199 protein-coding genes, 14 tRNA genes, 3 rRNA genes, 1 other RNA gene and 6 pseudogenes (2 of these 223 cut by a window edge) are annotated in these 230,686 nt (G+C 37.8%); 151 read left to right on the plus strand and 72 right to left on the minus strand.

From position 1 onward, the window contains the following. Positions 1-573, plus strand: partial view of a bifunctional tetrahydrofolate synthase/dihydrofolate synthase gene (gene folC, locus CQZ96_RS17015; protein ID WP_105714429.1) — the end only. The gene continues 717 nt to the left of window position 1, outside the view; the window shows 573 of its 1,290 coding nt (coding positions 718-1,290); its start codon lies off the left edge, out of view; the stop codon is at positions 571-573. Then, positions 564-1,574: an SPOR domain-containing protein gene (locus tag CQZ96_RS17020; protein ID WP_105714428.1), complete on the plus strand. Its 1,011-nt coding sequence runs from the start codon at positions 564-566 to the stop codon at positions 1,572-1,574. The genes folC and CQZ96_RS17020 overlap by 10 nt, the downstream gene beginning before the upstream one ends. A gap of 10 nt (positions 1,575-1,584) precedes the next feature. Here the strand turns inward: CQZ96_RS17020 and CQZ96_RS17025 are convergent, their stop codons facing one another. Together CQZ96_RS17025 and CQZ96_RS17030 are read right to left on the minus strand one after the other, a co-directional pair. Beyond that, complete coding sequence (locus tag CQZ96_RS17025; protein WP_105714427.1) at positions 1,585-2,190, minus strand: dual specificity protein phosphatase family protein; 606 nt, start codon at positions 2,188-2,190, stop codon at positions 1,585-1,587. Continuing rightward, positions 2,183-3,001: an MBL fold metallo-hydrolase gene (locus CQZ96_RS17030; protein WP_105714426.1), complete on the minus strand. Its 819-nt coding sequence runs from the start codon at positions 2,999-3,001 to the stop codon at positions 2,183-2,185. The genes CQZ96_RS17025 and CQZ96_RS17030 overlap by 8 nt, the downstream gene beginning before the upstream one ends. A gap of 329 nt (positions 3,002-3,330) precedes the next feature. Here CQZ96_RS17030 and CQZ96_RS17035 point away from each other — a divergent pair, with 329 nt between their 5' ends. Next, a complete protein-coding gene (locus CQZ96_RS17035; protein WP_056514021.1) occupies positions 3,331-3,828 on the plus strand; it encodes a hypothetical protein in 498 nt (165 codons plus the stop codon). 58 nt (positions 3,829-3,886) lie between these two features. Here CQZ96_RS17035 and CQZ96_RS17040 read toward each other — a convergent pair whose 3' ends face one another. Next, positions 3,887-4,504, minus strand: a complete 618-nt coding sequence (locus tag CQZ96_RS17040; protein WP_004817743.1) for an L-threonylcarbamoyladenylate synthase — start codon at positions 4,502-4,504, stop codon at positions 3,887-3,889. 84 nt (positions 4,505-4,588) lie between these two features. Further along, positions 4,589-5,251: an elongation factor P hydroxylase gene (locus tag CQZ96_RS17045; RefSeq protein WP_105714425.1), complete on the minus strand. Its 663-nt coding sequence runs from the start codon at positions 5,249-5,251 to the stop codon at positions 4,589-4,591. Between the two features lie 97 nt (positions 5,252-5,348). Here CQZ96_RS17045 and CQZ96_RS17050 point away from each other — a divergent pair, with 97 nt between their 5' ends. From CQZ96_RS17050 to lysM, 6 genes are all read left to right on the plus strand, one after another. Beyond that, positions 5,349-5,912 carry a YceD family protein gene (locus CQZ96_RS17050; protein ID WP_004723966.1) on the plus strand — a complete coding sequence of 188 codons (564 nt, stop codon included), beginning with the start codon at positions 5,349-5,351 and terminating at the stop codon, positions 5,910-5,912. A 74-nt stretch (positions 5,913-5,986) separates the two neighbouring features. Beyond that, the gene (gene rpmF / locus CQZ96_RS17055; RefSeq protein ID WP_004723964.1) at positions 5,987-6,172 is read left to right on the plus strand and encodes a 50S ribosomal protein L32; all 186 of its coding nucleotides are present in this window, start codon (positions 5,987-5,989) and stop codon (positions 6,170-6,172) included. Between the two features lie 166 nt (positions 6,173-6,338). Further along, on the plus strand, positions 6,339-7,325 hold the full coding sequence (gene fabD, locus CQZ96_RS17060) for an ACP S-malonyltransferase (RefSeq protein ID WP_004723962.1): 987 nt from the start codon (positions 6,339-6,341) through the stop codon (positions 7,323-7,325). After that, positions 7,322-8,056 (plus strand): 3-oxoacyl-ACP reductase FabG, encoded by a 735-nt coding sequence (gene fabG / locus CQZ96_RS17065; protein ID WP_004723960.1) that lies wholly within the window; start codon positions 7,322-7,324, stop codon positions 8,054-8,056. Before fabD ends, fabG begins: the two co-directional genes overlap by 4 nt. Before the next feature lie 86 nt (positions 8,057-8,142). Continuing rightward, positions 8,143-8,379 (plus strand): acyl carrier protein, encoded by a 237-nt coding sequence (acpP, locus tag CQZ96_RS17070; protein WP_004723957.1) that lies wholly within the window; start codon positions 8,143-8,145, stop codon positions 8,377-8,379. A gap of 300 nt (positions 8,380-8,679) precedes the next feature. Then, positions 8,680-9,153 (plus strand): peptidoglycan-binding protein LysM, encoded by a 474-nt coding sequence (gene lysM, locus CQZ96_RS17075; protein WP_004723955.1) that lies wholly within the window; start codon positions 8,680-8,682, stop codon positions 9,151-9,153. A gap of 203 nt (positions 9,154-9,356) precedes the next feature. Here lysM and CQZ96_RS17080 read toward each other — a convergent pair whose 3' ends face one another. Continuing rightward, the gene (locus CQZ96_RS17080; protein ID WP_004723953.1) at positions 9,357-9,995 is read right to left on the minus strand and encodes a peroxiredoxin; all 639 of its coding nucleotides are present in this window, start codon (positions 9,993-9,995) and stop codon (positions 9,357-9,359) included. Between the two features lie 336 nt (positions 9,996-10,331). On the opposite strand from CQZ96_RS17080, the gene secA reads away from it, so the two are divergent. The 8 genes from secA (at position 10,332) to CQZ96_RS17120 (ending at position 16,736) form a co-directional block, all read left to right on the plus strand. After that, positions 10,332-13,049, plus strand: coding sequence for a preprotein translocase subunit SecA (gene secA, locus CQZ96_RS17085; RefSeq protein ID WP_105714424.1), 2,718 nt, complete (start codon positions 10,332-10,334; stop codon positions 13,047-13,049). A 149-nt stretch (positions 13,050-13,198) separates the two neighbouring features. Continuing rightward, complete coding sequence (locus CQZ96_RS17090) at positions 13,199-13,561, plus strand: hypothetical protein (protein ID WP_004817737.1); 363 nt, start codon at positions 13,199-13,201, stop codon at positions 13,559-13,561. A gap of 169 nt (positions 13,562-13,730) precedes the next feature. Further along, on the plus strand, positions 13,731-14,951 hold the full coding sequence (argJ, locus tag CQZ96_RS17095) for a bifunctional glutamate N-acetyltransferase/amino-acid acetyltransferase ArgJ (RefSeq protein ID WP_105714423.1): 1,221 nt from the start codon (positions 13,731-13,733) through the stop codon (positions 14,949-14,951). Between the two features lie 149 nt (positions 14,952-15,100). Beyond that, positions 15,101-16,168, plus strand: a complete 1,068-nt coding sequence (nadA, locus tag CQZ96_RS17100) for a quinolinate synthase NadA (protein WP_105714422.1) — start codon at positions 15,101-15,103, stop codon at positions 16,166-16,168. A gap of 152 nt (positions 16,169-16,320) precedes the next feature. Beyond that, a tRNA-Pro gene (locus CQZ96_RS17105) sits at positions 16,321-16,397 on the plus strand. Positions 16,398-16,442: 45 nt separating this feature from the next. Then, positions 16,443-16,519, plus strand: a tRNA-Arg gene (locus CQZ96_RS17110). Between the two features lie 41 nt (positions 16,520-16,560). Beyond that, positions 16,561-16,636, plus strand: a tRNA-His gene (locus CQZ96_RS17115). 23 nt (positions 16,637-16,659) lie between these two features. Continuing rightward, positions 16,660-16,736 (plus strand) — tRNA-Pro (locus tag CQZ96_RS17120). Between the two features lie 143 nt (positions 16,737-16,879). Here CQZ96_RS17120 and CQZ96_RS17125 read toward each other — a convergent pair. Genes CQZ96_RS17125 through CQZ96_RS17135 form a run of 3 tightly spaced genes read right to left on the minus strand, consistent with a single transcriptional unit; the run spans position 16,880 to position 19,005 of the window. Beyond that, the gene (locus CQZ96_RS17125; RefSeq protein WP_105714421.1) at positions 16,880-17,359 is read right to left on the minus strand and encodes an OmpA family protein; all 480 of its coding nucleotides are present in this window, start codon (positions 17,357-17,359) and stop codon (positions 16,880-16,882) included. 16 nt (positions 17,360-17,375) lie between these two features. After that, entirely contained in the window at positions 17,376-18,593 is a 1,218-nt protein-coding gene (locus CQZ96_RS17130) for a sensor domain-containing diguanylate cyclase (RefSeq protein WP_105714420.1), read from the minus strand. Positions 18,594-18,597: 4 nt separating this feature from the next. After that, positions 18,598-19,005 (minus strand): YfiR family protein, encoded by a 408-nt coding sequence (locus tag CQZ96_RS17135; RefSeq protein ID WP_227504303.1) that lies wholly within the window; start codon positions 19,003-19,005, stop codon positions 18,598-18,600. A gap of 691 nt (positions 19,006-19,696) precedes the next feature. Between CQZ96_RS17135 and CQZ96_RS17140 the strand changes: the two genes are divergently transcribed. The 5 genes from CQZ96_RS17140 (at position 19,697) to rrf (ending at position 25,001) form a co-directional block, all read left to right on the plus strand. Next, positions 19,697-21,235: ribosomal RNA gene (locus tag CQZ96_RS17140) — 16S ribosomal RNA — on the plus strand. Between the two features lie 59 nt (positions 21,236-21,294). Beyond that, positions 21,295-21,371 (plus strand) — tRNA-Ile (locus CQZ96_RS17145). 44 nt (positions 21,372-21,415) lie between these two features. Continuing rightward, positions 21,416-21,491 (plus strand) — tRNA-Ala (locus CQZ96_RS17150). 337 nt (positions 21,492-21,828) lie between these two features. After that, positions 21,829-24,719 (plus strand): 23S ribosomal RNA (locus tag CQZ96_RS17155). Between the two features lie 167 nt (positions 24,720-24,886). Then, a 5S ribosomal RNA gene (gene rrf / locus CQZ96_RS17160) occupies positions 24,887-25,001 on the plus strand. Together the 16S, 23S and 5S rRNA genes with 2 tRNA genes alongside form the textbook arrangement of a ribosomal RNA operon. Before the next feature lie 156 nt (positions 25,002-25,157). Here the strand turns inward: rrf and CQZ96_RS17165 are convergent. From CQZ96_RS17165 to metG, 3 genes are all read right to left on the minus strand, one after another. After that, on the minus strand, positions 25,158-26,135 hold the full coding sequence (locus CQZ96_RS17165) for an MBL fold metallo-hydrolase (protein ID WP_105714370.1): 978 nt from the start codon (positions 26,133-26,135) through the stop codon (positions 25,158-25,160). A gap of 142 nt (positions 26,136-26,277) precedes the next feature. Beyond that, positions 26,278-26,751, minus strand: a complete 474-nt coding sequence (locus CQZ96_RS17170; protein WP_105714369.1) for a hypothetical protein — start codon at positions 26,749-26,751, stop codon at positions 26,278-26,280. Positions 26,752-26,873: 122 nt separating this feature from the next. Next, complete coding sequence (metG, locus tag CQZ96_RS17175; RefSeq protein WP_105714368.1) at positions 26,874-28,928, minus strand: methionine--tRNA ligase; 2,055 nt, start codon at positions 28,926-28,928, stop codon at positions 26,874-26,876. A gap of 180 nt (positions 28,929-29,108) precedes the next feature. On the opposite strand from metG, the gene CQZ96_RS17180 reads away from it, so the two are divergent. The 3 genes from CQZ96_RS17180 to CQZ96_RS17190 all read left to right on the plus strand — a co-directional run bounded on the left by CQZ96_RS17180 (position 29,109) and on the right by CQZ96_RS17190 (position 30,859). Beyond that, positions 29,109-29,909: a hypothetical protein gene (locus CQZ96_RS17180; RefSeq protein WP_105714367.1), complete on the plus strand. Its 801-nt coding sequence runs from the start codon at positions 29,109-29,111 to the stop codon at positions 29,907-29,909. Positions 29,910-30,011: 102 nt separating this feature from the next. Beyond that, the gene (locus tag CQZ96_RS17185) at positions 30,012-30,506 is read left to right on the plus strand and encodes a hypothetical protein (protein WP_105714366.1); all 495 of its coding nucleotides are present in this window, start codon (positions 30,012-30,014) and stop codon (positions 30,504-30,506) included. 50 nt (positions 30,507-30,556) lie between these two features. After that, the gene (locus CQZ96_RS17190; protein ID WP_105714365.1) at positions 30,557-30,859 is read left to right on the plus strand and encodes a putative quinol monooxygenase; all 303 of its coding nucleotides are present in this window, start codon (positions 30,557-30,559) and stop codon (positions 30,857-30,859) included. A gap of 4 nt (positions 30,860-30,863) precedes the next feature. Here the strand turns inward: CQZ96_RS17190 and CQZ96_RS17195 are convergent, their stop codons facing one another. Continuing rightward, positions 30,864-31,082, minus strand: a complete 219-nt coding sequence (locus tag CQZ96_RS17195) for a DUF6500 family protein (protein ID WP_056515251.1) — start codon at positions 31,080-31,082, stop codon at positions 30,864-30,866. Positions 31,083-31,274: 192 nt separating this feature from the next. Between CQZ96_RS17195 and CQZ96_RS17200 the strand changes: the two genes are divergently transcribed. After that, a complete protein-coding gene (locus tag CQZ96_RS17200; protein ID WP_004723829.1) occupies positions 31,275-31,463 on the plus strand; it encodes a hypothetical protein in 189 nt (62 codons plus the stop codon). Positions 31,464-31,511: 48 nt separating this feature from the next. Here CQZ96_RS17200 and CQZ96_RS17205 read toward each other — a convergent pair whose 3' ends face one another. Next, positions 31,512-31,811: a hypothetical protein gene (locus tag CQZ96_RS17205; protein WP_056515248.1), complete on the minus strand. Its 300-nt coding sequence runs from the start codon at positions 31,809-31,811 to the stop codon at positions 31,512-31,514. A gap of 321 nt (positions 31,812-32,132) precedes the next feature. Here CQZ96_RS17205 and apbC point away from each other — a divergent pair, with 321 nt between their 5' ends. Continuing rightward, on the plus strand, positions 32,133-33,383 hold the full coding sequence (apbC, locus tag CQZ96_RS17210) for an iron-sulfur cluster carrier protein ApbC (protein ID WP_105714364.1): 1,251 nt from the start codon (positions 32,133-32,135) through the stop codon (positions 33,381-33,383). Between the two features lie 345 nt (positions 33,384-33,728). Then, entirely contained in the window at positions 33,729-34,607 is an 879-nt protein-coding gene (locus CQZ96_RS17215; RefSeq protein ID WP_105714363.1) for a 5'-methylthioadenosine/S-adenosylhomocysteine nucleosidase, read from the plus strand. Positions 34,608-34,636: 29 nt separating this feature from the next. Here CQZ96_RS17215 and CQZ96_RS17220 read toward each other — a convergent pair whose 3' ends face one another. Further along, the gene (locus CQZ96_RS17220; protein WP_105714362.1) at positions 34,637-35,188 is read right to left on the minus strand and encodes a DUF2062 domain-containing protein; all 552 of its coding nucleotides are present in this window, start codon (positions 35,186-35,188) and stop codon (positions 34,637-34,639) included. A 456-nt stretch (positions 35,189-35,644) separates the two neighbouring features. Here CQZ96_RS17220 and CQZ96_RS17225 point away from each other — a divergent pair, with 456 nt between their 5' ends. The 3 genes from CQZ96_RS17225 to CQZ96_RS17235 all read left to right on the plus strand — a co-directional run bounded on the left by CQZ96_RS17225 (position 35,645) and on the right by CQZ96_RS17235 (position 38,626). Continuing rightward, positions 35,645-36,238: a LysE family translocator gene (locus CQZ96_RS17225; protein WP_004723817.1), complete on the plus strand. Its 594-nt coding sequence runs from the start codon at positions 35,645-35,647 to the stop codon at positions 36,236-36,238. A 139-nt stretch (positions 36,239-36,377) separates the two neighbouring features. Beyond that, the gene (dcd, locus tag CQZ96_RS17230) at positions 36,378-36,947 is read left to right on the plus strand and encodes a dCTP deaminase (protein ID WP_056515236.1); all 570 of its coding nucleotides are present in this window, start codon (positions 36,378-36,380) and stop codon (positions 36,945-36,947) included. A 332-nt stretch (positions 36,948-37,279) separates the two neighbouring features. Next, positions 37,280-38,626 carry a hypothetical protein gene (locus CQZ96_RS17235; protein ID WP_105714361.1) on the plus strand — a complete coding sequence of 449 codons (1,347 nt, stop codon included), beginning with the start codon at positions 37,280-37,282 and terminating at the stop codon, positions 38,624-38,626. A 109-nt stretch (positions 38,627-38,735) separates the two neighbouring features. On the opposite strand, the gene CQZ96_RS17240 is transcribed toward CQZ96_RS17235, so the two are convergent. Then, positions 38,736-39,545 (minus strand): DUF4882 family protein, encoded by an 810-nt coding sequence (locus CQZ96_RS17240; RefSeq protein ID WP_105714360.1) that lies wholly within the window; start codon positions 39,543-39,545, stop codon positions 38,736-38,738. Positions 39,546-40,015: 470 nt separating this feature from the next. On the opposite strand from CQZ96_RS17240, the gene CQZ96_RS17245 reads away from it, so the two are divergent. From CQZ96_RS17245 to CQZ96_RS17265, 5 genes are all read left to right on the plus strand, one after another. Beyond that, complete coding sequence (locus CQZ96_RS17245; RefSeq protein ID WP_105714359.1) at positions 40,016-41,395, plus strand: hypothetical protein; 1,380 nt, start codon at positions 40,016-40,018, stop codon at positions 41,393-41,395. Positions 41,396-41,656: 261 nt separating this feature from the next. After that, positions 41,657-43,213 (plus strand): hypothetical protein, encoded by a 1,557-nt coding sequence (locus CQZ96_RS17250; RefSeq protein ID WP_004723809.1) that lies wholly within the window; start codon positions 41,657-41,659, stop codon positions 43,211-43,213. 16 nt (positions 43,214-43,229) lie between these two features. Next, positions 43,230-43,982, plus strand: coding sequence for a DUF6160 family protein (locus CQZ96_RS17255; RefSeq protein ID WP_004723808.1), 753 nt, complete (start codon positions 43,230-43,232; stop codon positions 43,980-43,982). A gap of 21 nt (positions 43,983-44,003) precedes the next feature. After that, complete coding sequence (locus tag CQZ96_RS17260) at positions 44,004-46,493, plus strand: DUF6160 family protein (RefSeq protein WP_105714358.1); 2,490 nt, start codon at positions 44,004-44,006, stop codon at positions 46,491-46,493. Positions 46,494-46,588: 95 nt separating this feature from the next. Continuing rightward, entirely contained in the window at positions 46,589-47,548 is a 960-nt protein-coding gene (locus CQZ96_RS17265; RefSeq protein ID WP_105714357.1) for a DUF6160 family protein, read from the plus strand. A gap of 96 nt (positions 47,549-47,644) precedes the next feature. Here CQZ96_RS17265 and CQZ96_RS17270 read toward each other — a convergent pair whose 3' ends face one another. Both CQZ96_RS17270 and CQZ96_RS17275 read right to left on the minus strand, forming a co-directional pair. Further along, positions 47,645-49,360: a proline--tRNA ligase gene (locus CQZ96_RS17270; RefSeq protein WP_105714356.1), complete on the minus strand. Its 1,716-nt coding sequence runs from the start codon at positions 49,358-49,360 to the stop codon at positions 47,645-47,647. Between the two features lie 249 nt (positions 49,361-49,609). Beyond that, entirely contained in the window at positions 49,610-50,251 is a 642-nt protein-coding gene (locus CQZ96_RS17275) for a hypothetical protein (protein ID WP_105714355.1), read from the minus strand. A gap of 284 nt (positions 50,252-50,535) precedes the next feature. On the opposite strand from CQZ96_RS17275, the gene pilG reads away from it, so the two are divergent. The 6 genes from pilG (at position 50,536) to CQZ96_RS17305 (ending at position 59,110) form a co-directional block, all read left to right on the plus strand. Then, positions 50,536-50,919, plus strand: coding sequence for a twitching motility response regulator PilG (pilG, locus tag CQZ96_RS17280; RefSeq protein ID WP_004723803.1), 384 nt, complete (start codon positions 50,536-50,538; stop codon positions 50,917-50,919). 25 nt (positions 50,920-50,944) lie between these two features. Continuing rightward, positions 50,945-51,313: a response regulator gene (locus CQZ96_RS17285; protein WP_004723801.1), complete on the plus strand. Its 369-nt coding sequence runs from the start codon at positions 50,945-50,947 to the stop codon at positions 51,311-51,313. Positions 51,314-51,316: 3 nt separating this feature from the next. Next, positions 51,317-51,853, plus strand: coding sequence for a chemotaxis protein CheW (locus CQZ96_RS17290; protein WP_004723799.1), 537 nt, complete (start codon positions 51,317-51,319; stop codon positions 51,851-51,853). Positions 51,854-51,895: 42 nt separating this feature from the next. Then, a complete protein-coding gene (locus CQZ96_RS17295) occupies positions 51,896-53,965 on the plus strand; it encodes a methyl-accepting chemotaxis protein (RefSeq protein WP_105714354.1) in 2,070 nt (689 codons plus the stop codon). A 145-nt stretch (positions 53,966-54,110) separates the two neighbouring features. After that, on the plus strand, positions 54,111-58,637 hold the full coding sequence (locus CQZ96_RS17300; RefSeq protein ID WP_105714353.1) for an Hpt domain-containing protein: 4,527 nt from the start codon (positions 54,111-54,113) through the stop codon (positions 58,635-58,637). A gap of 8 nt (positions 58,638-58,645) precedes the next feature. Next, positions 58,646-59,110 carry a hypothetical protein gene (locus CQZ96_RS17305; protein WP_105714352.1) on the plus strand — a complete coding sequence of 155 codons (465 nt, stop codon included), beginning with the start codon at positions 58,646-58,648 and terminating at the stop codon, positions 59,108-59,110. Positions 59,111-59,186: 76 nt separating this feature from the next. On the opposite strand, the gene dapE is transcribed toward CQZ96_RS17305, so the two are convergent. From dapE to CQZ96_RS17320, 3 genes are all read right to left on the minus strand, one after another. Next, positions 59,187-60,320 (minus strand): succinyl-diaminopimelate desuccinylase, encoded by a 1,134-nt coding sequence (dapE, locus tag CQZ96_RS17310; RefSeq protein WP_004723792.1) that lies wholly within the window; start codon positions 60,318-60,320, stop codon positions 59,187-59,189. Positions 60,321-60,476: 156 nt separating this feature from the next. Further along, positions 60,477-60,617, minus strand: coding sequence for an entericidin A/B family lipoprotein (locus tag CQZ96_RS17315; protein WP_004723791.1), 141 nt, complete (start codon positions 60,615-60,617; stop codon positions 60,477-60,479). Between the two features lie 115 nt (positions 60,618-60,732). After that, positions 60,733-61,578 carry a DUF1853 family protein gene (locus CQZ96_RS17320; RefSeq protein ID WP_105714351.1) on the minus strand — a complete coding sequence of 282 codons (846 nt, stop codon included), beginning with the start codon at positions 61,576-61,578 and terminating at the stop codon, positions 60,733-60,735. 226 nt (positions 61,579-61,804) lie between these two features. Between CQZ96_RS17320 and CQZ96_RS17325 the strand changes: the two genes are divergently transcribed. The 10 genes from CQZ96_RS17325 to CQZ96_RS17370 all read left to right on the plus strand — a co-directional run bounded on the left by CQZ96_RS17325 (position 61,805) and on the right by CQZ96_RS17370 (position 64,087). Further along, positions 61,805-62,203: a YbaN family protein gene (locus tag CQZ96_RS17325; RefSeq protein ID WP_004723787.1), complete on the plus strand. Its 399-nt coding sequence runs from the start codon at positions 61,805-61,807 to the stop codon at positions 62,201-62,203. Between the two features lie 282 nt (positions 62,204-62,485). Continuing rightward, positions 62,486-62,561: transfer RNA gene (locus CQZ96_RS17330), tRNA-Val, on the plus strand. A 23-nt stretch (positions 62,562-62,584) separates the two neighbouring features. Further along, positions 62,585-62,661 (plus strand) — tRNA-Asp (locus CQZ96_RS17335). Positions 62,662-62,705: 44 nt separating this feature from the next. Continuing rightward, positions 62,706-62,782: transfer RNA gene (locus CQZ96_RS17340), tRNA-Asp, on the plus strand. 72 nt (positions 62,783-62,854) lie between these two features. After that, positions 62,855-62,930: transfer RNA gene (locus CQZ96_RS17345), tRNA-Val, on the plus strand. A gap of 8 nt (positions 62,931-62,938) precedes the next feature. Next, positions 62,939-63,015 (plus strand) — tRNA-Asp (locus tag CQZ96_RS17350). 107 nt (positions 63,016-63,122) lie between these two features. Next, positions 63,123-63,198, plus strand: a tRNA-Val gene (locus tag CQZ96_RS17355). A gap of 8 nt (positions 63,199-63,206) precedes the next feature. After that, positions 63,207-63,283: transfer RNA gene (locus CQZ96_RS17360), tRNA-Asp, on the plus strand. A 185-nt stretch (positions 63,284-63,468) separates the two neighbouring features. After that, positions 63,469-63,544, plus strand: a tRNA-Val gene (locus CQZ96_RS17365). A gap of 75 nt (positions 63,545-63,619) precedes the next feature. Continuing rightward, positions 63,620-64,087: a DUF2750 domain-containing protein gene (locus CQZ96_RS17370; RefSeq protein ID WP_034613763.1), complete on the plus strand. Its 468-nt coding sequence runs from the start codon at positions 63,620-63,622 to the stop codon at positions 64,085-64,087. A gap of 33 nt (positions 64,088-64,120) precedes the next feature. On the opposite strand, the gene CQZ96_RS17375 is transcribed toward CQZ96_RS17370, so the two are convergent. The 4 genes from CQZ96_RS17375 to yccS form a co-directional block, all read right to left on the minus strand. Next, on the minus strand, positions 64,121-64,906 hold the full coding sequence (locus tag CQZ96_RS17375) for a YdcF family protein (protein WP_105714350.1): 786 nt from the start codon (positions 64,904-64,906) through the stop codon (positions 64,121-64,123). Between the two features lie 124 nt (positions 64,907-65,030). Next, on the minus strand, positions 65,031-67,679 hold the full coding sequence (locus tag CQZ96_RS17380) for a PepSY domain-containing protein (RefSeq protein WP_105714349.1): 2,649 nt from the start codon (positions 67,677-67,679) through the stop codon (positions 65,031-65,033). A gap of 159 nt (positions 67,680-67,838) precedes the next feature. Further along, complete coding sequence (locus tag CQZ96_RS17385) at positions 67,839-68,399, minus strand: YcxB family protein (protein WP_004723779.1); 561 nt, start codon at positions 68,397-68,399, stop codon at positions 67,839-67,841. A 99-nt stretch (positions 68,400-68,498) separates the two neighbouring features. Further along, positions 68,499-70,673 carry a YccS family putative transporter gene (gene yccS, locus CQZ96_RS17390; RefSeq protein ID WP_081401077.1) on the minus strand — a complete coding sequence of 725 codons (2,175 nt, stop codon included), beginning with the start codon at positions 70,671-70,673 and terminating at the stop codon, positions 68,499-68,501. A 146-nt stretch (positions 70,674-70,819) separates the two neighbouring features. Here yccS and CQZ96_RS17395 point away from each other — a divergent pair, with 146 nt between their 5' ends. Next, positions 70,820-72,031: a multidrug effflux MFS transporter gene (locus CQZ96_RS17395; protein ID WP_105714348.1), complete on the plus strand. Its 1,212-nt coding sequence runs from the start codon at positions 70,820-70,822 to the stop codon at positions 72,029-72,031. A gap of 478 nt (positions 72,032-72,509) precedes the next feature. Beyond that, positions 72,510-72,959: an ABZJ_00895 family protein gene (locus CQZ96_RS17400; RefSeq protein ID WP_105714347.1), complete on the plus strand. Its 450-nt coding sequence runs from the start codon at positions 72,510-72,512 to the stop codon at positions 72,957-72,959. Between the two features lie 108 nt (positions 72,960-73,067). Here the strand turns inward: CQZ96_RS17400 and CQZ96_RS17405 are convergent, their stop codons facing one another. After that, the gene (locus CQZ96_RS17405; RefSeq protein WP_105714346.1) at positions 73,068-73,490 is read right to left on the minus strand and encodes a hypothetical protein; all 423 of its coding nucleotides are present in this window, start codon (positions 73,488-73,490) and stop codon (positions 73,068-73,070) included. 534 nt (positions 73,491-74,024) lie between these two features. On the opposite strand from CQZ96_RS17405, the gene CQZ96_RS17410 reads away from it, so the two are divergent. The 3 genes from CQZ96_RS17410 to CQZ96_RS17420 all read left to right on the plus strand — a co-directional run bounded on the left by CQZ96_RS17410 (position 74,025) and on the right by CQZ96_RS17420 (position 76,192). Then, a complete protein-coding gene (locus tag CQZ96_RS17410; protein WP_004723768.1) occupies positions 74,025-75,647 on the plus strand; it encodes a mechanosensitive ion channel in 1,623 nt (540 codons plus the stop codon). A gap of 83 nt (positions 75,648-75,730) precedes the next feature. Beyond that, on the plus strand, positions 75,731-75,895 hold the full coding sequence (locus CQZ96_RS17415; RefSeq protein ID WP_171287947.1) for a hypothetical protein: 165 nt from the start codon (positions 75,731-75,733) through the stop codon (positions 75,893-75,895). A 144-nt stretch (positions 75,896-76,039) separates the two neighbouring features. Beyond that, positions 76,040-76,192, plus strand: a complete 153-nt coding sequence (locus tag CQZ96_RS17420; RefSeq protein ID WP_004723764.1) for a hypothetical protein — start codon at positions 76,040-76,042, stop codon at positions 76,190-76,192. 170 nt (positions 76,193-76,362) lie between these two features. On the opposite strand, the gene CQZ96_RS17425 is transcribed toward CQZ96_RS17420, so the two are convergent. The 5 genes from CQZ96_RS17425 to CQZ96_RS17445 all read right to left on the minus strand — a co-directional run bounded on the left by CQZ96_RS17425 (position 76,363) and on the right by CQZ96_RS17445 (position 82,083). Then, positions 76,363-77,562 carry an NAD(P)/FAD-dependent oxidoreductase gene (locus CQZ96_RS17425; protein WP_004817673.1) on the minus strand — a complete coding sequence of 400 codons (1,200 nt, stop codon included), beginning with the start codon at positions 77,560-77,562 and terminating at the stop codon, positions 76,363-76,365. Between the two features lie 80 nt (positions 77,563-77,642). Beyond that, positions 77,643-78,506: a 1-aminocyclopropane-1-carboxylate deaminase/D-cysteine desulfhydrase gene (locus CQZ96_RS17430; RefSeq protein ID WP_105714345.1), complete on the minus strand. Its 864-nt coding sequence runs from the start codon at positions 78,504-78,506 to the stop codon at positions 77,643-77,645. Between the two features lie 161 nt (positions 78,507-78,667). Next, the gene (locus CQZ96_RS17435; RefSeq protein ID WP_034613784.1) at positions 78,668-79,795 is read right to left on the minus strand and encodes an HlyD family secretion protein; all 1,128 of its coding nucleotides are present in this window, start codon (positions 79,793-79,795) and stop codon (positions 78,668-78,670) included. A gap of 75 nt (positions 79,796-79,870) precedes the next feature. Continuing rightward, positions 79,871-81,523: an MFS transporter gene (locus tag CQZ96_RS17440; protein ID WP_105714344.1), complete on the minus strand. Its 1,653-nt coding sequence runs from the start codon at positions 81,521-81,523 to the stop codon at positions 79,871-79,873. An 11-nt stretch (positions 81,524-81,534) separates the two neighbouring features. After that, positions 81,535-82,083, minus strand: a complete 549-nt coding sequence (locus CQZ96_RS17445; protein ID WP_056515165.1) for a TetR/AcrR family transcriptional regulator — start codon at positions 82,081-82,083, stop codon at positions 81,535-81,537. 209 nt (positions 82,084-82,292) lie between these two features. On the opposite strand from CQZ96_RS17445, the gene CQZ96_RS17450 reads away from it, so the two are divergent. The 5 genes from CQZ96_RS17450 to CQZ96_RS17470 all read left to right on the plus strand — a co-directional run bounded on the left by CQZ96_RS17450 (position 82,293) and on the right by CQZ96_RS17470 (position 85,431). After that, entirely contained in the window at positions 82,293-82,964 is a 672-nt protein-coding gene (locus tag CQZ96_RS17450) for a D-Ala-D-Ala carboxypeptidase family metallohydrolase (protein WP_004723753.1), read from the plus strand. A gap of 71 nt (positions 82,965-83,035) precedes the next feature. Then, positions 83,036-83,671, plus strand: coding sequence for a hypothetical protein (locus CQZ96_RS17455; RefSeq protein WP_105714343.1), 636 nt, complete (start codon positions 83,036-83,038; stop codon positions 83,669-83,671). 98 nt (positions 83,672-83,769) lie between these two features. Further along, positions 83,770-84,531, plus strand: coding sequence for a class I SAM-dependent methyltransferase (locus CQZ96_RS17460; protein WP_105714342.1), 762 nt, complete (start codon positions 83,770-83,772; stop codon positions 84,529-84,531). Positions 84,532-84,587: 56 nt separating this feature from the next. Beyond that, the gene (locus CQZ96_RS17465) at positions 84,588-85,151 is read left to right on the plus strand and encodes a hypothetical protein (protein ID WP_171287950.1); all 564 of its coding nucleotides are present in this window, start codon (positions 84,588-84,590) and stop codon (positions 85,149-85,151) included. Between the two features lie 106 nt (positions 85,152-85,257). Next, complete coding sequence (locus CQZ96_RS17470; protein ID WP_171252542.1) at positions 85,258-85,431, plus strand: NF038215 family lipoprotein; 174 nt, start codon at positions 85,258-85,260, stop codon at positions 85,429-85,431. 89 nt (positions 85,432-85,520) lie between these two features. On the opposite strand, the gene CQZ96_RS17475 is transcribed toward CQZ96_RS17470, so the two are convergent. Then, complete coding sequence (locus tag CQZ96_RS17475) at positions 85,521-87,140, minus strand: oleate hydratase (protein ID WP_105714341.1); 1,620 nt, start codon at positions 87,138-87,140, stop codon at positions 85,521-85,523. A gap of 399 nt (positions 87,141-87,539) precedes the next feature. Here CQZ96_RS17475 and CQZ96_RS17480 point away from each other — a divergent pair, with 399 nt between their 5' ends. From CQZ96_RS17480 to CQZ96_RS17495, 4 genes are all read left to right on the plus strand, one after another. Then, positions 87,540-88,163 (plus strand): LysE family translocator, encoded by a 624-nt coding sequence (locus CQZ96_RS17480; RefSeq protein ID WP_016539406.1) that lies wholly within the window; start codon positions 87,540-87,542, stop codon positions 88,161-88,163. A gap of 132 nt (positions 88,164-88,295) precedes the next feature. Beyond that, a complete protein-coding gene (locus tag CQZ96_RS17485; RefSeq protein ID WP_105714340.1) occupies positions 88,296-88,967 on the plus strand; it encodes a CsgG/HfaB family protein in 672 nt (223 codons plus the stop codon). A gap of 10 nt (positions 88,968-88,977) precedes the next feature. Beyond that, complete coding sequence (locus CQZ96_RS17490; RefSeq protein ID WP_105714339.1) at positions 88,978-89,355, plus strand: DUF4810 domain-containing protein; 378 nt, start codon at positions 88,978-88,980, stop codon at positions 89,353-89,355. Next, positions 89,352-90,026 carry a DUF799 domain-containing protein gene (locus tag CQZ96_RS17495; protein ID WP_105714338.1) on the plus strand — a complete coding sequence of 225 codons (675 nt, stop codon included), beginning with the start codon at positions 89,352-89,354 and terminating at the stop codon, positions 90,024-90,026. The genes CQZ96_RS17490 and CQZ96_RS17495 overlap by 4 nt, the downstream gene beginning before the upstream one ends. 79 nt (positions 90,027-90,105) lie before the next feature. Here CQZ96_RS17495 and CQZ96_RS17500 read toward each other — a convergent pair whose 3' ends face one another. The 4 genes from CQZ96_RS17500 to CQZ96_RS17515 all read right to left on the minus strand — a co-directional run bounded on the left by CQZ96_RS17500 (position 90,106) and on the right by CQZ96_RS17515 (position 93,388). Next, the gene (locus tag CQZ96_RS17500) at positions 90,106-90,849 is read right to left on the minus strand and encodes an amino acid ABC transporter ATP-binding protein (protein ID WP_004723740.1); all 744 of its coding nucleotides are present in this window, start codon (positions 90,847-90,849) and stop codon (positions 90,106-90,108) included. Positions 90,850-90,862: 13 nt separating this feature from the next. After that, a complete protein-coding gene (locus CQZ96_RS17505; protein ID WP_004723739.1) occupies positions 90,863-91,540 on the minus strand; it encodes an amino acid ABC transporter permease in 678 nt (225 codons plus the stop codon). 2 nt (positions 91,541-91,542) lie between these two features. Beyond that, complete coding sequence (locus CQZ96_RS17510) at positions 91,543-92,385, minus strand: amino acid ABC transporter permease (RefSeq protein WP_004723738.1); 843 nt, start codon at positions 92,383-92,385, stop codon at positions 91,543-91,545. A gap of 91 nt (positions 92,386-92,476) precedes the next feature. Then, complete coding sequence (locus CQZ96_RS17515) at positions 92,477-93,388, minus strand: amino acid ABC transporter substrate-binding protein (protein WP_105714337.1); 912 nt, start codon at positions 93,386-93,388, stop codon at positions 92,477-92,479. Positions 93,389-93,910: 522 nt separating this feature from the next. Between CQZ96_RS17515 and CQZ96_RS17520 the strand changes: the two genes are divergently transcribed. The 8 genes from CQZ96_RS17520 to hisC all read left to right on the plus strand — a co-directional run bounded on the left by CQZ96_RS17520 (position 93,911) and on the right by hisC (position 101,701). Further along, the gene (locus CQZ96_RS17520) at positions 93,911-95,359 is read left to right on the plus strand and encodes an RNA polymerase factor sigma-54 (protein WP_105714373.1); all 1,449 of its coding nucleotides are present in this window, start codon (positions 93,911-93,913) and stop codon (positions 95,357-95,359) included. A 179-nt stretch (positions 95,360-95,538) separates the two neighbouring features. Next, positions 95,539-95,880, plus strand: a complete 342-nt coding sequence (hpf, locus tag CQZ96_RS17525; RefSeq protein WP_004723731.1) for a ribosome hibernation-promoting factor, HPF/YfiA family — start codon at positions 95,539-95,541, stop codon at positions 95,878-95,880. A 135-nt stretch (positions 95,881-96,015) separates the two neighbouring features. Then, on the plus strand, positions 96,016-96,267 hold the full coding sequence (gene ibaG / locus CQZ96_RS17530; RefSeq protein ID WP_004723729.1) for a BolA family iron metabolism protein IbaG: 252 nt from the start codon (positions 96,016-96,018) through the stop codon (positions 96,265-96,267). A 6-nt stretch (positions 96,268-96,273) separates the two neighbouring features. Further along, positions 96,274-97,533: a UDP-N-acetylglucosamine 1-carboxyvinyltransferase gene (murA, locus tag CQZ96_RS17535; RefSeq protein WP_004817645.1), complete on the plus strand. Its 1,260-nt coding sequence runs from the start codon at positions 96,274-96,276 to the stop codon at positions 97,531-97,533. A gap of 4 nt (positions 97,534-97,537) precedes the next feature. Then, positions 97,538-98,233, plus strand: a complete 696-nt coding sequence (hisG, locus tag CQZ96_RS17540) for an ATP phosphoribosyltransferase (protein ID WP_056515646.1) — start codon at positions 97,538-97,540, stop codon at positions 98,231-98,233. 102 nt (positions 98,234-98,335) lie between these two features. Beyond that, complete coding sequence (locus tag CQZ96_RS17545) at positions 98,336-98,998, plus strand: DUF4272 domain-containing protein (protein ID WP_105714336.1); 663 nt, start codon at positions 98,336-98,338, stop codon at positions 98,996-98,998. A 128-nt stretch (positions 98,999-99,126) separates the two neighbouring features. Then, positions 99,127-100,428 carry a histidinol dehydrogenase gene (hisD, locus tag CQZ96_RS17550; RefSeq protein ID WP_081401076.1) on the plus strand — a complete coding sequence of 434 codons (1,302 nt, stop codon included), beginning with the start codon at positions 99,127-99,129 and terminating at the stop codon, positions 100,426-100,428. 175 nt (positions 100,429-100,603) lie between these two features. Beyond that, positions 100,604-101,701 carry a histidinol-phosphate transaminase gene (hisC, locus tag CQZ96_RS17555; protein WP_105714335.1) on the plus strand — a complete coding sequence of 366 codons (1,098 nt, stop codon included), beginning with the start codon at positions 100,604-100,606 and terminating at the stop codon, positions 101,699-101,701. On the opposite strand, the gene CQZ96_RS17560 is transcribed toward hisC, so the two are convergent. After that, complete coding sequence (locus CQZ96_RS17560; RefSeq protein WP_105714334.1) at positions 101,698-103,041, minus strand: anthranilate synthase component I family protein; 1,344 nt, start codon at positions 103,039-103,041, stop codon at positions 101,698-101,700. The two genes, hisC and CQZ96_RS17560, sit on opposite strands and share 4 nt — an antisense overlap. Before the next feature lie 264 nt (positions 103,042-103,305). On the opposite strand from CQZ96_RS17560, the gene CQZ96_RS17565 reads away from it, so the two are divergent. The 6 genes from CQZ96_RS17565 (at position 103,306) to CQZ96_RS17590 (ending at position 111,472) form a co-directional block, all read left to right on the plus strand. Beyond that, positions 103,306-104,214 (plus strand): DUF6160 family protein, encoded by a 909-nt coding sequence (locus tag CQZ96_RS17565; protein WP_105714372.1) that lies wholly within the window; start codon positions 103,306-103,308, stop codon positions 104,212-104,214. Positions 104,215-104,421: 207 nt separating this feature from the next. Continuing rightward, entirely contained in the window at positions 104,422-105,255 is an 834-nt protein-coding gene (locus CQZ96_RS17570; RefSeq protein WP_056515639.1) for a C39 family peptidase, read from the plus strand. Positions 105,256-105,309: 54 nt separating this feature from the next. Beyond that, a complete protein-coding gene (locus CQZ96_RS17575) occupies positions 105,310-106,548 on the plus strand; it encodes a hypothetical protein (protein ID WP_105714333.1) in 1,239 nt (412 codons plus the stop codon). A 13-nt stretch (positions 106,549-106,561) separates the two neighbouring features. After that, positions 106,562-108,226 carry an OmpP1/FadL family transporter gene (locus CQZ96_RS17580; RefSeq protein WP_105714332.1) on the plus strand — a complete coding sequence of 555 codons (1,665 nt, stop codon included), beginning with the start codon at positions 106,562-106,564 and terminating at the stop codon, positions 108,224-108,226. Next, the gene (filE, locus tag CQZ96_RS17585) at positions 108,226-109,515 is read left to right on the plus strand and encodes a putative pilus assembly protein FilE (RefSeq protein WP_105714331.1); all 1,290 of its coding nucleotides are present in this window, start codon (positions 108,226-108,228) and stop codon (positions 109,513-109,515) included. The genes CQZ96_RS17580 and filE overlap by 1 nt, the downstream gene beginning before the upstream one ends. Before the next feature lie 10 nt (positions 109,516-109,525). Next, the gene (locus tag CQZ96_RS17590; protein WP_105714330.1) at positions 109,526-111,472 is read left to right on the plus strand and encodes a hypothetical protein; all 1,947 of its coding nucleotides are present in this window, start codon (positions 109,526-109,528) and stop codon (positions 111,470-111,472) included. Positions 111,473-111,576: 104 nt separating this feature from the next. On the opposite strand, the gene CQZ96_RS17595 is transcribed toward CQZ96_RS17590, so the two are convergent. Beyond that, positions 111,577-112,125, minus strand: coding sequence for an NUDIX hydrolase (locus tag CQZ96_RS17595; protein ID WP_034613876.1), 549 nt, complete (start codon positions 112,123-112,125; stop codon positions 111,577-111,579). A gap of 125 nt (positions 112,126-112,250) precedes the next feature. Here CQZ96_RS17595 and CQZ96_RS17600 point away from each other — a divergent pair, with 125 nt between their 5' ends. The 13 genes from CQZ96_RS17600 to CQZ96_RS17660 all read left to right on the plus strand — a co-directional run bounded on the left by CQZ96_RS17600 (position 112,251) and on the right by CQZ96_RS17660 (position 125,682). Next, positions 112,251-112,865 (plus strand): CoA pyrophosphatase, encoded by a 615-nt coding sequence (locus tag CQZ96_RS17600; RefSeq protein ID WP_105714329.1) that lies wholly within the window; start codon positions 112,251-112,253, stop codon positions 112,863-112,865. Positions 112,866-112,924: 59 nt separating this feature from the next. After that, the gene (locus CQZ96_RS17605) at positions 112,925-113,458 is read left to right on the plus strand and encodes a gamma carbonic anhydrase family protein (RefSeq protein ID WP_105714328.1); all 534 of its coding nucleotides are present in this window, start codon (positions 112,925-112,927) and stop codon (positions 113,456-113,458) included. 169 nt (positions 113,459-113,627) lie between these two features. Further along, positions 113,628-114,293 carry a tRNA (adenosine(37)-N6)-threonylcarbamoyltransferase complex dimerization subunit type 1 TsaB gene (gene tsaB / locus CQZ96_RS17610; protein WP_105714327.1) on the plus strand — a complete coding sequence of 222 codons (666 nt, stop codon included), beginning with the start codon at positions 113,628-113,630 and terminating at the stop codon, positions 114,291-114,293. 32 nt (positions 114,294-114,325) lie between these two features. After that, a complete protein-coding gene (locus tag CQZ96_RS17615; RefSeq protein WP_105714326.1) occupies positions 114,326-115,150 on the plus strand; it encodes an undecaprenyl-diphosphate phosphatase in 825 nt (274 codons plus the stop codon). Beyond that, positions 115,144-115,962: a class I SAM-dependent methyltransferase gene (locus CQZ96_RS17620; protein ID WP_105714325.1), complete on the plus strand. Its 819-nt coding sequence runs from the start codon at positions 115,144-115,146 to the stop codon at positions 115,960-115,962. The genes CQZ96_RS17615 and CQZ96_RS17620 overlap by 7 nt, the downstream gene beginning before the upstream one ends. A 121-nt stretch (positions 115,963-116,083) precedes the next feature. Beyond that, positions 116,084-117,502, plus strand: coding sequence for a C13 family peptidase (locus CQZ96_RS17625; protein WP_056515613.1), 1,419 nt, complete (start codon positions 116,084-116,086; stop codon positions 117,500-117,502). Between the two features lie 122 nt (positions 117,503-117,624). Then, complete coding sequence (fghA, locus tag CQZ96_RS17630) at positions 117,625-118,461, plus strand: S-formylglutathione hydrolase (RefSeq protein ID WP_105714324.1); 837 nt, start codon at positions 117,625-117,627, stop codon at positions 118,459-118,461. A gap of 159 nt (positions 118,462-118,620) precedes the next feature. Next, positions 118,621-119,727 (plus strand): YjgN family protein, encoded by a 1,107-nt coding sequence (locus CQZ96_RS17635; RefSeq protein ID WP_105714323.1) that lies wholly within the window; start codon positions 118,621-118,623, stop codon positions 119,725-119,727. 20 nt (positions 119,728-119,747) lie between these two features. Next, positions 119,748-120,872, plus strand: a complete 1,125-nt coding sequence (locus CQZ96_RS17640) for a M48 family metallopeptidase (RefSeq protein WP_105714322.1) — start codon at positions 119,748-119,750, stop codon at positions 120,870-120,872. A gap of 278 nt (positions 120,873-121,150) precedes the next feature. Next, positions 121,151-121,837 carry a ribulose-phosphate 3-epimerase gene (gene rpe / locus CQZ96_RS17645; RefSeq protein WP_105714321.1) on the plus strand — a complete coding sequence of 229 codons (687 nt, stop codon included), beginning with the start codon at positions 121,151-121,153 and terminating at the stop codon, positions 121,835-121,837. A 408-nt stretch (positions 121,838-122,245) separates the two neighbouring features. Beyond that, positions 122,246-122,656, plus strand: coding sequence for a hypothetical protein (locus tag CQZ96_RS17650; protein WP_228722730.1), 411 nt, complete (start codon positions 122,246-122,248; stop codon positions 122,654-122,656). Positions 122,657-122,711: 55 nt separating this feature from the next. Further along, a complete protein-coding gene (locus tag CQZ96_RS17655; RefSeq protein ID WP_105714319.1) occupies positions 122,712-124,769 on the plus strand; it encodes a multicopper oxidase domain-containing protein in 2,058 nt (685 codons plus the stop codon). Then, complete coding sequence (locus tag CQZ96_RS17660; RefSeq protein ID WP_105714318.1) at positions 124,756-125,682, plus strand: copper resistance protein B; 927 nt, start codon at positions 124,756-124,758, stop codon at positions 125,680-125,682. Before CQZ96_RS17655 ends, CQZ96_RS17660 begins: the two co-directional genes overlap by 14 nt. Before the next feature lie 50 nt (positions 125,683-125,732). Here the strand turns inward: CQZ96_RS17660 and CQZ96_RS17665 are convergent, their stop codons facing one another. Next, positions 125,733-126,152, minus strand: coding sequence for a DUF6985 domain-containing protein (locus CQZ96_RS17665; protein WP_228722731.1), 420 nt, complete (start codon positions 126,150-126,152; stop codon positions 125,733-125,735). 289 nt (positions 126,153-126,441) lie between these two features. Here CQZ96_RS17665 and CQZ96_RS17670 point away from each other — a divergent pair, with 289 nt between their 5' ends. The 4 genes from CQZ96_RS17670 (at position 126,442) to CQZ96_RS17685 (ending at position 128,397) form a co-directional block, all read left to right on the plus strand. Then, positions 126,442-126,759: a DMT family transporter gene (locus CQZ96_RS17670; RefSeq protein ID WP_004723678.1), complete on the plus strand. Its 318-nt coding sequence runs from the start codon at positions 126,442-126,444 to the stop codon at positions 126,757-126,759. A 109-nt stretch (positions 126,760-126,868) separates the two neighbouring features. Beyond that, on the plus strand, positions 126,869-127,186 hold the full coding sequence (locus tag CQZ96_RS17675; RefSeq protein ID WP_105714317.1) for a DMT family transporter: 318 nt from the start codon (positions 126,869-126,871) through the stop codon (positions 127,184-127,186). Between the two features lie 36 nt (positions 127,187-127,222). Further along, complete coding sequence (locus tag CQZ96_RS17680) at positions 127,223-127,705, plus strand: methylated-DNA--[protein]-cysteine S-methyltransferase (RefSeq protein ID WP_105714316.1); 483 nt, start codon at positions 127,223-127,225, stop codon at positions 127,703-127,705. 35 nt (positions 127,706-127,740) lie between these two features. After that, positions 127,741-128,397, plus strand: a complete 657-nt coding sequence (locus CQZ96_RS17685; RefSeq protein WP_105714315.1) for a nuclease-related domain-containing protein — start codon at positions 127,741-127,743, stop codon at positions 128,395-128,397. 107 nt (positions 128,398-128,504) lie between these two features. On the opposite strand, the gene CQZ96_RS17690 is transcribed toward CQZ96_RS17685, so the two are convergent. After that, positions 128,505-129,050, minus strand: coding sequence for an XAC2610-related protein (locus CQZ96_RS17690; protein ID WP_105714314.1), 546 nt, complete (start codon positions 129,048-129,050; stop codon positions 128,505-128,507). A gap of 105 nt (positions 129,051-129,155) precedes the next feature. Further along, on the minus strand, positions 129,156-129,923 hold the full coding sequence (locus CQZ96_RS17695) for a hydroxymethylpyrimidine/phosphomethylpyrimidine kinase (RefSeq protein WP_004723672.1): 768 nt from the start codon (positions 129,921-129,923) through the stop codon (positions 129,156-129,158). Positions 129,924-130,025: 102 nt separating this feature from the next. On the opposite strand from CQZ96_RS17695, the gene CQZ96_RS17700 reads away from it, so the two are divergent. Continuing rightward, positions 130,026-130,673 (plus strand): HAD-IA family hydrolase, encoded by a 648-nt coding sequence (locus tag CQZ96_RS17700; RefSeq protein WP_410549094.1) that lies wholly within the window; start codon positions 130,026-130,028, stop codon positions 130,671-130,673. Between the two features lie 333 nt (positions 130,674-131,006). On the opposite strand, the gene CQZ96_RS17705 is transcribed toward CQZ96_RS17700, so the two are convergent. Next, complete coding sequence (locus CQZ96_RS17705; protein WP_004723670.1) at positions 131,007-131,471, minus strand: Lrp/AsnC ligand binding domain-containing protein; 465 nt, start codon at positions 131,469-131,471, stop codon at positions 131,007-131,009. 139 nt (positions 131,472-131,610) lie between these two features. Between CQZ96_RS17705 and CQZ96_RS17710 the strand changes: the two genes are divergently transcribed. The 6 genes from CQZ96_RS17710 (at position 131,611) to CQZ96_RS17735 (ending at position 137,966) form a co-directional block, all read left to right on the plus strand. Beyond that, complete coding sequence (locus CQZ96_RS17710) at positions 131,611-132,870, plus strand: D-amino acid dehydrogenase (RefSeq protein ID WP_004723669.1); 1,260 nt, start codon at positions 131,611-131,613, stop codon at positions 132,868-132,870. Between the two features lie 84 nt (positions 132,871-132,954). After that, positions 132,955-134,079, plus strand: coding sequence for an alanine racemase (gene alr / locus CQZ96_RS17715; protein WP_105714313.1), 1,125 nt, complete (start codon positions 132,955-132,957; stop codon positions 134,077-134,079). A 10-nt stretch (positions 134,080-134,089) separates the two neighbouring features. Then, positions 134,090-134,461, plus strand: coding sequence for a RidA family protein (locus CQZ96_RS17720; protein ID WP_004723667.1), 372 nt, complete (start codon positions 134,090-134,092; stop codon positions 134,459-134,461). Positions 134,462-134,646: 185 nt separating this feature from the next. Then, complete coding sequence (locus CQZ96_RS17725; protein WP_004723666.1) at positions 134,647-136,077, plus strand: amino acid permease; 1,431 nt, start codon at positions 134,647-134,649, stop codon at positions 136,075-136,077. A gap of 252 nt (positions 136,078-136,329) precedes the next feature. Next, entirely contained in the window at positions 136,330-137,439 is a 1,110-nt protein-coding gene (locus tag CQZ96_RS17730) for an acyltransferase family protein (protein ID WP_105714312.1), read from the plus strand. A 5-nt stretch (positions 137,440-137,444) separates the two neighbouring features. Further along, entirely contained in the window at positions 137,445-137,966 is a 522-nt protein-coding gene (locus tag CQZ96_RS17735; protein WP_056515566.1) for an SMI1/KNR4 family protein, read from the plus strand. Between the two features lie 33 nt (positions 137,967-137,999). Here the strand turns inward: CQZ96_RS17735 and hemJ are convergent, their stop codons facing one another. The 7 genes from hemJ to CQZ96_RS17770 form a co-directional block, all read right to left on the minus strand. Continuing rightward, positions 138,000-138,452 (minus strand): protoporphyrinogen oxidase HemJ, encoded by a 453-nt coding sequence (gene hemJ / locus CQZ96_RS17740; RefSeq protein WP_004723664.1) that lies wholly within the window; start codon positions 138,450-138,452, stop codon positions 138,000-138,002. An 80-nt stretch (positions 138,453-138,532) separates the two neighbouring features. Next, entirely contained in the window at positions 138,533-139,765 is a 1,233-nt protein-coding gene (locus CQZ96_RS17745) for a beta-ketoacyl synthase N-terminal-like domain-containing protein (protein WP_004723663.1), read from the minus strand. A 448-nt stretch (positions 139,766-140,213) separates the two neighbouring features. Then, a complete protein-coding gene (locus CQZ96_RS17750) occupies positions 140,214-144,056 on the minus strand; it encodes a DUF4132 domain-containing protein (RefSeq protein ID WP_105714311.1) in 3,843 nt (1,280 codons plus the stop codon). A gap of 129 nt (positions 144,057-144,185) precedes the next feature. Next, complete coding sequence (locus CQZ96_RS17755) at positions 144,186-146,339, minus strand: hypothetical protein (protein WP_105714310.1); 2,154 nt, start codon at positions 146,337-146,339, stop codon at positions 144,186-144,188. Then, positions 146,336-147,520, minus strand: a complete 1,185-nt coding sequence (locus tag CQZ96_RS17760) for a VWA domain-containing protein (protein ID WP_105714309.1) — start codon at positions 147,518-147,520, stop codon at positions 146,336-146,338. Before CQZ96_RS17760 ends, CQZ96_RS17755 begins: the two co-directional genes overlap by 4 nt. After that, positions 147,517-150,144, minus strand: a complete 2,628-nt coding sequence (locus CQZ96_RS17765) for a DUF5682 family protein (protein ID WP_171287946.1) — start codon at positions 150,142-150,144, stop codon at positions 147,517-147,519. Before CQZ96_RS17765 ends, CQZ96_RS17760 begins: the two co-directional genes overlap by 4 nt. Positions 150,145-150,146: 2 nt before the next feature. After that, positions 150,147-151,238, minus strand: coding sequence for an ATP-binding protein (locus tag CQZ96_RS17770; protein WP_004817563.1), 1,092 nt, complete (start codon positions 151,236-151,238; stop codon positions 150,147-150,149). Positions 151,239-151,551: 313 nt separating this feature from the next. Between CQZ96_RS17770 and CQZ96_RS17775 the strand changes: the two genes are divergently transcribed. From CQZ96_RS17775 to rimI, 8 genes are all read left to right on the plus strand, one after another. Next, on the plus strand, positions 151,552-153,033 hold the full coding sequence (locus CQZ96_RS17775) for an EcsC family protein (protein WP_105714307.1): 1,482 nt from the start codon (positions 151,552-151,554) through the stop codon (positions 153,031-153,033). A 147-nt stretch (positions 153,034-153,180) separates the two neighbouring features. After that, positions 153,181-153,555, plus strand: a complete 375-nt coding sequence (gene rpsL, locus CQZ96_RS17780; RefSeq protein WP_004648013.1) for a 30S ribosomal protein S12 — start codon at positions 153,181-153,183, stop codon at positions 153,553-153,555. Positions 153,556-153,734: 179 nt separating this feature from the next. Beyond that, positions 153,735-154,205, plus strand: a complete 471-nt coding sequence (rpsG, locus tag CQZ96_RS17785) for a 30S ribosomal protein S7 (RefSeq protein WP_004655203.1) — start codon at positions 153,735-153,737, stop codon at positions 154,203-154,205. A 187-nt stretch (positions 154,206-154,392) separates the two neighbouring features. Continuing rightward, on the plus strand, positions 154,393-156,531 hold the full coding sequence (fusA, locus tag CQZ96_RS17790; RefSeq protein ID WP_004723654.1) for an elongation factor G: 2,139 nt from the start codon (positions 154,393-154,395) through the stop codon (positions 156,529-156,531). A 93-nt stretch (positions 156,532-156,624) separates the two neighbouring features. Beyond that, positions 156,625-157,815 carry an elongation factor Tu gene (gene tuf / locus CQZ96_RS17795; RefSeq protein ID WP_004723653.1) on the plus strand — a complete coding sequence of 397 codons (1,191 nt, stop codon included), beginning with the start codon at positions 156,625-156,627 and terminating at the stop codon, positions 157,813-157,815. A gap of 58 nt (positions 157,816-157,873) precedes the next feature. Next, positions 157,874-158,599 (plus strand): hypothetical protein, encoded by a 726-nt coding sequence (locus tag CQZ96_RS17800; protein WP_105714694.1) that lies wholly within the window; start codon positions 157,874-157,876, stop codon positions 158,597-158,599. A 152-nt stretch (positions 158,600-158,751) separates the two neighbouring features. Then, positions 158,752-159,633 (plus strand): metal-dependent hydrolase, encoded by an 882-nt coding sequence (locus tag CQZ96_RS17805; protein ID WP_004723652.1) that lies wholly within the window; start codon positions 158,752-158,754, stop codon positions 159,631-159,633. A 110-nt stretch (positions 159,634-159,743) separates the two neighbouring features. Next, a complete protein-coding gene (gene rimI / locus CQZ96_RS17810) occupies positions 159,744-160,202 on the plus strand; it encodes a ribosomal protein S18-alanine N-acetyltransferase (RefSeq protein WP_105714693.1) in 459 nt (152 codons plus the stop codon). Positions 160,203-160,240: 38 nt separating this feature from the next. On the opposite strand, the gene CQZ96_RS17815 is transcribed toward rimI, so the two are convergent. The 4 genes from CQZ96_RS17815 to trxB form a co-directional block, all read right to left on the minus strand. Further along, positions 160,241-161,056 carry an arginyltransferase gene (locus CQZ96_RS17815; RefSeq protein ID WP_004723650.1) on the minus strand — a complete coding sequence of 272 codons (816 nt, stop codon included), beginning with the start codon at positions 161,054-161,056 and terminating at the stop codon, positions 160,241-160,243. 23 nt (positions 161,057-161,079) lie between these two features. Continuing rightward, positions 161,080-161,811 carry a leucyl/phenylalanyl-tRNA--protein transferase gene (aat, locus tag CQZ96_RS17820; protein ID WP_105714692.1) on the minus strand — a complete coding sequence of 244 codons (732 nt, stop codon included), beginning with the start codon at positions 161,809-161,811 and terminating at the stop codon, positions 161,080-161,082. Positions 161,812-161,879: 68 nt separating this feature from the next. After that, on the minus strand, positions 161,880-163,430 hold the full coding sequence (locus tag CQZ96_RS17825; protein WP_105714691.1) for a class I SAM-dependent methyltransferase: 1,551 nt from the start codon (positions 163,428-163,430) through the stop codon (positions 161,880-161,882). Positions 163,431-163,540: 110 nt separating this feature from the next. Further along, a complete protein-coding gene (gene trxB, locus CQZ96_RS17830) occupies positions 163,541-164,494 on the minus strand; it encodes a thioredoxin-disulfide reductase (protein WP_004723647.1) in 954 nt (317 codons plus the stop codon). A 312-nt stretch (positions 164,495-164,806) separates the two neighbouring features. On the opposite strand from trxB, the gene CQZ96_RS17835 reads away from it, so the two are divergent. Continuing rightward, complete coding sequence (locus CQZ96_RS17835; protein ID WP_105714690.1) at positions 164,807-167,929, plus strand: DNA translocase FtsK; 3,123 nt, start codon at positions 164,807-164,809, stop codon at positions 167,927-167,929. Between the two features lie 46 nt (positions 167,930-167,975). On the opposite strand, the gene CQZ96_RS17840 is transcribed toward CQZ96_RS17835, so the two are convergent. Further along, positions 167,976-168,509: a hypothetical protein gene (locus CQZ96_RS17840; protein ID WP_105714689.1), complete on the minus strand. Its 534-nt coding sequence runs from the start codon at positions 168,507-168,509 to the stop codon at positions 167,976-167,978. A gap of 220 nt (positions 168,510-168,729) precedes the next feature. Here CQZ96_RS17840 and rhtC point away from each other — a divergent pair, with 220 nt between their 5' ends. Continuing rightward, positions 168,730-169,350, plus strand: coding sequence for a threonine export protein RhtC (gene rhtC, locus CQZ96_RS17845; RefSeq protein ID WP_004723644.1), 621 nt, complete (start codon positions 168,730-168,732; stop codon positions 169,348-169,350). Between the two features lie 77 nt (positions 169,351-169,427). Here the strand turns inward: rhtC and CQZ96_RS17850 are convergent, their stop codons facing one another. Continuing rightward, entirely contained in the window at positions 169,428-169,919 is a 492-nt protein-coding gene (locus tag CQZ96_RS17850) for a copper resistance protein NlpE (RefSeq protein ID WP_105714688.1), read from the minus strand. 175 nt (positions 169,920-170,094) lie between these two features. Between CQZ96_RS17850 and CQZ96_RS17855 the strand changes: the two genes are divergently transcribed. From CQZ96_RS17855 to CQZ96_RS17875, 5 genes are all read left to right on the plus strand, one after another. Beyond that, a complete protein-coding gene (locus tag CQZ96_RS17855; RefSeq protein WP_105714687.1) occupies positions 170,095-170,448 on the plus strand; it encodes a hypothetical protein in 354 nt (117 codons plus the stop codon). Between the two features lie 176 nt (positions 170,449-170,624). Then, positions 170,625-171,206 carry a 1-acyl-sn-glycerol-3-phosphate acyltransferase gene (locus CQZ96_RS17860; RefSeq protein ID WP_004723641.1) on the plus strand — a complete coding sequence of 194 codons (582 nt, stop codon included), beginning with the start codon at positions 170,625-170,627 and terminating at the stop codon, positions 171,204-171,206. A 366-nt stretch (positions 171,207-171,572) separates the two neighbouring features. Then, positions 171,573-173,147, plus strand: a complete 1,575-nt coding sequence (locus tag CQZ96_RS17865; RefSeq protein ID WP_105714686.1) for an amidohydrolase — start codon at positions 171,573-171,575, stop codon at positions 173,145-173,147. Between the two features lie 45 nt (positions 173,148-173,192). After that, positions 173,193-174,200: a CobW family GTP-binding protein gene (locus CQZ96_RS17870; RefSeq protein WP_105714685.1), complete on the plus strand. Its 1,008-nt coding sequence runs from the start codon at positions 173,193-173,195 to the stop codon at positions 174,198-174,200. Between the two features lie 128 nt (positions 174,201-174,328). Further along, a complete protein-coding gene (locus CQZ96_RS17875) occupies positions 174,329-175,780 on the plus strand; it encodes a purine-cytosine permease family protein (protein WP_105714684.1) in 1,452 nt (483 codons plus the stop codon). A gap of 302 nt (positions 175,781-176,082) precedes the next feature. Here CQZ96_RS17875 and CQZ96_RS17880 read toward each other — a convergent pair whose 3' ends face one another. From CQZ96_RS17880 to CQZ96_RS17895, 4 genes are all read right to left on the minus strand, one after another. Continuing rightward, positions 176,083-176,427 (minus strand): hypothetical protein, encoded by a 345-nt coding sequence (locus CQZ96_RS17880; protein WP_056513475.1) that lies wholly within the window; start codon positions 176,425-176,427, stop codon positions 176,083-176,085. A 144-nt stretch (positions 176,428-176,571) separates the two neighbouring features. Then, the gene (locus CQZ96_RS17885) at positions 176,572-177,303 is read right to left on the minus strand and encodes a sulfite exporter TauE/SafE family protein (RefSeq protein WP_105714683.1); all 732 of its coding nucleotides are present in this window, start codon (positions 177,301-177,303) and stop codon (positions 176,572-176,574) included. A gap of 246 nt (positions 177,304-177,549) precedes the next feature. Next, positions 177,550-179,256 carry a flotillin family protein gene (locus tag CQZ96_RS17890; protein ID WP_105714682.1) on the minus strand — a complete coding sequence of 569 codons (1,707 nt, stop codon included), beginning with the start codon at positions 179,254-179,256 and terminating at the stop codon, positions 177,550-177,552. Positions 179,257-179,286: 30 nt separating this feature from the next. Further along, positions 179,287-179,931, minus strand: coding sequence for a YqiJ family protein (locus tag CQZ96_RS17895; RefSeq protein ID WP_105714681.1), 645 nt, complete (start codon positions 179,929-179,931; stop codon positions 179,287-179,289). A 966-nt stretch (positions 179,932-180,897) separates the two neighbouring features. On the opposite strand from CQZ96_RS17895, the gene pnuC reads away from it, so the two are divergent. From pnuC to CQZ96_RS17910, 3 genes are all read left to right on the plus strand, one after another. Next, positions 180,898-181,482: a nicotinamide riboside transporter PnuC gene (gene pnuC / locus CQZ96_RS17900; protein WP_004723632.1), complete on the plus strand. Its 585-nt coding sequence runs from the start codon at positions 180,898-180,900 to the stop codon at positions 181,480-181,482. Between the two features lie 19 nt (positions 181,483-181,501). Next, the gene (locus CQZ96_RS17905; RefSeq protein WP_105714680.1) at positions 181,502-181,798 is read left to right on the plus strand and encodes a hypothetical protein; all 297 of its coding nucleotides are present in this window, start codon (positions 181,502-181,504) and stop codon (positions 181,796-181,798) included. 761 nt (positions 181,799-182,559) lie between these two features. Next, positions 182,560-183,702, plus strand: coding sequence for a GGDEF domain-containing protein (locus CQZ96_RS17910; RefSeq protein ID WP_105714699.1), 1,143 nt, complete (start codon positions 182,560-182,562; stop codon positions 183,700-183,702). Here the strand turns inward: CQZ96_RS17910 and CQZ96_RS17915 are convergent. Together CQZ96_RS17915 and CQZ96_RS21715 are read right to left on the minus strand one after the other, a co-directional pair. Next, the gene (locus CQZ96_RS17915; RefSeq protein ID WP_105714679.1) at positions 183,699-184,973 is read right to left on the minus strand and encodes an MFS transporter; all 1,275 of its coding nucleotides are present in this window, start codon (positions 184,971-184,973) and stop codon (positions 183,699-183,701) included. The two genes, CQZ96_RS17910 and CQZ96_RS17915, sit on opposite strands and share 4 nt — an antisense overlap. A gap of 194 nt (positions 184,974-185,167) precedes the next feature. After that, positions 185,168-185,371 (minus strand): amino acid transport protein, encoded by a 204-nt coding sequence (locus CQZ96_RS21715; RefSeq protein ID WP_105714678.1) that lies wholly within the window; start codon positions 185,369-185,371, stop codon positions 185,168-185,170. A 204-nt stretch (positions 185,372-185,575) separates the two neighbouring features. On the opposite strand from CQZ96_RS21715, the gene def reads away from it, so the two are divergent. After that, on the plus strand, positions 185,576-186,055 hold the full coding sequence (def, locus tag CQZ96_RS17920; protein WP_105714677.1) for a peptide deformylase: 480 nt from the start codon (positions 185,576-185,578) through the stop codon (positions 186,053-186,055). Between the two features lie 76 nt (positions 186,056-186,131). Here the strand turns inward: def and glpK are convergent, their stop codons facing one another. Then, positions 186,132-187,613, minus strand: coding sequence for a glycerol kinase GlpK (gene glpK / locus CQZ96_RS17925; RefSeq protein ID WP_105714676.1), 1,482 nt, complete (start codon positions 187,611-187,613; stop codon positions 186,132-186,134). Between the two features lie 130 nt (positions 187,614-187,743). Here glpK and ssrA point away from each other — a divergent pair. Then, positions 187,744-188,102, plus strand: a transfer-messenger RNA (tmRNA) gene (ssrA, locus tag CQZ96_RS17930). A 183-nt stretch (positions 188,103-188,285) separates the two neighbouring features. Further along, complete coding sequence (locus tag CQZ96_RS17935) at positions 188,286-189,428, plus strand: tyrosine-type recombinase/integrase (RefSeq protein WP_105714675.1); 1,143 nt, start codon at positions 188,286-188,288, stop codon at positions 189,426-189,428. A 170-nt stretch (positions 189,429-189,598) separates the two neighbouring features. Here the strand turns inward: CQZ96_RS17935 and CQZ96_RS17940 are convergent, their stop codons facing one another. Further along, positions 189,599-190,546: a hypothetical protein gene (locus tag CQZ96_RS17940; protein ID WP_105714674.1), complete on the minus strand. Its 948-nt coding sequence runs from the start codon at positions 190,544-190,546 to the stop codon at positions 189,599-189,601. A 796-nt stretch (positions 190,547-191,342) separates the two neighbouring features. On the opposite strand from CQZ96_RS17940, the gene CQZ96_RS17945 reads away from it, so the two are divergent. The 6 genes from CQZ96_RS17945 (at position 191,343) to CQZ96_RS17970 (ending at position 199,887) form a co-directional block, all read left to right on the plus strand. Then, positions 191,343-192,218 (plus strand): YagK/YfjJ domain-containing protein, encoded by an 876-nt coding sequence (locus CQZ96_RS17945; RefSeq protein WP_105714673.1) that lies wholly within the window; start codon positions 191,343-191,345, stop codon positions 192,216-192,218. Between the two features lie 102 nt (positions 192,219-192,320). Next, entirely contained in the window at positions 192,321-192,617 is a 297-nt protein-coding gene (locus tag CQZ96_RS17950; protein WP_146113228.1) for a hypothetical protein, read from the plus strand. Between the two features lie 289 nt (positions 192,618-192,906). Beyond that, complete coding sequence (locus tag CQZ96_RS17955) at positions 192,907-194,172, plus strand: hypothetical protein (RefSeq protein WP_228722732.1); 1,266 nt, start codon at positions 192,907-192,909, stop codon at positions 194,170-194,172. A gap of 63 nt (positions 194,173-194,235) precedes the next feature. Continuing rightward, complete coding sequence (locus CQZ96_RS17960) at positions 194,236-196,977, plus strand: type VI secretion system Vgr family protein (RefSeq protein ID WP_105714671.1); 2,742 nt, start codon at positions 194,236-194,238, stop codon at positions 196,975-196,977. Then, positions 196,970-197,986, plus strand: a complete 1,017-nt coding sequence (locus CQZ96_RS17965; RefSeq protein ID WP_105714670.1) for a T6SS immunity protein Tli4 family protein — start codon at positions 196,970-196,972, stop codon at positions 197,984-197,986. The genes CQZ96_RS17960 and CQZ96_RS17965 overlap by 8 nt, the downstream gene beginning before the upstream one ends. 11 nt (positions 197,987-197,997) lie before the next feature. Beyond that, on the plus strand, positions 197,998-199,887 hold the full coding sequence (locus CQZ96_RS17970; protein WP_105714669.1) for an esterase/lipase family protein: 1,890 nt from the start codon (positions 197,998-198,000) through the stop codon (positions 199,885-199,887). Between the two features lie 553 nt (positions 199,888-200,440). Here the strand turns inward: CQZ96_RS17970 and CQZ96_RS17975 are convergent. The 5 genes from CQZ96_RS17975 to CQZ96_RS17990 all read right to left on the minus strand — a co-directional run bounded on the left by CQZ96_RS17975 (position 200,441) and on the right by CQZ96_RS17990 (position 202,399). Next, positions 200,441-201,028, minus strand: coding sequence for a hypothetical protein (locus CQZ96_RS17975; protein ID WP_105714668.1), 588 nt, complete (start codon positions 201,026-201,028; stop codon positions 200,441-200,443). Positions 201,029-201,308: 280 nt separating this feature from the next. Further along, entirely contained in the window at positions 201,309-201,755 is a 447-nt protein-coding gene (locus CQZ96_RS17980; RefSeq protein ID WP_146113227.1) for a hypothetical protein, read from the minus strand. Positions 201,756-201,788: 33 nt separating this feature from the next. Further along, positions 201,789-202,013, minus strand: a complete 225-nt coding sequence (locus CQZ96_RS17985; protein WP_100885856.1) for a hypothetical protein — start codon at positions 202,011-202,013, stop codon at positions 201,789-201,791. Then, positions 202,010-202,141 (minus strand): hypothetical protein, encoded by a 132-nt coding sequence (locus CQZ96_RS21825; RefSeq protein WP_257790575.1) that lies wholly within the window; start codon positions 202,139-202,141, stop codon positions 202,010-202,012. The genes CQZ96_RS17985 and CQZ96_RS21825 overlap by 4 nt, the downstream gene beginning before the upstream one ends. Before the next feature lie 3 nt (positions 202,142-202,144). Beyond that, positions 202,145-202,399: a hypothetical protein gene (locus CQZ96_RS17990; protein WP_105714666.1), complete on the minus strand. Its 255-nt coding sequence runs from the start codon at positions 202,397-202,399 to the stop codon at positions 202,145-202,147. An 881-nt stretch (positions 202,400-203,280) separates the two neighbouring features. On the opposite strand from CQZ96_RS17990, the gene CQZ96_RS17995 reads away from it, so the two are divergent. The 12 genes and pseudogenes from CQZ96_RS17995 (at position 203,281) to CQZ96_RS18045 (ending at position 216,298) form a co-directional block, all read left to right on the plus strand. After that, positions 203,281-203,841, plus strand: a complete 561-nt coding sequence (locus CQZ96_RS17995) for an Ltp family lipoprotein (RefSeq protein WP_105714665.1) — start codon at positions 203,281-203,283, stop codon at positions 203,839-203,841. A gap of 344 nt (positions 203,842-204,185) precedes the next feature. Further along, complete coding sequence (locus tag CQZ96_RS18000; RefSeq protein ID WP_105714664.1) at positions 204,186-205,217, plus strand: DUF932 domain-containing protein; 1,032 nt, start codon at positions 204,186-204,188, stop codon at positions 205,215-205,217. 181 nt (positions 205,218-205,398) lie between these two features. Beyond that, positions 205,399-206,460 carry a YqaJ viral recombinase family protein gene (locus CQZ96_RS18005; protein WP_228722733.1) on the plus strand — a complete coding sequence of 354 codons (1,062 nt, stop codon included), beginning with the start codon at positions 205,399-205,401 and terminating at the stop codon, positions 206,458-206,460. 110 nt (positions 206,461-206,570) lie between these two features. Beyond that, positions 206,571-207,506, plus strand: a complete 936-nt coding sequence (locus CQZ96_RS18010; RefSeq protein ID WP_105714696.1) for a hydrolase or metal-binding protein — start codon at positions 206,571-206,573, stop codon at positions 207,504-207,506. Between the two features lie 81 nt (positions 207,507-207,587). Next, the gene (locus CQZ96_RS18015; protein WP_105714663.1) at positions 207,588-207,815 is read left to right on the plus strand and encodes a helix-turn-helix transcriptional regulator; all 228 of its coding nucleotides are present in this window, start codon (positions 207,588-207,590) and stop codon (positions 207,813-207,815) included. A 342-nt stretch (positions 207,816-208,157) separates the two neighbouring features. Next, positions 208,158-208,399, plus strand: a pseudogene (locus CQZ96_RS18020) (transposase); the annotation flags it as partial. 111 nt (positions 208,400-208,510) lie between these two features. After that, the gene (locus CQZ96_RS18025; RefSeq protein ID WP_146113226.1) at positions 208,511-209,344 is read left to right on the plus strand and encodes a PolC-type DNA polymerase III; all 834 of its coding nucleotides are present in this window, start codon (positions 208,511-208,513) and stop codon (positions 209,342-209,344) included. Between the two features lie 19 nt (positions 209,345-209,363). Next, complete coding sequence (locus tag CQZ96_RS18030; protein WP_218619750.1) at positions 209,364-212,210, plus strand: UvrD-helicase domain-containing protein; 2,847 nt, start codon at positions 209,364-209,366, stop codon at positions 212,208-212,210. A 206-nt stretch (positions 212,211-212,416) separates the two neighbouring features. Then, a complete protein-coding gene (locus CQZ96_RS18035; RefSeq protein WP_105714660.1) occupies positions 212,417-213,772 on the plus strand; it encodes a DUF4062 domain-containing protein in 1,356 nt (451 codons plus the stop codon). A 236-nt stretch (positions 213,773-214,008) separates the two neighbouring features. Continuing rightward, entirely contained in the window at positions 214,009-214,875 is an 867-nt protein-coding gene (locus tag CQZ96_RS18040; RefSeq protein WP_105714659.1) for a trypsin-like serine peptidase, read from the plus strand. Between the two features lie 70 nt (positions 214,876-214,945). Continuing rightward, positions 214,946-215,056 (plus strand): annotated as a pseudogene (locus CQZ96_RS21720) (IS5/IS1182 family transposase); the annotation flags it as partial. A 78-nt stretch (positions 215,057-215,134) separates the two neighbouring features. Beyond that, positions 215,135-216,298: an HNH endonuclease gene (locus tag CQZ96_RS18045; RefSeq protein WP_105714658.1), complete on the plus strand. Its 1,164-nt coding sequence runs from the start codon at positions 215,135-215,137 to the stop codon at positions 216,296-216,298. Between the two features lie 67 nt (positions 216,299-216,365). Here CQZ96_RS18045 and CQZ96_RS18050 read toward each other — a convergent pair whose 3' ends face one another. Then, on the minus strand, positions 216,366-217,052 hold the full coding sequence (locus CQZ96_RS18050; RefSeq protein WP_105714657.1) for a GIN domain-containing protein: 687 nt from the start codon (positions 217,050-217,052) through the stop codon (positions 216,366-216,368). Between the two features lie 392 nt (positions 217,053-217,444). Between CQZ96_RS18050 and CQZ96_RS18055 the strand changes: the two are divergent. The 5 genes and pseudogenes from CQZ96_RS18055 to CQZ96_RS18075 all read left to right on the plus strand — a co-directional run. Continuing rightward, a pseudogene (locus CQZ96_RS18055) lies at positions 217,445-218,456 on the plus strand (IS3 family transposase); the annotation flags it as partial. A 111-nt stretch (positions 218,457-218,567) separates the two neighbouring features. Continuing rightward, positions 218,568-220,352 carry a hypothetical protein gene (locus CQZ96_RS18060; RefSeq protein ID WP_105714656.1) on the plus strand — a complete coding sequence of 595 codons (1,785 nt, stop codon included), beginning with the start codon at positions 218,568-218,570 and terminating at the stop codon, positions 220,350-220,352. A 207-nt stretch (positions 220,353-220,559) separates the two neighbouring features. Further along, positions 220,560-222,725 carry a hypothetical protein gene (locus CQZ96_RS18065; RefSeq protein ID WP_105714655.1) on the plus strand — a complete coding sequence of 722 codons (2,166 nt, stop codon included), beginning with the start codon at positions 220,560-220,562 and terminating at the stop codon, positions 222,723-222,725. After that, positions 222,700-224,580: a dynamin family protein gene (locus CQZ96_RS18070; protein ID WP_105714654.1), complete on the plus strand. Its 1,881-nt coding sequence runs from the start codon at positions 222,700-222,702 to the stop codon at positions 224,578-224,580. The genes CQZ96_RS18065 and CQZ96_RS18070 overlap by 26 nt, the downstream gene beginning before the upstream one ends. Then, positions 224,580-225,242, plus strand: a complete 663-nt coding sequence (locus CQZ96_RS18075) for a hypothetical protein (RefSeq protein WP_105714653.1) — start codon at positions 224,580-224,582, stop codon at positions 225,240-225,242. The genes CQZ96_RS18070 and CQZ96_RS18075 overlap by 1 nt, the downstream gene beginning before the upstream one ends. A gap of 297 nt (positions 225,243-225,539) precedes the next feature. Here CQZ96_RS18075 and CQZ96_RS21925 read toward each other — a convergent pair. Beyond that, a pseudogene (locus CQZ96_RS21925) lies at positions 225,540-225,626 on the minus strand (Fic family protein); the annotation flags it as partial. A gap of 68 nt (positions 225,627-225,694) precedes the next feature. Further along, positions 225,695-226,009: pseudogene (locus CQZ96_RS18080) on the minus strand (Fic family protein); the annotation flags it as partial. Between the two features lie 349 nt (positions 226,010-226,358). On the opposite strand from CQZ96_RS18080, the pseudogene CQZ96_RS21885 reads away from it, so the two are divergent. After that, positions 226,359-226,588 (plus strand): annotated as a pseudogene (locus CQZ96_RS21885) (hypothetical protein); the annotation flags it as partial. Between the two features lie 115 nt (positions 226,589-226,703). Here CQZ96_RS21885 and CQZ96_RS18085 read toward each other — a convergent pair. Then, the gene (locus CQZ96_RS18085) at positions 226,704-227,702 is read right to left on the minus strand and encodes an NADP-dependent oxidoreductase (protein WP_105714652.1); all 999 of its coding nucleotides are present in this window, start codon (positions 227,700-227,702) and stop codon (positions 226,704-226,706) included. A gap of 55 nt (positions 227,703-227,757) precedes the next feature. Then, positions 227,758-228,561: an oxidoreductase gene (locus CQZ96_RS18090; protein ID WP_105714651.1), complete on the minus strand. Its 804-nt coding sequence runs from the start codon at positions 228,559-228,561 to the stop codon at positions 227,758-227,760. Between the two features lie 235 nt (positions 228,562-228,796). Between CQZ96_RS18090 and CQZ96_RS18095 the strand changes: the two genes are divergently transcribed. Together CQZ96_RS18095 and CQZ96_RS18100 are read left to right on the plus strand one after the other, a co-directional pair. Next, positions 228,797-229,810 carry an alpha/beta fold hydrolase gene (locus CQZ96_RS18095; RefSeq protein WP_105714650.1) on the plus strand — a complete coding sequence of 338 codons (1,014 nt, stop codon included), beginning with the start codon at positions 228,797-228,799 and terminating at the stop codon, positions 229,808-229,810. A 37-nt stretch (positions 229,811-229,847) separates the two neighbouring features. Continuing rightward, a protein-coding gene (locus CQZ96_RS18100) for an alpha/beta fold hydrolase (RefSeq protein ID WP_105714649.1) crosses the window boundary here: on the plus strand, positions 229,848-230,686 show its 5' portion. The gene runs 25 nt beyond the window's last position; only the first 839 of its 864 coding nucleotides appear in the window; the start codon lies at positions 229,848-229,850; its stop codon lies off the right edge, out of view.

A 230,686-nucleotide genomic window follows, 5' to 3' on the forward strand; every position in this document is an offset into this window, starting at 1 on the left:
TCTTGGAATTTTGCAAGCTCAGGAACGACTTTAAAACTTCCTTTAGGACACTTGGCACTGGAAAATATTTCTACGGCTGTCGCTGCAATTTTGGTGAGCGGTTTAACGGTTTCACAACAGGCAATTTCGCAAGGTATTCAGAACGCACAATTGTCAGGGCGCTTTGAAATTAGAAAAATACACGATAAAACAGTAATTTTTGATGCGGGACACAATCCGCATGGTGTAGAATTTTTGTTAAAGCAATTGCGAAAATTCCTAGAATACAATAAACAGTACACAGAAGTTGTCTCTGTTTTTTCAATGTTGTCCGACAAAGATGTAGATTCTGTGGTCAAGTTGTTGAAAAATACTGTATTAAAGTGGAAAATTGCACCGTTAACTGTGCCTCGTGCGGCATCATTGGAACAATTACAAACTGCTTTACAGCATGAGACAGTTGAACAGTTTGATTGTGTACAAGCAGCATTTCAATCAGCGCTTGCAGAAACCAATAATAATCAGCTGATTTTGGTGTGTGGTTCATTCCATACCTTAGAAGCGGTCTGGGAGTATTTAGACGAATGTCAATGAATAACAAACAACGCTGGATGGGTGGTGTTGTTTTATTAAGTGGTGGTGTTCTATTGGCGGCATTGCTTCTAAAAGGTAAAGAAGAAATCCACCAAAGCCAAGTAGAGACACAGCCGACAAGCCAAGCTCAGCAAAATAAAGCGACACCTGCTGGTGAGCCTGTGCAATTGCAGCCGTTGACTGTCGATGTTGCGACTGAAAAACGTCTGTTAGAAGAGCAGAAGCGTGCCCGTGAAAAAGCGGTTGCTGAACAAGAAGCAAAAGCAGCAGATTTTTTACGTATGCAACAACAGGCAGAAGCAGATGCTGCACGTAAAGCGGCTGAAGAGTATGCTGCTGCAAATGCAAGACGTGGTGCAGCTGCTGCCGCGGCACAGGAAGGGGCTGATATTCCTCCTGAGCTGGTACAGGATGAAAAAGCCAAAGCACAACAGAAAGCAGCAGAGCAGAAAAAACTTGAACAGCAAAATGCTCAATTAAAACAAAAAGCCGATGCTGAGAAAAAGTTAGCTGAGCAGAAGCGTCAAGCTACCGCAGAAGCAGATAAAAAGGCCGCTGAAGAAAAGAAACGTAAATTAGAAGAACAACAAAAAGCAGATGAAAAACGTAAGCTAGATGCTGAAAAGAAAGCCGCTGCTGAGAAAAAGCAAGCGGAAGACAAGAAAGCAGAAGCGGATAAAAAACACAAAGCACAAGAAGAAGCAAAGAAAAAAGCGGAAGCTGAAAAAGCACGTGATTTGCTTGAAAATGGTGATAAGCAATGGATGGTACAAGTTGCGCTTGCCGCTAATGAAGCCAATGCAGATGCTGTCGCTGCTAAATTACGTGCCAAAGGGTATAAAGTGACCAAGAGTCCAACCTCAAAAGGTATTCGTATTATGGTTGGACCATCGAAAGATCGAGAGACTGCGGATTCAGCACGTAAGAAGATCAATTCTGATGCGAGTCTAGGCATGAAGTCGGCTTGGGTAATCGAGTGGGTACCTCTAGACCGACGTTAAACGCTATGAGTTAGGTATTTTTGGTTGAAGATGGATTCGCGAGTTGCTCACGGATCCATTTTATATTTTCAGGGGTAAAAAGTTTTTCAATATTGCCCCAGATTGGATGAAAGCCATAACCGCCATGCTTCATTTCATTTAAAGCATCATTCACAGACCAGTTCTCAAAAATAATTCGGTACATTGCAACACTTGCCCCAGTACGATCAGAACCGTGATAGCAATGGATTAAAACTTTCTGGTTGTTATCTTTCGCAACTTGAATCGTTTTCATGACATTGAGTAGATCATGACGATCAATTGCCCAAGTATTGATTGGGATATGAACCAATTGAAAGTTTTGCTTTGAAAGTACTGTTTTATCTTTATTGCGACTTCTTAAATTAATCACGACATCAATTTGATTGGTTTTTAACTCAGGAATAAGTTCAGCACTGGGTTGTTCACTACGAAAAACGGTGTCACTGATCCGATAAAAATTATACTGTGGAGCAACGATGCTTCCCCATTGTTTTGGGCGCTCATGATCTGGAAGTGCAGCAGTTGTCATACATGCTGAAAGCTGTACGCTGAGTGCGAAAATAGTGGTATAACGTAATAATTGAGATTTAAGCATGTTTTAAATATCGGTCTAGTTCAACAGGATCGTGGGCACAGATAATTTCAATTTTTGCTTCATTCTGTGCAAGCTGTTGCAGTTGTGATAATGTTTTTAAGCGCAATGTATTATCTTCCGCTAGGAGATATTCAATTTTGTCGAGCGCGCGTAATTTATTCTTGGGGTTGAGTTCTAGATGATTAAAATAAGCATCTCCACAGAACAATAACCATCTATCTTGTTGTTTGATCGCTATACCGCAATGTCCTACAGTATGACCGACTAAAGGAATCAATAAAATTTCATCATTGAAAATATTAAAACCTTGAACTTTTTGGAAGTTAAACCATGCTTCGCCTTTTTTAGGTTCAAGAAAATTCCAGTAACGATGATTTTTAAATTGTTGTTGTCGATAACGCAATTTATTCATGACTGAAAGTTTTTGTGCTGCATTAAACTCACTAGATAAGATGTGAACCGTGGCATTGGGAAAGTCTGAAATACCACCTGCATGATCTAAGTCTAAATGACTGACCAAAATATGTTGAACATCGGATGGTTTAAAACCCAATTGTTGAATTTGAGAAATGGCTGTGAGATTGAAATCAGCTTGTATACCACTGATTTTAGTAAAAGCTTTACCTAATCGGGTTTGCGGATGTAAGTAGTCTTGCATCCCAAAACCAGTATCGACCAATACAAGGCCTTTGTCTGTTTCAATCAATAGGCAATGACACACCATTTTGCCATACAAACCTTTTTGTCCGTATAGTGGTGCGCATATCGGACACATGGTTCCACAATGTAAATGATGTACTTTATAAATCATAATTAAGCATTTGTTTTTAGGATTGTGCTTTGTTTATAAACTGAATTGAGAAAAATACCAATCTAAAAATGATAGAGTTATGGTAATTCAATTATTCATGTTGAAATTAGGGGGAGCAGTTAAAGTTTCAAAATTGGATATTTAGAAACTTTAAATTTATCATTTTTAACATCAAAGCGTTAAGTTTAGTAATCGTTAAAATATGATATTTCAATCTTTAAGTATTTGTTTATTATTTATAAAATTTAAAAAATGTATTGAATTTGTAGTGTAAAAATATATTATTTCTTTAGCTTTAATCATAAAAATACGAGTAACGTGAGAAAGAAATGAATATAAAATTTGTATCAGTTGGAATATTAATTATCGCGGGTTTGTTTTTTGGTAATGAATATTATTGGAAAAAGCAGTTTGAACAACGTGCTAGAGAAGACTATCAGTCGTTTGTATCTATAACGAAAATTAATGACACCATTGAGCGAGTAGGCTTGCCAATTAAACTTGATGCACTTAATCATTATCCACATATTTTAGTTTACACCAACATCACTCAAGCTTTACCTCGTTCTGTGACCCAAGAGCGCTTACGTACAGAATTTAAGAAAATCAGTCATGGTTTATCTTGTGGTTATTTTGAATATATACATCAAAAAGAAGCTGAGGATAAGTATAAGGATATTACTCAAGGCATTGTTACTGTAGTAGAAAAAGATCAGGTGGCTATAACGACTATTTATAAAAATTATTTAGGCGAAGTCTTGTATGAAAACAAACAAGTACTTGCCCAATGTCCAGAATTTATCACGCTAAAACAAAGTATTGATTAAGTCGGTGTAATTTGAGCTGATACTTTTGGATCTAATCTAAGGAAAAGAGGATAAGCGCTTATTCAAAAGCGCTTACATCACCTACACCACGACGAATAATTTCAGGGTTCGCTCCTGATAAATCAACGATACTGGTGGTGGTTAAGGTACCTAAACCACTGTCAATAAACACATCAATACGTTTTTCCAATAATTGTTCAATATCGTAGGGATCATCCATTGGTGCATCTTGACCAGGTAAAATCAAAGTACTGGTCAGTAAGGGTTCTCCCAACTCTTTTAATAGCATCTGACAGACGGGATTACTTGGAACACGTAAGCCGATGGTTTTTTTCTTGGGATGCATCAAGCGTCGCGGAACTTCACTGGTTGCGGGTAAAATATATGTGGTTACGGCTGGGGTATTGGCTTTAAGTAGACGATACATTGCATTGTCTACTTTGGCATAGGTTGCAATATCAGATAAATCTGCACAGATAATCGCGTATTGATGCTTTGCCCCTAGACCGCGGATCTGAGCAATACGCTCCATTGCACTTTTATTTCCAATCTGACAGCCGATTGCATAAGCCGCATCAGTTGGGTAAACCACAACATCACCTGCTCGAATTCTTTCAACTGCTTGGCTGATTAAACGTGGTTGAGGATTGTCAGGATGTACTCTTAAATGCAGCATATTTATTCTCCTGATTTATTGTTAATTCAATTATTACTTGGGAAAGTAAATCGTTGCAATCAATGTTTTAAAAAAATTACGGGTTTAATCAAGATCGTTACGATTAAATTCAGTGCTTTGTAATGTTTTGCCACCTCGAGTACATAGACAAATACACTGAATGAAGTGCTTTGCATCGCGTGGAAGTTTGGTTTTACCCGAAAAAAAATCCTGAACTTGTGCATAAACATTGTCTTTAAATGTCGAGCCGTCACCACCTTCACCAGTCAGATTATCCAGCGAAACTCGAAATTTTCGTCCAAATGCTTTGGAAAATAACCATTCAATGGCTTGAGGCTTGATTTCAACCTGCTCAAATAAGGCTTGTTGTTCAGCTGTACGACCATCGGGTGCATACCAATAACCGAGATCAGGCAATAAACGGCGCTGTTCTCCGGCAATGCTCCAATGACTAATTTCGTGCAGAGCGCTGTTGAAAAAACCATGCGCAAACTGAATACGGGCAGGGCTGTGTTCGCTAGCAGGGAAATACTCTGGTTCAAAATCACCACGAACAAGCGTCACATTTAAGTGGGAAAACCAGTGATTAAAGTGTAAGATAAGCCAATCAACGTGTTGCACTTCTGTTTGTAAGTTAGCCCATGATAAGCGTTGCACATCGGTGGCTTGCAATGTGTTTTCAGAAGTTAAATGCGTATTGAATTGTAATGAAGTAGTGACTTCAGGTTGCGGCTGCAACTGATGCATGGCTTGTATTACTCAAGAGATCTGTCTAAATAAGTACAAAATTGTATCTTAATCTTTGACAGAGTACCTATGAATTTGTAGAATTGCCGCCTTAATTATGTCAGCAAATACCTTTCCGGCACAGATAGAGCCGTTTAAATGGGCTGAACAAGGCTTTACATGGTCAGGTACCCTGCCATTGTCTCGCTTTGTTCGTATTTCCCGTGAAGCTGTTGGATCAATTGATGATCAATTGATCAATATAGACTGTAAGCTATCAATGGATGCGTATCATCGTATTGTTTGGCTAGATGGTCATGTAGATACTAAAGTTCCAATGGAATGTCAGCGTTGTCTGGATTCTGTTGAAATTACGTTAGTTTCTGACTTCCATTTGGCTTTAATAGATGATGAGTCACTGATAGAGCGCTTGGATGAGGATGCTGATTTCATCGTACTAGGTGAAAGTGAAGCAACAATTAAAGGGGATTATCTAACCAATACTCCTTCGACTGTTGATTTACTTGCACTTTTAGAAGATGAATTGTTATTGTTGATGCCTCTGTCTCCTAAGCATGACGCTTGTGAACATAAGCATCAACCAGCCGTTCAGGACACTGTTGAAGAAAAACGGGATAATCCGTTTGAAGTTTTGGCAGGTTTGAAGGGTAAACTTAACTAAATTTTGTGTTATACTGTTAAGTTAAGACAACCGAATTTGTTCTGATCCATTTTTTCGATTTGTAAGGAGCCATCATGGCCGTTCAGCAAAACCGTAAAAGTCGCTCTCGCCGTGACATGCGCCGTTCACATGACGCTTTAACCGAGAATGCATTAACTGTAGACCAAACTACTGGTGAAACTCACCGTCGTCACCACGTGACTAAAGATGGTTTCTACCGTGGTCGTCAATTATTCGCTAAAGCAGCTGATGCTGAATAATTGGTGAACTATTAAGCGCAAGCTTAGTAAAAAAATGGGAGCGAAAGCTCCCTTTTTTTGTTTTCAATGACTGGGTTTTTTGTTGTATTTCGCAATTAAATAAATTTTTTTTTAATGTAAAATTGCGCCATCGGAAACGATCAAGATTAAATAAGGGACTTTTTATATGTCTGCCAAACGACTCGAACAAGCAGCTCAAGCAACAAAAACTGCATTTTTGTTTCCAGGTCAAGGTTCACAAAAAGTGGGTATGCTTGCTGAACTTGCAGAACAGTTTAGTGGTGTACAAGAAACCTTTACTGAAGCATCAGATGCCATCGGTTTTGATTTATGGCACATTGCACAAAGCGGTGAAGGTTTAGATCAAACTGAAAATACTCAACCTGTTTTATTGACAGCAAGTATTGCTTTATGGCGTGTATGGTTAGATCTTGGTGGTGTTGTACCAAAATACCTCGCAGGTCATTCCTTAGGCGAATACAGTGCTTTAGTTGCTGCAGAGTCGATGACTTTGGCAGATGCAGTCAAGTTGGTAAATTTACGCGGTAAATTAATGCAAAGTGCTGTGCCTCAGGGGCAAGGCGCGATGGCGGCTATTCTCGGTCTAGATGACGCGAAAGTACTTGAACTGTGCGAGCAAGCCAATGTGCAAGGCCGTGGTTCTGTTGAAGCTGCAAACTATAATGCACAAGGCCAAGTTGTTATCGCAGGAGACAAAACTCTAGTCGAAGCTGTCATGACTGTTGCCAAAGAAAACGGCGGTAAAGCAATTGCATTACCTGTATCTGTACCATCACATTGTTCTCTAATGAAACCTGCTGCCGAACAGTTTGCAGAAGCTTTGGAACAAACTGCCATTGAGCTACCAAGTATTCCTGTAATACAAAATGTCAATGCTGGAATCGCGACAGATACAAGCCAATTACGCTTAGCATTAACGGCGCAACTGTATCAGTCAGTACAGTGGACTAAAACCATGCAATTCATTCAAGACCAAGGTATTCAGTATGTTGCTGAATGTGGTCCAGGTAATGTATTGGCGAATTTAGCAAAACGTTTACCAAATATCGAAAAAGCATTTCCACTCGATACACAAAGTCGTATGGAAGATGCACTGAATGCTATCTTAGTGGCTGAAGGGAAAATTGCATGACACAAGAACGCAAAGTCGCATTAGTGACAGGCGCGAGCCGAGGGATTGGTGCTGCCATCGCTCAGCAATTGATTCAAGACGGTTATTTTGTTGTAGGTACGGCAACATCAGCAGCGGGCGCAGAAAAACTTTCAACAGTTTTTGCTGAAAACGGTGCTGGTGCATTACTTGATGTACGTGATGGTGCTGCAATTGATGCATTGGTATCTGACATTGAACAAAAATATGGTTCAGTGATGATACTTGTGAACAATGCAGGGATTACCAAAGACAATTTATTGTTACGTATGTCTGAAGATGATTGGGACGATATTCTGAATATTCATCTTAAAGCTGTATTCCGCTTATCTAAACGTGTATTGAAAGGTATGACCAAAGCTCGCTTTGGACGCATTATCAATATCAGTTCTGTTGTTGCGCATTTTGCTAACCCAGGACAAGCCAACTATTCCGCTGCAAAAGCAGGGATTGAGGCTTTCAGTCGCAGTCTTGCAAAAGAAATGGGAAGCCGTCAGATTACAGTTAACTGTATTGCACCTGGTTTTATAGCAACAGAAATGACTGAGCAGTTAAGTGAAGATATTCGCAAAAAAATGAGTGATCAAGTTGCGTTAAACCGATTTGGTCAACCAGAAGATATTGCAAATGCAGTAAGTTTTTTGGCTTCTGACAAAGCCAGTTACATTACAGGCACAGTATTACACGTAAATGGTGGTTTATACATGGCGTAATGCGATGTATAAACTTTGAAAAAAGTAAATATTCAATTAAACTATCAGGCAATTAAAAGCCGCCACAAGCAATGAGGAGAATTCCTGTGAGCGATATCGAACAACGCATTAAACAAGCTGTTGCAGAACAATTAGGTATCAAAGCTGAAGAAATCAAAAACGAAGCATCTTTCATGGATGATTTGGGTGCTGATTCTCTAGACCTAGTAGAACTTGTTATGTCTTTCGAAAATGACTTCGACATCACTATTCCAGATGAAGATTCTAACGAAATCACAACTGTTCAATCAGCTATCGACTATGTAACTAAAAAACTTGGTTAATGTGTTGATTGTATAGCACGTTGTTGTTATACGTAAAAAGACCACCTTTAGGTGGTTTTTTTATGCCTGAATTTAGCTGTATTGAGTGAATGCTTGCTTGGCGATCCTTAAGCTAAAAAAGCAATTAAATAAGTTTAAAATCAAAAGCATTGGTTACATACCGTTACCTTTTTATCACCAATGACAACGCACACCCTGACACTTTTTCGCTATAAAAATAGAGTTCTTAAATTTGTATAACAGTTCACAGTAATACATTCACAGTAAAACAATTTTCAATAATGATATGGAGTACGACATATGGGTCTTTTTGATTTTATTAAAGGAATTGGCAAGAAAAATACTGCACCAGCTGAGCCACAAGCGGCACCAGCAACGCCAGCAGAACCGTCTGCACAAGAAATTGCCAATAAGTTGTTGGGGCACATTAAAGCGTTAGGCTTGCCAGTAACAGGGCTTTCGGTAAGTTATAATGGTACTTCTGATTTGGCCACGATTCACGGTCAGGTACAAACTCAGGCAGATAAAGAGAAAATCATTCTTGCTGTGGGGAATATTGACCATGTGGCGCAAGTTGATGATCAAATGACAGTTGCAACACCTGAGCCTGAAAGTAAGTTCTATACGGTTAAATCAGGCGATAATTTGTCTAAAATTTCAAAAGAATTTTATGGTGATGCCAACCAATATAATAAAATTTTTGAAGCGAACCGCCCATTGTTAAAAAATGCGGATGATATTTTCCCAGGACAAGTTTTACGTATTCCTGCATAACATTTGTTCGCTGATCTTTGATCATAAAAGGCACTTCGGTGCCTTTTTTTTAAATGATTTTGCTTTTATTTTAGTATTTGGTGTGTTTTGCAGAGGGAAAAGAGTTTCGTTGCAATCAGTAGATATTAAAAAAAGACCACATCAAGTTTGGATGTGATCTTTTGAAGTTAGTTAGCTCTAATCTAAAAAATCAATATTGCATATTATTTATTGGGTTGTGGGGTAAGACGAAGATAAGGCTTAACCGCCGTATAACCTTTTGGGAAGCGTTCTTTAAGCTCCGCTTCATCTTTGATCGACGGGACGATGACAACATCTTCACCATCTTGCCAGTTTGCAGGTGTGGCAACTTTATAATTGTCAGTCAGTTGTAATGAATCAATCACACGTAGAATTTCTTTAAAATTACGTCCAGTTGATGCAGGGTAAGTAATGATTAAGCGAACTTTCTTATTGGGATCAATAATAATTAAAGAACGTACGGTGAGCGTTTCACTGGCATTTGGATGAATGAAATCATACAGCGTTGACACCTTACGATCTTTGTCTGCAATGATTGGGAAGTTTACAGTAGTATTTTGCGTTTCATTGATGTCGTTGATCCAACCTTTATGTGATTCAACATCATCGACTGAAAGGGCAATGGCTTTTACCCCACGCTGTTCAAACTCATCTTTTAGTTTTGCGGTATAGCCCAGCTCAGTGGTACATACTGGCGTATAATCAGCAGGGTGTGAGAATAAAACACCCCAACTGTCGCCCAAGTAATCATAAAACTTAATTGGACCTTCACTAGATTCCTGAGTGAAATCTGGTGCAATGTCACCTAATCGTAAAGTCATTTTGAAACCTCAATATTTAAAAATGTTGTTTGTTATTTGGCTCGTCCAAACTACTATTACCCAGTTTTTTTATAATTAAAAATAGTGTTTTTGTATTTCTTTATGAAGAAAATAGATATTAATAAAAGAAGCATATGAAAAAAAACATATAATTGATCTCTACCTCACTGCAAATATCGGTTAAATTTGCTACATTAATGCGCCTTAGCTGATACGTGCTAGAACTAATCGTCAGATTTTTTTGATTGGATTTGTGCAAAACCCTTGTACTTCAAATTTCTACCACCATAATATCGTCTGAGAAAAATTTATTTCACAAAGATTTAGAGAGTTTATATGTTGGCAAGTCTGATCGGAGGAATCTTCGGTACTAAAAACGAGCGCGAACTAAAACGTATGCGTAAAATTGTCGATAAGATCAATGCGCTCGAGCCGACGACATCTGCACTCAGCGATGCAGACTTATCTGCAAAAACTGAAGAATTCAAACAAAGATATAAGAAAGGTGAAAGCCTAGATAAATTAATGCCAGAAGCGTTTGCGGTGTGTCGTGAAGCAGCAAAACGTGTCATGGGTATGCGTCATTATGATGTGCAGCTCATTGGTGGTATTACTTTGCATGAAGGAAAAATTGCAGAAATGCGTACAGGTGAAGGTAAAACCCTGATGGGTACTTTGGCTGTATATTTAAATGCAATTAGTGAGCAAGGTGTTCATGTCATCACGGTCAACGATTACTTGGCACAACGTGATGCTGAATTAAACCGTCCGCTTTATGAGTTCTTGGGCTTAAGCGTTGGTGTAATCTATTCGATGCAATCACCAATAGAGAAAGCTGAGGCATATCGTTCAGATATTACTTACGGTACCAATAATGAATTTGGTTTCGATTATCTGCGCGATAACATGGTTTTCTCTATGGCAGAGAAAAAGCAACGTGGTTTGATTTATGCGATTATCGATGAGGTCGATTCGATCTTGATCGATGAAGCACGTACACCGTTGATCATTTCTGGTCAAAGTGATGACTCATCACAGCTTTATGTTGCAATCAATAGTATTCCACCAAAGTTGCATGCTCAAAAAGAAGAAAAAGTCGCAGATGGCGGTCATTTCTGGATTGATGAAAAGCAACGTCAAGTTGAAATGACTGAAGTCGGTTATGAAACTGTTGAAGATGAATTGATTAAAATGGGTTTATTGGCTGAAGGCGAAAGCTTATATTCACCATCAAATCTAAACCTCGTTCATCACGTGTCTGCTGCAATTCGTGCACATTTCCTGTATCAACGTAATGTTCACTACATTGTACATGATGGTGAAGTAATCATTGTCGATGAGAATACTGGTCGTACTATGCCAGGTCGTCGTTGGTCTGAAGGTTTGCACCAAGCTGTTGAAGCCAAAGAAGCACTCGAAGTTCAACCTGAAAACCAAACTTTAGCAACAACCACATTCCAGAACTATTTCCGTTTATACAAAAAGCTTTCAGGTATGACAGGTACTGCTGATACTGAAGCTGCGGAAATGAAAGAAATTTATGGTTTGGATGTTGTGCTTATTCCAACCCATCGTCCGATGATTCGTAATGACCAAAACGATTTAATTTATTTAAACCGTAATGGTAAATACAACGCAATTATTGAAGAAATTCAGAAAATTCATAAAGCAGGTGTTGCGCCTATCTTGATTGGTACTGCAACCATTGAGGCTTCAGAAATTTTATCTGATAAGTTACGAGATGCGGGAATTACCCATGAAGTCTTGAACGCTAAACAACATGAGCGTGAAGCAGACATTATTGCCCAAGCGGGTTCACCGCGTGCAGTGACCATTGCAACCAATATGGCAGGTCGTGGTACCGATATTTTGCTTGGTGGTAACTGGAAAGCAAAACTTGCCAAAATTGAAAACCATACTGCGGAAGATGAAGCTCGTCTTAAAGCAGAATGGGAACAAAACAATGAAATGGTGTTGAGTTCAGGTGGTTTACACATCATCGGTTCTGAACGTCATGAATCACGTCGTATTGATAACCAGTTGCGTGGTCGTTCTGGTCGTCAAGGTGACCCAGGTGTTTCACGTTTCTTCTTGTCATTAGAAGATGATTTGATGCGTATCTTCGCAGGTGATCGTGTTGTTGCAATGATGCGTGCGATGGGACTACAAGAGAATGAAGCCATTGAACATAAAATGGTGTCGCGTTCTATTGAAAATGCACAGCGTAAAGTTGAAGCACGTAACTTCGATATTCGTAAAAACTTATTGAAATACGATGATGTAAATAACGAACAACGTAAAATTATTTACTCTCAACGTGATGAAATTTTAGAAGAAAGCTCACTTCAAGATTATATTGAAGAAATGCATCGTGAAGTCGTAAAAGGCTTAATCGAAACCTATATTCCACCTGAATCAATTCATGATCAATGGGATATTCAAGGGCTTGAAAATGCATTGAATGAAGACTTAGGCATTAATCTTCCTGTAAATCAATGGTTGGAAGAAGATCGTCGTCTAGATGAAGAAGCCTTGGTTGAACGTATTTCTGATGAGATCGTTACACGTTACCGTAATCGTCGTGAACAGATGGGTGATGATACTGCTGCGACACTTGAACGTCACTTCATGCTGGGTTCTTTAGACCGTCATTGGAAAGACCATTTGGCTGCGATGGATTATTTGCGTCAAGGGATTCACTTACGTGGTTATGCACAAAAGAACCCTGAACAAGAATATAAGAAGGAAGCCTTCAATTTATTCGTCAATATGTTGGGTGTGATTAAGTCAGACGTGGTTACTGATATTTCTCGTGTGCATATCCCAACACCTGAAGAGCTTGCTGAAATGGAAGCTCAACAACAGGCTCAAGCTGAATCTATGCGTCTTAACTTCGCACATGATGAAGTGGATGGCTTAAGCGGTACGGTAAGTAACGAAATTGTTGATGCACAATTCACTCATAGTGATGAGGTTGTAGCTCCAGAAAGCCGTAATGCACCTTGTCCTTGTGGTTCAGGTTTGAAATACAAACAATGTCACGGCAAAATCTAATTGAGTGAATAGACCCTGAAAGTGTTACAAAAAAGCAGAACAATTGTTCTGCTTTTTTTACAAGTTATTACCATGCGTTAATTTTTATTGCAGGAAATGTGATTAAGTGGTATTAAGTTGCTCAATTGGAAAAGATCTTTGGGAAGATAATGAAAAAATTATTAAAACCTTTATTTGTTGCAACTTTAGCAGTTCCAGCATTGGCATTTGCAGATACGGCACCACAAACGACGACAGTGGAAAAAGTACAAGCTGCTACAGGCGCAGTGACAGCCCAAGCAGAAGTAAAAAATGAAACCACGACTGTAATCAGTCCACGTACTGGTATTCGTTATACTTTAGGGAATACAGGCGGACGCCCAATTATTTTAAAAACTGCGGCGATTGCAGCAGTAACACCTGCTACGGTTAATCGCGTTGTTGCTTCAAATCCAGCGTTGTCAGTATCTAGTCAAGAAAAAGTAAAGCAAGCATTATTGGCTGCGGATACCACGACTGCTGTTCAACAGTAAGGTATTGATGATGTGATGAAAGCCAGTATATTTACTGGCTTTTTTATTTTATATTCAAATGAATAAGCTTTTCTTATAGTAAAAATAAATAAGCATTTTAATAAGCTCGATTTTTATAGAGAATTCTAATAAGCTGTGTTTTCATTCTAATTCATATGGACATTTGAAAATGGCTGTTGGTGACGTGTCTATGCCGCATATGCATGTGGTACAAGGTGTAAAAATTGGCTCTGCTGAGGCGTATGTCCGTTATCCAAATCGACGAGATTTAGTTATTTTTGAATTTGCACAAGGTACCAATGTTGCGGGGGTATTTACCCAAAATGCATTTTGTGCAGCGCCCGTTCATGTGTCCAAAGCACATTTAGCACAAGCCAATCCACGCTATTTGGTCATCAATACCGGGAATGCCAATGCGGGTACAGGCAAATTGGGCATGCAAAATGCACAATTGACCTGTTTAAAGCTTGCTGAGTTAGCGCAGGTAGAAGAATTTGAGGTATTGCCATTCTCTACAGGGGTCATTGGCGAACAGCTACCGATTGAGCGTTTAACGCAAGGTTTACAGCCTGCACTAAATGGTTTGAATGACGCTTCATGGTCGGACGCTGCGACTGGGATCATGACCACAGATACCACACCAAAAGGTGCCTCAGAACAGTTCGAGCTTGATGGTATAACGTATACAATGACTGGGATTTCTAAAGGTGCAGGCATGATTCGCCCAAATATGGCGACCATGCTGAGTTTTGTTGCAACCGATGCGCCAATTGCACGAAATCTTGTGCAAAAAATGTTAAAAATTAGCGCAGACCAATCATTTAACCGAATTACTGTGGATGGTGATACTTCTACCAATGATTCATGCATCTTTGCTGCAACAGGCATGGCTGGTGGTGTAGAAATTAGCAGTGAAGATGATGCACGCTATACGGTGGTCTTGGATGTTTTATCGCGTGTGATGAAGCGTTTGGCACAACTGATTATTCGTGATGGAGAAGGGGCAACCAAATTCATTACTATCATGGTTGACGGTGGAAACAACACACAAGAATGTTGTGATATTGCTTATAGCATTGCCCATTCACCATTGGTCAAAACGGCAATTTTTGCGTCTGATCCAAACTGGGGGCGTATCCTTGCTGCGATTGGTTATGCTGGCGTGAAAGATTTGGATGTTGAAAAAATTCAAGTCTGGTTAGACGACGTGCAAATTTGTAAAGATGGTGGTGCTGCTGAAGACTATACCGAAGAAGCTGGTGCGCGTGTAATGTCACAGACAGAAATGACCATTCATGTAAACCTTGGTCGAGGGCAGGCCAAAGATACGGTCTATACTTGTGACCTATCATATGATTATGTGAAAATTAATGCGGACTATCGTTCTTAATTGCTGATTTTTTAAGGAGCCTCATTCGTGAGGCTTTTTTATAACAAAACATTTTTCGTGGTGAATTTATGTGCGCTAAACCGTACAATCAATTCACAAGTGTATAAACGCTAGCATGATGCCAGCGACAAGGAAAGAGAAGACCTCTTATGAATGATGCGAATAATTTAATTGCCAACGAAGCAAAATCGGTTGTGCAAGCGCATTTAGATCGTTTAGGTGAACCTAAGGACAATAGTCTGAGTCCAGCGGTAAAACAGCAGAAGTTTGCGCAAATTAAAGCTGAGTTGCAAAAAAACAATGCTGTTTTGGTGGCACATTATTATTGTGATCCAGATGTACAAGAACTTGCGGAAGCGACAGGTGGTTGTGTTTCTGATTCTTTGGAAATGGCACGTTTTGGACGTGATCATGAGGCATCTACTCTGGTGGTCGCTGGGGTTAAATTTATGGGAGAAACCTCAAAAATTCTTTCTCCTGAAAAAACAGTACTTATGCCAACTTTGGAAGCAACCTGTTCGCTTGATCTCGGTTGTCCTGTAGATGAATTTACCGCATTTTGTGATGCGCATCCTGAGCATACTGTTGTGGTCTATGCCAATACTTCAGCAGCAGTTAAAGCACGTGCAGATTGGGTGGTGACTTCAAGTTGTGCTGTAGAGATCATTGAACACTTAGACAGTTTGGGCGAGAAAATTATTTGGGCACCAGATCAACATTTAGGCCGTTATATTCAAAAGAAAACCGGTGCTGATATGTTGCTTTGGGATGGTGCTTGTATCGTGCATGAAGAGTTTCGTGCCCGTGGTATTGAAAAGATGAAAGCGCTGTATCCGAATGCAGCTGTATTGGTACATCCTGAGTCACCAGAATCCGTGATTGATATTGCGGATGCGGTGGGAAGCACCTCACAACTGATCAAAGCAGCTCAAACATTGCCACAAGACACTCTAATTGTGGCTACAGACCGTGGTATTTTCTATAAAATGCAACAAGCTGTACCGCATAAGACCTTGATTGAAGCACCTACAGCAGGTGAGGGTGCAACGTGTCGTTCTTGTGCGCATTGCCCGTGGATGGCAATGAATGAATTAGATGGTATTTTGTCAGTTTTGCAAAAGGCCGATCAAGAAATATTCGTAGATGCTGCTTTGGCTGAACGTGCTAAATTACCTTTAGATCGTATGTTGAACTTTAGTGCTCAATTAAAACGATAGAAATTGTATAAAAAACATCTGAAATGTTTGATTAATATACATTTGACGTGTTTTTTTAACTTTTTTTCAAGATAGGTGTTGACGTCTTGTGGCGTCACGCCTAGAATGCACACCGTACCGCACGATGTGCGATACATAAAAGCTGAGATGAACGGAGCATAGCACAGCCTGGTAGTGCACCTGGTTTGGGACCAGGGGGTCGTAGGTTCGAATCCTACTGCTCCGACCAATTCTTCAAGGCAAGTTAATCTGTGATATTAGTATCATTGGTCATGCGCCTGTAGCTCAGTTGGATAGAGCATCCGCCTTCTAAGCGGATGGTCACAGGTTCGAATCCTGTCAGGCGCACCATATGTTGCTTGATACTATAGATCCTAAAACTTAATGTGACGGTGGATGTAGCTCAGTTGGTAGAGCCCCGGATTGTGATTCCGGTTGTCGTGGGTTCGAGCCCCATCATTCACCCCAATTCCTTAAGTTTGTTGTAAATTCGGAGCATAGCACAGCCTGGTAGTGCACCTGGTTTGGGACCAGGGGGTCGTAGGTTCGAATCCTACTGCTCCGACCATTTAAGCATCAGCTTAAATATAAATTATCCGCTTAAAGGCGGTTTTTTTATGCCCGAAATTTGTGCTTGTCAACGAAGCGTCAAATTCTATAGACCTAAAAAAAGATCTCTGTAGAGATCTTTTTTTAATAAAGAGAAGATTATCAAGGAATAATAATCACCGCAACACGACGGTTTTCAGCTTTATTCTCTTCTGAATCATTTGATTTAAGTGGCTGGTCAGCCCCTTTTCCTATCACTTGGATATTTTGTGGATTAAATTTTTGCCCAATGAATATATTTGAAACATTTTGAGCGCGTTCTTTGGATAATTTTAAATTGTATTCAGGATTTCCGATATTATCGGTATGACCTACAATTTTAAGCTTATCGAGATGATATTTATTTAATTGCGTGGCTAAACGAACCAATTCAGTTTGGCGCTCGGTATTAATATTCGATTCATTAAAACCAAACAATAAACGTTCTGGTAGACCTAGACTCCAGCCTTCATCCGTTAATACAAAACCTTCTTTCTTAAGTACACGAGCTTGTTTATAGCTCAACCCACCTAGATTCATACAACCTGTAAGTGCTAGGCAGAGTATTGCAAGAATAGAAAGTTGTACGTTTTTTAAAGTCATAAAAACCCCCCTAATATTATGAATGGTAAATAAACCAATGATGCTGTAAAGATTTTGCTTTGTACATGGCTTGATCTGCTTGAGAAATTAAGTCTTCTGGGCTTGAGGCCTGGCTAGAGATAGCAATACCGATACTAAAGCTAAAAGAAATCGATTGTCCTTTATAGATTAAAGGATCGTCACAACATTTAATCAGATTTTCCGCAATAGAGATGAGGTGTTCAATTTTAGAAATGGAACGTAAAATAATTGCAAACTCATCCCCTGCAAGACGCGCGACAAAATCATCTTGGCGAATATGGCGTCTTAATCGAGAAGCCATTTCTTTTAAAACTTCATCACCGACCAAATGTCCATATTGATCATTAATAGCTTTAAAATTATTATTATCAATAAATAATAAAGCTAAATTCTCACGTTGATTGGTGTCTTCATATAGATTACATAACACTTGATAAAAATAATTACGATTAGGTAATTCGGTTAAATGATCATGTTGAACTTGATAAGAGAGTTCACTATTCTCATTTTGAAGATGGGTATGCCAAGATTGAATTTCATCTAAGAGTTGGTTGAACACACTGTTTAAGTCTTGAAATTCTTTTACATCACTTTTTGGAAACCTTAAGTTATACGCCTTTTGATTTCTTAAGAGTTGTGCAATTTGTATAATCGGTAAAAAAGAACCCATAATATGGCGATAGGTTAAGTTTACTGACCACCATACAGCAAAAACCATAAAGAGCATGCCAAATGCTAAGCCGGTAAAAATTTTAAAAATAAACATTAAAATTTCATTGGAACTTCCATACAGCACAACTTGACCGACCAGCTTTCCTTGATGTTGGACGTTTAACTTGATGGCATCTTTTAAAAAGATATGATCAAAAAAGTTTTGAATATAAGAATAGTGTTCAACATTTTTTAAACTTTCTGCAACTTTATGGCCTTGATTGTCATAAACTTCAATCAGACGTACTGAATGTTGGAAGGTATATTCATTGATAATTTGTGAAATCGCGATTCTATCAGAGAACACCAGCGCAGGTTGAACACGTTCAGACACGGTTCGACTGATTAATAATAGGTTTTGTTTCGCATAAGATTCAACGGTAAATACTGAAATCGTGACAAAAGTAGATGTACTAATAAATAAAGTGATTGCAAAGGTCGTAAATTGAGATTTACGAAACAATGTTTGTAGAGAACTCGATTTAAAAAATTTATTCATCATTATTTTAATCCGAATTCTTTGCCAGCAATAAAACACGTGGGTCAACATGTATTTTAGACTGAGCTAAACTATCTAGATTCACTTTAAAAATAGTATTTCCTGTTTTGTTGGTGGATAAGCAAAAAACGCTGCCAATTTCACATTCAGAATTACTTGAGCTAAACGATAAAATAGATGAATTTAATGATTTCCCAATAAGGGCCTGTTCGGTTTGTGCTGAAGTATTGGAAAAAAATACCGCATCACAATGACGATTTTTCAGATCAGCCGAATGTATCGCACTTATATTAAAAGGAGACTTATTTGATTTGATATAAGCAGAAAATTGGTTTGCATAGGATGCATTATCAACGACGCATAATTCTGGATTCGGAGTGTTCCATTTTGCATAACTTAGTATAGATAATGTCATCATGAAAATATTATGTGACGAATTGGCTGAGGAATAGTTGCAGCAAAAGAGCAAAATTCCTAAACAGAAGCTTCTTCTATTTATAAAACGGGCCATATTCGACTTAATTTATTAAATGATAAAATTATTTCAAATAGTTTAAAGAAAAAAAACAAATATAAATAGCTTAAAATTTAAATAAAAACATGAGTTGCTTTATTAGTATGAGAAAAAATGGTGCAAAAAATAGCTAAAAATGGACTTTTTTTGCTATTTTGGTCGAAAAAATGTCCAGTTGATAAAAAAAGTTTAAAAAAAGGGGTTGTGTTGGGTAAGGAATGCTGTAGAATGCACATCCATCGGCGGTGATGTTAAATAAAACTTCTGATAAATCAGGCACTTGATTAAGTTGTTAAGATTTCGAATTGAGATTTTAAGATGAGATTAGAGTTGGGTTTGTTAGAAAAAATAATTAACATTATTGATTGACTTTTTAGAGATAGAGAGTAGTATAGCCGACCTAGCTTGATGCTGACGAAGCATTGAGAAGATCATTAAGAGAATATGAAGAACAACTTGTGTGGATTTTTACTGATTGATTGATCGAAATATTATCATTGATTGATTGGTTTAAATTACTCGAAGTTTATTTGAGAGAATTTGTCAGTACATTGATGAGCCAGAATTGTGACCTTAAGTCACTAATGATTTTTAACTGAAGAGTTTGATCATGGCTCAGATTGAACGCTGGCGGCAGGCTTAACACATGCAAGTCGAGCGGGGGAGATTGCTTCGGTAATTGACCTAGCGGCGGACGGGTGAGTAATACTTAGGAATCTGCCTATTAATGGGGGACAACATCTCGAAAGGGATGCTAATACCGCATACGCCCTACGGGGGAAAGCAGGGGATCACTTGTGACCTTGCGTTAATAGATGAGCCTAAGTCGGATTAGCTAGTTGGTGGGGTAAAGGCCTACCAAGGCGACGATCTGTAGCGGGTCTGAGAGGATGATCCGCCACACTGGGACTGAGACACGGCCCAGACTCCTACGGGAGGCAGCAGTGGGGAATATTGGACAATGGGGGGAACCCTGATCCAGCCATGCCGCGTGTGTGAAGAAGGCCTTATGGTTGTAAAGCACTTTAAGCGAGGAGGAGGCTCTCTTGGTTAATACCCAAGATGAGTGGACGTTACTCGCAGAATAAGCACCGGCTAACTCTGTGCCAGCAGCCGCGGTAATACAGAGGGTGCGAGCGTTAATCGGATTTACTGGGCGTAAAGCGTGCGTAGGCGGCTTTTTAAGTCGGATGTGAAATCCCCGAGCTTAACTTGGGAATTGCATTCGATACTGGGAAGCTAGAGTATGGGAGAGGATGGTAGAATTCCAGGTGTAGCGGTGAAATGCGTAGAGATCTGGAGGAATACCGATGGCGAAGGCAGCCATCTGGCCTAATACTGACGCTGAGGTACGAAAGCATGGGGAGCAAACAGGATTAGATACCCTGGTAGTCCATGCCGTAAACGATGTCTACTAGCCGTTGGGGCCTTTGAGGCTTTAGTGGCGCAGCTAACGCGATAAGTAGACCGCCTGGGGAGTACGGTCGCAAGACTAAAACTCAAATGAATTGACGGGGGCCCGCACAAGCGGTGGAGCATGTGGTTTAATTCGATGCAACGCGAAGAACCTTACCTGGTCTTGACATAGTAAGAACTTTCCAGAGATGGATTGGTGCCTTCGGGAACTTACATACAGGTGCTGCATGGCTGTCGTCAGCTCGTGTCGTGAGATGTTGGGTTAAGTCCCGCAACGAGCGCAACCCTTTTCCTTATTTGCCAGCACTTCGGGTGGGAACTTTAAGGATACTGCCAGTGACAAACTGGAGGAAGGCGGGGACGACGTCAAGTCATCATGGCCCTTACGACCAGGGCTACACACGTGCTACAATGGTCGGTACAAAGGGTTGCTACCTAGCGATAGGATGCTAATCTCAAAAAGCCGATCGTAGTCCGGATTGGAGTCTGCAACTCGACTCCATGAAGTCGGAATCGCTAGTAATCGCGGATCAGAATGCCGCGGTGAATACGTTCCCGGGCCTTGTACACACCGCCCGTCACACCATGGGAGTTTGTTGCACCAGAAGTAGGTAGTCTAACCGTAAGGAGGACGCTTACCACGGTGTGGCCGATGACTGGGGTGAAGTCGTAACAAGGTAGCCGTAGGGGAACCTGCGGCTGGATCACCTCCTTAACGAAAGATTGACGATTGGTAAGAATCCACAACAAGTTGTTCTTCATTGATGTATCTGAGGGTCTGTAGCTCAGTTGGTTAGAGCACACGCTTGATAAGCGTGGGGTCACAAGTTCAAGTCTTGTCAGACCCACCAAGTCTACTGAACACAGAAGAGCAGATATATTAAGATCTTAAGCTGGGGACTTAGCTTAGTTGGTAGAGCGCCTGCTTTGCACGCAGGAGGTCAACGGTTCGACTCCGTTAGTCTCCACCACTAATTAAAGACTAAGTGATTACAGAACTTAGTAAGCTGATAGCTTATTAAGTTCTGTGATTTATCACAGTTAACTACTCGCTGACGAGGCGGTAGTGAATCATTAACAGAATATATTTGAGTTGAAATAATTGTTTAAACTCGTTTTAGTTGATGTTAGCAAGCAATTGTTAATGTTGAGTGAAATGAGCACTAGCGATAAAACTGAATCAAGCGTTTTGGTATATGAATTAAATTGAAGCTGTATAGTGATTAAATTCACAGGCAACAAATAGAAGTGATTAAGTTCACATTGTTGATCCTCCTTGTAGGGATTAACGACTGTTTGGGGTTGTATAGTCAAGTAATTAAGTGCATGTGGTGGATGCCTTGGCAGTCAGAGGCGATGAAAGACGTAATAGCCTGCGATAAGCTTCGGGGAGGCGGCAAATATCCTGTGATCCGGAGATTTCTGAATGGGGAAACCCACTTACCATAAGGTAGGTATCGCATGATGAATACATAGTCATGCGAGGCGAACGAGGGGAAGTGAAACATCTCAGTACCCTTAGGAAAAGAAATCAATTGAGATTCCCTCAGTAGCGGCGAGCGAACGGGGATCAGCCCATTAAGTTATATGTGTTTTAGCGGAAAGCTCTGGGAAGTGCTACCGTAGAGGGTGATAGTCCCGTACACGAAAGGGCACATATAATGATGACGAGTAGGGCGAGGCACGTGAAACCTTGTCTGAATATGGGGGGACCATCCTCCAAGGCTAAATACTCCTGACTGACCGATAGTGAACCAGTACCGTGAGGGAAAGGCGAAAAGAACCCCTGTGAGGGGAGTGAAATAGATCCTGAAACCGCATGCATACAAGCAGTGGGAGCCGACTTGTTCGGTGACTGCGTACCTTTTGTATAATGGGTCAGCGACTTATATTCAGTAGCAAGGTTAACCGCATAGGGGAGCCGTAGAGAAATCGAGTCTTAATAGGGCGTTTAGTTGCTGGGTATAGACCCGAAACCGGGTGATCTATCCATGAGCAGGTTGAAGGTTGGGTAACACTAACTGGAGGACCGAACCCACTGTCGTTGAAAAGCCAGGGGATGACTTGTGGATAGGGGTGAAAGGCTAATCAAACTCGGTGATAGCTGGTTCTCCCCGAAAGCTATTTAGGTAGCGCCTCGGACGAATACCATAGGGGGTAGAGCACTGTTTCGGCTAGGGGGTCATCCCGACTTACCAAACCGATGCAAACTCCGAATACCTATGAGTACTATCCGGGAGACAGACTGCGGGTGCTAACGTCCGTAGTCAAGAGGAAAACAATCCAGACCGCCAGCTAAGGCCCCCAAATTATAGTTAAGTGGGAAACGATGTGGGAAGGCATAGACAGCTAGGAGGTTGGCTTAGAAGCAGCCACCCTTTAAAGAAAGCGTAATAGCTCACTAGTCGAGTCGGCCTGCGCGGAAGATGTAACGGGGCTAAAACTATATGCCGAAGCTGCGGATGTATACTATGTATACGTGGTAGGGGAGCGTTCTGTAAGCCGATGAAGGTGTATTGAGAAGTATGCTGGAGGTATCAGAAGTGCGAATGCTGACGTGAGTAACGACAAAACGGGTGAAAAACCCGTTCGCTGAAAGACCAAGGGTTCCAGTCCAACGTTAATCGGGGCTGGGTGAGTCGACCCCTAAGGCGAGGCCGAGAGGCGTAGTCGATGGGAAATTGGTTAATATTCCAATACTTCTGTGTAATGCGATGAGAGGACGGAGAAAGTTAAGTCAGCCTGGCGTTGGTTGTCCAGGTGAAAGGCAGTAGGCATGCATCTTAGGCAAATCCGGGGTGCTCTATGCTGAGAGCTGATAGCAAGCTAGTTTACTAGCGAAGTGGCTGATACTATGCTTCCAGGAAAAGTCTCTAAGCTTCAGTTACACAGGAATCGTACCCTAAACCGACACAGGTGGTCAGGTCGAGTAGACCAAAGCGCTTGAGAGAACTCTGCTGAAGGAACTAGGCAAAATGGTACCGTAACTTCGGGAGAAGGTACGCTGCTGACGGTGATAGGACTTGCTCCTTGAGCTATTGGCAGCCACAGAAACCAGGCCCCTGCAACTGTTTATTAAAAACATAGCACTCTGCAAACACGAAAGTGGACGTATAGGGTGTGATGCCTGCCCGGTGCTGGAAGGTTAATTGATGGGGTTAGCGTAAGCGAAGCTCTTGATCGAAGCCCCAGTAAACGGCGGCCGTAACTATAACGGTCCTAAGGTAGCGAAATTCCTTGTCGGGTAAGTTCCGACCTGCACGAATGGCATAATGATGGGGGCGCTGTCTCCAGCAGAGGCTCAGTGAAATCGAAATCGCCGTGAAGATGCGGTGTACCCGCGGCTAGACGGAAAGACCCCGTGAACCTTTACTGCAGCTTGACATTGAACTTTGATCTTACTTGTGTAGGATAGGTGGGAGGCTTTGAAGTAGTGACGCCAGTTGCTATGGAGCCATCCTTGAAATACCACCCTGGTAATATTGAGGTTCTAACTCTGTCCCGTTATCCGGGACGAGGACCATGTCTGGTGGGTAGTTTGACTGGGGCGGTCTCCTCCTAAAGAGTAACGGAGGAGTACGAAGGTGCGCTCAGCGTGGTCGGAAATCACGCGTAGAGTATAAAGGCAAAAGCGCGCTTAACTGCGAGACCCACAAGTCGAGCAGGTACGAAAGTAGGTCTTAGTGATCCGGTGGTTCTGTATGGAAGGGCCATCGCTCAACGGATAAAAGGTACTCTGGGGATAACAGGCTGATACCGCCCAAGAGTTCATATCGACGGCGGTGTTTGGCACCTCGATGTCGGCTCATCTCATCCTGGGGCTGAAGCAGGTCCCAAGGGTATGGCTGTTCGCCATTTAAAGAGGTACGCGAGCTGGGTTTAGAACGTCGTGAGACAGTTCGGTCCCTATCTACCGTGGGCGTTGGAAATTTGAGAGGATCTGCTCCTAGTACGAGAGGACCAGAGTGGACGAACCTCTGGTGTACCGGTTGTGACGCCAGTCGCATCGCCGGGTAGCTATGTTCGGAAGGGATAACCGCTGAAAGCATCTAAGCGGGAAGCCTACCTCAAGATAAGATTTCCCTAGGACTTTATGTCCTCTAAAGAGCCGTTGAAGACTACGACGTTGATAGGTTGGATGTGGAAGTGCGGTGACGCATGAAGCTGACCAATACTAATTGCTCGTGAGGCTTGACTATACAACACCCAAGCAGTTGTATATGAAGCATCATTTGATTCATAAAAGATCAAACATACTTGATTTAGTTGAAAAGCTAGTTACAATACCCAACTCAAATGTTCTGTTAAACTCATTTGGTACGAAGTAAGGCATTTAAATAAGACCCGAACAAGTCCATAACAGTTTGCTGGCGACAATAGCAAGAGTGAACCACCTGATCCCTTCCCGAACTCAGAAGTGAAACCTCTTAGCGCTGATGGTAGTGTGGGGTTACCCATGTGAGAGTAAGTCATCGCCAGCTTTTAAATCTAAAACACCCCGGTCTCTAGAGAGCGGGGTGTTTTTTTATGCCCATATGAAAGAAAAAGATAAGAAATTAAGAAGCAAAATAAAAGCTCTAGCCTTAGCAGGAGCTTTTAAAGATCATTAAAAAGATTCTACTCAAACAATAAAATCATTAATCTTTAAAATGAACAGGAATCCATTGATAGCTCTTCTCATCTGCTGAGTAAATATGTCCAATGCCCGGGAAAGGCAAATGGGGTGCTGCGATGGTTTGTCCACGTTTTGCATAATCAGCAAACTGCTTTAATCGGGTTTGAACAGCTGTTTTCGGGTCAATATCATATTCTATTGCTGTTTCAGGTTTATCGAATTGTACTGTATGAGAGTGGACAATATCCCCAATAAAAACAATATCTTCACCCGTTGTTTTTAGTTTGTAACTAAAATGTCCCGGGGTATGACCTGCTGTGTTGATCACTTCAAATCCATTGATGTTGTCACCCAGTTTAAATGTTTTAAACTGCTTTTTAGCTTGATAGGGTGCAAGGGCGGCTTTGATCTTTTCTACAGTTGCTAAGTAATTGGCACGTTTATCTTGTGCTATTTTTTCAGCCTGTTTCGGATTCAACCAATAATTTTCTTCATCTTCAGAGACATAGATGGTGGCATTTGGGTAGTTTGCTATGCCATTTTTACTGACACCACAAGAATGATCAGGATGTAAATGTGTCAGTAAAATCGTATTGATTTGTTCAGGTTGATGACCTGAAGCTTTGAGATTTTTTAATACAGAGCCTAGATGCGCACCGAAACAATCTGCAGTACCACTATCCACCAAAACCAGTGATTTACCTGTGTTAACTAAAAATGCATTCACCGATGTTTGTACACCTTTGGCTTGATCTGCATGATATTTCTTTAAAATTTCTTGAACCTTATCCTGTGAAATATCTTTAAATAGTGTGGGAGACATAAAGTTGGTGCCATCTAGCAAGGCGGTAATTTGTGTATTGCCCAGCTGATGTTGGTAAAATCCTGCTACTTGTGCTTGTTGTTCAATGATCGGTAATATTTTAGTGACTTCTGCTTGTGATGTAAGAGGGAATAAGCCGAATAAAAGTACTGATAATGATAGGGCGGTTTTTTTCATTGGATTTGATCAAAATTAATTTAACGAATTATTTTTTAACATGGATTGGTTCAGCACTGCGCTTTTTATATATGAAAAAAAATCTACTTTTGTAAGCGAATTTTTTATTAATATACACAATGATCGAATCAGCTATGTGAGGTCATTCATTTATATCCTGACGATTTTTGGCTCTTTTCCATTCAATAAAAGTACAAATCAGCGTTGTTGGTAGTATAAGGACAAACTGGAGGTAAAGAAAAGTGAATAAAGGGGACGGCGTGACTATAGCAATGATAAGAATAAAAGGGGTTAGCATAAAGCTTAAAAGACACCCATAGATAAAACTATAACGCCAAGAGGCTAACGCTAATTTACTTGCAAAAAAGTGTTTAAATAAGAGATTGGTAATGATGGCTGGAATGCACCCTAGGAGATAACCAAATGGAGTAATCAAGATGAATGCAGCGATCATTGGAAATATAATAGATGGTGTAATGAGTCCTTTTAAAAACCGCATTGGATTATAAAAAATAATTTCGCTGTGAAATGTGATTGCGATAATAAATGTACCGATGAATGGACCACAGAGGATAAATGCAGATATTTTTCTTTTGTTATTTTTTGACATATCCATATTGAGGCGAGCCCCTTTTTTTCATTTTTATAATGATAGTGTAGTAAAACATTAGCATAAAAAAAGACTTCCGAAGAAGCCTTTTAGTGATTTATGATCGTCTAGGATGAGACAATCAATACTTAAGAAACTTTATCACCTGGTTTCGCACCAGATTCAGGTGAAATCACCCAAACGCCATCACCATTTCCAGCAGCAAGCACCATACCATTTGAAATACCAAAACGCATTTTACGCGGCGCAAGGTTTGCAATCATAACCACCAATTTGCCAGTTAAGTCTTCAGGTTTGTAGAACTCACGGATCCCACTGAATACATTACGTGGTTCAGCTTCACCGACATTTAGAGTCAATTGAAGCAGCTTATCAGAACCTTCTACTGTTGCTGCTTCTAAGACTTCAGCAACACGCAAGTCGACTTTGATAAAGTCATCAATCGTAATGATTTCTGCTTCACCCACTTTGGCTTCAGGCTTTTTCTCTTTGGCTTTTTCAGTTTTCTTTTCTGCTTTCGCTGGTGTTGCAGCAGCTAAAGATTCTTTTGATGCATCAACCATTGCAGCAACTGCTTTTGGATCAACACGTTGCATCAATGGTTGGAATTGAGCAATTTCATGCGCAACTAAAACCGTTTTTCCTGAAGTAAAATCAAAACTTTCAAGTTTTAAGAAGTCTTGAACTTGTGTTGCCAAAGTTGGAAGTACTGGTGCCAAGTAAACAGCCAATTGGCGGAATAGATTGATCCCAACAGAACAGACATCATGAACTTGTTGTTCCTGGCCTTCTTGTTTTGCCAAAGCCCATGGTTTTTTCTCATCAATATACTGATTTGCACGATCAGCAAGTGCCATGATTTCACGTATAGCGGTTGAAAACTCACGCGCTTCATAAGATTGAGCAATCGAATCACCCGCATCAATGAAACTTTGAACCAGTTCAGGTTCAGCACATGTTGTAGACAAGCTATTATTAAAATTGCTGTTAATGAATTTTGCACAACGACTGGCAATATTCACAACTTTTCCTACTAAATCTGAATTTACTTTTTGTACAAAGTCATCAAGATTCAAATCAGAATCTTCAACTTTATCAGAGAGTTTAGAAGCAAAGTAATAACGTAAATATTCAGGATTTAAGTGCTGTAAATAGGTTTCAGCTTTAATAAATGTGCCACGCGATTTTGACATTTTTTGACCATTTACAGTCAAGAAACCATTTACGAATAGACCTGTAGGGGTGCGGTAATTTGCACCTTCTAACATCGCAGGCCAGAACAACGCATGGAAATATACAATGTCTTTACCAATGAAGTGATAGACCTCATTTTTAGAATCTTTTTTCCAGTAGTCGTCAAAGCTTAATTCTGGGCGTTTCGTTTTGATGTAATTTTCAAAACTTGACATATAACCAATCGGGGCATCAACCCAAACATAGAAATATTTATTTGGTGCATCTGGAATTTCAAAGCCGAAATAAGGTGCATCACGAGAGATATCCCAATCGTTTAGACCATTTTCAAACCATTCATCTAACTTATTGGCGATCGAAACAGGTAAACGACCTTCGTCACGCGTCCATTTTTGCAAGTATTCGGCAAAATTTGGGAGTTTAAAGAAATAATGATCTGATGATTTTTCAACAGGTGTCGCACCACTTAATGTTGAGCGTGGATTCAATAGCTCTGTTGCATTATAGGTCGTACCACATACTTCGCATGAGTCGCCATACTGATCTTCCGCTTTACATTTTGGACAAGTCCCTTTAATGAAACGGTCTGACAAGAACATGCTTTTTTCAGGATCAAACAACTGTGTAACAGGACGAATCGCAATATTGCCTGCCTCACGGTTTTTAATATAGATTTCCTCAGAACGGGCTTTATTTTCATCGCTATTGGTTGAATCATAGTGATCAAAATGTACGCCAAAACCATCAAAATCACGGATATGCTCTTTTTGCACATTGGCAATTTGTGCTTCTGGACTAATCCCATTTGCTTCTGCACGGAGCATGATTGCTGTACCGTGTGCATCATCCGCGCAGACATAAGTCACTTCATGACCCATTGCACGCATGGCACGAACCCAGATATCTGCTTGGATGTAGCCGAGTAGGTGACCCATATGAATAGGACCATTTGCGTATGGAAGGGCGTTAGTGACTAAAATATTTCGCACGGATATAACTCTCTTTCTCAAAGTTAATGCAAGGGCATTGATTTTAGCGTAATTGCTATGAAGATGCACAACAGAATAGGTGAATTCTTTTCAAATGTAGATTTTTATGCATATTCTTATATCTGCCAATTCATTATTATAGAATGGTGTATTCGTGTATTTCCCAAGAGCAATAAATCTATGATTGATGATGAATATTTTGATGATGACCAGCCTGTAACCCGTATTCCACAAAATCAAAATAGTAAAAATCTGATTGAAAAAAATATTCTGAAACAAGCTGAACGCTATTTTGCAGATATTTCTGAAGATGAACATCAGTATCTTATTGAAACACTCAATGGGTTTGCTCAAGAAGAGCCTTATTTTGAAGTTTTAGCCAATCAATTGGATCAGCCTGTGGGGGCTAAAATTGCCAATGACGCTCTCAATCTATTGCATTTTTGGCAATTGATACATGAAGCTGAGGATATTGCTCAGTTTAATCTTTTAGATGTGATCAACAGTGAGTTTTTTCAGTCCGAGATGTTTAAAGCTTTTGATCAATTAGCGCTGGGTGAGCAGAAGTCACAATACCAAGCTGTGTTAGAACAAAGCTTTAAACTCTATCAATTAGGGTTGTATGCGGGATGTATTCCATTGCTTTATGCCCAATTAGAAGGTTTGTTAACAGCTGTTTTAGTTCAAAATGGTTATTTAAAACAACAGGACACCAAGTTTATTGATGTCTATAAAATCGTTCCTGGGTTAAAAGGTCATGAGATTAAAAGTTTGTGGCATAAAGCTAAAATTGCCAATGAATTGAATCATTATTTTTTAGAGTTGGCTGCTTATAAGATGGATAGTAGTTCAACGGTGAGTATGACACGGCATAATATTCTACATGGTACGGATTTGAATCATTTTAATCAGGGTCGCAGTTTCGTATTGTTTATTTGGCTATTTGCGGCAGTCAGTTTTATGGGAAATGTCCGATCATAAAGTCCGAATCGTGATGATTCTTCACCTAAACTTCACATCCTAATCAAACACGCTACATTTTAATTTTAGAAACTAACACCAAGATCGAAGCAGGAGAAAATCATGCGGTCTTGGTATGTATTTGTTGCGTCAGCATTTGCAAGTTTGGCGGCTGTTCTCAGTTTAGTTGTGCCATTTTGTCTTTTTCTATATTTTTATCAGGGCGATTTATTTATTTCAGCTTCTGAACGAACTTCAAGCCGAGGCATGGAAGTCGTATTGTATTTAACTCCATTTTTTCTGCTGGTCGGGTTTTTTAGTTACGCAGTTATTTTTAAAGTATTTAAAGCACCTCAAAAAATCATCGAAACAACACAGATTATAAAATCTATAACTTTGATCTTTATCATGATGCTATGTTTTTTATTCTTAGTTTTATGTTTAGATGGTGCTCTATCTAGTTTTATCGAGGCATTGAGTTATTTACTCTTCGTTTATTTACTGTTATTGCTCCCGTTTTGTATCGGTCTAATTCTCGGAAATGCAATTTATTTCATTTTATACAGAAAATTTAATGCGCAGAATATGTTTAGAAAACAAGTACATCATTGGGTTTAAATTTGCGTTTCATGTTATGTTCGAACTTCGATATCAATAAGAAATTACCTATGCTTAAACTGATTGCCGAAGACTTTATCCAAGTGGATAAAATTGATTTAGTTTTACCTTTATATCAACAATTAGTTGAGGAAACTAAACGAGAAGCGGGCTGTATTGCCTATGATTTATATCATGATTTACGCAATACAGGGCATTTTGTATTTATTGAGGAATGGATTGATCGAGCTGCTTTAGATGCCCATGTTCAATCCGCCCATTTTCAGGATTTAGTCCCGCAAATTGATCAACATAGAAGACAAGACGGAATTTTTACCCATATGCAGCATTATGATGAATTGTTTAAAAAATGAATATTTAGCATTCATCTTCAATCATTTTCTTAATCTTGATTGCCTTTTCAAAATGATCAAGCTGATGGGTTTTAATCCACCATTCTGCCACTTGCATTAAGGTTTCTGGATCGTCATTTTTATTGGCAAAGAATGCATAAAAAGATAAACCAACATCATCTCCCTTTTTGGCAATTTTATCATTACAGACTCGGATAATTTTTTCTTTCATTAACTGTTGCATTAAATAGACTCGGTATTTGTTTTGATTCAATGATTTTCAATCAATCAGAATAGGCTATTTTATTCATTTTGAAACAAAAAAACACATCGCTACAAACTGTGTATGAATTGTTAAAGAAATGCATCTTTTTACATTTTATGGAGTTTCAGTTGTTATAACTAGGGTGAGACTTAATTGAATAGGAAGAAAATCATGACAAATTTAGACGATTTAAAAAACAAAGCTTCTGAAGTAATTGATGATGTGAAGTTAAAAGCCAAAGAAGCAAAATTAGGTGCTGAAAAGGTTGCAGATGACCTCAAACATAAAGCAAAAGAAACACTGCTTAAAGGTGAGCAAGCTGTAAATGATTTGAAGCACAAAAAAGATGATGAAAAGTAATTTGAACAATCACTGAACAGCGCCACGCTGTTCAGTGATACTTTTTAATTAAGGTTCTTTACGAATCCACTCAATTTCACGAATCTGATTATTCACCACCGTAAAAGTATAAGTTACATTCTCAATCTCATAGATATAGTTGGATACGGTAACCGTCGTTTTACCTTCTTTACGTTCATAAGTGTTCATTGAAATTGGAGATTGGCCAATACGTGTCGACATTTCCGTCAAACTATCACCTACAGAAACCAATTGCCCTGAAGATGTACGCACCGCAGTTGTAGAGGTTCCAGCAACAGCTGAACTCGAAATGATTACAGAAAAAACTAAAAATAATAGAGACTTCATAGACCTACCTTATTATTGTCAAAAACCACACAAAGTTGTTATTTACCCAACGTGACTATAGCTATTTTTTATCCAGTATTTGTATGGGAATTATTAAGAAGGTGTTTGTCATAGAAATTTAAATCGCAAAAACAAAAAGTTCATTCTGAACAATGAGATAAAATGATTGAATAGATTATTTGGGATGCTAAACCAACTAAATCAGTAGGATTAATAACAACATTCAAAAAGCTGAATAGAAGTTTGCTTAACCTCAGGTCAATTTACAGTTAAACTATCTGTTCTCAGTATTTATTGTATTTGCAAATTTGGAGCAAATCTATGTCGTGGCTTTCTTCGCTTAAATCAGTTTTTTCTCCTGCGCAGGAGGTGAAAGAGGAAGAAGTCCAATCTGTTTTGCAAAACTATATTTTGCCAAATTCAAATGTCTTAAAAGATCGTATTACTCAAGTGAATGTTGTAGGCCGAGTATTACAACTGACAATTAATACTTATCCTGAAGAGGCAGATCATTTACAAAAAATTCATGATGATCTCGCAGATGCATTGGAGAAGTGTGGTATTCAAGAGTTGAATTTGCATGTGATCCAACAAAAAATTCAACATGATTCGAGTTGTGGCAGTGACCAACATGGAAAAGCAGGGCATAGTTGCGCTTCAAAGCCCAAAGAGCAACATCCTAATCTTCCTCCAGTTGTCGATGCTTCTGCTAAAATGGCAAATACACAAGAAGATCCTAATAATCCACCGATTCAAAAAGCAGCACCACAACAACGAGATATTCCGAAACACCCTCGAATTGAAAATGTGATCCTCATATCATCGGGTAAAGGTGGTGTGGGTAAATCAACCACCACAGTAAATATCGCATTGGCTTTGCACAAACTAGGCTTAAAAGTCGGGGTTTTGGATGCTGATATCTATGGTCCAAGTATTCCAACAATGCTGGGGAATGCAGGGCAAACACCTAAAATAGAAGGTGAAAATTTTGTACCATTAGAAGCTTATGGTATGGCGGTACTTTCGATCGGTCATTTGATTGGAAAAGAAAATACACCAGTTGCTTGGCGTGGTGCAAAAGCCACAGGTGCATTGATGCAACTGTTTAATCAAGCGTTATGGCCTGATTTAGATGTTCTAGTTATCGATATGCCACCTGGTACAGGTGATATTCAATTAACCCTTGCCCAGCGTATTCCTGTAACTGGCGCTGTGATTGTGACGACACCACAGAATGTAGCCTTGATGGATGCGGTTAAAGGGATCGAACTGTTTAATAAAGTGCATATTCCAGTTATGGGTGTTGTGGAAAATATGTCGACACATATCTGTTCAAACTGTGGTCATGAAGAACAAATTTTTGGTACTGGTGGCGGAGATAAATTGTCTGAGCAATATAATATTCCGTTGCTGGGTCGATTACCTTTAAATGTTCAAATTCGTGAAAATGCTGATGCTGGTAAACCTTCTGTGATTGCAGGAGATGTTGCTGCAGAAAACTATATGGCTATTGCTGAAAAAATTGCACAAGCTTTACCTAAAGCCGAAAAAGATCCGCATAGAATTTTCTAAGAATTGACCTCTTAAGCGTCCTCTCTTTATCTTAACAATCGAATTAAAGAGAGGATACTTGAGAATGAATCAATGAAATATTTAAACTTACTCGATAATAAGATTTTATAAGCATTACCCATTTTTAGTATCCCAAAGAAATTAAAATAATTTCTGATAAATATGAAGGGTATGGTACAAATAGGGTTGATCAACAGACTATACTAAGTTAATTAAAGTTATTCCCAACTCAAAATAAAATTTAAATCGCCTTCTCTTAACTATCTGTATAAAAATATAGAAAATTGATCAACTGGTATATTCATTGCTTAGGTATAATTTCTTATTTAAACCATTGAGTAGACCATGCTATTAAAAAAAATCTTATGTGCTTTGGGAATCTGTAGTTCGATGTTCTTGGCTGCATGTAACGATAGTGATTCAGATAAAACCAATTCTAATTCAACGGCACAGAAATCATTGCAACCCATCATCATTCAAGGTGCTTTACCTGTAGAGTCTGAGCAAATGGCCTCAAAACTAAGCAATTCTACAGTCGAAACGTTCGGTGGTTGGAAGTTTTGGAAAGGCACCTACCAAGGTTATCCGGTGATTATCTCTAAAACAAGAATGGGAATGAGCAACTCTGCTGCCGCAACAGCAATTGCGATTGAACGTTATAAACCCATTGCGATTATTAACCAAGGAACATCAGGTGGACATGATCCAGATCTTAATGTCTATGATATTGTTTTAGGTCGTTACACCACCAATATTGGTGCATTTAGAACACCTAAAAAAGCGGTTGGAGAGGGTTCGAATTCTCTTGAATGGACAGAAGCTTTTGATGTGCTGCCTACGGATGAGTCTGATCCTGAACCGATTGCGATTCGTAAATTTGAAGCAGATAAAGATCTGTTATTGGCGGCGCAGCGTGCAAAAACCAATTATAGCAAGGGCCGTGTGGTTGAAGGTACTATTGGTTCAGCAGATGTTTGGAACAATGAATTGGATCGAATTGCTTTTTTCCATAAAAACTATGGCACTTCTGTAGAGGAAATGGAGGCTGCATCTGTGGCACAAATTGCCAGCCAATATAAAGTACCATTCCTTGGTGTTCGTATTTTATCGAACAATATTACCAATGGCGGTGCATATGACCCAGGCACTGGAGAAGCATGCCAGCATTATGTTTTAGATGTAGTTGTTGAATATATGAAAGCTAAACAAGCCGCTTTGAAGTAAATTTTTTATCAGAATAAGTTGGAGCTTGTTTAAAGAATGTTTGGCTGTTTTTTACGGTTATTCCATTTTTTAATCACGCTCCAACGCCAGTAAATACGTGTCACAATAAAGAGTAGCGATGCAAATACAAATGCTTCAATAAACAAACCAGTTGCAAGAATTTTGGCTAGACTAAAATCAATATGCCCATGGCCAAAGTTTTTGATCCAATGAATGATTTGATGGAAAACACCGAGTAACATTTCCTTATTGATCATATGCACATGATAAATTTTGGAACCAATCCAAAAGGCAAAAATCAAAATTGGCACAATGGTTAAGGGATTCATGATCCAAGCTAAAATTAAACCAATCGGTAAGTTTGCCTCAAAGAATAAAACTGAAAAAATAATTAATAAGGTGTGGAATGGGATAGGCAAGATGCCCCAAAAGGTACCAATAAACATTGCTTTAGAAATCGATTTTCGATTGACATACCAAAGCTGAGGACTTAAGGCTTTATCGCCAAAAATCTTCATGAATTTCAAATTGTTGACTCGCTCTGGACTAGGGAGCCAAGACTGAAAAAAATGCTTTGCCATAAAAGTAGAAAATGCAAGAAAGGTAACTATTGTGCATCAATGTAGATAAAAACGACAACCTTTCTGACAAAAAACCTAATGAGTAAGAGAAAAATATGGATAAAGAATAGTCAATAAAACTGAAAATTTACTTAAAAAGCCCTTGATTTGTGTCTAAGACTGCCTGTAATTGAACTACTTGTTATTTTAAGGCTAATCAGTGTTCTATTTGGGAATAAACTTACTGATTTAAAAGGTATTATTATTGATTTAAAAGTTTGATTTTGGACATAAAAACAGCATTTCTTTGATCAGTGACTTTGCGGTTTTTATCTGACTTTATGTTTTCAAGATATTGAAAATAATATATATTTTCATTTATAGGACTGTTCTTCAATAAGTTCTCTTACAATTATTTTTTTGCCAATTCAATTTAAAAGATTTAATCTGCGATCAATCCATTGATGAGGTCATTTAATGATTTCATGGTTTTTTATTGGCTTGGTGGTGACGATTCTTTTAACACCAGGACCAACCAATACGCTTTTAGCATCTTCTGGGATTCAAGTTGGAATTCGAAAATCTCTTGCATTAATTCCAGCGGAAGCGCTTGGCTATCTTATCTCCATTACCATTTGGGGATTAATTATTGGATCTGTGTCTAAACAGTTTCCAAGTGTACCGGTTATTCTCAAATTATTTAGTGCAGGTTATATTTTATTCCTGGCTTTGAAATTATGGCGTACAGCAAATCGAGATGAAAACTTTAATCATGCGACAATTCGGGCGCGTGAGTTATTTTTTGCAACCCTTTTAAACCCGAAAGCACTTCTTTTCGCTTCTGCAATTTTCCCAACACATGTATGGCAAAATGCGTCTGCTTATACTTCACATATGTTGGTGTTTTTATTATTAATCGTACCCATTGCATTTTTTTGGACATTTATTGGTTCTGTGATTTGCAGTAATAAAGTGACGTGGCTCAATCAGCGCAATATGCAAAGAACTGCGTCTTTAGTTTTAGTGAGTTTTACTGTACCACTGAGCTATTCAGCACTTTTAAGCCTTTAACAATCGATTATAGTTGAACTTAAGTTTGTACGTTTACTTACAGACTTGGGTTGCTCTATTTCGTCATAAACATTCCTTTCAAAAGCAATTTCAGTTAAAGTACAGCGCAGTAAATAGCACAGTTTTGGGATAGAGATAAATGGCAATTAAGTCTGATCGTTGGATTCGTGAAATGAGCGAAAAGCACGGTATGATTGAACCGTATGCAGAAAACCAAGTGCGTTATGATGAACAAGGTGAAAAGCTGATTTCTTATGGCGTATCTAGCTATGGTTATGACGTACGTTGTGCACGTGAGTTTAAAGTCTTTACCAATGTTCACTCTGCTATTGTAGACCCTAAAAATTTCGATGAGCGTAGTTTTATCGACATTGAATCTGATGTCTGTATCATCCCTCCAAATTCATTTGCATTAGCACGTACTGTTGAATATTTCCGTATTCCACGAAATGTTTTGACGATTTGCCTAGGTAAATCGACTTATGCGCGTTGCGGTATCATTGTAAATGTAACGCCACTTGAACCTGAGTGGGAAGGTCACGTGACATTAGAGTTTTCAAATACGACGAATTTACCTGCGCGTATTTATGCTGGTGAAGGCGTTGCTCAAATGCTGTTTTTTGAATCTGATGAAGTTTGTGAAACGTCTTATAAAGATCGTGGTGGTAAATACCAAGGTCAGGTTGGGGTAACCTTACCTAAAGCTTAAATTAAAAATGAGTTTGGAAAAAAGCAAGTGTAAATCACTTGCTTTTTTTATGTATATATCAATATGATAAATATGTTTAATGCATTATTTTTCAATAAAAATTTTTAAATAAAATCATAATTAAACAGAACAAAATAAGATTTAAATGTATTTGAAATTATTGTTTTTTATCGGAAAGTATAAAAAATTTATCGGAATAAATTTTAATCTATGGTATAAAAATATGCTAAATATAAATGTGATTTATATCATTTTATTTGTTCAAGATTCGAATGGTAATTTAGTGTTGGTATAAAAATAAGGTCAAGCTTTGCTCAGGATGGAAGCGTACGATGTTCGAAAGAAAATATCTAAATGTTGTATTACTAATATTGAGTGTTTTAGCGATGAGTATGACTCATGCTGCGACTTTACAAGCCTTGACTGACGAACAATTGTCAGAAACCACTGGTCAAGCACTGATGAGTTTGAGTTATATTGCACCAACAGATATTGCGAATTTAGAGGCTCGCCGTACAGGTGGAGATAGTAGTGTTGGGTTTTATAAATTAGGCTTAGAAGCGAATGTTGAATTAAATGCAAATATCAAAAAACTTCAGTTAGGTTGTGGTGGTATCAATGGAAGTGGCGGTTGTGATTTAGATTTAGATAGCGTTTCTTTTGGCTGTATTACAGGCGCAGCAGGTTATTGTATTACCTCTGCAACAACAAACCCGAATCAACCTAGTGGTCTTGATAGTAATAACGCCATCAGTAATCAAAAGAATATGAAGGATTTTGTCTTAACAAATCCTTATTTCCAATTTGCAATTAAAAATCCTAATAGTGCTTCTACTCGGGAAGTGGTGGGTATACGCATAGGAGCTGAAAAAGCAGAAGGTCCATTATCTATTGGTAATTTAAATAGTTTTAGTGGTTATTTTACAGGAAAGGCAAATTTAACCATGTTAGGTGAAACAAATGTTTCTCCTGTAACTTCAACAACCTGGAATTCAAAAGCAATATCAACGCCTAGTGCTTTTCTGGGGTTAGATGATGCTACAATTTTAGATGTACTCCTTGCTTCAGTAAAATATAGTGAAATTACTGCAAATTATTCAACTGTAAGTAGAAATGGTTTAGCTGTTTCTGTCGTTGGTAACCGTGTTAGTCAAGCAAAAATAATAGGTTTAGATTTGAGTTCGGTTGTAGATGATATTATAAATGGTACTGCAACTACTTCAGCACTGGAGTTAAATACCAGTAACTCTTGTGTGCGGATTTTGGGTGCTTGCACAGGATCTTTTGGGGCAAATGTTGGTAATCTTTTACTACCAAGATTAAGAGGTGGTATTTCTGATTATATTAAACAACAATTAGCAACAGGGCTTGGTACTTCTGTTTCGGGATTGAGTACCTATCAAATGCCTTATAATTTAAGTAACGTGCATCAAATAGATGTGAATTCAAATACTTTTGGTATTGCTCTATCTGCACAAAATTTACAATATCCTGACTATGCAGCAGCAGTGAGTAAAGGTTGGAGTATGTATCTTCAAGATGCTTTTACGCTTAATATTTCAGATAAAGTAAGTAATCTTGTGAGTAATATTGCTTCAAGTTCAAATGCGAAAGATGGAAATATTACTTTATTAGAACAGCCTTATCGTAATTGTTATGGTTCATTAAAATTCTGTTAATTTTTGGCTTCTAGAGGCTTAAAAATAAAGAAATTTAGCACTCATGATGAATCAGCTTTCTATATCAAACGTTTTAAAACCCACTTCATTCCAGTGGGTTTTTTATAGTTTAAATTGTATTCTCGCAGATGTCTTTCGTGTTGGAAGAATAGTTTAAAGTCATTTGGCTACGCTCAAAGATAAGCGTTTCTCTTGGTTGATAAGTGCCTATTAGCGATGTTGGATAACCACCTACAAGACCAAACATTTGGAAGCTGATTTGAGTGGCTGAGTCTGATAAGGGGGTATTGTTAATATAGCCTTTATCTATACCATTTAAATTTATTCCAATTTGTTTTGAATCCTGATCTAAATAAAGGCCGATTTTATAATTATTTGCAGAGCTATAAGCTATATCAAATTCTTTTTCATAATTAATGCCTGCACCCAAATCAGAAAAACTAACATAGACTTTTTTTGTTTTCGTATCATCTGAATTTGTAAGCCATACGAAGCCTCCATACTTCAGGTTTCCATTTTTGATACCATAAAAATTATATCCTAATGTATATACACCACTCTGATTTCCAGAATGAGATCCTATAGGGATATCTGCAAAGTTATCAATTTTTAGTTCTACTGCGTACATTCCTGTACTCGATAGATTCTTATCGCCTAGAATTGTGTTGTTTGTTCCATTTATATAGTTTTTATAAGATTGCGCAAATGAAGAAGTACTTGCATGATATTGATATGACGAATTCTCGAGTAGAAAACTAGCAGTTGCTCCATTTAAATATGGAAATTTTTTTGCAAGGGGAATCGGGTTCCCAATCATTTGTTGGATTTCAGTGTTTGTTGCATCAAAATTATAACTACATGCAGCCCAACTACTTATACATATTGAATTTATCATTAAGCCGAATATCATTCTTTTCATGGTGTATCCCTTTTTATTTTGAGATTTTACTATAAAGTTAAAATGAAATAGATGTGAAAATATCCGATAAAAAGGTCTAAAAAATTTAAATATTAAATACTTGCTTTAAGTAGATTAATTTTAATTAAAATGTTTGAACTATTTTTTATATCGATCATTAATTTTTTATTTATATTTGAATTTAAATCGTTTTTTATCATTGATAATTTCTATGGAATATTTTTCATGTTTTGTGATGGTGCTGGATGTCTTAATTTTTAACAAAAATTACAGTCGTTCTATCGGAAATTTAACCTGTATTTGAAAACATTATGATAGATTAATCACATTATATTTCTCTATTGAAAACTAAAATATATTTAATAGCAATAAAAGCCTAAATTTTATGAAGTTTATCTAAGATTAGGCTTGGTTATTGGAACAATAGAGTTTCACAATTTTGAACATAATCTAAGGATAAGGAGATGTTCATGCTTAAAATAAAGCTGTTGTGTGTAACACTTTTTTCATTCAGTGTCTTTGCAATAACTACTGTATATGCACAACCTACAACCTTAAAAAGTATGTCTGATGAGCAACTGTCTGAAACTACAGGTCAGGCGCTGATGAGTTTATCGTATATTGCACCTACGGATGCAACAAACCTTGAAGCCAAACGCTCAGGGGGGGATAAAAATATTGGATTTTATAAATTAGGATTGGAGGCAGCATTAGAGCTTAATGTAAATATTAAGAAACTGCAGTTAGGTTGTGGTGGTGTAAATGGTGCAGGGAACTGCGACATTGATATTGATAATTTGGGATTAAGTGGACTAGGAAACTCTGCAACATCAAATACAGATAGTGCTTCTGATCGAGCTGCCCGTGTAGGATCAAGTGCCGTTTTAACCAACCCGTTTATTCAATTTGCAATTAAAAACCCTGAAAGTGCTTCTACTCGACAAGTCGTGGGGCTAAATTTAAGTTCAGAAAAAGCTACAGGTCTTATGACATTTGGTCTTGAGAATGCAGTTGATGCATCTAATAATGGTATACCGAATGGTATAAATAGCCTGAGTGGTTATATGTTGATCGCACAGCAAACAGGTAAAGCGACAATAAATCCAATAACAATTACACAGAATGGTGCAAATAATGCTACTGGTGTCGTTCTTGCAGGTAAAGCCTGTAGTACGGGATTGTTTGGTGGCTGTGGTATTATACGGACAACATATACAACCACGAGTTATGATATAACTCTGACACCCACGTCACAAGCAACTCTTACTTTACCGCAGCAACCAATAGAAGGTAAACGTATGAATTCCGCACTTTTGACTGCATCGACAACTGTAAATAATATTCAGCTTTCCGGTCAATTGGCTGCTGATACTACACTTTTAGGCATTAAGATTTCAGGAAATACAAGTGGAGTCTTAAATAATCTTAAGGTTAATGCAACGATTGATGAAAGTTTAGGATTGTTCCATAAAGCCACATTAAATGGCACTCCTGTTTTGTTGTCCACACAATTTCAAGACATAAAGTGGCCAGGAGCGCAATCTGTAGCTCAAAAAGGTTGGTGGTTAGAGATTTCAAATCCGATTGATATTGGTGACATTACACCAAATAAAAATATTGATATTGCTATGCCAACTATTAAAGAAGCACTGGGTGAGGTAAACAACTTTTTAGCAGATAATTGGGTGTATTGTGGTTCGTTAGCTTTAAGTTGTCTTACTGGTAATATTCCATTGGGAACAGCAAATTTGCCTAATAATGCAAGTCCTGTAGATATGGCAATGAAGAATTTATCATTAAAAAATCAAAATTTCACTCCAAACTGCTATGGCTCATTAAAATTTTGTTAATCAAATGTTTATTATGCTTTAACAGTAATTATGCCAAACCTTATGACTGGTTTATTGTTTAAAAAGATTCATTTGTCGGAAATGATAGATTTTAACCAAAAAAACTTTGTCATAATTAAAAAAATTACATAGTATGAAGTGTGATAGACATAACAAAACTGTATAAACAAGGATATGTATTTTTGTGCAGTTTGAAGTCGGGAATTTAAGAAATAAAATAAAATATGGTGCGGAGCATCGTATAACACAGGAAGGTCGTGGATGACTACACTCAATTATACGGTAAAATTTCATAAAACCGTTTTGGTGAGTTTGATTGGTTTATGCTTAAGCCAATCTTGCTTCGCACTTGAAGAAATGTCTGATGAAAAGTTAAGTGATACCACAGGCGAAGGTATTGCTTTATTGCCTAGAGACACTTATATGGTTTTTCAGGGCGCTGGAGTTAACCAAACTCAAGATACTGTGCTTACAAATCGTAGTTTAGACACAGGCTATATCTATTATGTTCCTGTGGGACCTTTGTCATCAATCGTTCAAGATACCAATAAAGATGGTGTTGTGAATGCCAGTGATCATTCAGTCGGGAAAGCTGATTTATATCTATATGGTTTAGCGTTGTCTAAAAATGCCAGCAATAATGCCAACCTTAGATTGGATGCGGGATCAACCAATGGCGTAGCGAATGCTGCGATTAAAAGCTGGGGAACTGCAACCAACCCTTGGATATTCAATGTAAAAACAGACCTCAATGTACCTGACTTTGGTGCAGGTGCGGGTTCTGTAACGTATTTAAATTTTGAAGCGCCGTTATATGAAAATTTATATTCATTTGCTGCTGATAAGAAAACAGTGACGACCAGTGCTTTTGTCAATGATGTTGGTGGGGAAGATGCATATAACCTTAAACTTGCATTTTGGGCAGATGGTTTTGTACGCGATCAAAGTAAGGCTGACAAAGATCCAAATCAATTTAATCTAGGCGAGGGGTTTAGTACCACTGCGACGGGGCGAGCAAACCGTATTCGCTTACAAGGTATCTTTAACGGTTTTGGATTAAATGGCAGTAAAATTCAATTATTCCAAACGCTCGGTGGTGCTACAAATACGGGTGGTATGAGTGCTTTTTATAACAATACTTTAGGTTTGGCTGGTGTTATACGATTAAATAGTGGTGATGGTTCAAAATTATTGGGAACATCTACAGCAAACTCATGGACTGCTCCAGCGAATTTGATGAGCCATGTTTTTAGGATTAGCACTCAAGAATGTGGGGTTGGTAACTTAAATGGTTGTACCACACCTTCAGCGCAAGACATCTTGTCGACTCCAGCTATTAATGGCGGAACAGCACCGACTTTTTCAGATAAAGAAGGTATTTATATTTATAATTTGAATACCAATTTGGTGCTTGGTTCATTATATCAGCCTTTGATTCTCGGATCTGATGGCACAAACTTTAGTATAGAACTGGCTAGAATCCCAAATAAAGAATCAATTTATAAGAAGATCTATACGGATTATACAGGGGCGGATACTTCATATACTGGGTCTACTTGTAATGTTTATAACTGTGGCACAAGTTCAATAGCGGGTTATCAAGGCAGTTCGGCAACACACAGTAGTATTAGTATAGGGACTGTTTATAGTATGGATGCAGGGAAGACTTTACTTGCAGATAAATCAGCAGGGGCTGTAGGGGTTTCATTTAATCAATTAAACAATGCCACCAGTTCAAATGCACAGAATAACTTAGGATCTGCCTTGATTGATGGAATGCTGATTCAGCATATGAAAATAACCACCAAAGGCCTATAGGATAGGAAGAAATATAATGAAAAAAATAGTACTTCTTATTTTAACCAGTTTGGTGAGTTCTCATTTGGCAGCGATGGAGGCTTTAACTGATTCAGACATGCAGCAAGTTGAAGGACAAGCAGGTGCCGATTTATCTTTAAAATTGGTATTGAACCAAATTAATGCAAGTGATTCATATTACACCACAAATAATGCCTATAAGTTTGATAATGGTACTGGCGGTATTTGTGAGAAATTACAATTTTGTCATTTGGCATTGTCTGTCAATAATCGCTATGTTGATGCAAATGGTTTAGCCAGTAGTACTGAAGGGAATAAACTTTGGGTGGTCTTTAAAGGTGTACAAGGGACGATTAATATCCAGAAATTGGGTTTGGACGGTGTTGATTTGGTCTATAAAAATACCACTGCTATGCAGATGATCAAACCCGCAATTCAGTTATCTTTTGATGCGAATCAACCGATTCAAATTCGTAATTTTGGCTTCAACTCTCTTTCTATCGAAAAAGATGATTTCACCAGTAAAACTAATCCAGATGGAACAGTTACGGAAAACTCATCGGGTGCAACGGAAGGCCAGTATGGTTATTTAAAAGCCAATAAATATGTAGCAAAACCTCAAACAACGGGCGCTAATGGCTCTACCGCAAACAATTATGATGTCGGTCGAGAAACGGGCTTTATGGGGGTACAAATGAACGGTAATCTTGTGCTGCAGGGCAAGCTGATGATGTTTAGTTGTGATTCTACAATGAATAAGCGTTGCTAAAATAAATCTGAGGGTTTAGGGATGAACATTAAAAAACAACAATATGGAAAAAGATTTATTTTAAATACATTGGCTTTGAGTTTGTTGGCTATACATGCACCTGTTTATGCATTACAAGCTTTAGATGATAGCGATTTAAGAAACGTAAATGGTCAGGATGGCGTACATATAGAGGCTAGCTTAAAAGAAGCCAATATTAAAACATTGTACTGGACAGATCAGGCAGGTCGCGCAGAAGCAGATGCAACCAGTCAAGCGCTCGTTGCAACAGCAGATACGGTTAAAATACAACAGAGCAATACTTCTACAGATCCATTAAAAGCAGATATCAAGCTTAATATGGGCACTGTTGCGGGCAAAACTGGAGTGAATTTAGATTTATCACTCTCTCCTATGCTGATGACCGTCGATTCATTTCGTGTTTGTGATAGTGATCCAAGTGGGGCGCGTTGTAGTGCAAAATTGGGTAATTTAGCGGTACAGACGGCTTCAAATACCAGTATTGGATTAAAAACAAGCAATGGTCTTTTAAGTAAAACAGATCAAGTTGAGTTAACTTTAGGGCTTCAAAATGCCAACATCTATTTAGGCCAAAGCAGTGCCACAAATCAATTAAATCAACTGATTTTAAAGAATTTTAACTTTAACTTTAAAGGAAAAGGTTTTGCGTTTATCGATGCAGCTGAAGGCTTTAAATTACAAATGAATTCTGGAACTAATATCGCGGGTGCAAATCAGGCACCAGATACGAACTATGGTTATGTAGATTTAACCCGTGTGGTTGATCCCGCTTCATTAAAGGCGGGTTTTATAAACACAGGCAGTTATGGAAATGGGACTTCCACAACCAATGCGGGTTTAAATCTTGAAATTATGGTGAATAATAAAGGGATCAATCCTACATCGCTTTATGATGTCGATAGCTATAATACGCCAACAGGTGCTAAAGGGCTGATTCGCGTGGGTGCCAGTGGGCGTATGGTGAATGGTTCATTGCAATTTCGTGGTGTACAGAATGCCAGTAGTTTAATTGGTTCTGCTGTTAATTCGAGTGGTGCAGACACTGGAAAAGATATTGTTGGTGGTTCTGGTATCGCATTTCGTATGAAGACGGATTTCACCAAAGAAGGTGACACCATGCTTGCTGGTGGTGGCGATGCAACCACTTTGGAAATTGGTGGTGCTGGATTAAATAGTTACGGTTTTGAGTTTGGTAATTTAACCGGTTTACAAAAGGGAACGCGTGCTTCTTTTGACACAGGGAATGTTTTTTTAAACCTTACCGACTCTAAGCAAGTTACGATACCTGTAAACACAACCTTCCAAAATTCAAGTTTTGGTAATGGCCAAGCTTTAACCAATTTAAGTGATTATAAACAAGATATTTATACGACCCTATCAGCTGGTAATCGTCCTTATGCTGTGGTCGCTTCAATTCGTGGTGGGGAATTCCAAGCCATCTCTAGACGAGGGAGATTTACCACTGCCGCTGGTGTTGCTGCTGGTAATTTATTTACAGAGAGTGGTTTAAATAATCAGTGGGGACTGGCTTTACCCTTTTATAACTTAAATGCCAATTTAGCGATGTATGGCACAACCGTTGATGCTGATAAAGCCTATTATTATTCAGCAGATGGTGCGAAAAGCAGTGTCTCAAATACAGCCGGTATGCAAACCTCTAGACTCGGTTTTTCTTTAGGTTTAAGTACAGAGGGTGTGGATAAAAATGGTACAACTAAGCTTGGCAATAAAACAACCTCGATTCTGGTGATTGATGGTGGTCAGGTGAAAAATGATGCAGGTATTCCAATTGCGGGTACCTCTAAAGACTATTATTTAGGTTTAAGAAACATCGATATGTTGCTGAAAGGTAATGGCAGTATTGGAGTTGAAAACGGAAGTTTAAATTTAAGTTTAAAAAATATGTTGGTGGTGATGGCAGCTGAAGTTGCGGCAGGTTATTTACCTGGAACAACTTATGCATCATGTGCAGGTGGTATTGCGACAGCAAGTGTCGCTTGTGGCAACAAGGGAGCATCTGATTCCAATAATTTCGCCAAAAGTGATGATGTCTTGTTTGGTCTAAAACTTCGCTTTGGTGGTGATATGGATTTGTCACTTATTCCAAATAGTGAAATTAAAGCAGATGGCACAGGCAATCGTTTAACTGTGGTCGGTGATTTAAAATTAGCAGCTACAAATAACACCATCCAGATTAGTGATCCTGTCAATGGTTCTATACTCGGTTTAGATAACTTGACGGGTGATATTCGCTTTAACAATGCTATTGTGCTCAGTAAAAACTCAACGAGTGGGACTGGTCAGGTTGGATTTAATGCAAGTTTACAATTTAATCCAACACAGTCAGTCGGCGGTGTATTTAGAGCGAGAGATTTAAATTTCTATCCTCCATCTATAAATGGTGCTTTAGTATCAGGTGCGCGCTTAGGTGAAATTGCGTTAACAGGAGGCCGGTTGACCAGTGAATTCAACATTGTTCCACGGAATTAATTCGTTATTGGTCGGCTTGTGCTTTTATCGTACAGAATTTCTGATTAGACTGTGATGTGGTAGGCAGTATATAAATTTTCCTAAGGATTAGGATAATGAAAAAAAATAGAAACCTAGGATGTATATCATTATTGATACTGAGTCCAATTGCGCTGGCAATGGAACCTATGGATGATCAAAGTCTTTCCCAAACAACGGGGCAAGATGGGATAAATGTTGGTATAAATCTGAGTAAAGTTCAACTCAATCAAATTTCAATTATTGATCGTGACGGATTAGGCTCAACTGTGAATGATGCAAATAAAGCATCGCTGGTTCTTGCGGGTAAAAGTGCTGGTACGGTTGCTGACCAAAGTGTTGATATTACTTTTCTAGGCGCTTCAAACACCCCAACCATGAATATAGTCATGGATACCGATGGGGGTGCTACAGGTGGAGCAAGTGGTAAACCTTTTGCCAATATTGGAATGAGCTTCGGAAGCAATATTACGGGGATTAAAGTTTCACCATTTGCGCTTTACTTGGCTGGAGCGAGTTCATCTTCAGGGCCTGCTGGATATCAATCTATTTTTACAGGGACCAGTGAAAAATCCGATGTCATTAAATTTTTAAAACTGAGTGATGGTTTTGATATCAACTTTGCTGCATCCAAACCAACCATTAATTTACAGTTTGGCAATGCGCCTCAAGGGCGTATGATTGCCTTTGGTGGTGCAATTCAATCGATTTGTGGTACAGGATCAGGCTGTGCTATTGCACTTTTATCGGATGATAGTGATATTGGTGCAAATTTTAACTTCCAATTAACTGGAACAGATAAGGTCAATGGTTTTTCATTAAACGGTTTCTATGCTGGCGTTGAACCAACAGGTTTTGTCTTTGGTAATACAGGTGAATCGAGTAAGTTTGATCTGGGTATCAATCAGATGATTATGGGAACGAGTGGGGCAAGTGCGACAGGGACTTTTAATGGTCTGCAAAATGGCTCGATGGGGAACTTTGGGGCAATCGGAACATCAGTTACAGATTTAAAAGTAAAAATTAATGGTCTGTAATGATGGTCTATAAAATACCAAAGCATAAAAAACCCTATAAGTTGTGTGCTTATAGGGTTTAGTTTATTTCAGAGCTTTTTTAATGCGGTTGAAAAATTACTTCACCAATTTAGCCATTAAATCATCTTTGCTTAAATTTACAGATTCGGCATCTCTACGACCTTTATATTCAAAAGTACCTGCATCTAAGCCTTTTTCACCAATGACAATACGGTGAGGAATACCTGTTAGTTCCAAGTCAGAGAACTTAACACCAGGACGCTCATTACGATCATCCAGTAATACATCATAGCCTGCAGCTTGTAATTCAGTATAAAGCGCTTCAGCTGCTTCAAGCGTACGTGGAGATTTTTGCGCATTCATTGGCACAATTGCAACTTCGAAAGGGGCAATTGCAGATGGCCAAATAATACCTTTCTCATCAAAGTTTTGTTCGATCGCGGAAGCAACTACACGGGTTACACCAATTCCATAACAGCCCATTGTCACTACCAATGGTTTGCCATCATCACCCAAAACTTTACAACCGAGTGCTTCTGAGTATTTGGTGCCCAATTGGAAAATATGACCAACTTCAATACCACGTTTAATTAAAATCGTGCCTTGACCATCTGGAGATGGGTCACCTTCAACCACATTACGTAAGTCAAAAACTTCTGTAAATGTTGCATCACGGTCCCAGTTGATACCAGTGGCATGTTTATCGACCTCATTGGCACCCGCAACAAAATCTGAAAGCACAGAGGCTGCACGGTCAATAATCACAGTTAAGCCTTTCTCAACCAGTCCTTGTGGTCCGCAGAATCCCGCAGTTAAACCAAGAGCATTCAGTTGAGTATCTGTTGCAAATGTTAAAGGTGCTGCAATCAGTGGATGCTTTTCAGCTTTAATTTCATTGAGCTCATGGTCGCCACGTAGGAATAACGCGATTACAGGAACATGACCCTTTTCATCAGCAATACCTTGTACAAGTAAGGCTTTTACGGATTGCGCTGGATCTGTATTTAAAAATGTAGAAACATCAGCAATGGTTTTTTGATTTGGTGTCTCTACAATTTTTAGATCTTGGCTAGGTGCTGCGCGTTCACCAGTCAATACTGCTTCAGCCATTTCAACATTGGCAGCATAGTCAGATTGTGTTGAGAAAGCGATATCGTCTTCACCACTTGATGCAAGTACGTGAAACTCATGTGAACCTGAACCACCAATCGATCCTGTATCTGCTTGAACAGGGCGGAAATTTAAACCTAAGCGGGTGAAAATTCGGCAATACGTGTCGTACATAACATCATAAGTTTCTTGTAATGACGCTTGATCGACATGAAAAGAATAAGCATCTTTCATAATAAATTCACGCGAACGCATCACACCGAAACGTGGACGAATTTCATCACGGAACTTAGTTTGAATTTGATAGAAATTCATTGGAAGTTGTTTATAACTTTTTAATTCATTGCGAGCCAAATCCGTAATGACTTCTTCATGTGTCGGACCAAGAACAAAGTCATTGCTATGGCGGTCTTTAAAACGCAACAGTTCTGGGCCGTATTGTACATAACGACCAGATTCTTCCCATAGTGAAGCCGGTTGCGTCACGGGCATTAATGTTTCCAAAGAACCTGCACGATTCATTTCCTCACGAACAATCGCTTCAACTTTATTGAGCACACGTACACCCATCGGCAACCAAGTGTATAAACCTGAAGCCAATTTACGGATCATCCCAGCACGTAACATGAGCTGATGTGAAATGACTTCAGCATCGTTTGGGGTTTCTCTTAACGTTGCAAATAAAAAGCGACTCGCGCGCATGGAAACTGTCCTAAAATTTTTAGATTTAAAGGAATGATTATACGATAAAAAAATACGATAAAAAAATAAGCTGAACATTTTTAATGATTGTTTAAATTGAAAACTTTCTATTCTTATATTGGCGATGCGATCAGAGCTCGGTTTTAACTTGAAATTATCCGATATCGTGATAGGTTGTTCAAATCATTTATATTGTTTTGTTAAGTTTTTATCAACAATAGGGTCAAGAAGTTTCGAATTAAAAAGTGATTATTCAAGTTTTTTAAGGCGATTAATAATATCATCATAGTAGGTTTGTGTCTTGCGGTAGTTGTCTTGTAGGCTTCCAATATAATTCTTTGTTTTATCTATGTTTTCAGAATTGTATTTAATCCGATCTTTGAGTGTAACAGGAACAGAGTTACCTTTGCGGTAGTATTCCATTTCTTGTCTTTTAAGTATAATACGATCACTTTGAAGCTGTTTAAGTGTTTGGTTTTGTAGTGTTATTTGTTGTTTTATATTGCTTAGAAGTTCATTTCTTTTGTTAACAGCGACAGATGAGTTGCCATAGGCACGCTTTAAGCGCGCATCTTGTTCTAATTTACGCACTTCAGATGCGCGTGACGTCGATTGCTGTAAATCTTTTTCGACATTATAAGCGTGATTTCGTTTGATCACTTGCATGTTGCGATCCAGCGCTTCATAACCATTTTTTATGTGTGCTGGTGTGACCGAGGTGCTGATATTGGCCACTCCATTTTTATCATAATATCGATACCATACCGCTTTAGCCTGAGGCGTATCGGCATAGACCGATAAAGTACAGATGAGTAAGCTGACTGAAAGGGCGGTATTGCATATTTTTTTTGTTTTTGACGCTATATTTTGGTAATAGATTATTCTATCCATTTAAAGTCTACCATCCCCAAAAAATCAATGTAAGTTATATGATTTTGAAACTATCTTTGGTCATTTTATGTGGTTACAAAATTTTAATAAACAATTAACTTCTAAAAAAAAGCAGAATATTTTTTTTTATGTGAGCTTTACTGTGTTTTACTGTTTGAAGTGAGATTTCCGACAAGAAATGTTCATTGATAAAGTGAGTTAATATATGTTAAAAAAACATGATTAATTGTAAAAATAAATCTGTACAGCACAATTCATTCCAAGCTTACGGAAAGGGGCATTAAATGGACGATAAATTTCAAAATCTAAAAGTCATGGTGATCGATGATTCTAAAACCATTCGTCGTACTGCTGAAACATTATTACAAAGAGAAGGTTGTGAAGTTGTCACTGCTGTAGACGGTTTTGAAGCCTTATCTAAAATTGCTGAAGCAAATCCAGATATTGTTTTTGTCGATATCATGATGCCTCGTCTAGATGGCTACCAAACCTGCGCTTTGATTAAAAACTCCCAAAATTATCAAAATATTCCAGTCATCATGTTATCTAGTAAAGATGGCTTATTTGATCAAGCAAAAGGTCGTGTTGTCGGTTCGGACGAATATTTAACAAAACCATTTAGTAAAGATGAACTATTAAATGCTATTCGCAATCATGTGACTGCTTAACTGAACGGTTAATTTGGGGGAAATAATGACAAAAATTTTAATAGTTGATGATTCACCAACAGAAATGTTTAGATTTAAAGAAATTCTAGCTAAGCATGGATTTGAAGTGATTGAAGCAACCAATGGTGCAGATGGTATTACACTCGCGCAAGCTGAATTGCCGGATCTTGTGTTAATGGATGTTGTTATGCCTGGTGTAAATGGTTTCCAAGCGACTCGTCAGATCGCACGTGGTGCAGCGACCAAGCATATTCCAATTGTGATTGTAAGTACTAAAGATCAAGAAACCGACCGCGTTTGGGGAAAACGTCAAGGGGCTTGTGACTACTTAACCAAACCGATTGATGAGAATCAGCTGATCAGTACGATTAAGCAACATCTACAAGCAGGATAATGTATGGCAGCAAATGGATTTATCGAATTACTTCGATTGTCTAAGCGAGGAAATAAAAATTACGCTGACAATGAAAATGAAGTAAACCGATGGTCAGGCATTGCATTTGAAATGATGGGGCAATATTTTGTTGCGCCTTTGGGTGAGGTTTCAGAAGTTATTTATCCGCCAAAATACACACCCGTTCCCAATGTTCAGGGATGGGTGAGAGGTTTAGCGAATATTCGCGGACGGTTATTGTCAGTTTCTGATTTGGCTTTTTATTTAACGGGGCAAAGAAGCCAATTTTTACCTACTCAAAAAGTCTTATGTATTAGTCATAATGACCACTATGTTGGTCTGATCGTAGATCAGGTTTTGGGGATTCAACATTTTAATAAAAAAGGTTTTTTTTCTAAAAACAATCAATTAGAAGAAAACCTTCAAACCTATTGTCAGGGATATTTTCAGCAGCATAATCAGGCTTGGAATATATTCTTGTTTAGTCGTTTGTTAAATGATCCTCAATACATGAATGCATCAGAAAAATTTATAAACTAGCTTTGACGCCTAATGAGAGTTAAGCGAATCGGGAGAAGCTGAATGGGCTTTAAACTAAAGAAGAAAAATACAGGGGATACTGCTCAAAAAAGTAGTTCAGGCGTATTAACCAAAACCAAATCAAAAATTGATGAATTTGCTAAGTTGTTTGGGGAAAGCGACAAATCAAAGCCATTTATTCAAATGGCAATTGCCAGCATCATCGTTGCGATTATTTTGCTTTTGGTTCTATTCTATACAGTTCCTCGAAATAACGACTTAACTCGTAGCTTGGGTGAATTAAAACTTTTATCACAGACCTTATCTCGTCAAGCAGCTGAAGCCACTGGATCAGGTTCGACAAAATCAATAGAGGCTTTAGTTGCATCACAAAAGAAATTTAAAGAAAACTTAGATGTTGTCAAAGATATTCATGCATCTTCAAAACAAGTGGAAGACGTTGAAAAAACATGGAAACAAGTTTCTGCTGATATCGACATGATTGCGACACATCAAAAGATCATTAACCAATTATATGATACCAATATCGCTGTTGCGGATGTGATCCCTGGCATGCAGGCTGAATATAATGCAATGGTTGACCAAATGGCACGTGACAATATGTCAAGTACTCAGGTTGTTATCGCAAAAAACCAAGTATTCCTTGCGGAACGTATTTTACGTTCTATTGGTTCAGTATTAAGTGGTTCAGAGAATACCCGTGTTTCAGCAGATGACTTTAATGCGGATACCGAAACATTTGGTACGTATTTAAATGCGCAACTCAATGGTAGTGCCGATTTAGGTGTAATACGTATTGATAAACCTGAACTACGTGAGTCTTTAGAAAGTATTAAAGCGGATTACAATGAAATTGTGCAATTGGCATCAACTTCTGTACTAAAGAACTCTGATCAGATTTTTAAAGTACGTCAGGCATCGTCAGACATCTTTGCGCAATCGGATAATTTATTAAAAGGTTTAGATCGACTTTCGGTAAATACTGGTGTGGGTACGATTTTACCTGCATTGATTTTACTCCTTGCACTTGGCGCATTCTTATTTGCTGTATTTAAACTACTCGGTTTACGTAGTGAGTCAGATAAAGTTCGTGTAACACGTTTACAAGATGAGTATGACCGTAACCAGAATGCGATTTTACGTTTACTTGATGAAATTGCCGATTTGGCAGATGGTGATTTAAGTTCGTATGCTACGGTATCGGAAGACTTTACTGGTGCAATTGCCGACTCGATTAACTTTGCGATTGACCAATTACGTGACCTGGTATCTCGAATTAATGACACTTCTCAAGAAGTTGCACAATATACGCAGAATACGCAACAGATTACTAACCAGTTGGCTGAAGCTTCTGAGCATCAGGCGCAAGAGATTGCAGGGGCATCAACAGCGATTAATGAAATTGCACAGTCGATTGACCACGTATCTGCAAATGCTGCTGAATCAGCAGAGGTAGCACAGCGTTCTGTACAAATTGCATCAAATGGTGCAGATGTGGTAAACCGTTCAATCGAGGGGATGGATACGATTCGTGAGCAGATTCAAGAAACTTCTAAGCGTATTAAACGTTTGGGTGAGTCTTCTCAAGAGATTGGTAACATCGTATCGCTGATTAATGATATTGCCGACCAAACCAACATCTTGGCATTAAACGCAGCAATTCAGGCATCTATGGCAGGTGAAGCGGGTCGTGGTTTCGCCGTGGTTGCGGACGAGGTACAGCGTCTTGCTGAACGTTCAGCATCTGCAACCAAGCAGATTGAAACACTGGTTAAAACCATTCAGACCGATACCAATGAAGCCGTAATTTCAATGGAACAAACCACCTCGGAAGTTGTGCGTGGTGCGAACCTTGCAAAAGATGCGGGTGTTGCCTTGGGTGAGATTCAAACAGTATCAAGTAACTTGGCTGGTTTGATTGAAAGTATTTCTGAGTCAGCGAAATTGCAGTCTGCTTCAGCAGGTCATATTGCAAATACGATGAATGTCGTACAAGAAATTACCTCACAAACCACTGGTGCAACATTTGATACAGCCCGTTCGGTTTCTGAATTGGCAAGTATGGCGGATTCATTACGTCAATCAGTTTCAGACTTTAAACTGCCTGACTAAAACGATTGATACTTTATATATGTGCAATATCGACTGTAACAAGTGGCTATTGCACAGAATGGAACGCCTTCTAAAGCCATTCAGCTTGACTGTATTTTGAAAGGTTTTAGTCCCAAAGACGGGAACTAACATAGAAGCCTGAGCTATGAAAGAAATATTAAAACATTTAGTGGAACAAGTTACTTTACCTGAAGATGCGTATCTTGGTCAGGATGAGGAAATTTTAGAAATTTTTGTAGAAGAACTTGAAGAAATTTTTGAACAGCTACAAACCTCTCTTGATCGATGGCAACTCGAAGAGTTTAAAGATACCGAATTGGTCAATATTCGCCGTTATTTTCATACGCTTAAGGGGTCTGGGCGTATGGTGGGGGCTAAACGTTCTGGTGAACTTGCTTGGACTGTTGAAGATACATTAAATCGTATTATTACGAAAAATCTGGAACTTACTTCCGAGATTCAACACTATGTAAGCGCAGTATTTAATATTTATAAATTCAAACTCTACTCAGAGTTTTTAAATCGAAAACCGCATCATTTAGATTTAGCACCTTTGGTGTATTTGGGGCAACAGCTACAACAGAAACAAAGCTTAGAACCTGCTTTAGATGAGTTATTGGCATTATCAAATACACTGGATAATGAAAATGTCATTACTGGTTTGGAGATTGGTGAAGATAATACAACAGCAGAAGTAACCTCAGTGACCACTCCGCATGTGGTTGATCTCGTTGCAGATGGCTCTACAGATACGACTGAAGAAGAAGTGGCAGTTGAATCGACTGTTGCAGATGATAGTTTAACCTCTGAAACCTTGGAAATCTTTGTTGAAGAGTCAGAGGAGCATCTGGCGGCAATTAAAGACTTTTTGCACTTAGAAGAACATACGCCTGATCAATATAATCGCTTGATTCGTGCCTTGCATACTTTGCGTGGCAGTTCTTCAATGGCGCATGTCAATGAGGTCTTTGAAGCAAGTGGTAAGGTCGAGCATTTATTTAAAGTATTGGTTCAAGAAGATACCGAGTCCTCAAAAAATGAAAATGCGCTACTGACTTACTATGCTGAATTTGTCAGTGATTATCTCTATGTTTTAAAGCTGAAAGGTAATCAAGCTGTTGAGCTACAAACCATTTATCAAAAATTTAATGATGCTTGGGAACGCTACGATTTCCAACATCAATATCAACATTCGCAAACGGGTTTAGTCACACAATTGGTTGATCTTGAGATCGATCTATTGCTTGATGCCGAGTTTGAGTTTGATAAGCGTGCCCAAGTTGAATATCCAGCATATTTCCAACAACTGGCTCAACAAGCGCAGATGTTGATAGATCATACCAATAATCGTGCTGCACAAGGCATTCATGATTTTAGTCTTGCTTTAAAAGATGGTTATGAACAAGTTATTCGCAAGCCTGATTTATTAAATACTGATTATGCTTTTGAAATGTTTTCTAAGGCCCATCAGGAATTTATTCATTTATTCGATACTTTGGCATCAGGACAAAGAGTCAGCCTAAATGAATCAACACAAGCGATTTTGGCTGAGTTACATGACTATTTACACCAAGAAATAGACACTGGTGTTGCTGGTCAAATTGTTGAAACAAGGATTGCGCTAGACACTGAACAGCAGCCAGGTACAGTCTCAATTGCAGCGAACCCTGTTGAATCAGTAGGGAACTATGTACTGACGCAAATTAATCTGGATAAACAGAATATTGAATCAGAACATAGTCAACGTGAATTTGATGCTGATGTCCTCGACATTTTTATTGAAGAGGCTGACGAGTTGTTGGTTGGGATGGACCATGACTTAAATACTTGGTCAATTCATCCTGATGACACAACAGCACTAAACAATTTGATGCGTTATTTGCATACCTTAAAAGGTGGTGCAAATATGGTGCAAGCGACCCATATTGGTTTGATTGCGCATGAGTTAGAAACCATTTATGAACGCGTGATTAAAGGTCAACTCAAAGCAGAACCACACATTATTCAAGCAATTCGTTTAATTCAAGATGATGTGGCAGATCGCATTCAATTGATTCGTGAAAAAACAATTGATTATCCTGCAACTCATATTCTCAATGTTTTACACAATATCGATCAGCAAGATCCGATTGAAACTGTTCAAGCGCCAACAGTGGTTGAACCACAATTTAGCCATGATTCAGCAGATTTACATGAAGTCGCATATGTTGAAGACGATATCGTTTTAGCGATTGATCAAACTCCAGAATTGCTTGAAACTGAACCCTCGGATCAAGATCAACAACCTGCAATTGATGCTACTCAATTGTTTATAGATGCAAATCAAGATGCAGGTTTAGATCCTGTTGAAGTTGTTGCCCGAGAAACCTTTATCGAAGAAGCAAGAGAGCTGATTGATGATGGTTTAAGCATTTTATCTCAATGGTTTGATCAGCGTAGCAACCGTAGCTTCCTACTCCAATTACAACGTATTGCACACAGCTTAAAAGGCGGTGCAAAAATGGTGAAATTGGAAGAAGTTGCTGATATTGCATATGAATTAGAAAATGCATTTGAGCAATTTGGTTTACATAATTTTAACTCGAATGTTTATGATGGTTTACTGGAAAAAACCTTTCATTGGCTAGATGCAGCAATCTTTAAACATCACTACGATAACTTTGAAGGCTTAAAGTCGAGTTTACATGGCATTGAATATGTTGATGTTTCTGCACAGCTTCCAGAAAAATTATCTCGAACAAATTTAATCTTTGAGCAATCGATCAGTGAGTTTGTTCAGGGGGATGGTACTGAGCCACCGTCAATGCTGGGTGAATGGGATCTTTCACAAAAAACTGAATCCAACAATGAGATGATTCGTATCTCTGCGGATTTGGTTGAAAAAATGATTGACCTTTCTGGTGAAAACGCGATCAACCGTTCACGTATTGAGATGGATTTGGGGCAGTTAGGGAATACCTTGACTGATATGGAGTTGGCTATTCAACGTTTGGCTGATCAGCTACGCCGTATGGAAGGTGAGTTAGAAAGCCAAATTATTGCAAAACATGGTGATTTAAGCGCTCGCTATGCAGATTTTGACCCTTTAGAAATGGACCAATATTCATCTCTAAACCAGTTATCAAAATCGTTGGCTGAATCTGCATCTGACTTGGTTGATTTTAAGACCACGTTGGCTGAAAAGATTCGTGATACTGAAGGTTTATTGCTTCAGCAATCTCGTATTCAAGCTGAAATTCAGGAAAGCTTGATGCGTACTCGTCTGGTACCATTCTCAAGATTGTTGCCTCGATTACAGCGTTTGGTTCGTCAGACCTCTTCAACCGTGAATAAACCCACTGAGCTTTTAGTCAATAATACTGAAGGGGAGTTGGATCGTAATATTCTGGAAAAATTAGTTTCACCGTTAGAGCATATGTTGCGTAATGCGATTGACCACGGGATTGAAGATGCGGAACAGCGTCAGAAGTCGGGCAAAGCGTTGACAGGTCGAATTGATTTGAATATTAGTCGTCAAGGTACAGATGTGCTTGTATCGTTTAAAGATGATGGTAAAGGAATTGATCCAAAAGTTATTCGTGATAAAGCAATCGAAAAAGGCTTAATCAAAACTGATCAGCAGTTAGAGCCTGAGGAAATCCTACAGTTTATTTTCCATCCAGGTTTTAGTACAGCACAGCAAGTGACACAAATCTCTGGTCGTGGTGTTGGCTTGGATGTTGTGCAAAGTGAAATTAAATCACTTGGTGGACAAGTGAGTGTCAGTTCTGAGTTGGGGCATGGTTCAACCTTTACGATTACCGTACCTACAACAGTTGCGGTCAGCGATGCCTTGATGGTGAAAGTCGGTGATCAGCAATTTGCAGTCCCATTATCGCAAATTGATCGTATTGTTCGAATTTCACCAGCCGCTTTGGAAGAATATTTTGAAACTCAAAATGACTATTTTGATATCGATTTCCAAAGCTATAAGCTACGTTATTTAGGTGAGTTTACCTCGAATCAAGTCACTCCACGGTTACATGGGCTTGCACATTCATTACCAGTGTTGTTGATCAAGGGAAGCTTGGGGCAATCCATTGCCATTCTGGTTGATCAGTTAATTGGTTCACGTTCACAAATTGTAGTTAAACCGATTGGTAAGCAGTTTGCTACCATCAATGCGATTGCGGGTGCAACCATTCTGGGTGATGGTCAGGTGTGTTTGATTTTGGATGGACAAAATATTGCACGACAAGTTCAAGCATCTACCCGAGGTGGCGCTGAACATCTTCAACATGATAAACAACGTCATCGTGATCAACGCCGTTTGATTATGATCGTGGATGATTCAGTTACCGTTCGTAAGGTCACTTCACGTTTGCTTGAACGCCAAGGTTTCGATGTGATTACTGCGAAAGATGGTGTGGATGCGATTGAGCAACTTGAAAATGTCAAACCAGACTTGATGTTGCTGGATATTGAAATGCCTCGAATGGATGGTTTTGAAGTCACCAACTTGGTTCGCCATCATGAAATTCACCGCGATTTGCCAATCATCATGATTACGTCACGAACAGGTGAAAAACATCGTGAACGGGCATTTAGCTTAGGTGTGACAAATTATATGGGTAAACCATTCCAAGAAGCTGATTTATTGGAAAATATTGAAGCTTTGTTGACGGTTAAATAGGAACGCTCATGACAAAGAATATCGAAAAGTCTGCAATTGATAAAATTAGCACACGGGAATTACAGCATTTAATTACGGTGTCTACTGGGTTTATTGATGCATATATTATTGATTGTTATGATAAAGCACCAATGTTATTACCCCAAAATGTGGTGCTTTCTGCTCAGAATAGTCCAACCTATGTCAATGTCGTGGAATGGCATGAAAAGAAGTTACCGACATTTAGTGTCAGTGATCCTAAAAAGACCCTGGGTGTCGCACTGATCATTGAAGGGGAAGATGCAGACGAGCGTTTTGCCTTGATGTGCAATGAAATGCCAAGCTCTATACGGCTACGGATTTCAGAAGTGGTCGACGCAGAGGATAGCATCAAAGATAAGACGATTTTACAATATGTGAAAATTGGCGATAAGACTTATCATGTGCCGGATTTGGATCAAATCCAGTTACAGATTGGGATAAAGAAGGCTTGATCTGCAATGCTTTCAAAGCTTATCTGTAAAAAAGGACGCATTTGCGTCCTTTTTTACTTAGTGAGAATCGCTCAGCTTAAGCGAGTAATTCGACTAAGATTTGTTCGTAGATTTCAGCCAAAGGCTCTAATTCAGCAATATTCACATGCTCATTAATTTGATGAATCGTTGCGTTTAAAACACCTAACTCAAGCACTTGAGCGCCTGTCGGTGCAATAAAACGACCATCAGAAGTCCCACCACTGGTTGAAAGTTCGGTCTCTGTCCCTGTCACATTTTTAATTGCAGTTCGTGCAGCATTGACCAATTCACCGACTGGGGTTAAGAAGGGCAAACCTGATAAGGTCCACTCAATATCATAATCAACATGATGGCGATCTAAAATCTCAAGAACACGTAATTTGAGTTGATCTGCAGTCACTTCAGTTGAGTAACGGAAGTTAAAGGTAACGGTCATCGTGCCAGGTACAACATTGGTTGCGCCTGTACCTGCTTGAATATTGGAAACTTGGAATGAAGTTGCGGGGAAGTATTCATTGCCATTGTCCCACACCGTATCACATAGTTCAGCTAAGGCTTTTGACGCGGTATGAATGGGGTTGATGGCTAAATGTGGGTAGGCAACATGGCCTTGTTTCCCTTTTACTGTTAACACTGCATTTAATGAACCACGACGGCCATTTTTTACGATATCGCCCAGCGTATCTGTACTTGAAGGCTCACCGACAAGGCACCATGTCATTTTTTCATTACGTGCTTCTAAGGTTTCGACAACTTTAACCGTACCATTGATCGAAGGGCCTTCTTCATCAGAGGTGATTAAAAAAGCAATAGAACCTTTATGGTTGGGATGATTCTTTACAAAACGTTCAGATGCAACCACCATTGCAGCCAATGCTGTTTTCATATCAGCACTGCCACGACCATAGAGTTTGCCATCACGAATTTCAGGTAGGAATGGATCAGACTCCCATGCATCTAGATGACCTGTAGGCACAACATCGGTATGACCTGCAAAACAGAAAACTGGAGATGCCGTTCCGCGTCTTGCCCAAAGATTATCAACATCTTCAAAACGCATATTTTCAATATTAAAGCCAATAGCAGACAGACGATCTGCCATGATAGTTTGGCAGGTATGGTCTATAGGTGTCACGGAAGGCTGACGAAGAAGTTGTAAACTCAGTTCTAAGGTATCCGAATGATTCATGGACATTGATCAAGTAAGTAAATTGAACAATATAATAGAGGAAGATAAAACCGAATGAAAACCTTAAAGCTTGAGAAAGGATAAAACTATTTAAATTGGCATTAAAAAAGCCTTATCTATTGAGATAAGGCTCATGTTGTAGAATGAAGTTGAGTCTTACAATTTATTTTCAACTTTTTCTGCAGAATTCGTAACAGCATCCCCCGCTTTAGATACATCCTTACCAACACCTTTAAATGTGTTGCAACCAGCTAAAACAAAAGCGAATAACATTGAAACTGCTAAAATTTTTTTCATTACTATCTCCGTGTTTCACGCGTTAATTAGAATTTTAGTATACGAGCATCGGGTCAATATATCGTTATGTTTTTATGAGTGGATTGGTTAAACCGTGTATAAGAAACGTGAATAATTAAGCATTTATGTCAAAGAAAAGCGCCAGAGGGGCTTGGCGGTACATATAAAATTGCAGGCTATGGGTATCATGATATAAACCATTACACCAAAATTGGGCAGCAGCTGAGCTTTGCTTTAGATCTGGACAAATCCATTCATGCCGTTGTAGACGGTAAAAATCTTGTGCAATGTGATGTCCCCATTGACCCAATCGACGTTGTGTATTAATCCATGAGGGGGGTGCAACACCGTCTTTATTGTGAGGCAGATAAAGCTGTCCTTTCATCACAGCCAGTTTCTTTTCAATTTTAAGATCTAAAGCCTGGGTAAATTGAAATTGTTTTTCTGAGAAATGATTTAGTTTTCGTAAAAGGGTGTCGCTACGATTTAGACCATACCAATGCTTTAAGTGTAAGTTTGATTCGCCTAAATAGTACTTTAAAGCAACTTCCCAATGCTCAATCTGTTTTGTGGCCTGATTACGAACAAGGAAATCAATTTCGCCTAATGTATTCTTTGCTTCAATGATTTGGATACTATGCTGAATCAGTTGATAGTGTTGATTGGCTTCATCTTGTAACCAGAACCAAAATAAATATTCAAAACGTAAACCTAAACGTGTGCTTTTAAGCTGTTGTACAAATTCAATGAGTGGGGTGGGGTCATGATCAAGTTGATCTAAGCGTGTTTGAAAATCTATATATTGTTGTTGCCAAAACGCCGTGTCGTGTACTTCAAAACGATTTTTAATTTCTAATTCATCAGGCAGATGCTGAATAATATTGGGACTGGCAATGCAAAAAGCCAATTGACGAACAATAGGGTGTTTGTACTTTAACCAAGGCTCAAAGAAGTCTGTCATTGTATGTTGTCCTAAGCTGAGGACTCACTCAGTTTATTTTTAAAGAAAAGGTTTTTAGTGTGTTGAGATTCAAGCAAATAAGTGAATCAACATGCAAGCTCAATTTGACTGTATTGGAAATGATGAACACCGTGATTTTAAAATACAATGATTTCAATTGATTTAAAATATACTGGCAAAATCATTTGGGCGGTATACTAGTCGAATGGGCAGATTGAGTTAATCTATGAAAGTTTTGTTTTGGCGAACATTGGTGATTGTTTTTATTGTACTCGGGTTTATTGGGGCAATATTACCGGGAATGCCAACGACAGTTTTCCTCATCTTGGCAGCTTGGGCGGCATCAAAAGGTTGGCCACAGGTTGATGCTTGGTTACTCAATCATCCAAAATATGGTGCAACGCTTCGTGCTTGGCGTGAAAATGGGACTGTGCCACGTAAAGCAAAGTGGATCGCCAGTATTATGATGTTGATCAGTGGAGTAATTATGTTATTCACCAATGCACCACTGGCTGTGAAAATTTTTACCGATGTGACCATGTTGATTGTGGCTATCTGGCTTTGGTTGCGCCCTGAACCAAAACCTATTGTAAAAAATCTGAATGAAATGGATAAATCCGAATAGCCTTTATTTGATATTCTTGATCATTCAGTACTGAATATTTTATTAAGTTTAGAGCAAATAGATAATAGGGTTAAAATATTGATTAAATGATCAACTCAATTTAATTAAAATACAGGTTTTAAAACCTTATAAATAGATAAATAATAAACAAAAAACACCAATTTAAACTAAAATGATCTATTTTTTAATCACTCAAACCTAAAATAGGTAAAACATCGAGAAAAGCGTTTGACACTCAGTAAAGATTCTCTATAATGCACCTCACAAACGATGAAGTCGTTAGGGCGCTTAGCTCAGTTGGTAGAGCGTCTGCCTTACAAGCAGAATGTCGGCGGTTCGATCCCGTCAGCGCCCACCAAGCTTTAACGTTGAATTTTTAGTGCAGCGGTAGTTCAGTTGGTTAGAATATCGGCCTGTCACGCCGAGGGTCGCGGGTTCGAGTCCCGTCCGCTGCGCCACTTAAATTCAATCATCGTATGTATAGCAATTCATTTGTTAAAGTGCAGCGGTAGTTCAGTTGGTTAGAATATCGGCCTGTCACGCCGAGGGTCGCGGGTTCGAGTCCCGTCCGCTGCGCCACTTTAGAATGATTTTGCAGTGACATGTAATACTGAATTAGAGTCTAAATAGTTTTTTATTTATTCTAGTTTAGGGCGCTTAGCTCAGTTGGTAGAGCGTCTGCCTTACAAGCAGAATGTCGGCGGTTCGATCCCGTCAGCGCCCACCATATACAATGCAGCGGTAGTTCAGTTGGTTAGAATATCGGCCTGTCACGCCGAGGGTCGCGGGTTCGAGTCCCGTCCGCTGCGCCATTTATCTTATTTCCTGAGATCAAGATATTTGGATGTATAAGAATTTGAAAGGAAATATAGTTTTTTTTTATGTTCTGATAAAGTAATATTGTGATGATCCTCACTCAGGGCGCTTAGCTCAGTTGGTAGAGCGTCTGCCTTACAAGCAGAATGTCGGCGGTTCGATCCCGTCAGCGCCCACCATATACAACGCAGCGGTAGTTCAGTTGGTTAGAATATCGGCCTGTCACGCCGAGGGTCGCGGGTTCGAGTCCCGTCCGCTGCGCCATTTATCTTTTTTCCTGAGATCAAGATATTTGGAATAGTAAGAATTTGAAGTTTTTGATTTTTAAAGATCAAACATTATAGACTTTATATCGCTTACTCCCCATCTTTAGGATAGAACTTAAGATTAAATCATCGATTTTTCTTATAGGTTCAAACAGAGTAAACAACTTTGTTTATCCACACTCAGGGCGCTTAGCTCAGTTGGTAGAGCGTCTGCCTTACAAGCAGAATGTCGGCGGTTCGATCCCGTCAGCGCCCACCAAATTTTCCAATCTAGTTATTTGTTTAGAACTTCTGTATAATATATAAGCATAAGTATTTTAAAAATAAATTTTCTATGAGAAATCCATATCAACGTAAAGCTGCGTCTTCAACTCAAAAAAACTCAGTTCAAACCCTAGACCAATACAAACATTTTGTCGAAATGATTGTTTCGCAAACTAAGGTTTTTGTTCTGTATGATGATGGCTGGGCTTTGTGCGCATCACCGACAGGGCAACAGTCTTTAGCTGTTTGGCAAAGTAAAAATTTGGCACAACTTCTGATTAAAGATAACTGGAGCCGTTACGCAGTTCAAGAAGTTGAACTCATTGTTTTTATTGAACAGATGATTCCTTTTATCAAACAAAATAATACCGCAATTTCTATAAATTTAACCCCTGAAGGGCGGAATATTTTAGTTTCGACAAATAAATTTTTACTCGATATCAAAAATTATTTATATCAGATGTATACGACTCAACCTGAGTTATTTCAAAACAATAAACGCTTACCGTTACCACGGAAAATTCGCTTACATCAGTAACGCTGTATAAACAATCATATGGCGTTCTACGTCTTAATATTCACCGAGCACCCAACCGCTGATATAGGCAAAATACTCTCTTAACCATGCGTTATAGCGTGTCGTGAGTGGAGTTTCAGCACCTACAGTAATGAAGTTATGATAGCCTTGCTTTCTGGCGATTGCTGCGGCACGTAAGGTGTGAAAATCACTGGTCACAATCGCAATTTTAGAGTCTAAAGTTAAACCATGCGCTTTTAAAATCGCTTGGCTATTTTTTAGATTTAAGTCAGTACTGGTACTTTTATTTTCTTGTAGGACTCTACTGGCTTGGATTTGCATATGCTCTTGTAAATATTGCGACATAATTTCCGCTTCAGGTTTTTCTTCACCAAAATCTAAACCACCACTGACAATGATCAAAGCTTGTGATTGTTGTTTTGCAATTTCACCGGCTTGATCTAAACGTTTTGCGAGGGTCGGTGAGGCTTTTCCTTGAGTAATGCCACTGCCTAAAACAATAATTGCTTGTAGATTGTTTTCTGCTGTATTTTGTTGGGATTTTAAGTGGATATAACCAAAGAAGCCGATTAAGCTGACTGACCAAAGTGTAAATAGAACCCATCCTAAGCGCCAGATTTTCTTTAACTTTAAGTGTTGTGCCAAATACTGCTGAATGTGTTGGCTCCATAGCGCTGTAGTGATAAAGACTAAGCCAATCAGCAAAGGGAGTATTGTTCCTAAGTGGATTTTTTTATATAAAATTAAAATAAATCCATCGAGGAATAAGACAAATCCCAGCAAAAAAAAGACAATGCGGAAGAGTTTATTGTTATACATGGGTGAAAACAAATCATTAAAAATTAGTCTAATTCTAAACGAAATCTGTGTATTTATTATATATGAATCAAAAAAAACCGAGCAATCGAGCTCGGTTTTGGCGGGTAAATTTATTCAATAGAGCCTAATAAACGTCACGACGATAACGACTATCTAAACGTAATTGTTCAACTGTGTCTTCTCCAAGGATATCAATTAAAGCAAGATCAACATCAGTTGCCATACCATTGATACTGCCACAGACATAGATCACCGCATCATTGGCCACCCATTTTTTCAGTTCTTCCGCTTGATCACGCAGTTTATGATGTACATAAATTTTTTCAGCTTGATCACGAGAGAAGGCTAAATCAATACGTTTTAGCATCGCTGTATTTTGCCAAGCTTGAATTGTATCTTTAAAGAAATAATCGTTTGCTTGTTGGCGTTCACCAAAAATCAACCAGTTTTCAGTATAGTCCATACGAACACGGGCATGAATCAAACTCATTAATCCCGCAATCCCGGTACCATTTCCGATACAGATAATCGGGCGGTTATCGGTAATTAAATGGAAAGATTCATTATTACGAATTCTTAACGCAATTTTATCACGCAATTGCACATGTTCTGTCAGCCAACCAGAACCGAGACCAAGCTCACCTTGAGGATTTTGTTGCTGACGAACCACCAAACGCAACACTTGCTGACTTGGAATACTGGCAATCGAATACTCACGAGTCGGTAGTGTAGGGAGTTGCTCAAGTAAATGTTCCATATTGGCAAAAGGTTCAACAGCAACAGTTAAATCGCGATTCCAAAGCGCTTCTTGAATACTTTGTTCGAGTGAATCCACTTTTGTTTCTGCATGAACTTGATATTTATCCAAGAACAATTGAATACGTTCTGGGCTATTTCCCGTTTGAATTTCAGCAATATCACCTGCTTGCCAAGCTGTATCATAACTGGCTTGTAATTCAAGATTAAATGCGGGTGCGCCTAAGCTGTTTGGATTGAGTAATTCTCGTTTTGTTAGACGCCATTGATCAAAAACTTTATCAATAGACATTGTTTGTAGATCGAGTTTTGTGGCTTTTGCTAAAGCATCATTCCAATGTTGGATATCTGCATTATTGCCATTGTTGACTTCAAGCGTAGCAAACAATTGTTGCGCACCAGAATGTTTTAACCATGCATCTATGCGATGCCCAAAGCTACAATAGGTCTCAGGATAGTCTTGTGAACCCAATGCTAGAACCGCATATTTTAAATGCGAAAGATCAAATGATGTAGCCATAAGCTTTTTCTCAAAGTGCGAGGCTAAGTCAGGTGCTTCACCTGTACCATAGGTACTTGCAATCAAGAGAATCTGTTTGGCTTGCTTGAGGTCATCTTCAGAGAGTTGTTGTACAGCTTTTACCGTTGTTGGCTGATGGGCTTCTTGTAGACTGGTTGAGGTGCGCCATGCCAATTGCTCAGACATTCCTGTTTGAGAGGCATAAGTAATTAACCAAGGTGTTGCATTTGGATCAATTTGAATTGCTGAACCCGCTTGTTTTGCAGCAAGCGTAAGTCGCTTTTGCTTACGACGTTTTAAATACAGCATCCATCCAGTAACAAAAAATAATGGCATTGCCAATGCCGCAAGCATTGCGATGAATTGAAAAACTGGGCCAAAGAAACTACCACGGTGTACAGGGAGCATACTTCCCATGATTTTTTCATTGAGTGGTTTGCTTTCGTATAAGTCTAATTTTTCAATTTGTGCAGTTTGATAGTTATAGGTTGCTTTATTTCGTGCACGCTCATGTTGTGGAATAGCATCAACAAAAGTGAGTTCAACTTTACCATCTGGCTTTTTAGGGATCGAAACAGTCAGTGTCGAATAGTCACGATTAATTTGAGCATTAAACCCATTCCATGTTTGAGTAAGTACATGTTGAATTTGTTCTGGTTTTAAACCTTCTTTATTCTCATGCTTATTTTCACGGTCTGGTTGTTGATGACCTGTCGTTTGATTTTGCTTTTCGCCACGTTGTTGTGGTTGTTGTTGAGGATTGCCAGAAGCCCCTTGACGTCCTTGACCTTCTCCACCGCGTGCCGCTTGCATTTCAGGCTGAGGTCGTTCAACCCCCATTACTTTAAACATACCATTACGCCACCAGTCATACGACCAATACAGCCCAGTACATGCTAAAAGTAAATAAAAGATCACCACCCATGTGCCGACTACAGCATGTAGATCCCAAAGAAAATTACGACCTTTGAGTTTAGGCTTAATGGCAAACCATTGTTTAAAAGAATGCTTTTTCGGCCAGCGTAAATAGAGGCCACTGAGTACAAAGAAAATTAACATCAAGGTACTGGCGCCAGTAATTTGTTTACCGACTTCACCGACAGTTAAGTTACGATGCAGTTGCTGTATAAATTGAAAAAAATCTTTGCCTTTCACTTCTGGAAGAACTTCGGCCGTGTAAGGGTTTACCATCATGGTATAACCTCTACGAGCGCCTTCTTTGACAATATTAATGTTTGAAGCTTCTTCAGCGGCTTTTGCGACAGTAATACTGTTGATCTTCATTTCAGGGTTTTGGGTTTGGAAATGTTGATAAATTTCAGCAGGCGTGAGTTTTGCCTGATTTTCAACTTTTACCGTGTAGCTGTCTGGGTTTAACCATCTTTGAATAGGTTGTTCATAAGAATAGATTGCACCAGTCACTCCCATAATTGAGAGAATTAAACCAGCTGTAATCCCTAGAAACCAGTGAATTTGAAAAAAAGTCTTTTTAAACATGGCAATGCAAAGGGCAGAATATTTTTGATAGCAAATTATAGCTGAATAAATCGGAGAGATAATGAATTTTGCAGATAATATTTATTCTCATTATCATTTTTATTAAAATAGCGAAGTACAAAAAAACCTCCAAAAATGGAGGCCTTTTAAAATTTTAAATTAAAGTGTCTTGGGTTCACCAACAACTTCTTTTAAATGTTTACGCAGTGTTTCAAAGGGGAAATTCTTGCTATCCATACGTTTAGGTAGAATATATGCGCCTTGTTGGCCTTTTACTTTAAAGTTTACCAGTAAGAATTCAGGGGTGTTGTACCATTCATAAATGTCTTTCCAAGCCACGGTTCCAACACCTTCTTGTACACCCATTTGTTGACGCATCACAATACCACTTGGCTGCACCCCTAATTTTACACCTTTGATTTCCTGAACTGGAAATTCATTCATCTTGCGTTTTACATACCATTCAAGACCGAACTTGCGAACCAAAAGATAGATGGCAACTGCAGCAAGAACCACCCAAAAAATAATGGTTGAATAGTTTTTAATTAAAGCGATGCCAAGTAATGAGAGTACCACTGCTACACCCATGATTGCCCAAGCTTTAATCCCAATTTTATTGGTACTACGCCAAATTGCAAGTTGAGCGCCGCGTTGTTCGGCTTCCGAAACTTCGTACGGAACAGGTTGTAAGGTATAAGCGTAAATATTCTTGGCAGTCATAGTGTCAGTAATGTATGTAAATCTAGTCAGAGTTTAGCACTAAATCTCAAGATTTAGTGCACCTATTGTACCAAATAACGATGCAATTTTGATGCAGATTTATAAAGAAGCCAATTCAGTAGATTGATCATCTCGTTCATGGCTTAAATTCTGTTTCAAGCTACTTAGTTGCTTTAAAATACTGAACATTAATGACAATTGTTGAAGAATAATGAGTGATTTAGAGTCTTCTGACTCGGATTGGCTTAAACGGGTACGAATGGCTTTCAACATATTGTGCGCGGTTAAATCAGGCATTTCATCCCGTAATAAAGCCCCAGAGATATCATCTAAAGCTTGATCCAATAAATTAAGCACCTGTTGGTCTTTCACTTGCTCACGATGTGCGCCGAGTGCTGCGATATAGCTAAGAAAGGTATGATTTAGACATAAGAACTCAAAAGCTAAGCTTTTTTGACTTGGGTCAAAATCTGGTTCAGTGGCAAGGGTTGAAATCAGTGAGGCAACATCTGCATCCCGATTATGTGCAGCACGGCGAACAATTCGATACTCTAAACTATTATTGCGTCCCTGATGATATTGAGCGACTACATTTGCCAAATAATTGCATTGAGCTTCCAGTGAGCGTTGAATGGTGCGGGGTAAACGACGGAACTTCCAGTCAGGGAAAATAAAGCTGACACCGAACCAGGCGAGGGCACAGCCAATCACTGTATCAATCATACGAGGTAGCGCTGCCTCATAGCCAAGCCCATCCAAGTTAAAATTGATCAGCGCCATGATGGTAATAAAGGCAGTGGCTTGGGCATATTGTTTACTGCGTAAATCAAAAAACAATACACCACTGAGTACGAGTAATAAGAGTTGTCCTTCAATAGAGGGCACAAAATACAAAATTGCATAGCCTAAAATAATGCCGCCTAATGTTCCAATAATCCGTAATCTTAAACGTCGTTTGGTCGCATTAAAGTTCGGTTGGCTGACAAACAGTGCGGTTAATAGAATCCAGTAACCATATTCAATATTGGTGAGTTGCACAAAAACATAGCCAATAAACAAAACAATCGAAACACGAATTGCATGTCTAAAAAGTACAGACTCGGGAGTTAAATTTTGTTTGATTCGAATGACAATATCATCCCAACCTTTGAGGTCATCATCTTTAAGTTGGTTTTCGAAATTTTTACTTTGATCGTATTTTATATGCCGTTCAGTTTCGAGATTTTGTAATTGGGCATCAATCGACTTTAAGTTTTGATAAAGTGCAAACAATGAGTTGATCCAAATTAAGTCATAATTTTCTTCTTTTTTGAGTTTATCCAGCGAGTATCTGAGGTTTTTAAAAGCATGCTCAAAACGGACATTATGCTGGTAGGTGGTGCGGTGTAAGATACTATCGCTTAGATCCTTACAGGCTTTGCCTTGCAGCGCTAAAATACGTTGAAAACGAAATAATACATCACTATGTTCAAACATTTTGGCCAGCTTTTGATAATCAATATGTGCTGAATCGGCCCGTTCATGAATATCTTGTGCAACAAAGTAATATTGTAAACTACGACGTGTATCACGTTGTCCTCGGTCACCCTTTAAACGCGTCAACAAGGCGGTACGCATATCATTAAAAATGCTGATGAGCTGCCCATTTTCCATAGACAAACTAATCATACTGTCTTGATAGCTGGTTGGTGTCATATCGACATCAAACAAATTGGATTTGGAAAATAGAAAATTACCTAATGATGAAAAACATTGAGACAGCTTGTCTTGAACTTGCCGTACTGGGAACAGTAAAAAACTGATGGTTGAAATAACCCCATACCAAATTGCACCAACCACCAATAGACTTGGCTGGATATACCATTGATCAAATAAATGCACCCCAAGCATGGAATACACAGAAACCACCAGACAGCCATAAGAAATGGTGGCATAGCGACGTCCCAAAGAACCCAATAAAATCCAACCGATACAAGAAACAATCAACCCTAAGGCAAACAGAATAGGGTAAGGAAAGAGCAGGCTCACTGAGGCAGCGGTGATAAAGAATCCGATATAGGTATAGATCAAATTCATGATACGTACAGAGAAGCGATCGTCTATATCACTGAGACCTGCTGCAACCACCCCTAAGGTGAGTGGAATGGTCATTAACTGCTGTCCCAACAGATAAGGTACAAATGCAGTCCCTGTAAAGGCAATGATCATTCTCAAGTTATACATGAAACTTGTGTTGTAGGTTGCTTTTCTGAGTTTTAACAGCCAAGTGTTCAAAGGAAATCCTTGTTAAATCAATAGGGTGTTATTTACTTGGGAAATGCGATTTGGCTTATATGACTTTTCACTTATCTTTGTGACAAATCATACAATGGACAGTGTAAACTTGTCTGCAACATTCCTTATCAAATTATAAACCATCTATGTCTGAAAAAAACGTTGGTCAGCAGTATTCAACGGGCTGGATTATGCTTTTGGCTTTATTTACTTCTTTGGGTCCATTATCCATTGATATGTATTTGCCGGCATTACCACAAATGGCGCAAGATTTTAATGTGACGACCCAGCAAGTCGCCAATACCTTGCCGGCGTATTTTTTTGGTCTTGCTGTTGGTCAATTGATTTATGGTCCAATCAGTGACCGTATTGGGCGTAAGAAACCGCTTTATTTTGGTATGACCTTGTTTGCTTTTGCCAGCTTGTTGTGTGTTTTAGCACCTGATCATTGGTCATTGATTGCCGCACGCGTTTTACAAGCCTTGGGGGGCTGTGTGGGTGTGGTGATGGCACGGGCTGCAATTCGAGACCGTTTAGATGTGCAAGGTTCAGCACAAGCTTTTTCCAGTATGATGATTGTGATGGGGATTGCCCCAATTCTTGCTCCAACCTTGGGTGCAGCCATTCTACAATTCTTTAGTTGGCAAGGTGTCTTTATTGCCTTGTTTGTGATTGGTCTGTTTTGCTTATTTTGTGTACATTTTTTATTTAAGGAAACACTCGCACCAGAACGTAGGCTGCGTCTCAACTTTAAACAAGTTTTTATTTTATATGCTGCTATTTTTAAAGATCGAAGCTTTCGCTTTCCGATGTTGGCAGGTTGCTTTACTGGTGCAGCACTATTTTGTTATATCAGTTCCGCGGCAGCAGTGTTGATGGATGGTTATCATTTAACTCAGCAACAGTTTGCTATTGCCTTTGGTTTTAATGCTTTTGGTATCATTTTACTGTCTTCTATCAATAAGCGTTTAGCCAACAAACTCTCGGTGATCCTGCGGTTAAAAATTGGTGGTTTGATTCAAGTCACAGGTGGGCTGATTATTGTCAGCGCAGGTTTCATGTCTGATGCACCATTGGCGATTGTCATGTTGGGCTTATTTTTCTCTGTTTCAGGGATTGGTTTTACTGGACCGAATGCGATGGCATTGGCGATGTCTGAACAAGGCTCAAGAGCAGGAACTGCAAGTGCAATTATGGGCAGTATGCAATTTGCGTGTGGTCTATTGGGGGGTGTGGTATTGAATTTTCTCATATGGAATCATTTATTAAATATGGGAATTTTGATGTTGGCTTTTACTGTGGCTGGATTTATGGCAATTTTAAAAGTGGCTCAACAGTTCAAGATGAAACAAATTTAAGCTTATATCGATACTGAACAAGAGATCGTCTTGTTTATTTACAAGACAAAAGTGAATTTTGTTTTATTGAATCAAAGACGATCTGTATTTTTTATTCAAGTATGAGGAAATTGACAGGTTCTAAGAGATTGTATTGTTAGAACAAGTACGCGATACACATACACGCGGTCAAAGCAGAAACGATAAAAACACAAACGCCAGAAAAACAAAAGCCGACGATTCGAGTGATGAGTAAATCGTCGGCCAAAATACTTCGTTATAAAGATTCAGGCTGCTAAGTTGAATCTTAAGAAGCATAAGTTTTTAGTTTCTCTGAGAGAAGGTCTCCAAATTTCTTTGCGGATGCCGTGCAATCAATTTGGTTGCTGCAGACCTTATACTTATATAACGACAACAGTTTCAAATTGGTTGACAAGAAAATGAAAAAAAGTTGAAAAAAAATTATAATATTGTTCTTTATGCAATCTAGGCTGTCGTCATGGTGTCTTTAAACAAATATTTTTTGTGGTTTTTGCTGCTTTGTTTAGTCTTGACCATGGTTGCAGGTGTATTGGCTGCATTATTGCCCAATGAAATTGCTGGCGTGTTAACCGCAATACCTTATCTGATCGCGATGATTATTGTGTTATATCGTTTTCTCAAACAACAACGCCGTGCGCCTACAGACCAAGAGCGTAAAAAACTGACCCTTGGTTATACTGCAATATTTTGGGGCTATAATTTACTTGGGGTATTTGCGGGTGTTTGGTTTTTTTCTCAAAATGATCCAGAAGTGTGGAAAACTTTTGTGATGTATCTGCAAAATACTCAATTTTTGCTCACTGCATTGATCATGTTGTTGATGTTGGCAATCCCTTTATATTTAATTACCTATTGGTTTTATGGAAAGCAAGCGCAGCGTATGGCAGCTAAAATGTTTGGTCAATGATCTGTTTAAATTGTTGACTTTACTTTGAGAAATCAAAGTCATTGATGAAATCTGTATCAATACAAATAATCAAAAAATAAATCTTATTTTTAAGCTATGGATATGCTGTTAGTGTACGAACATATCCATAAATTCGCGTAATTCTTGAATGGCAATTTCAATGTCTGTGGTTAACCATGTTGGTTCAAAGATCCCTGCATAATGTTCTAAACGATCTTGAGGAACAACAAGTCGTATCGGGCAGTCTTCTTCAAGTAAACGCCATGGTACGATTGGAACTTCATTATCCAGAAATGGTACGACATTGCGAATATCAATAATCATTGCATTGACACATTCTGGGAACGGCATGACCGACAATTCATCTGTACGGCGACGGAAATACTCTAAATCGCCCCATTTTAGAATATAACTTGGCTTGTTAAATTCAATAATTCCAATGAGATGATCATCTCTTGAAGTATGTGTGAAGCATTGATGCGTGACATCAGTGTCCAAGTCCAACTCGACACTTTGTCGTTGATAAGCCATATCTACAATAGCCAAAAAATGGGGTACATATTATAGCTCATTTATCTATCAAGAACTGCTCGAATTAAAATTTACTTTTGCTTAAAATATTTTTACACACAGATCACAAATAGCCTGTTAGTATAAAAATACATCAATTCGATGGAGGTGGACGTCATGAAACACGATTTCAATAAACCATCTTATGTAACAAGTACTGAAGATATAACGCATAAGAATCGCTTACCCATTTATATGCTTATTCTTGTGGGGTTATTTCTTGTTTCCTTGCTTGTTTACATGATCGCCGATTGGGTTTAATCCCATATATCATCTATAAAGATTATATTGATCAGACAAACTCTAGCTGCAAAGCTGGAGTTTTTCATTTTTGCATGCTTTTGTTGTATTTATGCAGTTAAATTTGCTCGTTATATAAGCAATAGATAAAGTAGAAGAGTAATTCATCAAGTATCCAATTCAAATAAAGAATGTTGCTTAAAGTCATTTGAGCACACTCAGATTGTTATAAATCTATAACTTGAGGAAATAAAAATGAATGAAATTTTACAAACAAGGGGGAGATTTGATGCCATGTATTATTGGGATCAATTCCACCCGATTCTCGCCGCTGTTGCCATCCTTATTGTGGGATGGATTATTGCACTGATTGTTGCAGCAGGAATTAAAAAAATCCTAGAAAAACTAGGTACAAATACAAAATTGTCTTCAGCAACAGGTCATCGTTCAAATATTGAAAGTATTCTTTCTCGAATTGTTTTTTGGGTGGTGATGGTGATCGCGGTGATTGGTGCATTAAATGTGCTGAATCTTACCAGCGTAAGCAGCCCATTTAGTTTGATGATTCAGCAATTCTTATTGTTTATTCCACAATTACTGGCTGCCGTGGCCATCGGGTTTATCGGCTGGATTGTGGCAAATCTGGTTAAAGTCGGCTTAAAAAAAGCCTTGGATCGGACTCAACTTGATGAAAAATTAAGTGCCGATGTTGGGGTCAGTCCGATCAGTCAGAATATCGCTGATATTGTGTACTGGCTAATTTTATTGCTGTTCCTACCAATTGTATTATCAATTTTAGGTTTGCAAGGCTTATTGCTTCCAGTGCAGAACATGCTGAATGAGGCAGTCTCTTATATACCAAATATTTTCATTGCGGGTGTCATCGTTTTTGTCGGTTATATCTTGGCAAAAATCCTGCGCGGGATTGTTGAGGGTTTAATCAACAGTCTAAATTTACAAACCCAAATAGAAAAAGTAGGGCTATTTAAAAACTCAAACCAAGGTTTAGCGAAGTTTTTAGGCTCTTTTGTTTTTGCCGTTGTCATGATTACTGCGTTAATTGTGGCTTTTGAAGCACTTGGTATACAGGCTATTTCACAACCAGCAACCGCAATGCTGGGTGAAATCATGTATGCAATTCCACATATTATTGCAGCCGGATTAATTTTAATTGTGGCCTATGTGGTGTCTCGTTTTGTGGGGCGTTTGGTTTCAGAAGTTGTAGCTGGAACAGGTGTTGATGAAATTCCTGCAAAATTAGATTTGCAACGCTTTTTAGGTGACACGAAAGTTTCTTGTATCATTGGTTATCTGATTGTTTTCTTTACCATGTTATTTGCTGTTTCCGAAGCGGCAAATCGACTGGGCTTTGAGCAAGTTAGTCATTTGATTTCAATGTTTATTTACTTTGGTGCCAACATTTTGTTAGGCGCAGTGATTTTGGTGATCGGTTTCTGGTTGGCCAATATCGTGGCGAATGTGGTACAGCGTGGTGAGTACAATAGCTCAAGATGGTTAGGCAACTTGGTTCGTGTTTTGATCATGGGGCTGGTGATTGCAATGGGTTTAAAAGCCATGGGAATTGCCGATTCGATCGTTAATCTTGCTTTTGGCTTAACCTTGGGTTCTGTGGCAGTTGCTTTTGCATTGGCCTTTGGTCTAGGTGGACGTCAACCTGCAGAACGCGTTTTAACGGATTTAATCGATAAAGCTAAGAAAGAGGCAAATCAACCGAATCCATTAAAGCAAGAAAATACTTATTCATCACAGCCAAGTGGTACAGACGCTACGCAAGTAACCGCGGATACCCCTGCGATTGAAAATGAGTACAAGTCACTTACTGATTCATTGAAACAGGACAAAGATGACCCGAATTAACATTTAAATTCTTTTAAAGATCGATCAGGATTGATGCTTGATCGATCTTTTTATTTTTAGGTCAAAAGTGAGAGGGAATAGAGATGTCTAAGAAAAAGCCAAATAATTTCATTGCACCCATTGTGATTGCAGGAATCACTGTAGGGTTTTTAGCAAGTGCTTATAAATTTGTGTTTGCAAAACCGAAAAAGCAATCATCCGAAATTGTTAAGCAACAACATGAATCTAAAAACAAATCTCAAGAGTGATTGTGTTTGCAAAGCATGAATTTTATCGGTTTTTTATAGAAAACAGATAGACATCAGATGATTTATTGTCTAGATTGAATGGGTGAATATGTAGGCAATATAAAACACACTCATCTGATAAATATCATTTTCAAAGGAATTGAAATGAAGATCATCTATTTTTTACACAAAATTCATCAGTCGTTATTTGCAAAAAACCATGATCTAAAGTCGATGGATTTGGCGATTCAACGTGTGACCCAGAAGCAGCAAATCCAGAACCAACTTATCTTATTTAAAACAGATTATCTGGAATAAGCTTTCTATTAGACTTCTTTCATACGTCCTTTTTAAAACCATAAATCAACATAAAAGCGCCCTCATCCTAGCCTTCTCCCAGCGAGAGAAGGCACTTTCATAATACCCATATGATTCACTCCACATGATCATTTTTTGATTTATGAAAGATCTTTATTGATCAGTTTAAATTAAACATATTCTGAAGCAGCATGTGCTGAAGCCCATGCCCACTGAAAATTAAACCCGCCTAAATGACCAGTTACATCTAAGATCTCACCTATAAAAAATAAACCTTTTTGTTTTTTACTTTCCATGGTTTTTGATGAAACTTCAGTGGTGTCGACACCGCCTAAAGTGACTTCTGCAGTCCGATAGCCTTCAGTACCAGAGGGTTTGACTTCAAATTGCTGTAATTTATTGGCAATCGTTTCAAGTTTTTCATCACTTAATTGCCCAATCGCCGTTTCAGCCCACTCGGACCAAATGAGATTTTGTAGTTCAATCACCACACTTTTCGGTAAAAGTTCAGTCAGTAAGGTTCTGATTAACACCTTAGGTTGGCTTTGCTTTTTGCGCTTTAAAAAATCAAACAGCTCAAGACTTGGTAAAAAGTTAATATGGAATGCTTGCCCTGCATTCCAATAATTTGAAAGTTGTAATGAGCTTGGACCACTTAAGCCACGATGTGTAAACAACAATGCTTCAGTAAATGCGATCAGCTCGTTAGATAGCGTTGCTTCAACCGCATTGCCGCTTAAACGAGTGGTAACTTCTTTAAATTGATCTGAAAAAGTGAAGGGAACTAAACCTGCGCGTGTAGGATAGATGTGGTGACCAAATTGTTTGGCAATCTCATAGCCGATGCCAGAGCCACCCAATGTTGGAATAGATAAGCCTCCTGATGCAACAACTACAGATTCAGCCTGAAAATAGCCTAAATTGGTGGCGACTTGAAAAGTCTGATCGTCAACCGTGTTAATCGCTTTGACTTCACAACTGGTTTTAATCTCAACATGATGTGTTTTTTCACATTCGTTGAGCAGCATGCTTAAGATTTCTTTTGCGCCATTTAAGGTAAACAGTTGTCCATGTTTGCGTTCTTCATAGTCAATGCCATATTCACAGACCATCCCAATAAAGTCCCAATTGGTATAACGCGTCAGGGCAGAGATGACAAAATGTGGGTTATGTGAAATAAAATTTTCAGGCTCAACATAAAGATTGGTGAAGTTACATTTACCACCACCTGACATGAGGATTTTTTTACCAATTTTATTGGCTTTCTCAACCACTAAGACTTTACGACCACGGGCAGCTGCTTTTGCCGCAAGCATTAAACCTGAAGCACCTGCGCCGAGGACAATCACATCATATTGGTTAGAAGACATATCACACTCATGGAAACTTTGAGCAGGGGATTATAGACAAATTTAAAGTAATTTTCAGGACAATTATAAATAGGTAGGGTTTAGCTACGTCCTTGCAAGCCACCACTATGCAGGATCAAGATTTTTGCATTTTCTTTAAAGTAACCTTTTGAAATTAAATCAAAAATCCCATAAAACATTTTCCCAGTATAAATCTGTTCAAGCGGAATGCGATATTGCTGCTCAAAGTTGTTTATAAAGCTAAGTAATTCAGCAGTGGTTTTGGCATAGCCTCCAAAACAATAATCATCCAGTATTTTCCAATTGCTTTTATGGGTGAGTTGACTGACATCTTGTTGTAAAAAATCACCTTTAAGTGCTGAAAATCCTAAAATTTCCTGCTGTGGTGAACTGGCGTTAATCAGCCCAGTGATTGTGCCACCTGTTCCTACCGCACAGCAAATCACATCATAATGATTTAAATCTTCTGTCGTTAAAATTTCCTGACAACCTTGTATAGCAAGCTCATTGGTTCCACCTTCAGGAATAATATAAGTGTTTGGATAATGTTGTGTTAATTCATCGATCCAGTCATGATTATTTTTTTGTCTATATTTTTCACGTGAAACAAAAACTAGCTGCATACCCAATTGTTGTGCTGTTGTCAGGGTTGGGTTGAGTGGTTTATGCGCTAACTCCTCGCCCCGAATGATCCCGATGCTTTTAAATCCAAATAACTGTGCTGCATAGGCTGTGGCAGCGATATGATTGGAATAAGCACCACCGAACGTCAGAATCTGTTTTAGGCCAAGCTGACGTGCTTCAATCAAATTATATTTGAGTTTAAAAAATTTATTGCCAGAAATTTGTGGATGGATTAGATCAAGCCGTTTAACTGTAAGTTGAACAGATCCAGCAAAATCTAAACTTTGGTAGGGAATAGTTTGGGCAATATGATCAAACATGCTGATTTTTTAACTGAATGGGTGTGTATGAGTAGCTTTGACTTAAGCCTGTTCAAGATATTCTAATCAAACCTGTAAAACAAGACAGGTTTGATTGAGTTTCATGTCTATTATTGGGGATAAATTTCTAGGTTTTAACTCAAGCTTTTCACTTAGGCGGATCATTGAGTGCTGGTATCGACGGAAGTCACTACAGACATCCCGGGTCGTAAAAATTCTAAACCTTTTTGATTGGGATCAATGGCGATCCGCACAGAAATACGCTGCACGACCTTGGTAAAATTACCTGTGGTGTTGTCAGGCTTAAGCACACTAAACTCAGCACCAGCAGCAGGTGAAATCTGTTCAATACGGCCAGTAAATTTTTGATGTTTCATGGCATCTACAGTAAATGTTGCTTTTTGCCCGATGTGCATATCGGCAATTTGTGTTTCTTTGAAATTGGCAATTACCCAAGTTTGTTGCGGAATCAGATACATTAACTGGGTTCCAGCTGCAACATATTGTCCCACACGCGGAGTGACTTCGCCCAACTGTCCATCCATCGGTGCTGCAATCACGCTGTAGTCTTTTGTCGTTACCGCTTGATCAAATTGTGCCTTGGCATTGGTGACTTGTGCTTTTAAGCCCGATTGAGCCACTTGAGCTGTTTTTAATGCTTCTTGAGCAACCAATACATTGGCTTCCGCTTGTTTGAGTAAGGCTAAATTATTTTTTACATCCGCAGCCGCTTTGTCTTGTTCTGTTTTAGAGGTTGCGCCAGTATTTCCCAATTGTTGATAACGATTGAGTTGTGCTGTTGAAAGTTCATAACTTGCTTTGGCTTGTTCAACTTTGGCTTGTGCAGCCACAATATCTGCTTTGCGTTGTTCAATCGCTTGGGTTTGATTGGCTAAAGTGGTATTGGCCTGATCAACACCCGCTTCAGCCTGAGTCACTTTCTGATCATAGGTTGTGGTATCAATATGCATTAACGGCTGACCCTTTTTGACATGGTCAAAATCAGTCACCAATACATCTTTGACATAACCATTGATTTGAGAAGATAAAACTGTGGTTCTGCCTTTGATATAACTATTGTCGGTGGATTCTATGCTGCTATCAAAAGGGCCAATTTTCCATGCGCGCATAATCACAGCAATCCCCACCAACAAGACCAAGAGCATCAACAGCAATGTTCTTTTTGCAGTTGGAATAAGCTTACTGGATGGTGGTGGCGCTGCTGCTGTTGCAGGTGCTTGTGGTGGTGTAACTGCTGCTTGCTCTGTTGGTTTTTGATCTTGCGACATAAGAATTCTCAAATATTTTTTAATACATAGCGTGACATCATGGATCATCTGATTTCGGAATAGCCTGAGATCTGTCTAACTGCTATTGAGGACCTGTTGCTGTTTTTTGAGTTGATAGCGTGTCCAAGCAATATTAAAACTACTCCAAATCAACAGTAAAATGGCGAAAATTCCATTTAATGCAATCACATCATTATAGGCACGCACTTGCGCTTCTCGTGTCACAATCTGGTTTAAATTGCGATAAGCTTGGTTCTGTTCGAGTGATGCATCTAAAGTATATTTATTGGCTGCTTGCTGATAGGCTGCAAGTCGTTGCACCACCAATGGATCAGTTGGTGACAAGTCACTGACAATTTCAGCCCGATAATTTTGGGTGCGTAATTGTTGATAGGTTGAAAAGAATGAATTTCCAATTAAACCACCAAAGCTTTGTGTTGCAGAGAACAACACCACAAAAGTGACCATGTGTGATGGACCTTTTTGTAAGGCATTAATAATCCCTGTCAGCAACAATGGTCCGATAAACATACCACTGGCAAAGCCAACGATAAATTGGCTGCGGTAAAAATTCACAGGTCGTACATCACTGGTGAGGTGATAGTCTAGAGCGCAGGCGATAAGAACCAAGACCACAGCACTGACCAAGTGCCATGAGATGCGCTCTCTTTTAAAGGTCATGGCGCTAAAAACAGTGCCGAGCACAATGCCAAGAAAAATCACGCTATACAAGGTAACGAACTGATCAGGTCCCATGCCCATGGTTTTTAAAAAGTTAACAGCTGCGTAACTTTGCTCAGACATGAGCAAGCGAATCGCCAACGCACCAAACACAAATTTAAGTGTGGTGGCTGAACCTAGCCAACGGGTAATGATAAGAGGATTGACACGGTAATGTTCATAAGTCAGTCCGATAATAATAAGACTGAATCCTGCAATTAAGGCATACCCTAACCATTTGACTTCAAACCACCAAAGGATTGGGCCTTGGGTCAGGACGATACATAGCAGGGCAAAACCAGGTGCGAGTAAGGCAAAAGTAAAGAAATCCTGTTTTTCAAAGACTTCGATTCTTAAGCTACGCGGCAGTTTTAAAGAAACCACCATAGCCAAACAACATATCGCTAAACCCAACTCAAAGGTATAGAGCACAATCCAGTCATTTACATCGACCAGAGAAGGGGAAATGATCCATGCCAGTGGGATACCCAATTGCTGAAAGCCCAGTGCGAGATAAATTCCTCGTCCAAAGTTTTCTCGTTTAAAGGCCTGCATGATGTAGTACATGCCTAAAGAACTCAGGGGAGCGGCAACCAAACCGCTGATCACACGGACAAACAATGCCATTTCAAAGGTGTGCACAAAGATATGCAGCACCAACACACAAATAAAAAGCACTAAACCAATTTCAGAAAAAAGCCGTAACCCATATTGTTGCCGAGCTTTAAACAGAATCATGTTGGAACTAATATTTGCCATCACATAAGCTGCGGGAATCCATGCAGCCTCTGAAGGCGTTAGCGAGTATTCACCCTGAATAAGTGGTAAATTTGCGGTAATAAAACCATTACTTAAACTGCCTGAGATTGCAACAAACAGGCCAATAAAAAAATAAATCAGCTTTTTATGTGTTGGATGTGCAATAGCCGCAGGTGAGCCTGGTAATGTTGGACGTTCTTCAGGTGTCCAATCTGGGGCAGGTTCAAGTAAACGTGGCGATTTATCCATAATTGCCTCAATTACGCCTTGATGCCATCAATCAGTAAGTCAACTGCACGAGTGGCCAGTTGAACCTGTTCTTCATCGGTTAGCCCTTGAAAGGAAGCTCTTAGAATACCGGTAATTAGCGCATAATCTTTTGGGGTGAGATCTGGTCGGCAAATATGATGGGTAATGGCTTGATCAATCAGCGGTTGAAGAATTGCGTCACGCCGTTGATAAATATCCACCATACTTGGGTCATTACGATCAATCACACGCCAATATTCCATCAATGCGGTGAGATAAGGCAGATTCTCGACATGATTACGAATTAACCGAATCAAACCGTCAGGATATTCTGAAAAGCTTTTTGCCCGTTCATCTAGACGAGTTAATGCTTGTTCCATCAAGGCGATGACTAACTCACGGCGATCTTGAAAATTACGATAAAAGGTTGCTCGTCCAACGCCAGCTTCATCAATCACGAGCTGTAATGGCGCACGAATCCCTTGTTTACGGAATATTTTCAGTGCAGCATTGAGCAAATCTTCGCGATTTTGTGCCGCTTGTTTTTGACGTATACGCATAGGGAAAATTGCATTAAATTTTATTCTGATATTTAACGGACATTTTTGTCCGTTGTAAATTGCTAACTCTGTGGATTTTTGTAAATAGCAGCTTTAAAGTGAATGAGATTGGTTAGAATGACTTAGGTCAATGATTAATAAATCGTATAAATAGGTTTAGATTTCTAAATATTTACCCTTTAAAATAAAACAATAAGTGTGCTGAAATTGTGAAAATTTTTAAAAATATTGTTATTTCGATCTGCTGCATCAGTGTATTGGTGTTAAATGCCTGTACGCCATCTGAGAAAAAAGCAGATCAGGCCGCATCTTCAAGAAAATCATCAGATCATCAGATTGAACAACAATTCAAGCTTTGGAAGGCGCAACAAGACCCCCAATTATTGGCAGATTATTATCAGTTTATGTCGCAGTATTTAAAACATCCGCCTAGTCTGATGGAGCTGACAACCAGCCGAAACTATATGCCAGAACAGTGTTACTCAAAACGTTTTGCCATTCCACCTAAAGCCTTTTGGAAAAATGTGGTGAGTAGTTTGCAATTGGTGGAAAAGTTAAATCGAAATGAATATTTTAAAACATATACGATTTCAGCAATCTATCGTGCCCCTGAATTAAATAAATGCATAGGTGGGGCGGAAAAAAGTAAGCATTTAAGTAATTATGCCGTTGATTTTCATGTGCTATCACCCAAAGAAACCATTAAAAAAGATCGCGAATTATTGCTTAAAAAAATGTGTCATTTTTGGCAAGTGGAAGGCAAAAGTTATAAAATGGGTTTAGGTGTTTATGGTAATAATCGCTATCATATTGATACCCAAGGATATCGTACTTGGGGTAAGGACTTTAAATCGAAAAGTTCGCCGTGTCTAAAAAGTTAAAATTGTATTTTTGAGCAAGAATTGAACTTGAATCTATATTAAAAAATGTTGAGAGATTGGGAACGTTATTTATGTTGAAAATAATAAAGGGTTGTTTATTTGCTCTGACTTTTTTCAGTAGTTATCCTGCTTTTGCACAAGCTGATGCTGCTGTCGAAGTTGACCCTGAATACGAAGTATTGGGGCGTGTAGGAAAACTGAAAATTCAAAAAGAGTCTTGCACTCAGCATGGTTCTAGTTGTGACTATGTACTCTATGATGCTAAAGGAAAGAAGCAGGTATTAATGGAAAAATGGAGTAAAACCGCAAATGTTTATCAATTTAATCCAAATTTAATGGGTTTTTTGTTGGGGCTAACAGGAAGTGAGTATAATCTCACTGTGATTAACGATAAAAATCAACAAAAAAATTATAGTAGTTTTCTTGCGATGAATGGGCAGCAAAGTTGTTTTGTAACTTTTGAATCGAATTTAAAAAATATGCCAAATTCATTGGTATTTTATAGTATTCCTGATTTTCGGGTACGTTTAGTGCTCAACAACAAAGTGCCACAGTTTAAAAAGCTGAACTATCCTGCAACGGCAAATTTTGAGGATAATGGTGATTTTTCATTTAACTATAATATCAAGATCGGAAACGAGATGGGGGTACAGGATGTTATCATTCAAAACCCTTGTCAGTCTGATTATCGGGTGATCATGAGTTAATATAAATAAAATAAAGTTATTAATTTTATTAAAATCCATCATTTTTATTTTTGAATTGAGTTGTCTATTGTCGTTTTATTCAACAAGAGGACACGACAATGACCACTCAACAGCAAGTTAATCAGGCACAATATCAAAATAAATCAGAAGCATACTTAAATAGCCAAGTACATGCACAAGGCATTGAGTTTGAAAAAATGCAAAATTTAATCCAACAGCATCAATTCAAACGAGTTTTGGATCTAGGCTGCGGTGGTGGGCATGTCACGTATCAGATTGCAGCATTCACTGAGCAAGTAATTGCCTATGATATTACGCCTGAAATGGTCAATCTTGTGACCATGCAATCTCAACAAAAGGGATTCGATCATGTCATAGGGCAGGTTGGTGCAGCAGAGCAATTGGATTTTCCTGTTGAGCATTTTGATTGTGTGATCAGTCGTTATTCTGCGCATCATTGGCAAAGTATCACTCAAGCAATTCATGAAATTTATCGTGTATTACGTGCTGATGGCAAAGTGATCCTGTTTGATATTATTGGCAACTCTAACCCTATTTTAGACACCTTTATTCAGACCATAGAAACCATTCGTGATCCAAGCCATGTTCGAAATTATAGTTTGGCGGAATGGGTACAAATCGTAGAACAAGCAGGCTTTAAGGTAGAAACCATTGAAAAGCAAAGTTTAAAGTTAAATTTTCAAAGTTGGGTGGAGCGTATGCAAACACCAGTAGAGGGCATCAATACCATTCGCTATTTGCAGTCCAAAGCCGCTGATCAAGTACAACAGTATTATCAGATTCAGCAAGATGGCACATTTACCAGTGAAGCTGTATATTTGGTATTGAGTAAAACTTGATTAGAAATCTGATGTCAAAAAAAATAATCAATACAATATTTCCGATATTATTTAGCATGATGGTCTATTCCAGCAGTAGTTATGCTGAGCAGATTCATCGAACAGTGGCCAAGATAGGGCAATTTTCAGTCATTCAGCAAACATGTGATGAAGATGCAAATTATCATTGTGATTTTGTACTCTATGAAGGCGATGACTATAGATTACCTTTGGTCATGGACTGGGAGCGTGGTTTAAATGTTGAAAACCAAACCGAGGATTTCTTGCATTTAAGCTATGGCTATACCTTTAATGTTCATCATAGTCTTTTCATCTCGAAGGCGGGGATCGTTCAGGCTTTAGACAACGTTGTTGCTGTGGATGAAAACACTGAGTGTATCGCCCGATTTGAATTAAAAAATGCGCCTACGATTATTTTCCAAAAAGTATTTACTGCAAAAGTTTTAAATAAAATTCAATTTCAACCAGAGCAATACTCTAAAATTGAGTCTGTAAGCGTAGATGCTTTTCAATATTTTAGTGACATGGAATTTGATGGAAATGGTGGCTTTCACTATCGTTACAAAAATAAAAATGGTGAAGATCAAACTGTTTTAATGATAGATCCTTGTGAGGTATAGCAACTTTCTATAGAGATAGACACCTTTTGAAATAAAAAATAGCTGTATTTTTAATCAGAACTGTTATGCTCGAACTATAAATAAAACAAAAAATGGAGGAGATGCCATGAAAAAGCTATCCATCAGTTTGAGTGTAATACTTGCAGTATTTTTGGTTGGGTGTGAAAAGAAACCACCTACACCAACAAAAACTGAAGTTCGTTCAATCCATATCGCAGGTATGCCTGTGTATGAAAAAGACTATCGTCTCAGTGCTCGTTCAGTGGATTCACAACCCTGATTTTTATTCAAAATATAAAAACGAGTGCATCAAAAAAGGATACACTCGTTTGGTTTTAATTCAATTTAACTCAGTTGATTTTAAATGAATTAATGAAAAACAGTTTCTAAAGCTTTTAGTCCGACTTTAGGATCAAGTAATCCATTATAGATCTCAGGAATTTCACGTTCTACGCCAAAGAACTCATAAATTGCAATCATGGCACCACGAACAGAATATTCAACAGTAAAAACCACATCATCTTCAATTTCAACAAATTGTCCCAAGAATGCGAAGTTTTTTGCGCCTTGTGGAATAACTTGTGGGCGATCACCAGGCTTACGGCAAGCAAATAAAGCCGATGCATAAGGCATCATTGCAGTTGTTACAATGGTATTTGCTACAACATGCTCAAGAATGTCATCAAAACCGAGTTGATGAATCAGTTCAGTGAGTATTTCATTGCCTGTTGCTTGTGACATCGGTTTTTTGATGTAGTCACCTGTTTGATCAATTTGGAAACCATAGCCCCAGAGAGTAAATGTGCCTTCAGGTAAATTTGCAAAATGAGGTTGAGCTGGCACCACAATCGATAAATGCCAACCAGATTCAAACCAAGTCATCAGTGCTCCAGTACCTGGCTGATTGCCTGTGTAATCAATGATACGATTTAACAGAACATCGTCTTTCATGGTGAGTGTAAAAGACTCCCATTTATGTTCATCAATGTTGCCGTAAAAGGTCATTGGTCGTCCAAAGTCAGGTGCTTTTTTCGCAAGGGTTTCCCATAATGTCCAACCATGATCAAGTCGATCACGAATAAGCGCTGGAACATCATCATTTCCTGCATAACGGGAATCTGCTGTAATTGAACCTAAAGTAAAAATGGCGAGATCATTCTCTTGAAGGTTGATTTGCTCAGTACCTTCAGGAAGGTTGACATACAAGCGTGTTGCACGACGTTCTTGGGTTGCTTCATCGGTTTGAAAGTCTGCATCAGTCACATAATTGCCAAAACGAACATCTACGCCTTGTTCAAGCAACCAACGTTGTAGTGGCAAAATCATGGAATCGTACTGGTTGTATTTGGTTCTTTTTACCCCAGCGAGGGTATGAATACGTGGTAACTCTTGGATAAAACGTAAGAAATAACGACGAAGTTCTGCTGCACTGTGCCATTTTTGGAAGGCAAATGTCGTACGCCACATACGCCAAAAGTTTGTTTCAAAGAAGGTCTCATCAAAAAATTCATCAATACGACGGCTGCCAATTTTTTCTTCTTTCGCTGCCAATAAGCGTAACATTTGCGCGCGATGGCGTGTATTTAAACCCAGTTTAGCGGCATCTGATATCACATGCTGCGCATTAATTAAACGGGCTTGTGCATGGGTTTTGACTTGCTCATTGAACTCACGACATTCTTCACGAACAGAAATTTCAGGATTTTCTAAGGATGGAATACTCGAAAATAAGTCCCAAAGACATAAATATGTTTCATCTGTTAGCATCCGCCCACCACGGGTAACCCATGCTTGTGCAGCATGTGGTGTATGGCCGCCATCCATTGAACCACCTGAGACATCTAACTCTTCGAGAATGTGAATATTTTTAGCTGGTACTTTGGCATCACGTATGGCAAATGCGGCAGCTGCCATTCCAGCAATTCCACCGCCAATGATCCACAAATGTGCTTGGCTTGCATCTAAACGGTTGGTTTTGTTGTTGTGCATTTTTTACCCCTAAGTATAAATATTGATTTTGGATAATTTAAAACCATAGTTTTATTATGGTTTTTTATAGCCTATAAATACATGAAAATGGAAGTTAATTTTTGTGATTAATGTGGTCTATTTTATGGGTTTTTAGGATATTTTATATACCTTGATGATTTTATTGATATAATTAAAACATTGAAAAATAAATTTTTTATTGAGTTTTTACTCTAAATATATTTGTTTACTCTGTTTGTGGTGATAATACACAAGTGTATTTAAATTTATGATTGAAATTTTGATGAATTTGTATTGAATAAAAGTGTAATCGCGAAATAATAAAGATTTTTATATCTTCAAAAATCGGTTGTAGCGTAAAATATCTATTCTTAAAAATAGTCTGGGTCGGGGTGTCTCTTGGAATCATTATTGATTTTAGGTTCAATTGCATTGGCATTAATGCTAGGCGCAATTAGCCCTGGTCCTACATTTGTTTATGTGGCTAAAAATTCAATTGCGATTTCTCGTAAACATGGTCTGTTTACCGCTTTAGGGACAGGCACGGGCGCAGCTTTATTTGGTTTTTTAGCTGTAATGGGATTACAAGCAATCTTATTGGCTGTACCTTCTGCATATTTAGCTTTAAAAATTTGTGGTGGTCTGTATTTACTTTGGCTGGCTTATAAAATTATTAAACATGCTAAAGATCCAATGGCACAGGCATCTGACTCATCCACGGTGATGAGTTATCAACAAGCGTTTCGTCTAGGTTTAATTACCCAGTTAAGTAATCCTAAAATTGCGATTATTTTAGCCAGTATTTTTACTGCGCTTTTACCCAAAGAAATTCCAACGTATTTTTATTTTGTTTTGCCTATCTTGTGCTTTTTTATCGATGCAGGCTGGTATTCACTGGTTGCAGTGGCGCTTTCAGCGGAGAAGCCGCGCCGTGTTTATTTGAAGTTTAAAAAAGTCTTCGATCGAGTCGCTGGCGGTGTAATGACACTACTTGGTTTAAAGCTAATTTTTGGTATGAAGTGATTGTTTTTACTACCAAAAATAGTCATGCATTTTATCAGCAGACCTTATTTGTTAAAAACTAATTAACAGTATGTTTAGTTTGTGTTATATATTTATTCATTATAATGGTTTAGACCTTAGAGAGATGTAATTTTGAAAAAAATATTATTGATTGCTGCCTTAAATGGCTTGGTACTTACAGCTTGTTCTACTACTGAAAGCTCTAAAACCATCCAAGCACCTCAAGTGGCTGCAGTGACTTCAGCGGTTAAATATTCAGGTGCGAAAACAGCAGTTTCGATTGGTAAGTTTGATAACCGCTCAAGTTATATGCGTGGAATCTTCTCTGATAATGTCGATCGTTTAGGTGGTCAAGCAAAAACGATTTTAGAAACACACTTGCAACAAACGGGTTATTTTTCAGTCTTAAATCGAGACAATTTATCTGAGCTGCAACAAGAGGCTGGTTTTGGTAAAGCATCTCAATCAATTAAGGGTGCACGTTATGTGCTCACTGGGGATGTATCTGAATTTGGCCGCAAAGAAGTGGGTGATCATCAATTGTTTGGGCTATTAGGGCGTGGTAAAACTCAAATTGCCTATGCAAAAGTCAATATTAATGTTGTCGATGTAAAAACAGCAGAAGTTGTCCATTCTGTGCAGGGTGCAGGTGAATACGCGCTCAGTGAACGCGAAATTTTAGGTTTTGGTTCTACAGCATCTTATGACTCAACCTTAAATGGTAAGGTTTTAGATCTGGCTGTACGCGAAGCAGTTAATCACCTTGTCACAGATATTCAAACAAACAAGTGGTCCGTACAATAGGTTTGAATAAATGAAACGGGTTTTATTATTCTTAAGTTTTTTTACAACGTTAACTTTGGTTGGGTGTGCATCTGGACCACAGTCTTTATATAGCTGGGGCGGATATCCACAGCAAACCTATTTAATGCTGGCGGTTCCAGAAAAAACTTCGCCTCAGCAACAAATTTTAGCGCTTGAAAAAGATGTTGAGAAAGCAAAAGCAAAAAATGCCGCAGTTCCGCCAGGTTTATATGCGCATTTGGGCTTGTTAAATCTTAATATTCAAAATGGCCCACGTGCAATTGAATATTTTGAGTTAGAGCGCCAAATTTATCCTGAGTCAACCGTATTGATGGATCGTTTATTGAAGAAGATGACCACTCAATCGACTGAGGTAAATCCCAAATGAAAAATATGAAACAATTATTTGTACTTGGTTTACTGATGATGCTTTTCACCGGTTGTGCGGTATCACCTAAACAGAATCGTGATTTAGCAGCATATCGTGAGCATATCCCTAAGTCGATTTTGGTACTTCCTCCAATCAATGAGTCTCCTGATACGCGTGCAACCTATGGATATTGGTCAACAGTAACATTGCCTGTGGCTGAGGCTGGTTATTATGTATTTCCAATTTCTGTTGTTGACACCATGTTTAAAGAGAATGGGGTGACCAATGGATTTGATGCTCAAGCAATTCCACCTCAAAAGTTAAAAGAGATTTTCGGAGCAGACGCCGCGTTATATATTAAAGTTAAAGAGTATGGTTCTAAATATCAGGTGATTCAATCTGTAGCTGCAGTTTCAGTAGAAGCCAAACTTGTAGATTTGCAAACTGGAACATTACTCTGGCAAGGTGAGCAGCGACTTCAGCAAGCCAATGATAATAGCAATGCAGGTTTGATTGGCGCGCTGGTCGGTGCTTTAGTTGATCAAATATCCAATCATTTGTCAGACAAAGCCTATACTTTATCCAGTACTGTAAGCTCGCAATTATATTCACCAAGTCTAAATCAGCAAAAAGGTCTGTTATATGGACCACGATCTCCAAACTTCACCCAAAATGCGGTGAAACCTTAAGCACTGGTACTGTTTGCGAGCATCAAATAAAAACCCCAATTTAAAAATTGGGGTTTTTATGTTTAAAGCATATTGCTGATTAGTGCACCATAGAAATCTTGTCTAAGAAGAATTTGGTTCTTTCATGACGCTCATCCGGCTTATTAAAGAAGTCATCTGTTGCACAGTCTTCTAAAATCTTGCCTTGATCCATGAAAATAACTCGACTTGAGACTTTACGAGCAAAGCCCATCTCATGAGTTACACACATCATGGTCATGCCTTCTTTTGCCAATTGACTCATGACTTCAAGCACTTCACCCACCATTTCAGGGTCTAATGCCGAAGTAGGTTCATCAAATAACATGCACACTGGATCCATACACAGACCACGGGCAATCGCAACACGCTGTTGCTGACCACCAGACAGTTGACCTGGGAACTTATTTTTGTGGGCTGCCAAACCAACGCGATCTAAATATTGCAACGCTTTTTTCTCAGCCTCTGCTTTAGAACGATTTAAAACCTTAAGTTGCCCAATGGTTAAATTATCCAAAACAGTCATATGTGGGAACAATTCAAAGTGTTGGAATACCATTCCCACACGAGAACGGAATTTTGCCAGATCAGTTTTTGAGTCTTTTAACGCTGTTCCATCAACAACAATATTGCCTTCTTGGAACGGTTCTAATGCATTTACAGTTTTAATCAGTGTAGATTTACCAGAACCTGAAGGTCCACACACCACCACAACTTCACCTTTTTCAATTGAAGTGGTGCAATCTGTAAGAACTTGAAAATCTCCATACCATTTTGAGATATGTTGTATTTCTATCATTGGCATATTGATTCTCCAATTATCGAATTATTGCTATTTTTTGATGTAAACGCTTCACAAGTCGTGAAAGCGCAAAGGAGATACAGAAGTAAACAACTGCTACAATCAGGTAGAAAGTTGCTTTGGTTTCAGCACCGTAGGTATTTGCTAAGGTATTGGCATTGCCCAAGAAGTCTGGCGCACTAATCACGTAAACTAATGATACATCTTGGAAAAGTACGATAGATTGAGTCAAAATGACAGGTAGCATGTTTCTAAAAGCTTGTGGCAACACCACATTGGACATGGTTTGTCCATAGGTGAAACCAAGTGCATAACCTGCATTGACCTGACCTTTAGAAACAGACTGAATCCCTGAACGGACAATTTCTGAAAAGAATGCTGCTTCAAAAATTGCAAAGGTCACCACACTTGAAAACAGCGGGCCATAATAGGTATCTGACTGAAACTCAAAAATCTTTGGCAATAAGAAATAGAAAATGAAGATGACTTGAATCAGTGGTACACCACGGAAGAAATCGACATAAACTTTAGCAAAATTACTGGCGACTTTATTGTTGGATAAACGCATCATGGCCAAAGGTGTGCCAATCAGAATCCCGCCAATAATCGATAAAATCGTCACCGTAACGGTAAATTTAAACCCTGCGATCAGCGTTTGAATAACATCTTGATTTTGTAAAATACTAAAATCCATGACTATTTACCCCCCGAGCCTAGACCAGGAACAGCCATACGTTTTTCAATCCAAGCCATGATCAATTTAATGGTATAGGTAATGACTAAGTAAACTGGTGTCGAAAGAATAAGAATAACAATATCTTGGGATGTTTCTTCACGCATGGTTTTGGTATAAGCAAAGAAGTTCAAAACACTCAGTGCATAAAGCACGGCAGAGTTTTTGAAAATATTCATTGCTTCAGAAGTGAGCGTTGGCCAAACAATACGATAAGCGACAGGGAGAATGACATAGCGATAACTTTGGCTTTGATTTAAACCAATTGCAAAAGCTGCATTTTTTTGTCCATTTGAAACCGTATTAATACCTGAACGTACTTGTTCAGCAATACGTGCTGCAGTATATAGACCGAGTGCGAACACCCCAACCACGGCGGGATTGTCATTGAGAATATTTTGCCACCATCCACCATGAACCATCTCACCACTACCAGTACTTAAGCTGAGTGGCAGTAATTGTGGGAATACAAATGCCCAGAAAAACAGTTGTACGATCAGGGGGATATTTCGGAAAAGTTCCACATAGCAAGTACCAATAAATGAAAGTGGTTTATTGGGTAATGTACGTAAAATCCCGATGAGAGATCCAAGAAGAAATGCAATGAAAAATGCAGCAATCGCGGTCCAGACCATAGTCCAAACACCTGAGCCTAGGAGTTGTAACCAGGTTGGTGCATCTGCAACAGGGGAATAACTTTCACCACCAATCGCTTTACAGACAGATTCAGCCCATGCAGCTTTATCAAGACTATATTCATTCGAGGGGAGACAATATGCTGTCCAGTTAAGTGAGCCTACGGACATGTGTGCTCCTTGTATTTTTAATTTTATAAAAATTTATAGACCAGACTTTAAATCGAATCTGATCTATAAACCGTTGTTTTAAACTACGTTATTAGTTAATACCAGCATCAGTAGGATTAGCTTTAAGCTTTAAATATGATGAGCTCATTGGCATATTTAAATTGACATTTTTAGGTGCGATTGGTGATTGGAACCATTTTTTATATAGCGCCGCCATTTGACCATTTTTCCACATTGTTGTTACTGTTTTATCTGCGATTGCTTTATATGCTGCATCGCCTTTCGGTAACATAATGCCATATGGTTCAGAAGAAAGTACTGGACCTACAATTTTAAAGTCTTTTGGATTTGAAGATTTTGCAATTAAACCTGCAAGAATATTGTCATCCATCACAAATGCTGCAGCACGACCAGAAGCGACCATGGCAAATGAGTCTGAGTGGTCTTTACCGTAGACGTTGTTTACGTTGACTTTTTCGCCTTTCTCACCCATTTTGATGTATTTGTCAGATGTAGTCCCTTGGGTGGTCACAACTGCTTTACCATTTAAATCTGCAATTGTTTTAATTGGTGCACTGGCTTTAACTGCCATGCGTACTTCTGTTGCATAATAGTTGGTTGAGAAGCTTACCTGTTGTTGGCGTTGAATAGAGTTTGTTGTCGTACCGCACTCCATATCGATATTGCCTGCCAACATTTCTGGAATACGCGTAGAAGAGGTAACTGCTTTATATTCAACTTTAAGATTTGGCATCTTGAGCGTTTTTTTCAGCTCATTGGCAAAGTTATTACAAATATCAACAGCGTATCCCATTGGTTTACCACCAATCACATAAGAAATCGGATCAGATGACTCACGGTAACCAATGATCACTTTCCCTGATTGTTTGATCTTTGCTAATGTATCTGCTGCTTGAACCTGTGAAAAAGCACCGCCAGCCATAAGTATACCAAGCGCTGTGGTTAAAACTTTTTTTGATAGTGTTTTTGTAGATAGTGTCATTTGAGTTCTCCATTACATGATTTTTTTGGCAGTTTAAGCCGCTCGTTTCTAAAATTAAGCAGTTATCGTGCCAAACCTTTTCCTTGAAACTACGATTCATCATATTTCTTTATATCATTATTTTTATACTCACTATTCCAATAAGTAAAGGATAAAAATAATAAATTTCACAAACTAGAAATGTGACTGGTCTCACAAAGTGGAACCTATTTTATTTAAATATTTTGAAATAAATAGCCCTAAAGCCATTTATTTTTGCTTATAGGTTTTAAATCTCTATTTATATAATTGATGACTATTTCAACAGATCTGGATCGAAGGTCTTTTTAAAGAATTGAATAAAAAAACGACATAATTAAAATTTATCTTTAATTGATAAATAACAAACATTTTTATGTAAGGTATTCATTTTTTTTACTGGTCCTAATCCCTTTCCTGTGATATAAAAATCAGTAGGCATGAATTTTGCATTGCTTATTCACATAAGATGAAATGAAATAATACAGTGTGGGAATTATGGGTATGAAGTTATCGGTTGGATTAAAAGTTGCAAATTCGTTGTCGCTTACGCCACAACTGCAACAAGCCATTCGATTACTGCAATTATCGAGTTTGGAGCTTGAGAAAGAAATTCAAATTCAACTTGATAGTAATCCTTTGCTTGAAAAAGTTGAAGAAGAGACACATGAAAGCCCTGAAAATGTAAAACAAGAACAACAAGAATATGAGCTTTCAGATTCTTTAAATGCCAACCACTTACCTGATGAACTGCCTGTAGATACAGATTGGGATGATGTCTATACCCATCAATCAACTGCAATGGAGCGCCCAGAATTTGAAGATCGTGAAGATAATCGTCATTCAGAAGCATCATTAAAAGAACATATGTTGGGGCAAGTCAATTTATTGCATTTTTCTCCAGTGGATAAATTGATTGCGTATTGCATTGTCGATGCTTTAGATGAAAAAGGATTTTTGGCTGCCGATATTGAAGAAATTGTTAGCTCAGTACAGCATCTACTACAACAAATGGATTATGACATTGAAGTTGAAGAGGATGAAGTTCTGGTTGTTTTAAAACATATTCAACGCTTAGAACCGATTGGTATTGGTGCTCGTAGTCTTGCAGAATGTCTTTTTGTGCAAATTGAGGCTTTAGCTACCACCACACTGTTTAGGAAAGAAGCGCTGATGTTGTTGAAACATTATGAGCTTTTGGTCAGTAATGACTTAAATAAACTGATTAAGCAAACGGGTTTAAATGCTGAGTTATTAAAGTCAGCAATTGATTTATTGAAAACCCTTAAACCTTATCCGGGTGCTGAATTTGAGCAAAAAGAATCAGATTATCAAATTCCAGATGTGGTGGTGTCCAAGAAAAATGACCATTGGTATGTTCAACTGAACCCAGATATTTTACCAAAACTTCGAATTAACTCATTTTATTCAGGCATGATTAAACGTGCTGATCAAAGTGATGATAATCAATATTTACGCAATCAAATGCTTGAAGCAAAAAACTTTATTAAAAGTGTCGATGAACGTCACAAAACTTTATTAAAAGTTGCAAGTTGCATTGTGCAACATCAACGTGAGTTTTTAGAAATCGGTGCTGAAGGAATGAAACCTTTGGTTTTGCGAGATGTTGCAGAAGAAGTGGAATTACATGAGTCAACAGTTTCCCGCGTCACCACCAATAAGTTTTTACTGACACCTCGTGGTCTATTTGAGCTGAAATATTTCTTTTCGAGTCACGTTGGAACCACTTCTGGAGGAGAAGCATCGTCGACGGCCATTCGAGCAAAAATCAAAAAGCTTGTTGCAGATGAAAACCCGCGTAAGCCGTTGTCAGACAATACAATTGCCAATTTATTAAAAGAAGAGGGGATTGATGTGGCACGACGGACAGTCGCAAAATATCGTGAATCGTTACATATTCCGTCTTCATCTGACCGAAAAGTGTTGATCTAAATTTTAAAGTGTGGCTATTCTAATTGTTCATTATGACGAAATAATGAATCGCTTTTTGTCTTTTGGAGTAACTTAAATGATTGCATGATATTGAGCACAGTTTCTTCCTTGGTGAATGCTGTCATGAGATCGTTTGGGTTATGACTTTCATATTCCTATATAAGGAGAGGGATAAAGCTATGCAAATTACAATCCGTGGACATCACTTAAGTATTACACCAGCAATAGAAGAAAATATTCGAGATCGATTTACCCAGATGACCAAGCATATTGATCAGGTCAATAGTATGCAGGTCAAGCTGAGTAAAGATCATCAATTGGATAAAAGATCAAAAAAAGGCAGTGCAAATCATATTGCTGAGGCAATTGTTCGTTTGCCGGGTATAGAGCTTTTCGCCCAAGCGAGCGCTGATGATATGTATAATGCGATTACAAAATTGACAGATAAATTAAAAAGGCAATTAGATAAGCATCGGAAAATGCAGTTGGATTATCAACCAATGGAAATTTTAGCGACATAAAATTGATATTTTAAAAGAGGTTGAAAAGACCTCTTTTTTTTATCTATATTTTTTGTACAAGTTAATGAATTATTTCGGTGAGTTATAGTAAAATATCCGGTTTTTACACTGTCAGTCCTATAAGAGGTCGATGCAATGAATAGTGAACAGCTCACTGAAATCTTAAAAGCAGCTTTTCCTGATGCTGAAGTTGCTGTCAGTGGACAAGCAGGTAAATTTGACCTCCGTATTGTCGACAATCAGTTTGAAGGGAAACGTCCTGTTCCTCGTCAACAAGCTGTTTACGCGCCACTTAATTCTTATATTGCCAGTGGTGAGGTACATGCGGTAACTATTCGTGCAATGACTAAAGAAGAATGGCGCAAAGCCAGTATGTTTGGAGCTTAAGCGTCAATGGATAAATTTGTCATTCAAGGTGGTGTAAAACTCGAAGGTGAAGTTCGTATTTCTGGTGCGAAAAATGCGGCTTTACCTTTATTGGCTGCAATGATTCTTGCAGATACACCGATTACATTAAAAAATGTTCCAGATCTAAAAGACGTTCGTACTTTAGTTAAGCTGATTGGTGGTTTAGGTATCACCATGAGTTATGAGGGCGAAACGGTTATCGCGGATACCTCTACACTGGATAATCAGTTTGCACCTTATGAACTGGTTAAAACCATGCGTGCATCTATTTTGGTGCTCGGGCCACTGTTGGCGCGCTATGGTAGTGCAAAAGTTTCACTTCCTGGTGGTTGTGCAATTGGTTCACGCCCTGTTGATCAGCATTTAAAAGCCTTAGAAGCTTTGGGTGCACAGATTGAGGTCGAAGCAGGTTATGTTCACGCCAAAGTGGATGGCCGTTTAAAAGGCGGTGAAGTCATCTTCGATATGGTGACTGTAGGTGGAACCGAAAATATTTTAACTGCTGCAGTATTGGCAGAGGGTGTTACAACAATTCGTAATGCTGCGCGCGAACCTGAAATTACAGACCTTGCACTAATGCTTATTAAAATGGGTGCAAAAATTGAAGGTTTAGACACAGATACCTTAGTGGTCACTGGTGTTGAAAGTCTCCATGGCTGTGAATATTCAGTGGTTGCTGACCGTATTGAAACCGGTTCATATTTGGCCGCGGCAGCAATTACGGGCGGTAAGGTAAAAACCACACATACTGACCCAAATCTTCTTGAATCTGTTTTAGATAAATTTGAAGAAATGGGTGCAGAAGTCACACGCGGTGAAGACTGGATCGAATTGGATATGCTGGGGAAACGTCCGAAGGCTGTCAGCTTCCGTACCTTGCCACATCCAGAATTCCCAACGGATATGCAAGCACAGATCATGGCGGTAAATGCCATTGGACGTGGTTTTGCAACAATTTCTGAAACGATTTTTGAAAATCGTTTTATGCATGTACCTGAGTTAGCTCGTATGGGCGCAAATATTCAGGTTGAAGGTAATGATGCTGTTGTGACAGGTGTGGAAAAATTATCTGCTGCACCTGTTATGGCAACTGACCTACGTGCTTCGTTTTCTTTAGTTTTGGCTGCTTTAGCTGCTGAAGGGGAAACCATCATCGATCGTATTTATCATATTGATCGTGGTTATGAAGATATCGAAGCAAAGTTACAAGGTCTAGGTGCCCAAATTAAGCGAGTGAGCGAGTAAGTTAATGAGCGATATGAGAAACGATGATCCTAACTTTGACGTAATGGGCAATTTTGATCATGGTTTAACTTTGGCATTGAGTAAAGGGCGTATTTTAAAAGAAACGTTGCCTTTACTTGAAACTGCTGGAATTAACTTATTGGAAGATCCTGATAAATCTCGTAAGTTAATTTTTCCAACCACACACAAATCCGTTCGTATTTTAATCTTGCGTGCTTCTGATGTGCCAACGTATGTTGAGAATGGCGCCGCGGATATTGGTGTAGCGGGTAAAGATGTGTTGATGGAACATGGCGCTCAAAATGTCTATGAACCATTAGATTTAAAGATTGCCAACTGTAAATTAATGACCGCTGGTAAAGTCGGTATGGTTCGTCCTAAAGGACGTTTAAAAATTGCCACCAAGTATGTAAATTTAACTCGCCAATATTATGCAAGCTTAGGTGAGCAAGTTGATGTGATTAAACTTTACGGCTCAATGGAATTAGCCCCATTGGTTGGTTTGGGTGATTATATTGTCGATGTGGTGGATACCGGAAATACTTTGCGTGCCAATGGTCTAGAGCCTTTGGAAGAAATCTGTAAAGTATCTTCGCGTTTAATTGTCAATAAAGCCAGCTTTAAGCGTAAGCAAACTTTATTAAATCCAATTCTTACTCAGCTTGAAAAAGCAGTAGAAGAACGTCAAAAGAACAATTAATTCATTTAGGTTTGATCGATAAAGATACCGTCTAATTTTAGGCGGTTTTTTTATGCAATTTATGTTAAAAAATAACCATCCATGATTTAAAAAAAAGAGTTTATGAAAACACCTGAACAGCGCAAAGAACAATCTATTTTAAAACTTAAAAAGTATTCAATTCCTTATATTGACTGGTTACCTGTGATCGAAGCTGCTGAAGACGTGCAAGCGCGCAGTGCAGAACAGATTGCAAAACGTGCGATTGCTTGTTTATGGGTGATTCAAGTCGCTTGTGATCTGAATAATGATCAATATGATGATGAAACACAGCTATTTGTATTTGATATTTTGAAGAAAATGCAGGTGCTAGATGCTTTAACCGAGAAAGAACAGGCAATTTTAAAGCGTGAGGCTTCAGCACAAGATATCATCAATATGGTGTGGAAATATGAAGCCTATTGGGTATTGTTATGGGCTTTGGGGATTGTGGATGAGCTGAGTTATCCAGCAGATATCGTTGATTGTGATTTTGCCATTCAGGCTGTATCGTCGTGCGATAGCTTTGCAGAATTTATGGCTAAAGTACAGTTGCGGGATAGCGAAGAAATTTTAGATCAGGCTGATTTAATTTATCGTTATGATTGGGCATGTGTAAATGCGCGTTTAAAGCAACATGATGCACCTGAAAATTTAAATTCATCTATTGTTGTGGAACGGCATGGTGCATTGAACTGGCTGATTCAGACAGATAGTGATTGGGATCACCCAGATGTGAGCACCTAAATAAAAGTTTGCTGTGTCAAAAGTGATTTGCAATCAAACTTTCCTATTAAAGTAAGTTGAAATGTTGCTGTGATGTTGCCCACAAGATACTCAAAACAAGGTAAACTAAATCTTTCCTAAACAACCTTGTGGGTAAATTGATGCGACGTTTATCGACTCAAGAGCAGAACTTTAAACAAGTCTTTGCTGACTTGTTAGCTTTTGAAACAGTGAGTGATCCTGAGCTTTTAAAAACAGTAGACCAAATTATTGCAGATGTACGCCAACATGGTGATGCACATGTACTTAAACTCACTCAACAGTTCGATCGACATCCAGCGCATCAATTTTCAGATTTAGAACTGACACAAGAACAACTTAAAGTTGCATTTGAGGGGTTAACCGTAGAAGTACGTGAAGCTTTGGAATTGGCGGCCAATCGTGTTCGCTCATTCCATCAGGCTCAAAAACAAGACGGTTGGTCTTATGTGGATGAATTAGGAAATACCCTGGGTCAAAAAGTCACCCCTTTAGACCGTGTTGGTATTTACGTTCCAGGTGGTTTAGCTTCTTATCCGTCCTCTGTGCTGATGAATGCTTTACCCGCGCATGTGGCTGGGGTAGCAGAAATTATTATGGTGGTACCTGCGCCAAATGGTGATTTAAATCCTTTGGTATTGGCAGCTGCTTATTTAGCAGGTGTAAGTCGTGTGTTTACGATTGGCGGTGCGCAAGCAGTTGCCGCACTGGCTTATGGAACAGAAACAATTCCAGCAGTGGATAAAATTACAGGACCAGGTAACCGTTTCGTTGCTGCGGCAAAACGGGCTGTTTTTGGTCAAGTCGGTATTGACATGATTGCAGGGCCTTCTGAAATTTTGGTTTATGCAGAAGGTCACAATGACCCGAAATGGTTGGCGATGGATGTTTTGTCACAAGCTGAACATGATACGGTGGCGCAAGCGATTTTTATTACGCCTGATGAACAGCTGTTAAATGATGTCGAGCAAGCCATTGAAGAACATTTGGCTGCACTACCCAAAGCTGAAATTGCACGAACTTCGATTGCAAATCGTGGTGCTTTGGTCTTGGTTAAAGATCGTCAAGAAGCCATTGATTTGATTAATCAAGTTGCGCCTGAGCATTTGGAATTGTGCTTAGATGACGCTGAGCAGATGTCAGAAAGTATTCGCCATGCAGGTGCAATCTTTATGGGGCGCTATACACCAGAAGCGATTGGTGATTATTGTGCGGGACCTAACCATGTCCTACCTACTTCTGGTACAGCACGCTTTTCATCACCTTTAGGTGTTTATGATTTTCAAAAACGTTCAAGTTTGATTATGTGTTCTGAGCAAGGGGTAAAATCGCTTGCCAAGGCCGCAGATATTCTTGCACAACAAGAAAATTTAGATGCGCATGCCCGATCAGCAAGATATCGTTATCAATAATTCACCAATGGCCCAGTATCCGTAAAAAATCCTTCTCCCTGAGGGAGAAGGTGAGGATGAGGGGATAAAAATTTAACTGACTTAGTTTGGGGATTCTATTGAAATACCCAAACCCTCTCCTAGCGTGAGAGCGCTTATATAAAGTAAGTCAAGTGAGAAAAAATACGAGATAAAAATGCCAAATATTAGCCCTGAGCAAATGCGTTTTTGGAGCCCTGAAGTACGTGAGTTAGAACCGTATGTCCCAGGTGAGCAGCCTAAAATCCAAAACTTATTAAAACTGAATACCAATGAAAACCCATATCCACCATCGCCAAAAGTGGTTGCAGCGGTTCAGTCTGTACTTATAGATTCAGCAGATGTATTGCGACTTTATCCAGATCCAGATGCATCGGCACTCAAACAAGCGATTGCGAAACAACAACATGTAGATGTCGCAAATGTTTTTGTTGGTAATGGGTCAGATGAAGTTTTAGCTCATATTTTTAAAGCATTTTTTGTTCAAGATAAGCCGATTCTATATCCGGATATTACCTATAGCTTTTATCCTGTTTATAGTCAGTTTTTTGGAATTTCAACCCAAACTAAAATATTGCCTTTAAATGATGATTTTGAAATTGATGTGGCTGATTATAAACAGCCGAATGGTGGGATTATCATTACCAACCCCAACGCACCAACCAGTATTGCATTGGGGCTGTCGGCAATTGAACAGGTCTTGCAAGCCAATCCTGATTCGGTGGTTGTGATTGATGAAGCATATGTGGATTTTGGTGCTGAGTCAGCTGTAAGTCTGGTTGAAAAATACGAAAACTTAGTGGTTTGCCAAACGACTTCAAAATCTCGTTCTTTGGCAGGTTTACGCGTTGGTTTTGCAATTGCACAGCCACATTTGATTGCAGCATTGGAAGCTGTTAAAAATAGTTTTAACTCCTATCCAATTGATCGTTTTGCAATAGCTGCAGCTGTCGCATCATTTGAAGATCAAGAATACTTTGTAGCACAATGTCAAAAAGTCATTGTGAGCCGTGACAAACTGGTGGCAGATTTAGCGGCGCTTGGGTTTAACGTATTACCATCTTCAGCCAACTTTATTTTTGCGTGTTTACCCTCAAAAGATGCTGGTGAACTGGCAAAAGCATTGCGTGAACGTGGCATTATTGTTCGATATTTTAATAAGCCACGGATTGATCAATTCTTACGTATCACTATTGGTACAGATGAACAAAACCAACGCCTTGTTGATACATTAAAGCATGAGATTTTAGTCTAGGATTCATGTTGAGGTTGATGCCATGTATTGAGTAAATCAAGCATGGCATCAACTTTATCAAAACATTCCTGATATTCTGCATCACAATCTGAAGCGATGGTGATTCCACCACCTGCCCATAATGACACTTCATCTTGATATTTTTGAATTGAACGAATCAAAATGTTCCAAGAACCGGTTCCATCAAAATTAAAATAGCCCAGTGATCCGCAATAAGCGCCTCTTGGTGCACTTTCGAGTTCTTCAATAATTTGCATCGCACGAATTTTGGGTGCACCAGTAATTGAACCGCCTGGCAATGCTGTAAATAAGACCTCAAATGGATTGACATCTGGTTTTAGGATGGCAGTCACCTCACTCACCATATGATGTACTTGGTTAAAAGATTCAATATTAAACAGTTTTGGGGTTTTTACTGAGCCAGTTTCAGCATAGATACTTAGATCATTGCGTAATAAGTCCACAATCATGACATTCTCTGCTTGATCTTTTTTAGATTGAATCAAAGCATTTTTTGATTGCGCATCTAAAGTTGGATCATCATAACGAGGCATTGTCCCTTTTATGGGTTTGGTGATAATTTTACGATCAGCTTCGAAATCAATAAATAACTCAGGTGAGCAACTCAGTAATTCAAAATCATTGATTTTTAAATAACCCGAATATGGGGCATCTGTGAGTTTCCAAAACTTTTCAGCGGTATCTAAAAGTGAACCGTGTGCCTTTGCAGTGAATTCCTGAGTTAAATTAATTTGATAGCAATCACCCGCTTTTATATATTCTTGGACTTGTGTAAATGCTTGATCATATTGTGGCTTTGTCCACGTCGCAGTACAGTTTGATACAAGTTTAAAGCTTTGATTTTGTGTGACTGGTCTGGTTAATAAATCTTGTATAAAGTTGAAAAACTCTTCTGCACAGGCTTCTAAACTATAAAAAAAGAATTGCTCATTTTCTCGTTTGATAAATGTTTTATAAACACCCATGTAAAAATTAGGCTGAGATTTGGTTTGAGCATCAACATATTGCTGACTGGCATAGTTATAGTCAATAAAACCCATATATCCACCCTGAAAACTATGCTGTTTCGTGGCTGATTGGGCTGTGAAGTTAAAGAAGTGATTTAAATGAAGATCGCTTTTATCTTTTTGATAATGGGTAAAATGATTTCTTGTATAACGATAAAGTTTTTGTTGGATTGAGATACAGTATTGTTCAGGTGAAAAAGCAATAATATCGTCACCCGCGTTTTTTAAATAGATACAACCGAATAATGAGTCAATACGGTGTAATAAATCTGTAGTGCTATTTGATGAAAAATCTAATAACTTCCGAAACATAGGGAGGATTAACTCAAGTGCGAAAAAGGTTTATAAAGCACTATTCTACCTGAAAATAGTACTTATAAAAGTGTTTACCGTTTATCGGTTTAATTGGGTTTTTGATAAACAGCAGTTGAACAAAAAGTAACATACCGTTAATTTAAAAGGGCAAAACGGACTACTCATGGATTGGTGTTCTAAGTTGTAAAACAACTAAAAACAACAGGGAACTATGGAGAGTGGTTAAAAATGAAAAAAAATGCTCTTGGGAGAGTACAGATTATGAAATTATTTACTAAACTTGCTTTAGTTTCTGCAGTGGCTATGAGTTCAAACGCAATGGCGATGCAAGCAATGGATGATGCAGCGCTAAGTGCAACAACTGGTCAGGATGGTATCAGTATTGGTATCGATGCATCTAAAGTTGAAATTGCAAAATTACATGTTTTTGATGGTGATGGTTTAGCAGTAAATCCAACGACTGGTGGTACAGGTAAAGCAGGTGCGATTACTTTAAATAATGTAGTTGTAACTAAAACAGGTACAGGTAACTTAGCAGACTTGGTTATTGATACTGACGGTGGTGCTACCGCTGGTGCTACTGGTACACCATTCTTAAACGTTGCAGCTGCAATTAGTGCATTGAAAATCGAATTAGGTAAAATTGAAGTAAACAATGTCACGGGTTCAGCAGGTGCATATAAACCTGATGCTGGATCAGCTGAGATTTTAAGTGGCTTGACTGTGAATGTAGGTGCGACTACTGCAAATATTCAATTGGGTAATACGCCTCAAGGTGCAATGATTAAATTGAATGGTTCGATGATTGGTGGTTTATCAATCAGTAACTTGGCCTTGAAAGATGCTTCTGCTGCGGGTGGTGGTTATATCGTATTGGGTGGTATTAAAGTGACTGACAGTGGTTCTGAAAATTTGGCTTTAGATGCTGATGTTGCTGTTACAACGAAAGGTTTGGCTGTAACTGCAATGAAAAGCACAACAGGTACAGATATTTACCTAACTAAAGTTGTATTGGGTGGTGGTACTGGCTTTGTTCCAGGTACGCCTGGAACTGCTGGTACTGGAACAGGTTCTGCTTCAATTGGTGATGTTGCGATTACAGGTATGAAATTCTATAACGGTGGTTCAGCAACGCCAAATGGTGTAAAACTGACGATTTCTGGTCATTAAGTCTAGAATTGAATTTCAGAAAAAACGCATGCAAAGCATGCGTTTTTTTTTACAAAAAACCGAGTAAAAAGCGACAAAAGTTGAAAAAAAGACTGTTTTTTTTTTCAAAAAACGTTATCTTCATAAACACAGGGACGTAGAGTGTTCACTCTAAAAATAAAATCAGCACTTTAGGCAAAATACTGCCGACACTTGATAGTTAAAATTATGATAGAAATTACTTTAGGTTCGGCATTAATGTATTATTTTGCCAACCACGCCTTAGATGTGAAGCCCAAGCCAAAGGATGCGATTTACTATACTGAGCTTGCGGATTCTAGAGAAAAATCATTCGGACGTAATCATCGTGAAATGGTGCATGTTAAACCAGCCTTGGAAAATCAATTCCGTGGCATTGTACGTCAAGGCTATGACTATAGCTGTGGTTCCGCTGCGTTAACAACACTGTTAAATGGCTATGTTGGGACAAATTTAACTGAACAGCAAACCATGGAAGGCTTATTACGATTTGGAGAATATAACCGCATTATTGAGCGACGAAGTTTTTCATTGCTGGATATGAAGCGTTTTGTTGCTGCAATTGGATATGAAAGTGGTGGCTATAGAGGCGAGTTCACAGATCTAATCAATCAAAATCAACCAGTGATTGTGCCAATTTCTTATGCAGGTTTTAAACATTTTGTTGTATTTAAAGCTTATAAAGATGGGCGTGTTTATGTGGCAGATCCAGCCTTGGGGAATATTAGTTTTGATCAAGAACGATTTAAGCAAATTTGGGAAAATAACACCTTATTTGTGATCAATGCACCAAAAGATCAACAACGTAACCTGTTGGCTCTACAAGATGCGGATATGCGTCATGTAGATGATGCGACAATCAACCGTTATGCCTTAGTTGAAGCGCAATATTCAACCGATTATACCAATAAATTAGCAGATAGGGGCTCAACAATGCGTAAGGTGATTGACCAAGATATCAAGTCTGCGACATACAATCAGCCAATTACATCTTATATGCGACTCTATTATAAACGTAAGTAGAAGATGGATTAAAAAATTACATAATTGAATTGGATTCTTGGGAATAGGAAGAATATGAATAATCAGTGGATGAAACCGACTTTACTTGCAGTGAGTATTCAGTTTGCGATTGGAAGTTTATATGCAGCTGAAACAGAGGCAAGTGCGGATGTAGTAGCAGATCAGGCTACGAGTACAGACAATGCCAGTTCTGCAAACATCAATCAAACAGCTCCAGTTGCAAATGTGGCGCAAGTTACAGAAGATGTAACAATTAATAAAGATGAAACAAAATCTTTAGCACCTAAACCAGGCACGCAAGCTGCAGAAGCATTACAGAAGAAAGAAGGCGATGCTTCTCAAGAGACCAACTTACAAGAAGTTTTTACATCCAATGAACGTCAATACTCTTTAATCAAAAAGGGTGAGTTCTCCACTTTTTATGATTTAGATTATTCCTACTATCGTGATTCGCAGTTAAATTTAGGAATTAATGAAGGCACAGCTTATCAACTCCGTGTTGATGAGGATGCCAGCCATACCATCAGTAATACTTTTACTGCACAGTACGGGATACGTGATAATTTAACCTTTACCGCATCTATTCCATTTATTGCCAAATCAGATAGCTTAAAAGATGCCACGGCTGCGGGCCTAGGGGATATTAACTTTGGTGCACGTTGGGAACCTTTCCCGCTGAAAGCAGGGCGTTTACCACTTATTTTATTTGGTAGCTTATCGACCAAGACAGGTGATAGTCCATATGAGATAAACCCAGAAAAAGACCTTTCAACAGGTAAAGGCTATTATTCTGTAGGTGTTGGCGCAAGTACCCGTAAATATATCGACCCTGTTGTACTGTTTGCATCGGTTTCTGCCAATTATGGATTCAAAGAAACAGGCTTGAATCAAGTCCGTGGTGGGGGTAATGCCAATGGTCAAGGTGGACAACAACTTGGTCAGCGAGTTTTAGAAGAATTCGATCCAGGTATGACCGGTGGTTTCTCTTTTGGTTTTGCTTATTCATTTAACTATGATGTTTCGATGACCATGTCATATCAACAATCATTCAATATGAATACTTCATTTACATATAAGCCATATCCTGGGGCAACGAATCAAAATCCAGAGAAATATAAAGCAGCTGATCAATCCAGCGGGATGTTTTCAATTGCTTTAGGGGTACGTGTCAATCCAGATACCATCGTCAATGGTACCTTGGGGATCGGCTTAACTGAAGACTCACCAGATATTTCACTCGGCTTATCTTTCCCATTGGATATTTTAGGCTTTGGTAAGAAGAAAGCGAACTAAGGAAGTGTAAAGTATGAAAAACATACGTTTGCGCCCATTAGTTACAGCGATTTTATTAACAGGGTGCTCAACTCAAGTATTTGCGGCGTTAGGACTCAACCTATCGGTAGATATACGTTCACTAACCATGGGGAATGCAGTGACTGCAGATCCGCCTGGGATTAGTGCGATTCATTTTAATCCAGCAGCATTAACTAAACTCAAAGGCTTACAAACTGACGTACAAGGGATTGTTGCAAACTTTGATATACAACGTGAGTTTTCTGCTCCACCTGGCTATAACGTATTTGGTTATTCTGATGATCCACTGATTTGTAATGATGCACCAGATAATCCTTCGGGTCTTTGTACAGATTATAAAGACTCAGTGCGTGGCGATGTAGAGTACGCAAGTTTATATGTACCTATTCTAAAAAAGATCGTGGATTTGGGACCTGGCTGGCCAGTTTTAGCGCCAACGGGGGGGATTTCCTATAATCCACCAGGCTCAAAATTGACCTATGCAACTGCAGTATATGCACCCATGGTGGCAGGTTTTGGCTCAGAAGATGGTAACCCTGGTAACTATATGGGACAACAAGTTGCCATTGAACGTATAACCTATTTGTCTCCATCTATTGCATACCAAGTCAATGATGAATTGTCCATTGGTGCTTCGATCGGGATGTCATACAACGCAATGGCATTAAAAACCGATCTAAGATTTCCAAATGAAATGATTGGTGTTCTACGATTAATCGATGAGTCGGTTTGTGGGCCTTTCCGAAATAACTCGAATGTGATTACGGATCTCATATTATTTGGTATTTGTAATGCAGATGAAGGCATGAATCCGTTTGGTCAATTTGGCAAAATGCAAGTTGGCCTTGAGCAGAGTTTAAGTCCAAGTTATAACTTAGGTTTAATGTGGGAACCTACGGAAAATTTCGGTTTTGGTATGGTGTATCAAAGCTCAGCTAAAATGCGTATGAAAGGTAAATATTTTATCGATAATGCCAATGCGCCGCGAGAGCTTATAAAAGGCTTGAACTCTTCAGCAACAGGACAAATTCTTGCGGCAATTTTAGATTTTCCAGGCTCTATCCCGCCAACTGAATCAGGTTTAATTTCAATGGATTTGGAATATCCCGCCCATTTCCAAACCGGTATAAAATATAAGGTTTTACCTGATTTACAGATAAACTTTGATGTGGGTTGGACCGACTTTAAAGCATGGGAAAAATTTCAGTTTGAGTTTGACCGACAAATTTCAGCATTAAGAATAGCCAAATTATTATCCAATCAAGTCACAAATACTTCATTGGCTTTACCGTTAGGCTTTCAATCACCGTGGAGCTGGGGAGTTGGTGTTGAGTATTCAGCAAACGATCGTTTAAAGCTTCGTGCAGGTTATGAGCCTCGTGCCAGTGCGATTCCAGATAATAAACGTAATACCATGGTGCCGATCAACAATGCACAATTATTTGGTTTAGGTTTAGGTTATCGTTTTGATGAAGATACTGATATTGATTTATCAATCGGTTTCTTGCGTAGCCGAGATAACATCCCTGCAAACACCAGTGATATGGCGAATAAAACAGGGGTAGATAACGTTCTATTAAACCCATATGCTGGTTTAAATGTAAAAACCAATACAAAAGTTACAATTCTAGGGCTTAACTACAGAACGAGATGGTAATGCTTTTGAACGTTGATAAAAAAACAGTCGTAACCTCTTTGTGGCTAGGATTAGCTTTTAGTCTAGCCACATCAATTTCTTATGCTGCCAATTTTTATACAATTATTGGCCCTGATGGACATCCAATGATTGTTCAGAAACCTGAAGCAGCTCCAAAAGTAGATGTAAAGCAAAAAAATAAACCAGTACAAGAAGTTAAGTCAATACAACAAACTCAACAAAGACAAGAGACTCAAGCCGCCAAGCCTAATGTACCAGTAATAGAAGCTCCAGCCATAGTTAAACAAAGTCAAAAAGAGAGTGTGCCTAAAAATACGCCATCAGCGGTTATTACTGCTCAGCCTGCGCGTCAATCTGCTTTAATGGAGCATAAAGCTAAAGCTCAAAGCCCTGTTCAGATACAAGATCAGCCTTTACCATTAGCGTCACAGATGATAGTACCTCAGCTTGTTGTGGAAAAACCTCCACAGCAGCTTGCGGATATTACTCAACAAACCAATAAGGTTGAGAAACTAGAGAAAATAACGCCAGCAGACCAGAATACAGTCAAGACCAATAAAGAAATTGTGCCGAAAAGTGCTCAAACGATAGAGGATCAGTATTTTACGGTTATTGATGGTGAAAAATATGTCAATAATGAGTATTTAGAAGATCGAGAATTCAATTTAGAAGGTAAAAAAAGATTTTATATGACACCAGAGATCGGCGCTGTGCATGGACGTTATGAAACCATTGAGCGGCAAAAAGGCTTAAGTGCGAGCCTTTTAAATAGTATTCGCGGAAATTCAGAATCGAAAGAAAAAAAGCCAGTTGTTTTATCTTCAACCTACTTTCGTTTACCTAAAGATGAAGTTGTTCATAATTTAGAACAAGCGTGCTTTTCTGGTAAAAAAATAATCAAAGCAAAAGATTTATCCATAAAAAATCAAGAAGTTGGTTTATGGCCAGTTGCTCCAATCAAAGAGACCTTTGCTTATGAAGTGGTGAAACTAGATTCTCAAGTGCAAAATATTTTATTAACATCGTATGCATCCTCTTCAAAGCTTCAAAGTTATTATTGGCCTTTAGTGGTATTTTTAGATGGACAAGGCTGTGTCCTCGAAGGTGTGAGCGGTTTTAAAAATGAAGAATCCCACGACAATAATTTACAATATGCGGCTATGGAAGGCGTTTTAAGAAAACCTGATCAGGCTGTATATCTATTTTTAACACCACTATCCTCAGCATTAGATGTTGAAAATAAACAATTAACAAATCATGGACAAATTAAGCTGAGTGTAATTCAGTAAGGATGAAGATATGAAAAAAAGATTATTCGCCCCTTTGGTTTTAACGAGTTTAGGCTTAGCGCTTGCAGGATGTGGTGGTGAAAGTGCGACAGTCAATGAAGACCCATATAAAGGTATTCCGACCTATTCAAATGGTTGTGATGCAGATTCCACAGAAAAATGTTTAGGTTTTTATGTTGACTATCCTGTAGATGGTTTAAATTTTGATTGTAGTACAGATACCAGAAATCATTATGTGACTAAACTAGAAGGTGGTTTAGCACTTGGTGGCTGTTTAATTGGTGATAAAGCAAAATTTTATATAAAAGGCTCTCAATCGGAAAGAAAAATTGTTTTAGGCGACGTTGACTTGGCAAAAATTCGTCCTTTGAAAATTCGAGGTCAACCTGCTGCAATCGGTTTGATTGATATTGCAAGTGCCATGACGGGTAAAGAACCAACCAGTATGACCATGAGTGATGATACATTCAAGGTGATGGTTGGGTTGGTTCGCGTTTTCCAAGCGATTGGGTTGGAGCAAGATGCTAATCAGGTTGGAGATATTCAACCGATTGAGTTAACAGATAATATTAAAAATAATTTAAAAACAGTCAATGCGGATATTGGGGTGGCTGATTTTATTAATGGCAGTTATGTTGAGAAATTAAAACCGTGGGTCAATATTGAAGCGGTCGATCAAGCTTCGGCAGTCGCGACGGCGCAACGCTTGGTTCAACAGTCGTTGGTTAATATTTATTCGACAAACTTCCTTATTTTCAGTGGTGCAAATGTTGATATTCAGGGCTTTACTGGTAAAAGTGAATTAAGTACCAAGAATGAATCTATTGCCAATATGTATTTAGTCACTGATCGTCAAGGTTATACCTCAGGCTATGCAATGCAATGGGTAGGTGTACCTCAAAAAGTAGAAGGCAGTACAATTGCTGACTCTCTGTTAAAGTTTTTATTGCTTAATCAGGTTGTTCCACAAAAACTCAATGTAAATGGTCAACAAGGTTGGATCAACCCATTAACCCGTAAAATTACCTCTCCGCTTGTATTTAAAAAAGATCAAAGCTCAATGGATAAACTTGAGATTTTTCAGGGTGCTTTGCTGAACAATACCAATGTTGCTGGTACTGAATATATGTATAAGCGAACAACAGGCGCAACAGCAGCACCGACAGATCCAACGGTATATGGGAAATGGCGTCAAACTTTAAATGGGGATCAGCTTTCTGGTGGAATTGATATCTATAAAACCAATCCCGCCAATTATTTAGATCGAAAAGTTTTTCTGACCAAAAATACAGTGAAAACTGGTGAAAAATATTACTTCCCACTTTATGCGAATATTACATTTACCTTTGACAACAAAGAAGTTAATCCAAATACGCAAACACTTGGTATTGTGATTGATGAAAATGGAGATATTCGTACCAATTTAGGTAAAAATAGTTCTTTAAGTTCAGATACATGTGCTGATGTAGATCCAAGCACTTATATTGACAAAGAAACGGGTGTACAACAATATCGTATTGGTACCACAGGTACAGCCTATATTAATGGCAATGTTGAAAAGTCAATTACACTCCGTATGATTTTAGCCAATCCTGTATTTAGTAATCTTGATGGTGCATTAGCCGGTTTAAATGAAACATTAATCATTACGCCAACCAGTGGTTCATCTAATGATGAATTAGCTAATGCTTCGGTTTCTTCTGGCGGTATACGTTTAAACCTTCAGAGATTAATCAATGAGCAAAATACCACCAGTGGTGTCAATATTACCAGTTGGGATGGGGATAAAACGATTACTGCAACATGGGTGAATTTACATGCAGTTTATCAGTCAATTTATAACAATATAGAGGCCAACAAGGATAAGATTACACCTGAACAGAAAGAGTTAGCGAAGCGTTTATCAGGGACTTTAACTGTAAGCTTACCGCAGTGTTATACCATTAAAACCAAGTAATTTATGTTAATTTAAAAAACCTCAATTCAAATCGCTTGAATTGAGGTTTTTTGTACTCATATTTTTAATGCTCAACCATTGCTCGAAGCAATATCTATTTGCGATTATCCTGTCTGATCTAATCGGGTACCCAATGTTTCAAGATGCATTGGAAATGTATTGGTTTTTCGGTCTTCAAAATAATGTCTTAACGTGCGTTCTACACTTGGAAAAGCTAAATCGTTCCAAGGAATCTCATGCTCTTCAAATAAACGACTTTCAATGGTTTCTTCACCTGCACCAAATACACCATCTTTTATTTGTGTTTTAAATAAAACATAAACTTGTCCAATACGTGGAATATTATACATGCAGTAAAGCTGTTCAATCTCAACCTCAGCTTCTGATTCTTCACGTGTTTCGCGTGCTGCACCTTGTTCCATGGTTTCAAAAAGTTCCATATAACCAGCAGGTAAGGTCCATAGTCCATAGCGTGGTTCTATTGCACGACGACAAAGTAAAACTTTATTTTCCCAGATCGCCAAAGCACCACAAATCACTTTAGGGTTAACATAATGAATGGTGCCGCAGTGTGTACAAACTTTACGGATTTTTTGATCACCTAAAGGAATTTTTTCTATGGTTGGATGACCACAAGCACTGCAAAAACTCATAAGCTTCATTAAAAATGTGAGATAACTCAGCATAACTGAAAAATTCTACTTTCGCATCATTTATAGCCTTATCGATAAAATTTCCTATATGATAGAACGAGAACAAAAAAGATAGAGTGAGATCAATGAAGGATGATGAGCTAACCCAAGTATTGCAAAATCGATTACGTTTTGGCAAAAGAACTTATGCCGCCAATGCCGCAGTGCTCATTGCAATTACTCAAGAAGCTGATCCTAAAATTTTACTGACCAGACGTTCTGCTTATTTATCAAATCATGCAGGAGAGGTTTCTTTTCCAGGTGGAAAGCGTGACCCAAATGATACCAGTAATATCGTTGTGGCTTTGCGAGAGGCATGGGAAGAAACCGCACTCAATCCCTTTGATGTCAAGCTGATTGGTGATTTACCCATGGAACGGGCGAAAAGTGGATTGACAGTAAAACCTGTAGTTGGATTAATTCCTCCAGATATTCAGTTGATTGCTCAGCCGAGTGAAATTGATCGTATATTTTATGCACCGATTAAAAAAATGATGGAATCACAGCCTATTCCTTATGAGGTGCGTTTGGCACATCAATCGGTATATTTTCCCAGCCTAAGAATTGAAAACGAAATCATTTGGGGGCTAACCGCCAGAATTCTGATTTCGTTATTTAAATATGGTTTGGATTATCAAAAAAACTGGCCGTTTTTATTGAACTCGCCATCTTTTAAATCACAGATATTCAATAAAAAATAATGCTGAAAAGCTATGATCAAAACCAATGCTCTTAAAATATCTCAAAGGAATGTAATACCATGATGTATAAATTTAAAGGTTTTGTGCCAAAAGCGTTGCATGCACCTTTTGATGGTTGGATTGCGGATAATGCGACGGTGATTGGTCAGGTCGAACTGGGGCAACAAGTTAGTGTCTGGTTTGGTGCAGTCATTCGTGCTGACAATGCCAAAATTCATATTGGGAATTTTAGTAATGTTCAAGAAAATGCCGTTTTACATACAGATACAGGGATTGAATTAACCGTTGGCGATTATGTAACCATTGGGCATCAAGCCATGTTACATGGTTGTACGATAGGCGATAACAGTCTAATTGGTATTAACGCCGTGATTTTAAATCATGCTGTGATTGGTAAAAATTGTATCATCGGTGCAAATAGTTTGATTCCAGAAGGTAAAGTTATTCCTGATAATTCCTTGGTGGTGGGTTCACCGGGTAAAGTCGTGCGAACTTTGGATGAGAATGCAGAGAATTTATTAAAAATTAGTGCTTTGCACTATGCGTCTCATTACAAGAATTTTATTGATTTAGAAGAATTTAAATTTGATTAAAGTCGTGGTTTTAAAATTATCACTTAAATGCCAAGAACAATGTCTTGGCATTTTTTGCAGATGATTTTGATCTAATGGATTTTATCTGACTGGCTTTAACTCTAAGCCCTCGCGCTATTGAAATGAGTGGAGTATCATAGGCAGCATTTTTAACACAGTAAGGTTGTGCATGAAATTGCTGGCATTGGAAACTGCCAATGAGCAGTGTTCCGTTTCGATTGTTGATGAAACTCAAACACTCTATTTTCAACTTGATACGCGAGCAAAAGCACAAACTCAAACCATTTTGCCGATGATTGAGCAAGGTTTTGAGCAAAATCAAATCTCCAGTAAAGACTTGACTGCAATTGCATTTAGCCGTGGGCCGGGTTCATTTAGTGGTGTACGTATCAATGCCGCAGTAACTCAAGCTTTAGCCTGGGCAAATGATATTCCTGTGATTCCAGTTTCAACCTTGCAAGCGTTGGCGCAAGCTGCTTATCAGCAAGCCCAATTGACTGAAGTCACCGCAGTTTTAGATGCACGTATGCAAGAAGTTTATATGGCAAGTTTTAAGCTTGACCAAAATAACATTATGCAACTTGTAGACGAAGAAAAATTATTAGACTATCAACACGCTGCAGAATATCAAAAATATACCTTGATCGGTTCAGGTTCAGCTTTGGTGAATGTAGAGGCAATTGCATTTCAACAGATTACTGCTTCCGCTAATGATATCGCCACAATTGCGCGTCAAAATGCACTGCAAAAGCAATGGTTGAGTGCAGAACAAGCTTTACCTGTGTATTTACGTGATAATGCATGGAAGAAAATTCCAGAACAAGGTAAACCATAATCGTTTTTCGCTTTAATTTTTAGGATTTCACAATGGATCTTTTACTGCTACTCAAAGCAGCCATTATGGGTATTGTTGAAGGTATTACCGAATTCTTACCTATCTCAAGTACAGGGCATTTAATTCTTGCATCTGAATTAATGAATTTCTGGACCAAAGAAAAAAGTGACTTATTTGTCGTTGCTATTCAAATGGGCGCAATCGCTGCGGTGATTTATGAGTATTGGGGCAAGCTTTGGGGTGCAGCAATTGGTTTGTTTTCAGGTGAACCGAAAGGGCGTCATCTTGGGATCAGTATTATTGCAGCTTCAATTCCAATTATGCTAGTTGGCTTAACTTTTGGTGATATCGTAAAAGAGCTGTTGTTTAATGATATTTCTGTGGCGATTGGTTTAATCGTCGGTGGTTTAATCATTTGGTGGGTTGAAAAAAATCCACCAAAAGTCAATGCGGTGGAAGTGGAAAATATCTCGATTAAAGAAGCGATTTATATTGGTTTAATTCAGGTATTGGCGCTTATTCCAGGGACTTCACGTTCAGGTGCTACCATTATTGGCGGCATGATGCTGGGCGTATCGCGTAAGGCTGCAACAGAATTTTCGTTCTTCCTCGGTATACCAGTCATTGTTGGTGCGGGCTTATTAGATCTTTTTAAAAATTATCATATTTATGAAACAACACAAGATTGGACCGTGTTTTTTGTAGGTCTTATCGTTTCTTTTGTTTCTGCTTTAATTTTGATCCGTATTTTGGTGGCTTATGTTTCTAAGCGTGATTTCATGGTCTTTGCTTGGTATCGTATTGCTTCAGGTTTGTTGATTTTATTGTTTGCATTAACAGGTTGGAAATTATGGTAAGCGAAATTCGCTTATTTACTGAGTCCACATTTTTTGAGAAAGCACAGTCCTACCAAACTGTGCTTTCTTTACGTGGTGTCGTGGTAAACATTGCAACAATTGAAAAACTCAATGCGCGGTTTTTAAGACTGAACCCTGAACTTGCCTTGTGTGTTGATGAACAAGGGTTAAGTCTGTGTGCCAATGGCATGAAAATGCAACCTGATTGGAAAGCGGAGATTCCACGTTTAAAACGTGCGAGTTTAAAATCTGAAATGATTGCACGGGCATGTAATATTTCAGAAAAACCAAACTTAATTGATGCAACTGCTGGTCTAGGACATGACACATTATTGATGGCACACTTAGGGGCGAAAGTAACGCTGATCGAACGTCATCCAATTTTATTTACCCTATTGGAAGATTCAAAAAAACAATTGGAAAATGATCCATTTTTAGCCAAAGTTGTTGAGCGTATTGATTTGGTTTTTTCTGATTCAGCTGAATATTTACAACAATTGATCATCACGCACCAAACTGTCGATGTTGTTTATTTAGATCCGATGTTTCCGCAACGGGATCAAAATCAGCAAGCCATTAAAAAACAGGCGCAAGTGAAAAAGCAAATGCAGCTATTACACATGCTTTTACCTGAAGATGGTGAAATGGATTTAGGCGATCATCTTTTAGTCTTAGCACGGCAAATTGCCAAGCGAGTTGTGGTAAAACGTCCTAGACTGGCTGTATTTTTAAATGATCAGGCAACCGATCATCAATGGCAAGGTGATGCTTGTCGTTTTGATGCCTATTTTAACAGCAATCTTATTGAGTAATTTGGTAACTGTTTCAATAATAGTCGAATTATTGATATATAGTTAAATCAAACATTGATAATTTTTTAGCCAAGCCTAAACTAGATAGGCTGATTGAAGCCACTGCCTTAACAGAATCTTTATGATAGATCTTAAACCCTCGATTAACTTTTGGCATGATTTGAAAAGTAACCAACGTGCAGGGATTTGGTTATTCTTAGGTTCGCGAAAGTCTTTACAAATTGTTCGTCCATCGATTCTTCAATTGATTTTTTGGGGGCTGTTGGGTGCAGGTGCCAATACACTATTTAGCTGGTTAGTTGCTGGTGATGGTGGTGTTTTTAATCGGCAAGGTCTTGTCAGCTACGCATTGTGGCCTTTTATTGCCTTAATTGTAGGGATTTTCCTATCACAACGAACCAATAATCCGCGTTTGATGTTGGTTCCAGCACTGTTATGGCTGGTGCTTGATACGCACATCATGTTGTTTCAATGCTTGCTGCAATATTTGGGCAATCAAGATCTACTACCTTATTTCACTTACGATGTAATCCCACTGCTATTTTTTGCTTTGTTTATTTGGCAAAGCCTTGCTGTGGTGTGGGTATTTTCAAGAGAATTAAAATGGCCATGGTGGGAACGTGCTTTGATCATGTTTGCTACTGTAGCCACTTTGTTCACTTGGCAGGTTTCGATTAAGGAACAGCCGATTTGGAAAGTAGAAGACGTTCCTCCAACGATCAGTGAAAATGCTTTTTATGCACAAAGCCATTTACTCAATAAGGCATTGGAACAGGTTCAGTTTGGTGAGTTTGCTCAAACGCATTGGTACTTTTTAGGTGTTGCTGGTGCAAGTTATCAAGACGTGTTCAAATTTGAAATAGATCGAATTAAAGAACAATTTGATACCCGCTTTGGAACCTTTGGACGCTCTGTTGAGTTGGTCAATAACCCACAAAGCATTAAAGACACTCCTATTGCGTCTAAAACCAGTATCGACCTTGCTTTACGCCGTATTGGCCAACAGATGAATCGCGAAAGTGATGTATTATTTCTTTATATGACTTCTCATGGCTTACCTAATCGTTTTGAACTAGAAAATGAACCGATTAATTTGGATGATGTCGATCCAAAATGGTTAAGAGAAACCCTCGATAAATCGGGTATTCGCTGGAAAGTGATTGTGATTTCAGCCTGTTATTCCGGTAGCTTTGTTTCAGCACTCCAATCACCAGATACTTTGATTATTACTGCTTCAGCAGCAGATCGTGCCTCATTTGGATGTTCAAATGAAGCCGATTATACTTATTTTGGTCGAGCTTTCTTTGATCAGGCAATGCGTGAGCAAGGTTCTCTCAAAGCCGCATTTAAAGAAGCGACTGAAACAGTTGCAAAATGGGAAAATGCACAAGGTTTTGATCCATCTGAGCCGCAATGGGTGATTGGGAAAAATATGGAAATGATGTTACCGCAGTTGGAACAACATTTATTTCCACAACAGGGTGTTATCACTTCTGCACAAACCCAAAATGTAAAATTGGATACGCAACAAAAGCCATGATAAATAACGACGCTTTAAATGCGAAAGCAAAAGCGCTTTAATTTATATTGAGTTGAATCTATTGATGCTATAAGACGGTAGCCCTAAACAATTTAAAGATCAAAATGTGGAGCGATGCGCTGATGGAACTTTTAAGTAAAAATATCTGTTTTGATGGTGAACAAAGAATTTACCAAACTCAGTCAAATTATTTAAAAGGGGCAACGAAGTTTGCGACATATCTTCCGCCTCAAGCATTAAAAGGGCAGAAATGTCCTGCATTATTCTATTTAGCAGGGCTGACCTGTACAGAAGAAACCTTTATCATAAAGGCGCATGCACAGCGCTTGGCATCTCAGCTTGGTTTAATCTTGATTACACCTGATACATCACCTCGTGGTGAACAGGTTGCACAAGGCGATTCATGGGATTTGGGGCAGGGTGCTGGATTCTATCTCAATGCAACTCAAGCACCTTGGGCTGAGCATTTTCAGATGGAAAGTTATATTGTAGATGAACTTTATCCATTGCTAATAAAAAGCTTAACGATTCAATCTGAAGCTGTGGGAATCTTTGGTCATAGTATGGGCGGGCATGGCGCGTTAACACTGGCTTGGAAATATCCAAATTATTTTAAATCAGTATCAGCATTTGCACCGATTTGTGCACCGACAGAATGCCCTTGGGGTGAAAAAGCCTTTTCACATTATTTAGGCGCTGATCAGTCTGAGTGGACAAAGCATGATGCGACCCAATTATTACTTTCTAAAGGTCAGTTATTTGACGAAGTGCTTATCGATCAAGGTATAAAAGATCAGTTTTATAGTCAATTGAACCCTGAGAAATACCAACAAGCCTGTCATAAAGTTGGGCAAAAACTCACATTAAGATTTCATGAAGGTTATGATCACGGTTATTATTTCATTCAAAGTTTTATTGATGACCATTTACAATTTCACGCTTTGCAACTACAAAAATAATTGAATCGTCTAACAAAAACTGAATTTTGAGTAAAAGTAAATCGTTGTTTGCTTTTACTCTATTTCTTTCAGCGCAGAAAAAATATAAACTGGTTTTTGAGGTTTTTTATTTCATATCATTTTAGATTGTCATCAAATAATTTGAATAAAGAGAAGAATATGCAAGAACAAATACCGCCTCCATTTCCGAGTCATTTGAATTTGGAAAAAGGCGCTACACCACCAGAAATACAGCAGCCCGTAGATCAGCAATCTCCTAGAATTCACCGTTTTAAATTTCACGGTGATGCGATGGAATATTTTGGTATATGGATTGTGAATATCTTATTGACCATCATTACTTTAAGTTTGTACGCGCCTTGGGCGAAAGTACGTCGTTTACGTTATTTTTATGGTAATACTGAATTCTTTAAAAGACGTTTTGACTTTACTGGTATCCCCACCAAAATTTTAGTTGGACGTTTGATTGCATTGGGTATTTATGCCGCCTTTTCAATCTCCTCGCAGTATTCCATGATTGCGACGGTGGTTGGTTTAGTGGTGCTGTATGCAGCAGTGCCATGGCTTATTCGGGCAACAATGCGCTTTACCGCAAGAAACAGTAAATTCGGCAACAGCCGGTTTTATTTTGCGGGAACCACAAAAGAATCCTATAAAGTCTTTTTTCTGAGTATTCTAATTTATATTTTTAGTTTAGGGATATTTGCTCCTGTTGCGATCTGGTTGTATAAAAAATACTACATCGATCATTTATATGCAGGGCAGTTGGATTTTAAATTGAATGCCGATTGGTCAGCCTATATGGCGGCAGTTTACATTCCAATTTTTATGTCTTTTGGAATTATGCTGGCATTTGGCATTATCTATTTCGGAATTATCGGCTTTATTGCAGGGTATACGCCAAACTTTTTTATCTTTGGTGTCTTTGCGATGTACGCTGTGGCAGGTTTGTTTATTTATCCATTAATCGCGGCACGTATTTTTATTACCACATGGAACAATACAACGGTTGGAAGCAGCCAATTTAAAACAGATTGTAATCAATGGCGTTATGCATGGATTGTGGCATCAAATTGGCTGGTTAAAATTCTAAGCATTGGTTTAATGTCTGCCTGGGCGGCAATTCGTATTCACAAATATCAAGTTGATTCGATGAGTTTAATTTTGCATGATGATCCAGATCAAATGATGAATCTTGCACAGCAAGAGCAAAGTGCTTTAGCTGAAGAAATTAGTGACATCTTCGACATTGATGTTTCTTTATAATGATATGAGTTGAATAATTTATGTCACGACCAATAGAAGTCATTTTCTATGATGGTGTGGTGTCTAAACCACACCATGCCCAACTTTCTGCTCAATCTGAGTTCGAAGTGCTGATTCAGTATGGTGACCGTTTAGAGCATCAACGCCGTTATGCATATCGCGATATGGAATTAATTGGCGCACTGGGGCAATTAAATCCTGCAATTGAACTTAAAGATGACGCACGGATTGAATTTCAGGGGGCTTTACCAGAATGGTTTAATTTTGGGACTAAAAATGTTCAGCATTCGATCTGGAAATTAGAACGTTCTCCAAGTTTAATTGTATTCAGTATCATCTTTGTGGTGGCTTTTGTTTTTGCTCTAGTAAAATGGGGTGTTCCGGCGGCATCACATTATGTTGCTTTTCAGTTGCCTGAAAATAGTTTGAATAAATTAGGCGATGAAGCGGAAAAATATGTGTTGAATAATTGGACTAACCCCAGTCATTTGGCACAAGGTCAAAAAGATCAAATTTCCAAGCAATATCTAAATACCATCGCTGAAGGAAAGCCAGCAAAATTGGTCTTTCGTGAAGGTGGGCGATTGGGTGCCAACGCAGTGGCTTTACCCAACAATACGATCATTGTTACCGATGAGCTGATTGAAATGGCGCATAGTGATCAAGAGATTTTAGGTGTATTGGCACATGAGCAAGGGCATTTGGTTGAACGGCATAGCTTACAGCAAGGCTTGACCAGTTTGGGGTTAAGTGTGTTGTATATTGCTATGACGGGAGACAGTTCAGACCTATTGACCTCGTTACCTGCTGCGATGATCGGTGCAAATTATTCACGAAAATTTGAAGCTGAGGCGGATATGTATGCGCTGAAATTGATGGATCGTAAAGGCATTGAAGTGTCTCATTTTGCTAACTTCTTACAACGCTTAGGTGATGAAACTGCGTTGGAAGAAAAACCAAAGCAAGCAGGCAAAACGGCTGAAGCTGATAAAAAAGCGGATCCAAATAAAAAACAACCTCAAAATGAATCTACTGAAAAAGAGAGCTCTTTAGAGATTTTTGATGCATTGTCTTCACATCCTGCAACTGAAGAACGCGTTAAAATGGTTCGTGATTTTGAGAAAAAACAACAGGCTAAACCTTAAACAATAAAGATAAGCGATGCTTATCTATAGATTATGCAAGGTGGCGGTGACTTGATCTAGGGCTTAATTAAGCCCTTTATTTTTTTGTATTTTTCTCAAAGACCAGAGCACTCGTTAAAACCCATATCATCAAGTAATAGGCAGTCGTTGATTAAACTAGGTTGATTGCTATGATCTGATAAATTAACCAAGATGAGTAAAACTGTTGCTTTTTAAAACAACCCAGTAGGGTAAGTTTGTTATAATAGGAAAAATTTTTATCTTTGCCAGGTTGTTTCATGTCCAAGCCATATCTGATTGCACCTTCAATTTTATCTGCTGATTTTGCCCGTCTGGGTGAAGATGTGGAACATGTATTGGCAGCTGGTGCAGATGTTGTCCACTTTGATGTCATGGATAACCACTATGTTCCAAACCTAACTTTTGGTGCGGGTATATGTAAGGCATTAAAGAAATATGGGATCAAAGCCCCAATTGATGTGCATCTTATGGTTTCCCCTGTTGATCGTATGATTGGTGATTTCTTAGAAGCAGGCGCAGATATTATTACTTTTCATCCTGAAGCAACGCATCATATCGACCGTTCATTACAATTGATTAAAGATGGTGGTGCTAAAGCAGGTTTAGTGTTTAATCCAGCAACACCTTTGCACTATCTCGACTATGTTTTAGATAAAGTGGATCAAGTGCTTTTGATGAGTGTAAACCCTGGCTTTGGCGGTCAAAAATTTATTCCTACCACTTTGGATAAATTACGTGAGGCACGTAAAATTATTGATGCTTCAGGTTGTGACATTCGTTTAGAAATTGATGGCGGTGTTGGGCCAGCAAATATCCGTGAAATTGCTGAAGCGGGAGCAGACATGTTTGTTGCTGGTTCGGCGATTTTTAGTAAACCTGATTATCAAGCTGTGATTAACGAAATGCGCGCTGAATTAGCAAAAGTTGGACAAGTTTCGGCTTAAACTTTTCCACAAATGTATTGTGTGAATTGTGGATAACTTTGATGATAACTATATGGATAACCATGTTGATAAGCATATGGATAAGCTGGGTATAGATTAATCAAAGGGTGATCAATCGTTTATCACACATGCAATTTTTGTTTAAAAAGAGCTCAAACGAGCTCTTTTTTAATAAGAATAGTCCGCTACTCATCAATTTAATTATTCATTTTTTATTCAAAGTGCAGTTGATGCAAAATTATTCAGTGATATTGGCAATCTTTCCGCGTGATATTTGCCAAACTCGTCATTATTGGCTATGCTTTAGCTTCATCTTAGATTAAAACATAGGTTTTAGTTTTGTTTAGACAACTGCACAAACGGCTTTGGTTTGTTTGTCTTATGGTTTTTGCCATAGGGTGGAGTAGTGTGTCTATTGCATCTGTAAATGTGATGCAACATGAGCAAATGATGAATTCATCGCTTTTAGATGAACATCAATCGATGATGAAAAACAGTGTTGTACAAGAAATGAAACAGCACTGTGCAGATATACAACAAAAACAAAATGATCAAAACTCGCATCTCAATCATGAGCAACAGGCGCAAAATCTAAAAGATTGCCATAATCAACAGGTTCAATCTCAAGATAGGCAACTGACTAAATGTCTAGATTGTGCTGCATTCTCATGCCAATCTTCAGTGGTTTGGTTCAATCCTGATATTCCAAAATTGATTGCACCTGATCACCTGCACAATACTCAAGCCTATCAAATCAATTACCAAGCTCAGCACCTCGCAGGGCATTGGCAAGAAATCCTACGCCCTCCAAAAGCTTAATCTGATTTTAGACACTTTTTTATTCAAAATTGCTTGTTAAAATTTAGGTTAAGTTATGTTTATTCAGTTATCTCAAAAGCGATTAGCTCAAAGCTTGATTGCGACATTGTGCTTGGTCTCCTCAACTTGGGGAATTGCCGCAATCAAAGAATATCAACTCAGCATTGATGAAGGAATCGTCAATGTAACAGGTAAACCGGTAAAACGAATTACTGTAAATGGCCAGTTTCCCGCACCACTTTTAGAATTTGAAGAAGGTGATGAAGCGGTGATTCGAGTTAAAAATAATTTAAAGAACCAAGATTCATCGATCCATTGGCATGGTCTCTTATTGCCAGGCATTATGGATGGTGTACCTGGCTTTAATGGATATAACGGGATCAAACCCAACGAAGAATTTGTCTATAAGTTCAAAGTTCGTCAGAGTGGAACCTATTGGTATCATGCCCATTCGAAAGGCCAAGAACAGGATGGCTTATATGGTTCTTTAGTGATTTATCCAAAGAATAAAAAACCGCTGGCAGTGCATGAACGCACAGATCGTGATTATGTGGTGATGTTGTCGGATTTTCATGAGCAAACCAGTGACCAGATCCAAAAAAACCTAAAAATTTCCGCAGAATATTATCAAAATCGACGTGAAACCTTAGGGGATGTTTGGAAACAGTTACAACGTGATGGTCTAAAAGCAACGTGGTCTGATCGCAAAATGTGGAATCAGATGCGTATGTTAAAAACGGATATGTCTGATGTGACGGGTTATACCTTTCTTGTAAACGGAAAAACCCCTGAACAAAATTGGACGGGTCTGTTTAAGCCAAATGAAAAAGTTCGACTACGCTTTGTGAATGCATCGGCAATGTCGTTTTTTGATGTACGTATTCCTCAGCTAAAAATGACAGTAGTCAGTGCAGACGGACAACCTGTAAAGCCAGTGGATGTGGATGAATTTCGTATAGGTACTGCTGAAACCTATGATGTGATTGTTGAACCTAAAACCAATCATTATCAGATTGAGGCAGAGTCTATTGACCGTTCAGGATTTGCGATTGGAACACTCCACAATGAATTAACAGCAAAAAGTGCTGCTATTCATATGCCTGCTGCTCGTCCACGTGCTGTGCTAACTATGGAAGATATGGGAGGTCATGGTGGCGGAGGAATGGATCACTCCAAGATGAGTATGGGTGATATGTCAGGCATGGATCATTCAAAAATGAATGTGAAAGATATGCAAGGCATGGACCATTCCAAAATGAATACGAATGATATGCAGGGTATGGACCATTCCAAAATGAATGCTGATGCTATGCAGGGCATGGACCATTCAAAAATGAATGCTGATGCTATGCAAGGTATGGACCATTCAAAAATGAATGTTGATGCTATGCAGGGTATGGACCATTCAAAAATGAATGCCAATGATATGCAAGCTATGGACCATTCAAAAATGAATGCCAATGATATGCAAGCTATGGACCATTCAAAAATGAATACGAATGATACCCAAGCTATGGATCATTCACAGCATAACAGCTCATCTGCAGTTCAAAAAAATGACCAAGCGGTTTATGGGTGGGCAAATGCTTCGACCCCGCAAGGAGATAAAGCACTGCAATACAGTGATTTAAAATCACTAACCCCACAACCTGATACTCGTGATGCTACCAGTGAACTCGTGATTCGCTTAGGCGGAACCATGGAACGTTATGTTTGGACGATTAATGGTAAAAAATTCAGTGATGCTGAACCACTCAAAGTGAAATACGGCGAACGTATTCGAATTAAATTTATCAATGACAGTATGATGGCGCATCCAATGCATTTACATGGCATGTTTATGCAACTGGAAAATGGTCAGCCTGCTGTGGATATGCCCAATAAACACACCATTGTTATACCACCTGCAAAAACAGTCACAGCATTATTAACCGCTGATGAATTGGGTGAATGGGCAATCCATTGTCATTTGCTCTACCACATGAGTGCAGGGATGATGAATAAATTGATTGTTGCCAATGTGAGTGATGGCAAAGTGTCCACCCAGCCAGTTCAAACAACAAATACCACTCAAAAGGCTGAAGTGAAAGGAGACCAACATGCAAATCATTAATCTTTTTTCTAAATCAGTTCTGGCAAGTTCATTACTTATGCTGAGTGGTTTGGCTTTGGCCCATGAAGGGCATCAGATGCAAAGTGATGCGAGTATTGCGACTGAATCAACTGTAGTGACTGATCATTCAAGCATGGATCATTCAAAAATGAATCAGTTGGATGAGCAAAGCAATCCTGTAGATCATACACATCATCAAGCGCCTACAACCACTACGGGTGAGGAAAGCATAGCTTCGCATGGTACCCATGATCATCGTAAAGAACATGGTGCGCAGGTTTATCAGCGAGTGACTATTGATAATGCTTGGATGCTGGATGAAGATGGAAAAGGTACTTTAGATTCATCTTTAGAGTTACGCATAGGTACTGATGAAAATAAGTTATTCATTAAAGGGGGCTCCAGTAAGGCTGAATCAGACAAAATAGAATATGATCTAAGTGCCCTCTATAGCCGTAACATTGCTGATTTTTGGGATGTACAGGCGGGTGTGCGTTACAGTGATAATCCTGAACGAAGCACTGATCAGGAACGTGTAGATGCGGCTTTGGGTTTACACGGCTTGGCGCAGTACTTTTTTGAAACAGATGCTTATCTGTATTTCGGACAGGACAGTCGGGTTGCATTTAGCCTAGAAACTGAACGTGATTTACTATTAACTCAAAAGCTGATTTTAAAGCCTTATTTAGATTTAAATGTGGTATTTAGCGATGATTCACGCTATGCCCAAAAAACAGGCCTAAACAGTATTAAAACAGGTTTAGAAACCCGTTATGAAATCACAAAAAAGGTGATGCCTTATGTGAGTGTGGCCTATGCATATTCTAAGGGTAATAAAGAGACAGCATGGCAAACTGCAACTAACTCCGAATCAGGTTGGTTATATGGTGCTGGTCTGCGTTTTAGATTCTAAGCTTTCATTTTTCGTATAAAGCAAAAGGTCACTTCTTTGGGAGTGACCTTTTACGTTTCTGCAATGCCAGCAACACGTTCAAGCTGGTTATTTACAAATTTAAATTCCATTCCATGCTCTGTGTCTAAATCATAGTGAATAGAGAGGGTTAAGGTATCTGGTGCACTCACACGCAAATTTAACATGGTCTGAATATAAGGATTGTGAGCTTCCACATCCTGAATATTCAATGCAGCCTCACCTGATTTTTCTGGATTTTCATAATAATGTGCATAAAGCTTTTGATAGCGTTCAAAAGCATGTTGCTGGATGGTCTGAACATGTTGTTCAATACTGTTGATAAATAATTGGTAGGTTTTTGCAAAAGCGTTGAGTTGATCAAGATTGGGCGCTTCTTCGATTTCATCGCCATCTTCATCAAACTCTTCCCCTAAGAAAATCTCCCGATCAGCATTTTGATTAAAAAACAATGTGAGAAAAATGTTTCTGAACTAAACCCAGCCCAGCTCGGGTGGATATCACCCCAATAATCATGTTTCATGGTTTTGATCCCTGATTTTTATATTTAGCATGCTTGATCATAAAGTAAGCCTCATGAAAAAAAATTATTCGAAATGTAAAAAAGGTCAAATTTTGTAAATTTTAATAAATTCCTCAACATGAGTTGATATAATTAGGCTTCTTCAGGAGGAACGACCTCCCTCAATTTGAGAAAAATCGTCAGGACGGCCTGATTCTAATTTAAATTTGGAGCTGGTCATGGCTTGGGTTTTTCTTATTTTCGCAGGTATCTTTGAAATCGTTTGGGCATATAGTATGAAATTGTCCGAAGGTTTTACAAAGCTTACACCAAGTATTGTCACCTTATTTTTCATGATTTTAAGCTTTGGTCTATTGGCATATGCGATGCGTACTTTGCCATTGGGAACTGCTTATACCATTTGGACTGGGATTGGAGCGATAGGCTCATTCTTGGTTGGTATTTTTATTTTGGGTGAACCTGCAACAGCAATGCGTATGTTCGCTGCTGTACTGATTGTTTCTGGCTTAGTTTTAATGAAACTTTCTTCGTCTTAATTTATTGAAATGTTTAAGTGCTATTTCTGTAGGAGATAGCACTTTTTTTATGTGTAGTTCATGGTGTAATCAATAGTGGAAACACCCAATAGAAAATGGTGAATGTGTAATGGCATGGGTTTTATTGGCAGTTGCGGGTGTGTTTGAGGTAGTTTGGGCATATTTTATGAAGGTGTCTGACGGGTTTACCAAGCTGACACCGAGTATCTTGACCATCATCTTTATGATTGCAAGTTTTGCATTACTTTCTTATGCAATGAAAACATTACCACTTGGTACCGCTTATACCGTGTGGACGGGGATTGGTGCGATTGGTTCTTTTGCCGTCGGAATTTTCTTTTTAGGTGAAGCAGCTTCAGCGATGCGGATGTTGGCTGCTGTATTGATTGTTTCAGGTCTTATTTTGATGAAATTATCTTCAAGCTAAGTTAAGCTGTTGGTGAGTTGGAAAGGGAATAAGGACATGCAACTTTCATTTATGGAAATGAGCTCCCCAGTCGGGATATTAAAATTAGTCGCCCATGATCATGCCTTGGTTGCCGTACTTTGGGAAAATGAAAATCCTAAACGGGTTCGTTTGGCTGAATTAATTAAAAATAATACACATCCTGTTTTGTTGGAGACGGCGAAACAATTGGATGAATATTTTCAAGGAAAAAGAACCCAGTTCGATTTACCGTTAGATTTTGCTGGGACTGAGTTTCAGCAGAAAGTTTGGCAAGCTTTATTGACGATTCCATTTGGTGAAACGCGTAGCTATAAAGAGATTGCAGAACAGATTGGAAATGTCAAAGCGGTTCGGGCAGTGGGCGCAGCGAATGGTAAAAATCCCATCTCTATTATTGCGCCATGTCATCGTGTGGTCGGGGCCGATGGTAAATTGGTTGGTTTTGCGGGTGGGTTGGATAATAAGGATATTCTTTTAAAAATTGAACAAGTGCCATAGACTCAACGCTATTCATTATTACATTACAATTTAAAATGATTGCTCAAATTTTTGCACCATTATTATCAAATTTAGGTTGGATCGTTTTACTTTTGGTTGCGATTACGCTGGTTAAATTCTTTAAGCCCTTTTTAAAAGGGAAAATAGGTGAATTTGCTGTCAGCACCCATGTAAAACTCTATTTAGACAAAGAAAATTATATTTTATTGAATGATTGTACGCTGCCTGATGAGCAAAATCAGACCACCCAAATAGATCATATTTTATTAAGCCCTTATGGTATTTTTGTCATTGAAACAAAGAATTATAAAGGTTGGATATTTGGTGGCGAGCGTCAAAAGATTTGGACACAAAAGATTTATAAAAAGAGCTATAAGTTCCAAAATCCATTACATCAAAATTATAAGCACCAAAAAGTTTTAGAAAGTGTGCTCACAGATATTGTTGATTCCACTCAGATCCATTCAATCGTGGTTTTTATGCCTGATTGCGAATTTAAAACCCAAATGCCAAACAATGTCTTTCGTGGTGCAGGTTGGACAGATTATGTCAAACAATTTAAGCAAATCAACATTTCTCCAATGAAATTAAAACGTATTCAGTATCGTCTAGAGAAAGAAATTTTAGAAAAGTCGTGGAAAACCAATCGCCAACATATACAAAGCCTTAAAGATAAATATACTGAGAAATGAACATATTACTCATAATCAACATCGTACTGATTAAATTATATTTTTTGTATGATTGGATCCGTATGCTGTAACTGTGGCATTAAGATCAGCAGAGGATGGGGGAAAAATCACTCATCTGCGGCTTTAGACTTTAACCATTTCCATTGCCCATTTTTAAATTGGTAAGTGTCGATCCACCATCTTGCACCACCTCGACATGAGCTAGTCATTTGTTTCTTCTGGGGAATCAGTTTGAGATCCATTAATCCAGAACATTGTGCATGGCTAAAATCAAATTTTTCTTGGTCCAACACTTGATAATCTTTACTTTTAGGTCGATAGAGAAAAATATCAAAAATAGAATAAACCCCCATTCCCATATCAGGTGTAGACACAGCAATATCGGTATATCCATCAAAATTATAGTCTTGAAAATGAATCTGTCGTTTTCGTTCAAATGGTAATTCTGCAAGATCAAATGCTTGCTGTTTAGCCAGTGTTTGAATGATGAGTTGACCTGATTCGTCATCGCCATCTTTAAAAATAAAATGGGTTTTTTGCCCATTCACTACATCGTTAATATTGCGATTTACAGTTTGTTGTTGAGGTTGGGCAAATGCGAATGGGGTTAAAAGTAAACTTGATAGCATTGTTGTCGTGAGTGTTTTGTACATTATTATTCTCATTGTCTTTTCCATTGTTTTAGGGGAATTTCCAAGTTTCAGTTGTTTAGTGAAACTTGGATGCTATTTTCAAAAGTGAAGAGCAATATTCAACATTTAAAAGCGCTTTGGAATTTTTTGGCCACCTTCAATCGGCGTTTCGGCATTTTTTAATACACCAAATAACCATGTTTCAGCATGTTGTACCGCAATTTTAAGCGGATCTCCTAGTGCTAAACGTCCTGCAATAAAGCTTGCCAATGAACAACCTGAACCATGGTATTCACCTTCTAAACGGGGACATTTAGATTCAGCGATCATTTCACCATTCACATACAAGGCGTTGCGAATATAGTCTGGGGTATCTTCATGCCCACCTTTTACCAGAACAGCTTGTGCGCCCATTTCAAACAGCTTGGCTGTGGCTTTTTCTATGTCTTGTTCTGCTGTTAAGGCACGTAATTCCACAGTATTTGGGGTAATGATTGTTGCCAGTGGAATTAGTTCGATAAAGGCTTTAACCAAGGTCTCTTGATTACCCAGTGAGCCACCACTATTTGCGACTAAAACAGGATCAAGTACATATAGATAATCTGGATGTTCACGTAAAAACTCAGCCAGCGCAGCAATATTATCTGTGGTCCCTAACATCCCCGATTTGATGGCTTTAATAGGTAAATCACCGACAACAGCATTGGCCTGAGCAAGCAGTAGTTCTTTGGAGCTGGCTTCAAAACCAAAAACTTGTTGAGAGTTTTGAATGGTTAATGCTGTACAAGCAATTGCCGCATGTGCGCCACTTTGACCAATCGCTTCAATATCAGCCTGTATACCAGCACCACCAGAAGGGTCTAGACCTGAAAAACAAAGTACAGTAGGGCGCACGATGATGTCCTTAATTCACAAATTTACGTTAGTATAGGCAAGTTTACGAGAACACTCGATAGTAATTTGATAATTGTTTCAAACACAGATTTAAAGGATTGGATGGTGATAAAGAATATTTTAATCGATCTCGACGGCACATTAACCGACCCAAAAGTAGGTATTACGACATCTGCACGTTATGGACTTGCAAAGGTTGGGCATCCGATTCCTGACAGTGAAAATATCGACTGGATTATTGGTCCACCGTTAAAGGCATCATTGGCAAAGCTACTCAATGTTGAAGCAAATGACCTCTTAGCTGAGCAAGCTTTATTGGGTTATCGTGAACGTTTTGCTGTAACAGGCTTATTTGAAAATCATGTTTTTGATGATGTAGCGCAAACTTTGGAAGCCTTAAAAAGTAAGGGCTATCGACTGTTTTTAGCCACCGCAAAACCTGAAGTTTATGCACGTCAAATCTTAGATCATTTTGATTTATTAAAATATTTTGATTATCCCTATGGCAGTGAGTTAAATGGCGAGCGCACCAATAAAGGTGAGTTAATCACTTATATCCTTGAAAAAGAAAAGTTAAATCCAGAAGAGTGTTTGATGGTGGGAGATCGGGAACATGATATTTTTGGTGCACGTAAAAATGCGATTGAAACCATTGCGGTAGAATATGGATATGGCTCAAAACAAGAATTGGACGAAGCAGCACCGAAAGCAAGAATTGCAAAGTTCTCTGAATTGTTAAACCTACTCTAAATCTGCTTTTAGTTCAGACTTTTGAGATAATTCCAATTCACCTTAATTATCCCCAACCGAGAATATTTTATCGATGTGTTGGGGATTTTACGCGTAATCACATAGTTAGTTAGTAGCAATCACATATTTCAACAGGGACTAAATCCCCAGTAGTCTTTTAATGTTATTCACCAAATTAGGTAGAGATATTGCATGATGTGGAAGCATTAAACGCTTAAACCCATCACCGCTCAATTTACGATTCACTTGAAGTAAAACTTGGCTTTAAGGTGGAGAGATATTCAAATCTGCAATGCATCCCAAGTCAGTCCGTCTAAAGGTAAAATGATGGAATTAACGCACATCCAAATACAATGACTCCTTAATTTCCTCCATCACAATATAGCTATGTGAAGAGGCTGAAGATGGAAGTTTTTTAAGTAAATCACCAAGTAAGCGTCGATAAGCGCTCATTTCTTTTAGTCGGGCTTTGACTAAATAATCAAAATCTCCCGAAATAAGATGGCACTCTTGTACTTCTGGTATTTCCATTAAGTCCTTAGCCACTTGTTCAAACACATCACCAGACTTTGCTGATAAGCTAATTTCTAGAAAAACCAATAAGTTGCGATCAAGATGTTTCGGGTTTAGACGAGCATGATAGCCCATAATGATACCATCTCGCTCCAAGCGTTTGACGCGTTCAGAACAAGGTGTGGTCGATAAACTGACCCGTGAAGCCAATTCGCTGATGGCAATTCGACCCTCATTTTGAAGAATATCTAAAATCATTCGATCTATACGGTCTAATTTACGCATCAATTATTCCCTTTTTTTTAATCATTTTTCACGACAATAAATTAAAACACCTAAATTTTAGCATTAAAAATAGTGAAATAAACTATTGAACCAAAAATATACTAGTGAAATAAACTAGTAAATGCATAAAGGATAAGAAATGCGTGTAATAGTATTAGGTAGTGGTGTGATTGGCGTAGCAAGTGCATATTACCTCGCGCAGCAAGGAGCACAAGTAACAGTTTTAGACCGTCAAGCAGGTCCAGCTGAAGAAACCAGCTTTGGTAATGCAGGTCAAATTTCTCCAGGATATTCGACACCGTGGGCTGCACCCGGTATTCCATTTAAAGCGGTTAAGTGGATGTTTCAACATCATGCACCACTCGCGATTAATATCGATGGCAGTATGTGGCAGTTGCAGTGGATGGCGCAAATGCTTAAAAACTGCAACTCAGAAAGTTATGCAATTAACAAAGAACGCATGACCCGTGTTGCAGAATATAGCCGTGACTGTTTAAGAGAACTGCGTAAAGATACTGGCATTGAATACGAAAACCGTTCAAAAGGCACGTTGCAAGTTTTCCGTAATGAAGCTCAATTAGAAATGGTTCAACGTGATATTGCTGTACTCAAAGAATGTGGTGTTCCACATGAGTTATTGCTTAAAGATGATCTTGCTAAAGTTGAACCAGCATTAGAACATGCCAAAGATAAATTGGTCGGTGGTTTACATCTTCCAAATGATGAAACAGGCGACTGCTATTTATTTACCAATGCTTTAGCCAATTTAGCCAAAGGTTTAGGTGTCGAGTTTAAATTCAACCAAAATGTTGAAAGATTGGTGGTTGAAGGTGATGAAATCAAAGGTGTAGTGGTCAATGGTGAAGTGTTAACTGCTGATCGCTATGTATTGGCTTTTGGTAGCTATTCACGTGATTTCTTAAAGCCGCTGGAATTGAATTTACCTGTTTACCCAGTGAAGGGTTATTCTTTAACTATTCCAATTGTTGATCCAACATTTGCACCACAATCTACAGTTTTGGATGAAACCTATAAAATCGCGATTACTCGTTTTGATCAACGTATTCGTGTTGGTGGAATGGCGGAATTAAGCGGTTTTAATCATGGTTTAAATGCGGATCGCCGTGGCACATTGGAAATGGTGACCCAAGATTTATTCCCAGGTGGTGATTTGGCACAAGCGTCATTTTGGACCGGTCTTCGCCCAATGACCCCAGACAGCACACCAATTATTGGCGCAACACGTTTTAAAAACTTATTCCTCAATACTGGACATGGCACTTTAGGCTGGACGATGGCATGTGGTTCAGGAAAATTGATCAGTGATCTGGTACTTAATCATCAAACCGATATCAGTACCGAAGGTTTATCTATTCAGCGTTATCCACACGCTGCTTAAGTGCCACTTTGTTAAAACAGTGATAAATAAATTGTTTAGCGATAAATAATTTACAACGCCAATCCATATTCAGGGATGAATAAAATGCCTAGACCAATTACTGCCGTCATTCATCAGGATGCTTTGTTGCATAACCTGAATGTCGCCCGTCAATTTATGCCACAAAGTAAAGTTTTTACCGTGGTCAAGGCCAATGCTTATGGACACGGTATTGAACGTGTCTATGATGCATTCAAATCCGCAGATGGTTTTGCTTTGTTGGATATCGATGAAGCAAAACGCCTAAGAACATCGGGATGGACAGGCCCAATTCTGCTTTTAGAAGGCATTTTTTCAGCAGATGATTTATTGGATTGTGAAAAGTATCAATTAAGTTTTAGCCTGCATAATGAAGATCAAGTGAATTGGCTAGAACAATTTAAAAGCCAATCTCTCAAAGACAATCCAGCACAGACGCAATTCGATGTATTTTTAAAAATGAATACAGGAATGAATCGCCTTGGTTTTAAACCTGATGCGTATCGGGCAATGTGGCAGAGATTAAAGCAATTCGATGTGGTGAAATCTATCACGCATATGATGCATTTTTCAGATGCTGATGGTGAGCGTTTGGGGCAATCTGGGATTGCATACCAGCAGGCTATTTTTGAACAAACCATTCAAGATTTAGACGGTCAGCGCTCAGTTTCAAATAGTGCGGCCATTCTCCGACATTCACAAGATTTACGTTCAGATTATATTCGTAGCGGGATTATGCTGTACGGCAGTTCTCCAGACTATCCAACACATTCAATTCAAGATTGGAATCTTAAACCAAGCATGAGTTTACGCAGTGAAATCATTGCAATTCAAGATTTACAGCCGAGTGAAACAGTGGGTTATGGATCTAAATTCACAGCAACCCAAGCCATGAAAATCGGTATTGTGGCATGTGGTTATGCAGATGGTTACCAACGTATTTCTATGGATGCACCAGTATTGGTTAATTCTGTACGAACCCAAACTATTGGTCGTGTCAGCATGGACATGTTAGCGGTTGATTTAACCCATATCCCAGATGCGCGAGTTGGAAGTGAAGTGGTACTTTGGGGACAGTCTTCAAATGGAACTGTACTGCCGATTGATGAAGTTGCAGCAAGTTCTGGAACCGTAGGTTATGAGCTCATGTGTGGTGTAACTGCACGGGTCAATTTTAAAATTTCAAAATAAGGACATCAACATGTCAAACAACGTTCAACACGCAGACATTCAAAAACTCAACAGCAATCAAGTGATGAGTGCAGTCACCATTTTCAATAAAGTGGTTTATTTGTCAGGCCAAGTTCCTAAAAACACCCAACAGGATATTATTGGTCAAACTCAAGAAATCTTGGCAACGATTGATCAGTTATTGCTTGAGGCAAATACTGATAAATCACGTTTATTGTCTGCTCATGTCTACATCAAAAATTTAGATGATTTTGCAACTTTTAACACCATTTGGATTGATTGGTTAGAAGGCTGTGTTGCACCATCTCGCGCAACAATTCAAGCGGATTTGGTTAATCCAGATTGGTTGATTGAGATCGCAGTTATTGCGGCGCAGGCATAAATTAATCTCTTGTCATAAAGTAGAATTGATTATTGTCAATAATTAAAGCAGTATTTGCCCCGAATTAAAGCTGGACACATGTAAACCATGTGGCCCAGTTCGCGTTAGGTAGAACAATAGAACGGGAATGTTCTTATGCCACAAGCGGGTTTTACCTCCAAAAAATTGTCAAAAAGGATATTTTTATGACAACTTCAAGCCATTCAGATGACGTACCATCGTCGCCAAATGAGCTACAACGGAAATTATCCAATCGTCACCTACAATTAATTGCGATTGGTGGTGCAATTGGTACAGGCTTATTTATGGGTTCTGGGAAAACCATTTCCCTTGCAGGCCCTTCAATTCTGATCATTTATATGATCATTGGTGCAATGTTCTTTTTCCTGATGCGCGCATTGGGTGAAATTTTACTTTCAAATTTGCACTACAAATCCTTTATTGATATGGCACATGACTTAATTGGTCCGGGTGCTGGCTATTATATTGGCTGGTCATACTGGCTCGGTTGGATCTTAGTGGGTATTGCGGATTTAGCTGCAATTATCAATTATCTCAATTTTTGGCTTCCAGACGGAACCGCTTTTACCCCCATGGGACAAGCCTTAATTAGTGCCGGATGCGTACTCTTGGTATTGGGGATTAATCTCCTCACGGTAAAGTTGTTTGGTGAAATTGAGTTTTGGTTTGCTTTGATTAAAATTTTAGCCATTGTCGGATTGATTCTTATTGGTGGCTATATGGTGTTGAGCCATTTCCAAGCACCAACAGGTTCAGTTGCAAGCTTTAGCAATGTCTGGTCGCATGGTGGCATGTTCCCGAAAGGCGCAAGTGGCTTTTTAGCAGGTTTCCAAATTGCCTTGTTTGCTTTTGTCGGTGTCGAGCTGATCGGTACTATGGCGGCAGAAACCAAAGATCCTGAAAAGAACTTACCTAAAGCGGTCAATGCGATTCCGACCCGTATTATTTTGTTTTATGTATTGGCACTCTTTATCGTGATGTCGGTAACCCCTTGGAATGAAATTCCTGCGGATCAAAGTCCATTTGTCACATTGTTTCTACATGCTGGTATTGGTGCAGCGGCTGTGATTATGAACTTGGTGGTTTTATCCTCGGTAATGTCATCGATGAACAGCGGTGTATTTTCAACCAGTCGTATGTTGTTTGGATTGGCTAAAGAAGGGCAAGCACCGACTAAGTTGGCTGAGCTGTCTAAACGCGCCGTTCCTGCAAAAGGTTTGTTGTTCTCTTGTGGCTTTATTATGGCAGGTGCAGCACTACAATATTTTGTTCCAAATACCGTTGAAGCATTTACCTTAGCCAGTTCCTTATGTGTGATCTTATTCATTAGTATCTGGAGTATTATTATGGTGTGTTATATACGCTACCGTAAATTACGCCCAGAATTGCATGAGAAATCAAACTTTAAAATGCCGGGTGGTGTATGGATGTCTTATCTTGTTTTGATCTTCCTAGCCTTTACTTTGGTGATTTTAAGCCTTGAGCCTGATACTTTAAAAGCTTTAATCATCAGCCCATTGTGGGTGATTATTTTAGCGGTGACCTATCAAATGATGTATAAACCGCGTATGAAAAAGCGTAATCAGCAGCTTTAATGTTGAATATTCAATTGATCAGGAGATGGTGTTAGATCATCTCCTGAATAACTATGATATGAAAGATTTTGATATAAATTAACTTTAAAAATTAAACACTTAGATTAAATGTAATATGCTCAACTTTTTGGTTTCCCCCGTGATTGATTGCATAGATTCAATGTGAAATTTAACAAATTATTCAAAATAAAATACTGAAATAAAAATAAAAAACACGTTTAATAGTATCATTTACGCTAAACAACAGCATATATGCGCAATAACAAGATCGATCTCTTACGTGGAATTTCAATTTTATTGGTACTTCTCCACCATTTTAATATTCCTTATAAACTGCATGACACATTTCTAGGTATACCAATCTTTGGCGAAAGCTTAAGTACCTTAATTGCCCGCAATGGTAATTATGGTGTGACCCTATTTTTTGTGATTTCAGGTTTTTTAATCACTCAACATACTTTACAAAGAAGTGGAACACTCGCGCAGATTAAACTCAAAGATTTCTATATCCGCCGTATTGCCCGAATTATGCCTTGTTTGGTGCTACTGGTGGCGCTGGTGACGGCACTGGGTGCAATGGGGCTAAAACCCTTTATCAATCAAGCGCCAAACGGTATTGAAGTCTCTTACGGCTTAACTGTATTTTCTGCTTTTACCTTTTGGATGAATATCCTGATCATTGAAAATGGCTGGGTGAATTATGCGCTAGGCGTGCTATGGTCTTTATCTGTTGAGGAAGCCTTTTATTTAGCATTTCCGATTTTGTGTATTGTATTAGGCCGTGGTAAAGGTTTTATTATATTTTTATTGGCAATCATCATTTATGCACCTTATTTCCGTTCATTACATTTTGCCGAGGAAAGCGGGGCTTATCTTTATCATTACTTCTCAAGTTTTGACGGAATTGCGATGGGTTGCTTAACTGCTTTAATGACTCAGCGGATGGGACAAAAAATACAGGTTTCAAAAATCGTGGTTCCAATCATTGTTTTGTTGATGGCCGCTGTTTATTTATATGCACCAATCAAAGAGGTTAGTACGTGGGGAATCAGCATTTTTGCCATATTGTCAGCAATGTTGATCTTCTGTTTTGCTCAGAACCCATATACTGAATCTCGCTCTATATTGTCAAAAGGTGTAGCGTGGATTGGACAACGTAGTTATGAAATGTACTTGTTTCATTTGATTATCTTGGGTTTATTTAAAGTTTTTTATTTTCCCAAAGAAACCTTAGCTGTTGAAAAATTAATGTTATTACCAATTTATTTTATTGCTGTTTTTGTATTGAGTTGGGCCATTGAAAAGTACTATTCAACACCGATGAACAGAAAAATACGCCAAGTTTTACTTAAAAATGGGTGATAAAAATGGAAATATTGCAGTTAATAGAAACCATAAAACAAGATCCAAGCTGTGAGGTGTATCCTGCACAGTTAGCACAAAATTTGCCACAAAATATTCCTGATGATGTGAAGATCTTTTATCGTGAAACCAATGGAATAAAATTTTTTCCACAAGAAGCTTATTCAATTGAAATCGTCGCGAGTCATCAATTTATACCGATTAATACTTATTTATTCTCAGACGAATCAATCGATTTGGAATTGGAAAATGATGATATCAGTCATGACTGGTTTTTAATCGCAAAGGTAGATGAAATGAGTCAATACATCAGTATTGATATGGCGCAAGCTAGACGAGGTCAATGTTATGATAGCTTTTTTGAAACCCATGCAACGATTGGTGATTCACCTATTATTGCCCAGAACTTTACTGCGCTTTTACATCAGTTATATTTGAATAAAGGGCAATACTGGTATTGGTTACAAGATGATTTTCAATATTTAGGTGATGCTTATGATCCGCCTTTACCCAATCGAGATGTATAAAAAACCTCCATTTAGGAGGTTTCTATCTACAATTTAAAATGTTGGTTTAACGACCACTAAAATCACCACTGCAAATAAAATCAGGGTTGGCATCTCATTGAAAAATCGCCAAAACTTATGCGATTTATAATGTGCATTGCCAATCAGTTTTTTACGGTAATAGCCACAAACAAAGTGGTAAATTACTAAAAGACCAACTAAACCGACTTTTAGATAAAACCATAAAGCTTCATGGTAATGACGTGTAGCATCACCCCAGTCTACGAGAAAATGTGCGGTGATCAATGTTGCGATCATCGAAGGCCACATAATGCCCCGATATAATTTACGCTCCATGATCTCGAAACGCTGATGACTTAGATTGTCATCGCTCATGGCATGGTAGACAAACAAACGCGGGAGATAAAACAGTGCTGCAAACCAACACACGACTGCAATGATATGTAAAGCTTTTACCCAAAGGAAAGCTTCTGAAGGAGCATCCATCAATTTACCCTTTTAAGGGCAGTGTGCGAGATGTCGATCATCCAAATTATTTTAAATTTGAATGATCAACAATTCTTTGTTTAGCCTTCCCATTTTTTAAAAATGAGACAAGCATTGACACCGCCAAAACCGAAACTGTTACTCATCACAGTATTCAATTTTGTATCGCGTTTTTCAAGTACGATGTCATAACCTTTTGTGCCTTCATCAAGCTCAGTGACATTGATGTTTGGCGCGATAAAGTCATTTTGCATCATCAATACAGAATAAATGGCTTCTTGAACACCAGCAGCACCCAGACTGTGACCTGTCATAGACTTGGTTGAGCTTAATGGTGGAACATTACCTTCACCAAATGCACGACCCATCGCAAGAAGTTCAGTCACATCACCAGCAGGTGTTGAAGTACCATGGGTATTGACATAGTCAACCTTATCTACGCCATGTTGTTTAGCTTCTTCTAAAGCCATTAAAATACAACGGGTAGCACCTTCACCTGATGGTGCAACCATATCCGCACCATCCGAATTTGCAGCATAAGCAACCACTTCTGCAAGAATATTTGCACCACGTGCTTGAGCATGTTCAAGTGATTCAAGTACAACAAAACCACCACCACCCGCGATCACAAAACCGTCACGGTCAGCTGAGTATGGGCGTGAAGCTGTTTCTGGAGCATCATTATATTTAGAACATAGTGCGCCCATCGCATCAAACAATAAGCTTTGTGACCAGTGATCTTCTTCACCGCCACCGGCCAACATTAAATCTTGTTTACCCAATTGAATTAGGTTGTAAGCATAGCCAATCGCATCAGCTGAAGTTGCACAAGCACTGGTGATTGAATGAGCAACACCTTGTAATTTAAATGCAACACCGACATTGGCAGTAATGGTGTTTGACATATTACGTGGTACGAAGAATGGGCCAATTTTACGCGCACCTTTTTCTTCTAAAAGTTTAACCATCTCTGTAACAGACGCCGTTGAGTTACCACCTGAACCCCCTGCAATACCGTAACGAGGATTACCGCCCAATTGCTCTGGTGTTAAGCCAGCATGTTCAACAGCTGCAAGCGCTGAATTGTAGGCATACATTGCACATACGCCCATGAAGCGCTTGAGTTTACGGTCAATACCATCAAAATCTTGTTCTGCTGCGGCACTGACATGACTTTTAAAATTAAGTTCTTCGTAAGTTGAATTATGACGTGTCCCTGAAATACCATTTTCCAAAGAGTGCTTAACAGCTTCCAATGTATTACCGATACATGAGTTAATGCCCATACCAGTGATGACAACACGACGGTTCATGCAAAGTCCTTTATTTTAGAATACAGAATGAATGTTTACATTTAAACGCGTTTACTTTTTTAGTTCAATGGCGAAAGATATTGATTCTTGTGCATCATTTAAAACAATATATTGTATGCTTAAAAGTTAATTAAATAGCTGAAAATAAATATATTTATTATTTTTATAATAATATGAATTCATGATGGATATTTACATCAATTAGGCAAAACCATCCATAAGCAGGGCTTAGCAGAGATGGTTTGAAGCACTAATTTTTGAAATAAATTTTAAATTGCTGGAATAAGCATGGTGTTTTATCCCTATTGTAGAACAAGGCTTCTCTTTACATGCTTAGTTGAATTACCCATATAACCGATATGATGACCATCAAGACCAATCATATCGGTTGAAATACAACTGTTATAGCCTATTGCAAGCCTAAACAAAATTTCTTTGTCTTTATGAATTACCAAGGCGTTTTCTTTTCCCATTCAGGATCAAAACCTGATGTCGATGCAGCAACTTTTAAATAATCTGCATAGCTCTCAGCCAATAAAATTGGTGGAATCTGTTTAAGTGGAAGTTCATTGTTGTTCCAAGAGCGGCTGGCTTTTTTACTAAAAGTCAGTTCATAAAGGACAGCAGGAATATTTTCTTCAGGTACATAACTTCCGCTAAATGTAATTTCTACATCAATACCCAACTGTTTATAGGGCTTAGTATAGCGGTCAAATGAACCACCATCTTCAATGCTGGCACGTTGATAGCCTAATTTGGTCACTACACCACGGAGGGTAAAGGTGTCTGTAAGCCAGCCATTATGATCCTTAATTTCAGTGACATTATCATCTTCAAGCTTTGGTAGGTGATGAGTCATCTGTTCAAATAAGAATTTCACTTTATAGTCTTTAAAGTGTGCAATCCAATCTTTTGCTTCCTTTTCACCGACCAAAACCGCATGAGAAATTTGAATTTTACTGTCTGTGCTCAGCTCGACTTCATCATCATCTAAATTCAGTAATGCACCATCATCACTTGGTCTAAAACTGATTTTTTCACCATTGGTTTTGATCTCAAGCCAAATCAGCTTTTGGATTAAGCGTCTCATAATCGGATGGGCAAAGATATACTCTTGCCACTCAGCAACATTCCACTGACGTTCGCTACACATCGCCTCATACAAACGACCTGTTTGCATATCAACGACTTGTTTAAACTCTTTTTTACTGGTACTAAACAGTGCTTTGGCTTCTTTGATCAGGCTTTCATCATCATTTTGGCGGGCCGCTGGTAGCGCTTTAACCTCTTTACCTTCTTCATTTTTAAGAATGAATTTGTCTTTATCATCAACAATGGCGCTAAAGTTACGTGAGCCATATTGTAGCTGTAACACAGCATTTTCATCTAAACCTGCTGTTGGAATGGTGCGGTCAGCCAGCTCATCACTTGTCCATTGATTACGTTCAGCAATCTCAGCAACCAATGTGTTTGCAAGTGTTTGTACCGAAGCAGTCCGGTAGCGACGTGAAAGTGAAAGCAACAGTTGGATGATTAATGGGTCATTACTGATCGATAATGCACTAATCATGGCTTCAATTTGTGAGCGACGAGGGTAGTGTTGCTTCATATAGTTCTGCAATTGTTTTACTGCAAAACTTCCTTGTGCATTGGCGGTCAGTGAAAGCATACCTTTACTTTTGATCGCGGAACCCAGATAAAGTCCTAAACGTTCGCGTTTAATCTCTTCAATCACTTCTTCTAAGGTGATGGTGCCATATTTGGCATAATATTCAGGGTATTTTTCACCATAACGTTTGTATGAATCCCGATAAGAACTCAGACGGCCAGGCGCTTCTGTGGTTGCATATTGCGTTGCTTCATCCAATGGTGTTTGTAAGGTATCTTGATGAATAAAACTGTGTAATAAATGATTGGCAAGTTGTACCTGATCTTTTTGATCGAGTAAGTCACTATAGCGTTGTAATAAGGCATTGGCTCTAGGCTCTTTCAGTTTTTCAGCCAATATCACCCACCATTTAATAATTCTAGGGTCAACCTCTTTACCATTCTGCCATTTTACTTTTGGTAATGTGTCAAAATCAAACCATGTAAAACTGCTTGAAAGTTTGCCTTTTAAACCGTCTTCTGCTTCTTTCAGCAGCACTTCTGGTTTGAGATAAGCACTAATATCCTGTCCAAGCTTTTCCAATGTCGTTAGAAGAGCAGCTCGAACGATTTCTTTCTTCTCTTTTTTAAGTAAAGCATTCAGCGGTTTTACTGCATCCTGATTTTGTAGACGTGCTAGCCATTCAATTGCAGTGATTCGAATGTCTTGTTTACCCGAATCTAGAGCTTCAATGGCACGTTGATGAATGTCTGGAAGGTGTTGTAAGGTTTCTTGCGCTTCATAACGCAAACGCTTATTTTCACCCAATGCAAATTCGAGTAAGCGCGGAATAAATTGTACTGGTAAGGATGGGAAACATTTAAGTACAAAGATGGCATCGGATGGGTTAAAGCTTTGATATTCATTTTTTTCTAAAGATGGAGAAAGCCCCAACGCTTCAGTTAAATATTCTTGATTTTCCGCAAAAAATGGCCAAATTTTATCTTTTTCATAAATATGATCTTGTAAACTTTGATAATAGGATGATCCCGCTAGAATCCCTTGAGCGACTCTACGTTTGGGATTGTTAAATTTAGCCGCATCTAGGGCCTGAACGATATGGCGAAGTTCATAATTGGCATATTCTTCAGGTTTAAGCATTTCAAATAAATTAGGCCAATAAATCCAATTCCGATTGCGTATCGCAATGATTCTCATGGCATGATTAATGGAAAACTCAGGATATTTTTTATATTTATTTTTATGGGTAATAATATTTTCAACTTGGTGTACATTTTTAAAAGATGCATCACCGTTCAGCTGGTCAACAATCGACGTTAAAGTTTGATGATTGATTTTTTTAAGCTGCTTTAAATGATCTTGAGCCCAAGTTCTTTTATAACTTGCTGTTTTATTCTCTTCAATTTCATCGGCAGCATTCTGTTCAGCTTTAGCCAAAATTTCTTGATAATTTTCTAAAATAACCTCGGTAAAACTTGCTGGAATTTTTTGTTCAACAAACGGTTGAAATGTTGGTGCTTCAAAATCTTGCTGTAATTGAGCAGTATCAACAGATCTTAAGCGCTGAATTGCCATTTGTAAGATTTGTTGTACAGATTTTTGTTTTTCTTGTGCAAAAGCTTGTTCTAGTACAGTTAGATTGTCAGCACCTAAACGTGCCAATAGATCTGCAGAAAAGCCACGTTCCTGACTTGAACCTTCCAATAGATTTTGATTTAAATATTTTTGGCTATCTTCTGGATTTAAATTCGTCAATAAACTGGTGGCTTTAGTACGAATGGTTTTAGATTTCCCTACAGAAAGTTTTACAATCAAGTCAGGGATTTGTTTGATCAATGTCGTTTGTTTGGCGATATAGTCTAAAAAGTTTTCTTGTCCAATGATGCTCAGTGTTGGAATAAGTTTTCTGAGTTGATCTAATCGGGCTGAAATGAAATCTTGGGTGTCCTTGAGTAATAATATTTTATCTAATTTACTAGAATGATAACTGTCGATATTTTGGCGTTCAAATAAATAAGGCAGTAGTTCATCGCCTAAACCCTGTTGATCACTTTCAAGCAAATCAAATAGTTTCTGTTGAGTCCAATTTTGCTTTAACAATTTATTCGGATCTGCTTCGCTAAAATGATGACTATCAAAAGCAGTAATAAATGTATCTACCGTGAGATAAATAAACCAAGCGGGCACTTTTTCATAAATATTGGTAAAATTTTTCTGTTGTGTTGCCGCTTCAAGCACTTTGGCAAAACGAATAATTTGTTCAAATTCTAATTCTTCAAAGATCTCACCATAATAACGACGGCGTAGTTTTAGTGCAGCTTCAGCAAGCTTATTTTCTTTTTTATCCAGTGATTGATTGTTTTGAGGCCAATACCAGCTATAGGTACCTGGCTTTTCCAGTAAAAGCAGTGCTTTTTCATTCGGGTATTGCTGTAATTTAAGTAATATTTCTGGATTTTCTCCATCCAAAATAAACAAAACCACATTTTGATCAAGTTGGTCTTCAATGACGGCCAAAGGCCGGAAAATATGGTAGAGCTTTTCAACTTTATTTTTTAGATCTTCATTATGTTTTTGAATGTGGTCATGATCAGCGGTTGAGTCTGCTTGTTGCGTTTTCACTGCCTTATCCTCAGGCTTTAAAAACATCGACTCAATTTTTGAAAAAAGTTTATTTAACATCTGTATTCCTTTTGAGCAACTCGCTGTTGCTTTTCTATAGGCGCTAATACTTTAGGCTTTAATACTGTGCTTGGTAGTTCACTAAAATTATAGAAAAATATCATCAATTTAAATAGCAAGCTTAATTTATCACGACGTAACTTGTCCTTCTAAAGCGATTCTATGATTTAGGCGTTGTAGTTGTAATAAAACATGTCGCCATTTTAAAAGCTGACTGGCTAAATTGTGTTGTGTGGAATCTGATTTGAGTGAGTTTTGAATAAAGCTTAAACCCAAATCTGCAAACTTTTCAGCAAAATCATCCAGTTTAACCAGATCATCCATATCCAATTTTGAACGTCCTGTATTTGCATAGAATTCAAACAAGGCTTGTGATTCCAAGATCAAAAGGTCTAATGCAGATAAATGTTGCTGATGTTTCCATTGTTTTTTTTGTTCGAGCAATTTTTCAATTCGACCAGTAATCAGCTCAACCAAGCTACTTTTCTTCTGTACAGGATAATCATAATCCAGACTGAATATTTTTAAACCTTTTGGCGTTGTTAAAAACACACTACATGGAATGAATTGAATCTGTTGCTGTGTTGCTTCGATACGCACCAACGTTGCGATAATTTTTTCATTATGAATCAGTTGGGTGAGATGTTTAATTCGTGCACGGTATTCTGGTTCTATCGGAATGACCAGCTTGAGTGCTCTATTTTCATCGTCAGTAATACGGTATTTAAAATATTGCTCTAGTTCGTTGAGTTCAGGCGCTGTGATACTTTTATGGCGAAGCAGTACATAACGTGATTTAAGCTGTTCTAGGCTTGAATGCGGAACAAGCATTTCCTGTAAAGATTGCCATGTTGAAATGCCAATATTCATCTGTTCTAAGTCAGATTGGCTGAGTGCATTCAACAAGCCTTTTGGTAAAAAACGAGTATCTGTGCTGGCACTGAGTTGTGTCTCTGAACTGGATTTTGCATGGGTTAGTTCAAGTTGATGTTGGAGTAAAAAGCTGAGAGAACTTCCCCAAATTCCAGTATTGGCTGCACTGTGCATATCAAAGGTACGATCTAAATGATTGGCACGTGCCTGAGTCACTTCTTTGAGTTGTTGCTCTTTTGCATCCCAGAAGCACACTGTTAGACCATGTGCACCACTCTCTGTATTCCACCATTCACAACCAAGAGGGATCAGATGTGCTATGCTTTCTTGTTGATAGTCGCGTTGTACAGCACCACGAAGTTGTCGCAATGCTTCGGCTTTAACATCTGGATTTAAATGCTCGATTTCTGACAGTGCAGCCAAATAGGCATACAAATGTGCCAATTGATTAAAAATCTGCTGCTCATCAACCTGTACATCTGCTTCCAAAAACTGCTTCATTGAGCCATGTAAGGCACGCAATAAGCTCCCTAAACGTGGTAAGTTTTGTGCGCGTGCTTGCATATTTAAAATATGCAGTGACATGACCATTTCTTTGGCCAGATGTGACAAACCTTGCTGAATAAAGTTTTGACAAATGATTTTAAGTTCTTGGATCAATACCTGATCATCCGGCGAAAGTTGCTGTGTAGGATGATGATGTTGCGCTGTTGTATCAATTGACCATTGCCATTTTTCAGGGGCATTTTTCAGAACTAAATAAGCAATACATGCCAAATGCCCAGCAACTTTTTGTTTATCTGCAATTTCTGACAATATGCCTTCAAACCCTGTTGCAGGGTAGAGAACAACTGGATTGGGACTTAAATCGGTTTGAAAAGTGATTTTATGTTCTTGAATATCAATTTGACAGGATTCAGGTTGCAGCAACCAATTTTGTACAAATTCATAGGCCAAACGAATATTGGCTTTGCCTGCTTGTTTTTGGATTTTGCTTGGATCGAATTCTAAAACAGTTTCAAGGGTTGATGTTGTTGCTTGCTCCGATATCTTACCGTGTTGAGATGTTTCCTGTTGAGTTAGTGGTACTGCATTTTCTAAATTATTGTTAGGGCTATTTTCACTTTGGCTATTTGCAGTAGTTAGTAGTGTTTCATGTTCCTGAACCCATAAAATACTGCTGAGAATGTGTTTACAACAGCCTTGTGCTGAACAATTACACAGTGCTTTGGTGATGCCTTCAAAGGGCAGTTTAACCTCACATTCTTCGACTTTAAATACCAGTTGATCGTGCTCTTGTTGTAGTAGTTCAACAGCATCTAAGGCTTTACGGGCACGACGTAGAAGACCAGCATTGCTATGCATGGTTAGGCTGTCTTCATCGTATTGGGTATAAATATGCCAACTCATTGCATCACCTCTGCAAACCATGTCGCCAAATGTTCAGGAGTCATTGCTGCGATTTGCATACCACGTTCTTGGAGTTTTTGTGCCATATTGATGTCATAAACAGGATTAGCTGCTTGATCCAGCGCCGCAAGCCCAAGCAGTTTGCAGCCTTGTTGGTTGAGTTGACTGGTGGTGTTGAGCATTTGTTGAACGGATGCACCTTCTTCAAAGTCACTGATCAAGACTAAAATACTGCGATTGGGTTGTTTAATCTTTTTTTGACAGTATTGCAAAGCTTGACCAATGTTGGTTCCGCCACCGAGTTGAATGGTCAGTAAGACTTCAACTGGGTCATGTGCCAAATGGCTTAAATCAACAATTTGGGTGTCAAACAGGACCAGACTAATATTGACCGCAGGGAGAGCTGCCAAAATACTGGCACATACTGCTGCATACATGATCGAATCCATCATCGAGCCACTTTGGTCGACACACAGTACAATTTCCCACGGCAAATGTTTTTGTACACGGGCATTAAAATAAGGGGTTTGGATAATCAGTTTTTGTAAATCAGGCTGGTAATTCTTGAGATTGGCTTGAATGGTCCGTTTCCAATCAAAGTTTTGTGCCTGTTTAAGATGTGAACGCTTAAAACGATTACGACGACCTTGTAGCGCTTTTAAAAATTGTGTGCGGATTTTTTGTAAGAGTTCTTCCACGACTTTTTGAATTAATTCTCGAATCGCATCTTTCATTTCATTGCTTAAACGACCACGCATACTCAGCAAAGCTTTAGCCACTGCAGGGTTGGGTTCAAGTTGTCTTACATGCTCTGGGTTTTTAAATAACTCAGTTAACTCATAGCGTTCTATGGCTTGTTTTTGCATACGTTCAAAGGTCGATTTTGGGAACAGTTTTCGACTTTGGTTGAGCCAGTTAATCGCGTTAAGCTGCGAGGCTTCCAAACCGCCATGGCGATTTTTCCCTTGTTGGATACCACGACGTTTATATTCATTTTGGTAGAGATAATCGAGGTTGCGCTCAAGTTTTAGTTGATCGCCTGACAATGCCGCTGCTGATAAATTCTGGTCGGCATAGCGACCGAGCATCAAGCGCCAACGGCGTGCTTGATCCATTGCATCAAGAGAAGCGGGGGTATCTGAGTTTTCATCAAGATTTGGTTCAGGAGGTAATTGACTCATTCATTCACTCCTTGTTGTTCTGGATTGAGTTGTTTTGAGCGATTGCTTGCCCAGCGATCTAAGTGATCATATTCAAATATTTTTTGCAGTTGTTGGTTAAGTTGTATGCCTTGGAATACATCCTGTTCCCCAATATGACTGAGTACCTGATCGAGAATGACATCCTCGCCAAGTCCTGTGGTTTTTGCGATAATTTTAGATACTTTAGTGCTTTGCTTTGGGGTAAGCTGACTAAAGATATAGCGTAAATCAGGTAAAATCCGAATAAAGGTATCTTCAGTCCAATGACTGACCAATTGGTGAAGTGCATCAATTGCAACCTTGGATTGCACAAAGATTTCAGGCGCAATAAAAAACATGCCATGTAGGTATTGCACAGCATCTTCAGGATCACTTCCCACTGCAAAAGCCAGTTGTAATTGTTGTTGAAGCTGATTTTGCTCAATTTCATGATCTAAAAACTGTAAAGTATGTAGCGCACCTTTGAGTGAACTAAGATGAAACTCATCAATTTTTGCCAGATCAATTTGGCTATACATCAGTTCCAGTAAATCTACATCTTGTGCATTTACGACTGCATGCTGTAGTGAAAGATTTCGTTGCTTGATATTCAAAATCAGTTCATGCAAGGTTTTTAAGTTGCTAAGATTTTGTTCAACTTTTTCTTCGTGGGTATCGTAAATTTGATCAAGTAAAAAACAGGCCTGATAGACGGCAAAACTTAAACTTTGTATCACGATATTTTCGGGTAAATTTAACAGCTTGTGACCATGCCACAAATAATACAATTGCTGTGCTGCACCAATCACCGAGGCAAGGTTTTGATCGCTTTCTAAAAAAGTATCGAGTTGTTGACGGAGCAATTCTAAATGTTGCTTTAATCCTAAGCGACACGCCAAAGCCAGCAATTTGGCAGTTTCAAAGGCAGATTGTCCCACACCTTTTGCTTCATTTTCTTGCTGTAGTTTAATAATTTTAAGCAGTGCAATTTGTTCGAGTTGATTGCCCATTTCTGCTAGTTCAATCAAACGTGCTTCAACACTGGGTGTCCATGCATAACGCCATTCCTCAAACAGCAAATCCAGACTGGCACCTTGAACAAAATCTGGACCCGAAATACGTTGAGCAAAATTACAGCCGACAAATTCCAATAAATGCAAATATTGACTAATGTTCTGATGTAAAGGTTTACGATAAATATCGAGTTTTCGATTGCGTAAAATGGTGTCATTTAAATTAAAACGATAGGTTTTAATCTGTTGATAGGTATTTTGTAATAAGGCAGGGCTGTGCTGATTTTGAGCAACCTTACCAAGCTGTTGCCCACTTAAAAACTGAAAAATCAGGGTAAATAAATGCTGTTGTCCATCATCCATTTCCCCTTTGATTAAGGCTGATTGTAAGGCATCGAGTAAATCATAACGGCTCGGTTGATAATGCCCTCGAAGGCAAGCCAATTGCCAAGCAAGTTCAGCGGTATTTTTTAGCGCGATATAAGGCGTTACATCCAGTGCATTTTCTTGGTTTAAAAAATGGCATAACTCATTTAAATATTGAAAAAATTGCAGTTGCGTTTGTTCAACCGTTGGATTGTTTGCAGATTTTAAATTTTGCCAATGTTGTTGATAATATGCAGGTGAGGGCATACCTGAAGCATAGCCATTTAAAGCATCTAAACGATCGAAACTATAGCGAATCAGCCAAGCTTGCTCTTGCCAGTTTTGCTTTTGATCTTGGGCAATAAAACGTTCTGCTTGCTGTGGGGCTGCTAGATTTTCAATTAAGGCAAGACTATGAAAACCACCCGTGATCACCAAAATTTTATGCTTGGGATCAATACTGTCTTGGATGCAATTCCACATCACATCTTCACGATGTAATGAAGCATCTTGTAAGAGTACCTCACGCTCATAATCCAGACGTGCCAATGAACACCAAGCAAAAACATCATCAAAAAAAGTTTGAGCATGTTGCAGTTGTTCAACATTTTGCAGCTCGAATAAATGATCCCAAAGTTCATCGTGATTTCGGCAATGCATGGTTTCAGCAAGTTTTTGGATATATTGGCTATGCGCAAAATAACGTTCAGACAGCAAACTTTTTTGTTGCCAGTCCAAATCGGACTGTTGTGTTTTTAAGGCACTTTGTTTTGCCCAATCCAAGTCAATAAATTTAACGTCTGCTTGAATGAGTTTTGCCTGTTGGATGGCGACCCATTCAGGTGAGTATTCACAAAAAGGGAAGTAGGCAGAAAAGATTTCTGGTTGAACCTCGTCATCACTTTCATGTTCTTCGCCAGCACTATCTTTATTTGCAGCGCCTTTTTTGGGTGAGGTTTTATTTGAAGAGCGTTGTGCTTGTGCAAATATAGCCACAGGAGGCTGAGTGGCTTGGTTCTGTAAGCTTTCAATTAAGAATTCAAAACTTGTTGGTGCTTCGATTAAAATGTATGTGGGCTTCAGTTCATCGATATATTGTTTTAACGCATATGCACAAGCGGGGCTATGATGGCGGATTGGCGCAAAAAAAACGTTTTGCTCTGCCATTTGCTGTTTCAGGTGAAATGCCTGTTTTAAGCGTTCAGGCATTTCACCTCTCTCTATATTTCGATCCAACAGCTGCATGATTAAAACTCTCGGCTGGCGTCATAGAAACTTTTCCAGTCGGCATCTTTACGTGCACGCTCTTTCACCACAGTATCCAGATAGTAACGTAGGCGTTTAGCGTCATCTGGATTATCTTTAAACACAACCCCAATTAATTGTTGTGCGAGGTGTTCTGCTTTTAATTTTCCATCACTGAGATAAATCGCTTGTAGGCCTGCCGCATGGGCAATATTGACTGCTTCAGCAGTAGACATAACAGCATCAGGCGTTTTAAGTGTTGCGCCTTGCAGACTTTGTCCTGTTCTGAGTTCATTGAAAATGGTCACCAAGAGTTCGATGACTTCTGGGCGAACTTGGATTTCACTGTATAAATCAGCAAGCTGGTTCTTAAGTTGTAATCCCACCAGTTCGATTTCAAATTTTTGATCACGAATTGGTTTTACTGTTTCAAAGTTAAAGCGGCGCTTTAATGCTGCTGACATTTCATGTACGCCACGATCACGCAAGTTTGCTGTTGCGATGATGTTAAATCCTTGTGTAGCTTGCAAACTAAAATCTTGTCCCATTTCAGGGATCATCATTTGCTTCTCAGACAGTAAAGACACCAACACATCCTGAATTTCAGGTGGACAACGGGTGATTTCTTCAAAGCGGGCAATTTGTCCGTTTTTCATGGCATAGAAGAGCGGGGAGGGAATCAGTGATTTATCTGTTGGTCCTTCCGATAAAAGGAGTGCGTAGTTCCAAGAATATTTAATATGGTCTTCGGTTGTCCCTGCTGTCCCTTGAATTGTGAGCTGAGAATTGGCTGAAATGGCAGCACTAAATAGCTCTGAAAGCATCGATTTTGCTGTTCCTGGTTCACCCACCAGCATCAAACCCTGATTGCCCATCAACGTAACCAAGGCGCGGTCAACTAAAGCATCATCACCATAAAACTTTTTTTGAATATCCAGCTTGGCATCACCCAAGATAAATGAGCGAACAGCGTAGGCAGAAAGTTGCCAACCTGCTGGCTTTCTATGTTGATCTTGTTCTTTTAAGCGTTCTAGTTCCGCTTGATATTTTTGTTCTGAACTGTGCTTAATTTGATTTTGAAAATTTTGCTTCATAATGATTCTATATATATTTTATCCAATGAATCTATCATAACTGGCAAAGGCTGAGATGACCACTGGTACATAAGTTGTCTGCGACAAATTGTGACATCTATTTGTTATAAAAAGTATTTTTAAGTAAATTGAGTGCTGTAATTGCAAGTGAACTAGGGGTAGATTGTTTATAATTGTATAGTATGATGATCTGTATTGAAATTTTGTGAAATAGTGATTGTATTGATTCGTGAATCAGTACATTAATGTAAGCGTTGAGAAACTATTTAATACAAGCTTTAGTGTTTGAAAAACCACAGTTACGAGGGTGCACATGGCAAATTCTAATAAAAAACAATCAGGCGGATTTATTTCAAATGCTTTTGGCGTGGCCAAAAAGCTAAGCGAAACAGGCTTAAGTGTGATCAATCATGTTGCTCCTGGTACGGTGAGTAAATTGAGCCACAGTCCTAAAGATGAATCCGTTGTACAAGGTACTGCTCAAGAAAAAAGTGCTTTTGAAGGTAAACAATATGAAAATCCTCAACAAATGCTACGGGAACATTTACCCAATGTAACCGGGCAGCTTTTGGGGAAACATTATAAAAAAATCAATAATGTCGCTTCGTTTATTTCACCAGATTTAAACGATAGATTATCTGATTTTATTTTTGATAAGCTCAATGAATTTGTTTCAGAACTGACTTCTGTAGATGCTGTTCTAAAAGAAGTGGGTGCAAAAAGCTTGGCAGAATTGGCCAAGGATCCTGAACGTTCACAACGGATCAGTACTGCGCTGGCGAATCAGAATAAAATTATTGCTGCAATTCAAGGTACGGTTACAGGCGCGTTCGGCGGCTTAGGCGCAATTCTTGATGTACCTAGTTCACTGGCTTTGGCACTTCGAAGTGTTTATCACACTGGGCGAGCGCATGGTTTTGAGTTGAATGCGAAAGATCACGCTGTTGTTGAATACATTTTTAAACAAATTGATCTAGGCACTGTTGCTGAAAAACACGCATTGATGGCGGCAATACGAACTTTTGCAGGGGTGTTGCAAACCCACAATGTGAGCCAATTGCAACAGCTATTAGGTTCAAGCAATGATATAGAGCTGTTAAAAAAATGGGTGGCAAATGAGGATGGTACATTTAAGCTGCCATGGATGAATAATCTTCCACATTTTAGTCTGTTGACACGACTCACCCCCTTAGCCACGATGGGTATCAGTGCTGCATATAACTGGAAACTGGTCGATGATGCAACCGATAAAGCTCAAATCGTATTTTCTGGCGCAAGGCAATATCTGCTACAGCATTCTGATGAAAAAATTGATGTATTAGATGCTTATGAAAAATTTAGTCAATTGATCTCAGACGCGCATCCCTTGCTTTTAGAAGACAGCAAAACAGAAACGCTTGCAGAGAAAGTCGAGCCTCATGTTGAAAATGAAGCAATTACTCATGTTGAAGTGAAGGAAAAAACCAGTGAAGCTGTTGAAGAATCCAATGCTGAGCAAAAAGTTGAGCAAGGGATTCAAAAACTGGCTGAAACGCACATTGAAGATAAACATGCGACTCAACAGCAAGACAAGGCGACACCCGTAAAACCTCGACGTACCGCGCAAAAGAAAGTCGCAGCAGTGGAGACCACTACAGCGAAAGTAACTGATGTGGCGAAAACATCGACAACTGCAAAAACTGTAACAAAAAAGCGTACCCCGGTAAAAGCCAAAGCGACTACAGAAAATACGGTAAAAGCGTCTGAAAAAACGCAAGAAGCTACTGAAACAAAATCAGAAAGTAAGCCTGAGTAAGTTGAATCATTCATTTAGCCAAAGCTTGAAATGGTCAATATTTGACACCATGTTGAATGTTGACCATTTTTACTTCTTGGCTTACAATTGCATGCCCTCAAAAAGTGGTAATTTTTTGAGGCTTTTTATTAACGGGAGAATTGCCATATGGCAACAACAAATCAGTTGATCCGTAAGGGTCGCACAACTTTGATTGAAAAATCAAAAGTTCCTGCGTTGAAGGCTTGTCCACAACGTCGTGGTGTTTGTACACGTGTTTATACAACTACACCTAAAAAACCTAACTCAGCAATGCGTAAAGTTTGCCGTGTTCGCTTAACTTCAGGTTTTGAAGTTTCTAGCTATATCGGTGGTGAAGGCCATAACCTACAAGAGCACAGTGTTGTTCTTATCCGTGGTGGTCGTGTTAAAGACTTACCAGGTGTACGTTACCATACCGTTCGTGGTTCTTTGGACTGTGCTGGTGTTAAAGATCGTAACCAGTCTCGTTCAAAATACGGTACTAAACGTCCTAAGAAATAATCTTTTAAAGATTAGCTTCTTAAGAATATAGAGCCGCAATCCTTTATCGTCTCGCTTGTCTGATTTCTGCATTAATTTTGTGAAATTCAAGCGACGTGTAGTAAGGCCAGCGAATAGCACACGACACTTTGTGCTGATGCTGGATAAACCTGAAGTGTCATATTTATAGGTAGATTAAAATGCCAAGACGTCGCGTAGTCGCTGCTCGTGAAATCCTTCCGGATCCTAAGTTCAGTAGCCAAACAATCGCTAAATTCATGAACCACGTAATGCAAGATGGTAAAAAGTCTATTGCTGAAAGTATCGTTTACGGTGCTTTAGACCGCGTTCAAGAAAAAAATAAAGTAGACCCAGTTGAATTTTTCGAGACTACTCTTGAAAAAGTTCGTCCTATGGTCGAAGTAAAAGCACGCCGTGTTGGTGGTGCTACTTATCAGGTACCTATGGAAGTACGCCCATCCCGTCGTACTGCCCTAGCTATGCGTTGGTTGGTAGATGCTGCTGCTAAGCGTTCTGAAAAAACTATGGCGTTACGTCTTGCTGGTGAGTTGCTTGATGCAGCTGAAGGTAAAGGCGCAGCGATCAAAAAACGTGAAGATGTGCACCGTATGGCTGAAGCTAACAAAGCCTTCTCTCACTACCGCTTCTAAGCGGCTAAAACAGTCCCTAATCAGGAGAATACTCATGCGTACTGCAGCACGATTTAACATCGCCCTCTACCAAAGTGGGGGATTTGCGGGTATTTAAGTTGCCCATTACGTATCGAGTATCCGTACGCATCAATGCTTCATTGATGCGTCCTGTTTTAAACAACAAAATTTAGGAATGCAAGAAATCATGGCTCGTCAAACCCCAATTTCTCGTTATCGTAACATTGGTATTTCTGCGCACATTGATGCCGGTAAAACTACAACTACTGAACGTATTTTGTTCTACACAGGTGTATCTCACAAAATTGGTGAAGTACATGACGGTGCAGCAACAATGGACTGGATGGAACAAGAGCAAGAACGTGGTATTACAATCACTTCAGCTGCTACGACTTGTTTCTGGTCTGGTATGGGCAAGCAGTTCCCTGAACACCGTATCAACGTAATTGATACACCGGGACACGTAGACTTCACAATCGAAGTTGAACGTTCTATGCGTGTTCTTGACGGTGCGTGCATGGTTTACTGTGCTGTAGGTGGTGTTCAACCTCAGTCAGAAACTGTATGGCGTCAAGCAAATAAATATAAAGTGCCTCGTTTAGCATTCGTGAACAAGATGGACCGTACTGGTGCAAACTTCTTCCGTGTTGTTGAACAAATGCGTACTCGTTTAGGTGCTCATCCTGTACCTGTAGTGATTCCAATTGGTGCTGAAGAAAATTTCCAAGGTGTTGTTGACCTGATCGAAATGAAAGCAATCATTTGGGATGAAGCTTCTCAAGGTATGCAGTTCGAATATGGTGATATTCCTGCTGATCTTCAAGCATCTGCTGAAGAATGGCGCACCAATATGGTTGAAGCTGCTGCAGAAGCATCTGAAGAGTTGATGGACAAATACCTAGAAGAAGGTGATCTTTCTAAAGAAGACATCGTTGCAGGTATTCGTACGCAAACTTTGGCTGGCGAAATCCAACCAATGCTTTGTGGTACAGCATTCAAAAACAAAGGTGTTCAACGTATGTTGGATGCTGTAATTGAATTCTTACCATCGCCTACAGAAGTTAAGCCTATCGAAGGTATTCTTGACGACAAAGCTGAAACTAAAGCGATTCGTGAAGCATCTGATGAAGCGCCGTTCTCTGCATTAGCGTTCAAAATCATGAACGATAAGTTCGTAGGTAACTTGACTTTCGTACGTGTTTATTCTGGTGTTCTTAAACAAGGCGACCCAGTATATAACCCAGTTAAGTCTAAACGTGAACGTATTGGCCGTATCGTACAAATGCACGCAAATGATCGTCAAGACGTTGAAGAAATTCGCGCTGGTGACATCGCTGCATGTGTAGGTCTTAAAGACGTAACAACTGGTGATACGCTTTGTGATGAGAAAAACATCATTACACTAGAGCGTATGGAATTCCCAGAGCCAGTAATTTCTCTTGCTGTTGAGCCTAAAACTAAGGCTGACCAAGAAAAAATGTCTATCGCTCTTGGTCGTTTGGCTAAAGAAGATCCATCGTTCCGTGTACGCACAGACGAAGAATCTGGTCAAACGATTATTGCGGGTATGGGTGAGCTTCACCTTGACATCCTTGTTGACCGTATGAAGCGTGAATTTAACGTTGAAGCGAACATTGGTAAACCAATGGTTGCTTACCGCGAAACAATCAAAAAGAGTGTTGAGCAAGAAGGTAAATTCGTACGTCAAACAGGTGGTAAAGGTAAATTCGGTCATGTATATGTTCGTTTAGAGCCTATGGATGTTGAAGAAGCTGGTAAAGAATACCAATTCGCTGAAGAAGTTGTAGGTGGTGTAGTACCTAAAGAATTCTTCGGTGCGGTTGACAAAGGTATTCAAGAACGTATGAAGAATGGTGTATTGGCTGGTTACCCTGTTGTGGGTATCAAAGCGACATTATTTGATGGTTCTTACCATGATGTCGATTCTGACGAATTATCGTTCAAAATGGCAGGTTCTTACGCATTCCGTGATGGTTTCATGAAAGCAGATCCTATCTTGCTTGAACCAATCATGAAAGTTGAAGTAGAAACTCCAGAAGACTACATGGGCGATATCATGGGTGACTTAAACCGTCGTCGTGGTATGGTTCAGGGTATGGACGACTTACCTGGCGGTACTAAAGCAATTCGTGCTGAAGTTCCACTTGCTGAGATGTTTGGTTACGCGACTCAAATGCGTTCTATGTCTCAAGGTCGTGCGACATATTCTATGGAATTTGCTAAATATGCTGAAACTCCACGTAACGTGGCTGAAGGCATCATTTCTAAATTCCAGTCTGGCGGTAAAAAAGGTGACGACGAGTAATCTTTCGATTACTATAAGCCCAAACTAATTCATAGTTAAAAACCAAGTGCTCATGCAGTGACCCTGCATGAGTAGTTTAAAAAGGAAGCTCTCATGGCTAAGGCTAAGTTTGAACGTAATAAGCCACACGTAAACGTGGGTACAATTGGTCACGTCGACCATGGTAAAACAACTTTAACTGCTGCAATTGCAACAATTTGTGCAAAAACTTACGGCGGTGAAGCTAAAGACTACGCAGCAATCGATTCTGCACCAGAAGAAAAAGCACGTGGTATTACAATTAATACTTCACACGTAGAATACGATTCTCCAATTCGTCACTACGCTCACGTAGACTGCCCAGGTCACGCCGATTATGTTAAAAACATGATCACTGGTGCTGCTCAGATGGACGGTGCGATCCTTGTATGTGCTGCGACTGATGGTCCAATGCCACAAACTCGTGAACACATCCTTCTTTCTCGCCAAGTAGGTGTACCTTATATTCTTGTATTCCTTAACAAGTGTGACCTTGTTGATGATGAAGAATTACTTGAATTAGTAGAAATGGAAGTTCGTGAACTTCTTTCTACTTATGACTTCCCAGGTGATGACACGCCTATCATCCGTGGTTCAGCACTTGCTGCACTTAATGGTGATGCTGGTCAATATGGCGAATCAGCTGTACTTTCACTTGTTGAAGCGCTTGACTCTTATATTCCAGAACCAGAACGTGCTATCGATAAAGCATTCTTGATGCCAATCGAAGATGTATTCTCTATTTCTGGTCGTGGTACAGTGGTAACAGGTCGTGTAGAATCTGGTATCGTTAAAGTCGGCGAAGAAGTTGAAATCGTTGGTATCAAAGATACAGTTAAAACAACTGTAACTGGCGTAGAAATGTTCCGTAAACTTCTTGACGAAGGTCGTGCGGGCGAGAACTGTGGTGTTCTTTTACGTGGTACTAAGCGTGAAGACGTACAACGTGGTCAAGTACTTGCTAAACCAGGTACAATCAAGCCGCACACTAAATTCGACGCAGAAGTATATGTACTTTCTAAAGAAGAAGGTGGTCGTCATACTCCGTTCCTTAACGGTTACCGTCCACAGTTCTACTTCCGTACAACTGACGTAACTGGTGCAATCCAATTACAAGACGGCGTTGAAATGGTTATGCCAGGTGACAACGTTGAAATGTCAGTAGAACTAATTCACCCAATCGCAATGGACCCAGGTCTACGTTTTGCGATCCGTGAAGGTGGTCGTACAGTTGGTGCTGGTGTAGTTGCTAAAGTAACTGCATAATCGCTGATTGTGTAAAAAGAGCGCTCCTTTGGGGCGCTTTTTTTATAAAGTGAAGAATATGAATATCATAAAATCTATACCAAATAAAAAATTGACCAATTATTTACGCGTTGTTTATTTCTTTTTCTTTGCGTATTTTATTAATGTAATAATTACTCTACCGATGATTTTTTATGAATCTTATCAATGGCTTAGAATAAATTTTATTATGCTAGTCATTATATCTTTTGGATTAAGTACTTTGATTTGGTGGTATGTTTTTAAGGTCGTAACTTCAAAAAAATTTTTTAAAAGTCAAATATGTAGCTATTCAGTTGATGATTTGGGTTTTCATTATCATTTATTTGGTGGAGGGAAAAGATCAATTTTATTTAACCAATTAAATCATGACTTAAATAGATCTAATCCTGATATTTATATTGTAAATTATACAAAATTACCAAGTTCACTTTATGTTCATATTAATAATATAAACACCAATAAAGTTATTGTAGAAAAATTATATTTTCAATTGGGTGGATTCTTTGGTGAGTATGTAATTAAAAATTCCCATGAACTTGCATGTGAGTTTTTTAAGCGAGTGCATCAACACCGTCCTGATATTACAGTAGCTCCAGAAATTTACTATCAATTTAATATTCATCCTGAACATTTTAATTTTGATCATGATGCTTACCATGCGAAAAGAAAGAATCGTATTTGGGTGCTGGGAGTCATTATTTTATTTTTGATTTGTATTTTTTTATTTATTTACTATAAGCATCATTTTACACATAGTATTTAAATTGTTAGACAATACCTATCAAAAGCTGTCCTTAACTGATATTTGTGTGACCTAATCTGCAATTATTAAACTTTCATATAAACGTAATATAAAGAAAGAGAAAAACAAACATAAAGAATTTAAGTGAAACTCACTTAATAGGAGGAATCGCAATGAATGCAAAAGTGAATATTTCAAACCGTGCTGGTGCATCTTTCCCTGTACGTCGTATGGATTTTAATTTTGACGATGTACCTGAATATTGGGCAAGTGGTTCAGCGGGTATTACACATTTCATGACTGCATTGTCAGCATTGTTCCCAGATGGCGAAAAACTTTTTATCGATTCTGTGCGTGCGGTACGTTATCACCCTGCGATCAAGGACAATGAAGCATTACAAAAAGAGATTAGTGCTTTCATCGGTCAAGAAGCTATGCACACCAAAGAGCATGAAAACTTTAATGCTTCAGCAAAAAAGTTTGGTCATGATGTTGAGAAATACGAGCGTGAAACAGGTGTGTTAATTCAAGGCGCACGTAAATGGTTTGCACGTGTAGTCAAGCCTTTTGGTATGACTCAAGAAATGGTGGATTTAACCGCGACTACTGCATTAGAGCATTTTACTGCAACAATTGCTTCGCAACTGCTGGTCAATGGGCATATCCAAAAGTTAATGACTGATCCAACCATGTCGTATATGTGGTATTGGCATGCTGTGGAAGAAAATGAACATAAAGCAGTGGCTTATGATGTTTATGAAGCGGTGTTTGGTAAAGGTATCAAGGCTTATGGCTTACGTACCACGGCTTTAGTTTTTGCAATGGTACTCATCTTTATGGCGCAATCATCTTTTGTGGTGCGTTTATTAAAAGAGGATGGCAAGCTCAACCTAAAAGAGCTCGGTATTATTTATAAATATGCTTATAGTCCATCTAAAGGCATTATCGCAGGAATGACCAAAGAAATGTTGGCATACTTTAAGCCAGGTTTCCATCCAAATGATCTCGATACAGTGAGTTTGCTCGAGACATGGAAAGCGAAACTGGGTCTGTGACGCTTAAAGTCAGCATTTTTCTTAAGGAGCAACAATTGTTGCTCTTTTTTATTAGACTTCTTGGTTTAATTTCTTATAATTCATTTTTTATATTGAGTTGATGAACGCAGATGATTCGTTTAATGCAATCTTCAGATCTGCACGCTGTTTCTCAAATTGAAGACTTGGTACAAAGTCATCCTTGGAAAAAAAGTCAATTTGAAGAGTCCATAACAAGTTATCTAAGTACAGTGATTGAGCAAGACCATCAAGTGGTGGGCTTTTGTATTCTGCAACCTGTTTTAGATGAAGCGAATTTATTGCTTATGGCGATTCATCCGAGCCAGCAGGGTAAACGGCTCGGCTATCAACTGTTAGATGAATCGATTGCATTATTAAAAAATAATCCAGTACAAATCTTTCTTGAAGTGCGTGAGTCAAATAAAGCTGCGATTGCGCTGTATGAAAAAGCCAACTTTCATCAAATTGATTTAAGAAAAAATTATTATCCGAATCAACAGGGCGGCCGTGAACATGCAATTATTATGGTCAAAGCCTGTAGTGATGATTTTTCAAAATTATTTAAATAAGGCTAAGCAATATCGAAAATGCGAACAGCGAAAGCCGATTATTTGATAATCGGCTCATTCCATTCTGAGGGCAGGGTAGTCATCAACATATCGCCTAACTCTTGAATTTCTTTGGCTTCCAAGTGACGATTGATCCGTCGCCATTGTCCATCTAATAATAATTCAAATGGTGCATATTGAGATTTGTAATTCATTTTCTCAGCATGTGGAACCCAATACCCGAGGTAAACAAAATCTAGATTCAAGGATTTTACATATTCAATTTGTTTGAGAATCGCAAAAACCCCCAGTGAACGCTTACTTTCATTTGGATCAAAGAAGGTATACACCGCAGAAACGCCATCGTCCAATTGATCACAGGTAGAGACACTAATTAAACGATCATCTTTCCACAGTTCAAGGAAAAAACTGTTGGTACAACTGTGAATCAGGAATTTTTCAAATTGGTCATAACTGGGTGGGAACATATCACCATCGGCGTGTCTTTCAATAATATAACGCTCGTACAGATGATAATGCGTTTGTGTGGCCTCTTGGGTCGAAATAATTTTAACGGTTAAATCTTGATTGCGTTTCCATGCTTTTTTCTGAGCACTGCTCATTTTAAATTCAGTCACTGGCACCCGACAAGATAAGCATTGGCGGCAAAGATGGCATTCAGGGCGATAAACAAAATCACCACTGCGTCTAAAACCTACACGCGATAATTCGGAAAGTGTGACAACATCAATACGATGTACAGGGTCGAGAAACACCATACGTGCAGATTTATTTTCAAGATAACTGCAATCATGTGGTGGCGTAATATAGTACTGTAAGTCGTTTAATAGGGACTTAGGATGATAAGAATTCATAAATCATGTCCCTCCTTTTATTTTCATTCCATTAAGCGCGATAAAATCGCTATTGTTTTACTTGAAAATACACGCTCTTGATAACTTTTCCAATCTATAGAGGGTTGTTTTATTACATCTTGTAACGATTTAAGGTATTCATGGCGAGAAAGTGTACAAGCACCGAGACTGAGTAAGTGATCATTGACCAACTGACAGTCAATCCACGGTAAATTATTTTCTCGGCCCAATAACATCAGTGTGTAAAAAGCCATTTTGGAAACATCGGTTTGAGTGCTAAACATCGACTCACCAAAACAACCATGGCCAATCGTCACACCATACAGCCCACCTACAATTTTATCTTGATCCCAGACTTCAACACTATAGGCATATCCAGCTTCAAATAGTTGGCAATAACCGTGAATAATCTCCTCGGAAATCCACGTTTCATCCGCATAGCTACGTGGGAGCGAACAAGAACGGATGACCTGTTCAAAAGCATGATTGATGGTAATTTTATAATCAAACTTTTTCATATTTCGCAGTAGTGATTTACTTGGATGATAATCCTGAGGGCGAATGATGCAACGGGGCTCTGGACACCACCAACAAATTGGTTCACCTTCGGAAAACCATGGAAATAAGCCATGCGTATAGGCTTCAAATAATGTAGAAGGCGCTAAGTCTGCACCTATACAAATCAAGCCTTGTTCATCTGGATCAGCTTCTATTGGATCTGGAAAAATAAATTGTGAAAGGGGGAGTTGATTCACGAGAATTCATCAATAAAAAAGATCAGCTTTATCTTAGCTGATCATGTGATTAAATGTCTAAACAGACCTTATGCAAAAAGTTTCAAATGTTTTGCAATTTTGAGTTTGTCACTATCTAGAAAGAATTGGGCTTTTTCTTGAATGACTTCTAGGCTGGTTTTTGGATCCGAAACGGTATTGCCTTGTTGATCCAATACCAGCCAGCCTAATTGAGTCAGCACATCCCAAACATATTGTGCAAATTCTGCGGCAGATTCTAGCCCATCGATAAAGTGAGCGCGATAGAAGAGTTGGGTAAACTGATCGGCTGGAATACCAATCCCTGTGAGTGGGCAGGCCAAAACTTGATAATTGGTATGATAGCTGGCTTGCTCAAGGAAATAACGATTTAATTTCTGAGCATGTTCAACCATATCTGGATTTGAAGCCGCCTGACAAGGTTGTGCCAAACCTAAGTGACATAAAATCACCAAGGCATTGAGTAGCTTAGAATAGGTAATATTAGGGATGGCCTGTTCAAGCTCTGCAATCGTCTGTGGCTTATAGTCAGATTGTTTAAAATAAGCACCGAGTGGTTGATAAATCTCTTGGATTAAAGCGAACTCTCCTAAGTATCCTGAAATTGTTTTTGGTAATTTTTCTGGAGCCGTTAATAAGACAAAGGCTGTATTTCTCAAGCGATGCTGAATTTCTAATGCCGTTAAGGTGTTTTTCCCACGGATATATAAGTCTTTTCTAAATTGTGTATTGGCAAAATAATCACGGCATTGCTCTTTAAAAACAGGATGTTCAATGGTGTTTAAAAATTGCTGATGTTGCTCACTAAAATTAATGTTATCTAGATGCGAATTTAAATCTGTTGAACCAGCATAGGTCAGTTTAATTTCTTCTAAAATTCGTACCACTTGTTGAAAAGAGAAACATTGCCAATCTTGATTTAGGTATTCGTGAATCAAATAGTTGGGATTTTGCTTTTTTAAATCTTGCACTTTGTTGAGTGCATTTGGATTTCTCTGGGCAAAGAGGGGATTTTGCGTTAAAAGCTCTTCACTAAAATTAAGTGAATCATTTACTTTTTGTAGCGGGTTGGTACTGGTGCTATTAAATTTAAAATGACTGTGAAATAACTCGCGGACTGGCATATTGGCAGCCCAACCGGTCAGGCAGTTATAGCTGATATAGACAATCCCATTGGGACTTAAAAATTTTCGGATAAATTGCAAAATAATATGTTGGTTTTCGTGGCTAATCCAACTCCAGATTCCGTGTAAACTAATCGAGTCAAACATCGGTAAGTCTTTGTTGAGCAACTCTTCAAAACTTGCATCATAGAAATGATGCGGGACTTGATTTTGTTCAGCCAAGACATTGGCATGGGCAGCATGAGCAGGGTTAAAGTCTGTACCAAAAAATAAACCAAAACTGGATGCAGCATGAATATTTAGACTGACACCTTGACCAAAGCCGAGTTCACAATGTTTGTGACGTTCATTGGTGGGTGGGCAATCAACCCCATTGAGTAATAAGCAAAACTTTTGGTAGTTCGGGCTTAAGTCTCTGTAGTAACCATAGGTGTAATTTACTTCTGTCTGGTAGCCATCGGTCCACGCTGTTGTCATGTTTTTTCCTATAGTTTGTATTCGTTTAAAGTCATTTCTCTTGTTTATTTATAAATCAAAAATAAACAAACCGCCATGTAGGCGGTTTGTTTTTACATAAAATAAATCAATTATTCTAAGCCATCTAAATAGCGGTCAGCGTCAAGTGCTGCCATACAGCCTGAACCTGCAGATGTAATTGCTTGACGATAAACATCATCAGCAACATCACCTGCAGCAAATACACCCGCTACAGATGTCGCTGTGGCATTGCCCGCAGTACCACTGCGTACTTGAATATAGCCATTACGCAGTTCAAGTTGATTTTCAAACATTGCGGTATTTGGTTTGTGACCAATTGCCACAAACATACCTGATACGTCAACGTCTTGAGTTGAATCATCTTGGGTAGACTTAATACGTACAGAGGTCACACCAGAATTACTATCACCTAAAACTTCATCAACTTGATGGTTCCAGATGATCGAAATTTTACCTTCTTTAACTTTTTCGTTGAGATGGTCTTGAAGGATTTTTTCAGAACGTAATTTGTCACGACGGTGAACAAGGGTAACGTGTGAAGCGATATTGGAAAGATATAGTGCTTCTTCAACAGCAGTGTTACCACCACCCACAACCATCACTTTTTGGTTTTTATAGAAGAAACCATCACAAGTTGCGCAAGCACTTACACCTTGGCCCATATAAGCCTGTTCAGACTCAAGGCCTAAATATTGTGCTGTTGCACCTGTTGCAATAATTAACGCATCACAGGTGTACTCGTCCATATCGCCTTTAAGCACAAAAGGGCGCACCTGAAGATCAACTTCATTGATATGATCGTATAAAATCTCAGTACCAAAACGTTCAGCATGCGCTTGCATACGATCCATTAACGCTGGACCTGTTAAACCTTCAGCATCGCCAGGCCAGTTCTCAACATCAGTCGTCGTGGTTAATTGACCACCGAGTTGCATACCTGCAATTAAGGTTGGTTTTAAATTTGCACGCGCGGCATAAACAGCAGCACTATAACCAGCAGGGCCAGAACCTAAAATAATTAACCGAGAGTGACGAGCGCTCATGAGTCATCCTTTTTTATGAAAAATATAGAAATTGTTTGAATTATACGTGAAACTTTATCAAAGTTGTGTGGCTTCAATGTCGATAATATTGATCATCTAAATCGAATTGAGCTATATAGAATAATCAAATAATATTGTTTGGCATTTTTATCGAAATAAAAGCTTAAATTTCTAACAATGCTTTACAACACAAGTAAATAATAGTGCATCTTTTTTTTAAGAACAGGTGCATAATATAAAAATTTCTTCTCTCAAGAAAGCTGATCAAGCTTCAGAAAAGAGTAATTTGAACAATTGGTTACAGGATAGTATATGACTGCGGTGTCAAATGTTTATGCACAGCGCTTTTTAACAACAATATTCTTGATTTCATTTGGGATATATCTGTTCCTTGCAACAGTGACATATACCCCATTTGATCCAGGCTGGATGCATATTTCGAGTGATACACAACAGGTTTCAAATGCCAGTGGTGTAGCGGGTGCTTGGATTGCTGATTTGTTGTTTGGTTTTTTAGGTTGGGCAAGTTTACTCATTCCTGTATTTATTTTTATAGAAGCAGTCCAAGTATGGTGGCCACGAAGTTTTGTGAGTCGTCCGTTTCGTTACGCTGCTCAATTTTTTATTTTGCTTGCGACCTCAAGTCTATTGTATTTGCTTTGGAATGTACCAGCAGACACATTAGCCAATGCTTCTGGTGGAATCATTGGTTATGAACTTGGTGAAAGCCTATCTCAACTGATGAGTATTTATGGGGCAGTTGTATTTATTTTGCTCTTGCTCGTTGTTCTATTTACCTTAGCGTTTGGTATTCAATGGAATAGAACGTGGGCAACACTAAAAGCCACGCCTGCTTATTTACAAGATTTGTTTTATAAAAATGTTCCTGAAAGTGAATCTGCTTTTGATTTGACATCACCGCAGAAAAATAAAAATCATGCGCATACGCATAAAGCTGAACCAATAACAGCTCAAGCTGAATTTGTCGAAGCTGAAGATCAGGCACCAGCAAAAGAGCATTTGACTGTTAAAAATACTAAACACAATCAAACAGCAGAACGCTTATTTGATGACATGATTGAGCAAGAAAATAAAACTCAACATCATGTTCAATTTGATCAAGACGATATTGATGATTTGGAATTAGAGCGGACTTTAGAAAAAGCACATCGTCTAGAACAAGACAGTCAACGTACTGTTTCATCTGGTGAAGTATGGAAAGCCCTACATCAAGATCAAGACCATAATCGTGATATTGATGCCTTGATCAAAGCGTCAGAAGATCAAACTGAAGATAAATATGCAGACCATTTGCCACGCGCGCATCAACATGATGTTGATCCTGTGCAGATCAATAAAAAATCTTCACTTGATTGGGATGATGACCAAGTGTTTGATGAATTGTTATCAGTTGTACCAAATGGACAAACTGCCACAGATATCCATAGCCCCTTTAATAGCGCTACGACGCAGGCTCAAGCTGAAGCTGGTTATGTAGATACTGCTGTTCAGGGTGGGCAAAGCTTTGCGAGTGGTGTCGCAGTAGCGGCAACTTCAGGCGTGGCAATACAAAATTTAGCCAATGAACTAGATGAGCTTGCATCGCTTGCAGATGAAGAACTTACTGAACCCCCAACTGCGTACCAACAAAATCAGCAATCTGCAGATGTTCGCACAACCAGTAATTATGCTCAATCTACACCATTTACCCGTGCCAATATTCAAACCAATTTAAATGCATCAACCTTGGTCAGTGAAGAAGAAAAGTCTTTAATTGCTGCAGATAAAGATGCATTTAGAGATGCTTGGCAAGAAACTGCGGGTAAACCTCAAGACGAATTGCAAAGTGAGTTTGCAGAACTTGAAGATGATTTCGACTTGGATGCACCATTAACAGATGCATTTGGTCGTCCGATGTCACGTGCAATGCAAGTTGCAAATAAGCGTCGAGACTTACCAACATTGCCAGGTTATGAACTGTTAGATAAAGTCGATCCAAATAAAAAAGTCAACTTTACCGCAGAACAATTGTCACGTTTATCTGAACTGTTAGAAATTAAACTTCAAGAGTTTAACGTCAAAGCCAAAGTGATCGAAGCCCAACCTGGGCCAGTGGTTACACGTTTTGAGTTAGATTTGGCACCCGGTGTAAAAGCCTCGAAAGTGACCAATATTTCCCGAGATTTGGCACGTTCTATGTCAATGGCATCTGTACGTGTGGTTGAAGTGATTCCCGGAAAGCCTTATATCGGGATTGAAGTACCGAATAGCAGTCGTGAAATGGTACGTCTGATAGAATTACTGGAAACCCCTGTTTTTAAAGATCCAAATGGTTTGCTTTCAATGGCAATGGGTAAGGACATTTCGGGTAATCCTGTGATCACTGACTTAGGTAAAGCGCCACATATGTTGGTTGCGGGGACAACAGGTTCAGGTAAATCGGTTGCTGTAAACTCAATGATCCTGTCGATGTTGTTGAAATATACACCTGATCAATTACGTTTGATTCTGATCGATCCAAAACAATTGGAATTAGCGAACTACAATGATATTCCTCATTTATTGACACCTGTTGTGACTGACATGAAAGATGCTGTCAGTGCTTTGAATTGGTGTGTCAATGAGATGGAACGTCGTTATAAGCTGATGTCTTTTTTAAAGATCCGTAAATTAGCCGACTATAACCGTAAAGTGGAAGAAGCCATTGCAAATGGTGAGGATCTTATTGATCCAACTTGGAAACCAAGTGATTCTGCAACACAAGACAGAGCGCCACGTTTGCAACCATTGCCTTCGATCGTGATTGTTGCCGATGAATTTGCCGATATGATCATGCAAGTGGGTAAAAAAGCGGAAGAAATGATTACCCGTCTGGCACAAAAATCTCGTGCAGCAGGAATTCATTTACTGTTAGCAACACAACGTCCATCGGTAGATGTTATTACTGGTTTGATTAAAGCCAATATTCCAACCCGTGTGGCATTACGTGTAAACAGTAAAATTGACTCGCGTACTATTTTGGATGGTGGTGGTGCAGAGGATCTCTTGGGCCATGGTGATATGTTATTCCTCGGTCCAGGTAAAATTGATCCTGAGCGTGTACATGGTGCATTTATTTCCGATGATGAAGTCAACCGTATTTGTGACGCATGGCGTGAACGCGGTGAACCGAATTATGTTGATGAAATTCTTACGCCGTTTGACGAAGAACCGACCACACGTGGTTTCGAAGATGGTGATGGCGATCCGAACCGTGATGCACTCTATGACCAATGTGTTTCATTTGTCTTAGAAACACGTAAGGTGTCTGTATCTTCACTGCAACGTAAGTTTAGCTTAGGTTATAACCGTGCTGCCCGTATTGTTGATCAAATGCAGGAGCAGGGTATTGTCAGTGAACAAGGACCGAATGGTAAGCGAGATATTTTGGTCTAATTTAAACAGCTTGCAATGAGCTTAGGCTCATTGCAAGCTGTTTAGGCTATAGAAATAGTCCGAGTAAATACAAGCACCAAAAAATAGAAAATAACACGATAAGTACCATTTGAGCTTTACTAAATTTCTTTTGTTCAATGACCACAAATTGATTGGATTGTTGTTTGGCAAAATTGAGAGCCTTAAATGCAGGTATTAGAAAAATGAAATTCAATACAGTAATCAGATCATAAGGTTCAGGCAGTTTAATCAGTACTGAAAAAACCATAAATCCTATAAACATCCAGCCTGATGAAAAATTCTCTGTATATCCTTGTTGCTTGGCATAGTTATTTATTTTTTTAAACAAGGAGTATAGGAAAAAAATATAAAATACTGCCCGAAAAGCCGGCATGATGTCTAATTTGTCTTTTTGCATAAAGAAGCGCCACGCTTTAAACATCCACCAAATCTGATATAAACCCATTGTCAAAAAGCACAAGAGCATAAATTTATTGATGCTGATGATCTTCTGCACTTCCACAGGATGATGTGGGGGTTGCTCAATGGGTGAGGTTGAATTTTTTTCTAAATTAAGCATGATTTATTTTTTAAGCACGTTTTAATTTTTGATTATAAAGATAAAATATTATTTTCTCCAATAATTAAAATCCGTCTTTTTAAAAGATGGTTGATGTTTTATTTGTGGTATATGTTCATCGAAGTTCAGCCTAAAGAATTTTATTGATGTACCGATATCGATGGAAAAACATGAATTTTCACACTAATATAAATCTGTCTCGCTGAACGGAATCTAGTCCATGTTGATCGCATTATGTACGTTAATCTTTATTCATTTTTGTGCCCTGATTACACCAGGCCCTGATTTCTTTCTGGTCTCGCAAACTGCGATTAGCCGTTCAAGAAAGCAATCTATTTTTGTGGTTTTGGGGATTACCGCAGGGGTGATGTTTTGGGCTTTTTTAGCTTTGGCGGGTTTGAATATCATTTTTGAAAAAATGGCATGGTTAAAGCAAGTGATGTTGGTTGTTGGTGGGATTTATCTGTGCTGGTTAGGCTACCAAATGCTTAGATCTGCTTTGAGTAAGAAAGAGAATATATCACAGCATCATTTTGAGTTACCGCAAAGCAATCTGCGTTTCTTTCTCAAAGGTTTCTTAACCAATTTATCAAACCCGAAAGCGGTAATTTATTTCGGTAGTGTATTTTCAGTGTTTTTAGCCAATCCACATTTAGATGGTGTGCATTCATTATTATTTATAATTGTTTCCGTGGAAACGCTGATCTGGTTTAGCTTTGTTGCCTTTGTATTTTCATTACCTAGCTTTAAAGCCGCTTACCAAAATGCCTCAAGATGGATTGATGGTATTTCAGGTGGGATCTTTACACTCTTTGGGGCATATTTGATTGGTCATCGCTAAAAAGCATGCTCCAAAATTTAAAAAAACCTGCTTCAAGCAGGTTTTTATTATGCTGTTATTCGGAAATAATTTTTAAATTATTCCACGTCTTTGGTTAATTGATAAAGTTCAGCATTTGGACCTTCAATCTTTTCACCCGTTGCAAAACTACGTGCTTCTAAGATATTTTCGCCAACAAAGTATTTGCGCTTATCTGCATTTTTATCTAGACCGATAATCGATCCAGATTCATCAAAACTAAAATGACCTTGAGTTTTAAATTCTTTGCCTTCACCTTTAACCCCTTCATATTCTTCAGTCAGTTCATAAGTGTGATCTGATTTGAGGATGAGTTTGGTTTTGATTCCTGAGCAATCAGCACACGGAAGTAAGCCTTTGTATTCCCCAGCCCAATCCAAGCTATTTTGAGCATTGTGTTCTGAATCTATGGTTGGGGTTGCTGCTTCATGCGATGCAGCAGCCTGTGTTTGAGCTGTCGCTTTGATATCTTCTGATGCATTATGAGTCGGCTTAGAACAAGCGCTTAATGACAGCGCTAAAATAGACATGACGAAGAGTGTTTTTTTCATAACATAACCCAAATGAATAAATAATTATATGTGAATGATTTTATCCAGAATATAAATTATCTCCCTGATATGAAATGTGAATTATGTAAGAAATTGCTGAGTAATGTAGTTCGATGTTAAAAAGTTAGGCTATTATAGAAACTCTGTTATTGTCATATTTTAAGTATTCGAATCTATGTCTCATTTGGCTGAATATGTTGCTCGTATTTACAATGAAAAAAACCACAATCAAAAAAGCAATGATCAAATCAAAATTGAAAATGTTATTTTGCAAAGCGAAAAAAATTATGAGCAAGATATAGAGATCACTCAGACCACCAAAATTTATACATTTTCAGATGGCACACAATTGAAACAAAGCATAGAACAAGACAATCAGTTGTTTGAAGTGGAGTCTTGTCTAGAAAGCTGGATTGAATATCAGGTCATCCAGCAGTCAAATGCAAATATTCAGCCACAAAAAATTCATTTTGATAATCATTGTCGTGAATTACATTGGATTAACTATTTTAACCAAACGAAAAATTGATATATGCAAATTCATTGCAGAATTTAATCAAAACTGAATATTTACTTACAAGTTTTACATCGAATTAATTTTATACATTTATATATTAATTGCTGTTTTTCTATACGAAGTGGATTTTTATCTGATCTATTGGTTGCTACAATCCAGTGCAAATTCTTTATATTTTGGTGTGCTGGGTGTTTGAAAAATTAGCTGAACAAAGTTTGGGTTGGATGGGATGGCAAATTGATAACCATTGGGATTTAAACATCGACCAATGTGTCATGATTGCAGCACCGCATACCAGTAATTGGGATGCACTATATGCACGTTTAGCACTGAAAGCTTTGGGTGTTCATGTGCGTATTACCATTAAAGACAGCTATATGAAATTGCCTTTTGGACCTTTTGTGCGTGCTATGGGCGGAATCGGGATTGATCGCCGTCCCAAGCAGGATGGTGAGGAACGTCCAAGTATGGTTCAGCTGATGAGTGATCTGTTTAAGACCCATCCTAAATTGGTGATGCTGGTGACGCCAGAGGGTACGCGTGCAAAGCAAGAACAGTGGAAAACAGGTTTTTATCATGTTGCCACCAGTGCTGGCGTACCTATTGCACTGGCGTATATGGATTATAAAAACAAAAAAACAGGGATTGGTAAAATTGTTTATCCGACTGGGGACTATGAACAAGACATGGCTGAAATCATGGAATTTTATGCTCAGATCAATCCGAAACATCCAGATTTATTTAGTATAGATACTAGATTTATTCCATAAGCTGAGTTTTGTTTTGCAAGTATCTTTGCAAACTCAAATACAATGAATTTAATTTTTATATGGGAAGGGTGATTTTGCTCATTCCCATATTTTGTCGGTCTTAAATATTTGCTGTTGCCCCCTTGATACACCATCTGCGCATTTAGATATTATTTTATAAATAACCTATTTTTTAGCTCAATTAAAACACTACTTTAATAATTCAAAAGATCTACATCGTTATTTAAAAATTACTTAATTTTTTAAAATGACGTATATAAATAAATTGTTGAAATTGGCTTTAAGTTGTAAACAGCTTAAAGCAATCGCGTAAATAATTCTAAAAGTTAAATTCAACATTTATTGGGCATAGACAGGGATAACAAGATGAATAATAGCGTCTATTACAATGCAAAATTTCATACCGTGAATCAATCCCAACCTTGGGCAGAAGCCATGTGGGTAAAGGACGGTAAAATTTTAGCGATTGGCGATCAGGATGAAATTTTGAGTTTGGCAGCGGATGCTGAGAAATATGATTTAAAAGGGAAATTAGTAATGCCTGGCATTCATGATGCACATACTCACCTTTTAAAAGCGGCACTTCTGAGACTGGAATATTCTTGCCAATTAAATGATCCACAAACCTTGCAAGAATTGGCACAGCAACTCAAAGCATATTGGGAAAAATATGCCTCCAAACGAACATGGATTTTTGCAGGGCTCTATAACCCATTGATTTTTACAGCTGAGCTACTGACACGAGAATGGTTAGATCAAGTCATTCCAAACGTGCCGATTGTGATTCATGATTTTTCATTTCATAACGTCATGGCGAACAGCCAAGCACTACATCTTGCAGGTATCACCCGTGATACACCGAGTACGACCCGCGCAAAAATTGAAAAAGATCCCCTAACAGGTGAACCCACTGGAATTTTGCGTGAAGGTGGATGGGTGAAATTATATATGGTCGCACCCACAGAGACCGATGAGGAAAATAAGTTCGCGCTTAAAATGGCGGCAAGTATATGTAATCAATATGGTATTACTTCGGCACAGGAAGCTTCAGCAACAAGATCATTCCTGACAGCAGCTAAATCTTTGGATGATGACGATGAGCTTACACTGGATTTGATTTGTCATATTCCTTGGAAAGCAGAAATTATGTCATTGAGTGATCGTGAAGAAGATGAAAGGGTGATCGCAGAACGAGCGCAATATGCGTCAAAACGTGTCATGGTGAATGGAATCAAAGTGATGCTAGATGGTACATCTATGGCACCCACCTTTAGCCATGTCCCCTTAGATCCGATTTCAGATGAACCTATTACTTACAATTTACTTCTCGATTCTAATGAACTCACTGAAAAAATTCGTGAATGGACCAAAGAAGGTTTGATCGTTAAATCACATTGTACGGGTTATGGTTCTGTGCGTATTGGTTTAGACAATTATGAAAATGCCAACGATGTTGAACGTCAAACAGGGCAATTTCATGACATTGCACATGCCCATTATGTTTCTGCAAAAGATCGTAGCCGTTTTGCAGAATTAGACATTATTGCTGAAATGTCCCCCGCGATTTGGCATATCCCAGAATATCAACAAGCGCTTGGCAAAGCCTATGATTTTCGAACTTTGTATGATGCTGGTGCAACCATGACGATTGGTACAGATTGGCTTTTGCCACCTACGCCAAACCTCTTTCCTGCACTGGCAGGTATTTTGCAGCACGGAGATGAAAGTGTGCCTTTGGATGTGGCAGTCAGGATCATGACGTTGAACGGCGCAATTGCTGTTGGCCATAGTCATCGTACTGGGAGTTTAGAAGTGGGTAAGGAAGCAACCTTTATTGTTTTGGATCGCAATATTTTTGAATCAAGCCCTGAAGAAATTGCTAAGACTCAAGTTATCACCACAGTATTACAAGGTCAGCATGTGTTTCAGCGTGCTAACTAATCTACTGGGTTAAATTATTATTTATGTGCGTAAGGGAAGACATATATGAGCGGAATAAAACGTATTCCTGTGACCTTACTGACAGGTTTTCTGGGGAGTGGTAAAACAACATTGCTGCATCGTCTGTTGGCCGATGATCGTATGGCACACACGGCAGTGATTATTAATGAAATAGGTGAGGTTGGCTTAGATCATTTATTGATAGGCCGACTTGACGATGACATTGTCTTGCTAAAAAGTGGTTGTGTCTGTTGTAGCATGAAAACAGAACTTTCAGAAACGCTTAAACTTCTTTACTGTCGTGCTGAGGCAGGAGAAATTCCTGTTTTTGACCGTGTTATTGTCGAAACAACAGGTATGGCCGACCCAATTCCCTTGCTTAAACTTTTATTGGCAGATGAAAGTGTTGCGACTTTATTTAGTGTGCAAACTGTGATTGCTACGGTTGATACATTATTGTCCTTAAATGTCCCGCATCAGCGGACGGAGAGACTACGTCAAATTGCTGTTGCAGATAAAATCATTTTAACTAAAACAGATTTGTCGCATGCCTTTACAACATTTACCAAGTGCATCCGTACTCTGAATGCGAGTGCTGAAATTATTGATGGTACGGATGTAGCGGCTGTTGCTTTGGTTATTTTTGATCGTGAAAAGTATCCAGTAACACGTAATTTACTTGGTGCGCAGTTGGTTACACATCAGACAAATTCTCAATACGCTTTCAATAACGCACCGCATCATAATATTTTTACACTGTGTTTATATGCTAACCAAGCTTTGTCTTGGGCGCGTGTGACCCATTTTCTTCAGAAGTTGGCACGACTTTATGGCGTGAACTTGCTCCGAATTAAAGGATTGATTCAGGTGGAAGAGTCATTACGACCGGTGATATTACACGGTGTTCAACATTATCTATTTCCCGAATCTTACTTAAATGCGTGGCCTGATGATGACCACAGATCGAGAATAGTGCTTATTTTTGAAGGGGAAATTCATCAACAGATCCAAGCATTATTTGATGCCATTGTGCTTGAGCCAATGACCACATAGCAGAACGTCTGCACCCATAATCCTCAGCATTTTCAATTGCGCAATTTAAGCGTAGGGGGATTTGCATCTTAAAAAAAGCAATTTGGTTAATCGTAATTTTTTAACGATTTCTCTATTAGGAGACACTCATGGAAGACAAATATGTTCACTCGATTGAACAACATACCATTCAGCAAATCCCATTAAATGCGCGATATGGTAAAGCTCAGGATTTATTCACACTTTGGTTTGGTGGAAATTTGATGCTACTGACGTTTGTGACAGGATCAGTTTCAGTCACCATTTTTCATCAATCTTTTGTCTCTGCTATTTTAAGTATTATTCTAGGGACGCTTATTTGTGGCATCTTTGCCGCACTCCATGCCGCACTCCATGCCGCACTCCATGCCGCACTCCATGCCGCACTCCATGCCGCACTCCATGCCGCTCAAGGACCTCATCTCGGTGTCCCTCAAATGATTCAAACCAAAGGGCAGTTTGGTGCATATGGCGCGCTTCCAATCCTTGGAGTCGTAGTCATCATGTATGTCGGCTTCTTAGCTTCAAATGCGACGCTGGCTGGACAAGCCATGAATTTGCTTATTCCCTCATTCAGTCAGTCATCTGGCATATTATTCACTTGTGTCGTTGCTGTGATCGGTACAATTGTTGGTTATCGATTAATTCATCTATTTACAAAAATAACCTTTGTGATCTCTGGTTTCGCTTTTTTGGCAGCATATGTGTGGGTGTTTTTTATTCAAGGTTTACCTTCAGACTTTTTCGCGCGTAATTCTTTTTCAGCTACAGGTTTTCTCGCTACACTTTCGATTGCTGCACTGTGGCAGATTGCATATGCACCCTATGTCTCTGATGCTACTCGTCATTTGCCAAAAGAAACAGGGGCTAAGGCAGCATTCTGGGCGACATATTGGGGATGTGGATTGGGGACCATCATCCCAATGTGTTTGGGAGTAACAATAGGATTGGTGACACCGAGTGGAGATGTTATTGCTGGGATGATCGATTACGTGCCTAAGATGGGAAGCGTGTTTATTTTGATTTTAGTCATTTCCATATCAGCGATCAATTCAATGAATTTATATTGTGGTGTACTGACTTTAATTTCTTTTATCCAGACATTTATTCCATCATTTATGCCCTTGGCTAAGGGGCGAATTGTGATTTCATTTTTGTTGATTGCTATTGCGTTGTGGATTGGAATCAAAGCATCCAGTAATTTTCTGCCCATATTTATTAATTTTATTTTCTTGCTCATCTACGTACTTATCCCTTGGACCGCTGTGAATTTGGTTGATTATTACTGGGTTCGTCATGGGGAATATGATGTCGATTCGTTTTTCCATCAAGATGGGGGAATCTATGGAAAATTTAACCTCATGGCTATTTCTGCATATATTTTTGGTGTCATTGTTCAAGTGCCTTTTATTGCGACAGACTTGTATACAGGTCCTATTGCCAAGGCACTTGATGGTGCAGATGTTTCATGGGTTGTCGGTCTAATTTTAACCTCTATTTTTTATCTGATGGGGATCAAATTTTTTGGTATCAAAGACCATTCATACAAGGCAAAAAAATAAATTACGGCACGTCTATTGTGATGATGCAGCAATCATATCACTTTGCCCATATTAGGTTTGCTACAGCCACTATTTTTGCTGATTTTGAGGCTGTTTTGATCATCAGATAAAATCTGGAGATGAGATCGCTATATCTCACTAGAGGGTGTATTTAAAAACTCAGCAGTATAGAGGATGGTCTAGGCAATTTTAAAAATGAACGCTGCTCATCATGATTTACGCTTATGATTTTAAAACACAATCATTGAAAACACGATATTTTTAAGATCATAAACATTTTGCAGTATTCAACAATAATCGGCTTATTTATTTTTAGCGTTGCCTGTTGTTGAGTGTTGCACACCGCCGAGAGATTCACAGGCTGTCTTATAAATATCGTATTGTTGTTGAACCACTTCATCGAGAGGAATTTTAAATAATTCATCTCCAGATTTATAGCGATCGACGTACTCAGTGGCTTTTTCTTTACTCACAGCAAGTGAGCGTTCATGATAAGTATTAATTGAACTATGGGCCAATTCTGCTGTTTCAATATTATTACATTGAAATTGGCTGAGCAGTTTTTCCGCAGTTTTAATTTCACTAGATGTGCCAAGTACACATCCTGTTAAGAGAATACTGGCACTTAACAAAAATGAGTTTTTCATCACAGATATTTAAGAAAAATGAGTGGCGGAATTGTAGGATGAATCGGGTATTAAAAATAGAGCCGCTCGGATATTGTTTTCACTTTAGTAACCAATCGCTGAATAAATAGTCAGTGAGATTCATTCAACTTTCTCTCTATTCTGCTAAAGCAATGATGTCAGCAATAAGAAACAACCTGAGGCAAATAATAAACTCAGCACCAATTGTTTAAATTGTTTTTCTGATATTTTATAAAACATTTGTGCACCAATCAGCGCTGGAATACTTACGGTGAGAATGATCAGTGCAAAATAGGGGAGATGGACCTTGTGGATGGTTCCTTGGCATAGATAAATAATAATTGTAAACAACTGAATCGCAAAATTAAAATGTCTTAAAATATAACGCTGTTGTTGTTTAGGCAGATTTTTAAGCATCACCCAAGCTGATGGTGCTGCGCCACAAAAACCACCTAGACCACCTAAAATACCGCCAATAAAACCAATGCTTCCATCTGCAATTTTCCCCAATGCTTGAATACGGGGGAAAACAGGTGCAAAGAACATGGTTGGGCACCAAATCACTAAAAATAATCCAAGGATGGTCTTAAAGGTATTTCCATCAATGAGGTGTAAAAGATAGGTACCGAGAGGTACACCGATCAATCCTGCAATGATATAAGGGAGAACAAGGGAAAACGGGAGTTGATGTTTTTGTTCTTTCCCTAATGCAATGATATGACTCCATAGAGAAGCAAACACCACCAATGGTGCTGCCAGTTGTGGTGGTAATACCCAAATCCAAAAAGACATCGCAATCAAAGCAAAGGCAAAACCGGTTAAACCTTGGACAAAACCGGCAATCATGGCACCGAGAATAAAAATAAACCAAGTCATTTTTAAATTAAGCAAAACTGGATAGGACTAGAGCATAGCATTGAGATAAGCAATCTTGGTTGAATTAGCCGATTTTAAAAGAAATCGTGAGTTTCCATCATGACTTATTGAGATAAGCATATCTGTATCGTTAACATCTATACCATTAAAAACGATCAGGTCTATTAGATCATGAATAATAATCCATCCAATAAAAAGCCCCTGATGACAGAGGCTGGTAATTAAGGGATTATGAGGTCAGTTCTATTAGTCATTACTTGGTTTTAAGGATTGTGTTAAACCATTAATATCTCCACCTTTAATGCCTAACTCATTCATTAAGCTATCAATCAGTGGGGCTTGAGAACGATAGCGCAGCGCACTATTGACCACTTGATCAGACAAAGCAATTTGATTTTGTTCACCAGATTCACCTGTTGTATTTGAACCTGCCATACCGCCTAAACCATTGACTTGAAGAATCTTAATATCATCAATATTTTCCATTGGTTTAACACTTTCACGAATGATTTCAGGTAAGTATTTCAATAAAGCTAAACGAATTTGCATCTCAACTTGTTCTGTTGAAAGCACGTTGTTGGCTTCATTGACTGCACGTGTACCTTCAGCATCAACTTGATATTGCTTTTCTTGTGCCGCAGCAAGCAACATTTTTGCATCTGCTTCACCTTTGGCTTTTAAACGTATTTTTTCAGCATCCGCTTGTGCTGCAATACGGACTGCTTCAGCATCATCTGCAGCTGCTTGTTTAGCGGCTTCTGCTGCTACGGTAATCGCAATTGCATCTGTTTCAGCGACTTGCTTTGCAGCCACCAATTCAACGGCTTTTAAACGCTCTGCACGCTGAGTTTCACGAACAGTTGTCACTTCTTCTTCCGCTTTTACCGCTTGTGCACGTGCTTGGTCAGCCAACGCTTTGGCTTCGGATTCAGCACGTGATTTTTCAGCAATTGCAATCGCACGATCTTGCTCGGCCAATTCAATGGTTTTCTTCTGTTCGACTTGGGCTTTTTGGATCAACTGTGCTTTTTGAATATTTTCATTTTCAACATCACGTGCAGACGCAATACGCTTTAATTCTACTTCACGTTCAGCGGCAATCTGAGCTTCTTCTGCTTCGCGTTTTTTTGCTGCTTCTTGTGTTGCAATTTCTGCCGATTGTTCAGCTTTACGAATTGCGATTTCACGTTCTTGTTGAAGTTTTGCATATTCTTCTTCACGTAGAATTTGCAAGCGTGCTTGTTCAGTTTCTAAGTTTTTTGCTTTAATAGCTAAGTCATTGTCTTGTTCAATGTCATTGCGTTTTTTACGGCGGTCTTCAATTGTTTCAGTCAGTTTGGTTAAACCTTCTGCATCGAAAGCATTTTGAGGGTTAAAATATTCAAAACTGGTTTGGTCTAAACCTGTTAGTGAAACCGTTTCTAATTCTAAGCCATTTTTAAACAGATCTTCAGAAACCACTTGTTGAACTTTTTGAACAAAATCAACGCGTTTTTCATGTAACTCTTCCATTGCCATTTCAGCGGCAACAGCACGCAGTGAGTCTACAAATTTACCTTCCACCAAATCTTTGAGTTCTTGTGGTGACATGGTTTTTTTACCCAAGGTTTGGGCAGCTGTCGCAATAGATTCAGCAGTTGGTTTAACCCGTACATAAAATTCAGCCATCACATCCACACGCATACGATCACGAGTAATCAATGCTTGATCTGTGGCACGTTTGACTTCAAGACGGAGGGTATTCATATTGACGGGAATCACTTCATGTAAAACTGGCAATACAATTGCACCGCCATTTAAAATGACTTTTTCACCGCCAAAACCAGTACGGACAAAAGAAACTTCTTTACTTGAGCGTTTATACAGGCGGGCGATAATAACCCCGATGACAATTAGTGCCACCAATATAATGCCTGCTAAAACAAGGATTTGATATAAGTTTGAATTCAACATTTTATTATACCCAGGTTTGTTATTGAAAAATTAAAGTGGCGTTGCTTTAAAGCCTAGTTTTGTTCTTTGTGTCAAAATCACACTTTGACCCTGTTGGAAGATTTCATTTAATTCTGGTTCAACTAAAATATAATGAGTCTGTCCAAATTGATCGATGACTTTGGCTTGTGCAGGGTAGTTTTGTTTTGCTTCACCTAAAATAATCTGAGCTGTACGACCAATCAGTTCATCACTGTGAATCGCAGTGGTTTCATCTTTTGGTAAAATTTTTGCAATGAGTGCTGCACACACTCGGACAATCGGCATAGATAAAAAAAGACTGGCTGGCGCAATTAGCCAAATTGAAAAATAATTTCCAGTGAAATTGAAAAATATACTTTGCACAATAAAACCAAATAGCGCATAAACGGTCAGAAAAATGATCAACCAAACCAAGACGGGGACACGACCAAGATAGAGCCAATCTAACAGTTGCACAAAAAGATTGTGATCTGTATGAATGTCTAGATCCGCATGATGTGTTTCTAACAGTTGATCTGGAATAAACTGATCTAAGAAACCTTGTGAGGTTGAACCAATAATAAGGAGTAAACACTCCACAATACCCAAAAAAAACATCAGGCACAGACTGACACTAAATAGTAAGTTGGATGAGTGTGTAAATAATTCCCACATATTGTTTTACTCAAAATTATTGTTGCGCGTTTTTATAAATAAAATTTTTAATTTGAACTGAATAATTAAATGATCATCAGTTAATTCAATTAATAAATTAAGTTTATCGGTTTTGTCGTAGTATTGCAACAAAATATTTTACGATATTAATTAAAATCAATATCTTATAATTTAATATATTCTTTTATATTTTGAAAATTGCTTGAAAAGTAATGCTTGCATTTTAGCCAACTATTCCTTATAACTGATTGAGTTTACAGAGGGAACTGAAGACAAAAAAATACGCAATGATTGGGGTGATCACTGCGTAGAACAACGAATCTGCTTTCACAGTTCGGTTAAGGAGAAATGTTATGAACTTTGGGGATTGTTCATAACTTAAGGTTGATAGTAGAGGTTCCCCTCTGTAAATTCATTGGTATTCACGTAAACAAGTGTTAAATCTCGTAAACATGATTAAAATGTGAACAACATCAACTAAAAACAATATGCTAATCAATGTTTTTAAACATATTATTTAAAATAAATAAATTTTGCGCTGCGTTTCCCCGATCAATCTTTTCTCTGCTTTTTAATGTAAACGAGACAGTTTTTATCAGCTATTTGAGTTAATTTTGCTATCGTTCAAAGCTTAAATTGCAGCTTTCAAAAGTGCTGATTAGTCTATTGTATTGAACTCAACTTCCTATATTGCATCATGTTTGAGTACGCTGATTGAGACGCAGAATTAAGATTTTAAAAATCGATACGTCATAAACTGTGATTTAAAGCTAATTATTCACTTTTTAAGGAATTTATATTGTTATCGTAACTACTATTCGAAAAAGCAGGACAACAGTATTTTTTGTGAATTTTAATTCAAAAAATTATATTAAAGATTCCGTTCTCAATTTTAGTTCTGGTTTTGCTTGCAATCATGCCGTATTTTTTCATAATAGCCTTTCCTGTCTTGATTAGTTTTTTACCATGTCACCATTAGAAATATTCGCGGTTATTATCAGTATTATTGGTGTCACATTGACGATTAAGCGAAATATGTGGTGTTGGGTATTTAACTTCTTTGCCTTTGTTTTATATGCCTATTTATTCTTTGAATTCAAATTGTATGGTGAAACAATCTTACAAGTGTTCTTTATGGTGGTGAATTTTTATGGCTTTTATCACTGGCTAAAAGGCAAGCAGCAAGATCAAGAGATTCGAATAGAGCCCATTGCTGTACAAACAGTGATCCTGCAAATGATCATCGCTGCTGTTGGAGGGGGAGTATTTGGGTTATCGCTGCACTATTTTACCGATGCTGCTTTGCCTATGTTAGATTCTCAATTGGCTGCATTTAGTTTACTGGCAACCTATTGGACCAGCCGTAAACATATTGCGACTTGGGTACTTTGGGTTTTTGTTGATATAGTCTATGTAGGGATGTTTATGTATAAAGAATTATTCCTAACAGCTGCTTTATATGCGGCGTTTGTTGGACTGGCTGGATTTGGATGGTGGCAATGGGAACAGGTCAAAAAGAAACAATCGGCGAGCATGTATAAAGGAATTTAACATCCTTTAAGGGGCTGCCATGATTATTGATTTTGTTCAAATACAAAAACAAAAGTTTGAAGAACTTGTTGAAAAAATCATGGCCCAACCTGAGCAATATCTCGACTTTGATTCAGTCTCTGATTTTTACAAAGCCCAATGGTTAGATCAATTCCCACAGGGCACAATTTGGAGCACTTCTGGTTTGGATGATGGTGCAGATGAATTTTGTATTCAGATCAAATATAGAGAGTTGATTTTTAATATAGAAATTCAATCAACGTCTATCGGTTTAAAATTTAACAGTAAAAATATCAGAGTTTATAAAAAAATATAAAGCCAAGTTTTTTTTGTTAAGCATTTGAAAAGATTGTTTTATTTTAATCAAGCTTAAAACTGAATCCAAATGATTTTGGGATGGTGATAACAACGTGATTTGGGCATTGAATTTAAATGACAATATTGATGGTGTGCAGTTTAAAAGAGTATGACAATCAATACAGTGATTCAGGGTAGTTTAATTGGATATTTCAAGTTTGGATTCTGCTAAAATGATGTTTCAAATTGTGAGCTTTAAAATTGATTTTTTGAGTATGTTTAAATATAGGTTAAAAATAAATTAGGATAAATTAACAATAAAACCGATTAAGGCGACATATCTTATTTTAAAAGTGCTTGTATCCAGCTCTGCGTATATGTCCAAATAGGCTAAAGGTTGACGGATATCACCAGTAAAATAAAAATAATTCCATTCGGCCAAAGCATGTAAGTAGAATCCCTTTGTTTATTGAAATATTAGGAAAAATTTAAAGTTCAAATTGATAAAATAAGCGTGATAAAATGATTGTTATTTGGAAAATATTTACAAATAACATAAAGGATTAATATCCTAACCTTAAGGTTTATTTAGAATAAAAATCTATATTTTTGAAATACACTTACATAAAATTACTAGAGTGTTATATTTAAGTGATCAATACAGATAAATAAAACAACGGATAGAAATTCACAATTTTATGGAATAGTTATTATATGGAACAAAAACATAGAGCGGCGATACAGTCCTCAACGGAACACTTCACCCATGACGTCATGATCATGAATTGGAGTAATCTTAAGAAGTGTAGCCTTGTGCTCCTCTTGGGAGGTATTGCTGTTTTATCGTGGATTGTCTGGTGGTTTTTTAGCAACAGTCAAGTTGAATTACAAGCTTGGATTAATCAAGATTTTTATCCAACCTATATGAAATTATTATCTTTAGCCGCACTGGGTTTTTTTGCACTTATTTTTATTATTCGTGCTTTAAGTAAAATTACTATTTTTGAAATAATAATACCGTATATAACCGTTGCATATTTTGGTCTTATTTTTGTTTTTGGCGCACATTGCATCGGGATTTTTAGCCCAGCATCAAGTGCAGGTTATGTCAGCTTAGTCACAGTGGCACTGGTATTATTTGAACGAAAAGTAGTGTATCTAATCGTCATTCCAATCACTTGTTTTATGTTGATCAGTCTTGGATTAAGCCTGACGAATAAAATGACGTATGCACCAATTTTTAGTGAATATTTACAATCCATGTCGCTATATAAAAATACATTTTGGGTATTTTGCATGTTGTATTTTTATATTCCAATTTTTTTTGCAAGTCTGGTTTTATTCGAGGTTCTTTTAATTCAATGGCGCAAAAGAGAGCAAATGATCCAGCAAATTAGCGTTCTAGATCCACTTACAGGCATTTATAACCGAAGGAGGATTGGTGAGAATATTGATTTATTAAAACAGCAGCAAAGTTCTTTTGCGATCGTGTTATTAGATTTAGATTACTTTAAGAGTGTTAATGACCAGTATGGACACGATATTGGGGATGCAGTTTTAAAACAGGTTGCAAAAATTTTGACTGAAAATATTCGTGAACAGGATGTTGTTGGACGATTTGGGGGGGAAGAGTTTATTATTCTCATGAGCAATGGTGCATTAGAAAATGCGCTGAGACTTGCTGAGAGATGCCGTCAAGCAATTGAAAAAGAAGAAATACGATTAGATCATCAACAGACGCTCAAAGTGACGGCAAGTTTTGGTGTCGCAGTATCAACGAATCCTTTTTTATCAACAAAAGAAGAATTGATTCGTCAGGCTGATCAGGCCTTATATCTGGCAAAAAACAATGGGCGTAATCAGGTTTGTCATTTCTTTGAAGTAGAGCTTACCCATTCATTCGGATACAAACAACGCGGTTAAACCGTTTCAAAATTTTTGCGATAAACTACACTTGTCATAAGGGTGATTAGACAAAGCACAACAATATAGTACACAGCACCTATATCGCGATATAAACTCAGCCATTGGACCAATGGCAGGGTTAAGCCGCCTGCAATTGCGTATGCAACATTGTATGAGAATGAAATTCCTGAAAAGCGAATTGGAGCGGGAAACATCTTGACCAAGCTATAGGAAACCACACCGACTGTGCCAGAAAATAGTCCAAGCAACATGTACAATCCGAAGATTGTTGAATGAGCGGCATGACCTAAACTGTAATAAAAAAGCACTGCAGTGATTGCCACACTGAGCGATCCCAAACAAATCACACGCCCAGCACCAAAACGATCAGCGAGCAAACCTGCCAATATGCAACCCAACATTTGCATCAGAATTGCCATACTTTGCATCTGAAATGCATCCGCACGTTGAAAGTTAAATGTGGTAGTCAGTAAATTGGGGGTAGATAGGATAATTACTACAACACAACCAGTTAAAAACCAAGTGAACAGCATCCCAATGACAACAGCAGATTTATGGGATACCAAAACTTGCTTGATGGGTAAATCTTTTGAGAGTTCTTTACGCGCCTGCATCGCTTTAAATACTGGGGTTTCTTTAAGATAACTTCTTAGATATAAGGCAATTAATCCAAAAACTCCGCCGACTATAAACGGGAGACGCCAAGCCCAAGCATGGATTTCTGCTTCGCTAAACTTAAGCGAAATAAACAGCGACATCAAAGCGCCCAGTAAGATCCCCAGTGACAAACCTGCGGTAAGCAAACCATTGGCAAAACCAATTTTCTTTGTTGGTACATGCTCTGAAACAAATGTCCATGCTGCGGGAATTTCTCCACCAATCGCAATGCCTTGAACCACGCGCATCAACAACAGTAGCAGTGGAGCAGCTAAACCAATGTCTGTATAAGTTGGCATTAGACCGATAAACAAAGTAGGGAGTGCCATCAATAATATGGATAAACTAAACAGGCGTTTACGTCCTACGAGATCACCAAAATGCGCCATGATCACGCCACCTAAGGGACGGAAGAAATATCCTGCGGCAAAAATTCCGTAAGTATTCAGCATTGCCCAAAAAGGACTTAAAGAACTAGGGAAAAATAGTTCAGCAATGATTTTTGCGTAAAATACATAAATGACGAAATCATAAAATTCGAGCGCACCGCCCAGAGAAGACAATGCAAGCGTTCTTTTTGCTTCCTTATTGAGGCCCAATTTTTCGTCCATGATGATGCAATGCCTTAAAAGAGATATTGAATGTGAATGTAATCATTTTAATTGACTATTTTTTACTTAAAAAATCAATATTTATTTTTATGCATCCTACTTATTTTTATAGGTGATCGAGGCGGCTTAAAAATCATTTTTGCTTTAAAAGCATTGCGCTAAGCTAGATTCTAATAGATTTAAATATTGATCACTTACATGCGAATTAACCACGGGATAACACTCAGAATAATACCGCATACAGACATAATCATTGTATTTTCAATAAAATAAGGAAAAATCATCAAAGTGATGCCACAGATAAAAGGCATGTTCATTCGCTGTCTTTTTCCATAGATAAAATAGCCTAAGCTAATTGAGCTAAAGATCAAGCCTAAGAATAGGGGTGCTGTATTCATTATTTTCAACGATAGACTGGACGCTTGTTATTTACACGATCATGATTAAAAATGGCTTAAAAGACAAGCTGTCATTTGGCTTGGGTAAATAGAAATTCATTTGTACATAACCTACATACTTTTGCACAATAATTGAATTGGAAAGCGCATTTCAAATGCTACACTCATCTTTATTCAATTTACATTTAATCAAGGTACAAGATAATGAGTGCCGTGTTACCTGTCGCCCAACGTGGTGAAGACGTTTTAAAATTAATCGCAGCGCCTGTGGCTGAAGCTGAGTTTTCAAGTACGTGGTTAAACGAATTATCCAAGGCCTTACAGACCACCATGTTAGAGCGTAATGGTGTGGGGATCGCCGCACCACAAGTCTATGTTTCTAAACGGGTGATTATTATTGCTTCAAGAGCGAACCCTCGCTACCCAGACGCACCTGAAATGGATGCAATCACAATGATTAATCCTGAAATCTTAGAGCAGTCTGAACAGACCATCTTGGGTGAGGAAGGATGTTTAAGTGTGCCGAATGAAAGAGGGCAAGTGGCTCGTGCTGAAGCAGTTACTGTACAATTTTTCACGCTGACTGGCGAAAAGATTATCCAGCAGTTTCATGGTTTCCCTGCACGCATTGTGCAACATGAAATCGACCATTTAAATGGGATACTGTTTGTTGAAAGACTTTAAACTGAGTAAGCTTGGCTAAAAATATATCTTGAATTTTAGCCAAGCTTTTCTACGTAGAATTGCTAATTGGATATTGTTAATTGGACTTCGCGCGCTGCAAAGCACCATTCCATAAGCTTAGGTGATATTGTCTTTGGTCTGCGCTCATCTTCGGCTCAAAAGCGCGATCTAATTGCCAAGATTCGGAAATTTCACTGAGATTATTAAAAACACCTGCCTTTAATCCTGCCAATGCAGCAGCACCCCAAGCGGTAGATTCTAAAAGTTTAGGGCGTAGCACAGGTACATTTAAAATATCTGCCTGAAATTGCATTAGCATATCATTTTGGCTTGCGCCACCATCCACACGTAATTGTTTTAAGGGTTGTGCAATATCCGATTGCATTGCAGTTAACACATCAGAAACTTGGAATGCAATGGATTCTAAGGCAGCTCTGGCAATGTGTGATTTATTGGTTCCACGTGACATTCCACAGAGTAAAGCACGTGCCTCACTGTCCCAATGTGGCGCTCCCAAACCTGTAAAGGCTGGAACCAGAACGACACCATCAGTAGTGTCAACTTGGCAAGCTAACTTTTCAACTTCAGCACTATTTTTGATAATTCCTAAACCATCTCTTAACCATTGCACAATCGCACCAGCCATAAATACACTGCCTTCTAAGGCATAATGGGATTGGTCTTGGCATTTCCACGCTAAGGTGGTGAGTAATTTATTTTTACTATATTGAATATCTGTTCCGGTATTGAACAGCATAAAACAGCCTGTCCCATAGGTATTTTTGGCTGTTCCAGCTTCAAAACATGATTGCCCAAAGAGTGCAGACTGTTGATCACCTAATACGCCACAAATTGGAATTTCCGCACCAAGAAGCCCTGTGGCGGTATTGGCAATATAACAATCAGATTGAATGATTTTAGGTAGAACACTCGCCGGGATATTAAATAATTCAATTAATTCCGCATCCCATTGCTGTGTTTTTAAATCCATCAACATGGTACGTGAAGCATTACTTGCTTCGATGACATGCTCTGAACCCTGGGTTAAATTCCAAATCAACCAGCTGTCGACTGTACCGAATGCGACATGATTTTGTTCAGCCAGTGCTCTTAAGCCTTGCACATTTTCCAATAACCAAACCAGTTTTCCAGCACTAAAATAAGGATCTATTCTTAATCCTGTTTTTTTATGAATTTTTTCAGATAAATTGTTTTGAACTAACTGATTGCACCAGTCTGTAGCGCGTCGGTCTTGCCAAACGATGGCAGGGGCAAGTGGTTTACCTGTTCGCTTATCCCAAACTACAGTGGTTTCACGTTGGTTGGTTAAACCAAGTGCTTTAATGTCTTTGGCCAATAGTCTTGCCGATGCGATTGCTTGCTGTACGACGGTGATTTGTGTGGTCCAAATCTCCATGGCATCTTGCTCAACCCAGCCCGAATGTGGGGTTCTAATTTGGGTTTCCCGCTGAGCAGAGGCATATACCTTTCCATGCTCATCGAAGATAATTGCTCTGCTAGAGGTCGTTCCTTGATCAAGTGAGAGTAAATAGCTCATCTTTTTTATATTTGTCCCTTGAAAAATAGTGATAGTAGCGCAATTATAGAACTAGGCGCATCATTTGATATAAATGTAGTGAATTATCTGCTTAATTTGCAACAATTATGTTATAATGGCCGTGTTATCTGGGGATGTTATTGGCTTCGACGCCGATGATGAAGCTCATAGATGCATGCCGAGAGCGCATTTTCTCTCGTAAATCAAATTTGCATATTTTAGTCGCAAACGACGAATCTTACGCTCTAGCTGCCTAAGGGCAGCTTGTCCGCTTCACTGAATACTTGTGGTCAGTGGACCCGACTGTAGCGCACGCACACAAGTCCGTATAAAGTCAAGCCTCGGGGCTTTATACTAAACTTAGAGGATCGCGTTTTGTACCCTGTTCGTCGGGTCACTTAATGTTAAAATAATTGACGATATCTAAGCATGTAGTATTCTCGAGTGTAGTGTTGGCGGACGCGGGTTCAACTCCCGCCATCTCCACCAAAATTCAATTCAGAGAAGTTTGACTGAATGTAAAAAAGCCTTTAAGTTCAATACTTAAAGGCTTTTTTATTTGCCTGTTTGTCCGATATCATCCGACTTGATTTGACCTAATTTTTGCCTTCTCTGGGTAATTATTGGGAAAATTTACCCAATTATTTTAGTCTAGATAAAGGGTAAATACTGATGAAGCTTACCGATACAGAATGCAGAAAAGCACAGCCAAAAGAAAAACGATATCGCCTTTCGGATGAGAATGGTCTATCACTTCTCGTAACGCCATCAGGGCAAAAATACTGGAACATACGCTTTACTGTTCTTGGTGAGCGTAAGTCAGAGTCACTTGGTCAATATCCTGATATGAGTTTAAAGAAAGCAAGGGAGCTTGCACTTGAACTGAAATACAAATATTCCAAGTCAGTGTTGCACGAGGAAATTAAGCCATTTTTTAAAGAGGTAGCAGAAGATTGGTTTGATAATCAAAGAGAAACTTGGTCATCCAAACATATTAGTAATGTGCGAGCATCTTTAGATGAGCTTTATATTGCTCTGGCCAATAAACGTATTAATCAAATTCAAGCTCCAGAGATTCTGCAAATCATTAAAAAGATCGAAGCTAGAGGCTCATTAGAGGTGGCTAAACGTACTTTGTCTCGTTGTGGTATGGTCATGAAATATGCCATAGCTCATGGCTATAGATTCGATAATCCGGCAAGTGATTTGGTTTATGCACTCAAAAATAAAAAAGTGAAGAACCTAGCTTCATTATCAGAAAGTGAAATGCCTGAATTTTTAAGAAAAATTAAAACTTATCCAGCAGATGCCCAAACTCACCATGCAATAATTATGATCATGCTTACTGGTGTTCGAGTAAGTGAGTTGCTGCAAGCACGTTGGGATGAATTTGATCTGGAAGAGCGTAAATGGGATATCCCTGCTGAACGTATGAAGAACGGTTTACCCCATCGTGTACCCATAACAGATATGATGATTGATGAGCTTCAGGCACTGCGTCTGACACATAATCAAGATCTACTATTTCCACATCGTTTAAATAACAAAGAGCCTATGCGTAGTGAATCAATTTTAGCTGTGATCAAACGGTCGGGCTATGCGGGTCGAATGACCACGCATGGATTTAGATCATTATTTAGTACAGTAGTGAATGAATCGAATTTATTCAATCCTGATGCAATTGAGCGGCAACTTGCCCATGTGCCACAGAACCGTATTCGCTCTGCATATAATCGAGCGCAGTATTGGGACGAACGTGTAAAGATTATGGAGTGGTATGGGGAGCAAGTAAAAAATTGGTTGCTAAAATTATAGCGTGAAAAAAGAGGCTGAAAAGCCTCTTATCTTTAGGAGATTAAATAGTTATGCAACGTGAAACAGATATGGAGGAGGAAGCTGTATTTTCAATTTAATGTATCACCGCTATGCCATTGAATGTGACTTCTAACCGTTGCTAAAGTCAAAAGTCGATCTAGAGGAACTTGCTAGTATTTTAACTTCCCATCCTCATCACACATTTCTTTTAAATACATTTGATGAATTAATTCCTCTAATATTTCGTTTTCAGTTTTATTCTTGAAATCGGATAGTTTTTTTAATTCTGATTTTGCTAACTTTGTTAGCGGTAAGTGATAAGGTTTTTTTATTTTATCTGCTGCTCTGAATTTCCTTTGACTCCAAGCTTTATAAAGTTGATTTGTTAATAAATAATGATAATCTTTGTCGAAATATAATAGATAATCAAGAAAGGAGACTATTAAATTTTGATAATCATAATTTTTTTCTGGAATAAATCTTATTCTCCTAAAATCTTCATTTTTATCTCTTAGATAAGAATGTGCCCATATTAGAAAGTCCTTATCTTTAAGATTTTTAGAGTTATTGTGATAATTTTTGGAAATTATATTCAAATTTATTTCTTTAATACTATTTGTTTCTGATATTGATGTTCTTCTTTTATCTATAGTTAATTGATAAATAAGATAGAAGTATGGGTTCTGAAAATATTGAAAAGTAGATTCTGATCTTCTTCTATTTATTTGATCATTATTTATGTAGTTCAAAGCAAAACTGCATAAACGTGTATCTTCTTTTAAAAATATAAAGATATCGATGTTATTAATAGATTTTTTTGTTTCATCTATGTTTTTAAAAAAAGATTCTAATATTTCTCTATCATTAATTTCTTTTAGTTTTATTTTAATAAGATCTTTTATTCCATCAATACTTTTATATTCTTCAATATCTCTAAAGGAAAGGTTTTGTCGATCATATCCACGTCTTCGGTTTGAGTCTCTACGGGATGAAAGGTCAGTTCCTTCTGCATGTTTAAGAACTTCATTATAGATCCAGATCATATCTTCATCATCGTACTTCTTTAACTTTTCGTCGATGATATCAGGTATAGAGCTTTCAACATTAAACCCAGACATTAAACATTTCCTTTGTAGTATTGTGCGTAGTATTTATAGTAATATTTTAGCATAATTTTAGATGTATTTTACAAGTTTTTGATGAAGTTTGTTATATGCATTATCGTATGTATAGTAACGTTTTTCATAAATTTTACAAATTGAAAGAACCTTGTTGACATAATTTTTTATGATTTAGTTTTTTCTTATTAATCTTTTTAAAGCCTCAGGAATTGATCAAATTGGTAATAGTAGTAATTTAAAGTTTCAATAATTATCGATGCATCGAACTTATCTGATTGTCAAAGTTAGCTATCTAAGATCGTATTAGACCAATATTTCTACGTTATGCTAAGCAATTGAGTCAGGAGTGAATTTTCGAAATATCATAATAGGTTGGCTTGAATTGGGTTTATTTTTGGAAGAGAAAATGTATTGATAGTTAGATATAAATAAACTGGGTGACTAAAGCCATTAGATTTATGCTGATAATATTTATCTAAATAACGGATAAAATACGCTTGATGCTTTTTTAGTTTTTATTGTGATGTTTTAGTGTTTTAACTTATTTTAGATGGTTTTAATGTTTTGTCTTGATGGGTGTTGTGATTTTTCATCAAGGGTTATTAATATTATTATCTTAGTTTAATCAATTCCACTTAGTAAATATACTCTAATACTACTAGTATCTATTCTTCTAAGTAATTGGATTGAAATAATAAGTAAGTTTTAAGCATAACTAAATGCGGCTTGTTCAAACAGTAAAAGATTACATGATGGTTATTTCTATGAGATAAAACTTTCATAGGTAATCAACATGAGTGAATCAGTTAACGAATCAAAAGTATTAATCGAGATTGAGTGTTTTGTAGAAGACATCGTAGGTAAAAAGGATCAGCCTAAAAAATTCTATGAAGATTTAATGGAGCTACTGATTCAATTTGATCAAATCTATAGTCCACCTTTTTATTATTCCGCGTCCATAGGAATATTCCTTGAGTTAATTAATGATTTCGATGAATCCTTGGAATTTGGTTGCCGCTCTTTGTTACTGAAGAGATTAAAACAGATCCCCTTTGATAAAATACAACGAAGTTTTAAAGTACATTACCGCAGACATGAACGCCAATTGCGTGATCATCGTTATGGTGAGTCTCAAAATACAAAGCAGTTAATTGCACGTATGAAAAAAGTCAGTGATGATTATTCTCGTATCTTGGTTGTACGAGTTGATTTAGCCTATCCGCTTAAACATCAAGTTCAAGTAGGTATTAAAGAATTTAGTCATCATATGAAGATATTAAGAAAAAGAATAAATGATCAAGATAAAATCTTTAAAGGATTGATCGAATCTGCTTGGGCATTAGAGCAAGGCACTGATAAGGGCTATCATTGTCACTTGTTATTGGTCTATAAGGGCAGTGAGCACTGTAAGGCTTATGGTATAGCAAAACAGGTGGGTGATTTATGGAAGTCTATTACGGGTGATTTAGGCTGTTATTTCAATTGCCATGATTCTAACTATCTCAAACAGTTCTCTGATCGAAATACTTTAGGGATTGGGATGATTCATCGTAAGAATAAGGATGAAGTGAATAATATGTTGAATACCGTGAAATACTTAGTTCGACCTGAAAAAGAAAATCAACATTTGCGAGTGAAGTGTAAACAACGTATGCGGACATTTGCATAATTAAAAAAATCTTAGACCTACATTATCTAAGGGAGAAACACTCGTTCTCAAACAGGTCTGTACTAATGCAAACCTGTTTTGACTAATTCTGAGATAAATATTATGCAAATTCATTGTCCTTATTGCCACTCCGATCAAATCCATCGAATGACTCAACATGTTCCATATGAACGTAATGAGAACCCGAAATCTTTGAATGCTTCAATCAATATGGCGAGCATCGGTGCTACCTTAGCCAAAAACTTACCGACACCTATTCCTATTACCCCATGGGTAGGAGGTCTAGCAGGTGCAGTGATTGGCGGGATTTTTAGTAGAGTATTTGAGCCACCTGTACATTCAGCACCTATACCTATGAGTTACTTTTATTGTGCCAACTGTCAGCAAAGTTTTTATTGAATGCAGTGCGAAACTTAGAGTTTAGGTGTTAAATAAAAAGAAGCCGATTTGTATAATTTACAAGTCGGTTTGTTTGAAAATAAAAAAGAGCCAATAGTTCTTTTTTTGTTTGAGAAACTTGATCTCAAGCAAAATAATGAAGACATAGTTTCTCAAAAGCTAGTGTAATGTTAATTTTGTTCATTATTTTGGATACGATCACTTATTTGAAAAATTATGATATGAGCATTCATTGCATATTTTTTAATTTGAGCAGAACTTGAACAACTAATTTCAAAGGGTAATCTATATGGGGTACGATACAATGGGGAAGCATAAACATTTTAAAATAAAAACAATCAAGGATTGGGAAGGTGAAGACTGGGATGTGTATGAAGAATATAAAACTTCGTCTGGTATTATTCTTTATAGAGGATGGAATTACGGTACGGAATCACTATTTGGTGCTGGGAGCATGTGCTATATTTTGACATCTGAAATTGCAGAACTTATAAAACATCATAGTCGGTTGGATGTTGCAAAACTTTTGGGTATAAGCGTTTATTTAGTCGGGAAGTTTCGTCGACTTTTAGAGATTCAAAATCAAGTTTTCACTAGGGATGATGTATGGCTAATTGAACACCAAGATGAAATTTTATATGACAGCTTAAATACCTTAAGAGAAAAATATAGTTTAACAGGAAACCAAGTCTATAAGCGGAGGAAATGGTTAGCTGAACTTATACAACTTCCTGAAGGAAGAAGAAAATTACGAAAAATTTCAGCAGATGATTTATTAGAAAAAAATTTCCAACAGCATAGAGAAGCCGTTTTAGGTATGAACCTAAAACAAATCATGGCAACGTTCAATGTGCGTAAATATATTGCCATTAAATATTATAATCGTGCACGACAAGAGTTAGGTGAATTAAGCTTTTCTGAGCAAATAGAAAAAGATAAGAATGAAAAAAGTAACTGGATGCATCAACACCGTACTGAACTTTTGGATTCAAATTTAACGACTGAGGAATTAGCTGATAAATTTAAAACTCCTATTCATCAGATATATACCATACAAAAAAAATTAAAAGAATTTTATAATATTCCAACATACCAGGAAGATAAAACTCAATGGCTTTTAGATCATCAAACAGATTTACTAGAATTAAAGTTAAGTAACCAAGAACTAGGTTTAAAGTTAGGTTTACGTTCTGAGCAAATTGCATCAAAACGAATACAACTGAAGAAATTACTTAATCTTCCGCAACGGATTGAATCACTCTATGCTTGGCGAGAAGAACACCAAGAAATAATATTATCAATGCAACTTAGTATTCCAGAGATTGCTAAAAAGTTAAATCGAAGTGAGGAATATATTGAGCGAACTCGAATGGAAATGCGTAAAAATTTAAATATATCAGTACTTGATCAAAAAAGAGAATGGGTCAAACAGCATCAACATGATCTACAAACACTGACGATTGCTCAAATGAGAGAAAAATATCAATTAGGACGCTATACCGTTCAAACTTACCGTAAAATATTAATAGGACTGAAACAAAATGAAAACGAATAGAATTTGAGCATAAATAACCATTGTGCTAATATTTCCCTATTAATAATAAGGTTATAAATAACAATGTTAGATAACATTTTTGGCATTTTAGACAAATTAGGCTTCGGAACACAAAAACGTGCAATCAGTGCGCAATTTTCAAATTCACAACTCAATTCTCAAATTATGTTACAGCGCATTGATGGTTACCATGGCATTAATGAAGGGATGTCATCAGAACTGATCTGCCTATCAACGAATCCATTTATAGAATTAAAACAATTCATTGGTTGTCAAATAGCTGTTGATCAGGTAACCGATTCAGGCAGATTATTTAGAACTACAGGTATTATTACAGGCGCTTCACAAGGACAATCTGATGGTGCTTTGAGTCTATACCGTTTGACCATGCAAGATCCTACAAGTTTATGGCATAAACGACGTAATAGCCGTGTGTTTATGAATAAGAATGTTATTGAAATTGTTGAAGTAATTTTCAGGGAATGGCAGTCAAAAAGTGCTTTATTTGCTTCCAGTTTGAAACTAGACACCAGTGGTTTAACCAAGACTTACGATGTCCGCCCTTTTTCTATGCAATCGAACGAAAGTGACTATACTTATTTAACGCGATTAATGCGTGAAGAATCAATTAATTGGCTTGTTGATGAATCGAATTATATTGTATCAAGTAATAGTCAAAGTATTGAACCACAAAAACTTCGTTTAGTTGATGACAATGCGCAATTTAAGGCAATTGAACGCAGAAGCATACGCTATCATCGGTCGAATGCGACAGAACAGTTTGACAGTATTACGAGCTTTATCGCACAACGTAGCTTACAGCCTACAGCTATACATGTACAACGCTGGCAGGCTGATAGTTTAAGTCAAGAAGATGCCAGTGGATCAGTACTCAGTACACATAAACACAGTTCTAATAGAGATAATGAGAGTCTAAGCTTAGAACAAGCTTGGAGTATTTCACCTGCATGGATTAGTGATCTTAAAGGAGAGGATCAATCCACAAAATCAGGTAATAATCAACTTGATAAGTTGAATAAACAAATGAATCAGTACCAAGCTTTACAGTCTAAGTATTTCACTGCACACAGCAGTGTTCGAGATACTCAAGTTGGCTTTTGGTTTCAGCTACTGGATCATCCTGAGCTTGAGAAAAATCATGCTTCTAATGATTGTGAGTTTTTGATACTCAATAAACATTATTACAATCAGAATAACCTTCCAAAAGATTTAAAAGATCAATTGGATAAATTGCTGAAACTTAGCCATTGGGAAACGAGTAAAGATAGTGAGCAAGAACGCCAAGCCAATGAATTAATGGTTGTTCGTCGAAGTATTGCCGTTGTTCCTGAATACCATCCATTACAACATCGTCCTGTTGCACATGTACAAAGAGCTAAGGTCACCACAGATGGTGAAGAAATTCATGTGGATGAATGGGGGCGCATTAAAGTTCGTTTCTTATTCACTCGTACAGATGATCATAGCCATGATGGAGGTGCAGGTTCAAATGATAATGATACAGACTCTGCTTGGGTAGATGTACTCACTCCTTGGGCTGGTGAAGGTTACGGTGCTCGATTCTTACCTCGAAAAGATGAAATTGTAGTTATTGACTTTTTTGATGGCAATATAGATCGTCCATTTGTCACAGGTCGTATTCATGAAGCACATCGAAATCCAACCAAGTTTGATATCAAAGGACAATTGCCTGATACCAAAAAACTCAGTGGAATACGATCAAAAGAAGTGGATGGTGAAGGATTTAACCAACTGAGATTTGATGATACGACTGGCCAAATAAGTACCCAACTTCATAGTAGTCATGGCGTAACTCAGCTTAATCTGGGGAATCTAAGTCATCCTAAGGAAACTGCTCAGAGTGATGGTCGTGGTGAAGGATTTGAGTTAAGGACGGATAATTGGGGAGGGATTCGTGCTCCAAAAGGGATATTGATAACAACTGAAGAAGATGGTGATGCTGCTAATCATCAAATGTTACGAACCGAGTTAGAAAGTGCTCTATTGGCTGCACAAAGTAATAATGAAAATATTCAAGAATTAGCAAAATCACATAAGGCTCAAGAGCCCGATTTAGAGTTACAGAAAAAAATTAATCAAGATATTCCTAAATGGGATGGAAGTGATGAAACTCCTTTCATTGTTCTACATTCAAATGATCATTTTATTGTAAATAGCTCCAAAGGAACATTGATCCAATCTGCTGACCATATTGAGTTATCAACTAATCGTAATGTACAAACCTTTACTGGGAATAATGTACTAACAAATGCTTTAGGTAGTATTAGTTTATTTGCTCAACAAAAGGATATTGATTTAAAAGCAGGCCATGGGAATGTAAATATTCAATCTCAAAGTGCTGAAATGACTTTGGCTTCTCAAAAGTTGATGCATGTCTATGCATTGGATGATTTAGTAAAAATTGAAAGTGGGAAAGGAATTCTTATTACTTCAGGAGGCGGTTACATCAAAATTGAGGGGGGTAATATAGATATTGTTTGCCCTGGTACAATTAGTCTGAAAGCTGGACAGATTTGTACAATGTCAGGTAGTAGTTTAAATAGTGAACTAGCTCAAATGCCTCAAGCCCAAGCCTCTTATGATGAACAATTTATTGTCAGAAATAGAGCAGGCGTTGCCCAGCCTAATGTTAAGTATAAGATTGTTACTGAGGATGGGAAAACGATCACTGGTGTAACGGATGCAGAAGGTAAAACACAAAAAATATCCTCTCTTTCAATGGTTAAGGCAGAGCTTGAAATTTTAGGAAAAAAAGATGATTAAAAAGTTACTAATTACTTTATTGGTCACTACTGCCCTGAGTATTTCAGGTTGTGGTTATGCAGCAAATAACAAAGAATCAGGAAAAACAATGATTGACTTAAATAATATGCAAGATTGGTGTGTTGGGCGTTATACTTTTAAATTACCTAAAGATGCAGAAATTATAGATGAAACAATAAATTATGATACATTTAAAATTGAAACAATGACAAAGGTAACTAGGGGTGAATTTGATGAAGCTATTCGAGAAATAGAAAAAAAGTATAATACGAAAGAGGATTTTATTAAGGATAAGACTCCTTTAGAAACAAATGGCAATATTATTTCAAAAATTATCTGGGGGCATTCAACTTTTGCTAATGGAAGACTACCAGTAGATGTTTATGCTTTTGTTTATGATCAATCATTAAATACTCTTTTTAAAATTACAGGTTCTTATTCCAAAAAAAATGAAGATAAAAGTATTAATGGAATTAAGTATCTTGTAAAAAATTTGAAGGCTCGAAATAATAATAAAATACCATTGGAATCTGGAATTTGTTTTAAAAATGGATTTATTAAAGATGAAGGTAAGGCATATAAATTTACTAGACAGAAAGTAGGTTTTAATTTTTCAAGAGCTCCTTCAGTTACTATTATTGCAGAAACAGAAGCAATTTATAAAGCAGAAGATAATTTAATAATTCGAACCGAAAAAAATCTTCAAAAAAGTCCAAACTATTTAAAAACAAAAAATAATTCTCAAGATATAAGGAGTGGTGCCAAAATTATAAATCAAAAAGCACCAATCAATGGACTTGAGTTGGTTACTCAAGTACCAATGGAGGGCGGTACAGGAATAATTGCTACTTGGGAACATGCTGGTACAGTTTATTCAGCTTTAGATCCTTTAATTTCTATCACTGTTGATACAGCTAGTACAAATAACAATGCTAGATCCTCAAGTATACCTAATCACAATGGGCTTCAAATGTATGAAGCTATTATAAATTCTTTAAGAAAATTTTAGGATAGTGAAAAATGAGCTTTGAACATGATCCGTATAATACTGAAAACAATGAGAAGTTTGTTTCTCAAACAACACCAACTAAGACAGAAACCTTATGTAAAGTAACTTTACCTGCAGAGTATGTTATTCCGATAATTTTTATTCCTGGAATTATGGGATCGAATATTAAAGACAAAAATACTGGACAACATGTGTGGTATCCCCCAAATACTACTAAAGAAGGATTAGATGCCTCTACTGCTGGAGAGCAACGTGATGCGAGAACAAGACAAAGAGAGTTAAATCCTGAAACTACTATAGTTGGACAAGATGGTTTTATCGATGAGGATGATATAGAGGATATTAAAGGCTTTGATAGAACAAAAGCATTAAATAGAGGTTGGGGCTCTGTATGGTGGAAAGGGTATTCTAAAATACTAATTTATATGGAAACATATTTAAATCAAGAAATAGTAAAAGGTACTCCCAGCGCTAAAGATTTAAAAGATCCTGATTTTTTTTCAGGAACTAAAGAGTGGAAAAAAATAGTCGCAACTAAATCAAAGTCATGGTTTGGTAAAAGTGATAAAAGTAAGCTTGAAGATATAATAGAAGATTGGGGGCCTCTTAAAAAAGATATTGAACTTTTAACTAAAGAATTACACGGTAAGTTAGCCAACTATAGTTTTCCTATTTTTGCAATTGGCTATAATTGGTTACAAGATAATGATCAATCTGCAAGATATGTAGCAGAGATGATGAATCGCTTTGTAAAACCACAAATTAAGAAAGAATTTCCAAATCAAGAGTTTAAAAAATTTATAATTGTTACCCACTCTATGGGGGGCTTAGTTACGCGGGCTTTGATTCAAAATGATTCTGTTAAAGACGATATCTTGGGTGTGATGCATGGTGTAATGCCTGCTAGTGGCGCTCCTACAGTTTATCAACGAATTGTTAGAGGTTGGGAGGGAGGAGAAGTCGTTGATGGAATGTTAGCTAGTTATATAGCAAACAAGAGTAGAGAGGTTTTTGGGGCAACATCTGAACGACTTATGCCTGTTTTAGCCAATTCTCCAGGCGCTTTACAATTATTACCATTCGCTAATTTTTTACAACATAAAGATCAGCAAGGTCAACAGTCTAAAGCATGGCTCACTTTAAGCGCGAGAAATCGTAATGGTCAAGTGGTCACTGCCCGTTTACCTAAAGAAGACCCTTATGGAGAAATCTATACACGTACAGACACTTGGTGGAGTATGATTAATGAACAGTTTTTAGATCCAGCAGGTATTTTAAATGCCCAAATAGATCAAGAAAATGGAATCGGAATAGCTGATTTTTACTTAATAAATGTAAAAAAGGTACAAGATTTTCATATCAAAATATCAGACAGTTACCATCAGAATACTTATGCACACTATGGGCGAGATGAGGAGCATCTTGCTTATAATGAAGTCCTATGGAGCACGGAGCAAAGTCTACCAATAGATACAGCAGAGGATCTGATTGAATATCGAGGTTATGCAAAGCATGGAGCAGAAAAAGAAGAAATTGAAGATGAATCACAAATTGAAATTTCACCACCTCCAACTGATGAAGACATTGCAAGAACAATAACGCTGGAACCAATTGTAGTTACGGCTAAAGCACATGATGGTTTTGGACACTTGTTTGAGAGAGATAGTTTTAGAACAATCGAAGATACAGAAGGTAATTTAGTTACATTTAATATTAGAATAATGCCTACTTCACCTGGAGATGGAACTGTTTGTGGCGAGTCAGGCGCAGATGTTGAAAAAAGGAATTTGAAGCAGGTGTTTGTAATGCGTGGTTTAGATCATGCAGCAAGTTATGATGATAAAAATGTGCATAGAAGTACCATTTTTTCAATTGCAAAAATAATGGAAAATATTTGTTAGTATTTAAATTTAGTATGTAAATATGATTGTAATTAGTTTTTTGTGATTAAAACTAATTTAGAAGACTGGTAGTATTTTTAATAAAATAGTCCTCTTGCTTTAGTTCAAATTTGATGAGGTATTCCCTTTGCTTTATAAAGCATAACTTAATGACTAAAGCACCTATTTGTTAAGAGGTCATAATTACTGTTGAATCTAAAAAATTGAAATTTATGTTGGAGATGAAATGAAAAAATATAGTTGTCTTATTATTTTATATGGAAATATTATGTTGTTATCTGGATGTTCAACATGGTCAGGTGCATTTGGATTTTAGCTATCAAGATTATGAGAGCTCTTGCGTTAGTCAAAATTTGGTCAATTATGACCTTTGATTTGTAAGATATTATTTAAAGTCTAAATGACCTTCTTTCGCAAGAGATCTATTGTATGTTTTTGAGCTTTGGTTATTTTCTAAAGTAAAAACTATTGAAAAAGATAAGCAAAAATAAACTGATGTGTTGAAATGCATTGGTTTATTTTAGTAGAAATTTTAATTTTTTTGTCTGAAAAATTAAACGAATCGGTAAAACTTTCCATTAATTTTTATATCAACATGTTTGACCTGTTTTTCTGGACAGGGCATCAGTGAAACATTTAGCCCCATATCAGTTAAAGTTTCACCATCTAGACTCCATGTATCTACTTCACATGAATGACCATCTTTAGCTGTTATTTTAACTTCATTAATCAGCATATCTGGGAACCCAATAGGTTTACCTAAACTTATGGATTCAATCAAGGTAGGCTTATCCAAATTCATACTGTACATAAAGTATAAACGTGGGACAGAATCGTTATAACAATCCACACTGTATTCGTTAGCACCACAACTTTCAACGACTGGGATGGATTGAGAATCTGACTGTGTATTGGCTGTTTTTGAATGTTGTATTTCAGCTGCTGTAATAGAGAGATTAGTCTCCGGAGTAGATAGTTGACTTGCTTCAGGTTGAGAGACTTGTGATTGAGCAGGATTAATATTTGCTGGTGTATTATTTTCCTGTTTGTTTTGTTTAGATTGATCCCATACAAGATAAGCTATTCCAGCAAGGGCAATAATAATGATCACATTGAAGATAAGTTGCAGATGATTTTTCATGTAATTATCCTTTTGATATTCTATAAAGTTAGATCACGTTGAAACTCATTTAGAACGAATAAAATGTTTCACCCATCATGAAGAAAATAAGCAACTCATTCATATACAGAAATAAATAAGCAGCTGTAATGACTCATAATGTTGAGGTCTTTGCCATGGATGACTCAGTATCGTTCTTAGATGGAGCTACCTAGGTTTTTAAGCCTAGGCATACCTATTTCTTTTTTGATCATGGATATAAGCAATAATAGAATGAGCGCAACGATTAAAAATTTGAGAATTATAGCGAAGCACAAGTCTCAACTAGTTCTTTAGCAAAAGCTTTATTGGCTTTTGTAGATATGAACGAAGCCATTTTTTTATTGTTAATAAAAACATCAATTTTTTTGGCTTTTCCTAGATGAGCGATAAGTTTATCCCAATCATTTCCATTCAGTCTGGATCGTGTTTCATTGGGTACTTCAAGTGCTTTTCCATCAATGATAAAGCTGAAAGATGATTGCTTATTAAAGCTTGCATACGCTTTACTTCCCGTTGACAGTTCCACAGAGTGATCAACGTTTAAAACACCGCCACTGTTGCATGAAATGGTCAATTTTTGGTTTTGACCATTTTGGAGGGAATACAAACTAAAGCCTTGAGCAAAATTATCTTGCCAGATATTGGGCGCTGCTTGAGATGTGGAATACATGCACAGTATGAATGCCATTAATGTGAATTTTTTCATGAGAAGATCCTATAGATATTTTTAGATTGGAATTTATTTAGACCGAAGGACTAAGCCACCGATGATTACAAGAATAAGTACTCCACCAATGAATTTACCCACAGATGGGAACATAACCGCTGGCCAAATCACGCCTTGCCCTAAGTGATAGGCAAATGATTTATAGCTATGTTGACCCCAAAAGTTTTGATAAATTGCAAACAGTAAGCCGATAATCAAATAAGAACGGATTAACCAAGAAGTAATAGATGTATTCATTTATTTCCACCAAACGCATATTGAGCAAGTAAGTAAAACAAACCAAAAACAATCATCATGCCGATGAAGGGCAGACCCAGAAAGCAAATGACTGCAACAATACAGATGATTCCAGCAATAGCTCTCATCGCTTACTCCCGCAAACATTGCAAACTGATTCGAACCATATCGTTTTGAAAGGCTTCAGTTTGGCTTAAGGTGTATAGATTGTTTTTAAATCCTTCTTCTCCGTACTTAGTCTCTAGTTTTTGATAGACACATTTGCAGGCGGATCGCTCCATCCCTGTAGATTGGCAACCTCCAAGAAACTCTCGTTCAGCTTTACTGGCACAACCGAGTGTTATGAGTGAACAACCAATGATTAAAATTGAAGTTTGAATTTTCATCATTCCCCCCTAATTTATTGTTATTGCTTATTTTGGAATTGATCATTTCAACAGCATGACAAAATGCAAAGACAAAGGCGTCCTATTCCAAGGACAAATAAGTCTTTAGATTGAATGTCTGTTGAATGAAAAACTAGCTGTTATGCCAAAGGCAGGGCAATAGCCGATAGAGCTCTAGAGAAAAGAGTAAAGATAGATAATGTTGAGTCATGGTGACTACTCCTAGATGTAATTAGAAGTTCTACCAAATTACTGCTAAATAATGGTGGCAGAACGAAAAGGGGTTAGCAGACTGGACATCTAGAACCAGCACGCGCGGACGCGTCCCCCTCCCGTTCTACCGCAAAGGGGGACGAGAAGGTTTTACGCATAGAAGATACTCAGAAGAATAAACCCTGATGCGCTAGATGAACGGTCTGCTAAAACCGACTGACAATGTAGGTCAGCAGACGAATGATAATGTTTGGTTGTGGATACGTCAAATGACTTTAAATATTCGATGGTTAATTGTCAGTATTGTAAATTTAATTTTGATTTCAAACAGGTTAAGTATTTTGGCTAAGCCAGAAGTTTAGTTCATCCATAGTTATAAAATTTAAAATTAGGGCATATGTTATTCATGTATTGACCGATTTAGAAAGTTTAACTCTACAATTAGAGATGAAGAACATAAGAATATTATAGAAGCACTACAAGTTTTGACGTGGAGGTGAATTTTTCTAAGATTTTGTTATTTAATAATAAAATATGAGTGTGAATGTCTCAGTTTATTTTTGCCTTGAAAGTGAACTAATAATTAGTTTAAATAAAAATGTATAACATCGAGCATACATAATTTTACTTTTTATAATAATAGTTTAGACATGGTGAGGATATAGGGTATGAAGACATTATTTATGTGGCTCGGAGTGATTTTTGTCGGCTTGATAATCATTGGAGTTTTTGCAGGTATCAGCGAAAATAATACGAAATCAATTTCTAGCGAATCTAATGCCTTACCTACCGAATCACAAGAAGTTCGAGAAGCTCGGGAAGCTGCACAAGAAGCAGTAGCAGCAGCCGAGGCAGAAACACAAGTTGCAAGAGTAGCATTGCAACAAACCAGAGCAGCAGAAAAATCTCCTCATTTATCAGGCCCTCAATACAATGCAGTTAGATCTGCAAAGCAGTATCTCAGTATGACTGGTTTTTCACGTAAAGGGTTGATTCAGCAGCTATCGTCAGATTATGGAGAAGGATATAGCATCTCTAATGCAACAGCAGCTGTAAACAGCCTAGATGTGGACTGGAATGAACAAGCTGTAAGATCTGCTAGACAATACCTTGAAATGACAGGATTCTCATGTAAAGGTCTTATTGACCAACTTTCATCAAGCTCGGGTGATGGGTATACAGTGAGTCAGGCAACCTATGGTGCTAAACAAGTAGGAGCTTGTGATTAACTGCCCTAGTTTTTTACAAGGAAATTATTTAATAAACTTTATAGGCTATTTGATAAACAGGATATTTTCCATTCCCAAGGGTTATGCTGTATTTTGTATATTAATTCAATCCTGTTCATACTTAAGTTATTTATAATTCTAAGTGTGAGTCATCCATACTTAGAAATGAAAAATACAAGAAATTAAATAAATTTTAGATATATATCATAAAAGTGAATTGAATTAATGCATTCACACGCATTTTAACAACTTCTCATTTTGGCCTGCTGCCTCAGCAGGCCTTTTTTATGCCCCAATTTTGGATTAACAATCCTTCAATATCAAATTTTAAAAAGGAAATTCTTATGGCACATCAACTTGAACAAATGGCCTATGTCGGTGAAACCCCTTGGCATGGCTTAGGCAACCAACTTTCTCAAAATCAACCTATTGAAGTTTGGGCACAACAAGCAGGCATGGATTGGAGGATTGAATCCTCAAATGTCAGCTATATGGCACAGAATGAGCGAGGGCAAAGTATTATCATGCCTTTTGAAGAACAGCGGGTTTTATATCGTTCTGATACCCATGCGCCATTATCTGTGGTCAGTCAACGCTTTCAGGAAGTGCAACCTCACGAGATTCTACATTTCTACAAAGACTTAACAGAACAATCTGGCTTTGAACTTGAAACAGCAGGTGTACTCAAAGGCGGTAAGAAATTCTGGGCTTTGGCGAAAACTGGACAAACGACTGCACTCAAAGGCAAAGATGTCAGTAATGGCTATATTCTGTTAGCCACGGCTTGTGATGGTACTTTAGCCACCACGGCACAATTTACTTCCATTCGAGTGGTATGTAATAACACCTTAGCCATTGCACTGAAAGGACAGGATATAAGTCGAGGTGTGGTTAAAGTTCCACATAGCACTAAGTTTGATGCAGAGAAAGTTAAACAGCAATTGGGTATTTCAATCCGTGCATGGGATGAACACATATATGAGATGAAACAGCTCAGTCAACGAAAAGTGACACAACAAGAAGCCGCAGCCTATTTCGATGCCGTATTTAACAACACGAGTCTAAGTATTGCTGAACAGGATGAAAGCATCATTCAGTTCTATCGCAATGTTGCCAATCAAGCAGAGTCGAATAAAACCGAACCGAACGGAAGAGCAATGTCTAAGGTCATGACCATGTTTAATGGGCAAGGGCGAGGAGCAACACTTTCATCAGCCAAAGATACAGCTTATGGCTTATTGTGTTCTATTACAGAATTTTGTGATCACGAACGTCGTGCAATGAGTCAGGATCATCGGCTAGATTCAGCATGGTTTGGTGCAGGCGCAGGCTTAAAACAACGCGGTTTGGAACAGGCTTTAAGGATGATTGCTTAAACAACTATTCAATCTATCTAAATAATGAAATTTTAGTTGAAGTAATACTTTGCAATTGCATAAAAATAGCAGACACTCAATACGGATTTATTCTTAAATCGCCTGTAGTTTCTCTTTTATAGCCACATCTTCGGATGTGGTTTTTTTATGCCCAAAATTTAACAATAATAGGAATGAAACTATGAATAACCACATCAATATCACCCCCCAATCTACTCGATCAATCCCGTCAACAACTTCTCAAACATTTATTGCCCCAAAGCTCTTTACAGCCAAACGCTTGGTCAATACCAAACAAATGAGCCAAGAAGAATGGCTTAAAGTAAGAAAACAAGGTATTGGTAGTAGTGACTGTGCAGCAGCGTGTGGACTCAATCCCTTTATGTCGATGTTGGAACTGTGGATGATTAAAACAGGACGGATTCAACAAAACATTGAGGATGAGAGTGAAGGACATGCACCACTCTATTGGGGTAAACGCCTAGAGCCGTTGGTGGCTGAATATTACAGCATGCATACCAACTACAAAGTACGTCGAGTCAATGCGGTACTACAACACCCTCAACCTGATAAACACTTTATGTTAGCCAACTTAGATTACTCGGTGGTTGGTGATGCAGATGTACAAATTCTCGAATGTAAAACCGCAGGAGAACATGGTGCTAAGCTTTGGCGAGATGGTGTACCTCTGTATGTACTTTGCCAAGTACAACATCAACTGGCGGTCACAGGTAAGAAAGCAGCGCATATCTGTGTACTGATTTGTGGGCATGAAACCCGAATCTTTAAAGTGACTCGTTCAGAATCAGTGATCCAACACATCATCAATGCTGAACGACACTTCTGGGAGTGTGTGGAAAAAGATACGCCGCCTGATGCTGATGCATCTGAATCAGCAGCTAAAGCCTTGCAACAGCTTTATCCAGAGCATGTGCCACTCAGTACTACTGACCTATCCGAAGATGAACAAGCCAATCAACAATTTGAACAATTGATTCAAGCACGACATCAAATTGAAACTGGTCAAGAGACATTCGATCTGATGAAACATCAACTGCAAGCCAAGATGCAACAGGCTGAACGAGCAACCTTTAAAACAGGCTCACTGACGTGGAAAAAGTCTAAGGATTCAATAAGCTTGGACACTAAGGCATTACTCAAACAGTACCCTGAATATCTCAATCAATTTCCACAAAGTAAACAAGGTTCTAGGCGCTTCAACATCTACACTCATGATGATTGAAACAAATTTAGCCTAAGTAATTTGAAACGAAATAAACAATTAAAAATCCCATGCCAGAGCGTATGGGATTTTTTTATGTCTCATTAATTTATTCAAAAGAGAGAAACACCATGATTAAAGGTTTAGCGATTACACCACCCATACTCGGTAGAATCAGCATTGGTAAAATTGTTGAAAAGAATGGTAAACGACTCCCTGAAAAGGATGACCAATTTACCATTACCAGCCAAATCCAAGGAAAAGACGGCTGGATTAAACATCCACTGGATGAACAACTTCGAGCCAAAGCACCGAATCAAAATCAAAAACTCAGAACAATTCCAGTACGGATGATCTTCAATGATCCTGAGCTTAATCTAAGAGCTGAGTACACCTTATTTGATCGCCAAACTGGACGACCTGTATGTATTGGCAATGGTGAGACTTGCCAGAGACAAACCAACCAAGGTATTGAGCAACATCCATGCCCATCACCTGATTTATGTCCATTGGCACAAGGAGGCAACTGTAAACCCTTTGGACGCTTGCATGTCAACTTAGACGAATCGGATGAATTGGGTACTTTTATTTTTAGAACGACTGGCTTTAATAGCATTCGGACTTTGGCAGCACGCTTGTCTTATTACCATGCGGCATCGAATGGTTTGCTGTCATGTCTACCACTGCAATTGACGCTACGAGGTAAGTCCACCACTCAAAGCTATCGAACACCTGTGTACTACGTGGACTTAACGCTCAGAGATGGTGTCAATCTTCAACAAGCCATTCAAACAGCAAAAGAAATTGATCAACAAAGCAAAGCAACTGGATTTAATCAAAATGCTTTAGATCAGATGGCTCGGCAGTGTTTTAGTAATGCACGATTTGAGGTGAATTCAGAAGAGGGTTGGGATTTGGTGGAGGAGTTTTATACAGATGAAGTAACTGAGTCTGAACAAGCACAACCTGAGTCCAAATCTAAAGTTAAGCCTAAGCTCATTCAGGGTGATGGGTTTGTGCAGGATATTCAGCAGGGATTGCAAGGAAGTGTGAGGGCAGTGAACTGAATGAACTCAAAGGTTAAAAAATTACAGACCTTGGGGTTATTTGAGCAGTAGCGCTCGCATCAATGATCAGGAGTAAACATCATGAATGCGTTCACAGGTCAAACTTTTCAAATGAATCAAATTATTAGTATTAAGCAAGTTGTCTTATTTACAGGTGTTGGTCGTTCAACGATTTATGAAATGATGGATGAGTTTTCACCGTATTATGATCCAACATTTCCAAAGAAAGTGAAAATCACTCAGAACCGTATTGGTTGGTCAGCTTATGAAATCCATCAATGGATTGAAAATAAGTTGGCAAACCGATAAAAGGTGGGAGCCTTGGCTCCCTTATTTTTTTATTATGGAGTAGCCCCACAAATTTAGATCAGTAGGGGGAGCTTGTTTCTGTCATTTTTCCAAATTGATAAGGCTTAATCTCAAAATTACCCCAGTTAACCCAACGTGTAATTAAAAATACAAGCATTGTTTGCGTAATACCACTTAGTAAATCTAAATTGACTGATTCATGTGTAGTAATGTTGATTCCCCCTAATAAGTATGTTTAGTTTACTAAGTTAAAGTCTCCGTTTTTATCGGCAGGTAATCCCCCCTCAAAATAATTGAACTTAAAAGTAGAAAATCGAATAATCCTGTTCAAGGAGATTTTTTATGAAAACATCTAAATATTCAGACAGCTTAATCATGAGTATTTTAAAACAAGCTGAATCAGGAACACCTGTGCCTAACTTATGCCGTGAACATGGAATGAGTTCCGCTACATTTTATAAATGGAAAGCGAAATATATATTTCAATGATGACACGGCTTAAAGAATTAGAAGCTGAAAATGCTCGTCTGAAACGTATGTATGCTGACGAACGCCTTAAAGCAGATATTCTTCAGGATGTCTTGTGTTTCTTGCTGATGGTAAACTTCTAATGAATGTGTATAATTTATCAAGTTAAATCCTCCTATTTTTTTCAACACACATCATTGTTTTAACTAGGATCGGATTAGAAAATTGTGGGTGGAAGTGCTAATATGCCTAATCTAAGGAATAACAATTTATTTGCAATAATAGATTTTGAAACTACAGGTCTTTCCGCACAGCGTGGGGATCGTATTACAGAGGTTGCGGTAGTTTTAGTTAGAAATAATCAGATAGTTGATAAATTTCAAAGCTTAGTTAACACAGGGCGAAGCATTCCTTTTGATATACAGCGGTTGACTGGTATTACAAATGAAATGATAAAAAACGCACCACTTGCTAGTCACGTTATACCTAAGTTATATGAGTTTATTAGGGGCGCAACATTAGTTGCACATAATGCAGCATTTGATAAGAATTTTTTGAAATCTGAGTTTACGTATTGTGGTATTAATTATGATGATCATTTTATATGTACTCTATTATTATCACGAAGGCTGTATCAGAATACACTGGATAAGAAGTTACAAACCTTAGCTGACTATCATAATATTAACCGCCATGGTGATGCCCATAGAGCTCTTAGTGATGCATTAGTAACAGCTGAATTATTTATAAAAATTTATAAGGATTTATTGGATCATTGCTCAGAAAGCCACTTGACCGTGCAAAAGTTGATAAGCCTGCAGAAAAAACCAGCAAAAGAATATTTATATACATCTAATAAACTTCATGAAAAAAAAGTTAGAATAGCTTCATTCAAAACCAGCACAGCACTTCAGCCTATATACCAATCACCATCTTTGAGTAAATCCCCTCCCATTGTAAATAAAAATAAGGTGAATAACCAAAAAGAAGAAAAGAGTGGTGCAATGATCTTCTGGGGGATCATAGGTCTGATAATCGTAATAACTTTATATTTTAAATGAAAATTTAGGCTTAATTAACATGGAATTAATAATAGTTACAAATTTTTGGAGTATATTTTTTGGAAAAATTAATAGTCTTTCAATCACAGAGGAATATATTTTTGTAACTTTCAAAAATGGAATAACCAAACAATATAGCTTTTCAGAGATAATTGATTTAAATGCATCTATTAAAGGGCTTTTGGGGGGGGAATTAAATTTCAAAACAAACGATTCAAGTTATAAATTCCCCTTCTTGAGAAAAAGTGAATTGCTGGCAGTAATCCCTACCATTGAAATGTTGTTTTTTAATGTAATTGAGAAAAATATTGATAAATCATTCAATCATTTTGAAAGGGTGGCAATCAATGAGTATTTACGAGATTCTAATATTGCGGCATTAGATGATATTATTAAGAACTTGATGGATTCTCACAAAAAGCTTTTATCGACTAGCGATAAAAAACTTAAGCAAGAAAGTTTTGATAAATTTGAAATATTAAAAGATCATTACCCACTTGAAGTAAACAAAGAAAAAATCAGAAGCATATTCGAACAAAAGTTGCTTCTGAGTCGTAAAAGTTTTTACGATAAAGTTGAGACAAACCCATTAACAGAGCAGCAAAGACTCGCTGTTATTAGAAATAATGATTTAAATCTTGTATTGGCAGCAGCAGGTACTGGCAAAACTTCCGTTATGGTTGGAAAAGCCCTTGATCTTATAGACTCTAAAATTGCGTGTGATACTGAAATATTGATTCTAGCCTATAATAAAGCTGCTGCTACAGAACTAAACGAACGACTTATTACTAGAAGTAAAGGTTGTGGTTTAACAGTAGAAAGCCGCCCATCTGTATCAACATTTCACGCCTTAGGTAGAAACATTCTTAGGGAATGCAATATATCAACTTATATTTCAGACTTTGCTGAAGACTCCTTAAAGCTAAAGTTATGGTTGTCGGGTTGGATTAAGTCTTATATTGCTTTGGATGTAACATTTCTATTCAAATTTATTGAGTTAAGTTATCAACCAATCAACCCATTTTCTTTCAAAAACAAGCATGAATATGATGCCTATGTACGTGATAATGAATATCGAACCTTACAAGGAGAGCGCGTCAGGGGATATCAGGAGTTATTAATTGCTAATTGGTTATTTATTAACAGTATTGATTACGAATATGAAAAACCCTATACCAGTAAAATACGAGTTGAAATAGGTTTTGATTATAGACCTGATTTTCATATTAAAGGGACTGACCTGTACATTGAGCATTTTGGAGTGGATCGTAAGGGTAATACTAGACCAGATATTGATGCAAAACAATATAATACCACTATTAAAAGTAAGAGAGAACTTCACAAAGAATTAGGCACTACACTTTTAGAAACCTATCACTACGATTGGGTTGAGGGAAATCTTCAGCATAGACTCGAAAAGCTTATGTTAGAATATAATGTAAAAATAGTTAAAAAATCTGATGAAGAAATTTTTAAGGTATTGGAAGAGTCAGGTATATTAATGAATAATGTTGAGCGTTATATTAAATGTTTACAGGCTATCAGAGTTGAAAATCTGGATTTTGATGCCATTCTATCAAGACTTAATACTAATAAAATTATTTTTGCACAAAGCTATGCTAGACTCTTAGATGAAATTCATTGTGCTTATAAGGCAAAACTTCGATCAGACAATCGAATTGATTTTGATGATATGATTATTCTTGCAACGGATCTTATTAAGACAGGTAAGTATAAACCTCAATGGCGCCATATTTTGGTTGATGAGTTTCAGGACATCTCCATGGCACGTATGGAGCTCCTTAAAGCATTAATTAATTTTGGTGAAAGCCCTATTCTTACTGTTGTGGGGGATGATTGGCAATCTATTTATCGATTTTCAGGTGGAAAATTAGAGTTAACAACACGCTTTACTGAACTAGTTGGAAGTTATTCGTTATCAAAATTAGAAAAGACATATAGATATAATAATAGTATTGCAGATGTTGCTGGTACTTTTGTGATGCAAAATCCTGAACAGTATAAAAAAAATGTTACAACGCATACGAAAGTTGATAATTCTACTGTTTATTTGATTGATACTAAAGTTGGCACTAACTCCTCTATAGAGGATAGAGTGCTTCAAGTAATTGAAAAAATAATTGCAAATGATTCAAAGGGGACTATTGCAGTCTTAGCAAGATATAGATATTTGCTTGATAATACAAAAGAAAGAATCAAATCATTGTCTATTAAGAGCAAGATTAAATATTGGACATTTCACGGATCAAAAGGATTGGAAGCTGACTATTGTATTCTGATAGGATTTTTTCAAGGGAAAACTGGATTTCCAAATAAAAATAAGGAAGAAATTATTGTAGAATCCTTACTACCATTATTAGATAGCTATGAACACTCAGAGGAACGCAGGCTTTTGTATGTTGCTTTGACGAGAGCTAAGAAAAAATGTTATTTATTAGCAGATCCAATGGCACCATCAGAGTTTATTAATGAGTTAATTTCTCCAAAATATAAATTACATATAGGATCTAAAACATTTGAAGCGAATTATAGAAAGATTTTTAAATGTCCTGTGTGTAGTGAAGGTTATTTTAAAAGTTATCAAGGAGTATTTGGAAAATTTTATAAATGCACAAGTGGCGAAATTTGTCCTTCAAAACCTCGAGTGTGTGAGAAGTGTGAGTCTCCTTCAATTGATACTCGTACTCACAGCATCTGTAATAACAGCAGTTGCAAAAATGAAATGGTTATATGTGACCGTTGTGGTCGTCCGATGAAGTTAAGAACGGGAGAGTATGGGAAGTTTTGGGGCTGCACTGGATATGGTATTAGCGATGATCAATGTAAACGCACGAGAAAGTTTTAGTCAGTACGATATATTGCTTATTAGGCTAAACCAATAATCAAATAAACTGACCTCCATTTGACATCAACACGATTCATGAAATGGTTACTTTTTTTGAGAATAATTTGAATATTTAAACTATAGATATGTCTATTTTTATTATTTAGTTGAATGGAATTAGATTTAAATGTTATATATATTAGTGAGTTTTCATAAAGATATCCTCTATGAATAATGAAACGAAATACCAAGTTTTTATTAGTTCGACTTATACAGATTTAGTCCAAGCACGAAGTGCGGTAATCAATACTGTTCTTGAATCCTATAATTTTCCTGTTGGTATGGAATTATTTGGTGCTGATAATGATGAGCAGTGGAAAATAATTAAAGAATTAATAGATTCTAGTGATTTCTATATTTTAATCCTTGGTCATCGTTATGGTTCCATTTCTAAAGATGAAGGAATAAGCTTCACTGAAAAGGAGTTTGATTATGCTGTCAATAAAGGTTTAAAACTACTTTGTTTTGTCCGCAATGAGAATGTCGCTACTCATCCATATGAGAGAGATAGTAATAATGAGAATGTTGAAAAATTAAAAGAATTCCGAAAAAAAGTTTTAGCAGATCGACTATGTGAGTTTTGGGATAGTGTTGATGATTTAAAACATAAAATTTCTAGTTCTTTGTACAAAAATATGAGGAAACATGGTGGTGTAGGCTGGGTGCGAGGAAATCAGGTTTCGGGTCAATTAGCTGAAGAGATTGGTAGACTCAGTGAAGAGAATAGAAAGTTACGCGAAGAAAATGAGCAATTAAAACATTCTATTTCTTTAAAGAAACCTATTTTAAAAGTTTCGTTAAATAATATAAATAATATAGACTACAATAAAGATGAGTATTTAGAAATTTTTTGGCATAAATTACGTGAAGATGAATACTATGAAAGACCTGAAAAAAAACAAAAGAATTTTGGTTTTAATAAACTTGAAAATTTGAGTTCAGGTTCATTAATTATAGGATTATCTGCTGAAAACTATATAGAAATTTACAATGATGACCTAGATAGAATCACTGATAATGTAATAAAACAGCATAATCATGCTTTAAGAGATTATTATCAAATTGAAAATGGACATAATAATTTAGCTATAGATGTATCAAACATTGGGAAAGTCATTGCAAGTAAAGTAAGTATAAAAATCGAATTTCCTCCTTTTGTTTTATTAGTTGATGATAATTCAAGTGAAAATTTAGAATTTTATAAAAATGAACTAAATAAAATGATTATTGGACATATTGCAATACCAGAAAAACGGTCTAAAAATTATCTTCTTCCAAATATATTTGGGGGGAGGCATGGTAGTTATATACCAAAATTTCCATTAGATCACCCCTTTAAGAAACTTATGCCAACAACTCTTATTATCGAATTAGGTTCTTTGTTGCATTCTCGGAATATTTTTGAAAATAACTATTATATTCTTCCTAAGTCGATTGGCGATGGTTTCATAAAAGTAAATATTATGTGTTCTGAATATGATGAACCAATTCTATTTGAAATACCAATTCAAGTTATTGAATAAAAGCTTGAAAATAAATCTATGATTTTAATTATGCTTAATTTATTGATGGAAGTATTGGTATTTTAGCTAATGGCGTAACAAGACCATTGTATAAATTAATAGGTTTGATAAAATTAAAATATTTAGGTAATATAAAATCCCATACTATAGCGAAAGTTTTAGATTTAACATTTGATGTATTAATTGCATTGAAGCTATAGTTGTTTAATTTATTATTTTTGGAATAAAAATTTTATATGAAAGTTAAATCAGCAACAGAACAGTTTTTTTTTACTACAGTTAAAATTGAATCCATATATAAGGAAGGTCAAGTTGGTACAGGAACTGGATTTATTTTTAGATACAAAAATAGTGAAAATACAACTTCAGAATTTCTTGTCACAAACAAACATGTTATTAATGATCCTAAAATTGGTAGATCGACACATGGTTTTTTTACCTTTATAACAGGTGATGATTTTAATGCTGAGAAACCTAAATTAGGATATGGTTTTAGAAGTATTATTGATAGTGATTATTGGGTTAATGCTTGGTTTGGTCACCCTAATGACGATGTCGATGTAGCTGTATTTGTTTTGGGTCCGACAATAAATTATATACAAAATGATTTAAATCAGCCTATTTTTTGCAAAGGAATTCCATCTGAACTTACTGTGAGTGAAGAAGTTCTTGAAAATTTAGATGCTATAGAAGATATTTATTTTGTAGGTTATCCAAATGGAATTTGGGACAAAGTTAACTTACTACCTATTGTACGAAAAGGAACTACGGCAACTCCACTTCAAGTGGATTATGAGGGTAATCCCAAATTTTTGATTGATGCATCTGTATTCGGGGGATCTAGTGGTAGTCCAGTTTTTGTTCATAATAAAACTGCATCTAATTTCCCTGAATTCATGTTCGTTGGTATTATTGCTGCTGTATATCAAGCGAAATCCTTGAGTGAAATTATACAGGTACCTATCCCAACAAATGCTAATTTTGTTACGGAAATTATTAATTCTCAAATGATTGATCTTGGTATAGTTTATAAGTCAAAAACAGTAATAGAAACCATAGAAGCTTTTTTACGATATAGTAGTCAAGCGCATTTAATTAAATAATTAATCATACGTAGTGTCCTTAACTAACAGTTGTTGTCGAAGCATTACAATTGATAATGTATTTGGTACATTAAGGGCTACTAAAATCCTTGCGGAGCGTTATCGAAATAGAGAGAAACGACTTGGCTTAGGGTTTGATTTGATTGTAGGAATTTATAATTTAGGGCTGTGTGAAAAGTGATTTATGACAGAAGCCTACTCTAGATAATTTTAATCTTTTGTAATAGAGTTGTTTACATTGATTCAATCTGAATAACCTATGAGCACAAGAATCTGTATTTACTGTAAGCTAGATAAAAATAATATTGACTTTACGCTAGAGCATGTAATTCCTCAGTTTTTAGGAGGTAGTCAAGCACCTGATTACTTAAAAACAAGAAATGTTTGTAAAACATGTAATAGTAATATGGGATTGTTTGTTGACGCATCTTTTGAGAAAGATTTTTTGGTCTTTAATGAGTTACTTGAATCAGCCTATTCTTTTTTTGATCCTAATAATCCTATACCGTTACCATTAAGAAACATGGGCATTACTGATCTTATTCCTCCTGAAATTAAGGAAGGTGAAGTTTGCGAATGCTGGTTGGGACCTTTAGGTGAACAGATATATTGGATTCGTCCTTCAGATGAACGAATGTATTGGTATTGTGGTGGTAATCCAAGAACAGTAAAAACAGTAAAAACTAGAGCGTACTTTATATGGGCTGAGCGTTCACTAAAAAATCCATTAATTACATGGTTGTCTTTTGAAGATGCATTTAGTGGTAGGAATGTTCGAAAAATATCATGTACAACAGTTTCAGGAGCTAATAATATAGCTGATATTGGTTTTTCTGAGCCTGATACTTTAGATTTAAGAAGAATCAAATATTTTAATAATAAATGCAGCAACGGTCAGAAAAGACACAATAAGCTCTCGATATATCTCCGTTATGATGTTCGTTTCATGGCTAAACTAGCGATAGGGCTTGGGCATATTCTATTTGGAGAGCAATTTGATAAAGCGCAATACACACAAGAGCTTTATAAAGCTCTTTGGTATAGGGAGGGAGATGAAAATCCATGTATAGGTGGAAGGACTAATCTAGGACAACTGGATAATGTGTTAAAACGAGAGTGCGGTGTTGATCATGGTGTCACAATTACAATCCTACCTACTTCAGAATATGTAGTCCTCAATTTGAATATCTCTAGGAAAATGAACTGGGTGATTGGAGTTGCTAGAGTCGAAGATGTAAAAGATTTAATAACAGAAAAATTAGAGCAGGGATTGTGTATAGCTTTATTTAAGACTCTTGGTAAATGCATCAGTCTTTCATTCCTAGAATTAATTGCTCATAATAGGAATAGTACAATTAATCCAGAGTTGGAAAAAGTAAAAAATCTTTCAGGAAAGTATGTCGATTACTTCAAAAATTTATAAATAATCTGTACTAGCTTGACCTGAGCTGACAGTTATCTATTTTTAACGGTGACTGTCAATTTGTATTTTATTCAAATTTAATTTTCCCTAATTTTGTTACCTCAATTTGCCTTGATTTTGGATTTCCATTGATCTCAATTTTCCCTACGCCTATATTTAAAGCCGTAACTGTTTGTATGGCAGTAGTTTCAATTTTTCCACTACCGCTTAAATAAACATTTACATTAGAAGCTATTAAATTTTTTGCCTGAATTTTCCCAGAGTCATTAGACTCTATAGATAAGTTTTTAACTATTCCATTCAAGCGCATACGACCAGATCCATTAAAAATAATCTTTAAGGAATCTTGTTTTAAATTATTTATTGTTAAATTGCTAGATCCAGAAAATTCAATTGTAGGCATTTGTGGATACTTAAGCAGTACTTTCACAGTATTTACTGATGTAAAAGCAACACTATCTTTATATCCTATAGACAAAGTATCTCCTATATTTTTTACGGCAATAAGATTGGTTGTATTTTCATCAGCCGTCACCTCGATGACTTTTTCATTTGATGGATAAAAGTCTATGTCAATTGAACTCGAAGACTTGAATCTTGAAAAACTTTCTGTTGCAATCTTAATTGTTTTTTTTATGCCATTCCCTTTAATAAATCCTAACTTACATCCAGTTTCAGCACCTTTTACGGAAACTTGGTTTGCATAATTATATAACTGGACGTTATTACAATTTTCGATAACCGTTGTAGCCATTTTTCTATCCTTTTTAGTTTTTATATAGGTCACAAATTTAATTAACCTGTTTTGAACTTTAAATAATTCTAACCCAAAAATGCAAAATAATCATAGCCGTAAAATGAATAAGAAATTTCTTCGTAACTTTAATATCTTAAAAATACAATTCGCTTGAAAAAATTCTTATTATTTATCTTAAGTTTAATAACATAATTGTTAAACTCGATTTAGAAGAGTTTAAAGAGAAAGAAATGACAATTCAAACCGAAGCACAATTTGAAAATGAACTTATTGCACAGCTCAATAAGTTAGGTTATGCCAATGTCACCATTAATGATAAATCCGCTTTACTGTCAAATCTCTTCTAGGAGGGCGTTAATGACTCAGCTCAATCCGATAAAATCAGTATGGTTCAACTTCTGTCAGATCAACAACGTATTAAACAACTAGAACCTGAAAACAAAGAGCTACAATGAGCCAATGAAACTCTTCGTAAGGCAGTTGCTTTTTCGCGCGGGTGGAGTTAGAGACCGCCCACACAAATAATGGTTGATTTCATTCATGATTATAAAGCTCATTATGGTGTTGAAGCGATTTGTCAAACATTGCCAATTGCTGCATTCACTTACTATCGCCACTTTGATCGAATACAGAATCCTGAAAAGCGTTAGAAAAGAGATTTACATGATCAACATTATACTGAGCAAATTAAGTTAATATGGCAAGAGCCATGGACGTTATGGCATTCGTAAAGTTTGGCAACAGCTTAAACAAGATGGATATTCTATTACTCGCTGCACGGTACACGCCTAATGAAACAACTTGAAATCCAAGGTGTATGGCGTGGAAAGAATAAGCTAACGACACGCCATGCTGATCAGCAAAAGAGAACTGATGATTTGGTTAAACGTGATTTCACAGCTCAACATCCTAACCAGCTATGAGTGGCTGACTTTACCTATATTCAGACTCATTCTGGATGGATAAATACGGCATTTATCATTAATGTGTTCTCACAAGCAATCGTTGGTTGTAAAGTTTCCTTTCGAATGAATACAGATCTGGTACTTGATGCGCTTGAGCATGCACTTAATCCGTGTATGTCTAAGAATGTGATTCATCATATGAGGAGCACTACTCCGCAAGAGGGGTGCAGTACTTTCAACCTGTTATACTCAGTGATTGGAAACTGCGAACTTAAGAGCCTCTGTAGGAATAACAGGAGACTCGTATGATAATGCACTGGCTGAGACAGTGAATGGTTTATATAAAACGAAGGTGATTGAATATTTGAAATCTGATTGGTTAGGCTTAGCTGATGTTGAATTAGCTACATTGAATTGGGTAGACTGGTTTAACAAAAAGCGGCTACAGAGTTCAATTGGTTATGTTTCACCATTAGAGCTTGAAAATATGTACTAAGATAAAATTAGCATGTTAGGTCATGCAGCCTAACTTAAATAAACTGTCTCCGATATAGCCGGTACGGTTCACAAACATGCTTGAAAATAGTCAGAGGGTTGAACGTTATAAATGGAAATAAGTAAAACATATAAAATCATTGGTAGCCCTGTAAAAAAAGAGTACAAGGCTCCATTTGTTCCTTCAGCATTAGTATTTAATGACATAGTTGGTTTTTGCTTTACTGATTTCTGCAAAAAAATTTATGTTTGCTATAAACATAATGAGGACGTGCAGTACATACCAGAATATATTTTTGCCAAAATGATCACTTTGAAAGGCATGAAATCCCAGAGACATAATGCTAGAAAGTTAGCACTGGATTTGATTTTTTTAATGAATTATTCGTATTGTCCTTGGTATATTAATGATAATCAGAGAGAGCAAGCTATTGATTTTGAAGGTCTTGGTATTGATTTATACAGTCTTGGATATTTAGAACTACACACTACTGTTGCAACTAAGCTAGAACATCCTTATTTAGCAATAGCACTCGCAATGTTTTCAGATAACGAAACATTTAAATTTGATTCAGTTAAGTTTTCAGAATCTTTATGTGGAGTTATAAATAATCATGCGATTTATAAATATTGTCGTGATAATAAATTTTTTGATCATGATAAAGTGCTACTAGCTTTGTATGAGATAATCCACGAGGATGTCCTTTTATCTGAAGGAGGATTTAACTTTAGGCAATTAACTAGGATTGTTCTGAGTGCAGTTCAACAACAAAGCCAAACTTTATTAATGTTTGCTCATTATTTTTCCTATGATCATAATGAAAAAAAACAGTATGCACAGGCTTTTCTAGAAGCTCCAAATTATTCAAAGGCTTATAACTACTCCACTAGTTTGTATAAAAATGTAGTAAGAGATGCAATTACCCACTCAGATTGGGCGTTATTTGATCAGTTTTTTGGAATTTTAAGTAAAGATATAGGTTCAGATAATCCAGAAGTTCAAGAGTTTTTTAAAAGTGCCGCAACCAAACGAATAGAAAAGCAGAATAACTCTTCTCAACCCAATAAACAGGAACCAAAAAAAATAAACCCAAAATTAGATCATTATTTTTCTCCTCATCTGGCTACAGCAGTTGATTTAGTTGATGTTGATACCAAGAATTTATTTGGACTAGTTACGCTCTTAGAAGAAATTGGTGATACAAAAGGGATGTTTTTAATCAGGGAAAAATTGAAATACATATTTCCTGCTGAAAGAACTGTATTTGCATTACTATATGACTTAATTTCAAATCACGTTATCAAAATTGAGGAAAATCATTTTGATTTAATTCCAGAAAGTAAAATAAATCTTTGGGAAAGTTACTTAAATGCTCCATTTGAGGTGAATATTATTGGCTTTAATGGTGATAGAGCAATTATATTATCGGTTTTATATGAGGAATTATTGCGTCGTTCTGACATTTTTGAAGTTTGTCTTAATGCATGGGAATCTTTATCATATTCTTACTTTTATTCAAGTTATGAATACTATTCAGGAAATGTCACAGATGAATGGATTCAGGAATATGAAATACCTGAGGATTTTAAAAAGAAAATATTTAGTGCTAAACTCAGTTGTAGAAAATTTTCTTATATAGCTTTTAGTGCTGTTAAAAATGCTGTTTCATTTCACCATATGGGTGAATCTGCGGGTAATAGTCATACTCGTAATATGTTGACTTATTATTTGAAAAAGTATTTAAATCTAGCGGAAACCAGTCCTAATGATTATTCCAAACCGAGAATGGAAACAGCACCTATCTTCCAAGTTGAACAGTTAATAAGTCATGTTACTAGCATTACTCCTGAAGATATATACAATCTAGTTCCAAGTCTAAATTTTCTCGATCAATGAGTTCTAAATAAACGAAGTAATCATATTGTTGTTTAACAACTGGTATAAACAGTGTACTTGAGATTTTTTTTTTGGTACCTATAATAGAAAAATATATTAAAATTGGCTACTTATGTCTTTATTTTAATTGGCACCACAACGATTTAAGTGTATTAATTTTTGTATATTTAATACAATGATGATAATGAAAAAATAGGAAGATAGTAGATGGATAAAGAAGTATTAACTATTGGTAGATTAGAACGATCAATCGGTAATTTATTGTCTAGTTTAGTAGGAGTACCTAAATATAAGGAAATAAAGGATAAAATAATTTCAGTCAATCGTAAGCTACGAATTACAAAAGAATTGGCTAATACCAAATACATTGCTGTAGCAGGAACTCAAAGTGCTGGGAAAACACGTTTAATTCGTGAAGTTTATAATTTAGATGCTAAATGGCTATCCGAAAATGAAGGGCGTGGTGAAAAATTACCCCTCTTTATTCTTGAAAATAACACTTGTACAGAACCTTATGCTGTTAAAGTTGAATTAGATGAAGAACAAGGATTTGAAAAGGAAGTTGTAATTGAACCAGAACAATTGCAGGAAATATTGAGAAATTATAATACTGACAACACAATTTTATTAGTCAAATTATATGTTCCAATAAAGCATTTTAAAGGTGAGGAATTCGGTTTTGTATTATTGCCGGGCTATGAACTAGAAACACGTCAAAATGAAAAATGGCAAGAATTGATGCGCCATACGTTAACCCATGCATTAGGTTGTATTTTGGTTACTGATGAAACACGACTTGCTACAAATAGCTCACTGAAAATTTTGAATGATTTACGCAGTAAGTATTTAGAATATCGCCACCCAATTATTGCTGTAACTAAAACAGAAAATTTAACTGATGAAGAACGCCAAGAACTAAAAGAAACAGTAGCTGAGGTTTTTCATTTTTCAGGACAACGACGAGCTAATATTGTGTTAACAGGTGCAAATAATGATGAATATAAAAGCAGATGGGAACCAGCATTAATTTTTGCTATTCATAATAGCGCACTTAGTTCAAGAGAGTCAGAACACGCTAAATATAGTGAGTTAGATGAAATTTTATCCTATGAAATAGATTCTATAATTGATCAGGTTGAAGATACTTTATTTTCCATGGGGCTTAAATCTGTAGTTGGAAAAGATAAAACAGTTGAAGAAATTTTATCAAAATTTGATAAGGCTAAAGAAAAATTTAAAAAAGTTTATATTAAAAAACTTGCTGTTCAAACTCAGAGTTATGTTAACACAGCTATACAAAGCGCTGAAAAATCATATAAAAAAAATGAAGAGGGTTTGGGGAACTGGCTTAAAAATACAACCAATACATTGATACAAAATAGTGATAGTGATCGTCATAAAAATCGAATTAAACAATTTTGGTTAGATAATGATAATCCGGATGATAAGCAGCCAAGGACAATCATCGAGAGCAATTTATTAGCATTATCATATTTATCAAGAGAACAATTGAAGTTAGATATTGCTATAGATTTTGAACGAAATGGAACTTTGGTGACTAATACACAAGAGATTTTGTGTGATAATGTATCCCATGACACGACTGCCTTATTTGACAAACCAGAAGTAAAAGACGGGTTTAATTTATTATTTCATCCAAATTTAGTATTAACAGAGAACAATGAAATAAAATTTGATGAAAACTCTGATTTTCTAAAAGCTATAGAACTGGTACCAGCTGTTGTTATGGAATATTCACGCATTATGCAAATTGCTATAGTTGCAACACCTAGTATTAATATTGAAAAAGGAATGAGTGAATCTCAGTTAATTGAAAATATCGCAAAATCAACAAGTGAAGGTTTACCAAAATTTAAAGAGTCATTCATTCCAATTATGAGAACAATGGCTACAATTTTTGCTGTAGATATTGCTGTAGATGGAGAAATTGATACGATTCCTGCCCTTGTCTCAGCAATATCAGGAAGTAGTGCTACTATTGGTGATGCAACTACAGTAGGTGCAACTGGTATTGGTGGAACAGTATCTATGGTAGCGGCAGGCGTTATGATTGCAGGCTATCTTGCTTATCAAATAGGAAAGGAAACAGAGCACTATCATAATAGTCAGAAAGAATATATCGCAGCAGTACTAGGACATTATGGTGATGTAAATGTCCAAACAGGATTGGAACAGTATGATGATGTAATGGATAACATTCGTGCAATAATCCGCAATAACTTGGAAAAGGCATATGGATTGAATCAAGATTTACTTAAAAAAGATACAATATATCGTTGTCTAAATATAGTAAAAAATTCTCAAGAAAATTTACAAAGGTTATTAAGTGGAAAACAATCAAGATTGGCTTGAGATTTATAGACAACGTGATCAATGGGCAACAAAAGCATATCAGAATTTTCTGGATCAGGTTGATCCAGATCTAGAGGCCGATTTAACACGCTCTGATCAGATTACTATAGTGGTTTATGGTTCGACTCAAGTAGGAAAGACAACCTTAATTCTAAAATTACTTAGAATTAAGGTTGATTGTATAGATGAAGTTTCCAAACCATTACGCGGTGGTCGGGAGATTGGAAAATCATCAACAGTTATACCTATTCGTTATCGTAAATCTATTGATGATCAGTGGCATTTTAGAGATAGTCAGAATAAGTCTATTGATATAAATACAGTCGATGAATATTTTGAAAAACTACGAGAAGCTGTAGAACGAGGTAAATTACAGCAAAGAGAGATTATTGATGTTCATATCCCTAATAAATATTTTTATATAGATGTAGAGCAGAAGCCATTAGATATTCGTATTTTAGATTTACCAGGAATTCAAGCAAGAGATGAAAATGAGCAAAGGTATGTAGAAGAGATTACCAGAACATATGCGACCACAGCTGATCTTGTACTTTTGGTTGGACGATTAGATGATTTAACTTTCCTAAATCCTGAGAGATTAGCATTAAATGAATTTAAATCATGGACATCGCAGTTGAATCGATTTAGGATTGTTTTAACGTATTCTTTTTCACCAGTAACAATTTTAGATTATATAAAGGCAAAGAAAGAATGTTTTGATTTAGATAGTTTTAGGCAAAGGATTACAGAACAACTCTGTACTCATGATTTTATAAATTCGAATGAATATCAGGAAATAATATTTCCATTGGAATTTGGTCGTTCATTGTCAAATATGGAAAGCAAAAATCCTGATTATTTTAATTTAATTGAAAAAGTTAATCATGATTCATTTGTTGCTCTTTATGAAAGTTTACATAAGGCAGCAAATCCATATGCTCGTTTCATGAATGGTTTTAATGTTCAAAATTTGGTTAAAGAAAAAATTAAAAATGAACAAAATAACTATGAACAGCAATGCAAAAAACTGAATGAAGAACTGGAAAAATATAAAGAAGATACAGACTGTTTGAAAAATATTTGTGCTGATTATGAGTATAAGGAACAAAAAATTCAATATGAAATTAATAATTTATTGGATATAGAGAGGGAATCATTTATTACAGATATGATTAAGCAGTTTTCAACATTTTCTAATTCACAGAAACCAGATGTACATACTGTCACTGCATTAAAGACTTGGCTCAAAAAGACGACGTTACTATTGCGCCAGAGTTGGACAGAAGTAGAAACTTATTCAATTTTAAAGTCCGAGGAGTTTTATCTTGGGCAGCCTCCATCATTAGATACAGCCAACTTGGCATCTTGTTATAAAATGTTAAATGACTATTGGTTTGATGATTATTGGATTGATGCGACTTTCGACAAAGATTTCAATATTTTGTATCATGCTATTGAGCAGGAAATTGCTAACTTTGCTATTGATGCTGATAAACAAATTAAACAATATTGCAAACAAAAATTAATACAAAAGAAAAAGGAATTTCAAAAGATTAGAGATGAAATCAGATCATTTGTGTTTTCGAAAGATGAGATAGAACAGAAAGTCGGTGAGATTGAAAATACATTAAAAGTTCTGAATGCTAAACATGAAAAATTTATTATAAATATGATAGACTTGAAAAGACATGCGGAAAGTTTTCAATATTTGATGAAATGCTCTTTTAAAGAAGCATGTAAGCAGTCTAAGAAAGATTTTATTGATGAAAGAAATATCGTAAAAAAATTCCATAGGCTGTGGTATGGAATGATTTTGGAACAACAATATGCTAAATTCTCTGAGGTAAAAGATTAATGAAAAATGATACTGAGATTTTAAATGTAAATGATACCTCAATGGATGATCTCAAACAACTTGTTGATAATATTATTAATACACCCTTAAGTGAAAAAATTGAAAAGCATATTAATGATCTAAAATGGGATATCGAGAGTACTAAAGAAAAAATAAAAGACAATATTTCTATAAGTAATAATACAAAAAAAGAGTTTGAAAAATTATACGATGAAAATATTGATGGTTTTTCTTCTGTTAAAGATTTAATAGGAGATAGTAGTAAATTGATATCAAGAAATGTAAATGACAAATTCAATGATATTGAAAGTAGTTTAAAAGTATATCAACATGAAATTATCCAACTTGTAAAAGATTGTAGTAAAAGCTTTGAAATTTTGAAAAATGAAGTAGATAAAGATTTATTGCATACTGATAATCGATTCAATAATGTAGAAATAATTTTAGATAATCAGACCATAAATACTACAAAAAAAATTGAACTAATTCAAAAGGAATTAAATGAAAATTCTTATGAGTTAAAAAATCTTTCTTCTCAATTCGCTTATCAATGTCGAAAAAATAGTATACTACAGATTGGTATAATTATTGTAAGTATTGTTAATTTAATTCTAATTACACTATTAATTTATATTTATTTTGGCTTTGTTGCAAAAACCTAGCATAGAAAGCTTATTCAATTTTATTTCAAAATGAATAAGCCTACTTGTATCTTAAGAAAAAATCTACTTTTAGATCCTATGATGTTTAAGGGGAGATTACCATACTATAATACACTTCAGTACAGACTGTGCTCACTATGTTCCATTTATTGAGTTTATTCTACAAATGATTTTTAGATGAAATTGCAAAATCTAATGTTAGCGATCAAGCTATTTGAATACCCAATACGACTGGATATGCTTTAAATCCTGCCAATCTATTTCAGCTGTGATAACACAGGGGGGATATCTAGGTTAAATTAATTCAATGTTCATTAATAGATGTGATGTACGTCAATTACCATCAATGAACGGATGAATACCTATAAAATCAGCATGTATTTTAGAATAATCCTGTTCAAGGAGATTTTTTATGAAAACATCTAAATATTCAGACAGCTTAATCATGAGTATTTTAAAATGAGTTGATGGATATTTCTGATTTGCCATTCAGAAAAAGTTTCTTTTTTTCTAATGATGTCTTCAACGTAGTAGATTGCATTACGGTGGTTAATTGCCTCGAAATGTTCTCTTATTGCCTTTCCGCCAACAGTGATACCCTCTAGTACAACTTTAGTTTCTAATAACGTAAGTGTGTTTCCTTCGATAGCATTGGAATGATACGTCCATCAAACAATCAGGTCTTCTTGTAAATTTTTTACTATCGCAGGTAAAAGAGGGCGGTGTTGATCTAATTTATTTTTTAAATCATCAATGACTTCAAACATTACCTTATCCCAGCATGTGTGTAAAAGAATGATACATTAAAAAAGAATATCAAATAAATGATATGTTATAATATTTCATTTAAATTGTTGTAAATAATGATATACTCGGTACGCCATTTCAAATCCTGAATTTGGATTTGAACAAGATTTTTTAAATGTTTCAATGTACTCAATCTGATTTGGGTCAAAATTGGGTAAAATTGAATTTTAATAAAAATAAAAGGTAAATAAAACATAATGTTATTAATTTGGTTCAACTGACGCCACCTCCACCAAAACTCTTTATCTAAATCAGCCAATTTTTTAAAAATATTTTTATTGGAAAAGCTTTTAACAGTCCTAGTCTTGACCTTGGTTACTATGGGCACCTTCTTTTGGTAAAGATGTAGTTGATTTTAATTTAATGCGAGCGCAATTATTAGCGATTGGTGATACTGTTTTGGCTTTGCAAAATCATACCAAAACAGATATTGATGGGCCCTACACCACGTGGAGAGCAGCTGGTGACTAGGGAAACTAATTTGTTTACATACCAATAGTAGTGGTATTGAAGATGCACCTAGTGCTATACGAGAGTAACATCAACAGATTAATTATTTAAAATCTGTTCTAGACATTCAGAAAGGTTTACAGCGATAGGTTCGGGATTGGAATAAAAAAAGGCGTCAAAAAATGCCTATTTTTATCTGAGAAACTAGTCTGCGATTTGCACAACGACTTTGCCTTTTGCACGTCCAGTATTTACATATTGAAGAGCTTCATTCATTTGTGAGAATGGATATTCTTTATCAACGATAGGTTTAATTTTCCCAGCCTCAACAAGATCGGCTATTTGATAGAGCTGATGACCATTTGGCTGCATAAATAAAAATGAATAGGTAATGTCTCTTTTTTTTGCTTTATTACGAATTGACCAGCTTAAAAACGGAATGATAAATTTTAGTAACCAATTTGCATTAATTGCATCAGCAAAAGCACGGTCAGGTGGTCCAGAAATACTGATAATACGACCACCACGCTTTATAACGTTCAACGATTTTTCTAAAGTTTTTCCACCTTGAGTGTCTAAGACCACATCGTAATCTTTAAGTTCCTGCTCAAAATCCATTATTTTGTAGTCAATAATAATATCAGCACCTAGTTCTCTAACCCAGCGAGTATTTTTACCACTTGTCGTTGTAGCAACAGTTGCACCTAGATGTTTAGCAAGCTGAATTGCAATCGATCCTACACCACCTGAGCCAGCATGAATCAATACTTTTTGTCCAGATCTAAGCTTTGCAATTTCTACTAATGCTTGCCATGCGGTCAAGGATACAAGCGGTAGTGATGCAGCATGCTCCATTGAAATATTTTGAGGTTTTAGTGCAAGTGATGATTGCTGAACGATGGTGTATTCGGCAAAAGCCCCATTCAAATCTGTCTTAGCATAGACTTCATCACCGACTTTAAACTGAGTAACATTTGAACCTACTTGAGCAACGACACCTGCAAAGTCATTACCTAAAATAAATGGAAACTTCACAGGTAAAATCGCTTTGAATTCACCCTCTAATACTCGTAAGTCAAGCGGGTTGATACTTACAGCATGAACTTTAATGAGTACATCATTTTCTGCTAGAACTGGTATGGGTTGTTCACCCAGTTGTACATCATTGATATTGCTATAACGGTCAATATAGGCTGCTTTCATTTGGACCTCTATATATTTCTTTTCTGATCTTTAGAAATGGATTTATTAAGTTGGGTTAAACTTTCAAACTTCGCTGAATCAATGTGTCAAAGATTTTTACTGGGGCAAATCGTCTGATGTTCTTTAAGCGTTTTGCAGTTTTACCTGAGGTATAGCGTGCAAGTTTTTGTGGATTATTGATTACCTTTAAAATCGTCTTGGCGACAATACTCGGATCATCTGACTTATTAATTGCTTTTATCATGTGTTGATGGAGCTTCTCGCGAATGTGGTCATACGCTGAGATTTTTGCATCTGCTTCTAGTAAGTTTATGCCTAATGAAGTTTTGGTGTAAGCAGGTTCTATCAATGAAACGCGAATTCCTTGTGTTCTCAATTCATGATCTAAGGATTCTGAATAACCTTCAAGTGCATGTTTTGACGCAGAATAAAGTGCACCAAAAGGCATTGGCAGAAGTCCTAAAACAGAGCTAATGTTTAAAATAAGTCCAGATTTTTGTTCACGCATCACTGGAAGTACTGCTCGGGTCATTCGGACAACACCAAAGAAGTTGGTATCAAAAATTGTTTGAGCTTGTTGCATCGAACTTTCTTCAGCACCAGCGGGTGCGATTGCAAATCCTGCATTGTTAATCAAAACATCAATTCGACCTTCATTTTGAATCACTTTCTGAATTGCTTGATTAACCGAATCTTCATTATTTACATCTAGCTCAATCAGATTGAATTTATATTGAGATGAATCACTTGCACGTCGACTCGTACCATAAACAATAAAACCTGCTCCATGTAAAAGGTCTGCTGTTGCTAAACCAATACCAGAAGATGCACCTGTAATAAGAATCACTTTACTTGTCATACAACATTTCTCACACGTAATAGGTTGGCGATGGAACAACCAATTTCACCTTGATGTTTTGATCATAATCTAAAATTAAAATAGTTACTACTAAAAAGATAGTGACAATGCATTTTTGTTGATGTATTGTTGATATTAAATTGATACTGAATTTGTTTTTTATTTTCTTGGCTCAAGAAATAATTCATGAAACTCAGTGAAATCGGCTCAATGCATTAATCCTGAGGATAAAAAAATGAATTTTCTATTAAATACAATTGCGATGGGATTGACATTGGTCTCTGTTTTTATTTCGCCATTAACTCAAGCCGAAACAATGGCATCGATCTCTTTTAGTGACTCAGTGGCTAAAGGTGATGAATTATCACCAAAACTTATTTTCAATCAGCAAGCTGTTCAAAATCCTCAGTTAGCTATGAATTGGAAGAATGTACCCACTCAATTTATAAATGTTGGCGGAGTTAATTTCGCCTACAGAGAATATGGTCAACAAAATGGTGGAACGCCTGTCATTTTCTTAAACCATTTAGCTGCTGTATTAGACAATTGGGACCCAAGAATTATTGATGGAATTGCCGCAAAACATCATGTGGTGGTTTTTGATAACCGTGGTGTTGGTGCTACTACAGGTAAGCCTGCTCAGTCGATTGAGCAAATGGCAGAAGATGCAATTACCTTTATTCAAGCAAAAGGTTTCAACAAAGTTGATTTATTTGGTTTTTCGATGGGAGGCATGATTTCACAAGAAATCGTATTGAAACAACCAAACTTAGTAAGAAAGATGATCTTATCAGGAACAGGACCTGCTGGAGGAACTGGCATCAGTAAAGTTGGCCGTGTTTCCAATTGGGATTTAGTTCGTGGGATGGCAACACGCCAAGATCCTAAAGTCTATTTGTTCTTTACTCGGACGGACAATGGTAAAGCAGCTGCGAAACAGTTTGTTCAACGGATTAATGAACGTAGTGAAAATCGTGATAAAGAAATAACCATTTCTGCATATCGCGCTCAGCTAAAAGCACTAAAAAAATGGGGAAATAAAAAATCTGTTGATCTCTCAGTTATTCAACAACCTGTCTTAGTTGCTAACGGTGATCATGACCGAATGGTGCCAACAGTAAATACTTATGATTTGGCAAAACGCCTCCCTAATAGCAAGCTCATCATCTATCCAGATGCAGGACATGGCGGAATTTTTCAGTTTCATCAGGATTTCGTAAAGCAATCTTTAGCTTTCTTGGCGAACTAAGTTTCAACTTAGTTATGTATAAAATGGGATAACGACAATGACCACAATTAATCATCAAACCGCTGAAACACAATTTATAGAAGTTGATGGAGCCAAATTTGCTTATCGTAGATGGGGTAATGCGAATACACAGCAACCACCTTTGTTTTTTCTACAACATTTCCGCGGTGGGTTAGACAATTGGGATCCACTAATTACAGATGGATTAGCAGCGAACCGAGAAGTTATTTTATTCAATGGGCGAGGGGTCGCTTCATCTAATGGACAACCTCGAACTCGGATTGAAGATATGGCTGACGATGCAGCAGCGGTGATTCGAGCATTAGGTCTGAAACAAGTTGATTTACTGGGCTTCTCTTTAGGCGGTTTTCAAGCACAAGATTTGGTACGTCGCCACCCTGAATTAGTTAGAAAATTGATGTTGTTAGGGACAGGTCCTCGGGGAGGAAAACCTAGAGGCGATGATCCTGATGTTCCAGCTTTAGTATTGAAGCATGCCACCAGTGCTGTACCCTCTGAAGATGACTTTCTATTTTTATTTTTTGGTCGATCACCAACAGCAATTCAAGCAGGGCGTGATTTCTGGCAACGTCGCCATCAACGTAAGAATCAGGACCCAGCAAGTTCAGACAGCGTAATGCAGGCTCAGATTGAAGCCAATATGCACTTTTTACCGAAGCTTGATGAACAAGATCCTTTTGCTCATTTACGCGAGATTAAACAGCCTACTTTTATTCTTAATGGTGTAGATGATGTGATGATTCCTACCATCAATGCCTATCAGATGGCACTTAATATTCCAAATGCTCAGTTGTTTATTTATCCCGATGCTGGACATGGAGCACAGTTCCAGTACCCAGAACGTTTCCTCAAGCA

Source organism: Acinetobacter sp. MYb10, assembly GCF_002980175.2.
GTDB lineage: Bacteria > Pseudomonadota > Gammaproteobacteria > Pseudomonadales > Moraxellaceae > Acinetobacter > Acinetobacter guillouiae.

Bases quoted from the DNA above. Each gene is read 5' to 3' on its own strand.
- CQZ96_RS17020 (WP_105714428.1), top strand. From the start codon at position 564: ATGTCAATGAATAACAAACAACGCTGGATGGGTGGTGTTGTTTTATTA.
- CQZ96_RS17025 (WP_105714427.1), bottom strand. From the start codon at position 2,190: ATGCTTAAATCTCAATTATTACGTTATACCACTATTTTCGCACTCAGC.
- CQZ96_RS17030 (WP_105714426.1), bottom strand. From the start codon at position 3,001: ATGATTTATAAAGTACATCATTTACATTGTGGAACCATGTGTCCGATA.
- CQZ96_RS17035 (WP_056514021.1), top strand. From the start codon at position 3,331: ATGAATATAAAATTTGTATCAGTTGGAATATTAATTATCGCGGGTTTG.
- CQZ96_RS17040 (WP_004817743.1), bottom strand. From the start codon at position 4,504: ATGCTGCATTTAAGAGTACATCCTGACAATCCTCAACCACGTTTAATC.
- CQZ96_RS17045 (WP_105714425.1), bottom strand. From the start codon at position 5,251: ATGCATCAGTTGCAGCCGCAACCTGAAGTCACTACTTCATTACAATTC.
- CQZ96_RS17050 (WP_004723966.1), top strand. From the start codon at position 5,349: ATGTCAGCAAATACCTTTCCGGCACAGATAGAGCCGTTTAAATGGGCT.
- rpmF (WP_004723964.1), top strand. From the start codon at position 5,987: ATGGCCGTTCAGCAAAACCGTAAAAGTCGCTCTCGCCGTGACATGCGC.
- fabD (WP_004723962.1), top strand. From the start codon at position 6,339: ATGTCTGCCAAACGACTCGAACAAGCAGCTCAAGCAACAAAAACTGCA.
- fabG (WP_004723960.1), top strand. From the start codon at position 7,322: ATGACACAAGAACGCAAAGTCGCATTAGTGACAGGCGCGAGCCGAGGG.
- lysM (WP_004723955.1), top strand. From the start codon at position 8,680: ATGGGTCTTTTTGATTTTATTAAAGGAATTGGCAAGAAAAATACTGCA.
- CQZ96_RS17080 (WP_004723953.1), bottom strand. From the start codon at position 9,995: ATGACTTTACGATTAGGTGACATTGCACCAGATTTCACTCAGGAATCT.
- secA (WP_105714424.1), top strand. From the start codon at position 10,332: ATGTTGGCAAGTCTGATCGGAGGAATCTTCGGTACTAAAAACGAGCGC.
- CQZ96_RS17090 (WP_004817737.1), top strand. From the start codon at position 13,199: ATGAAAAAATTATTAAAACCTTTATTTGTTGCAACTTTAGCAGTTCCA.
- argJ (WP_105714423.1), top strand. From the start codon at position 13,731: ATGGCTGTTGGTGACGTGTCTATGCCGCATATGCATGTGGTACAAGGT.
- nadA (WP_105714422.1), top strand. From the start codon at position 15,101: ATGAATGATGCGAATAATTTAATTGCCAACGAAGCAAAATCGGTTGTG.
- CQZ96_RS17125 (WP_105714421.1), bottom strand. From the start codon at position 17,359: ATGACTTTAAAAAACGTACAACTTTCTATTCTTGCAATACTCTGCCTA.
- CQZ96_RS17130 (WP_105714420.1), bottom strand. From the start codon at position 18,593: ATGATGAATAAATTTTTTAAATCGAGTTCTCTACAAACATTGTTTCGT.
- CQZ96_RS17135 (WP_227504303.1), bottom strand. From the start codon at position 19,005: ATGACATTATCTATACTAAGTTATGCAAAATGGAACACTCCGAATCCA.
- CQZ96_RS17165 (WP_105714370.1), bottom strand. From the start codon at position 26,135: ATGAAAAAAACCGCCCTATCATTATCAGTACTTTTATTCGGCTTATTC.
- CQZ96_RS17170 (WP_105714369.1), bottom strand. From the start codon at position 26,751: ATGGATATGTCAAAAAATAACAAAAGAAAAATATCTGCATTTATCCTC.
- CQZ96_RS17180 (WP_105714367.1), top strand. From the start codon at position 29,109: ATGATTGATGATGAATATTTTGATGATGACCAGCCTGTAACCCGTATT.
- CQZ96_RS17185 (WP_105714366.1), top strand. From the start codon at position 30,012: ATGCGGTCTTGGTATGTATTTGTTGCGTCAGCATTTGCAAGTTTGGCG.
- CQZ96_RS17190 (WP_105714365.1), top strand. From the start codon at position 30,557: ATGCTTAAACTGATTGCCGAAGACTTTATCCAAGTGGATAAAATTGAT.
- CQZ96_RS17195 (WP_056515251.1), bottom strand. From the start codon at position 31,082: ATGCAACAGTTAATGAAAGAAAAAATTATCCGAGTCTGTAATGATAAA.
- CQZ96_RS17200 (WP_004723829.1), top strand. From the start codon at position 31,275: ATGACAAATTTAGACGATTTAAAAAACAAAGCTTCTGAAGTAATTGAT.
- CQZ96_RS17205 (WP_056515248.1), bottom strand. From the start codon at position 31,811: ATGAAGTCTCTATTATTTTTAGTTTTTTCTGTAATCATTTCGAGTTCA.
- apbC (WP_105714364.1), top strand. From the start codon at position 32,133: ATGTCGTGGCTTTCTTCGCTTAAATCAGTTTTTTCTCCTGCGCAGGAG.
- CQZ96_RS17215 (WP_105714363.1), top strand. From the start codon at position 33,729: ATGCTATTAAAAAAAATCTTATGTGCTTTGGGAATCTGTAGTTCGATG.
- CQZ96_RS17220 (WP_105714362.1), bottom strand. From the start codon at position 35,188: ATGGCAAAGCATTTTTTTCAGTCTTGGCTCCCTAGTCCAGAGCGAGTC.
- CQZ96_RS17225 (WP_004723817.1), top strand. From the start codon at position 35,645: ATGATTTCATGGTTTTTTATTGGCTTGGTGGTGACGATTCTTTTAACA.
- dcd (WP_056515236.1), top strand. From the start codon at position 36,378: ATGGCAATTAAGTCTGATCGTTGGATTCGTGAAATGAGCGAAAAGCAC.
- CQZ96_RS17235 (WP_105714361.1), top strand. From the start codon at position 37,280: ATGTTCGAAAGAAAATATCTAAATGTTGTATTACTAATATTGAGTGTT.
- CQZ96_RS17240 (WP_105714360.1), bottom strand. From the start codon at position 39,545: ATGAAAAGAATGATATTCGGCTTAATGATAAATTCAATATGTATAAGT.
- CQZ96_RS17245 (WP_105714359.1), top strand. From the start codon at position 40,016: ATGCTTAAAATAAAGCTGTTGTGTGTAACACTTTTTTCATTCAGTGTC.
- CQZ96_RS17250 (WP_004723809.1), top strand. From the start codon at position 41,657: ATGACTACACTCAATTATACGGTAAAATTTCATAAAACCGTTTTGGTG.
- CQZ96_RS17255 (WP_004723808.1), top strand. From the start codon at position 43,230: ATGAAAAAAATAGTACTTCTTATTTTAACCAGTTTGGTGAGTTCTCAT.
- CQZ96_RS17260 (WP_105714358.1), top strand. From the start codon at position 44,004: ATGAACATTAAAAAACAACAATATGGAAAAAGATTTATTTTAAATACA.
- CQZ96_RS17265 (WP_105714357.1), top strand. From the start codon at position 46,589: ATGAAAAAAAATAGAAACCTAGGATGTATATCATTATTGATACTGAGT.
- CQZ96_RS17270 (WP_105714356.1), bottom strand. From the start codon at position 49,360: ATGCGCGCGAGTCGCTTTTTATTTGCAACGTTAAGAGAAACCCCAAAC.
- CQZ96_RS17275 (WP_105714355.1), bottom strand. From the start codon at position 50,251: ATGGATAGAATAATCTATTACCAAAATATAGCGTCAAAAACAAAAAAA.
- pilG (WP_004723803.1), top strand. From the start codon at position 50,536: ATGGACGATAAATTTCAAAATCTAAAAGTCATGGTGATCGATGATTCT.
- CQZ96_RS17285 (WP_004723801.1), top strand. From the start codon at position 50,945: ATGACAAAAATTTTAATAGTTGATGATTCACCAACAGAAATGTTTAGA.
- CQZ96_RS17290 (WP_004723799.1), top strand. From the start codon at position 51,317: ATGGCAGCAAATGGATTTATCGAATTACTTCGATTGTCTAAGCGAGGA.
- CQZ96_RS17295 (WP_105714354.1), top strand. From the start codon at position 51,896: ATGGGCTTTAAACTAAAGAAGAAAAATACAGGGGATACTGCTCAAAAA.
- CQZ96_RS17300 (WP_105714353.1), top strand. From the start codon at position 54,111: ATGAAAGAAATATTAAAACATTTAGTGGAACAAGTTACTTTACCTGAA.
- CQZ96_RS17305 (WP_105714352.1), top strand. From the start codon at position 58,646: ATGACAAAGAATATCGAAAAGTCTGCAATTGATAAAATTAGCACACGG.
- dapE (WP_004723792.1), bottom strand. From the start codon at position 60,320: ATGAATCATTCGGATACCTTAGAACTGAGTTTACAACTTCTTCGTCAG.
- CQZ96_RS17315 (WP_004723791.1), bottom strand. From the start codon at position 60,617: ATGAAAAAAATTTTAGCAGTTTCAATGTTATTCGCTTTTGTTTTAGCT.
- CQZ96_RS17320 (WP_105714351.1), bottom strand. From the start codon at position 61,578: ATGACAGACTTCTTTGAGCCTTGGTTAAAGTACAAACACCCTATTGTT.
- CQZ96_RS17325 (WP_004723787.1), top strand. From the start codon at position 61,805: ATGAAAGTTTTGTTTTGGCGAACATTGGTGATTGTTTTTATTGTACTC.
- CQZ96_RS17370 (WP_034613763.1), top strand. From the start codon at position 63,620: ATGAGAAATCCATATCAACGTAAAGCTGCGTCTTCAACTCAAAAAAAC.
- CQZ96_RS17375 (WP_105714350.1), bottom strand. From the start codon at position 64,906: ATGTATAACAATAAACTCTTCCGCATTGTCTTTTTTTTGCTGGGATTT.
- CQZ96_RS17380 (WP_105714349.1), bottom strand. From the start codon at position 67,679: ATGTTTAAAAAGACTTTTTTTCAAATTCACTGGTTTCTAGGGATTACA.
- CQZ96_RS17385 (WP_004723779.1), bottom strand. From the start codon at position 68,399: ATGACTGCCAAGAATATTTACGCTTATACCTTACAACCTGTTCCGTAC.
- CQZ96_RS17395 (WP_105714348.1), top strand. From the start codon at position 70,820: ATGTCTGAAAAAAACGTTGGTCAGCAGTATTCAACGGGCTGGATTATG.
- CQZ96_RS17400 (WP_105714347.1), top strand. From the start codon at position 72,510: ATGGTGTCTTTAAACAAATATTTTTTGTGGTTTTTGCTGCTTTGTTTA.
- CQZ96_RS17405 (WP_105714346.1), bottom strand. From the start codon at position 73,490: ATGGCTTATCAACGACAAAGTGTCGAGTTGGACTTGGACACTGATGTC.
- CQZ96_RS17410 (WP_004723768.1), top strand. From the start codon at position 74,025: ATGAATGAAATTTTACAAACAAGGGGGAGATTTGATGCCATGTATTAT.
- CQZ96_RS17415 (WP_171287947.1), top strand. From the start codon at position 75,731: ATGTCTAAGAAAAAGCCAAATAATTTCATTGCACCCATTGTGATTGCA.
- CQZ96_RS17420 (WP_004723764.1), top strand. From the start codon at position 76,040: ATGAAGATCATCTATTTTTTACACAAAATTCATCAGTCGTTATTTGCA.
- CQZ96_RS17425 (WP_004817673.1), bottom strand. From the start codon at position 77,562: ATGTCTTCTAACCAATATGATGTGATTGTCCTCGGCGCAGGTGCTTCA.
- CQZ96_RS17430 (WP_105714345.1), bottom strand. From the start codon at position 78,506: ATGTTTGATCATATTGCCCAAACTATTCCCTACCAAAGTTTAGATTTT.
- CQZ96_RS17435 (WP_034613784.1), bottom strand. From the start codon at position 79,795: ATGTCGCAAGATCAAAAACCAACAGAGCAAGCAGCAGTTACACCACCA.
- CQZ96_RS17440 (WP_105714344.1), bottom strand. From the start codon at position 81,523: ATGGATAAATCGCCACGTTTACTTGAACCTGCCCCAGATTGGACACCT.
- CQZ96_RS17445 (WP_056515165.1), bottom strand. From the start codon at position 82,083: ATGCGTATACGTCAAAAACAAGCGGCACAAAATCGCGAAGATTTGCTC.
- CQZ96_RS17455 (WP_105714343.1), top strand. From the start codon at position 83,036: ATGTTGAAAATAATAAAGGGTTGTTTATTTGCTCTGACTTTTTTCAGT.
- CQZ96_RS17460 (WP_105714342.1), top strand. From the start codon at position 83,770: ATGACCACTCAACAGCAAGTTAATCAGGCACAATATCAAAATAAATCA.
- CQZ96_RS17465 (WP_171287950.1), top strand. From the start codon at position 84,588: ATGATGGTCTATTCCAGCAGTAGTTATGCTGAGCAGATTCATCGAACA.
- CQZ96_RS17470 (WP_171252542.1), top strand. From the start codon at position 85,258: ATGAAAAAGCTATCCATCAGTTTGAGTGTAATACTTGCAGTATTTTTG.
- CQZ96_RS17475 (WP_105714341.1), bottom strand. From the start codon at position 87,140: ATGCACAACAACAAAACCAACCGTTTAGATGCAAGCCAAGCACATTTG.
- CQZ96_RS17490 (WP_105714339.1), top strand. From the start codon at position 88,978: ATGAAACGGGTTTTATTATTCTTAAGTTTTTTTACAACGTTAACTTTG.
- CQZ96_RS17495 (WP_105714338.1), top strand. From the start codon at position 89,352: ATGAAAAATATGAAACAATTATTTGTACTTGGTTTACTGATGATGCTT.
- CQZ96_RS17500 (WP_004723740.1), bottom strand. From the start codon at position 90,849: ATGCCAATGATAGAAATACAACATATCTCAAAATGGTATGGAGATTTT.
- CQZ96_RS17505 (WP_004723739.1), bottom strand. From the start codon at position 91,540: ATGGATTTTAGTATTTTACAAAATCAAGATGTTATTCAAACGCTGATC.
- CQZ96_RS17510 (WP_004723738.1), bottom strand. From the start codon at position 92,385: ATGTCCGTAGGCTCACTTAACTGGACAGCATATTGTCTCCCCTCGAAT.
- CQZ96_RS17515 (WP_105714337.1), bottom strand. From the start codon at position 93,388: ATGACACTATCTACAAAAACACTATCAAAAAAAGTTTTAACCACAGCG.
- CQZ96_RS17520 (WP_105714373.1), top strand. From the start codon at position 93,911: ATGAAGTTATCGGTTGGATTAAAAGTTGCAAATTCGTTGTCGCTTACG.
- hpf (WP_004723731.1), top strand. From the start codon at position 95,539: ATGCAAATTACAATCCGTGGACATCACTTAAGTATTACACCAGCAATA.
- ibaG (WP_004723729.1), top strand. From the start codon at position 96,016: ATGAATAGTGAACAGCTCACTGAAATCTTAAAAGCAGCTTTTCCTGAT.
- murA (WP_004817645.1), top strand. From the start codon at position 96,274: ATGGATAAATTTGTCATTCAAGGTGGTGTAAAACTCGAAGGTGAAGTT.
- hisG (WP_056515646.1), top strand. From the start codon at position 97,538: ATGAGCGATATGAGAAACGATGATCCTAACTTTGACGTAATGGGCAAT.
- CQZ96_RS17545 (WP_105714336.1), top strand. From the start codon at position 98,336: ATGAAAACACCTGAACAGCGCAAAGAACAATCTATTTTAAAACTTAAA.
- hisC (WP_105714335.1), top strand. From the start codon at position 100,604: ATGCCAAATATTAGCCCTGAGCAAATGCGTTTTTGGAGCCCTGAAGTA.
- CQZ96_RS17560 (WP_105714334.1), bottom strand. From the start codon at position 103,041: ATGTTTCGGAAGTTATTAGATTTTTCATCAAATAGCACTACAGATTTA.
- CQZ96_RS17565 (WP_105714372.1), top strand. From the start codon at position 103,306: ATGAAATTATTTACTAAACTTGCTTTAGTTTCTGCAGTGGCTATGAGT.
- CQZ96_RS17570 (WP_056515639.1), top strand. From the start codon at position 104,422: ATGATAGAAATTACTTTAGGTTCGGCATTAATGTATTATTTTGCCAAC.
- CQZ96_RS17575 (WP_105714333.1), top strand. From the start codon at position 105,310: ATGAATAATCAGTGGATGAAACCGACTTTACTTGCAGTGAGTATTCAG.
- CQZ96_RS17580 (WP_105714332.1), top strand. From the start codon at position 106,562: ATGAAAAACATACGTTTGCGCCCATTAGTTACAGCGATTTTATTAACA.
- filE (WP_105714331.1), top strand. From the start codon at position 108,226: ATGCTTTTGAACGTTGATAAAAAAACAGTCGTAACCTCTTTGTGGCTA.
- CQZ96_RS17590 (WP_105714330.1), top strand. From the start codon at position 109,526: ATGAAAAAAAGATTATTCGCCCCTTTGGTTTTAACGAGTTTAGGCTTA.
- CQZ96_RS17595 (WP_034613876.1), bottom strand. From the start codon at position 112,125: ATGAGTTTTTGCAGTGCTTGTGGTCATCCAACCATAGAAAAAATTCCT.
- CQZ96_RS17600 (WP_105714329.1), top strand. From the start codon at position 112,251: ATGAAGGATGATGAGCTAACCCAAGTATTGCAAAATCGATTACGTTTT.
- CQZ96_RS17605 (WP_105714328.1), top strand. From the start codon at position 112,925: ATGATGTATAAATTTAAAGGTTTTGTGCCAAAAGCGTTGCATGCACCT.
- tsaB (WP_105714327.1), top strand. From the start codon at position 113,628: ATGAAATTGCTGGCATTGGAAACTGCCAATGAGCAGTGTTCCGTTTCG.
- CQZ96_RS17615 (WP_105714326.1), top strand. From the start codon at position 114,326: ATGGATCTTTTACTGCTACTCAAAGCAGCCATTATGGGTATTGTTGAA.
- CQZ96_RS17620 (WP_105714325.1), top strand. From the start codon at position 115,144: ATGGTAAGCGAAATTCGCTTATTTACTGAGTCCACATTTTTTGAGAAA.
- CQZ96_RS17625 (WP_056515613.1), top strand. From the start codon at position 116,084: ATGATAGATCTTAAACCCTCGATTAACTTTTGGCATGATTTGAAAAGT.
- fghA (WP_105714324.1), top strand. From the start codon at position 117,625: ATGGAACTTTTAAGTAAAAATATCTGTTTTGATGGTGAACAAAGAATT.
- CQZ96_RS17635 (WP_105714323.1), top strand. From the start codon at position 118,621: ATGCAAGAACAAATACCGCCTCCATTTCCGAGTCATTTGAATTTGGAA.
- CQZ96_RS17640 (WP_105714322.1), top strand. From the start codon at position 119,748: ATGTCACGACCAATAGAAGTCATTTTCTATGATGGTGTGGTGTCTAAA.
- rpe (WP_105714321.1), top strand. From the start codon at position 121,151: ATGTCCAAGCCATATCTGATTGCACCTTCAATTTTATCTGCTGATTTT.
- CQZ96_RS17655 (WP_105714319.1), top strand. From the start codon at position 122,712: ATGTTTATTCAGTTATCTCAAAAGCGATTAGCTCAAAGCTTGATTGCG.
- CQZ96_RS17660 (WP_105714318.1), top strand. From the start codon at position 124,756: ATGCAAATCATTAATCTTTTTTCTAAATCAGTTCTGGCAAGTTCATTA.
- CQZ96_RS17670 (WP_004723678.1), top strand. From the start codon at position 126,442: ATGGCTTGGGTTTTTCTTATTTTCGCAGGTATCTTTGAAATCGTTTGG.
- CQZ96_RS17675 (WP_105714317.1), top strand. From the start codon at position 126,869: ATGGCATGGGTTTTATTGGCAGTTGCGGGTGTGTTTGAGGTAGTTTGG.
- CQZ96_RS17680 (WP_105714316.1), top strand. From the start codon at position 127,223: ATGCAACTTTCATTTATGGAAATGAGCTCCCCAGTCGGGATATTAAAA.
- CQZ96_RS17685 (WP_105714315.1), top strand. From the start codon at position 127,741: ATGATTGCTCAAATTTTTGCACCATTATTATCAAATTTAGGTTGGATC.
- CQZ96_RS17690 (WP_105714314.1), bottom strand. From the start codon at position 129,050: ATGTACAAAACACTCACGACAACAATGCTATCAAGTTTACTTTTAACC.
- CQZ96_RS17700 (WP_410549094.1), top strand. From the start codon at position 130,026: ATGGTGATAAAGAATATTTTAATCGATCTCGACGGCACATTAACCGAC.
- CQZ96_RS17705 (WP_004723670.1), bottom strand. From the start codon at position 131,471: ATGCGTAAATTAGACCGTATAGATCGAATGATTTTAGATATTCTTCAA.
- CQZ96_RS17710 (WP_004723669.1), top strand. From the start codon at position 131,611: ATGCGTGTAATAGTATTAGGTAGTGGTGTGATTGGCGTAGCAAGTGCA.
- alr (WP_105714313.1), top strand. From the start codon at position 132,955: ATGCCTAGACCAATTACTGCCGTCATTCATCAGGATGCTTTGTTGCAT.
- CQZ96_RS17720 (WP_004723667.1), top strand. From the start codon at position 134,090: ATGTCAAACAACGTTCAACACGCAGACATTCAAAAACTCAACAGCAAT.
- CQZ96_RS17725 (WP_004723666.1), top strand. From the start codon at position 134,647: ATGACAACTTCAAGCCATTCAGATGACGTACCATCGTCGCCAAATGAG.
- CQZ96_RS17730 (WP_105714312.1), top strand. From the start codon at position 136,330: ATGCGCAATAACAAGATCGATCTCTTACGTGGAATTTCAATTTTATTG.
- CQZ96_RS17735 (WP_056515566.1), top strand. From the start codon at position 137,445: ATGGAAATATTGCAGTTAATAGAAACCATAAAACAAGATCCAAGCTGT.
- hemJ (WP_004723664.1), bottom strand. From the start codon at position 138,452: ATGGATGCTCCTTCAGAAGCTTTCCTTTGGGTAAAAGCTTTACATATC.
- CQZ96_RS17745 (WP_004723663.1), bottom strand. From the start codon at position 139,765: ATGAACCGTCGTGTTGTCATCACTGGTATGGGCATTAACTCATGTATC.
- CQZ96_RS17750 (WP_105714311.1), bottom strand. From the start codon at position 144,056: ATGTTAAATAAACTTTTTTCAAAAATTGAGTCGATGTTTTTAAAGCCT.
- CQZ96_RS17755 (WP_105714310.1), bottom strand. From the start codon at position 146,339: ATGAGTTGGCATATTTATACCCAATACGATGAAGACAGCCTAACCATG.
- CQZ96_RS17760 (WP_105714309.1), bottom strand. From the start codon at position 147,520: ATGAGTCAATTACCTCCTGAACCAAATCTTGATGAAAACTCAGATACC.
- CQZ96_RS17765 (WP_171287946.1), bottom strand. From the start codon at position 150,144: ATGCAGCTGTTGGATCGAAATATAGAGAGAGGTGAAATGCCTGAACGC.
- CQZ96_RS17770 (WP_004817563.1), bottom strand. From the start codon at position 151,238: ATGAAGCAAAATTTTCAAAATCAAATTAAGCACAGTTCAGAACAAAAA.
- CQZ96_RS17775 (WP_105714307.1), top strand. From the start codon at position 151,552: ATGGCAAATTCTAATAAAAAACAATCAGGCGGATTTATTTCAAATGCT.
- rpsL (WP_004648013.1), top strand. From the start codon at position 153,181: ATGGCAACAACAAATCAGTTGATCCGTAAGGGTCGCACAACTTTGATT.
- rpsG (WP_004655203.1), top strand. From the start codon at position 153,735: ATGCCAAGACGTCGCGTAGTCGCTGCTCGTGAAATCCTTCCGGATCCT.
- fusA (WP_004723654.1), top strand. From the start codon at position 154,393: ATGGCTCGTCAAACCCCAATTTCTCGTTATCGTAACATTGGTATTTCT.
- tuf (WP_004723653.1), top strand. From the start codon at position 156,625: ATGGCTAAGGCTAAGTTTGAACGTAATAAGCCACACGTAAACGTGGGT.
- CQZ96_RS17800 (WP_105714694.1), top strand. From the start codon at position 157,874: ATGAATATCATAAAATCTATACCAAATAAAAAATTGACCAATTATTTA.
- CQZ96_RS17805 (WP_004723652.1), top strand. From the start codon at position 158,752: ATGAATGCAAAAGTGAATATTTCAAACCGTGCTGGTGCATCTTTCCCT.
- rimI (WP_105714693.1), top strand. From the start codon at position 159,744: ATGATTCGTTTAATGCAATCTTCAGATCTGCACGCTGTTTCTCAAATT.
- CQZ96_RS17815 (WP_004723650.1), bottom strand. From the start codon at position 161,056: ATGAATTCTTATCATCCTAAGTCCCTATTAAACGACTTACAGTACTAT.
- CQZ96_RS17825 (WP_105714691.1), bottom strand. From the start codon at position 163,430: ATGACAACAGCGTGGACCGATGGCTACCAGACAGAAGTAAATTACACC.
- trxB (WP_004723647.1), bottom strand. From the start codon at position 164,494: ATGAGCGCTCGTCACTCTCGGTTAATTATTTTAGGTTCTGGCCCTGCT.
- CQZ96_RS17835 (WP_105714690.1), top strand. From the start codon at position 164,807: ATGACTGCGGTGTCAAATGTTTATGCACAGCGCTTTTTAACAACAATA.
- CQZ96_RS17840 (WP_105714689.1), bottom strand. From the start codon at position 168,509: ATGCTTAATTTAGAAAAAAATTCAACCTCACCCATTGAGCAACCCCCA.
- rhtC (WP_004723644.1), top strand. From the start codon at position 168,730: ATGTTGATCGCATTATGTACGTTAATCTTTATTCATTTTTGTGCCCTG.
- CQZ96_RS17850 (WP_105714688.1), bottom strand. From the start codon at position 169,919: ATGAAAAAAACACTCTTCGTCATGTCTATTTTAGCGCTGTCATTAAGC.
- CQZ96_RS17855 (WP_105714687.1), top strand. From the start codon at position 170,095: ATGTCTCATTTGGCTGAATATGTTGCTCGTATTTACAATGAAAAAAAC.
- CQZ96_RS17865 (WP_105714686.1), top strand. From the start codon at position 171,573: ATGAATAATAGCGTCTATTACAATGCAAAATTTCATACCGTGAATCAA.
- CQZ96_RS17870 (WP_105714685.1), top strand. From the start codon at position 173,193: ATGAGCGGAATAAAACGTATTCCTGTGACCTTACTGACAGGTTTTCTG.
- CQZ96_RS17875 (WP_105714684.1), top strand. From the start codon at position 174,329: ATGGAAGACAAATATGTTCACTCGATTGAACAACATACCATTCAGCAA.
- CQZ96_RS17880 (WP_056513475.1), bottom strand. From the start codon at position 176,427: ATGAAAAACTCATTTTTGTTAAGTGCCAGTATTCTCTTAACAGGATGT.
- CQZ96_RS17885 (WP_105714683.1), bottom strand. From the start codon at position 177,303: ATGACTTGGTTTATTTTTATTCTCGGTGCCATGATTGCCGGTTTTGTC.
- CQZ96_RS17890 (WP_105714682.1), bottom strand. From the start codon at position 179,256: ATGTTGAATTCAAACTTATATCAAATCCTTGTTTTAGCAGGCATTATA.
- CQZ96_RS17895 (WP_105714681.1), bottom strand. From the start codon at position 179,931: ATGTGGGAATTATTTACACACTCATCCAACTTACTATTTAGTGTCAGT.
- pnuC (WP_004723632.1), top strand. From the start codon at position 180,898: ATGTCACCATTAGAAATATTCGCGGTTATTATCAGTATTATTGGTGTC.
- CQZ96_RS17905 (WP_105714680.1), top strand. From the start codon at position 181,502: ATGATTATTGATTTTGTTCAAATACAAAAACAAAAGTTTGAAGAACTT.
- CQZ96_RS17910 (WP_105714699.1), top strand. From the start codon at position 182,560: ATGAATTGGAGTAATCTTAAGAAGTGTAGCCTTGTGCTCCTCTTGGGA.
- CQZ96_RS17915 (WP_105714679.1), bottom strand. From the start codon at position 184,973: ATGGACGAAAAATTGGGCCTCAATAAGGAAGCAAAAAGAACGCTTGCA.
- CQZ96_RS21715 (WP_105714678.1), bottom strand. From the start codon at position 185,371: ATGAATACAGCACCCCTATTCTTAGGCTTGATCTTTAGCTCAATTAGC.
- def (WP_105714677.1), top strand. From the start codon at position 185,576: ATGAGTGCCGTGTTACCTGTCGCCCAACGTGGTGAAGACGTTTTAAAA.
- glpK (WP_105714676.1), bottom strand. From the start codon at position 187,613: ATGAGCTATTTACTCTCACTTGATCAAGGAACGACCTCTAGCAGAGCA.
- CQZ96_RS17935 (WP_105714675.1), top strand. From the start codon at position 188,286: ATGAAGCTTACCGATACAGAATGCAGAAAAGCACAGCCAAAAGAAAAA.
- CQZ96_RS17940 (WP_105714674.1), bottom strand. From the start codon at position 190,546: ATGTCTGGGTTTAATGTTGAAAGCTCTATACCTGATATCATCGACGAA.
- CQZ96_RS17945 (WP_105714673.1), top strand. From the start codon at position 191,343: ATGAGTGAATCAGTTAACGAATCAAAAGTATTAATCGAGATTGAGTGT.
- CQZ96_RS17950 (WP_146113228.1), top strand. From the start codon at position 192,321: ATGCAAATTCATTGTCCTTATTGCCACTCCGATCAAATCCATCGAATG.
- CQZ96_RS17955 (WP_228722732.1), top strand. From the start codon at position 192,907: ATGGGGTACGATACAATGGGGAAGCATAAACATTTTAAAATAAAAACA.
- CQZ96_RS17960 (WP_105714671.1), top strand. From the start codon at position 194,236: ATGTTAGATAACATTTTTGGCATTTTAGACAAATTAGGCTTCGGAACA.
- CQZ96_RS17965 (WP_105714670.1), top strand. From the start codon at position 196,970: ATGATTAAAAAGTTACTAATTACTTTATTGGTCACTACTGCCCTGAGT.
- CQZ96_RS17970 (WP_105714669.1), top strand. From the start codon at position 197,998: ATGAGCTTTGAACATGATCCGTATAATACTGAAAACAATGAGAAGTTT.
- CQZ96_RS17975 (WP_105714668.1), bottom strand. From the start codon at position 201,028: ATGAAAAATCATCTGCAACTTATCTTCAATGTGATCATTATTATTGCC.
- CQZ96_RS17980 (WP_146113227.1), bottom strand. From the start codon at position 201,755: ATGAAAAAATTCACATTAATGGCATTCATACTGTGCATGTATTCCACA.
- CQZ96_RS17985 (WP_100885856.1), bottom strand. From the start codon at position 202,013: ATGAATACATCTATTACTTCTTGGTTAATCCGTTCTTATTTGATTATC.
- CQZ96_RS21825 (WP_257790575.1), bottom strand. From the start codon at position 202,141: ATGAGAGCTATTGCTGGAATCATCTGTATTGTTGCAGTCATTTGCTTT.
- CQZ96_RS17990 (WP_105714666.1), bottom strand. From the start codon at position 202,399: ATGAAAATTCAAACTTCAATTTTAATCATTGGTTGTTCACTCATAACA.
- CQZ96_RS17995 (WP_105714665.1), top strand. From the start codon at position 203,281: ATGAAGACATTATTTATGTGGCTCGGAGTGATTTTTGTCGGCTTGATA.
- CQZ96_RS18000 (WP_105714664.1), top strand. From the start codon at position 204,186: ATGGCACATCAACTTGAACAAATGGCCTATGTCGGTGAAACCCCTTGG.
- CQZ96_RS18005 (WP_228722733.1), top strand. From the start codon at position 205,399: ATGAATAACCACATCAATATCACCCCCCAATCTACTCGATCAATCCCG.
- CQZ96_RS18010 (WP_105714696.1), top strand. From the start codon at position 206,571: ATGATTAAAGGTTTAGCGATTACACCACCCATACTCGGTAGAATCAGC.
- CQZ96_RS18015 (WP_105714663.1), top strand. From the start codon at position 207,588: ATGAATGCGTTCACAGGTCAAACTTTTCAAATGAATCAAATTATTAGT.
- CQZ96_RS18030 (WP_218619750.1), top strand. From the start codon at position 209,364: ATGGAATTAATAATAGTTACAAATTTTTGGAGTATATTTTTTGGAAAA.
- CQZ96_RS18035 (WP_105714660.1), top strand. From the start codon at position 212,417: ATGAATAATGAAACGAAATACCAAGTTTTTATTAGTTCGACTTATACA.
- CQZ96_RS18040 (WP_105714659.1), top strand. From the start codon at position 214,009: ATGAAAGTTAAATCAGCAACAGAACAGTTTTTTTTTACTACAGTTAAA.
- CQZ96_RS18045 (WP_105714658.1), top strand. From the start codon at position 215,135: ATGAGCACAAGAATCTGTATTTACTGTAAGCTAGATAAAAATAATATT.
- CQZ96_RS18050 (WP_105714657.1), bottom strand. From the start codon at position 217,052: ATGGCTACAACGGTTATCGAAAATTGTAATAACGTCCAGTTATATAAT.
- CQZ96_RS18060 (WP_105714656.1), top strand. From the start codon at position 218,568: ATGGAAATAAGTAAAACATATAAAATCATTGGTAGCCCTGTAAAAAAA.
- CQZ96_RS18065 (WP_105714655.1), top strand. From the start codon at position 220,560: ATGGATAAAGAAGTATTAACTATTGGTAGATTAGAACGATCAATCGGT.
- CQZ96_RS18075 (WP_105714653.1), top strand. From the start codon at position 224,580: ATGAAAAATGATACTGAGATTTTAAATGTAAATGATACCTCAATGGAT.
- CQZ96_RS18085 (WP_105714652.1), bottom strand. From the start codon at position 227,702: ATGAAAGCAGCCTATATTGACCGTTATAGCAATATCAATGATGTACAA.
- CQZ96_RS18090 (WP_105714651.1), bottom strand. From the start codon at position 228,561: ATGACAAGTAAAGTGATTCTTATTACAGGTGCATCTTCTGGTATTGGT.
- CQZ96_RS18095 (WP_105714650.1), top strand. From the start codon at position 228,797: ATGAATTTTCTATTAAATACAATTGCGATGGGATTGACATTGGTCTCT.